Source organism: Rhodocista pekingensis, assembly GCF_042665545.1.
Taxonomy (GTDB): Bacteria; Pseudomonadota; Alphaproteobacteria; order Azospirillales; family Azospirillaceae; genus Rhodocista; species Rhodocista pekingensis.
This window is the reverse complement of record NZ_JBHTCM010000006.1, coordinates 1-225141: the sequence shown is the minus strand read 5'-3', so window position 1 is coordinate 225141 and position 225141 is coordinate 1. Positions and strand designations below refer to the sequence as shown.

Below are 225141 nucleotides of genomic sequence, written 5' to 3'. Positions count from 1 at the left end.
ACCAGCACGATCAGCACCGAGGTGGCGAGCGAGGAGGCCAGGATGTTGACCAGATTGTTGCCCAGCAGAATGGCGCCGATCAGCCGGTCCTTGTGCTCGCGCAGGTCCTGCACCATGCGGGCACGGCGGTCGCCCTCCTGCGCGAGCTGGTGGACCCGGGCGCGCGAGGCGGCGGTGAGCGCCGTCTCCGACCCGGAGAAGAAGGCGGAGAGCACCAGCAGCACGAAGATACCGGCGACGGTGAGCCAGAGCGTCAGGTCCATGGAGCCCCTTCACGGCGGTGGCGGCGGAATGGCGGCGGAATGGCGGCGCCACTATCGCGGAGACGCGCGGGAAAGGGAACGCCGGACGGACGGGCAGGGCCTACCCGGCCAGACTCTCCGCCAGCACGGCGACGACGTCGGCTTCCGCCACGTCGCGGCAGCGGAAGGCGCGGCCGATGCCGCGGGCCAGGATGAAGGTCAGGCGGCCGTCGCGGACCTTCTTGTCCTTCGCCATGTGGGCGAGCAGGCGAGCCGGGCTCCAGTCCCCGCCGGGCAGGGCCGCCCGGAGCGGTGCCGCGGTCACCGGCAGCCCGGCGGCGGCCAGATGGTCGCGCAGGCGCCGGGCATCCGCCGCCGGGCAGAGCCCCATCCGCACCGACAGGTCGAAGGCCATCACCATGCCGATGGCGACCGCCTCCCCGTGCAGCAGCGTGCTGCCGTAGCCGGCCTCCGCCTCCAGCGCATGGCCGAAGCTGTGGCCCAGATTCAGCAGTTCGCGCAGGCCGCTTTCCGTCTCGTCCGCCGCCACGATGGCGGCCTTGGCCTCGCAGCTCACGCGGATGGCGTGGGCGCGCGCCACCGCGTCGCCGGCGACGACGGCGGACCCGTGCGCCTCCAGCCAGTCGAAGAAGTCCGACCGGTCGATCATCCCGTACTTCACCACCTCGGCATAGCCGGCCAGCAGCTCCCGCCGCGGCAGGGTGTCGAGCGCGGCCGTGTCGGCCAGCACCAGCCGGGGCTGGTGGAAGGCGCCGATCAGGTTCTTGCCGTGGCGGGAGTTCACCCCCGTCTTGCCGCCGACCGAGCTGTCCACCTGCGCCAGCAGCGTGGTCGGCACCTGCACGAAGTCGATGCCGCGCAGCGCGATGGCGGCGGCGAAACCACCCAGGTCGCCGACGACGCCGCCGCCCAGCGCCACCAGGACGGAGCGGCGCTCCACGCCGCGGTCGAGCAGCCCGTCCATCACCTCGGCCAGCCGGCCCATCTCCTTGCTGGCCTCGCCCGCCGGCACGACCAGCGGTTCCGCCACCGCGGCCCCGGCAGCGGCGAGCCCGTCCAGCAGGGGGCGGAGATGGTGCCCGGCCACGGTCGCGTCGGTCAGCACCAGGAGCGGCCGGCCGGGCAGCCGGTCCGCGATGTGGCGCCCGGCGCGGGCGATCAGGCCGGGGCCGATCAGGATGTCGTAGCTGCGCGCCCCGAGATCCACCCGCACGGTGGTTTCCGCCGCCCCGTTGTCCGACATGGTCATGCGTCCCGTTCCAGACCGTCCGGCCCGGCCGCGCCGTCCGCCGGCACGGCCGCCGCCGCGAGATGGTGGCGCAGCGCCGTCAGCACCCGCTCGGCCGTTTCCTCCGGCGGGCGTTCGTCGCTGTCCACGGTGATGTCCGCCTCGGCATAGACGGGATAGCGCTGCGCCATCAGGGCGGCCAGGATGTCGCGCGGGTTGCCCTGCTTCAGCAGCGGCCGGTTGTCGCGCCGGCCGGTGCGCGCCACCAGCAGGTCCAGAGGTGCGCGCAGCCAGACCGAGAGGCCGCGCCCGCGGATCAGGGCGCGCGTCTCCGGATGCATGAAGGCGCCGCCGCCGGTGGACAACACCCGCACCGGCCCCTCCAGCAGGCGCGCGATCACGCGCCGTTCGCCGTCGCGGAACTGGGCTTCGCCGAAGCGGTCGAAGATCTCCTGGATGGTGCAACCGGCGGCCGATTCGATCTCGTGGTCGGCATCGACGAAGGGCAGGTGCAGCTTTGCTGCCAGCCGCTTGCCGATGCTGGTCTTGCCGGCCCCCATCAGGCCGACGAGCACGAGGGTCCGGGGCGGGACGAAGGGCGGATGCTGCGCCATGCCCTCAGCCCTCCCGCCGGGCGCCGCCGGAGGTGGCGTTGCCACGCCGGAAGGCGGACGGTAGAGTGGGCGCGGGGCGAGGCATGCGGCGTCTCTCCGGTCGGGCTGCCAGATCCGGGCTTCGGGCTCCGGTCGGGGCCGCCGCGGAACCGCCACGGTCCCGGTCCAGGATGGCACCCCGGCTGCGATCCTTAAGCACCCGGCCGCGTTCTGTCCATCCCCGTGGCCGGGGTCCCCCGCACCGGGAACGGTGTCCGCGACCAACGTACCGAGTCATGAGCAAGCTGATCCAGATCCTCCTGCTGCTGGTGCTGATCCTCGTCATCGGCGGCGTCGTCTTCCTTGCGACCTGGGACATGCCGCCGCCCGCGGCGCCGGTCGAGCGGGTGATCCCCAATGAACGCTTCGGCGGCTGAGCCCCCCGCCCCCCGCGCGCGCCGGCTGGCCGCCCTGCTGCTTGCCGGTGCCGTGGCGCTGCCCGCTACGGCCATGGCACAGGTGCCGGCGTCCCGGCCGGCAACCCCGCCGCCCGGCGGGCCGATGCGGCTGGGGCCGCCCCAGGGGGACGGCTTCTTCCGGCCCGATCTGCCGGAGCCGGGACCGGAGGTCTCCGTCGGCCGCGCCCCCGCGGGCATCGAGGTGGAGACGCTGGGCACCCTGTCGGCCGATGGCGGCGGGGCGCTGGACCCCGCCTCGGGCGGGCTGCCCGCCGATCTCTGGGCGGCGACGCCACGGGCCACGGTGGAGCGGCTGCTGGCCGGCCTGCCCGACCGCCTGGCCTCGGGCGCCGCGCGCGACCTGGCCCGCCGCCTGCTGCTGAGCCGTGCCGTGCCGCCCCGGGGCGAGGGCGGGCCGCGCGGCCTGACCGCGCTGCGGCTGGAGGCGCTGGCCCGCACGGGCGATGCGGCCGCCGCCGCCGCCCTGGCCGATGCCGCCCCCGCCGCCCTGGAGGACGAGGATGCCGCCCGCGCCTGGATGCTGACGCAGCTCCTGGCCGGCGATGCCGCGGCCGCTGACGCCGCCTGTGCCAAGGCGCCGGACCTGCTGGCCCGCTTCCGCCATCCGGAATGGCAGAAGGTGCAGATCGCCTGTCAGGTCCGCGCCGGACAGGCGGGCGGCGTGACCCTGGGGATCGACCTGCTGCGCGAGCAGGGGGAGAAGGACGACCTGTTCTTCCGCCTTGCCGAGGGCGCGGCGGCCGGAACCAAGGCGCCCGTGAAGGGCATCGCCCAGCCGACGCTGCCGCAGCTCGCCCTGATCCGCGCCGCGGGGCGCGGCTTCGCCGGCGAGGTGACGGTGGACAGCCCCGCCGCTCTGGCCGCCGTGGCCCAGGCGACGGACACGCCCGTGCCCGTGCGGCTGGCGGCGGCGGAGCGGGCGGCGGCGCTGGGCGCGCTGTCCGGCCGCGACCTCGCCCAGGTCTACCGGGCCGTGAAGGTGACGCCGGAGGAGCTGAAGGACCCGGTGTCCGCCGCCGGCAAGCGCAAGGGCGCGGAGGCGCGGGCGCTGCTGATCCGCGCCCTGGAAGGGGAACCGGCCCCCGCCGACCGGCCGGGCCTGCTGGCCCGGGCCGCCGCGGCCGGCGACGTGACCCTGCTGTCCGGCGGCTATGGCGAGCTGCTGATGCAGCAGGTCGCGCTGCTGCCGCCCACGGCCGCCGCCCAGGCCGCCGCCCCGGCGGCGGCACGGCTTGCGCTGGTGCAGGGCCGTCCCGATCTCGCCCGGCCCTGGGTCGATCTGGTGCGCGCCGACGCAGCCTCCGGCAGGCCGGCGGCCCGGGCCGCCTGGGCGCTGCTCTGGCCGCTGGCCGCCGTCAACGGCCTGTCCGCACCGGGGGAGATGGACCTTGCCGGCTGGCTGGACCTGTTCCGGGTGGAGGAGGATGCCACCGCCCGGCGGCAGGCCGGGGCCGTGCTGACCCTGCTGGTGGCATCGGGCGTGGCGGTCGATCCGGCCCAGCGGCTGCGCACCCTGACCGCCCCCGGCGACGCGGCGGAGCGCGGCGTGCTGCCCGACCCGACGCTGTGGTACCGGCTGGAGGCCGCAGCCGCGGAGCGCCGGCCGGGGGAAGCGGCGCTGCTGGCGCTGCACCTGCTGGGCACCGACGGGCCGGCGGGCGTGCCGCCCCTGGTCGCCACCCATGCCGCCCTGCACCTGTCCGGGGCGGGGCTGGGCGAGGCCGGGCGCCGCGTCGCCACCGAGGCCGCCGCGGCGCTGCTGGGGCCGTGACCGCCATGGCGGGCGCCCCCGGCTCCCGGCCCGGCCCCCGTCCCGGCCGGCCGAAGGCGCCGCCGCGGCCGCTGCCGCCCGGGGTGGATGCCTTCCTGGCCATGCTGGTGGCGGAGCGCGGCGCCGCCGCCAACACGCGCGACGCCTATGCCCGCGACCTGCGCGACGTGGCCGCCTTCCTGGCGGCGCAGCGCGGCGGCACGGCGCTGGACCGGGCCTCCACCGACGATCTGCGCGCCTATCTGGAGCATCTGCACCGGGACACGGGCAAGGCGCCCTCGGCCGGGCGGACGGTGGCGCGGCGGCTGTCGGCGCTGCGCCAGTACTACCGTTTCCTGGTGTCGGAGGGGCTGCGGGCGGAGGACCCGGCCGCCGTGCTGGACGGGCCGAAGCCGGGCCGGCCCCTGCCGAAGATCCTGACGGAGGCGGACGTCGCCCTGCTGCTGGAGGGGGCGGCCCGGCGCGGCGGGCCGGAGGGGCGGCGGCTGACGGCCCTGCTGGAGCTGCTCTACGCCACCGGCCTGCGCGTCTCCGAGCTGGTGGGCCTGCCGCTGGCGGCGCTGACCCGCGACGGCCGCGCGCTGGTGGTCCGCGGCAAGGGCGGCAAGGAACGGATGGTGCCGCTGTCGCAGCCGGCCAAGGAGGCGCTGGCCGCCTGCCTGCCCGACCGGCCCTACTTCATGGTGCCGGGGCGCGAGGCGCGGCAGCAGGGGCTGCTGTTCCCCTCGCGCAGCGCCGCCGGCGTGCTGACCCGGCAGAGATTCGGGCAGTTGATGAAGGAACTGGCGCTGGAGGTCGGGCTGGACCCGGCCAAGGTCAGCCCGCACGTCCTGCGCCACTGCTTCGCCACCCACCTGCTGGACCACGGCGCCGACCTGCGCAGCGTGCAGAAGATGCTGGGCCATGCCGACATCGGCACGACCCAGATCTACACCCATGTCGCCGGCGACCGCCTGCGCCGCACGGTGGAGACGCACCACCCGCTGGCGAAGCGGCGGGGCGGCTGACCGGCCGCTACGGCAGCAGGGCCGCGACGACCTCGGCGGCGAGGTCGGCGGGGGGGCGCAGGGTGCCGTCGCGGACGGGGTGCAGCACGATCCAGCGGCCGAGCACGCCGCGCGCGGCGAGGTCGTGGTAGGTGGCCAGCACCCGCGCCTGGAGCGCGCGGTTCGCCTCCAGCGCGTCGAACGCCTTGTCCGTGTAGTCGCGGCCGCCCTTGCGGCGGATCAGGTCGGCCGCCGCCGTCTCCGGCGTCGCCACCAGCACCGTGGCGTCCGGCACCGGCAGGCCGTAGAGCCCCGTCTCCAGCTCCAGGATCCAGGCCTCCAGCCCCGGCCCCTCCGCCACGGGGGCGCGGGCGCGCTGGTAGGCGATGTTGGAGGCGATCCAGCGGTCGATCAGCACGACGTCGTGGCCCGCGCGCAGCCCGGCCAGCAGGCCGCGGCTCTCGAACCGGTCCAGCGCGTACCAGGCGGCGGCCTCGCGCGGTTCGATCCGGGCCAGCTCCTCCGGCCCCAGGTTCAGCAGCTCCTGGACCCCGCGCGCCGCACGGGTGCGGCCGTACTGCGGGAAGGAGGTGGCGGCGCAGGTCAGGCCGCGCCCGGCCAGCAGGCCGGCGATGGCTTCGGTCAGCGTCCGCTTGCCGGCACCGTCGATGCCTTCAATGGCGATCAGCATGGGTCGGTCAGCATGGGGAAATCGGCATGGAAGGTCGTCCGCTGCGGCAGATCCCGGGAAGGGCACCCAGGAATGGCGGCTCCGGCGGAGGATGGCAAGCCGGAAGGCGGCGCGCCGTCAGTCCGCGTCGGCCCGATCGGCGGCCTCACCGGCGGCATCCCGTTCAAGGTCCGCTTCCAGGCCCAGCCCCTCGTAGAGGCGGGCGAGCGGCAGCTCCAGCCCCGCCGTCTCCAGCCGCAGCACCGCCTCCTCCCCCGCCAGCAGGGCGGGCGCGGGCGGCCAGCCGCCATCGGGGGCGCGGCGGTGCAGTTCCGCCCGCACGGCCCGGCTGTCCAGGAACAGGATCTCCCGCACGGTCGGCAGGGCGGCGAACAGGTGCAGCTTGGCCCGCTGCTCCCGCTCCTGGCCGGGGGAGAGGATCTCCACGATCAGCACCGGCGCCTCGACCCAGGGCGGATCGTCGGGGCCGAACGGCTCGCAGGTCACGGCGATGTCCGCGACCCGGTAATTGTGCTCCGGGTCCAGGCGCGTGCGGATGCCCGCCTCGGTCACCGGCCGGCAGGGACCGGCCCGGCCGTGCCGGCCCTCCAGGGCATTGCCCAGATGGCGGACCAGGGCCCCTTGCAGGGCACCATGGCGCTTGTGCGGCGAAGCCTGGGAGACCGGCGCGCCGTCGATCAGCTCCCAGCGCCGTCCGGGGGCGAGCGGCGCGGCCAGGAATTCCGCCACCGTCATGCGGGGCGGGTCGTGCCGGGGGCTGCGGGCGGGCGCGGCCATGGGCGTCTCCAGACAGGCGTCCTGGGGTGCAGGCATCTCCGCGGTCCGCGATCCTACCACGCCGCAGCCGGCGCGCCCAGGACCGTCAGACCTCGCCCACCGCCACGTAGCTGCTGAGGCCGCGGATGTTCTCGTCCACCTCCAGCCGGTGGTTCAGCGGCGGGAAGGCGCGCTGGGTACAGTCCAGCCGGGGGCAGAGGCGGCAGTTGACGCCGATCGGCGTCGCCGCCGCCTTGTTGTGCAGGTCCACCCCGTCGGCATAGACGAGCTGGCCGGCATGGGCGATGTCGGTGCCCAGCGCGATGGCGAACTGCCGGGCCGGGTTCTTCCAGCCACCGCCGGCCTTCACCACGCGGCGCGAGACGGAGAAGTAGACGGTTCCGTCGGCAAGCTGCGCGAGCTGGGTCTGGATCGCGCCGGGCATGCGGAAGGCGTCGTGCACGTTCCAGCGCGGGCAGGCGCTGCCGAAACGGGCGAAGTGGAAGGCGGGCAGGGCGCTGAACCGCTTGGAGATGTTGCCGGCATTGTCGATGCGCAGGAAGAAGAAGGGCACGCCCTTCGCCCCCGGCCGTTGCAGCGTCGTCAGCCGGTGCGCCACCTGCTCGAAGCTGGCGACGAAGCGGTGCATCAGGATTTCCAGGTCGTAGCGCAGCGCCTTCGCCGCCTCCAGGAAGCGGCCGTAGGGCATCATCACCGCCGCGGCGAAATAGCTGGCCAGCCCGATCAGGGCCAGCCGCTTCGCCTCGTCGCTGGCGAAGGCGCCCTGCTCCACGATGCCGTCCAGCACGTCGCGGTGGCGCAGCAGGGCGAGCTGGGCGGCAAGCTGGAAGGTGCGCCCGGTCGGCGGCAGCATCTCCGAGACCAGCACCCGCTTGGAGTGCCGGTCGTAGCGCCGGACCGTGCCGCCCATCACCTCCACCGGCATCAGCTTCACCCGCACGCCGTGCCGCTTCTGGAGATGCGTCGCCAGACTGCCGTAGAGGTCGCCCGCATCCAGGTCGCCGTCGATCCAGAGGCTTTCGGCCATGATCTCCAGATCGGGGAAATGGTTGGCGTTGGCCTGGAAGAACTCCCCCACCTCCTCCTGCGGGAAGGCCTGCACGCTCTGGGTCTGGAGCTTGTCGCCGTCGGCCATGCTCTCGGCCAGGACAGAGAGGTCCTGCCGCGCCTCGCGGTAGGCGCGGTAGAGCTGCACCACCGCCTGCCCCAGGGTGGGGGCGACGGCCGCAAGCTCCTTCATGTCCTGGTTCTTGATGTCGCTGGTTTCGAACAGCGGATCGGCGAACACCTCCTTCAGCCCGGCGACGAGGCGGGTCTCGTCCGTCTCGGCGAAGGTGGAGAGGTCCACGTCGTAGATCTGGCCGATCTTCAGCAGCAGCGGCACGGTCAGGGGCCGCTGGTTCGATTCGATCAGGTTCAGATAGCTGGGGCTGATTCCCAGCTCGTCCGCCATCTGGGCCTGGGTCAGCTTCAGGTCGCGGCGCAGCCGGCGGACCTTGTGGCCCAGCATCGCTTTCTTCTCGGTCATCGGGAGTGCCTGAAGTTCAATGCGAAAGGCTGCGTGTCCCCGCTGCCGGAGCGGAAGTCCGGATTGATGGCGCCCTGCCGGCGCGCTATCTTTACGTGTCCCGGAACGATGCAGGATGGGAGGGTCGGATGAGTTCCTCGGTGAGCGACCTCAGGGAAAGGCTTCCCAGCCCGAAGGTATGGCTGTCCGGCATTCCGATCGCCGTCGCATTCGCACTGATGCTTTTCGATGTACCCGCCATCGTCCCGTGCGCTGCGATACCCGTTCTGCTCGCGGCGCAGATCTACTTCGCGGAGTTCCAGCAACAGCGCACTGGCGACGCCGATCCGGTCGTTTCCCGCAAGCAGGCGGTGAAGAGCGCAGCAATCACGGCTGGCCTGTCCATCCCCCTGGCGGTCGGTATCTACCATATTTCCCATTGGATTGCCTGAGGTGCGTCGGTCGGCGCCGTTCCCATCCCTGTTCATCCGTGCATGCCATCCGTGTTGACGTCCGTCGGCCGGCGTTCAAGGCGGCCAACCGTCAGAACTTCCGCGTGATCTCCCTGATCTCGTCCCGGTAGCGCAGGCGCAGGCGGCCCAGGCGTCATCGACCGACATCTGCGCGCCGGCCAGCAGGTCGGCCGCCCTAAGCGGCGTCCAGCCCTTGTCGCGGCTGATGTCGGTGCGGATGGTGCCGGTCTTCTTCGGGTGGGCGAACCACGGCAGCCCGCCTCGCCGGCAGCCCGGCAGCACCGCGCCTCCAGTGCCAGGCCGACGTCCGCGATGGCGCGCACGAAGGCGATGGTCAGGTCGGCGGGGTCGGGTGACGACCCGCCCTGTCATGCCGAACCTGAAGCCCAGCTTCTCCAGCGCTGTCTTCGCCATCAGCCCCCCGATCCCAGGATGATCGCGTTTACAACATTTACAGCTTTACAGATTGGGCGTCCACAAAAATGACGGAAACACAATTTTACGCCCCGGCCGGGACCGGAAAGAATTGAACGCTTCCCCGCCGCCAGCCTTATTACCGGGTGTGCGCCGCACCAATGGACCGCCGCTTCCTTCCGGGCCTGGAGGGGAACCGGCGGAGCGGCCGCCGACGACAGACGTAGCGGACAAAGCCCCCGCGACGGCATGAACGCGACGACAGCAACCGGACGACGGACAAGGAGTGAGATGATGTCACCGCTCGACCACGGCGCCCCCGCCAAGGCCGACCTTGAGGCGATCCACGCGAAGCGCTGGGACGGCATCAAGCGCGACTACACGATGGAGGACGTCCGTCGCCTGTCGGGCTCCGTCAAGATCGAGTACACCCTGGCCGAGATGGGTGCGCGCCGCCTGTGGGAGCTGCTGCACACCCGCCCCTATGTCCACACGCTGGGCGCCTTCACCGGCAATCAGGCGGTGCAGCATGTGAAGGCCGGGCTGGAAGCCATCTACCTGTCCGGCTGGCAGGTCGCCGCCGACGCCAATCTGGCCGGCCAGATGTATCCCGACCAGAGCCTCTATCCGGCCAACTCGGTCCCGGCGGTGGTCAAGCGCATCAACAACGCGCTGCAACGCGCCGACCAGATCCAGACGGCCGAGGGCAAGGGCGACACCTACTGGTTCGCGCCCATCATCGCCGACGCCGAGGCCGGCTTCGGCGGCCCGCTGAACGCCTTCGAGCTGATGAAGGCGATGATCGAGGCGGGCGCCGCCGGCGTCCATTTCGAGGACCAGCTCGCGTCGGAGAAGAAGTGCGGCCATCTGGGCGGCAAGGTGCTGATCCCGATCCAGCAGTTCATCCGCACGCTGAACGCCGCCCGCCTGGGCGCCGACGTCTGCGGCACCAGCACGCTGGTGATCGCCCGCACCGACGCCGAGTCGGCGCAGCTCATCACCTCCGACGTGGATGAGCGCGACCATCCCTTCATCGACCGCAACGACCGCACGCCGGAAGGCTTCTTCCGGATCAAGAAGGGCGTCGGCGTCGATTACTGCATCGCCCGCGCGCTGGAGTACGCGCCCTATTCCGACCTGATGTGGTGGGAGACGTCCAAGCCGAACCTGGACGACGCCCGCCGCTTCGCGGAGGCCGTCCACAAGAAGTTCCCCGGCAAGATGCTGGCCTACAACTGCTCGCCCTCCTTCAACTGGAAGGCCAACCTGGACGAGGCGACCATCGCCAGGTACCAGGCCGAGCTGGGCGCCATGGGCTACAAGTACCAGTTCGTCACGCTGGCCGGCTTCCACTCGCTGAACCTCGCCACCTTCGAGCTGGCGAAGGGCTACAAGGAGCGCGGCATGGCCGCCTACTCCGAGATGCAGCAGCGCGAGTTCGCGGCCGTGGACAAGGGCTTCACCGCGGTGAAGCACCAGCGCGAGGTCGGCACCGGCTACTTCGACCAGGTCAGCCTGGCGATCTCCGGCGGCCTGTCCTCCACCACCGCCATGAAGGACTCGACCGAGACCGACCAGTTCCACTGATCGCTTCCCTCCGGGACCGCCGGCCGCGCTGAAGCGGGCGGCGGTTCCGGAGCCGGCGGGGGTGCGCTGGACCGCCCCCGCCCCGTACCAAGGACCCCGCCACGGGGATTGCACCGGGACCGCCCCGTTCTGCTGAAGGAACGCCGGCGGCGCCCGACCGGAAACCGGCGCACTGGATCGCCGTGGACCGGCAAGCCCCGTGCGGGTCACTTGTTCCCTCCGACCGGCCGGCGTCCGCAGCCGCGGGGGCCGGGAACCCAAGAAAGGTGGCGCGATGGATCGCTACGTTGACCATGGTTCCAATGGCAGGACTGAGACCACCCGCCCGACGGCCCCGATGGACGGGCACCGGGCACGACCCGAACCCACGCCGTGGATGGCATTCTGCTCCGTCGGGGGCTTCGCTGCGGTGCTGACGCACTGGAAGGAGCCGGACCCCGCCCCTGCCGGCGGTCTCTAGCCCCCGGCGCAGATCGCTCTCCCGGGGCCGCCCGTCCGGCGGCTGCCGGGAGTTCCATGCCCTCCGCCACCGGGCCGTCCGCCGGTTCCGGTCGGGCGGAGCGTTCGCCGTTCCCCGACCCGTCGCGCCTTCCATTACCCCCCGCAGGCCGTTTCCACCCGCAGCACGACCGTCCCCGTTCCCGCCTGCCGCCCCGGCGGCCGGCGCATCCCGATCCGGGCTCGACAGCCAGGGCCGCAGCCGCCATATCGGCGGCAGCGCCGGCCGTCACCCGGCCCGATCCAGACCAGCCGCGGCACCACCGGACCGCGGACCGAACCAACCGGACAGAGACCACCAGGAGGATGTGAGCGATGACCACCCTGCCCGCCGGCGTCACCTTGAAGGGCGCCGTGCAGCCCGGCTTCGAGCAGATCCTGACCCCCGAGGCGATCGCCTTCGTGGTCGAGCTTGAGCGCCGTTTCGGGGCCCGCCGGCTTGAGCTGCTGGCCGCCCGCGAGGCGCGGCAGGCGCGGCTGGACCGGGGCGAGAAGCCGGACTTCCTGGCGGAGACGGCCGCCGTGCGCGCCGGCGACTGGACCATCGCCCCGCTGCCGCAGGACCTCCAGGACCGCCGGGTGGAGATCACCGGCCCGGTCGACCGCAAGATGATCATCAACGCCCTGAACAGCGGCGCGCGCCTGTTCATGGCGGATTTCGAGGACAGCAACACCCCGACCTGGGCCAACCAGATCGAGGGCCAGATCAACCTGCGCGACGCCGTCCGCCGCACCATCGAGTTCACCGATCCGGCCAGCGGCAAGCACTACCGGCTGAACGAGAAGCCGGCCGTGCTGAAGGTCCGGCCGCGCGGCTGGCACCTGGAGGAGCGGCACCTGCTGGTGGACGGCAGGCCGATGTCCGGCGGCCTGTTCGACTTCGGCCTGTTCTTCTTCCACAACGCCAAGGAGCTGCTGGCCCGCGGCAGCGGCCCCTACTTCTACCTGCCGAAGATGGAGGGCCATCTGGAGGCGCGGCTCTGGAACGACGCCTTCACCTACGCCGAGCAGGCGCTGGGCGTGCCGCACGGCTCGATCAAGGCCACCGTGCTGATCGAGACGATCCTGGCCGCCTTCGAGATGGACGAGATCCTGTACGAGCTGCGCGACCACTCGGCCGGCCTGAACTGCGGGCGCTGGGACTACATCTTCAGCTTCATCAAGAAGTTCCGCACCGACCCCGGCGCCGTGCTGCCGGACCGGGCGGAGGTGACGATGGCCACCCACATGATGAACAGCTACAGCCTGCTGGCCATCAAGACCTGCCACCGCCGCAACGCCCCCGCCATCGGCGGCATGGCCGCCTTCATCCCGATCAAGGGCGACGAGGAGGCCAACAGGGCCGCCTTCGCCAAGGTGAAGGCGGACAAGGAGCGCGAGGCGTCCAACGGCCATGACGGCACCTGGGTCGCGCATCCGGGGCTGGTCCCGGTGGCGCTGGAGGTGTTCGACCGGCTGATGCCGGGGCCGAACCAGATCGCGCGCCAGCGCGACGACGTGACGGTCACCGCCGCCGACCTGCTGCGCGTGCCCGACGGGCACAAGACGGAGGCCGGGCTGCGCATGAACGTCTCCGTCTCCATCGGCTATCTGGAGGCGTGGCTGCGCGGGCTGGGCTGCGTGCCGCTGTTCAACCTGATGGAGGACGCGGCCACGGCGGAGATCAGCCGCACCCAGATCTGGCAGTGGCTGCACAACGGCTCCACCCTGGACGACGGCCGCACGGTGGACCGCGCCATGGTGGAGACGGTCATCGCCGAGGAGCTGGCCGCCTGGAAGGAGCGCGTCGGCGCCGACCGCTATGCCGCCGGCAAGTACGAGGACGCCGGGCGGATGCTGGCCGATCTGGTCTTCACCGACCGCTTCGTCGAGTTCCTGACCCTGCCGGCCTATGAGCGCATCGTCGCCGAAGGCGCGTGAGAAGACCGTCGCCGAAGGCGCGTGAGAAGATCGTCGCCGAAGGCGCGTGAGAAGACCGTCGCCGAAGGCGCGTGAGAAGACCGCCGAAGGCGCGTGAGAAGACCGCCGACGGCGGCTGACGCGAAAACCCGCCCGTCCCGGACCCTCCGGGGCGGGCGGTGCCGTATCCAGGGAAGGCCGCGGGCCGTCAGGTGCTGGCGGGCACCGGCTTCGCCGGGGTGCCGTGCAGGCGGGGATCGACCTGACCCAGCTCCGGCGCCTCCCCCATGGGCTTGGGATCGGCGACATATTCCAGATCGGCGCGCCCGTCCGGCGCGCGGCCCCGGGCCCAGCGCCCCTGGGCGCTTTCCGTCCCCTCCGAGAAGTTCATGAACTGGTAGGCGACCTGCCCCAGCTCCCGCTCCTGCGGGAAGCTGGAGGGGCAGGGCGTCGATTCCAGCCCGTCGGCCTCCAGCTCCTGGATGGCGGCCAGCCACTGGTTCTGGTGCATGGTGTCGCGGGCGATCAGGAAGGACAGCAGGTCCCGCACGCCGTGATCCTCCGTCAGGGCATAGAGGCGGGTCGCCTGGAGGCGGCCCTGGCTCTCGGCCGTGACGTTGAAGCGGAAGTCGGCCAGCAGGTTGCCGCTGGAGACGATGTAGCGCGACGACCAGGGATTGCCGTTGCTGTCCGACGGGGCCGCCCCGCCGCCGTTGACGATGGCGTGCTGCGGGTTCATGCCGGCCAGGATGACGTCCTCGACCCGGCTGCCGCCCAGCACGGCCCCGACGATGGAGTCCTTGGCGGCATCCTCCTGCGCCTCGACGGGCGAGCTTTCCAGCAGCCGCGCGACCATCGTCGCCAGCATCTCGACATGGCCGATCTCCTCGGTGCCGATGTCCAGGATCATGTCGCGGTACTTGGCGGGGCCGCGGCAGTTCCAGCCCTGGAACAGATAGCCGAGCATGACCGACATCTCGCCCCACTGGCCGCCGATCAGTTCCTGGAGCTTGCGGGCATAGAGCGGGTCGGGCTTCGACGGCCGGGCGTGGTACTGAAGCCGGTTCTGGTGGATGAACATCGGGGCGGGCCTCCGTGCAGGGCGGTCCGGCGGGATGCCGGGCCGGCGATGCCGCGCGCCCCCTATCGTCGGGCACCCGGCATCGGCGGAGGCAACAGCGCGCGGCCCGGCCGGTCACCCGGCAGGCCGTCGCTTTCCGGGGTTTCCCCCCTGCAAAGACGGGGCACCGCCTCCCCGAAGGCGGGTCCCGCCCGGGACCGTCCCCGGGACCCGTCCCCGCGGGCGCCTACGCCCCGTCATCCTCCTCCACCCGGCGGCAGGAGGGGCACCAGCGGTCGGGGTTCTTGAGAAAGCGGTCGATCTCGTCCAGCGCGTCCTGCGGCAGGTAGGCGCCCTCCCGCGCCACCTCCAGCAGGTCCCACCAGGTCGCCAGCGCGTGCAGCCGCACGCCCAGCGGCGACAGGTTCTCGTGGATGCGGTCGAAGACGCCGTACTGGAACAGCACGAACAGCTCCTGCACGTTCGCGCCGGCCTCCTGGAGCGGGGCGATCAGGCGCGCCTTGCGGTGGCCGTCGGTGGCGAGCTGCTCCACCAGCATCACCCGCCAGCCCGGCTCGACCCGGCTTTCCACCACAGACTTGTGCGGGTCGTCGCTGGGACCGCGGCGGACGAAGAGCAGCGGCAGGTCCAGCCGGTCCGCGATCAGGGTGGCGAAGGGCACCCCCTGCCCCTCCGTGCAGGCGGCGATGGCGTCCAGCCCGTCGCCGCCGACATCGCGCTCGATCGCCTCCACCGCCAGATCGATCAGCCGGTTGCGCGGCCCCGGCCAGGCCAGCACGCGGCGGGCGTCCACATGCAGGGGGCTTTCCACCCCGTCGCCGATCCTGAAGGTCGTGCCCGTGTCGAACCGCACGGCCCCGCAGTCCAGCAGCAGCCGGGCCGTGGCCATGGCCTCCTTGCGCAGTTCCATGTCGGCATAGTCGGGAACCATGGCGTGCCTCCCCCCTGATGGTGTCGGTTTCACGTCCAAACCCACCCCAACAGTAGCAGCACCCGCCCCATGCCGGGGTGAGACAGATCAATCCCCCGTTGAGCGTCCGCCGCCGCGCCACCCCCTACGATCGGACTAGGCCATAGGGTCGGCCCGGTCCCTGCCGGCGCCGTTCCCCCGTCAGCGGCCCTTGAAGGCGGGCCTGCGCTTCTCCAGGAAGGCGGTCATGCCCTCGCGGAAGTCGGCGGTGGCGAACAGCGTCAGCAGTTGCAGATAGACATGGTGGACATGGTCCGGAAAGGTCTGGTTCTGACCCATCCGCATCATGCGCTTGGCCGCCTGCACGGCGAGCGGCGCGTTGTCCGCGATCTCCCGCGCCAGCGCCGCGACGGCGGCGGGCAGCTCGGCATCCGGGACGACGCGGCCGACCAGCCCCAGCGCCTTCGCCTCCTCCGCCGGCAGGACGCGGCCGGTGAAGATCAGCTCGGCCGCCGTCTCCCAGCCGACCATGCGCGGCAGCAGCCAGGTCGAGCCGGACTCCGGCAGCACGCCGCGCCGGCAGAAGGCGGCCGAGAGCTTGGCCGAGGCCGCCATCACCCGCAGGTCGCAGCCCAGCGCCAGATCCATGCCGTAACCCGCCGCCGCCCCGTTCACGGCGCAGATCGTCGGCTTGTCCATGGCGTGCAGCACGGTCGGCGGGCTGCGCGACAGGTCGATGCTGGTGGGGGTGGCGGACGGGGCGACGGGGCCGTCGCCCGCCTCGAACTGGAGGCCGGTGCGCAGGTCGAGCCCGGCGCAGAAGGCCCGGCCGCTGCCGGTCAGCACCACCACCCGCACGGCCGGGTCGCGGTCGGCCCGCAGCAGCAGCTCGGCCAGCCGGTCCAGCATGGGGCCGGAGATGGTGTTCATCCGGTCCGGCCGGTTCAGGGTGATGGTGGCGATGCCGTCCGCCTGGGCGTACAGCACCTCCTCGTCCGCGCCGGCCTCCGCCCGCTCCGCCCCGGTCTGCATGGCCTTTTTCTCCCACCGCCTGTTGCCGCCACCTGTTGGCCGCCGCCTGTTGGCCGCCGCCTGTTGCGGCGGCAGTGTCGCCAGGGCCGGGGCCGCGGGCAAGGCACACCGGGGCCCTGCCCGCGGGCCGGTCAGCCGGCGCGGGCGCGGGCGTCGGCGCGGGCCCCGGTCCGGCCGCCGGCATCGGCCAGCAGACGGATGAGGGCCAGCGCCTCGGCCGGCGGCTGCCGCTCCACCCGCCGGTAGGCGCTGCAATCGACGGCGCGCACCATCATCCCGTGATCGACCAGTTCCCGCCGCAGCAGCGCGTGGTCGCCGAAATCGTGGTTCTCCGTCAGCAGGGCGTTGACCTCCCGCTCCGTGAAGGTGCGGCGGGCCGGGATGCGCGACCACAGCACCCAGAGGCAGGGCTCCTGGTGGCTGAACTTCGACGGCCAGCGGGCCAGCCGGGCCTGCGGCCCGAAACAGCGCAGGATCTGCGTCAGCCGGACATGATCCACCGCCGGCGCCGGCAGGGGCGGGCGGGCCAGCCGGTCGCGCGCCTCGATCTGGGCGCGGTAGTGCTGGAAGTTGCGGTAGCCGGCGGAGCGCGCCAGCATGTTCAGCATCTCGCAATGGCCGGGCGGCTGCCCGGCGGCGCCGAGCTGGACGCGCAGCGACTTCGCCACGGCGGAGATGTCATCGGCAAGGAAGGGTATGTCGAGCTTGGTCATGGCGTATCCCCGGACGTGCCTGTCCTGCGGCGGGTCTGCCCACCGATGGGACCTGTCGGGGTCGCCCTTGCGACGCGGCACGGGTCAAGGATGGCCGTGGAAGCGCGTGTCCGTCGAAGCGGATGATGGCAGGTTCAGCATTCCCTTTCGGGATGGCGACGCCTGGGTGAACTGCCGACCGGGGCGGAGCATAGCGCGGCGGGCGGCCGGATTCAACCGGCGGCGACGGCCGCGGCCGCCGCCCCCCTGTTCCCGCCCGCCTGATCCCGCCCGCCTCAACTGATGGCCGAGAGCGCCTCTTCCAGCTCGTTGAAGTCCGGCATGTAGTCGCTGGGCACCTTCTTGCGCGCCGCCTCGATCGAGACCTGCGGCGCGTAGCCGGCGAGGTGGGCGGTGATGGCCGCCTGGATGACCATGTAGAACTGCATCTCCTCCTCCGTGATGGCCTTCAGCCGCGAGGCGATGGGCGCCACGATGCAGTAGGAGAGGAAGATGCCCATGAAGGTGCCGACCAGGGCGCCGCCGATCAGCTTGCCCAGCACCTCCGGCGGCTCGTTGATCGATGCCATGGTCTTGATGACGCCCAGCACCGCCGCGACGATCCCGAGCGCCGGCATGGCGTCCGCCATGGTCTGGAGCGCGTGGGAGGAGTGCAGATCCTCGTGCTTCGCCTTCTCGATCTCCTGCTCCATCAGGGACTCCATCTCGTGCGGATTGTCCACACCGATGGAGAACATGCGCAGGTAATCGGCAATGAATTTGACCGTGAAGGGGTCCTTCATGATGCTGGGATAAGCATTGAAGATGTTGCTCTCCATCGGCTTTTCGATGTGCTGCTCGATGGCGAGAACACCCTTGGTCTTCATCGTCTTGAGAATCTGGTACAGGAGCGACAGAAGCTCCATGTATTCTTTCTTGTGAAAACGCGCGCCGCCGAAGATGCGCTTGATGTCCGCCATCGACTTCTTGATGACGTGCGAGCTGTTCGCGATCAGGAAGGACGACACGGCGGAGCCGCCGATGATCATCACCTCCTTCGGCAGGGCCTCCACGATGATGCCGATCTTGCCGCCGAAGATGATGTATCCGCCGAAGACGCAGAAGAAGACGCCGAACAGGCCGATGGCGGGAAACATGGACTACCCCGGGTGGCTGCATCACTCCCGGTCTAAAGGTCGATGGTAAAGGAAGGGTTTGTCAAATCCCATCTATCGGGGTGCGGCGGTGAGAATCCGGTTCCCGCTCCCCGTCCGCCTTCCCGGCCCCCCGCGGCCCGCCGGGCCGCACCCGTGCAGCGGACAGGCCGGTCCCGGTCCGGCGCCGCCCCTGGCCGCCGTGCGCTACACTGCCCCGACCGCCACCAGAGCGGGACAACGATAATCGGTCAGGGAGGAAACGGATGCAGGCCGGACTGGTCAGCGGCGACCGCGCGCTGTCGCTGCAAGAGCTTCGGCTGCGCGCCTTGCGCGCGGCCCGCGGGTTCGATGCGCTGGGGGTGGGACGCGGCGACGCGGTGGCACTGATGCTGCGCAACGACTTCCCGCTGCTGGAGGCGTCGCTGGCGGCGGGCGACCTGGGCGCCTATGCCACGCCCGTCAATTTCCACTACCGGGCCGACGAGGCGGCCCACATCCTGCAGGACTGCGGCGCCAAGGCGCTGGTGATCCATGCCGACCTGATCCCGCAGATCGGAACCGCCCTGCCGGCCGACATCCCCGTGCTGGTGGTGCCGACACCGCCGGAGATCCAGGCCGCGCACGGCGTGGCGCCGGTAGAGGCCGCCGTGCCGCCGGGCATGACGGGGTGGGAGGACTTCCTGGCCGCGCACGCCCCCTGGGACCGGCCGCCGCAACTGCCGCCGGCCAGCCTGATCTACACCAGCGGCACCACCGGCAGGCCCAAGGGCGTGCGCCGGCTGCCGCCGACGCCGGCGCAATACGAGCTGGTCAACCGCATGCGGGTGCTGGTGTTCGGCATCGACGGCCCGGTGCGCAGCGTGATGGCGGCCCCGCTCTACCACACGGCGCCGAACGCCTATGGCCTGTCGGTGCTGCGCGAGGGCGGGCTGCTGGTGTTGCAGCCCCGCTTCGACCCGGAGGATCTGCTGCGGCTGATCGAGCGGCACCGGATCACGCATCTCTATCTGGTGCCGACCATGTTCGTGCGGCTGCTGAAGCTGCCCGACGAGGTGCGGCGGCGCTACGATGTCAGCTCGCTGCGCTTCGTGCTGCACGCCGCCGCGCCCTGCCCGCCCGACGTGAAGCGGGCGATGATCGCGTGGTGGGGGCCGGTCATCAACGAGTTCTACGCCTCGACCGAGGCGGCGACGGTCACCTTCGTCACCGCGGAAGAATGGCTGCGCCACCCCGGCACCGTGGGCAAGCCGCCGCCCGACGTGGAGGTCCGCATCCTGGACGACCAGAGGCGGCCGGTGCCGCCCGGCACGCCGGGGGAGATCTACAGCCGGCACCGGCACATGCCCGACTTCACCTATCACGGGCTGGAGGAGCGCCGCCGCGAGGTGGAACATGACGGGCTGATCACCTCGGGCGATGTCGGGTACTTCGATGCCGAGGGCTATCTCTATCTCTGCGACCGCAAGCGCGACATGGTCATCTCCGGCGGGGTGAACCTCTATCCGGCGGAGATCGAGCATGCCCTGATCACCATGCCCGGCGTGCAGGACTGCGCCTGCTTCGGCATCCCCGACGACGATCTGGGAGAGGCGATGATGGCCGTGGTGCAGGCCGAGGACGGCGTGGACCTGACGGCGGAGGACATCCGCACCTGGCTGCGCGAGCGGCTGGCCGGAGTGAAGGTGCCGAAGCGGATCGAGCTACGCGACAGCCTGCCCCGGGAGGACAGCGGCAAGATCTTCAAGCGCAAGCTGCGCGAACCCTACTGGCGCGGGACCGGCCGGGCGATCTGACCCCGGATGCAGGGCGGCGTGCCGCCACCCGATCAGGCCGCGGCGCGCAGCCCGAGATAGGCTTTCCACTTCTCCGGCGTCATGGCGGCGGTGTAGGCGGCCTGCATCTCCGGTGTCAGCAGTTCGATCAGGAAGCGGTTGTCGATCCACAGCTCGATCACCTGGAAGACGCCGCCGCGGTCGCAGACCCGGCCGGACCAGCCTGCCCGCGTCAGCACGGCCTCCACCTCCGCCCGCGACAGCGGCACGCCCAGGGCGAGGTGGACCTCGTTCAGCTCGGCCGGTTCCACCGCCTCGGTCACGGCCCCGGTCCGGGTGGGCTTCAGTGCGGCCCCGGAGGGATAGACCTCCAGCAGGTGCCCGCCGCCTTCGCCGCAGAAGACGACGAAGCCCCCCGGCACCGACGGGAAGGGAAAGGAGCGGCCGCGGGTCAGACTGGCCAGCACGCCGGCGGCCAGGGCGGGATCGTCCGCGGGAATCGAGGCGTGGAACAGCATCGCGTGTCCTCTTCACTGATGGCGCCCTGTCTCCGGCGCAGCCCGGACCTTGCGGAAAGGCGGTTTCCCGCCGATGCCGCCGGGCTTCCGCGACGGAACATGCCTGGCGCGCAGGAGATGGGCGTGGTGCGTCGCCGCAGCCCAGACTGATCACTTGATGACGACCAAGGGGTTAATCCTTCATCAACCTATACTATCGAGAGTCGTGCGAAACGGCGGTCCGCTGCCGTGACGGGAAAGGAGCACAGCCATGGTTCGCACGCTCAACAATCTTCCCCTGCTCGGAAAACTGGCGATCCCCATGATCGTCCTGGTTGCCGTGCTGGTCGCCGTCGGCTGGCAGGGTCATGCCGGGGTGCGCCAGCTCAACACGGCCTCCAATGCCGCGATCGAGGGTGTGGCCAAACGGCAGGCCCTGGCCCTGATCGTGGTCGCCCGCCTGAACGAAGCGACCGTGGCCGAGAAGAACGTCATCATCGAGTCGGAGATCGCCGCCAAGCAGGCGGCGCGGCAGAGTTTCGAAACCGCCTCCAAGGCCGCCCTGGACGCCGCCGAGGAACTGGTGGCGATGAGCAGCACGCCGCAGCGCCGGGTCGGCAACGAGGCCCTGCGCGACGCGGTCGCCGCCTTCCGGGATGGCGCGGCGCGGACCGTGACCCTTGCCATGGAAAACCGTGATGCAGAGGCCGCGACCCAGTCCGCCACCGTCGTCCGGATGCTGCGGCTGAAGGCCGAGGAACTGGCCGACACGGTCGTGGGCCTGACCACCGCCGACATGGACCGCACGGTGGCCGAGACGAACGCCCTGGCGGACACCGTCGCGTCGCGTGTCATGCTGGTTTCCGGTTTCGGCCTCGTGATCGGGCTGGGCATGATGGCCTGGATCGTCCTGGTCTTCGTGGTCGGGCCGCTGGCGCGGATGGCCGCCGCCATGCAGACCATCGCCGGCGGCGTGCTGACGCTGGAGGTGGTGGGCACCGAACGCCGCGACGAGGTCGGCACGCTGGCCCGCGCGCTCCAGGTGTTCAAGGAGAACGGCCTTGCCATGCGCCGGATGGAGGCGGAAGCCGCGGAGCAGAAGGCGGCCGCCGAACGGCAGCGGCGCGAGGCCCTGCTGCGCATGGCCGGCGAGTTCGAGCGCAGCGTGAAGGGCGTGGTCGAGGCCGTCGCCGCCGCCGCCACGGAGATGGAGGCCGCCGCCCAGGCCATGGGCGCCACCGCCGAGGAGACGACGCGGCAGGCGACGGCCGTCGCCAGCGCCGCGGAACAGGCCAGCGTCAACGTCAACACGGTCGCCAGCGCGACGGAGGAACTGTCCACCTCCATCCACGAGATCGCCCGGCAGGTCGCCAGCTCCAGCCAGATCGCCGATCAGGCGGTGCGGGAAGCGAAGCTGACCGACGAAACGATGCACACCCTGGCCGACACGGCCCAGCGCATCGGCGCCGTGGTGGAGCTGATCAACACCATCGCGCAGCAGACCAACCTGCTGGCGCTGAACGCCACCATCGAGGCGGCGCGCGCCGGGGAGGCGGGCAAGGGCTTCGCCGTCGTGGCGAGCGAGGTCAAGGCGCTGGCCTTGCAGACCCAGAAGGCGACGGAGGAGATCGGATCGCAGGTCGACGGCATCCAGAGTTCGACCGATCAGGCGGTGAAGTCGATCCAGGCGATCTTCAGGACCATCGGCCGGATGAGCGAGATCTCCACCATCATCGCCAGCGCGGTGGAGCAGCAGCAGGCCGCGGCCCGCGACATCGCCAACAACGTGGCCCAGGCGGCGGCCGGCACCTCGGAAGTCTCCAGCAACATCTCCGGCGTCACCCACGCCGCCGAGGAGACCGGCTCCGCCGCCACCCAGGTGCAGGGCACGGCCGGCGGGCTGGCCCGCGAGTCGGAGATCCTGCGCCGACAGGTCGACGGCTTCCTCGGCACCGTGCGCGCGGCCTGACACCTCCGAGTCAGTCGCCCTCCGCGTCAGTCGTCCGACCCTTCCGCCGCGCCCGACCCCCAGGCGCGGCGGAAGGCGTTCGCGGCTTCGTGGGCGCGGCGGGTCGGTTCCGGCAGGCGGTAGCGCCCGCCCAGCCGCAGGGTCCAGTCCACCGCCGTCTCCCCGTCGATCCGATGCCCGGTGCTGACATAGAGCGGCGCCACCCTGTCCTTGCTGCGCAGCACGGTGGCGATCGTCCGCCCCTGCCAGACCAGCGGCACCCGGCTGCCCCGCCCCGGACCCGGCTCGCCCGCCGGGGCGCCGACCAGGATGCTCTTGGCGACGCCGATGGCGGGCAGGTCGAGCAGCACGCCGAGATGGGCGGCGATGCCCAGGCCCCGCGGGTGGCTGATGCCGTGCCCGTCCACCAGCACCAGATCGGGTGGGCGCGAAAGCGCCTGGAACGCCGCCAGCAGCGCCGGCACCTCGCGGAAGCCCAGGAAGCCGGGCACGTAGGGGATCGGCGCCACCCGCATCGCCGTGCCCACCTCCAGCGTCTCCCGCGTCGCGGCGTCCAGCAGGACGACGGCGGCGAAGACACGGCCCGAGGGGTCGCGGCCGAACTGGCTGACATCCACCCCGGCGACGGTGCGGACCGGCCCGTCCGGGCCGTGCGGCACCACCCGCCCGGCCAGCTCGCGCTGGACCCGGGCAGCGGTGGCGAGATCGGGCGGGGTGAGCCAGTCGGCAGGAATCTCGGGCAGGTCCATACGGGCTGAACGGGCGGCGGGCGGGGTCCGCCCAGTCTGGCCCGGAAACCGCCGGAGGGGGAAGGACGGAGAAGAAGGGGGAGAACCCCGGCGGGCGGTGACCTTCACCGGGCTTTCATGCCGGCGCCGTAGTCTCGCCGCTTTCGCCTGCCACCTCTGCCGGGCGGACGCTGCGGCAGCCGCGCCACAGTGTCGCCGGCATTTGCGGCCGAGGCTTCCGCCGGCACCGCCGCGACCCTATCGTTCAGCAGCGTTCAGCCCCGGCGCCCGCCTGCACGGAACCCGACCCGCCCGTGAGCACACCCGTCCCTCCCCTCCGCCCGCCGCCCCGCCCCGCCCCGCCGCCGCCGCAACGGCCGGTGCCGCGCCGGCCCGGACGGCGCTGGCCCGGCATCCTGCTGCGGACCGCCGTGGTGGCGTCGATCTGGGTCTTCATGGCCGGCCTGTTCACCGTGGCCTGGTTCGCGCACGACCTGCCGGACGTGAGCGGCGCCGTGCAGGTGGAGCGGCGGCCGGCCGTGACCCTGGTGGCGGCGGACGGCGCGCCCTTCGCCCGCTTCGGCGACCTGCGCGGCGCCACGGTGGACGTGACGCAGCTTCCGCCGCATCTGGTCAATGCCGTGATCGCCACGGAGGACCGGCGGTTCTGGAGCCATTTCGGGCTGGACCCGATCGGCATCGCCCGCGCCGCGGTGACCAACTACCGCGCCGGGCGGGTGGTGCAGGGCGGTTCGACGCTCACCCAGCAGCTTGCCAAGAACCTGTTCCTGACGCCGGACCAGACCCTGAAGCGCAAGGTGCAGGAGGCGCTGCTGGCCGTCTGGCTGGAGCGCCGCTACAGCAAGCAGGAAATCCTGACCGCCTATCTGAACCGGGTCTATCTGGGGGCCGGCACCTATGGCGTGGACGCCGCCGCCCGGACCTACTTCAACAAGCCGGCGACGGAACTGACGCTGCGCGAATCCGCCGTGATCGCCGGCCTTCTCAAGGCGCCGTCGCGCTATACGCCCGCCGCCAACCCCGACCGCGCCCTGGAGCGGGCGGAGGTGGTGCTGCGCGCCATGCTGGACCAGGGCTACATCAACGAGGCGGAGATGCGGGCGGCCCTGGACATCCCGCCGGTGCCGCGGCGCAAGCCGGGCAGCGAGGGCGAGGGCCGCTACTTCGCCGCCTGGGTCGCCGACCAGGTGGCCGCCTTCGTCGGCCCCGACCATGGCGATCTGGTCGTCTACACCTCGTTCGATCCGGCCATCCAGCGCGCCGCGGAAAGCCATGTGGCCGCCCTGCTGCGCGGTCCGGGGGCCGAGGCGCGGGTCGGGCAGGCGGCCGTGGTGGTGATGACGCCGGAGGGGGCCGTGAAGGCCCTGGTAGGCGGCCGCGACTACGGCGAGAGCCAGTTCAACCGCGCCACCCAGGCCCTGCGCCAGCCGGGATCGGCGTTCAAGCCGGTGGTCTTCCTCTCCGCCCTGGAGATGGGCTGGACAGAGACCTCGACGGTGATGGACGCGCCCTACCGCAAGGGCAAGTGGGCGCCGGAGAACTATGACGGCAAGTACCGCGGCGAGATCACCCTGCGCGACGCCCTGGCCCATTCGGTGAACACGGCGACCGTGCGCCTGCTGGAAGCGTCGGGCGTGGACAACGCCATCAGCGTGGCCCGCCGGCTGGGCCTGACCTCGACCATGCGGCGCGACCTGTCGCTGGCGCTGGGCACCAGCGAGGTGACGCTGCTGGAGCTGACCGGCGCCTATGCCACCTTCGCCAACCGCGGCCGGGCGGTGATGCCCTACGCCATCCTGGAGATCCGCGACGCCAACGGCCAGCTCTTGTACCAGCGCCGCGGCTCCGGCGCGGGCTATGCCGTCTCCGGGCCGGAAGTGGCGGCGATGACCCGGCTGCTGCTGGCGCCCATCGCCTACGGCACGGGCGGCGCCGCCCGGCTGGACCGCATGGCCGCCGGCAAGACCGGCACGACGCAGGACTACCGCGACGCCTGGTTCGTCGGCTTCACCGCCGATCTGGTGGCCGGGGTCTGGATGGGCAACGACGACGGCGCGCCGATGAAGCGGATCACCGGCGGCACCCTGCCGGCGCGGCTCTGGCACGACGTCATGATGGCCGCCCACACCGGGCTGCCGCCGCGCGATCTGCCGGGGCTGGACGGCGGCCCGGGCCGGGCCGTGCCGGAACCGATGGTGGCGGAGCGCACGCCGGAGGAAGCGGTTGCCCCCGCCCCGCCCGCCCGGTCCATCGGTGAGCTGCTGGAGCGCCTGACCGGCGGCCGCTGAGGGCCGCCGGACATTCCGCCACCGGCGGCCGCTGAGGGCCGCCGGTTGACGGTCGGGTCGGCGGGCCTCAGGCCGTCTGGAGCTGCGACAGGAACGGATAGTCCGTGTAGCCCTTCTCCCCGCCACCGTAGAAGGTCGCGGGATCGGCCTCGTTCAGCGGCGCGTCCAGGCGGTAGCGCTCGACCAGGTCCGGGTTGGCGATGAAGGGCACGCCGAAGGCGACCGCATCGGCCTGCCCGTCCGCCAGGGCGCGCGTGGCCGTCGCCTTGTCGTAGCCGCCATTGACGATGAACGGCCCGGTGAAGGCCTGCCGGAGCTGCCGGCAGACGCGGGCGGTGCCCTTCGGGCTCATCGGGTGGTCGTCGCGCAGCGGCTCGATGACATGCAGATAGGCCAGCCCGAAACGGTTCAGCGCCGCGGCGGCATGGCCGAAGGTGGCCGCCGGGTCGGCGTCCGACATGCCGTTGACGGTATTGGTGGGCGAGAGGCGCACGCCCACCCGGTCGCCGCCCAGCACGTCCGTCACCGCGGCCGTCACCTCCAGCAGGAGGCGGGCGCGGTTCTCGACACTGCCGCCATAGGCATCGGTGCGGGCGTTGGAGCCGCTGCGCAGGAACTGGTCGATCAGGTAGCCGTTGGCGGCGTGGATCTCCACCCCGTCGAAGCCGGCCTCGCGGGCGCGGGCGGCGGCGGCGGCGAACTTCCCGACGATGCCGGGGATCTCGTCGATCTCCAGGGCGCGCGGGGTGGGGGCCTCGACCAGCCCCTGGTGGGTGTAGAGCTTGATGCCGGGGCTGATGGCGCTGGGCGCCACCGGCAGGGCGCCGCCGGGCTGGTAGCTCTGGTGCGAGACGCGGCCGACATGCCAGAGCTGCACGACGATGCGGCCGCCGGCCTTGTGGACGGCGTCGGTCACGGCGCGCCAGCCGGCGACCTGCGCGTCAGTGTAGAGGCCGGGCGTGTCGGGATAGCCCTGGCCCTCGGGCGTGACCTGCGTCGCCTCCGCGATGATCAGGCCGGCCGTCGCGCGCTGGCGGTAGTAGGTCACCGCCAAGGGGTTCGGCACGTTGCCCGCGACGGCCCGGGAGCGGGTCAGCGGCGCCATCACGAAGCGGTTGGGCAGGTCCAGCGCGCCCAGGCGCACGGGCGTGAACAGGGTGGTGTCGCTCATGGTCGGTTCCGGTTCGGGGACGGGGGTCCGGTGGGGTCCGGCAGGGTAAGATCGCGGGTCCGCGTGCGGGACCGGGGACGGCACCCGCGCGCCAGGATTTAATGTACCGATCGGTAAAGTAAAGGGGGACGCCGACCCGCGTCCCCCGTCTTCCCCACAGGCGCGCCCCTCAGGCGGCGTCAGGCCGCCAGCAGGCCGCGGAGCTGGCGCACCGCCACCGCCAGCATGGCGAGGTCCACGCTGGCCGAGGTGTGCAGTTCCTGCAACAGCCCGTGCAGCCGTTCCATCGGGCCGGGGCAGGTGGCGGCGAAGGCGTCCATCAGGGCGTCGCGGCCGCCGCCGTCGCCGCCGCCGGCCAGCACGCGGGCCGCCAGCCGGGCCTGCAACGACCAGAGGTCGTCCACGATGGCGGCCACGGCCTGACGCTGCCAGTGGTTGGCGGCGACGATCCCGGCGGCGCGGTCGCGCAGCCAGTCGAAGCCCAGCCGTTCGCCCAGGGCGAAGTAGACGGCCGCCACCTCGCGCACCACCGGCCGGCCGCTCTCCGCCGCGATCTGCGCGATGTCCGGCGCGCTGGCCAGCACCGGCAGGGCCGCGATGCGCGCGGCCAGGGCGGCCGGCACGCCCTCGGCCGCCAGCGCCGCCTGCCGCTTCGCCAGATCGTCGCCCCCCAGCACCTCGGCCAGACACCCGGCCAGGTCCTCCACCACCGGGGCCAGCCGCTCCACCTCGGCGCGGATGTCCAGCGGATGGTGGCCGTTCAGCAGCAGCCAGGGCACGGCCCGGCGCATCAGCCGGTGCGTCTCCAGCACCATGGCCGTCTGCACCTGGGCCGGGACGCGGGTGTCCAGCGCCTCGATCCCCTCCCAGGCGGCGCGCAGGGCGAAGGCGTCGCGCACGGCGATGTAGGCCCGGGCCACGTCGCCCTCGCGCTGGCCGGTCTGCTCCGTCATCTCCCAGACGAAGGACGGGCCGACGCGGTTGACCATGGCGTTGGTCGCCACGGTGCAGATGATCTCCCGCCGCAGCCGGTGGCGCTCGATGGCGTCGGGGAAGCGGTCGCGCAGGGCGCTGGGGAAATAGCGCTCCAGGTCGCGGACCATGCGCGGATCGTCCGGCAGCTCGGACGCCAGCAGCTTGTCGTACAGGTCGATCTTGGCATAGGCCAGCAGCACGGCCAGTTCCGGCCGGGTCAGCCCCAGCCTGCGCTGGGCACGGGCCGCCACCTCGTCGTCGTCGGGCAGGAACTCGATGGCCCGGTGCAGCCGCCCGGCCTTCTCCAGATGGCGGGCGAAGCGGGCATGGTCCTCCAGCGTCTCCGCCGCCCGGGCCTGGGCCACGGTCAGCGCCTGGGTCTGCTTGTAGTTGTCGTCCAGCACCAGCCGCGCCACCTCGTCCGTCATGCCGGACAGCAGCGTGTCGCGCTCCGGGAGGTCCATGCCGGTGCGGTCGATCACGTCGCGCAGCAGGATCTTGATGTTCACCTCATGGTCGGAGGTGTCCACGCCGGCGGAATTGTCGATGGCGTCGGTGTTGATCCGCACGCCGGCCAGCGCCGCCTCGATGCGGCCGCGCTGGGTGACGCCCAGGTTCGCCCCCTCGCCCACCACCTTGGCGCGCAGCTCGCGGGCGCTGACGCGCAGGGCGTCGTTCGCCTTGTCGCCGACATCGGCGTTCGTCTCGTCGGCGGACTTCACATAGGTGCCGATGCCGCCGAACCAGAGCAGGTCCACCGGCGCGCGCAGCATCGCCTGCATCAGCTCCGCCGGGGTCAGCCGGTCCACGGTCAGGCCCAGCAGCGCCTTGATCTGCGGCGTCAGCCCGATGGACTTGGCGCTGCGCTCGAAGACGCCGCCGCCCTCGCTGATGAGGGAGCGGTCGTAGTCGGCCCAGCTCGACCGCGGCAGTTCGAACAGGCGCCGGCGCTCCTCCCAGCCCCGCGCCGCGTCGGGATCGGGGTCCAGGAAGATGTGCCGGTGGTCGAAGGCGCCGACCAGCCGGATGTGGCGCGACAGCAGCATGCCGTTGCCGAACACGTCGCCCGACATGTCGCCCACGCCCATGACGGTGAAGTCCTCCGCCTGGGTGTCCGTCCCCAGTTCGCGGAAGTGGCGCTTCACGCTTTCCCAGGCGCCGCGGGCGGTGATGCCCATCTTCTTGTGGTCGTAGCCGGCGGAGCCGCCGCTGGCGAAGGCATCGTCCAGCCAGAAGCCGTAGTCGCGGCTGACGGCGTTGGCGATGTCGGAGAAGGTGGCCGTGCCCTTGTCGGCGGCGACCACCAGATAGGGGTCGTCACCGTCCAGCCGGACCACGTCCACCGGCGGCACCACCTCCCCCGCCACCAGATTGTCGGTGAGGTCCAGCAGGCCGCGCATCATGGTCCGGTAGCACTCGACCACCTCGGCCATCAGGGCCTCGCGGCCGGCCGCGGCGGGCGGCGGATTCTTGACGACGAAGCCGCCCTTGGAGCCGACCGGCACGATCACCGCGTTCTTGACCATCTGGGCCTTCAGCAGGCCCAGGATCTCGGTGCGGAAATCCTCCTTGCGGTCGGACCAGCGGATGCCGCCGCGGGCGACCTTGCCGCCGCGCAGGTGGATCGCCTCCGTCCGCGGGCTGTAGACCCAGATCTCCACCCAGGGCCGCGGCAGCGGCAGGTCGTCGATCGACCGGCTGTCCAGCTTGAAGGAGATGTAGGATTTCGGCTGCCCGTCCGGCCCCTTCTGGAAGAAGTTGGTGCGCAGGGTGGCGCGGATCAGGTTCAGCAGCCGGCGCAGGATGCGGTCCTGGTCCAGGTTCGTCACCCGGTCCAGGGCATGGTCGATCTCCAGGATCAGGCCCATGCGCCGGCTGTCCACCTCGGCCACGCCGACCGTGGCGCGCAAGGCCGGATCGTGGGTGGTGCGGAACAGGTCGAACAGCCGGCGGGTGATGTCGGCGTGCGCCGCCAGCGTCTCTTCGATGTATTCCTGGGTGAAGTCGAAGCGGGCCTGCTTCAGGTACTTCACATAGCCGCGGAAGACCGCCACCTCGCGCCAGGTCAGCCCGGCGCCCAGCACCAGCCGGTTCAGCCCGTCGGACTGGGCCTCGCCGGTCCAGGCATGCAGGAAGGCATCCTCGAAGGCGGTCTTCGTCTTCTCCAGATCGACGGCGCGGCCGTCGGCCGTGCGCATCTGGAAGTCCTGGATCACCAGCGGGCGGGCAGGGGCGCCCTCCGGCCGGTCGGCGGGGGCCAGTTCGAACGGACCGCCCTCGGCCAGGATGCGCAGGCCCAGATCCTCCAGCACCGGCAGGATGCGCGACAGCTCCACCGGCGTGTCGCGCTGGTAGACCTTGAAGCACAGCTCGTCCGGCTCCGCCGCCACCGGACGGTAGAGGTTGAGGGCGACGGGATCGCCGGCCATCACCTGCTCGAACCGGTCGATGTCGGCCACCGCCTCGGCGGCGCTGTAGGTTTCGCGGTAGCTGGCGGGCAGGACCGGGGCGTAGCGGCGGCAGAGCTGGATGCCGACGGCCTCCCCCTTCGCCTCCACCAGGGCGTGCTGCAAGCGGTCCTGCCAGCCGCGCGCCGCCTCGATGAGCTGGCGCTCCAGCTCCGCCGGGTCCACCTCGGGCACCTGCCCGGGCGTGGTGCTGACGATGAAATGGACCCGCGCCAGCACGCTTTCCGCCAGGGTCACGTTGACCTTGGTCGCACTGCCGCCATAGGCGCGCTCGATCAGCGCCTGCATGCGCCGGCGCAGGTCGGTGTCGTAGCGGTCGCGCGGAACGTAGACGAGGCAGGAGACGAAGCGGCCGAACGGGTCCTTGCGCACGAACAGGGCGACGCGCTGGCGTTCCTGGAGATGCAGGACGCCCAGCGCGATCTCGTACAGCTCGTCCTCGCCGATCTGGAACAGCTCGTCGCGGGGGAAGGTCTCCAGGATGTGGACCAGCGCCTTGCCGTCATGGCCGCGCGGATCGAAGCCGGAGCGTTCGACCGTGCGGGCCACCTTCTGGCGCAGGAAGGGGATGTCGCGGGCGGAGCGGTTGTAGGCGGTGCTGGTCAGCAGACCGCAGAAGAGGCGCTCCCCCACCTCCTTCCCTTCGGCGTCGAACAGCTTGACCATCACGGCGTCGAGCGGGGTCGAGCGGTGGACCGTGGAGAGCCGGTTCGACTTGCTGACCATCAGCAGGCGCGGCTGCCGCACGAAGGCCCGGACCTCCGGCGGTAGATGGGAGAAGTTGCGCAGCCCGTCGAACACGGAGATGTCGTCGTCGCGCAGGATGCCGAGCCCGGCGCCGCGCTGCACGTCCAGCGTCTGCTCGCCGCCGTCCTCGCCGAAGCGGTATTCGCGCGCGCCCAGGAAGATGAAGTGGTCCTCCTCCATCCAGCGCAGGAAGGACAGGCCCTCGCGCACCTCGTCCGCCGGCAGGGGCGGCGGGTTCGCCTGCGCCTCGGCCAGGGTATCGCGCACCCGCGCGCGCATCGCCGCCCAGTCGGCCACGGCGGCGCGCACGTCGGCCAGCACGCGGGCGATGCCGTCGCGCAACGTCTCCAGAAGCTCGGGACCGGACTGCTGGTCCACCTCGATATGCATGTAGCTCTCGGCCACCGCGTCGGTCGGGGCGGCGTGCGGCTCGTACAGCTCCAGCAGGCGGCCGTCGGCATCGCGCCCGACCCGGACCACCGGATGGATGACCAGATGCACGGCAAGACCGTGCCGGTTCAGCTCGGCGGAGACACTGTCCACCAGGAACGGCATGTCGTCGTTGACGATCTCCACCACCGTATGGGCGGTGTGCCAGCCGTCGGCGTCCACCCGCGGGTTCAGCACCCGCACCAGGGCCTCGCCCGGGCGGCGGCGCGCGCCGAACTGCCAGATCGCCAGCGCGGCCCCGTACAGTTCGTCGGCGCTGCTGCGCAGGATGTCGTCCGGCGGCACGTTCGCATAGAACTGCCGGACGAAGCGCTCGGCGGTGGCGGCCTTCTCCCGCGCCAGCCGGTCGCGCACCCGCCCCACCACCTGTTCCGTCAGCTCCACCTTGCGCTGCTCCAGTCTGAGCGCCATGGCATCACTCCCTTGTCAGGCCCGCATTCTTGGCCGGCGGACCTTGATGTAAGCTGTGACCACCATTACAGGAATCGGCGCGGCCGCGTAGTATCCTGTGGGCGGGGTCGGTACGAACGCAACGGACATGCCGGCGGCGGCGGCCGGGGGTTGCGGCATTTCCGCCCGGTCCCGCCGGCGATAATTTTCCGTCCCTCCCGACGGCCGGTCCGGCTCCGCGGCGTCACCGCCGGCCGCGACGCGGGCGGAAGACGCGGACGGAAGCCCCGGACGGGGAGGCCCTCCTGGAGAGGGTTGGCCGCGGCGGGGGCGCGCTCCCATATGGCGCTCACCCCGTCCCCGTCCGGCCGAGGCCTGCCGCCCGTGACCAGCCTGTCCCTGAGCCCCGCCGCCGACCGCGGCCACCCCCCCGCGCCGCGCGCCGTCGCCGTCTGGCTGCTGGTCTGCGCCGGCATGGTCTTCGCCATGGCGATCATCGGCGCCATCACCCGGCTGACCGAGAGCGGGCTGTCCATCACCGAATGGAAGCCCGTGACCGGCGCCCTGCCGCCCCTGAGCGAGGCACAGTGGCTGGCCGAGTTCGAGAAGTACCGCCAGATCCCCGAATACCAGCTTCTGAAGCGCGGCATGTCGCTGGAGGAGTTCAAGGGCATCTATTTCTGGGAGTGGCTGCACCGCCTCTGGGGCCGGCTGATCGGGGTCGTCTTCCTGCTGCCGCTCGTCTGGTTCTGGGTCCGCGGACAGGTGTCGCGGGCGCTGGTGCCGACGCTGGTCGGCCTGTTCCTGCTGGGCGGGCTGCAAGGCTTCATCGGCTGGTTCATGGTGCAGTCCGGCCTGACGGAACGCACCGACGTGAGCCACTACCGGCTGGCGCTGCATCTGGGCATGGCCTTCCTGATCTATGCCGCGCTGCTGAAGGTGGCGCTGGGCCTGCTGGACCCGGCGCCGACGCCGCAGCCGGCCGCACGGCGGCTGCGGCCGCACGCCTGGGCGGCGCTGGCGCTGCTGGGCGTCACCGTCGTCTGGGGTGCCTTCGTCGCCGGCATCAATGCCGGCTTGGCCTACAACACCTGGCCGCTGATGGGCGGCACCCTGGCCCCGGCGGAGATGTGGACCCTGACGCCGGCCTGGCTGAACCTGCTGGAGAACACGGCCGCCGTGCAGTTCGTCCACCGCTGGGTGGCCGTGGTCACGGCGCTGGTCGTGCTGGCCCTGGCGTGGCGGGCATGGCGGACGGGAGGCGGAACGCGGCTGCGCGGCGTCGCCGCCGGGCTGGCCGCGGCCACCGTGGCGCAGGTCGGGCTGGGCATCGCCACGCTGCTGAGCGTCGTCTGGATTCCCCTGGCGACGGCGCACCAGGGGGGTGCCCTGGTGCTGACGGGGCTGCTGGTCTGGACCCTGCACCTGCTGCGGCCCCAACCAGAGATGCCCCGGCCGGACACGTCCCTGCCGGAGATGCCGGCGCCCCGCTGAGCGCCGGCCCCCTGCGGGTCCGCTACCACCACGCCTCGATCTGGGCGCCGAAGGTGATGTCGTGCGTGTCGCCGTCGCCGGCGCCGACCAGCCCCGCGTCCCGCGCCGCCCGGTTCCAGTCGGCGTAGGTGACGAACAGGCGGAGCTGCGGCCGGTCGAAGAACTCGCCCCCCGCCGTCAGCATGGGGGCGAGGGTGACCTTGGTCAGGGTCTGGGTGCTGCCGATCTCCGGCATCACCCGGTCGTGGCCGATCTCCAGCGCCACGGCCACGTTCTCGTTGTAGTGCCAGGTCGGGCGGCCGCCGATGCTGAACCAGTCGCGCCGGCTCTCCTCCGCGGCCCCGGCCTGATGCTCGTAGAGCACCACCGCCTGGGCCGAGAAGGCGCCCAGCCGGGACAGGTTGAACTGGTCGATCACCCGGTACGTCTTCACGCCGGCCCCCAGCGTGTCGTCGGGGATGTTGGAGAGCGTGGCGCCCGCCCCCTGGCCGTACTGCAAGGTCAGGGCGTTGCTGCCGCCCAGGACGCCCGTCTGGTTGTGCTGCACGTTGAGGAAGAAGCCGCCCTTGCCGTCGAAGCCGTCGCGGCTTTCCTCCGAGACGCGGACATCGCCGCCGACCATCAGCGTGCCGCCGGGATTGACCTTGATGTCGGTCAGCCGCAGGTCGTGGCGGCTGACGGCCCGGTCCACCACCTGGATGCGGGCGTCGGTGATGGTGCGGATGCTGCCCAGGCTGTCGCGGATGTCGAAGCTGTCGAAATCGTCCTCGGAATTGCGGAACCAGGCATAGGAGAGCTTGCCCCAGCCGAGGTCGATGTCCTCCACCCCCGCCCCCATGCCGGTGGCGTCCCAGTAGTAGAAGTCGATGATGTGGACATCGTTGCGCTTGTAGAAGCGCTTGCCGCCCCAGAAGATGGCGTTCTCCCAGGCGCCGCCGAAAAGGTTCTGCGCCCCCACCCAGGCCTGCCGGAAGGCCGGATCGGTCGTCTCGAAGTCGCCCTCGCCCTCGACTACATAGGCGAGCAGGGTGGTCAGGCTGAAGCGGGCGCCGCTCTTGCTCTCCTTCACCAGCGCATCGAACTGGAGTTCGCTGTAGACCTCGCACTCGTTGCCCAGGCGGTACTTCGAGCGCGCAGCAGGCAACTGGAAACAGACCTGGTCGCCGCCCTCGGCATTGCCGCCCAGGCCGGCGCGCAGATAGCCGGAGAAGTCCAGCGCGTAGTCGTCGAACAGGCCGGGCAGGCCCTTGTCCCGGCTCATGAACCCGGCGGCCGAGGGCTTCGAGGGCCGCTGCTGCACCATCGGGCCGTTGGCGCGGTCCGGCGGCACGGCGGGGCCGGCGACCGGCCCGGCGCGGCTGGACACCTCGTCCAGGATGCGCCGGCGATAGAGCGTGTAGTCCTCGGCCGTGATGAGGTTGCGTTCGCGCAGCCCCTGGAGATAGGCGAGGCGTTTCTGGAGATCGTCCTGGGCGGCGGCGTCCGTCGCGGCGCCGGCGGCCTGGGCCTGCGCTTCCCCGGGCCCGGCGACCTGGACACCGAGGCACAGCGCGAGCGTGAACGCCGCCGCCGGCAGGCCCCGGGGACGGCGCGCGGCCCTGGCGGTTTCGTCTGGCGTCATGGTTCCCCCCTGTCGTTCTTTGCACCCGTCGGGTCTGGCGCCCGTCGGTTCCCGTGCCGATGCAGGCGCAACGACGGACAGGTGGAAGTTGATCCCGGCGGCCAACCCCGGCGGCCAACCCCGGCGGCCAGCCCCGGCGGGACAGGCGGATGTCGCTCCCGGCGGCCGGGCCCGCCGGGAGCGGGACGACGCCGCTATTCGGCTGCGCGGGCGACCGGCTGCACCGCCGTCCGGTGCGCCGTCAGCACCAGCCGTTCCGCCCGCCGGCGGTCGGGCAGCGCCTCGAACCGGCCGCAGACATGGCCCAGCCGCTCCGCCGCCCGCTCCAGCACGTCGAGCGTGGCGATGCGGCCGGGACCGACCGCCGCGCGCACCGGCGCCCCGAAATCGACCGGCGTCCCCAGCACGATGTCGATCCGGTAGAAGGAGCCGTCGCAGCCGACGACGATGTGCACCGGACCCGTGCAGGTCGGGCCGGCCATGTGGATGAGCAGGTCCTGCACCACCTCGAACAGCAGGATGCGCCGCCCCTCCTCCGTCACCTCGTCCACGCCGTGGCTCTCCACCCTGGTGTCCATGCCGTAGACGAGGCGCATGTGCGTCGCCAAGAGGCGCAGGGATTCCATCAGCCCGCCCTCGGAGCGCAGCAGGGCGCGGTCGTCCACCTGCACGTCCTCCGGCGTGGCCGAGCGGTCGATCTCCGCATCCTCCCGCGCCACGTCGCGCCACCAGAGCGGCACCAGGGCCAGCCCGACGGCGACGAAGGCCCAGCTCCAGTACGGGTTGGCGTCGGGCGCCTGGACCAGCAGCCGGCCGGTGCCCAGCAGCAGGAAGAACAGCGACGCCGCCGTCACCAGCAGCGACTGGGCGCGCAGGCGCAGGGCCTGCAACGGCGCCCCCGGCCGGTCGCCGGCCAGGGCCGCCGTCCTGCCCCACCAGCCGTAGGGCTGCACCCGCTCATAGAAGGCCAGCAGGGTCTTGCGGTCGGTCGGCGGGGTGACGAAGGTGATGGCGACGGCGGCCCCGGTGGTCGCCACCGCCATGATCAGCAGCCGCACCCATTCGTCGGCCGGATCAGTGCCCATGCTGAAGAGCAGGATCGGCGCGACGATCAGCGATGCCGCCATGGCCGCCAGCTCCGACCACAGATTGATCCGCTCCCACAGCCAGCGCATCACCAGCACCGAGCCCATGCCGGCGCCGAACAGCAGGGAGATGAACCACGCCGTCTGGATCGAGCCCAGATTGGCCATGATGACCAGGGCGAAGGTCAGGATCAGCAGGTTGGACAGGCGCGCGACCACCACCAGCTCGCGCCCCGTCGGCTCGCGCCGCCGCCAGTGCCGGCAGATCAGCCGGTCGTAGATGTCGTTGCTCCAGTAGCCCGCCCCCCAGTTCAGATGCGTGTCCACGGTGGAGGCGAGCGCCGCCAGCAGGCCGGTCAGCATCAGCCCGCGCACGCCCGGCGGCAGCAGCTCGTTCACCCCGGTGACGAACAGGATTTCCCGCTGCGCGGTGAAGCCGTCGCCCGCCGCCTCCTGCGGGGTGAAGGGGTAGACGATCAGCAGCCCGACCGCGATCACCAGCCAGAACAGGCTGCGTGCGAAGATCTGGGTCCAGGTGAACAGCACGCCGGCGATACGCGCATCCTTGTCGGTGCGGCAGGCCATGGAGCGCTGGGCGAGATAGCCCGTGCCGTCCGAGTTCATCTGGAAGAACCATTGCAGGCTGATGATGACGAGGAAGGGCATGATGATGTCCGCCGCCCCGACCGGGCCGAAGGACAGCATCTCGTTCGCCTTCTCCTCGCCGTAGAGCTGCACCACGCGGTCGCTCAGCGCCCCGAAGCCGCCGACATGGTCCAGCACGATCCAGGCGTAGACGGCCGTCCCCACCAGCGCGAGGACAAGCTGCACCACGTCGGTGTTGATGACGCTGCGCAGGCCGCCGGTGGTGGAATAGGTCGCGGTGAAGGCCAGCGTCAGCAGGATGGAGATCAGGTTGTTGGTGGTGGCGACCTCCGGCGGCAGGCCGGTGACGCTCTCCCCCAGTTGCAGGCCGATGGCCTGGACGAAACCGACGATGGGGTCGTAGATCCCGCCGGGCAGCCAGTCGTGCCAGGGCAGGAACACCTCGGCGATGCGGATGGCCGCCACCAGCACCATGGCCAGCACGATGCAGTTGATGACCGTGCCGTAGTAGAAGGCCTTGAGCACGCGCAGCGGCAGCACGCCGCGGCCGCTGTAGCGCGTCTCCGTCAGCTCGGCGTCCGTCAGCACGCCGCCGCGCCGCCAGGCGCTGGAGAAGACGTAGGCCATCAGCAGGAAGGCCAGGGCGTAGACCCAGAGCCGCCAGAGCGCGAAGACGCCGGCGGTGGCGATCAGGCCCGTGACCAGCAGCGGCGTGTCGGCCGCGAACTGCGTCGCCGCCATGGACATGCCGGACTTCCAGCCCGGAATGGTCTTTCCGGCCAGGAAGTATTCCTGGAGGTTCTGTGAGGCGGCATGGCGTGCGCGCAGACCGGAACCGATCGCGTACACGACGAACGCCAGGACGATGAGCAGGTCGATCATGCTGGAATGGCCCTCCCAAGCCGTTCCGCCGGCCCGGTTCTTTCGTTCGGCCGGCCTTGTCGGACGGGGGCAACCGGCGCTGGCGGCTTCTATTCCGGCCGGCGCACCCGCCCTGCACCGATTGCGCCCCGGCTACCCCTTCCGGGCGGGACGGGCCGCAGCGGCGACCGGGAGGGGAGCGGCACGCTTGACGGGCCGTGTGCGGCGCGACGAAACTGCCCCCACAGAAGAAAGCCGGCAGGCCACACCGCCGGCGACGGGCCGCGGGGAGCGCGAAGCAGAATGACGTCTTGGTTTGTCCGGGGGCTGGCCGCGGCCTCCGTCCTGGTGCTTGCCGCCTGCGGCGAGCAGTCCGACGGGCAGGGCGCCGACCGGCCCGTGCCGGACCCCCTGCGGATCGCCACGGAAGGCGCCTATCCGCCCTACAACATGACGGACGCGGCCGGGAACCTGACCGGCTTCGACGTGGACGTGGCCCGCGAGGTCTGCGCCCGGATCAAGGTGGAGTGCCGCATCGTCGCCCAGAACTGGGACGGCATCATCCCCGGCCTCCAGACCGGCAAGTACGACGCCATCGCCGCCGGCATGTCGATCACCGAGGAACGCGAGCGGGTCGTTGCCTTCACCCAGGGCTACGCCACCACGCCCGCCTACTTCGTCGCCCTGAACGACAGCCCGTTGCAGGACACCGACACCGGGCTGGAGCGGGTCAACCTGACCGACCTGGACGAGGCCGAGAAGGCGGCGCTGGCGACGCTGCGGGAGCGGCTGAAGGGCCGGACGGTGGGCGTGCAGAGCGCCACCATCCACGCCAACTTCCTGGACCAGTACCTGGCCGACACGGTCAGCGTGCGCCGCTACGACACCCAGGAGAACCTGTCGATGGACCTTGCCGCCGGGCGCATCGACGCCGGGCTGGCCGACGCCTCGGCCTGGGAGGCGTTCCTGGACAGCCCGGAAGGGCGCAACGCCAGCTTCTTCGGCCCCGGCTTCGATGGCGGGCTGTTCGGCCGCGGCATGGGCATCGCCATCCGCCAGAACGAACCCGCCCTGCTGGACGCGCTGAACGGGGCGCTGGCTTCGATGCAGCAGGACGGCACGCTCAAGCGCCTGTCGGAGCAGTGGTTCGGCTTCGACGCCTCGATGCCGGCCGGGACGCGCTGAGGCTCCTGCCACGGCTTGACGGGGTGGGGGCGGACCCCGAAACTCCGCCCGCACGCACCCCCTCCGGTCGGAGGGGGAGTAATCGGAGGACATGGGGATGTTGGGTCGGCGGACGCTGGGGATGATGGCCGTGTTGCTGCTCGCGGCCTGCGGGGACGGCGGGCAGGACGGCGCCCAGGCGCCGCAGGCGGCCGGCACGCCCATCCGCGTCGCCACGGAGAGCGCCTATCCGCCCTTCGTCTCCGTCGATACGACCGGCACCCTGGTCGGCTTCGACATGGACGTGGTGCGGGAGATCTGCCGGCGGCTGGACCAGCGCTGCGACATCATCCCCCAGAGCTGGGACGGCATCATCCCGGGGCTGCTGGCCGACCGCTACGACGCCATCACCGGCGGCATGACGGTCACCGGCGAGCGCCGGCGCGTCGTCGCCTTCACCCGCCCCTATGTCAGCACGCCCCTGCGCTTCTTCGCCCCCGCCGGGCGCGTGCCCGAGGGGCTGGAGGGCGGCCCCGCCCTGATCACCCTGGACACGCTGGACGCGGAGGAGCAGGCGGCGCTGGACCGCATCGCCAAGGCCCTGGCCGGCCGTTCGGTCGGGGTGCAGAGCGGCACCACGGCGGCCGAGTTCGCCGACACGCGGCTTGCCCCCGGCGCCACCGTCCGGCGCTACGACACGCATGAGAACCTGGTGCTGGATCTGGCCACCGGGCGACTGGATGTCGGGCTGGCCGACTCCGTCGTGGTGGAGCCCTACCTCGCCAGCGAGGAGGGCAAGGACACCACCGTCGCCGGTCCTGCCATCGAGGGCGGCCCGGTGGGCGAGGGCATCGGCATCGCCGTGCGCCAGGGCGACGTGGAGCTGCGCCAGCAGCTTGACGGCGCGCTGGCCGCCATGCAGGCCGACGGCACGCTGCGCGCCCTGGCGGTGAAGTGGTTCGGGGCCGACGTCTCCGCCCCGCCGCCCGCCGCGGCCCCGCCCGACGCGCCCGACGCGCCCGCCAGCGCGGCGCACTGAGGCCGGCGATGCTCGAGCTTCTGAGGTTCGGCGCCGGAGGCTGGGGCGACGAGATCCTGGGCGGCGCCGGCGTCACCGTCGCGGTGGCGGTGCTGTCCTTCGCCGGCGGGCTGGTCCTGGGCTCGCTGGCCGCCGCCGCCCGGCTGGGTGGCAATGCCGTGCTGCGCGGGCTGGCGGAGGTCTATACCACCGTGATCCGCGGCGTCCCGGCGCTGCTGGTGATCTGGCTGCTGTTCTTCGGCGGCAGCGGTTTCGTGAGCTGGGTGGCCGGGGTGTTCGGTTATGGCGGGCGGATCGAGCTGTCGGCCTTCGCCGTCGGCGTGGCCGCCGTCGCCACCGTCTCCGGCGCCTATGCGGCGGAGGTGATCCGCGGCGCCGTGCAGGCGGTGCCGTCGGGCCAGATCGAGGCGGCCCGCGCCCTGGGCATGCACCGCCGCCTGATCCTGCGCCGGATCGTCGTGCCGCAGGCCCTGCGCTACGCCCTGCCGGGGTTGGGCAATGTCTGGCAGATGACCCTGAAGGACACCGCCCTGGTCTCCGTCACCGCGCTGGCGGAGCTGATGCGCGTGTCCTATGTCGCCAGCGGCGCCACGCGGCAGCCCTTCCTCTTCTATCTGACGGCGGCGGCCATCTACATGGTCCTGACCACCGCCTCCAACGCCGCCTTCCAGTGGGCCGAGCGGCGGGCCGAGCGCGGCGTCCGCCGCGCCGTGCGTTAGGAGGACCGGCATGGACCCGCGCCTGATCCTGGAAAGCCTGCCGTCGCTGCTGTCCGGTGCCGTCGTGACGGTGGAGCTGGTGGCCCTGTCGCTGGTCCTGGGGCTGGTGCTGGCCGTGGGCATCGCCGCGCTGCGCCTGTCCAGCATCCGGGCCGTATCGGTCCTGGCGGGCGGCTACACCTTCCTGTTCCGTTCGACCCCGCTGCTGGTGCAGATCTTCCTGATCTACTACGGGCTGGGGCAGTTCGAGACGGTGCGGGAGAGCATCCTCTGGCCGTTCCTGCGCGAACCCTACTGGTGCGCCATCCTGGCGCTGACGCTGAACACCGCCGCCTATACCGGGGAGATCATCCGCGGCGGCATCCGTGCCGTGCCCTTCGGCCAGATCGAGGCGGCGCGGGCGGTCGGTATGCCGGGGCCGCTGCTGTTCCGCCGCATCGTGCTGCCGCAGGCGTTCCGGCAGGCGCTGCCCGCCTATGGCAACGAGATGATCCAGATGGTGCAGGCCAGCAGCCTCGCCTCCACCATCACCTTGATGGAGCTGACGGGCGCCGCGCGCGCCATCGCCTCGCGCACCTTCCAGCCGGTGGAGGTGTTCGTCATCGCCGGTGCCCTCTATCTGGCGATGAACTACGCCCTCACGCGCGTTATCCGCGCCGCGGAAGCCCGGCTGGCGCACGAACGCCGCTGATCCCTCACCCTTCACCCCTCCCGGAATCGTGCCGCGCTGCGGAACGCCCCGGTCGCCGCGCCCGTTGTCCCGGAACGACGGACCGGCGCGGGGGAGGAAGGGATGACGGCGTATTCCGCCAGGGCGGGGGACCGGCTGCCACAGGCGAGCGTGGCGGACACGGCGGCGGCGCTGGCCGATCTGCTGGGGCCGCCGATCGCCAAGGGCGTGATCCTGCGCCGGCCCCGCATGGTGGCGCTGGCCGAGCGGCTGGACCTGGACCGCCGCATGGTGCGGCGGATGCAGGCGCTGCGCCGGCGCTATGGCGAGGGGCCGCTGATGCTGCGGCTGCCGGGCCGGTCGCAGGCCCTGGTCTTCGCGCCGGAGGATGTCCGCCGCGTGCTGGACTGGACGCCCGACCCGTTCTCTCCCGACAGTTCGGAGAAGCACGCCGCCCTGGCGCATCTGGAACCGCGGGGCTCGCTGATTTCCCGCGGGCCGGCGCGGGACGTGCGCCGCCGCTTCAGCGACGCCGCCCTGGCCAGCGACCGCCGGGTGCATCCGCTGGCCGACCGCTTCGCCACCGTCGTCCGGCAGGAGGTGGACTCCCTGCTGCGCTGGGCCGACCGCGCCGGCAGCATGATCGGCTGGAGCGACTTCGTCGTCGCCTGGTCCGCCATCGTCCGCCGGGTCGTGCTGGGCGACGCGGCGCGTGAGGATCATGAGCTGACGGACATGCTGGTCCGGCTGCGCGCCGCCGCCAACTGGGCCTTCCTGCACCCCGGCCACCCGGCGCTGCGGGCCCGCTTCCACCGCCGGCTGGCGCAGCATCTGGCGCGGGCGGAGCCGGGCTCCCTGGCCGCCGCCGCGGCCGACCTGCCGGCAGCGCCGGGAACGGCGCCGACGGACCAGGTGACGCAGTGGCTGTTCGCCGCCGGCCCGGCCGGCATCGCCGGGTTCCGCGCCCTGGCGCTGCTGGCGACGCAACCGGGCGCGGCCGACCGCGCGGCGGCCGAGGCGGCCGGCGGCGGGCCGGAACTGCCCTTCCTGCGCGCCGCCTTTCTGGAAGGGCTGCGGCTGTGGCCGACGACGCCGCTGATCCTGCGCCAGACGACGCAGGAGACGCTGTGGCACGACGGCGCCATGCCGGCGGGCACCGGCATCGCCATCGTCGCCCCCTTCTTCCACCGCGACGACGAGACCCTGCCCTTCGCCGACCGCTTCCACCCGGCGCTGTGGCTGGACGGCGGGCGGGAGTCGCGCCTTCCTGCCGGCTGGCCGCTGCTGCCCTTCAGCGGCGGCCCCGGCAAATGCCCGGCGCGCCATCTGGTGCCGCTGCTGGCCAGCCTGACCCTGGCGGCGCTGCTGGAGCGCCACCGCTTCCACATGGGCGATCCGGGACGGCTGGACCCGGCCCGGCCGCTGCCTTCGGCCCTGGACCCGTTCTCGCTGGCCTTCGCGGTGCGCCCGGCGGCGTGAGGGCCGGGGTCGGACTCCTGGGGATCAGTGCCCGGAGTTCAGCGCCCGGGCTCAGCGCTGCGGCCGGTCGTTGGCCGGGGTCCGGGTGACGACCAGGGTCAACTGTTCGTTCAGGAGCTGGATCTGCTTGGTCGCGCGCGTCGGCAGCGGAATCCGGTTGTGGATGCAGAAGAAGATCAGGGCCGCGGCCAGATGCGTCTGCTCGATCCGGAAGACCTGGCGCGAACCGTCGGCGTCCAGCGCCAGATGCAGGGCGCAGCAGAGGTCCGGCAGGGATTCGTAGTGGCAGCGGATCACGGTGCCGGGCGGCAGCGGGTTGCCGGACCGCTTGTGGTATTCCACCAGGGCGCGGATCACCTCGTCCCCGGTGAAGATGATGTGGCGGATCTCGGTCGGCATCGCGCGATGATAGGGAGAGGGCCTATGATTGCGCAAGCGACAGGGAACGCACCGTTCCGGAGGGCGGACGGCAGCCCGGACGAGCGCGATCCCGCGGCGGGAGCGCGCCCGACATTGCCGGCCGGGCCAGCCGGCGCCAGGGCCGGCCGGCGCCGGGATCAGTCGGCGCCAGGGTCAGTCGGCGTCGGTGTCGTTGAAGGTGGTGCTGGCCATGTTGGCGCCGATCATGCCGAAGAAGCCGGCGCCCAGCGCGGCCCCGACCACGCCGCCGATGGTGGCGCTGCCGCCGTCGCCCGAGGCGCCGAAGATGATCGCGCCGACCACGCCGCCGAAGCCCGCGCCCAAGAGGCCGATGACGAAGCCCATCTCCATGCGCTTGCCGGCGGTCGGTTCCTTCAGCATCCCTGACTCCCTGGTCCGGCCCGCGGACGGGCCCCGAAACACGTTCGCCGCGGCAGGAGCGCCGCGTCGGGTCCGCTGGCCTGCGGCCGCCGTCCGGTCCCGGCAGGGCAGGACGTCATGGGCACGCGCGGCCGCCGGCTGCCGGAACGGGGCGGCCGGCACCCCATGGACCGGGGCGCCGCCGATCATGCCGGCAGCGGGACGCGCGCTGGATACAGGGATTCCACCCGCCGCGCAAGACCCCGGCGCGCCGCGGCCGGCGCGGTCGCGGGAGCGGCGTCCGGTCCCGGACCGCACCCTTCGGATAGACACATAAAGATATCTTTATGCTTGCCCGTCCAGGCCCCCGCTGGTAAACCCGAGCCCGGCCCGGCGCCCCGGCGGCACGACCGTCCGCGCGCCGGCCCAGGCCAGACCCCGCATCCGGCCCGCCCAGGATCCCGGCCGGATCGCCCAACCTTCGAGGGACCGTCATGTCCGCCACCGCCTTCACCGACTACAAGGTCAAGGACATCTCCCTGGCCGAGTGGGGCCGCAAGGAGATCGCCATCGCCGAGACCGAGATGCCGGGCCTGATGGCCCTGCGCGCGGAATACGGCGCCACGAAGCCGCTGAAGGGCGCCCGCATCGTCGGCTGCCTGCACATGACGATCCAGACGGCCGTCCTGATCGAGACGCTGGTGGAACTGGGCGCCACGGTGCGCTGGTCGTCGTGCAACATCTTCTCCACCCAGGACCACGCCGCCGCCGCCATCGCCGCCGCCGGCATCCCCGTCTTCGCCTGGAAGGGCGAGACCGAGGAGGAGTTCTGGTGGTGCATCGAGCAGACCCTGCGCGGGCCGGCCGAGGGTCCGCATGCCGGCTGGACCCCGAACATGATCCTGGACGATGGCGGCGACGTCACCCAGATCATGCACGACAAGTATCCGGAGATGCTGAAGGACGTGCGCGGCCTGTCGGAGGAGACGACGACCGGCGTCCACCGCCTGTATGAGATGATGAAGAAGGGCACCCTCAAGGTCCCGGCCATCAACGTCAACGACAGCGTCACCAAGTCCAAGTTCGACAACCTGTACGGCTGCCGCGAGTCCCTGGTGGACGGCATCCGCCGCGCCACCGACGTGATGATGGCCGGCAAGGTCGCCGTCGTCGCCGGCTTCGGCGACGTGGGCAAGGGCTCGGCCGAATCCCTGCGCAGCCAGGGCGCCCGCGTGCTGGTCACCGAGATCGACCCGATCTGCGCGCTCCAGGCCGCCATGCAGGGCTATCAGGTGGTGACCATGGACGAGGCCGCCCCGCTGGGCGACATCTTCGTCACCGCCACCGGCAACGTGGACGTCATCACGCTCGACCACATGCGGGCGATGAAGGACCGCGCCATCGTCTGCAACATCGGCCACTTCGACAGCGAGATCCAGATCGCCGCCCTCCAGAACTACCGCTGGGAGGAGGTGAAGCCGCAGGTGGACGAGGTCGTGTTCCCCGACGGCAAGCGCCTGATCGTGCTGGCCAAGGGCCGTCTGGTGAACCTGGGCTGCGCCACCGGCCACCCCAGCTTCGTGATGTCGGCCAGCTTCACCAACCAGGTGCTGGCCCAGATCGAGCTGTGGAACAACCACCAGAACTACGAGCGCAAGGTCTATGTGCTGCCCAAGCACCTGGACGAGAAGGTCGCCCGCCTGCACCTGGACAAGATCGGCGCGAAGCTGACCCAGCTCTCCTCCAAGCAGGCCGAGTACATCGGCGTGTCCCAGGCCGGCCCGTTCAAGCCGGACCACTACCGCTACTGATCGCGGGCGGACATCGCTGGACGCAGACACCGGCCGGGGGGCGCCCCCCGGCCGGTTCCGTTTCCGGGTCCCGGCTCCCGGACCAGCGATTGTCACGCCCCTTTCGGGCGCTTGTGCCGTGCCGGAGGTGCTTTAGGAATGGACCCTGCGGTCCCGCCGGACGCCGGACCGCCCGCGGATGGCGGTATGGCCGCTTCCCCGCAGACGCGAGAAACCGTCTGTTCGATGGAGTCCATTACGGGTGACGTGGGAAAAACGGACTGCCGGCGCCCCCGACCGGGCGCGCCGCTTTGCTTTGCCGGCCGGGGGGCTTAGAATCGCCGGCGTGAGACCGCCTCTGGGGACATATCTGGCGGGCATCGGGGCGGGCATCCTGGGCCTGGCCGGCGTGGCGTTCCTTGCGCTCTCGGACAGCGGCCTGCCGCCGGCGTTGCTTGCCGCCGCGGTTCTGGCGCTGGGCCTGGGCCTGGGGGGCGCGCTGCTGCGTGTCCGGACCCTGACCGCGGCCGGCTGGGCGGAGGTGCAGCGGGCGGAGACGGAGGTGCGCAACCTGCGCGCGCTGGTCGCCGCCAGCCCCGATCCCTGGTGCGCCTGGAGCACCGGCGGCGCCCAGGCCGCCAGTCCCCGCTTCGCCGAAGCCCTGGCCATCCCCGAAGCCCGCCGGCTGGAGGATGTGGAGACGGCGCTCGACCCGTCCGACGCCGCCGCCCTGCACGGCTCCTTCCGCCATCTTCAGGAAACCGGCGAGCCCTTCCTGCTGACCGTGCGCCGGGCCGACGGCGGGCGCGTCTTCCAGCTTGCCGGCCGCCGTGCCGGAACGGGCGACGGCGAGCGCTTCGACCTGCTCTGGCTGCGCGACATGACGGCGACGGCGACCGATCTCGCCCGCGGCGTGGAGGCCCGGAACCGGGCCGAGGAGGAGTGCCGGCGCCTGTCGCTGGCCCTCGATACCGTGCCCGTGCCGGTCTGGCTGCGCGGGGCCGACCTGTCCATCGTCTGGTGCAACCGGGCCTTCGCCCGGCTGCTGGACGCCGACCCCCGCGCGGTGGTGGATCTGGGCCTGGAGCTGCCGGGCGGGGCGCTGGCCCTGCCCCCGCGCGATCTGGCCATGCGCGCCCGCAACGGCGCCCACGCCGAGACGGAGAGCCGCTATCTGGTGGTGGACGGCGACCGCCGGCTGTTCCGCCTGACCGAGATGCCGCTGGACCGCCCCGACCTGCAACTGGGGTTCGGGCTGGACATCACGGGCGAGCAGGAGATCGCCGACGAGCTGGAGCGCCATGTCTCCGCCCATGCCGAGGTGCTGGAGCAGCTCGGCTCGGCCATCGCCATCTTCGGCGCCGACACCCGGCTGCGCTTCTACAACCGCGCCTACGCCCAGCTCTGGGGCCTGGACGAGGTCTGGCTGGACAGCGAACCCGGCTACGGTGAGCTGCTGGAGGACATGCGCGCCCGGCGCAAGCTGACCGAACAGGTCGATTTCCCCCGCTGGAAGCGGCAGCGGCTGGCCCAGTTCACCTCGCTGCTGGAGCCGGAGGAGGAGATGGTCCACCTCCCCGACGGCCGCACCCTGCGCACGCTGACGGTGCCGCACCCGTTCGGCGGGCTGATGTTCGTGCAGGAGGACGTGACCCACACGCTGGCGCTGGAGTCCTCCTACAACACGCTGATGGCCGTGCAGCAGGAGACGCTGGACAATCTGGAGGAGGCGGTCGCCGTGTTCGGCGGCGACGGCCGGCTGAAGCTGCACAACCCGGCCTTCCTGCGGCTGTGGCGGCTGGGCGAGGCGGACCTCGCCGGCGAACCGCACATCGCCGCCCTGGTCGAGCGGGTGCGGCCGCTGATGGATGTGGGCGGCGACTGGGCCGCGCGCCGGGCCGAGCTGGTCGCGGGCCTGCTGGACCGGATGCCCCGCACCAGCCGGATGGAGCGGGTGGACGGCAGCGTGCTGACCTACAGCCAGGTCCCCCTGCCGGACGGGGCCGTGCTGTTCAGCGCCATGGACGTGACCGACAGCGCCCGGGTGGAACAGGCCCTGCGCGCCACCAACGAGGCGCTGGAGACGGCGGACCGGCTGAAGTCGGAATTCATCGCCAATGTCAGCTACCAGCTCCGCACCCCGCTGAACGCGATCATGGGGTTCGCGGAAATCCTGAACAACCAGTACTTCGGCCCGCTGAATCCCCGCCAGATCGAATACGCCCGCGGCGTGCTGGAGGCGAGCCGGCGCCTGCTGTCCCTGGTCAACGACATCCTGGACCTCGCCACCATCGAGGCGGGGTTCATGGTGCTGGAACGGGCGCCGGTGGAGATCGCCGGCCTGCTGAACGGGGTCGCCACGCTGACCCGCGACTGGGCGCGGCAGCAGGAGCTGGATCTGCGCACCGAGATCCCGGCCGGCATCGGCACCCTGGAGGCCGACGAGAAGCGGCTGAAGCAGGCGCTGTTCAACCTGGTCAGCAACGCCGTCCGCTTCACCCCCGCCGGCGGCCGCATCGTCCTGTCCGCCCGGCGCGAGGGGGATGCGGTCGTGCTGGGCGTGCGCGACACCGGCATCGGCATCCCGCAGGACGACCAGCAGCGCGTCTTCGGCCGTTTCGAACGCGCACACCACCAGTCGCGCAGCGGCGGCGCCGGGCTGGGCCTGTCCCTGGTCAAGAGCATCATCGAGCTGCATGGCGGCCGGGTGGAGATCGAGAGCGCGCCGGAACACGGCACCGAGGTGCGCTGCCGCCTGCCGACCGGCCCGGCCCTGGCCGAACCCGTCGCCGGGAAGGCCGCCGCCGGCTGACCCGGCCCGCCCCTTCCGCCGTGCGGACCTCTCCCTCCGGAGGGCTGGGCGAGCGGGGACCCCTCCCCTATCCTGGCGTCTCCCTGTCCGCCTGGGCCGCCGCCCACGGCGCCGGAACCGGCGGAGGGCTGCGCGGTTGTGCAGACGTGCCGGCAGAACAATGTTGGCAGACGGGCGTTGGCAGACCGGCGTTGGCAGGCGGAAGAGCGCAGCACGGGACCGGCGGTCCCGGGGAACGGGAGGCGGGGCGTGCGGACAATCTCGGATACCGGGGCGCCAGAACCCGGGGTGTCGAAGGCCGGCGCGGCAGGAGGCCGGGCGGCGCTGCTGGCGGCCCTGGCGGTCCTGCCGCTGCTGGCCGGCTGCACCTCCCGTCAGGCGGAGGAGGCGCAGGCGGCGCGGCAGATCCTGGTCGGCATGCCGGTGCAGACCCTGCTGTCCTGCGCCGGGGTGCCCGACCGCCGCGAGCAGGCGGGCGGGGCGGAGTATTTCACCTACGCCTCCGTCCAGCCCGGCCGTTCCTCCGGCAGCAGCCTGGGCGTCGGGGTCGGCGGGGGCGGCGGCAATGTCGGGCTGGGGCTCGGTCTTGGCATCCCGCTGGGCGGAGGCGGCGGTCCGTCGGGCTGCACGGCCACCTTCACGGTCGAGAATGACCGGGTCAGCCGGCTGATCTACCGCGAGGATTCGGGCGATGCCGGGGCCTGCTACGCCATCGTCGAGAACTGTCTGGCGGCGGCACCCGGCCGCTGACGGGCGGCGCTCCCGCGCGTGCCGCCGCTGACGCGGCGGCCCGGTGCGGCCCCTCTTCCCGGGGACGGTCACCGTCCATTAGCATTTCTGACAGGTAATCGTGGCAACCTTCGGATCGGCGCGACCGGGCGGAACCCGGAGGACGTCTGCTCCGTTGCGGTCGGGCAGTCCGACCCGAGAAAGCAGTCCGACCCGAGAAAGCAGTCCGACCCGAGGAAGCAGTCCGACCCGAGGAAAGGGACCGATCATGCCCGGCGGCGAAAAACCCGACACCCGGCGTTCCCCCGATCAGCACCCGGCCGGCCAGCAACCGGCCGACCCGCAACCGGCCGGGGAAACCGGCCAGGACAGGCAGCCCGACCGCATCCGGCGGCAGAATGACCGTATCCGCGAGATGGAGCGGCTGATGAAGGCCGCCGCCGCCTTCGCCCGTGGCCGGCCCCCGCGCTGAGCCGGGGAGCCGGGACCGAGGACCTGGAACCACGGGGCCGGCGCCGGGTTGCCTGGGACAGGGGAGATGCGGGGGGACGGCGGAATGGAACGCGACAGGATCGTCGATACGCTGAACGAGCTGATCCGGGCGGCCGAGGACAGCCATCTGGGCTTCCAGCGGGCGGCCGAGAACGCGCCGGACCCCGATCTGAAGTCCCTGTTGAACGATATCGGCGCCCGCCGTGGCGCCATCGTGCGCGAGCTGCAACGGCTGGTCGCCACCATCGGCGGCGCCCCCGAAGCCACCGGCACGCTGCTGGGCGGAGCCCAGCGGATGCTGGAGGACCTGCAATCCGTTTTCCGCGACCGCGACGGCGGGGCGATCCTGGACAGCCTTGTCCGCGGCGAGGACGGCACGCTGGAGCGGTTCCAGCAGGCGCTTGCCGCCGATCTGCCGCCGGAGGTGGCGGCCGGCGTGCTGGAACAGGCGGGCCGCATCCGCGAGGACCGCGACCGCCTGACGGTCCGGCGGGCCTCTCACGCCGCCTGAGGGCGGTTTCCCACCCCCACCCCGCAGGAGACAGAGCGATGAGCACCAACGCAGAGATCGCCGCCAAGCTGCTGCGCGACGCGGCCGAGTTCTTCCGCCATGTCGGCGACCAGAATGTGCCGATCAAGCCGCAGATGGACCACAACGCCCGCGCCTTCGAGGCCGTGGCCGATCTGGTCGAGACCGCCCCGACCGCCGAGTTCGAGACGGAGGGTCAGGACCGTTAGTCCTACAGCCGTTTTATCGGTTTGGGTCCAGGGTGCTGTGCGCTGCGCCCGCCTGCACGATCCGGCGGCACGCATCATGCCGTCTGCGCCCGCTGCGCGTTGACGCGCGGCGGGGCTCGATGAAAGCTGGGGCTTCCGAGATGTCCGGTTTGGAGTCCAGCCCTGCACATGCTCCCGACAACCGACCTGCCCCCGGCCTCCGCCCTGGTCGATGACCTGCGCGCCGCCCTCGCCTCGGTGCATGTCAAGGCACGGAGACTGGTCCTGGACACGCCGGGCGTGATGACCACGGTGCCGATGCTGCGCGGGGTCTGGGGGGCGGCTCTGCACGACCATGACCCGGGCTGCTATGCCGCCATTTTCGAGGGGCGTGCCGAATCGGGGGCAGAGGCGCATCCGCTGTATCTGCTGCGCCCCGCGCCCCCGGATGCGGTGGACTGGCCGGCGGTGGAATGGATCAGCATGGGAGAGGCCCTGCACCACGACGCCCCCCTTCTGGAGGGCTGGTTGCTGGCCTCGGCACGCGGGCTGGGGCCGGAGCGCCGACCGTTCTCCGTCCGGGCGATCCGGTCACTGGGGCCGGACGGGCAGGTGCGGGCGGGCACGGCCGGGCCGTTCGGCCTGGATCAGGTGGTCTGGCCCCTGGGCGCGGCGTCGGGTGGCCCGGCCGGGCTGCCCTGCCGTCTGGTCTTCGACGTGCCGGTGCGGATGCTGCGCCGGGGGCGGCTGATCGACCAGCCCACCCTGCCGGACCTTGTGGTGGTCGGCCTGCGGCGGCTGTGCCGGCTGGCCGGGAACGGGAACGGGAACGGGGCCGCGGCGCTGTCGGCCCTGAACGGGCCGGCGCTCGCCTGGGCGCGGGCGCTGCCGGCCGGCCGGTGGCGGGGCAGCCCGGCCCGCCTGCACCGGTATTCCGCCAATCAGGGGGAACTGGACCTGCATGGGGTGACAGGCTCGCTCGACCTGCCGGAGGGACCGGGACCGCTCTGGCCTCTGCTGGCCGCCCTCGGCTGGGTGCATCTGGGCAAGGCCACCGTGTTCGGGCTGGGGCAGGTGCTCATCCAGCCCCTGGAGTGACCCCCGCCCCCTCCATCCCCGGCAGGAACGAACCGCCCGCACCTCTCCCCCCTCGGTAGCGGGGAGAGGGCTGCGGGGGGAAGCGGTCTCCGAGATCATCAAGGGGATCAAGTCCGAGTTTCAGTCCCCTCGGTAGCGGGGAGAGGGCTGCGGGGGTACTGCGCGTCGCAGCTTTGTGTGCAGCGGGAAGAGCGGGTTTCAGTCCCCTCGGTAGCGGGGAGAGGGCTGCGGGCTCCGACCTGATCGGTCGGCTGGCCGAGGCGTCCTATGAAGTTTCAGTCCCCTCGGTAGCGGGGAGAGGGCTGCGGGCAAGGCAGGCGCTGGCCTACGCGCTTTGGCGCATGACGTTTCAGTCCCCTCGGTAGCGGGGAGAGGGCTGCGGGCGCTCGTACCTCGGCGGCGTTTGCGTCGAGGTGCGGCCCGTTTCAGTCCCCTCGGTAGCGGGGAGAGGGCTGCGGGTTGTGACGACTTCGAGCGGGATCATGGCGGCGCCGGCTGGTTTCAGTCCCCTCGGTAGCGGGGAGAGGGCTGCGGGCACCAGCTCTCCCTGCTGGTGCAGGCGGCCCTGCCGCTGTTTCAGTCCCCTCGGTAGCGGGGAGAGGGCTGCGGGGAGGCGTGGGGGCAGGGGATCGTCCGCGTCCAGCGCGTTTCAGTCCCCTCGGTAGCGGGGAGAGGGCTGCGGGGCGGCCGACAGTGGTGGGTCTACGCCCCGGACTGCCTCGTGTTTCAGTCCCCTCGGTAGCGGGGAGAGGGCTGCGGGCGAACACCGCCCCAGCGCACGGATCGACGGCGAGCCCGAGTTTCAGTCCCCTCGGTAGCGGGGAGAGGGCTGCGGGGATTGAGACCTTTACCATTCACGGCCGGACCTTCGGGATCGTTTCAGTCCCCTCGGTAGCGGGGAGAGGGCTGCGGGGTGGAGTTCGGGGCCCCGGTAAGGGTCCTGCCCCCTCAGCGTTTCAGTCCCCTCGGTAGCGGGGAGAGGGCTGCGGGTAGAGAAAGCCCCCATGAAACAGATGTCCCGAGCGGCCGGTTTCAGTCCCCTCGGTAGCGGGGAGAGGGCTGCGGGAGTAAGGATAAATCTATGGAACACCTCAGCTTTTTTGTTTCAGTCCCCTCGGTAGCGGGGAGAGGGCTGCGGGATCGCGTCCAGTTTAGCCCGGAGCTTGCGGCGGCGGCCGAGGTTTCAGTCCCCTCGGTAGCGGGGAGAGGGCTGCGGGTATCTGGGCCGGGAGATCGGCGAGGCCGATGAGGCCGATGGTTTCAGTCCCCTCGGTAGCGGGGAGAGGGCTGCGGGACCTTCGGCGGACAGTCGCCCGCCATCCGGGCGATGGCGCGTTTCAGTCCCCTCGGTAGCGGGGAGAGGGCTGCGGGGATTACCCGCTACGGCGGGACCGACACGGACGAAACCTGTTTCAGTCCCCTCGGTAGCGGGGAGAGGGCTGCGGGCCGAAACCCCCCGCCTGATCGAGCAGGCGTCCCGCGCGTTTCAGTCCCCTCGGTAGCGGGGAGAGGGCTGCGGGATGATGATCGTGATGGGGATGGCTATGGCCGCGGACAGCAGTTTCAGTCCCCTCGGTAGCGGGGAGAGGGCTGCGGGGACCGACACCGACGAAACCTTTGCAATAACACCCCGCGGTTTCAGTCCCCTCGGTAGCGGGGAGAGGGCTGCGGGAGGACGTGTCCATAGTCGAACGCGCCGACGGCACCAAGGAGTTTCAGTCCCCTCGGTAGCGGGGAGAGGGCTGCGGGAAGCCGTCTACGCATTCTACCGGTCGGTCCTCGAGCCAGAGTTTCAGTCCCCTCGGTAGCGGGGAGAGGGCTGCGGGCTCCAGCGGATGCTGGATGCTTACGCGGGGGCCGAGCCGGGGTTTCAGTCCCCTCGGTAGCGGGGAGAGGGCTGCGGGCTGGTGCGGCAGTCCACGTCCGCCTTGGTCCAGTCCAGGGTTTCAGTCCCCTCGGTAGCGGGGAGAGGGCTGCGGGCGGCTGGGACGGCGACGAAGGGGTGTCCGGCGGCCCAGCCGTCTGGTTTCAGTCCCCTCGGTAGCGGGGAGAGGGCTGCGGGGCGGCCGTCGAGTTCTGCGAGGCAATGAACACCTGCACCGTGTTTCAGTCCCCTCGGTAGCGGGGAGAGGGCTGCGGGATACCGACCTGTACGAGCCACACCACCTCGGAGGGGCGGTTTCAGTCCCCTCGGTAGCGGGGAGAGGGCTGCGGGTACCCAGCGTCCGTCCTTGGAGCCGCCCATGCTCTCGTTTCAGTCCCCTCGGTAGCGGGGAGAGGGCTGCGGGACGCAGTTCGCTTCCTTCACCGAGCGGGGGGAGAACATCGGGTTTCAGTCCCCTCGGTAGCGGGGAGAGGGCTGCGGGGATCGACTTCGAGGAATGCCTGCACGAAGAAATCGCCGCGTTTCAGTCCCCTCGGTAGCGGGGAGAGGGCTGCGGGTGCCGCGGCCGTTGCGGACACCAAAGCCGCGGAAGCCGCCGTTTCAGTCCCCTCGGTAGCGGGGAGAGGGCTGCGGGGCTGTCCCGCAGCATCGCCAAGCGCCTTGACGGGGCGTTGTTTCAGTCCCCTCGGTAGCGGGGAGAGGGCTGCGGGGATTTCTTGCAGGACCTCATGCGCGAGGTGGCGACAGGTTTCAGTCCCCTCGGTAGCGGGGAGAGGGCTGCGGGATGCTCACGACCATCACCATCCACGGCCAGAATTTCGGGGGTTTCAGTCCCCTCGGTAGCGGGGAGAGGGCTGCGGGGTCCGCGTGGACGTCACGTTTGGGCGGCGGTCCCTCCACGTTTCAGTCCCCTCGGTAGCGGGGAGAGGGCTGCGGGCCCCGGGATTGTCGCCCGGGTTATTCTGGGGCTTATTCTCGTTTCAGTCCCCTCGGTAGCGGGGAGAGGGCTGCGGGTGCAGCCCTGAAAAAGCAAAGCGGAGCAAGGACCTGGAGGGTGGTTTCGCGTAACCGGGCCGGCAAGGTGGCCCGCAGCCCCCTTTTCTGCCCGCCAGCCGCGCGGGAAGAAGGGCTTTTTCTTCACGATTCCAAGACCCTGGCCAGAATCGTCAGCGTCCCCGCGCCTGACATGCCCCGGAGGTTACGATTCCCCCCACCGCCGACCGTCCGTTTCCGTGACGTTCAGACGATGATCCAATTCTGGTGTACGGGCTTGTCCGGCGCAACCCCCAGATCGACACGGCGGGCATCACAACTGCCGCACTGGGGATAGATGCTGATCCGGTCCTGTCCAGGGTCGATCAGGGCGGTCAGTTCGCGGACCATGCGGGCATGGAGCTGTCTGGAGATCAGCACCTCGAACACGCTCTTCTGCACCCGCTGGCCATAGCTGTCCAGGCAGTTCGCCACCTTCACCCGGCGCCTGTTGTCGATGATGTCATAGGAAACGACGTAGCGGTTCATCGGCGGCTTCCCGGTCAGCAGGGTGGCAAGGGTGTCGGCATCGGCATCGAACGGGTCTTCGAAGAACTCGTCATCGTCGGGTTCGGTCCACAGCGCCATGATGGCCCCCCGCTCCGCGCCCGGGGCCGGTCAGCCGCCGAAGCGGAAGGGGCGGTACGGCTCGCCCCCGCGGAGATCCGCGACCAGACGGTCAACCTGGCGCTGGATCAGCCGGTGCACATCCAGGCGCTGACCGGACGGCGTTCCCTGTTCGCGCAGCGGCCGGGCGAGCTGGGCCTCCCATTCCTCCAGAAAGGTGCGGCGTCCCTCCACCGTCAGGCGCACGCCCCCGGGCCGTTCGGCATCGGGCTCGAACATGTCGGGCTTCAGCATGCGCAGATTGCACAGGCGCAGCACCAGACGGTCCACCACCGGGTGACGCAGCTCCTCCAGCAGGTCCAGGGCCAGCGACGGCCGGCCGGGACGCAACGCATGGAAGAAGCCCAGACAGGGATCGATGCCGCGCGCCTCCAGCAGCCCGGCGATGCGGTTGCCCAGCAGTACATAGCCGAAGGACAGCATGGAATTGGCGGGGTCGGGCGGGGGCCGCTGGGCCCGGCCGGTGAACCGGATGTCCCCCACGAAGGCGGCGCGCAGGCCGGCGAAGTACTGGCGCGCACCGTTGCCCTCGATGCCGAGAAGGGTTTCCGGCGTGAGGGCATCGGCGACCGTGCCGGCGGTCCGCTCCACCTCCGCGATGGCCCGCGCGATGTCCGGGTTGGACTGGTTGCTGCGGACGGCGCGCAGCACCTCGGCAGCGTTGTGCAGCTTGGCCGCCACCACGCCGCGCGCCCGGATCAGCCGCTCCTCCGGGGTATGGTGCAGCGTGTACTGGTGCAGGCGGAGATCGGCCGTGCGTGCCTCGGGCGGGACCACCCGGGCGGCCAGATTGCCGCCGCCATCCAGCAGGGCGACCGTGATGCGGTGGGCCATGCACAGCCGCATGGCATTCGGTGTCAGCGCCGTCTGGCCCAGCAGCACCAGCGTCTCCAGCCGGTGCGGCTCGATGCTGGTCAGGCGCTTGCGGCGGATCGGACCGTCATCCGGCCCGGCATCATCGGCCTGCACCTCGATCCAGACGGACAGGGAGCCGCTCTCGGTGCGCACGATGGCGCCGGGGACGGTGACATAGAGGGTGGTCACGGGCGGGGATTCAGACGGGGTGGGACCGCGTCCGCCGATCTCAGCCAGTTCTCCGCCGATACGGGAAAGGCCCGGAGCAGGATGTTCTGGAGGCTGTCCAGGGCAGCCTTGAGAGGGGGCGAATCCTTCGGACCAGTTGACCTGAAGCCGTGAATCAGAATGCTCTCATTGCGAGCCTTCACGTCCGTTCTCTCCCCGAGCTTTGTCAGTTCAGCACCGAGCGGTTCCTCCAGGCGTTTCAGAAAGCGGGCGACCTTATCCCGGGGAAAAGTGAGGGTCCCGTCTTTGTTGGCCTGCCCGATTCCGGCACTCTTTTTCTTATCCATCTCCTCTTTGAAGGCGGCGACGGCAGGATCGTCCGGCGGCATGTACTGACTATCAAATCCCCGGGCGAACAGAAGGGCCTGCCCGATCAGTTCCGTCGCTCTATAGACTCGCAGGCTGGCGTCCTCGAACTGCGACTCCGCAATGCGCCGGCGCGCGTTGGCGATCAGCTCAGCCGAAAGCCGGCCGGCATGTTCAGCCATCCCGGTCTTGTCGGAACGGCGCAGGCTTTCTTCGGCCTTCGTGCCCTCCGCCAGTTGGCGCACCCATCGTCCGGCGCCATCCGGAACCGCCAAGTGACTCCATCCCTGCGGCAGGCTTGCGCTGATCGCGGCCTTGCAAATGTCATCCGCCCTCGCAAAGTCCAGGCGGTCCCAGGCGGCGTAGAAGGCAGCGATGGCTCGTGCTGCGCTAATCCCGGCCCGAAGCTTGTCTGGAACCAGCGGCGCGAACGGTGAGTCCGGATCGGGCAACAGCATCAAGACAGCGGCAAAGTTCCCTGACTCGATCAGGGTCCGCGCCGCATCCAACTGCCGTTGTGCCGTGACATAAGTGGTGCTGCCGTCCTTGATGATCTCACTGCCCCCGACAACCATGTGCCGGGAGTCCCGCTGATCGCCGGTGATATAGCGCAGAGTCGGAACGCCATGGCGTGTGGCAGCGAGCACCAGGGCAGCACTCATCACCTTGGTCCCACGGGTGAAGTCTGCGGTGATGTTCTGGGGGCAGGTCCCTTCATGGATAAGGTCGGCCAGCACGGAATCAAAGTGGGCGAAGCAGGTATCGGGTTCGTATTCGTCCCCAGGACATGGCAAGGGACGGAGCACCATTGAGCCGCAGGACCCATCTTGAATCAGCCTTTCGGCGGTCTCGACGGTAATCTTCGACGGAAGGAGGACAATCTTTGCCCAGTCACCTGCCGCCATCGATTTCCGCAGCGGCGTTATCAAGGACGTCTCAAGCTCATCAACATTTCCAGTTCCAATTGTAATGACAAGCGTTTTTCCGGCATTCATTTCAGACCTCAATCAAGAACAACATCGGATTTAGGAACGAAATCGAAGTCGCCACGACCGAAATCAACGCGGTAATCTTCACCGGCCTCGTTCAAGACCGTCACCCGCTCGCCCTGATACCGGCCCGGGCAGGGGAAGCCGCGCACCGGTCGGGCGGTGCCGTGCCCAGGGAATCCCGGACGGGAACCACCCCCTCCAGCGGGCCTGTGGCTGAACTCCGCGTCCAGCAGACCGGCCAGTTCCTCCATCCGCCCGCGGCTCTCTGGGATGTTTCGCAACCGGTCGGACGGAAATGCCGTGAACCGCAGAACAGTCTTCCCGTCCGTAGTGCGGCCGACATGCAGGTGATAGGGTGCCGGGTGGCGCGCAGGCAAACCGGGTTCCGGGCGCACCGGTTTGCGTGGCATGCCAAGGGCAGCACGATGCTGTTTTGTGGGTAATGACTTGGCGAATGCCTGGATGACAGTGCCAGCCCGATCAATGATGGAATAGGGCGTGCCGCTGACGACCCATTCGCGGAAGATGACATCGCCAAGGGTCGGGCTGCTTGCCGGTTTCGGTGGGGTTGGCGGCTTCAGCAGGTTGCTGAGCAATGCGTCGAGAACCGGTTGCAGGCGACCAGCGACGGGGCCATCCGGCAGAACGAGATCGGCAAAACTTCCGAACCCCTTGCGCGACTTTGCGCCGACATTGCCGCAATAGGTAAGCAGCCAAAGCGCCGTAACGGCTTCGTCGAGCGCCTGTTGCACGGAGAGATCAGAATTAAGGTCAGTATCGCGGGCTGAGAGCATGACTTTCCACCGGCCGCCTGGCTCCAGAACATGGCGTGCCGGCTTGTCCGATTCGTCCATCCCGTAGCTGAGATAGAACAGACCCTGGGTGTGCCCCTTGTTCGGATTGTTCGGGGGTCCTTTCTGGACGAGACTCTTCTTGAAGGCACTGACTTTGCTCCGATTGCCATGCCCTTCCGACGCGACCGTCACCCGCACGGCACCGCTGCGCTTGGTATCGCCCCAGATCAGCGCCTCGCGTGCCTTCAGCGCCTCGACAGGCAGTCGGCCGGCGTGCAGCGTGCGCCACCACCAGCGCAGCAGGCCGCGCAGGGTGGCGGGGCGCAGATCGCAGTCGTCCGCGTCCTGCGTGGCACCGGCGAAGAAGGCGGGGCTGACGAGGTCCAGCGTGACGGTCAGCGACCGCTCCGCCGGTGGCGCCGGGCGCGGCCCCGCCTCCGGCACGAAGGTGCCATAGCCGGCGTTGGTCTTGGCCCCGGCTCCGTTGACGCTGAGAGCGGCGCGCAACCACCCCGCCGCCGTGGCGACCAGGGCCGAAGCCGGGGCCGGTTCGGCGCCGGGACGGGCGGACAGGGCGAAGCTGAACCGCGTGCCGTGCTTCACGGCCAGGAACTGGACCGGCACCGGCTCCATCCAGTCCCCGGGAGGATCGCTGTCCTCATCATACTTCTTATAGTACTTCTTATGGTGGTTGGTGAGGATATCGCGGACCAGCGTGGGCCAGGTCAGCGGCCAGGCGTCATGGAACACGACCGCGCCCGCAGTGCCCGCCACGTTCTTCTTCGGGTCAGGGGAACGACCGAAGATCGCCGTGAAGGTCGGATCATCCTCCGTGAGGCCGGCTTCGGTCAGCGCCCAGGCGCGCGCCATGCCCTTGAGACCACTGCCCGGCAGATAGCAGAAGCCGTGGAGCGGGTGCAGGCAGATGCCGGCATTCTCCAGCGCCGAGGCGCGCGACAGATGCAGGGTGAGCGGCCCCTCTGTCGTCGCCTCGAACCGGGTGGCGCCCAGCGCGTCGAGCATCGCGTTGCGGCGCTTCAGCGCCCAGTCCAGCGCCGCCTTGTCGCCCTTCGTCGCACAGACCTCTTTCAGAGCCTCGGCCTGTGGATCCTTCTGCGCTCCGCCGACGCTGAACTTGTCCAGTTGCAGGCCGGGGTGGCGCTCCGGTGGCTGTATGCGGTCGAGACGTGCCCGCGTTCGAGCCGGCACGAACGGCCCGGCATCACTCCCGTTCTGTGTCATCGCCATCGCCCAGCCCCTCCGCCTCGGCAAAACGGTTCAGCCATTCCAGATAGGCCAGCGTCTCCAGCGTGGCCCGGCGCAGAAAGATGCTGTCGCCGCCCAGGATGGCGTGGATCAGCGCGTCGTCGGATGCGAGGGCCGGAGTGCCGGTAATGTCCCCGTCAGGCTTGAGACGGGGCAGGACCCACCCGCCGACGGCTTGCAGCAGCAGGACAAGGCCCTCCTTTCGTTTTCCCTCCTTCGCCTTGGCCTTGGCCCGCACGAAGGCCAAGGCCTGGCCCAGCCCGGCGGCCCGGATGCGCATCGGCAGTTTCTTGGCGTGACCGCCGAAGTCTTTTTTCGCCTCCGCCGGGCATGTCTCGATCTTCTTGATGACAGCCCAGGCGTGGGCGGCACGCTGCTGGGCCACGTCCTGGGCCCGGGCGGTGACGGACTTCGGCGATGCGGGCGATGAGCCCGCCGCGGCCGATCCGCCTGTAAAACCCAGGGCCCCTGACGCTGTGGCCCCCGCAGGCGTCGACGCCTGCGCGGCCATCGTGGGGTGATGCGGGGCGGGACTCGTGGCGACTGCCGGGGGCGGTCCGGCCGGCACCGCCTGTCGGTAGTGATGATGGCCACCGCGCCCCTTCGATTTCCTGCTCATCGCGCACCTCCGTCCGCCCATGTCAGGCGGCAGATGCCACGGCCGATGGTCTCATCGGCGCCGATCTGAACCACGTCCAGCTCAGATTGGCGCACCCACGTCAGCACGTCTTCGGCCGGCATCGGAGTCCCTGTCCTGCGGCTGGGTTCCGCCATGACCAGGGCATGGAACAGGGTCTCGGCCGGAAGCACCTCCTCATAGAAAAGAGCGCCGTTCTTGACCGTCTTGGTCTTCGCGTCCAGTCCGATGCGGGCGACCACCTCGGTCGCATGCTGTACGAAATGACCGAAATCATCATCCGACAGGATCGCCAGATGGGTGCACATCCGATCCCCGGTCGCCGCATCGACCGCCCGGGCCAGCACCTCCGGCCATGGTCCGGGATCGCCCTCGTAGTCGAAGTCGAACTCCTCCAGGATCAGCGCGGTGTTTTCGATCAGCAGCGGGCTTCCCTTCGGACAGAGGACCTTGCCGGTCGGCACCGTTGGCACGGCCGGCAGCGGCTGCTCGCCCACAAGGCCCCGGTCGCGGCAGAACCGGGCCAACACCGCCGGGCAGGTGACCCAGGCGAACACGCCCTTCAGCGACCGCACCGGAAAGGCCAGGATCCGGGCATCGGTCAGCGCCAGCGCACCAGCATGCTCGGCCGCGTTGTCCGTATCGGGGCCGAACACGGCCCAGAGCTGCCCATCGTCATTGTACTTGCGCTTCATCGCGGCCCGCAGCACGCCCTTGATCGAAGAAGCGGGGATCAACGGCCATCCGGTGTGCCGCTCGCGCTGGACCGGCAGATCGACCACCCCCAGAGCGGTGCCCGAACCCGGGTGCAGGCCGGTCAAGGCATGAATGAACAGGCTTGCTCTCGCCCCATCAGGCATGACGCCACACTCCCTTCAGGACACATCCATAGCCAAGACGCCGGTCCTCCGCCGAGCCCAGCCCATGGGCCAGATCCCCCGGCGGATCACCCGCGAAGAAGAAGACACTTCCGGCCGGCACGGCGAAGCGGGTGGGCTTCGGCTGACGGCGCGCCAGATCCCAGCCGGAGACCGGGACCGGGTCGCGCACGGTGGCCGCCAGTGGTCGCCAGCCCGCGCCCCGCCAACCGCCGTCCAGGAAGGCGGGTGCGGTCAGCACCAGCACCGTTCCGCCCTGATCAGACGCCGGTGTGTCGGGCGGTTCGGGCCACGGCAGTGCGCCGTCCGTGATCCTGACCCTGACCCGCCGGCCCTCTCCCCCCCAGGCGATGACCTGCTGGGCGTCGAGGGCCTTCCTGAGGGGGGCTGTCAGCCCGTCGAGTTCGGCGACGAAGGACACACCATCTCGCAGGCGCAGAAAGCCCACCCCATAGAGCATCGCGTCCTCACCGGTCAGCGTGTCCCCCTTGATTGCCAGCCCGACGCGACGGTCGATGCCGTACAGGCAGGCCCCGGACAACAGGGCATCGGCGGCCGGTGGGCGCCCCTTCAGGACTTCGGCCATGCCCTTCAGGGTGATGAAGCCACCCGCCGGCTCGGTGACAGCCTCTGTCGGCACCCATAACGGCCGCTCCCACTCCGGCGCTGCGGTTTCGCGCCAGCCAGGCAGGTCATCGCGCAACGGGGTCAGGAGGTGCAGCGCCCGTCCATGCTTTTCCCGATGCAGTTGCAGCGGCGCGGGAAGCAGCGGGGCACCGTCCTTCGCCAACCAGGGCCCGCGGACGGACAGGCCGGCGATGGCGCCCAGATCGGCGCCCTGATCGGCCAGCGCGGCATCCAGCGGTTCACCGCGCTCCAGGTCTGAATTCAGCTTCCCGAAATCACAGCGCAGATTCTGCATCAGCGCAGTCCGCAGCGCGCCAGCCAGGGTCTGCGGCTGGGGCAGGCCGCTGGTGGCGCTGGTGCTGGCATCGAACGGCCTGCCGTCGCGGAAGAACAGGCCGTCCAGCGGCTCCAGGATCAGGGTGACAGTTTTTCCGGTCATCGCGTGAGCCCCTCTCAGCGGTCGCGGCCACGGGCGAGGAAACTGGCCTCCTGACAGACCAGGACGAAGTCAGCGATCCGTGGACCATCATGGTCATGGCGGAACCGCTCATAGGCAGCCTCCAGCGCCGCCAGGGCCATGGCCTTGGTGTCGTCATCGGCTGCCGGTGCGAGGTCCAGGATCGGCCCGAGCCGGGCCAGTTTCTCAAGCGTGTCCCCTTCCGACCGCCCGATCTGGCGCTTCAGTTCCGCCGCGGAAGCCCCTGTCGGAAGTCTGTCCAGCGTGTCGGCCAGGGAGCGCAGGCGGTAGGCCCAGCGGTCGGAGGCGCCGTCGCGGAACGCCTCCACCAGCGCGGTCACCCAGGGCACATCTTCCCAGCGCAGAACGCTGGTCGCATGTTCCCCCGACCGGCGGCGCACCGTCAGCGCCAGGCGGTCGCGGCCATCACTCTTTGCCTTCTTCTCCGCCGCGCGGGCGGCGTCCAGCGCCTCCCGGAGATCCTCCTTGTGATGAACCACGGCTACGCCGACGGACAGGCCGGCCTTGTCACCCAGTGCGAACCGCCCCTCATGCCACCCCCCGATGCCGCGGAACGCATTGCGCAAGGCGAGGGCGCAGGACAGGGCATGCGCGGCCGGCAGTACGGCCAACACGTCATCTCCCCCGGAATAGATCAGCCAGCCCTTATGATTGGTGACGATGGTCGGGGCTGCATGGATGGCAAAATTCGCCAAGGCTTCGGAAATCGCCATATGATGCAGAGGCGACATGCGCTGACCTTGGTCAAGCTTCTCTCCCCGCAACCACTGCCCCATATTGTCGCCATCGGCGACGAGAATCGCATAATAGGACGGAGGTTTGTTTTTGCTTTTTCTTTTAGTCTCCGATATCAGTCTCCAGACATCGTCCGAATCACAGGATTCGTCTTTATCCTGATCTTGCCGTGTCCAGTGCAGCCACTGCCCGGACCACTTGCCCTCTTCGGCAGGCCTCTGCCAGTCCAGTCCGGCCTCCCCCAACCATTCCACCGCCGCCACGGTGGCGGTATCAGGAAAGCGGGCATCCTCTCGCTCAAGCTCTAACGCCGTCCGCAGGAAAGCTGGAAAGGCGAACCGCTTGACCAGGGACTGGGCGCAGAACCGTTCCTTCGGGCGCATTCTTACGCCGCCCATTCTCAATTTATCGGGTGCGACCTTCCAGAAGCCCTCATCTCCCATCTGCTCCCAGCTGCCCAGAAGGGTGCATTTCGCTACAGTTCTCGCAGCCTGGGCCGCAGGGTTCACCGGCACCGGCAGGGCGGATCGTCGGGCTGCCAGCACCCGGCCGGCGAGGTCCACCAGCCCGATCCAGCCCACCCCGCCGCCTTCATCCGCATCCGTCGGAACCCCAAGGCGGGAAAGCGTCGATGCGTCGACATCCAACGGGACCGCCACGGCACGGACATGCAGCATGGCGTCGATCTGCGAATCCCAGAGCGCATCCCAGCCAGGGAAATCGTCCATCTGCTTGGCGATCCTTCCCCGCACCGCAGCAGCAATCTCAACCAGCGCGTCCTTCGCCGCTGCCTCGCAGGCACGCGCCAGGGCCGCAGCCTCAGCACCCTCCTCGCCCCAGGGGACGAGTGCCAGAAACCGATGTGGCAGGCCGGACGTGGGGATGGTCTCTTCTCCCTGTCCAGATCTCTGCCTCGGGTTTCCGTTCAGGCTGGGCGATATCAGGTTGTGCTTGCCCAGCCTGTCGATCACCGGCCGCATCGCGCAGGACGACAGGTAGGACAGAAGCGCGCTGCCGGTCCGTAGATCGCGGAGCGACCGGGCAGCGGCAATAAAAGGCTGAACAGGCCCCAAAGCGACGGTGAGCAGCCCAATCCTGTCACTACGCCGAAGTGCGGTTTCTACCGCCTCCTGGAAATGTCTTCGATGGTCGGGCCTGGACCGATCCCGTGCCTGTTCTGGGAGCGTGGCACCACCGAACGGGTGGCGCCATGAATCAGCGACATCACCACTCTTATGGCAGAACCGACCGACAACGTCCGATGCAGCAGAGGATATTCCAGTTTTATCGATTATGCCGGACCGGGATGGTCCAGATGGTCGAGCATCTATCTGCCGCTTGTCCATATGGGGACATCCTTTGGAGGGTTACCAACATCACAGGTAGGATCTTTCCGTTGAACTATCCCGTGCATGCGGCACTTATGATCAACGCACCCACCAGAAGGAGTAAGGTGCCTGTTCGTAAGTGGTATGTGAAGCGCAATGACCGTGGCGGGCTCCCGGCCTGCTGAAATCCATCGCCGGGGCATGCTCCTGGCTGCGCCATGTGTTCGCTGATGGCGGCTATGCCGGAGAGAAGTGGGGGGTGCGCTCAGGCAGGTCGGCACCTGGACCCTGGAGATCGTCCGCCGCTGCGACCAGGCCGGGGGCTTCGTCGTTCTGCCCTGGCGTTGGGTGGTCGAGAGGACCTTCGCGTGGCTCGGCCGCAACCGCCAGGGCGTGGCTCTAGGCCGCCAGCGTCAAGCTCCTCATCCGGCGTATCGCCAGTGCATAGGTCAACTCAAGCGATTCTGGCCCGGACTCTCCGTCTAGCAATGAAGCTCATGACGACAGCCGGATACGCTGATGAATCTCGATATGCTGCTTTTCCGGTGAGCGATGGTCCGGATCGATATCCAGCCCAAGCCGGCGCTCCGCATAATAGAGCAAAGCTTCTCTGACTGTAATGCGCAGGCATCCATCCACCATCCCATAGTCACGTTCAATTGCCGCTCTCTGAGGCAAGGACAAGCGGTGGTGCGGGACAATTTCCAGCAGGATCAACTGATGCCACTGCGCATCCTGGGCGGGATCGGATTCTGAGGGTCCATTCTCGATTACGGACAGGATGCGGCCCAGCACGAAATCCTTGAAGACCTTGTCGCGGCGGCACCAGGACCGGGCGTGCCAACGGAAACCGTCAAAGGCCAGGGCGTGCGGTTCAATCCAACGATCCGTCGGCGTCGCGGCGGTCATGGACTGGTAGCGGACCGCCAGTGCCTGCCGCTGCTGGATCGCCGTGACGATGGCGCGCAGGATGTCCGGAGGCACGGCGCGGCGCGGCGTGGGCACCGTTGAGAAGGGCGGCAGATCCGCGGGAGAGATGCCAGCATCCGCGACAATACCCTCGGCATCCAGCCGCAACCAGGCAAGATATCGATCACTGTCGGGCGTCAGCACCACCGGGTGGAAGCCCGGGGCGGCTCGATAGCATTTGGCGCTCTTGTCATAGCGAATGTTATCCGGCGCCATCGCCTGATATCGGGTCAGATCCCCCGACGCCTGATTGATGGAGATGTCGAACCTCTGCATCAGGTCGGAGCGGTTCACCGTCCCGCCCCAGTACAGGCGGAACTCGATGAATTCAAGACGATGCCGGACGCCCCAGCGCAACCCGGACGATTCCGCCTGTCCCATGATTGAATCTCCCTTGACTCCACACCCGGCTTTACCCACCATGGGATGCATCCAGAAACTGGATGGAATGCCTTAGAAGACCCGTCACCCTTTATTACCCGTCTTATTTCAGGGGGAAATCATGCTGCCGCAGGGACCGACGCCGATCAAGCGGCGGGGCCTTCTGGCTGGCCTGGCCGGTCTTGCTGGCGGACTGGTCGCCCCGCGCGCAACCCAAGCCGCTCCGGCCGCAGCCCCGATCCTGCTGCTGGAAAGCCATGTCGCGGGCACGGCCTATTACGATGCAGGCACGCTGTTGACGGGATTGTCGGCGGGGCAGCGGCTGACCCTGCGCCGGCAACCGGACAACAGGCATGACGATCTGGCCATCGAGGTCCTGGTGCCCGACACAGGCAAGCTGGGCTACGTGCCCCGCATCCACAACCAGCCGCTGGCGCGGCTGATGGATGCAGGGAAAATCCTGCGCGCCGAAGTATTGGATCTGACTCCGCAGGAATGGGAAAAGGTCTGGATCCAGGTCTGGATGGTGGGATGAAGGGAATGGACGGATTCGCAGGAATCTTCGAGGCATTGACCGGACGTTCCCCCTTGCGCTGGCAATGCCGGCTCCATGATCTGTTCCTGACGGGCAAGCTCCCGCCGGCCCTGGACCTGCCGACAGGGTTGGGCAAGACGTCGGTGATGGCCGTATGGCTGGCAGCGAAGATCGCCGGGGCGCCCCTGCCCAATCGACTGGTCTATGTGGTGGACCGGCGCGTGGTGGTGGATCAGGCGACGGAAGAGGCGGAAGCGCTGCGCAGGACTGCCATCGCACATGGCCTTCTCCCTGATCTGCCCATCTCCACCCTGCGCGGTCAACATCTGGACAACCGGCGCTGGATGGAAGACCCGACGGCCCCGGCGATCATCGTCGGCACGGTGGACATGATCGGGTCACGGCTGCTGTTCCGGGGCTATGGCGTGTCCGCCGGCATGCGCCCGTTCCAGGCCGGGCTGCTGGGGGTGGATACGCTGGTGGTGCTGGACGAGGCCCATCTCTGCCCGCCCTTCCAGGCGCTGCTGGTGCGGATCGCTGCCCGTGAGGGTCTGGGGCCGTCAGAAAGCCTTGGGCCGGATGCGGCGTTGCTGCCGCCCTTCATACTGCTGCCCCTGTCAGCCACGGGCAACGACACCGAGGGCGCCTTTGCCCTGAAGGAAGAAGACGAAAAGGACAGCTTCGTCCGCGACCGGCTGACCGCCGGCAAACGCCTGACCTTCACCCCCTCCGATGGCAAGGTGGAAGACGGGCTGGTGCGGGAAGCGCTGGCCCTGGCCGACAGTCCGGGTGGCCGCATCGCCGTCTTCTGCACCAGCCGCGAGGTGGCACAGAAGGTTGCCGACCGGCTGGTCGACAGGAAGGCAGGACGCCCGCCCGAAGCGGTCGTGCTGCTGGCCGGTGCCCGCCGGGTCCATGAGCGGGAACGGGCCAAGGAAGAGTTGCAGGCGACCGGCTTCCTTCCTACCAGGAAAGATCAGTCCGCCCTGTCCCCGCCTACGTTCCTGGTCGCCACGGCCGCAGGTGAGGTGGGGATCGATCTGGACGCCGACCACGCGGTCATGGATCTGGTGGCAGCGGAGCGGATGATCCAGCGCCTGGGCCGCGTCAACCGCGCGGGGGGCAAGGGCCGCTTGGCCCAGGTGCGGGTGATCGATGTCGCACCGGAGAAGGAGAGTGCCGAGGCCCAGGTCCGGCGGGAGGCTTGCCGGCGGTTGCTGGAAAGCCTGCCGATCCGCAGCGATGGCGGCTTCGACGCCAGCCCTGGCGCCCTGCTGACCCTGCGGAAGAACCGCGATCTGCTGGTTCGGGCCAGCACCCCGGCCCCGCTGTACCCGGCCCTGGACCGGCCGACGCTGGACGCCTGGGCCATGACCAGCCTGAAGACCCATCCGGGCCGGCCGGATGTGGCCCCCTGGCTGCGCGGCTGGGTGGAGGAGGACGATCCGGAGATCACCCTGATCTGGCGCCGCTGGCCCTGGGACGAGCACGGCCGGTTGCCTGACCCCAGGACACTGGCGGACTGTTTCGAGGCAGCCCCGCCCCGCCTGCTGGAACGGCTGGAGGCGCCCCGGTCGCTGGCCCTGAAGATTCTGGCCGAGCGGGCCAAGCGGGTGGACCTGGGCGACCACGTCCCGGCCGTGCTGGCCCTGGCCGACCGGGTCGAGGAACTGACCCTGGCGGAGCTGCGGGACAAGCGACGGCGCGACCCGTTCTTCGAACGGCGTTCCGCCGACATGGTCTTCGTCGTCCGCCACGATCTGGGCGGGCTGGACGGCCATGGGCTGTTGGCCGGCGATGCGGCAGGCCCGGTGCCCTGCCTGGATGATGGCTGGGACGATGAGATCCTGAAAAATGCCGGACTCCGCATCGTCTTCGACGAAGCGGGCGAAGCGTCCCGGAGTGAGGGAAAAGGCGGCTGGCGGCAGGTGGACCGGATCGGCCTGACCGATCCGCAACGGCCGGATGCCGAACGGTATCTGTCCATCCAGGTCTGGCGCGATGCGGACCGGGAGACGGGCGGTGATCCGGCCGTCCGGCGGCGGGTGCAGGGGCTGTACGACCATCTGGGCGAAGCGGAGGCGGAAGCGGCCGCGCTGGCCGAACGACTGCGTCTGCCAGCCCCCTGTCGGGCCATGCTGATGGCGGCAGCCAAGGCCCACGATCTGGGCAAGCGGCGCCTCCAGTGGCAGCGGGCCATGGGCGCGCCGCGGAGCGGGGAACCCTACGCCAAGACCAACGGCAAGGGAGCCAATCCCGCCCTGCTGCTGATCAATGGCGAGACCTACCGGCACGAGTTCGGCAGCCTGCTGGACCTGGAACGGGCGCCGGAGGTTCTGGCGGGGCTGGACGCGGACCTGAAAGATCTGGCCCTGCATCTGGTGGCCGCCCACCATGGGTATGCACGGCCCTGGATCGCCCCCGTCGATCCCGACTGGCAGACCTCCCTGGCCAGCCACCGGGAGCGGGCGGCCGCGGCCGCCCTGCGCTTCGCCCGGCTCCAGGCGACATGGGGCCCCTGGGGGCTGGCCTGGTGGGAAGCGCTGCTGCGGGCTGCCGACCAGCGGGTGTCGCGCCGGCTGGATGAGGGCGCGCAACCGGCAGAGGAGACGGCGTGATGGCCACCTCATCCATTCCCGTCGATCTGCGCAATCCAGGCCAGGTCTTTGCCTGCCTGGGTCTGATGGAAGCGGCGGAGATCCTCTGCGGCCCGACGGAAGGCGGCTTCATCTGGAAGGACCGGGAAACGCAGGTGCGCTTCACCCTGACCGCCCCCGGTGAGGACGATCCCGTCCTGACGGTGCTCCGGTTTCTGACACAGGCCGAGGCGCTGGCGCTGGCCCCCTCCGGATCGGCTCTGGCGGCAAAGGAAGCCGGTGTGCCGACGCAACCGTTCGATCCTGCCGGCACCTATCCATGCCCGGCACCGACGACACCCAGCGCCCTGCCAACCCAGCTGATCGGCCCGGGAGGGGATAAGATACTGCTCTCCTCCTGGGCGGACGGCAGCCATGTCGGTCGCGACACCATGAAGTTCTGGGGCGGGGCCAGCGGCTATTCCGGGGCGGCGTTGACCCGCGACGCGCTGAATCTGGTCCGACCCTTGGGCGGGAACAGTCTGGCGGTGACCGCCGCCGACCCCTTCGCCTTCGCCCGGCCGCAGACCAGCAGCTTCCGCTTCGACTGGCGGCGGGACTACATCCCGCTGGATGTGGGATTCTCGCCCAATGACCATGACAAGAAGGTGCGGATGGTGGGCTATCCGCTGGTGGAACTGCTGGCCGCCATCGGCTTGCAGCATGCGCGCCCACTCCGCCTGAAAAAGCTGACGTATCGCTACGGTGCCTGGGGCGCCAAGGTCCCGACCCTGTTTGCCCGTGCCCTGCTGGGGCTGGGCAATCCCGGCTTTCCCATCCGCAGTTTCACCATGCATCTCGGATGGCCCGGCCAGGAAGGCCAGGCCCGCTGCATCAAGGACGCCCTGGAGGACACCGCGCCATGACCGACATCCTGTCCCTGACCGACGACATCATCCATGGCTGGGCCGACGATCCGCGCGGGCCGGTGGCCCTGTCCCTGAAGCAGCGCCTGCTGCCGGTGGAGGGCGAGGGGGCGGTCTTCTTCCCCCCCACCTATGCCGACACCAGGGACGGCTACGCCATCGACGAACTGTCCGACGGCACCATAGTGGTGACGGTGGACAGTGTTGGGGCACAGGCCAACCGCATGGAGCCCCTGTTCAAGCGGGCCAAGGCCGACCAGCCGGAAAATCCCCTGGCCGCCCTGGTGCCCCAGATCGACGTCGCCTATGGCAACGAGAAGACGACCTCCCTCCTGGAGGCGGGCCATCGGCTGGGCGATGCGCTGATCCGATCCACCGACCTGCAGGAACAAGCCCAAGCCGCCTTCCGGCACTATCTGGACACCGGCGATGCGGACGCCATCGCCAAACTGGCCCCGACCTCTCTGGTGTTCGGCGCCTGGGACAGCCGCGACACCCAGGCCAAGCTGCCGCGCATCGTGCAGTCGGTGATCCGCGCTCATGATGTGGATGTGCTGCACCGTTCCGCCCAGTACAATCCGGCCCTGGACTATACGGCTCTTGGCGTCTTCGATGAGACCGACAAGGCCAAGGCGGAGCGCGATGCCAAGAGCCCGCTGGCCCAGCGCGGCTTCGTCCATGTGCCCTCCGTGAATGCGCCCGGCGGCGTCATCGCCCGTGGCGGAATCTGGCGTAGCGTGACCATCAATCTGGTGGCCCTGCGTCAGTTGGGGGGAACGAACGGCAAGGCTCTGCGCCGCTATGTCCTGGGGCTGTCGCTGGTGGCGGCGACGGAGCCGCAGGATGGCTTCCTGCGCCAGGGCTGCCTCTTGACCCCGGATGCCGAGGCGCCGGCCGACTGGCAGCTTGTCGCCCGCACCGGCAAGCGCCAAGCGCTGGCCCTGGACGCCGACCGCGCCCTGGCCTATGCGCGCGACGCAGCGGCGGCGTTCGGCGTCGGGCCGGATCGCCGCGCCACCTTCAGCCCTACCAAGGCCAAGGCCGACGTGAAGGCCAAGGGCTGAGACCGCGCCGGTCCGGTGGGGAAGGAGGGGGATTCATGGCCGACCGCGCCCTGTTGATTGAGGTGACACTGCTGGACGCGCGCTATCATGGCGTCGGCGACTGGCCGCCTGCTCCCTGGCGGCTGTTCCAGGCGCTGGTGGCCGGGGCCTATGGTGGGCGATGGGCGGCGGAGGGCGGCACGGACAAGGATCAGGCCCTCCAATGGCTGGAGACCCTGCATCCACCCCATATCGCCACTGCGCCCGCCTTTCGCGGTTCCGAAACGGTCCACTACGTCCCGAACAATAGCCTGGATGCGAAGGGCGGCGATCCCGACCGGGTCGCGGAGCTGCGCGTGCCCAAGCGGGTCCGCCCGACCCTGCTGGACGGTGAGCCGCGGCTGCTCTACGCCTGGGCCTATGACCGGGCGCATGAAGGGCTGGCGCGCACCGTGGCCGATCTGGCCGACCGGCTGCACACACTGGGCCGCGGTATCGATCCAGCCTTCGCCCGGGCGGAGCTGCTGGACTGGCACGAGGCGGAAGAGCGGCTGCGGGCCCATGGCGGGACCATCGCCCGGCCCAGCAATCGGCCCGGACATCCGGACCGGGACCCGGGCTGCCCCGAACCCGGATCGCTCATCAGCCTGAAGCAGCGCTTCACCGCCACCCGCCGGCAATATCAGCCGGGAAAGGAAGGGCGTACCCTGACGCTGAACTTCACCCGGCCGCCCAAGCCGGCCTTCCGCACCGTCGCCTATGACCGCCCTCCCGCCCACACCCTGTACGAGCTGCGACAGGAGGACGGGCGGTTCCATCCCTGGCCGCTCTGGCGGGCGGTGGAGCTGACCACCCGCCTCCGCGATCTGGCCGCGGCGGTGCTGACGCGGCGCCTGCCGGAACGGGCGGCGCAGATCGACCGCTTCCTGGTCGGGCGGGAGGCCGGGCCGGCGGACAAGGACCGCCGGGTGCGGCTGATCCCCCTGCCCTCCATCGGCACGCCGCACACCGACGCCTCGATCCGCCGTCTGCTGCTGGAGATCCCGCCCGACTGCCCCCTGCCACGGGAGGAGGTGGTCTCCGTCTTCTCCGGCCTGGACCTGCGGCTGGATCCCGGAACGGGGGAGATCGCCGACGGGCCGGAACCGACCCTGGTGGCCAGCAGCGATCTGGGCATGGCCGGGCAGTACGGGGTCGGATCGGCAGGTGAGCGCCACTGGCACAGCATCACGCCGCTGGCCCTGCCGGCCACCCGCCGCCGCCTGGACCCCGACCGCCTGCGCGATGCGGACGAGCGGGTGCGGGCGGTGGAGCTCAAGACCGGCCAGGAGCGTCAGGACGAGGAAGACCGCGCCCGCGCTGCCGTACTGGAGGCCTGCCGCCATGCCGGGCTGGCCCCCCGCACGGTCCTGTCCATCCGCCTGCAACGCGAGCCTTTCTTCGTCAAGGGAGAGGGGGCGGAGCGGTTTGCCGATGCGCGCTTTTCCAGGCACCGGCTCTGGCATGTGGCGATCAGCTTCGCCGAACCGGTGGCGGGGCCGCTGCTGCTGGGCGACGGGCGCTGGCTGGGCCTGGGCCTGATGGCTCCGGACACGGGGGCGGCGGTGCAGGCGGACGCCCTGTCCTACGGCCTGTCCCCGGATGCCCGCCCACCGCTGGCAGAGCGGGAGGCTGTGACGCGGGCCGTGCGCGCCGCCCTGATGAGTCTGGCCCGCACGCCGGACGGCGGTGTGCTGCCCCTGTTCTCCGGCCATCTGGACGGGCCGGGACCGGCGCGCCCGGGCGAACACCGGCATGTCTATGTCGCGGTGCTGGATACCGATGGCGACGGCCGGCTGGACCAGGTGCAGGTGATCGCCCCCTGGCGGGTCGATCGAACCTATCAGCCCGAAGGTCGGGACAGGGGGGACTTCGTCCGCATCACCAACCAGTTGCGGCAGGTGCGGGCCGATGCCGCCGGCCTGCTCTCCCTCTCCCCGCCACAGGCGCTGCCGGCCGAGCGGGGCCGCATCTGGACCAGCCTGACACGCTATCGCCCCACCCGGCATCCCGACACGGGAGCGGACAAAGCCGCCTTCATCGCGGATGATGTGCGCCGGGAGCTTCACCGCCGCGGCCTGCCGGCGCCGACGGCGATTGAGGTCAGCGACAGCCAGGTCGGACCGCGCAAGGGCCTGTGCGCCCGCGTCACCCTGCATTTCGCCCAGACGGTCACCGGCCCGGTCCTGCTGGGCCGGGATGCGCACCGGGGTGGGGGGCGGTTTCGGATTGATGACCGCGCCCATATTATAACTAAAGGCTGATTTTCACCAGGATTGCGCTATCCTTGGCTCTTCATGCCAGACGGAGCGACACGCGTTGGTGGATGATCTGCCCGAGGACGATCCCGCCGGAGGGGCGCCCCAGGGCCGCGCGCAATGAACGGCTTTACATCGTGACCTACGATGTCGCCGATCAGAAGCGATGGCGGCGCGTGTTCCGGGTCATGGAGGCCTATGACCACTGGTTGCAGCTGTCGGTCTTCCAGTGCCGGCTGACGGCGCGCCGCCCTGGCCATGCGCCTCGACCGCGAGATCAAACCGTCGGAGGACCAAGTCCGGATCCTTGACGTGGGGCCGGCGGATGAGGTGGATTTGCGTGTGGAAAGTCTGGGCAAGAGCTTCCAGGCCATCCTCCGCGAGGCGCGCGTCATCCAGGCCTGTCTGCCGACCCCGGCCGCGAGCGGCGCGATGCCCACAGAAAGGCGGACCCCGCTCGCCCCCAGGCAAGATCCTGTTTTATCTTGGGTTCTTGGACATTGTGAAGCACTATCCACCCTCTGGAGCGCCCCCTCACCTCCCCGAATCCGGACCCGCTCGATTCCCTCTGGAAAAACCAGGGAGTTACAGCAGGTTGGACAAGGGTAGCTTCCTCGGCCCATCAGGCCGAGGCCTCATTGAAGCTCCGGGATCGGGATCGTGAAGTTCGGCAGGTAGATGCTCCTTCCTCGGCCCATCAGGCCGAGGCCTCATTGAAGCGCGCAGGACTACGGCCTTGCGCTGGACGACGTGACGGCGGCCCTTCCTCGGCCCATCAGGCCGAGGCCTCATTGAAGCGAGGAGTGGCAGGATGAGCAGTGAACTGGACCCCGATTTCATCACCCTTCCTCGGCCCATCAGGCCGAGGCCTCATTGACGCTTGGTCTACCTAAGAGCGGGCCCCCGCGTCAGCGGCGGGGCACCGACCGGCCGGGCAGCATCGCCAGCACGGCCCGGCGTTGATCCGGGGTCATGCTGCCCCAGAGCGTGATCTCTTCCAGCGAGCGCCGGCACCCGATGCAGAGCCGGGTCGCCGGGTCCACCTTGCAGACACGGGTGCAGGGGCTGGCGACGTAGTCGTCCGGGTCCTGCATTCCCGCGGCAGCCCCCCGCCCCCCCGGGCCGCCCGTCATGCCGGCCTCCGGCAGGCGGGGCGGAACCGGGAAGAGGGCAGGCGCAGGGGGGACACGCCCGGGGATCGGACCGGCATGGGGCGGACGGACACGGGCTTCCCTTTTTTCTTCTGATCGCGGTGCAGCACGGAGATAGGTCCGACGGACCTGCCGTCCAGTGCCGGCGGATGCCCGGCATCCGTACCCTGACGGTCACAGATATCCGGTACTTAAGTGAAATTTAACGCGGGGGGACGACTCTGGCCGGGCAGAGCAGAGGCCCATGCCATGACCCGTCGGGACCGCACCGGCACGGTATCCCCCACCCCGGTGCCCACCCCAGGCCCCCGTCCTTCCGCCGCACCGTCCGTCCATCGTCCCCAGGACGGGATGGCCCCGGCGGCGGAGGACGAGGTCTGGCTCCGTCTTCCGTTGATGGTCGTCGCCGTGGGTGTCGCGGCCGCGATCCTGCTGACGGCGATCGTGCAGACGACGCTGGTGACCGAGGCCCGCGACCGCCACCACATCACGGTGCATGCCGCGGTGACGGATCTGCTCAACCGCATCGCCGCGGCGGACGCCGCCGCGGACGCCGCCGCCGCCCTGCTGGTCGGCGGGGCCGACGGCGGCACGCTGCCCCGCTTCGCCGGAACCCTGCTGGACCGCCACCCGCATCTGGGCGCCTTCGCCTGGCGGCTTGCGGACGGCAGCGCCGGCGTCCTGCCCGACGGGCCGCTGCCGGACCTGCGGGCCGGGGACGGGGTGCGGCTGGCCGGCGACACCCTGGTCTTCGAGCGCACCGTCCCGGCCGACGGCGGTCCCGCCAGCGTGGCCGCCCTGGTGCCGGCCCGCGAACTGTCGGACGATCCGCTGCCGGGCAGCGTGGCGTTCCGCGCCACGCTCCTGGCCCCGGGGTCCGTGGCGCCACCCGCCGGCCCCGGCGCCCTGATGCTGGAGCTGCCCGACCAGGGCTGGGTCCTGCGGCTGGAGCCGCCGCCCGCGCCACCGGTGTCGCCGGCGATTCCCCTGGCGACGCTCTGCTTCGTGCTGGCGGTGACGGTGGCCCTGGCGGCCTATGCCCAGGCCGTGCAGCGCCGCTCCCGCGACCATGCCCGGATGTCGGCGACGCTGCGGCGCGCGAACCTGGAGCTGGAGGCCCGCATCCAGGAGCGCGACCGGGTGTCCGCGATCCTGGCGGAGAGCGAACGCAAGTACCGCGATCTCTACCAGAACACGCTGGAGGGGATCTTCATCACCTCGCTGGAGGGCCGCTTCCTGTCCGCCAACCCGGCGATGGTCCGGATGCTGGGCTACGGCTCGGAAACCGACCTGCTGGTCGGCCTGCTGGACATCGGCAGCCAGCTCTACGTCGATCCCGGCCGGCGGGCCGAGATGCTCCGGCAGATGCGGGAGAAGGGAACGGTGCAGGACTTCGAGGCGGAGATGCGCCGCCGGGACGGCAGCACCGTCTGGCTCGCCCTGACCGCCCGCGCCCTGCGCAACGCGGCCGGCCAGATCACCAGCTTCCAGGGCTCCTGCGAGGACGTGACCGAGCGGCACCGGGCCGCCGAAGCCATGCGCGCCGCCATGCAGCAGTCGGAGATGGCGAACCGCGCCAAGGGCGAGTTCCTGGCCAACATGAGCCACGAACTGCGCACGCCGCTGAACGCCATCATCGGCTTCAGCGAGATCATCGCGGCCCAGTCCCTGGGGCCGATCGGCAATCCGGCCTATGCGGACTACGCCAACGACATCCACGCGAGCGGCCGCGTGCTGCTGGACGTGATCAACGAGATCCTGGACCTGTCCGCCATCGAGACGGGGCGGCGGGAGCTGAAGGAGCGCACGGTGGACATCGGCCGCGTCGTGCGCGGCAGCCTGCGCCTGATCCGCGAGCGTGCCTTGCAGGGCGGCGTGACTCTGGAAACGGCGCTGGAGGAGTCCCTGCCCCTGGTCCGGGCCGACGAGACCGCCTTGAAACAGATCCTGTCCAACCTGCTGAGCAATGCCGTGAAGTTCACCCCGCCCGGCGGCCGCATCACGGCCGGCGCGCGGGAGACGGAGGACGGCCGCATGCTGCTGACCGTGCGCGACACCGGCATCGGCATGAGGCCGGAGGATCTGGCCCATGCCATGGAACCGTTCCGCCAGATCGAGAAGCCGCTGACGCGCCATGCCGGCGGTGCCGGGCTTGGCCTGCCGCTGGTCAAGGCGCTGGTGGAGCTGCATGGCGGCAGCTTCACGCTGGAGAGCACGCCGGATGCCGGCACGCTGGCCAGCGTCTGGCTGCCGGCCGACCGGGTCCGGCGCGACTCCCCCCCGGAGGCGTCGTCCCTGACAAGTGGCGGCCTGAGCGGTGGCGGGAAGGCGGGAACCGCGACGGTCTGCGCCGCCCGGTTCCCCTTCTGACCCCTGCCGGGATCACAGATCGTCGAGCTGCTCCCGGGTCAGCCAGAACACCTCGCCGAAGCTCTCCGCCGTCTCCAGCCAGGTGAACTCGGTGTCGGGATACTCGGCTTCCAGGATGGCGCGGCCGGTGCCGATCTCGCAGAGCAGGCCGCCCTCCTCCGTCAGGTGCTTGTGCGCCTCGGCCAGGATGCGGCGGACGATGTCCAACCCGTCCTCGCCCGACCCCAGCGCCATCTGCGGCTCGTGCCGGTACTCCGGCGGCAGCTCCGCCATCGCCTCGGCCGAGACGTAGGGCGGGTTGGTCAGGATCACGTCGTAGCGCCGGCCCTTCAGCGGCTTGAACAGGTCGCCCTGGATCAGGCTGACCCGGTCCTCCAGCCCCGCCTCGGCGACGTTGATACGGGCCACCTCCAGCGCCTCGGGCGAGAGGTCCACGGCATCCACCATCGCATCGGGGAAGATGCCGGCGGCCAGGATGGCAAGGCAGCCGGACCCGGTGCAGAGATCCAGCACCCGCCCCACCTCGGTAGGGTCCTCCACCAGGGTGAAGCCGTCGCCGCCGAACAGGTCGGAGAACAGCAGCTCCCCGATGTAGGAGCGCGGCACGATCACCCGCTCGTCCACATGGAAGGGCACGCCCTGGATGTAGGCCCGGCCGGTCAGGTAGGGGGCCGGCTTGCGGGTGGTCACCCGCGCCTCCACGATCTCCGCCACCAGCCGACGCTCGGCCGGGGTCAGCTTCGCGTCGAGATAGGGGTCGAGCTGGTCGATGGGGAGCTGGAGCGTCTCCAGCACCAGGAAGGCCGCCTCGTCATAGGCGGTGGTGGTGCCGTGCCCGTAGACCAGCCCCGCCGAGCGGAAGCGGCTGACGGCATGGCGCAGGAAGTCGCGCACCGTGACCAGTTCCGCTGCGGCCGTGGCCGCATCCACTGCCGGCAGGGGGAAGCGCCGGGCGGGCGGCACGGGCGGCGGGGCGGCAGCCGGAGCGCCGGACGGGGCGCCTGACGAGGGGGCGGTCTTGGTGCTGGACCTGGGGGGCATGGGCGGGGACCTCTCCGGCTGGGGCGGGCCCCGGAGTCCTATCAGGTCCCATTCCGGAGTACCAGCACCGGGCCGGCGGGCGCGTCAGGAGATGGCGCGGACCTTGACGACGGACTTGCGGAGGTCCTGCACGGCAGCGGCCGGCCTTCCCCCGGGCGGCAGCACCAGCGAGGCCCCGGCATTGCTGATCCCGCCGCCGGCATCGGTTCCCGAGGCCGGCGTCACGTCCCAGCCGAACGGGGTCGTGATCGTGCCGCCGTACCCGCCGGCGCCGGGTTCCACCGCCCAGCCGGACGGGACATGGAAGGCAGGCGGCTCGATCCGCCAGCCGTCGGCGGTCCTGAAGACACGGTACCAGTCGGGCACCGTGATCGTGCCCTTCGACACGGTGGCGTCGTATGCCACCTTGAAGGGGACCGGAACGGTGAGCGTCGCCCCCGTCCCGGAGGGCAGCCTTCCGGGGAGGAAGGCGACGGCCGGGGCTTTCTTCGCGGCAAAGGTAGCGGCGGAGGTCGCTGCCGCGACGGTGGTCGGCATCGTGACCACGCTCTGCATGCCGGTGCTTGAGGACCTGATGATCTCGTTACTGCCGGTCACCTCGATCCCGTGCCAGCCCAGGGCGACGAAGGCGTCCACGGCGTCCGCCACGGCGGAGTTGGGGCCGGGGTTGACGACATCGAAGATCGGCTCCGTGAATGCCGGCCCCGAGGCCCCGCGCGCCGCCATGCAGAAGGCCATCGACAGGGTGATGAAGCCCTTGTCCGCCTTGTCGAACGGAAGCCCCGTTCCCCCGGTGAAGCGTGGCGCCGCCATCCCGTTGGCGTTCAGCCAGGTGACGAGCTTCCGCGCCGTGGTGCTGTCCACCGACTTGCGGTCCCGGCTCCCCATCAGAAGGTTGCCCTTACCGTCGCCATGGCAGTTGATGCGGATCTTGCCCACCTGGGCCAGATCCCCCGCCCACCTCATGTAGGTCCGGTAGGCGGGCGTCGTTGTCGCCCTGTCGATATCCGCGACGGGGACGGCAACGGTCATGTAGTTGTATCTGTCCACGTCCTTGGGCGGTGGCTTCGGCACCACGGACGTGACATCGCTGCCGAACAGGCTGGTCTTGATCGAAATGAGGCGCGCTGCCCTCAGCGCGTGCTTCGTGCTCTGGTACTGGAGCTGCGGCTTGATGTCGGCGTGGAAATCGGTCCAGCCGCCAGGGCCGGTCAGGAAGACCTCCAGGAATCGGGTGTAACCGGGCATGTGTCCTCCACGACGCCGCGGCCGGCCGGGGGGCGCCCGGGGACCGGATGCTGGGGAGATGCGGGGCGGTCAGGAGATCGCCCGCACCTTGACATCGGAATGGGTCAGCGGCTGCCATTCGCCTTCGTTGACGGCGGGGTTGAAGAGGATGCCGCCGCCCTGGGCGTTGGGGCTGGGCGTCACCTGCCAGCCGGCGGGCGTGGCGATGCTGCCGCCGAGGCCGGACGGGTCGCGCGTCAGCAGCCAGCCGGCCGGGATGGAATAGGTGGGGGCCTGGATGTCCCAGCCGCCGGACGGGTTGTTCGTCACGTTGGCCGGATCGGGGGTCACCGTATAGGTGGGCGGGATGTGGATCCTGCCGGTGCCCGACCAGTAGGAGTATTCGACCAGGAAGCCGTGCGGAACGGTGATCTGGGTGCCCGTTCCGTCCGGTCCCGCGTCCGTCTGGAAATCCATGCCCGCCGGGAAGCCGAGGGAGGTCATGGAGGGGGCCCGCACCGCCTGGTTCTGCCGGCCGTCGGTCGAAGCCGTGATCTCGTTGCTGCCGGTCACCTCCACCCCGCGCCAGCCCTGCGCCCTCAGGGCGGTGATGGCATCCGCCACCGCCGAGTTCGGGCCGGGGTTGAGGGCACCGGAGAGGAGGCTCTGCGAAGCCCCCTCGGTGGGACCGCGCGCCGCCATGCAGAAGGCGAAGGCCAGCGTGACCAGCCCGTTCGACGCCTTGTTGCCGAAGACCGTATCGACCATGCCGATCGTCGGCTGCGGCATGCCGTTCGCCGCCAGCCAGGCGACGAGCTGGGCCGCGTTCGCCGCGTCCGAGGCGGTATGGGGCTGGTCGTACATCAGGAAATGGCCCTGGCCGTCGCCATGGCTGTTGACCCGGATCTTGCCGATCTGGCCCGTGTCACCGACCCACTGCACATACTGCTGATAGGCCGGGTTCACGACGGCGCCGGCGATGTGCGCCACCGGGACCACGACGCCGACATAGCCCGAGGCGTTCAGCGGCGGCGTCGGGAGCTGCGGCGTCAGCACCGCCCCGCCGGGCGTTCCCGCCGGCGGCACGCCGGTGATCAGCACCTGCTGCGCCAGACCATGGGCGGCGGTCTGATGGTTGGCCTGCTCCGCCACCTCGCCGGCGAAATCGTACCAGCCGGACGAATGGGTGAGGAAGACGTCGAGGTAACGGGTGTAGTTGGGCATGGGTCCTCCACGGCAGGGGGCGACCGGATGCCCCCGCCGGAAGGACGTGCGGACCCGCGCCGCTGTGAACGCCCCCTCTCGCGCGCCGCGTCAGGCGTCGTTGGCGGCGCGCTGCCGGGCGGACCGCTCGGCATGGTCGGGGAACAGCCCGGCCAGCCCTTCATGGTTGGCGGTGCAGAGGCCGCGCTCGGTGATGAAGCCGCTCACCAGCCGGGCCGGGGTGACGTCGAAGCCGTAGTTGGCGACGGGCGAGCCGTCGGCGACGATGCGGACCCGTTCGATCCGGCCGTCGGCGGTGCGGCCGGTGATCTCCGTCACCTCCTCGTCGCCGCGGGTCTCGATCGGGATGCCGTGGACGCCGTCCTCCAGCAGCCAGTCGATGGTGCTGCTGGGCAGGGCGACCCAGAAGGGCACGCCGTTGTCGTGCGCCGCCAGTGCCTTCAGATAGGTGCCGATCTTGTTCGCCACGTCGCCGCGGGCGGTGACGCGGTCGGTGCCGACGACCGCCAGATCCACCATGCCGTGCTGCATCAGGTGGCCGCCGGTGTTGTCCGCCACCACCGTGTGCGGCACGCCGTGGTGGCCCAGCTCCCAGGCCGTGAGGAAGGCGCCCTGGCTGCGCGGCCGCGTCTCGTCCACCCAGACATGCACGGGGATGCCGGCATCGTGCGCCATGTAGATCGGCGCCGTGGCCGTGCCCCAGTCCACCGTGGCCAGCCAGCCGGCATTGCAGTGGGTCAGCAGGTTGACCGGGCGGTGCGGGTTGCGCTGGTGCAGGCCGCGGATCAGCGCCATGCCCTGGCGGCCGATGGCGCGGCAGACCTCCACATCCTCCTCGGCGATGGCGGCGGCCTCGGCATAGGCGCGGCGCACCCGGTCGGCGGGCGGGGTGACGGACAGCACCTCGCGCAGGCGGGCAAGGCCCCAGCGCAGGTTCACCGCCGTGGGCCGGGTCGCCAGCAGCCGGTCGTGCGCCGCGTCCACCGCCCGGTCGCCGGCGTCCTCGCGCATGGCCAGCGCCATGCCGTAGGCGGCGGTGACCCCGATCAGGGGGGCGCCGCGCACGGCCATGCTGGTGATCGCCTCGGCCGCCTCTTCCAGCGAGGTCAGGCGGCGGGTGCGGAAAGCGAAGGGGAGTGCCGTCTGGTCGATGATCCCGACGGACCAGCCGTCCGCGTCAACCCAGATGGTGCGGCGATGGATGCCATCGACCTTCATGCGCAGGCCCTTCCCGGCAACGGAGCAAGGGCCGCAGTTTCGGCAGGCCGGCCGCCGGGATCAAGCCCCCGCATCGACCGGCCGGCCTGCGCCGGCGCGCTGCGACGATCAGGCCCGGCGGCGGAACTGCACGTCCTGGAACCGCTGGCCGGCGCGCAGGAACAGCGCCTCGACCTGATCCTCCGGCATCAGCCAGCCGCGCGGGCGGCCGGGCGTGGCGCGCGGCTCGTCATCCTCGTCCTCGTCGTCCAGCGCGTCCAGGGCCGGCCGGCGCAGGGCGGCGGGCCGGGCCTTCTCCGCGGCATGCAGCACCGCCCCGGCCCGCAGCGGGGGGCGGCCGGCGGAAACCGGGGCCGGGCGGGCGGGCGGCAGGGAGCCGGCCGACGGGATCAGGACCGCGGGGGCCGCCACGCCGGACAGGGGGGCGGGGCCGGCGTCGCACAGCTCGGTGGCTCCCAGGACCACGCCGCTCCCGGGGAGGTCCGCTCCGGAAACGGCCAGTCCGGAAACGGCCGGTCCGGAAACGGTCGCGCTGCGGGCCTCGGGGCTGCGGCGCACGCCCATGGAGGGCGGACGCAGGTCGAGCGCCCGGATGCGCCCGATCACCTCGCTGATGCCGAGGCCGAGCTGGCGTGAGATCTCGATGGTGTTGGCGCCGCCCAGATAGAGGGTGCGGATCAGGGCGTCGTTCGCCGGGACCGGCGGGGGGGCGTCGAGCGTTTCCGTCATCATGGTCGGGCGCGCCTCTGGCTGTGACCGTGTCGCCCTTCTTTGTCACCCTTCCATGGTTAACGTCGGGTCAATGCAACGAAGAAAAATGCGGGTTGCGACGATCTTCCGTACAGGTCGGGGCTTCCGTACAGGCCCGATCTTCCGTACAGGCCGGAGAGTCCACACCGACCGGACCGTCGGTCAGGCGCACGTCATGGCGAGCGGCTCCACCGGCCTGTCGGCGGGCACGGCTTCCAGGATGCGACCATCCTGGAGCAGCAGCACCCGGTCGGCGGCGGCGATCGTCTCGGGCCGGTGGGCGATGACGATGCGGGTGATGCCGAGCTGAGCGATGTGAGCGTTCACCTCCCGCTCCTTCGCCAGGTCCAGGTGGCTGGTGCCTTCGTCCATGAACAGGATGCGGGGGCGGCGGTAGAGGGCGCGCGCCAGCAGCACCCGCTGGCGCTGCCCGCCGGACAGCGCCGCCCCCATGTCGCCCACCAGGGTGTTGTAGTTCATCGGCATTGCCATGATTTCCGCGTCGATGCCGGCGATGGCCGCGCACTGGCGCATCCAGGCGAGATCGGGGGCGGGATCGAAGAAGGTGATGGTCTCTGCCAGCGTGCCGGACAGCAGGCTGTCGTCCTGCATCACCACGCCGACCTGGGCGCGGAACGCGCCGGGGCCGATATGGTCCAGCGGCACCCCGTCCACCAGCACCTCCCCCGCCGTGGGCCGGAACAGGCCCAGCATCACCTTCAGCAGCGTCGTCTTGCCCCCGCCGGAAGGCCCCGTGATGGCGACGAACTCGCCCGGCGCCACCTCCAGGTCCAGGCCGGCGATCACGTCGGGTTCCGCCTCGGCATAGCGGTAGGCGACGCCCTTGCAGGCGATGCGACCCTGAAGCGGCCGGGTGATCAACGGTTCCGTGGCATCGCGCTCCAGCCCCTTCTCCCGCTCCGCCAGCGCGATGTCGCTGATGCGGTCCAGATGCAGGTCCAGCATGCGGTACTGGATCGCGGTCTCCAGCAGCTTGGTCGCCTTGTCCAGGAACTGCTGCTTGTAGGCCATGAAGGCGAACAGCATGCCGACCGTCAGGTCGCCGTCCATCGCCAGCCGCGCACCGGCATAGACGACCAGGATGTTCTCCACCCCGTAGATCAGGCCGTTCGCAAGGGTGAAGCCGATGTTCAGGCGGCCGAGCCGGACGCCGCGGGTGATCGTCTCGGCGAAGCGGTCATGCCAGACGCCTTCGCGCTCCGTCTCATGACCGAAGACCTTGATGGTCTGCATCGCCCGCGCGGTTTCGATGAAGCTGGTCTGCTCCTTGGCGCTTGCGGCGATCACCTCCTCCTCGCGCTGGCGCAGGAACCGGAACGAAGCGATGCGGACAGCGGCATAGAGCACCAGCGCCACCAGCACGATGCCGGCCAGCACGGGCGAATAGAGAAAGATCACGACCAGGGTCAGGACGGCCATCACCCCGTCCACCAGGGCCGCCACCAGCCCGTCGGTGATCAGGTCACGGATCGGCCGGGTCGAGCCGAAGCGGCTGACCAGATCGCCGATGTGGCGTTTCTCGAACCAGTCCAGCGGCAGCCGGAGCATATGGTGGAACAGATTGACCACCATCTGGTGGTTGACGACGGCTCCCAGGATCAGCAGCACCGTGGAGCGCAGCCACTGCGCCCCGAGATTGATCAGGGTGAAGAGACCGAAGCCGACGGCCAGGGCGACCATCAGGCCGCCGTCGCCCTTCATCACCGCTTCGTCCACGGCAAGCTGCATGTAGAAGGGGCTGGCCAGCACGAAAAGCTGTAGCACGACCGACAGGATCAGGGCCTGGGCCAGGGCACGCGTCATCCCGTCCACCCGGCCGAACAGGGAGAAGAGGCCCAGCGTCGAGCGCTCCTTCTTCTTCTCGAAGCCGGTCGTGGGCGTGAGTTCCAGGGCCACGCCGGTGAAGTGCTGCGACAGCTCCGCCAGGGTCAGGCGCAGCACGCCCTTGGCCGGGTCGTGGACCGTGGCCTTGCCCCCCGTCACCGCCGCCAGGACGACGAAATGGTTCATGTCCCAGTGCAGGATGGCCGGCAGCTTGAGGTCCTTGAGGTGGGCCGGCTCCAGCCGCAGTCCCCGCGGCGCCAGCCCCAGCCTCTGCCCCATCAGGGCGATGGTCTTCATCGTCGTGCCCTTGAGCGACACGGAGAAGCGCCGCCGCAGGGCGGACAGGTCGGTCGCGTGGCCATGATGGCCCAGCACCATGGCCAGGCAGGCCAGCCCGCATTCCATGGCTTCGGCCTGGAGAACCACCGGGGTGTTCTGTCGCTGCCCGAAAGCCATGCCCCCAAGACTCACGCCCGTTCTCCGTTCAGATGCCGTATCGGCCGACACTCAGGCAGACGCAGAACAGACGGCCGCCGGGGCGGCCGTCTGCCGAAGTGGATCGTCGATGTCCCTGTGGATGGACGAATGACGAAGTCCTGTCACATCAGGACATTCACTTCATGATCTTCAGGACCGCGAGCGCCGTGCCGGCGCCCGCGAAGAACCCCTTGACGAAATAGGCAGCGACAAGGGGAACCGCGCCACCGGAGACCTGATCCAGGTCGTCCAGTTCGACGATCTGCACAGAATTATTCTGCGGAACCATGACACATCTCCCGTTTCAGTTCATGATCAGAAGGGTCAGCAGCGCGACCAGAGCGCCGGAGACCACACCGTAGACGAAGAACTTCGCAGGAAGTTCTTCATCGTTCCGTTCCGTGATCATGGCTTCACTTGATGAGATAGTAGACGCCGACCACCAGAGCCGCCCCCAGGACGGCGCCGGACCCGAAGGCCGCGATCAGCACGAGGGGCTTGGGGCCGCCGCTCACATGATCGAGGTCGTCGAACGAGAGTTCGGTCATGACGGCCCCCTCACCGAAAGCGGCCGCATCAGAGCAGATCAACGCAGAAGACATGAAACCTCCAGGTTCTGGTTGCCGCATACCACGCCCCAGGCGCCCGACATCCCGGGTGTGCGTCCGGATCGTGAGCCCATCGTCGGCTTGTTAATGGGCAAATGAATATGATTCCGGACAAATCCTCCTGACCACCAGCGCAGACGAATGAATCACGTCCAGTTACAAGCGGATCGCCATTTCATGGGCACATGGAATTCACACAGCGCCACCAGCATGTCCAGCACGCGACTTCCCAGCGACAGGCGATCAGACTGACCCGAAATCCAAATCTGCATGCTCTGTGGCAGATATTCATTTTGGATGGCACTCTTTTATCCTGGATAGATCAGGCTCTGGCCGTTGCAGACCTTATCCCTCGTCGCACCACAAGCCGGTCGTCTTCAGAAAGCGCTCAATCGTCTTCAGGTAATATACCGGCAGCAGGCAGCTTGTCAGGATGACCGCCTGCGCTGTGTTTGTGTTCTCAAGTTTTCCGCTGAGCCAGAGCGCTATGAATATTCCCGACGCGGAGTGAATGACGATAAGCAGGGGCAGCAGGGTTCCCCCCAACAGATTCAGACCCGGAACACTCTCCCGTCCACGCCCGTCATAGACACAGCTCCCGCCGCCGAGAAGGGGAAAGACCATATGTGTCGGGGATTGCGCACGAGCGACAGAGAGCGAGTGCAGGTAGATCAATGGAGTAAAAACGCTCGAAAAAAAGCAGATGCCGATTACATATTCCTTCATAGGGTCGTAGAGTAAGCTCAACAGAAACAGGGCAATGCATGAAAAATGGAATATGTATGTAATTTTTAATTTGAAATTCCCCCCAAGGGCGTTCGCAAGCCATAAAAAAACAGCAAAAGCGTGGTTTTGACGCCCATATTTCCGATTAACTTCTGATATGTATTGTTTGAAGCTCAAGAATGGAACCAGACTTCCCCCGATCAGCATCCCTCCGATGATGGACGTCGATGGATTGGCCGAGTTCACTGTGGCAAGCAGAATAGCAATGCCGAGCAAGGCCGGTAAAAAGGCAATCAATACCGCAATTTCCTGCGAGATAAATACTCTACCCATATTTAGCTCACTATCTGAGAGTCACCGGAGGATCTGAACACGCCCTTCCGATAGGATTTAATGATTGTGGAATCGGAACCGGCCCCGACAAACACTCCTGCACACGATGACTCCTCCACCACGCAACCTATATTGCCCCCACAGATCCGGCGCCTTTCCCTGAGCGACATAAATCCTGAGGCTTTTATCGCAGGAAATATCGACCTTACGGAATTTCGGATCGATCGCAATACCCAATATGGGTGGCATCAACGCCGGTTCTGGACGATTTTAATTGCATGCAACCGCGGGGCGGAAAGGACCCGGTCAGTTCGTCGGGCCGCCGTAGAGCGCCTGGAGCACCAGGAGCTTGACCATCGTCACCGCGCCATCCGGCGTCCACCGCGCTTGGCCGGGTCGTGGATGGTAACCCGGTCGCCCGTCACCGCCGCCAGCACGACGAAATGGTTCATGTCCCAGTGCAGGATGGCCGGCAGCTTGAGATCCTTGAGGTGCGCCAGCCCCAGCCTCTGCCCCATCAGGGCGATGGTCTTCATCGTTGTGCCCTTGAGCGACACGGAGAAGCGCCGCCGCAGGGCGGATAGGTCGGTCACGTGGCCATGATGGCCCAGAACCATGGCCAGGCAGGCCAGCCCGCATTCTGAGAGTCTGTTTGAAAAGGCTTGAAGCTGGTTTGGCGGCGTGATTCAAGCTCGGGATGTGGACCCGAGCGAACCGTGGCCGGATGGCCGAGATCGAGAAGAAGACGAAACGCTACCCGACGGACCTGACCGATGAGGAATGGTCGCGGATCGCACCGCTTCTGCCGCCACCGGGCAAGACCGGTCGGAAGCGGGATGTGGACCTGCGCGAGATCCTGAACGCGATCCGCTACATGGCCCGCTCCGGCGGGGGTTGGCGGATGCTGCCGAAGGATTTCCCGCCCTGGCAGACGGTCTACTGGTGGTTCCGCGTGTTCGTGCGCCGCCTGCTGTTCCGCACCATCCACGATGTGGCCCTGATGATCGACCGGGAGCGCGCTGGTCGGGAGGCAACCCCCACCGCCGGGGTCATCGACAGCCAGTCGGTCAAGGCCCCTGCGGCGGCGGCGCGTGGCTTTGATGCGGGCAAGAAGGTGAACGGCCGCAAGCGTCACATCGCGGTAGATACGGACGGGCGGTTGCTCATGGTGAACCTGACCACCGCCGACATCTCCGACAGCGCGGGCGCGCAGCTCATCCTGGACGCCATCCGCAAGCGCTGGCCCTGGGTGAAGCACCTGTTCGCCGATGGCGCCTATGACCGGGGCAAGCTGATGGACAAGGCCCGCTTCCTCGACTTCGTCGTCGAGGTCGTCCGCCGAACCGATCACGAGCCCGGCTTCAAGGTCCTGCCCCGCCGCTGGGTCGTCGAACGCACCTTCGGCTGGATGCTCCGCTGGCGACGCCTGGTCCGCGACTGTGAAAAGCGGATCGACGTCTCCGAGGCCATGATCCACCTCGCCATGGGTTCGCTCCTCCTACGCCGCATCAGCCACAGGTAGGGTTTCCAAACGGACTCTGAATGCCTCAGATTAGCGTACTATATTCATCTTTCGCGATCAATATTCAATTAGGATTATTATTCATATCATTCGTAATTCCTAAACACGAAACGCCTTTGTAGATTTATGGCTTCAGAAAAGATGCCAGGGCCTGGTGGCCCTGGCATCTACCACCATAAAACTCATAAAATGACGCTATTCCAAAAACCATTTAGGAAAGCAATGCCGCGGCCCAGGAATATCGTCCTCGCTTGTTGTATTTGGCGTGCTTTCATTACTCGTTCCACCGAAAACCAAATCGAGATCTTCGAAATCAATATTTTTCACAGCACACCTCCTGGTTTGAAAAGCCAAAGCCCAAATGGGCAAAATAATGGATTTGATCTATATAAATTTATTTTGCGCAAACCACTCAAAATCTTAAGGAAAAATCATTTAAAATAATTGATTAATTCTGAAATTATTTTGCTCATATCATTTTCTCACCTAGTTCAGTAGATATTAGAGTCCGTTTGAAAACTGGAATATGGCCCAGCATATAGTGCGACGTTCAACGTACGATATGCTACTTATGGTGATCTAGGGACGTTCTCAAACAGGCTCTGAGGCCATCGACATCAAGGGCGATGCATTATGATGCGACAACCATGGCCTTAAAAATAAACGCGGTCAATCCAGACATTATAAAGATGCCGGCATCTTCAATCGTATATTCATCTCTTTCAAGTGCTTTGTCTTTGGGACCAATTATATTGATTGCCTCGCGCCACCTGTCAGGAAACACAATCAACGAAAATGGCAGGAGAGAAAAAATTATGATAAAGGCGGAAAAATAGACACCAGGACCCAGTGGCTCGGCAGCGAAAAATCTACCGCTGATGTATACTATGAAGCACACAGGAAACGAAACCATCAGTGCATGGATCGTTATCTTCCAAGCTTTCTCATAGAAATTTTCTTTAGTCATTTGCTTTCTCATTCAGAAAGCAGGTTCCATTGCACCATGAAGCGCAATGGCATCTCAGTTATCATGAATCCATCAAGAACATTGCGACCTCATAAAGACCCCACCCGACGCCGACGGCAGCACCGACAGCACCACCGAAGGCAGCGCCCACGACCGCGCGTCCGGCTGCACGGCCAGCAGCCTTGGCGAACTCTCGCTTGAACAGAGACCAGTTATCTGATCCACCATGGACAACGCACATGTCATCCAGTGTTAGTTCGACTATATCCATGTTCGGCATGACAGATGAACCATGGTAAGAAACCATTGTAGTCATGCTCGTTCTCCTCAGCTAAATAATACGATAAGCGGATTGGGTCCACACCCCGATCCACTATGTCCCTACCAGCCCTGCGCTGTTGGTGGTTCCTTCTCCAGAGGTGGAGTAAAAGGAACAAACGAATCCATCTGTCTTCAAATCCCCCTCGGCCCGATCCTCACATCCGCCCCCGTGCGCTCATCAGCGGCTCCAGCAGCCATTCCAGCAGGCTGCGTTCCTCCAGGATGATGTCCGCCGTCACGGTCATGTCCGCTTGCAGGGGGACCTGCCTGCCGAAGGCGTCCACCGTCGCCCGGTCCAGGGTCACGGCGATGCGGTAGACGGGTTCCTGGGCCCGCACCGGCCCGATGATCTCGTCCGGGGCCAGCACGGTTTCCGAGACGTCCGCCACCACCCCGCCATAGGCACCGAAGCGCTGGAACGGGAAGGCGTCGTACATCAGCCGCACCCGCTGGCCGGTATCCACGAAGCCGATGGCGCGGGAGGGAACGAACAGCTCCGCCTGCAACGCTGCCGCCTCGGGCACCAGGGTCAGCACGGGCTTCTGCGGGTCCACCCGCTGACCGGGTGCCGCCTGAAGTGCCGTCACCCGGCCCGCCGCCGGTGCGCGGATCACCTGGGCGCCCTGGGCCGCCACCTCCGCCTCGCGCTGGCGCAGATCGGCCAGCGAGGAGCGCAGCCGGGCCAGACGGTCGGCCGTTTCGGCGGGGAGCTGGTCGCGCTGGACCCGGGTCTGCGCGATCTCCGCCTTCGTGGCCGTGATCTGCTGGTCGAGGACGGCGAGGTTCTGGCGCTGGCTGAGCCACGCCTCCTCCCGCGCCCGGTACTCGGCCTCCGAGACGTAGCCCTTGGTCCTCAGGTCGGACAGCGCCTTCAGGCGCTCTCCCGTCACCGCCGCGCGCTCGACCTGCAACCGGCGCTGCTCGGCAAGCGCCACCAGTTCCGCCTCCAGACCGGTGATCCGCGCGGCGACACGCTCGGCCTCCGCGGCACTGCGCGCTTCCTCCGCGGCGATCTGCTCGGCGAGGAACTCGGCCTGCTGCGCCAGCGACCGGCGCAGCGCGGCGTCCAGCGTGCTCCCGTCCTCAAGGGCATGCCGCGTGTCCAGGACGAACAGGGCGTCACCGGCGGCGACCCGGTCGCCGTTGGCGACCATGACCGATGCGAGCGTCCCGGCGCGCACGGGCGCCACCCGCAGCGCCCCGGAGGCCGGAGCGAGAAAGCCCGTGACCGTCTCCTTCCGCGCATAACCGGCCGTCGCGGCGAAGGCGAGGGCAAGGCCGACCGATCCCGCCAGGAACGCCGTCAGAACCGGCCAGGCGACAGGCGTCAATCCCAGCGGCAGGCTGGTGCGCTGACCTGCGAGGGCGGGAATTCGACGGAATTCTATCGCCACGATGCCCTTCCCGACGCTGCCGATCCTCTGCTCGATGCCTGCCGCGCGACAGAACCCTTGAGGGTCATGCCGCCCGCAACATCAACCTTACGAAATTGCGGATCGATCGCAATACCTAATAAGGGTGGCATCGACACCGGCTTGGGGCGATTTTAATTGTATGCAGCCGTTGACGCGGACCGGGTATCCGCAGCAGCCTGGGGTGGAAACACGAGGGACCGGCAGCGGCGGGCGGGCAGCGGCAGGCGGCAGCGATGGAATGGCTGCGGACCAGCACCGGGGAGAGGCGTCTTCAGGGAGAGGGGGAACGGCGCAAGCGTCGTCAGGCGGCCGTATCGCAACCGCGGCAAGGGCGGCCGGGGAGCGCTGATCGGGAGGACTGTGCGGGCGGTGCGGCCCGGCGCAGGGGGAGGGTCTTGAGGAAGTGGCGCGAGTGACGGGACTTGAACCCGCGGCCTCCGGCGTGACAGGCCGGCGCTCTAACCAACTGAGCTACACCCGCGTACTTCACTTCATCCGACCGGAAAGACTGGCGCGCCCGGGAAGATTCGAACTCCCAACCCTCAGATCCGTAGTCTGATGCTCTATCCAGTTGAGCTACGGGCGCGCGGTCTTCGCAGTCTTTCGTCCCGGCCGCCGGAAGGTACCGGCCGCCGAGGCCGCTGCTTCTAGCGGATCGATCCGGACCCTGCAAGCGCTTTTTTTCACCCCCGTCATTTCCTGGCGCTGGCCCGCCCGTCGCGGCCCGCGTTGAACCGCACCGGCCGGTTGGGCTATCACTCCCCGCGTTTCCTCCATTCCGGTGCCCCGATGTCCGACCAGATCGCCGATCCCGCCAAGAACTTCCCCGTCACCTGGGAGGAGCTGCACCGCAACGCCAAGGCCCTGTCCTGGCGGCTGAGCGACCGCGGCCCCTGGAACGGCATCATCGCCATCACCCGCGGCGGGCTGGTCCCCGCGGCCATCGTGGCGCGGGAGCTGAACATCCGCATCGTCGAGACCGTCTCGGTGAAGTCCTACGAGCACCAGTCGCAGGGCGAGGTGCGGGTGCTGAAGTCGCCCGACGCCGTGCCGGACGAGGGGGCGGGCTGGCTGCTGATCGACGACCTGGTGGATACCGGCAAGACCGCCACCGTGGTGCGCAAGCTGCTGCCCAAGGCGCATTTCGCCACCATCTACGCCAAGCCCGCCGGCCGGCCGCTGGTGGACACCTTCATCACCGAGGTCAGCCAGGACACCTGGATCCACTTCCCCTGGGACCTGAACCCCGTCAGCTTCATGCAGATCCCGCGCTGAGGCCGCCCCGCAGCGCCGGCCAGGGCGCCAGCGGTTCCGCCGCCCAGACGCCGCGCAGCACCGCCCGCGCCATGGTGTCGGCGGCCAGCGCGCCCAGCGCGTAGAGCGCCGCCGCCCGCGGTTCCGGCAGCGGCCGGTCCCCGGCGGAGAGCGCGAACACCGTGTCGCCGTCGAACGGCGTGTGCGCCGGGCGGATGGCGCGGGCATAGCCGTCCTGCGCCATGATCGCCAGCCGCAGCGCCTCCCCCCGGGTCAGCGCGGCGTCGGTGGCGACCACGCCGATCACCGTATTGGCGCCGGCGGAGGCGGGCATTCCCGAGTGCGGCCAGAGGTCCGCCGCCAGCCCGGCGGCATCCGGCAGAACGACGGGCGGCGGCACGGCCACCCCGTCCTCGGGCAGCAGCAGCGGTCCGGCCCAGAGGCCCCCGCCGGGCATGGTGACCGAGCCCGCGGGATTGACCGCGACCAGCGCGCCGACGGTGATCCCCGTCTCCCCCAGCAGGGCCGAGGCGCTGCCCAGCCCGCCCTTCAGCCGCCCGGCCTTGGCGCCCAGCCCCGCCCCCGCATTGCCCAGGGAGAAGTCCGGCCCGGCGGCGGCACAGGCGGCCATGCCCAGATCGCGGTAGGGCGGCGGCACGGACCCCTCCAGCCAGGGCCTGTCCCCCTCCGTCGCCAGATCGAACAGGATGGCGGCCGGCACGATCGGCACCCGCGCCGGCCCGGCGGGATAGCCGCGGCCCTGCCGCAGCAGCGCCTGCATGACGCCGGAGGCCGCGTCCAGCCCGAAGGCCGAGCCGCCGGACAGCACCAGCGCGTCCACCCGCTCCACCAGGTTGGCGGGGTGCATCAGGTCCGTCTCGCGCGTGCCGGGGGCGCCGCCGCGCACATCCACCGCGGCCAGGGCGGGGCGGTCGCAGAGCAGCACCGTGGTGCCGCTGCGCCCCGCCCGGTCCTCGGCATTGCCGACGGCAAGGCCCGCCACGTCGGTGATCAGGTTGCGCGGGCCGGGACGCAGGCGCCCGGTCCCCGCGTCGGCGCGCGCCCCCGTCATTGCCCCGGCTTGCGGCGGAGGGTGTCGCGCAGCCGCGGCGCCTGCCGCAGGCTCTCGCGGAAGACGGAGCGGTCGCTCGGGTCCTGCGCCGCCGGGCTGTCGAAGGATTCCTCCGCCCGCGGCGGCGGCGGGGGCGGCGCCTCGAACTCGGCGCGCAGGCGCTCGTATTCCTGCCGGTGGTATTCGTCCACCATCATCATGTCCGGCGTGGTCCGCCGCGGCGCGATGATGATGATCTCCTCCTCCGGGTTCACCTCGGGGGGTTTCGGCGGCTCCGGTTCGGGCGCCAGGGTGGGGCGCGGCCCCTCCTCCGGCGGCAGCAGGGGATTGCGCGGCCGGGGCTGGGCCTGGGCCGCGGCGGCGGCCGGGTCCGCCTGCGCCAGCGCCGCTTCCCCCGGCCACAGGGCGACGAGGCCGAGCGCCAGGGCCGCCATCAGGAGGGGGGCGGCAAGCGGCGCGGCGGGGGCCGGAACGACGGCCGGGGCGGGCTGCCGCGTCGGGACGGGGAACGCTCCCGGCCGGGATGCTGTCATTCGCCTGCCCCCCTCAGTCCCTGCCGCCCAGCAGCGGGCGCATGCGCTTGCTGGCGGGATTGCGGATCTTCTGCGCCCCGTGGACATGCACGGGCGGCCCGTCCGTCGGCCCGCCGGCGCGCACGGGGCGCTCGGCGAAACGGCCCAGGCTGATCATACGGTCATACATCACGACGGCGGCCGCGACGGAGACGTTGACGCAGAACTTTGTCGGAATCCGGACGATGTGGTCGCAGCGCGCGACCATGGCGGGCGACAGGCTGCCGCGCTCGGGCCCCAGCACATAGGCGGCACGCAGCGGGTGGCGGAAGCTGGGCAGCACGACGGCATCGTCCGTCAGCTCCACACCGACGAGCTGGCAGCCCTCCGGCAGGGCCATGTCCGCGACCTTGTCCCAGACGTAGAGGGGGACATGCTCGTCGCCGCCGGAGGTGTCGGTGCGGCGCACCTCCGCCATGTCCAGGGCGGCGTTCACCGTGAAGACGAAGCTGGCCCCGAAGGCATGGCCCGTCCGCAGGATGGTGCCGACATTGCCCGACTTGCTGATCCCCTCGGCGCCGAGGGCGAAGTACCCACGCATGATGTCCTTTCCCAGTCCCGGGCAGCTTGCACGAGCCCGGCCGGCGCGGCAAGGTGTGCGCCCCGGGCCTGCCTACCGGAAAGGCACCCGACGACGCAACGAGACCGGGCCGCGACCGGCCCGCCGGTGACCCCATGTCCCACGACCGAAACGACGTTCCCCCGGGCGGCTCCTGCCGGGGCCACGGCCATCACCATCACCACTCGCACGGCGACGACCACTCGCACGGCGACGACCACTCGCACGGCCACGACCACCCGCACGGCCAGGGCGGCTGCGGCGCCGGGGGTGGCTGCGGCTGCGCCGCGACCCCGGAGGCGGGCGCCGCCGATGCGCGCGTGACCCTGCCCGACGCCGCCGCCAACCCGATCCTGATCGAGGTGACGCGCGGACCGCTGGCGGAGTCCGTCCACCGCGGCCGCGCCGTGGCCGTGGGAGCCGACGGTCATGTGGTGGCGTCCTGGGGCGACCACCGGTCGGTGGTCTATCCGCGCAGTTCCAACAAGGCATTGCAGGCGCTGCCGCTGATCGAGACGGGCGCCGCCGACGCCTTCGGGCTGGGCGACGCGGAACTGGCGCTGGCCTGCGCCTCCCACCGGGGCGAGCCGGTCCACACGGAGGCGGTGGCCGCCTGGCTGGCCCGCATCGGCCTGTCCGTGGACGATCTGGAATGCGGCGCGCACGCCCCCTACGACAGCCCCACCTGGGAGGCGATGCTGCGCCGGGGCGAGGGCTTCAGCGCCCTGCACAACAACTGCTCGGGCAAGCACACCGGCATGCTGACGACGGCGCTGCACCGGGGCGAGCCGACGCGTGGCTATGTCGGCTACCAGCATCCGGTGCAGCAGCGCATCCTGGGCGTGCTGGAGCAGATGACGGGTCTGGACCTCAGCCGCGCCCCCTGGGGCATCGACGGCTGCTCCATCCCCACCATCGGCGTGCCGCTCGACTCTCTGGCCTTCGCCATGGCGCGGCTGGCCGACCCGGTGGACCTGCCGGCCCGCCGGGCCGAGGCCGCCGCCCGACTGCTGCGCGCCTGGGGCGCGCGGCCGGACCTGGTGGGCGGCAGCGGCACCTTCGACACCGGCTTCATGCAGGCGACGGGCTCCCGCATCCTGGTCAAGTCGGGGGCGGAGGGCGTCTGCTGCGCCGTCGTGCCGGAGGCCGGCATCGGCATCGCCGTGAAGATCGACGACGGCACCGGCCGCGCCGCCGGCCCGGCCATGGCCGCGGTGCTGCGCCGGCTGGACCTGATCGACGAGGCGGACTGGGAGCGGGTGCAGGCCCTGGTCCGGCCGCCGGTCCTGAACCGCCGCGAGCTGGCGGTGGGGGAAGTGCGGGCGGCACCGGGCTTCTGAGCCCGGACCGCCGTTCCGGTCAGACAAACCCAGACAAACAAAGAAACAACGGGAGGAGACGGACGAGATGAAGGCAGTGGTGTGCAGGGCGTTCGGGCCGCCGGAGAGCCTGAGCCTGGAGGAGATGCCGGCGCCGGCGCTGGGCGCCGGGCAGGTGCGGATCGCCATCAAGGCGGCGGCGATCAACTTCGCCGACACCCTGATGATCCAGGGCAAGTACCAGGAGAAGCCGCCCTTCCCCTTCGTCGCCGGCTTCGAGTGCGCCGGGCTGGTGACGGAGGTGGGCGAGGGGGTCCGGCATCTGCGCCCCGGCATGCGGGTGATCGCCCTGTCGCAGCAGGGCGCCTTCTGCACCGAGACGGTGGCGGACGCCGCCGGCGTCATCCCCCTGCCGGAGGAGATGAGCTTCGCCGAGGGCGCCGCCTTCCCGGTGGCCTACGGCACCTCCCACATCGGGCTGGTGGACCGCGGCCAGCTCAAGGCCGGGGAGACCCTGCTGGTGCTGGGCGCGGCCGGCGGCGTCGGGCTGACGGCGGTGGAGATCGGCAAGGCCCTGGGCGCGCGTGTCATCGCCGCCGCCTCCAGCCCGGAGAAGCTGGCCATCGCCCGCGCCCACGGCGCCGACGAGACGATCGACTATGCCGCCGAGGACCTGCGCACGCGGGTCAAGGAACTGGCGCCCAAGGGCGTGGACGTGGTCTACGACCCGGTCGGCGGCGACGCCTTCGACGCCGCCCTGCGCTGCATGGCCTGGGACGGCCGGATCGTCGTCGTCGGCTTCGCCTCGGGCCGCATCCCCACGGTGCCGGCCAACCTGCTGCTGGTGAAGCAGATCGCCGTCACCGGGCTGTACTGGGGGGCGCACATGCGCAACAACCCGCAGCGTCTGGCGTCCAGCCTGATGGAACTGCTGGGCCTCTACCGGGAGGGGAAGCTGAAGCCCCACGTCTCCCACGCGCTGCCGCTGGAGGACCACGCCCGCGCCTTCCGCCTGCTGATGGAGCGGCAGGCGACCGGCAAGGTGGTGCTGACGAACGACTGATGGCGAACGACCGGGGCCGGCCCGCAAGCGCGGCCAGGAAGACCGGCACGGAAAGAGCCGGCACGGAAAGAGAAGGCCGGCCGGAAAAGAAGACCGCCGCCGGGGAGACCCCGGCGGCGGCGGTGGGGGAGGTCACGGAGGCCTGGAGGACCGTCCCCCGAGGAAGTGCGGAACCGGTCCCGCGGACGGTCGGCAGGACCGCCCTTGCGGACAGCGTGCTCCGGAAAACCGCGTGTCACCGGACCGGGTCCCCGTCCCCCCCTCGGGCCGGGGACCCTGCCGGGATCAGTGGACCGCCTCGCCGTGCAGGGCGATGTCGAGACCGTCGCGCTCGGCCTCCTCGTCGACGCGCAGGCCGACGATCAGGCGGGTGATCAGCAGGATCACGGCGGTGCCGACGGCCGACCACAGGATGGTGGCGCCGATGCCCCAGATCTGCGTCCAGACCTGACCGAGATTGCCGTCGATGAGGCCGACCGCCGCGTCGCCGCCGATGGCCTGCCGGGCGAAGACACCGGTCAGGACGGCGCCGATGATGCCGCCCACACCATGCACGCCGAACACGTCCAGGCTGTCGTCATAGCCCAGCAGCTTCTTCAGGCCGGTGGAGGCGACGTAGCAGATCACGCCGGCGACAAGGCCGATGACCAGCGCACCGACCGGATCGACGAAGCCCGACGCCGGGGTGATGGCGACCAGACCGGCCACCGCGCCGGAGATGATGCCCAGAACGGAGGGCTTGCGCTTCACCGCCCATTCGGTGAGCAGCCAGGACAGCGCCGCCGCGGCCGCCGCCACCATGGTGACCGCCATGGCCATGCCCGCACGGCCGCCGGCGGCACCCGCGGACCCCGCGTTGAAGCCGAACCAGCCCACCCACAGCAGCGAGGCGCCGATCAGGGACAGCACCAGATTGTGCGGCTTCATGTCGACGGTGCCGTAGCCGCTGCGCTTGCCCAGGATGATGCAGGCGACCAGACCCGCGATGCCCGCATTGATGTGGACGACGGTGCCGCCGGCGAAGTCCAGCACGCCGTCACCGAACAGGAAGCCGTTCGGATGCCAGACCCAGTGCGCGATCGGCGCATAGACGATCAGCAGCCAGAGGGTCGAGAAGACCAGCAGGGCGGAGAACTTCATGCGATCGGCGAAGGCGCCGGTGATCAGCGCCGGGGTGATGATCGCAAAGGTCATCTGGAACATCATGAACACGGATTCGGGGATCGTGAAGGCCACCGGAGCCTCCGTCCCGTCGCCCAGCGTGAAGGGCGTGTTCATGACATCGACCAGATCCAGCAGGAACGCCTTGGACAGGTCACCGATGAAGGCGCTGCCGTTACCGAAGGCGAGGCTGTAGCCGATGATCATCCACAGCACCGCGGCCAGACAGCAGATGGCGAAGCTCTGCATGACCATGGCCAGCACGTTCGCCTTGCGGACCATGCCGCCGTAGAAGAGGGCGAGACCCGGAATCGTCATCAGCAGCACGAGCGCCGTGGAGGTCAGCATCCAGGCCGTGTCGCCGGTGTCGATGGTGGGCGTATCCTGGGCGAAGGCCGCGCCCGGAAGCAGGGCCACGCAGGCCGCTAGCAGGAATGAAGTCAGACGGTTCATGTGGCTCCCCATTCTAGTGGGCGCGGGACCCGATCGGCCGCCGCACGCGCCGGGGTTCCCTAATTCAAGGATCGTGCCGACACGGGAATCCGCGGATTCCCTGGACCCGCTCCCGGGCGATGCGTCATCGGGAAGCAGAAAGGGGGGTGTCCGGGCGGGGGGGAGTGCACAAGGATTAGGCAGGTCCCGAGGGCGGCGGAACCGCGGGATTCCTTCGGACCGGGCGTCGGATCGGCCCGGTCACCGCACCGCGATCCGCCTGGACGGGGTCACTGCACAAGGATTGGGCAGCGTTGCGCCCCCCGGTGCCGACCGCGGTGCGACGACACCCCCGCGCGGGCATGGCCGCGCCGGCCCGGATATGGCACCTTCGCGCCTGCAACGGCCGGCCGGTGCCGGACGCCATGAAACGGCAAAGGGGATACGATTGATGTTGCCCCAGGGGATCACCGACCCGCGGCTGGACCAGGAGCTGCGCCAGGCGCCGCGTCATGCGATCGCGCTGGTGCTGGCCGGCGGCCGCGGCAGCCGGCTGCGCCAGTTGACCGACCGGCGGGCCAAGCCGGCCGTCCATTTCGGCGGCAAGTTCCGCATCATCGACTTCGCCCTGTCCAACTGCATCAATTCGGGCTTCCGCCGGGTCTCGGTCCTGACCCAGTACAAGTCGCACAGCCTGCTGCGCCACCTGCAACGCGGCTGGAACTTCCTGCGCGGCGAGATCGGGGAGTTCATCGACCTGCTGCCGGCGCAGCAGCGCATCGACGACACGAGCTGGTACCAGGGCACGGCGGACGCCGTGTACCAGAACCTGGACATCCTGCGCGGCCACCGGGCCGAATGGGTGCTGATCCTGGCCGGCGACCATATCTACAAGATGGACTACGCGGCGATGCTGTCGTGGCACATCCTGAACGGCGCCGACTGCACGGTCGGCTGCATCGAGGTGCCGCGGGCCCAGGCGACCGGCTTCGGCGTCATGCATGTGGACGACCAGAACCGCGTCGTCGGCTTCCTGGAGAAGCCGGCCGATCCGCCGGGCATGCCGGGCCGCCCGGACATGGCCCTGTGCAGCATGGGCATCTACATCTTCAACGCCCAGTTCCTGTACGACCAGCTCGACCGCGACGCGCGCGACCCCGCCTCCTCCCGCGATTTCGGCAAGGACCTGATCCCCTGGCTGGTGCCGCGGGCCAAGGTGCTGGCGCACCATTTCTCGGACAGTTGCGTCTACAACCGCGCCCCCGGCTCGGAGCCCTACTGGCGCGATGTCGGCACGGTGGACGCCTACTGGGAGGCCAACCTGGACCTCTGCCACGTCTCCCCGTCGCTGGACCTCTACGACCGCAACTGGCCGATCTTCACCTATCAGGAGCAGTTGCCCCCGGCGAAGTTCGTCTTCGACGACGATGACCGGCGCGGCCATGCCGTGGACAGCATGGTGTCGGCCGGCTGCATCATCTCGGGCTCGACGGTGCGGCGGTCGATGCTGTTCAACAATGTGCGCGTCCATTCCTATGCGTCGCTGACGGACGCCGTTGTCCTGCCCGAGGTGGAGGTCGGCCGCAACGCCCGCCTGAACCGGGTGGTGGTGGACCGCGGCTGCCACATCCCCGAGGGGCTGGTGGTGGGCGAGGACCCGGAGGAGGATGCCCGCCGCTTCCACCGCACCGAGGGCGGTGTCGTGCTGATCACGCGCGACATGCTGGCGCGGCTCGCGGGGTAAGTGGGCGGCACCATGCGGGTTCTGTTCGTTGCGTCCGAGTGCTTCCCGTATGTGAAGACGGGCGGCCTTGCCGATGTCGTGGCCGCCCTGCCGGCGGCGTTGCGGGAACTGGGGATCGATGCGCGCCTGCTGCTGCCCGGCTATCCGCCGGTGCTGAAGGCGCTGGGGGAGGCACGGCCGTTGCGCGACCTGCCGCCCCTGCCGGGGGCCGGCGGCCAGGGCGGCCGCCTGCTGGCCGGCACGGCCCCGGCCGGCGGGACGGGATCGGCGGACGGGTCCCGCGCGCCAGGGGCGCTGGACCCGGCGGTGCCGCTCTATGCCCTGGACCTGCCCGTCTTCTTCGACCGCGCGGGCAATCCCTACAGCGGCCCGGACGGCCAGGACTGGCCCGACAACGCCCTGCGCTTCGCCAGCCTGTCCGCCGCCGCCGCCCGCATCGGGCTGGAGGGCGACGGCGAGGGCTGGCGGCCGGAGATCATCCATGCCCACGACTGGCAGACGGGGCTGGTTCCCGCCTATCTGCGCTTCGCCGCGGAACGGGCGGGGGCGGACCGGATGGTGGCGAAGCGGCCGGTCAGCGTCTTCACCATTCACAATCTGGCCTTCCAGGGTCTTGTCCCGCCCGCGCGGCTGGGCGACCTGGACCTGCCGCCGCACAGCTTCTCCATCCACGGGCTGGAGTTCCACGGGAAGATCGGCCTGCTGAAGGCCGGTCTCTACTATGCCGACAAGCTGACCACCGTCAGCCCGACCTACGCGCAGGAGATCCAGGGAACGGCCATGGGGTTCGGGCTGGACGGGCTGCTGCGGGCCCGCGCCCGCGACCTGTCCGGCATCCTGAACGGGGTCGATCTGCGGCTGTGGGACCCGGCGTCCGACCCGCTGATCCCGGCGCGCTACGACGCCACCCTGCTGGAGGCGCGGCAGGCGGCGAAGGCGGAGCTGCGGCATGCCTTCGGGCTGGGCACCCTGCCCGACGGCCCGCTGTTCGCCGTCGTCAGCCGGCTGACCCACCAGAAGGGCATCGACCTGGTGCTGGAGGCGCTGCCGCGCCTGCTGGCCCTGGGCGGCCAGCTCGCCATCCTGGGCACCGGCGACAAGGCGCTGGAGCAGGCGGCGGCGGCGGCCATGCACGACCATCCCGGCCGGGTCGGGCTGGTGCGCGCCTATGACGAGGCCCTGGCGCACCGGATCCAGGCCGGCGCCGACGTGCTGCTGGTGCCGTCGCGCTTCGAGCCCTGCGGCCTGACCCAGATGTACGCCCTGCGCTACGGGGCGCTGCCGCTGGTGTCGCGCGTCGGCGGGCTAGCGGACACGGTGACGGACGTGACGGAGGGCAGTCTGGCCGACGGCAGCGCCACCGGTTTCGTCTTCGAGCCCGTGGCCCTGACGCCCCTGATCCACGCGATGGAACGGGCGGTGGCCCTGTGGCGGCGGCCGGACCTGTGGCGGACGGTGCAGCACAACGCCATGGGGCGCGATGTCGGCTGGGCCGCATCGGCCCGGCACTATGCCGACCTGTACCGGCAGGCGGTCATGGACACGGCCCTGTCTCTCAAGTAATCTCCACCGCAAGCCGAAGAGAAACCAACTGAATTCTTCTGCTTCATCGGAATTTACACCGTTCGGGCTACCCCATAAGAATAGTTTCCCTTATTTTCCGGTGGGATCAGACCGACAAAGGGGCCGATGAACTCCGCAATTCTGCGGGAAGGTCCATGAAATATTTCCGATGGCTGGTCCCGGCAACGATCGTCGTTCCGCTGCTGATGCTGGCGGCGATCGTCGCCCTGAACCGTGTGGAGGTGCGCCGCGAGGCGGAGGCCGGCCTGCTGCGCGACGTGGACGTGCTCTACGAGCACGCGCTCAAGGTGTTCGAGACGCAGGAACTGCTGCTGTCGGAGATGGTCCGCCGGGCCGAGACCCGCCGCAACCGTCAGGACATGAGCTGGGACCGGATCGCGCAGGAACAGAGCCTGCACGACTGGATGGCGGGGATGGTCGCCCGCTACGCCCAGCTCGATTCCCTGGCCCTGTTCGACGCCGACGGCCGGGCGCGGCTGTCCAGCCGCATGTTCCCGGTGACCGGCGTGGCCATCGCGGACCGCGGCTATTTCCAGCAGCTCCGGCAGGGCGGCGCGCTGGCGGTCAGCGAGACCATGCCCAGCCGCATGACGGGCCGGCCCCACTTCAACCTCGCCCACCGCCTGGAGCGGCCGGACGGCGGCTTCGACGGGCTGGCCCTGGCCTCGATCCGGCCGGACTATTTCCTGGAGTTCTGGCACTCGGCCGTGAGCCTTCCCGGCACCACGGTCGCGCTGGTCCGGCTGGACGGGGCGGTGCTGGCGCGCTGGCCCGACGCGGCGGGGAGCACCGACCGCTTCGCCGCGGACGATCCCCTGCTGAAGCAGATCGATGGCGCCTCCCGCGGGCTGATCCCGCAGGCCACCATGGAAGACGGGGTCGAGCGGCTGATCGCCTTCCGCCGGCTGGGGCGCTATCCGCTGGTCGTGCTGGCCGGGCGGACACCGTGGGATATCTACGCCCCCTGGCGGCGCAGCGCGGCGGTGGAAGCCTCGGTCGGGCTGATGGCGATGCTGCTGCTGCTGCCGCTCGCCCTGCTGGCCCGGCGCTCGACCCGGCGGGAGCGGGGCGCGATGGCCTCGCTGCGCCACGAGGCGGCACGGCGGGCCTCGACCGAGGAGGCGCTGCGCCAGAGCGAAGCGCGCTACCGCGGCTATTTCACCAACACCGGCGATCTCCAGGTCGTGCTGGCCGTGCGCCCGGACGGCCGGTTCGAGGTCGAGGACGTGAACCCCGCCTTCGAAACCGCCGTCGGGCTGGAGCTGGCGGATCTGCGCGGACGCGGTCTGGACGCGCTGGAACAGTCCGGACACGGCCCGCTCCGGCGCGACTGGTGTCGGCGCTGCATCGAGACCGGCGAGCGGCAGGTCTATCAGGAGAGCAGCGCGGCGGCGGAGGGGGAGCGCGACTACGAGGTCCTGCTGGTGCCCCTGCGCGACGATGCGGGCGCCATCACCCGCATCCTGGGCTCCGCCCGCGACGTGACCGAGCGGCGGCAGGCGCAGGAGCGCCTGTTCCAGGCCCAGAAGCTGGAGACGGTGGGGCAGCTCACCGGCGGGGTGGCGCACGACTTCAACAATCTGCTGACGGCCATCGTCAACAACCTGGAACTGGCCCGGCGCGACCCGGCCGGCGGCGCGGGACGGCTGGAAGGGGCGCTGAAGGCGGCGCGGGCCGGGGCCGAGCTGGTCCGCCGGCTGCTGGCCTTCGCCCGCATGCAGCCGCTGGAGCCGCAGCCGACCGACCCCGGCCGGCTGCTGCACGACATCCTGCCGCTGCTGCGGCGCGCCGTGGGCGAGCGGGTGGAGGTCTGCGTCGAGGCGGGCGGGCGGCTGCCCCCCATCCTGGTGGACCCGGTGCAGTTGGAGAACGCGCTGCTGAATCTGGCCGTGAACGCCCGCGACGCGATGCCGGAGGGCGGCCGGCTGGCCATCCGCGCGGCGCCGGGGGCGGCCGAGGACGGCACGCCGCAGGTGGTGCTGACGGTGGCCGACACCGGCACCGGCATGACGCCGGAGGTGGCCCGGCGGATGTTCGAACCCTTCTTCACCACCAAGCCGCCGGGCAAGGGCACGGGGCTGGGGCTGGCCAGCCTCTACGGCTTCGTGCGCCAGTCGGGCGGACAGGTCCGGGTGGAAACGGCGCCGGGTCGCGGAACCGTGTTCCATCTGTCGTTCCCGGCCCGACCCGGCCTGTCCGTGGCGGCGCAGCCGGCCGAGCCGCCGGCCCCCGCCACCGGGGGAGCGTGGGGCGCGCGCGTGCTGCTGGTGGAGGACGAGGCGCTGGTGCGGCTCTCCACCGTCGCGCTGCTGCGCGACCTGGGCTACCGGGTGGTGGACTGCGCCTCGGCCGAGGCGGCGCTGGAGCGGCTGGCCGGCGGCGCGGACGGACGCGAGGCCGGGATGGCCGGCGCAGGAGAGGACGGGGAGTTCGACCTGCTGCTCACGGACATCGGACTGCCCGGCATGGACGGTCGGGCGCTGGCGGCACGGGCGGCGGAGCTGCGGCCCGGCATGGCCGTGGTGCTGATGACCGGTTACGACCGGACGGGTGGTGAAACCGGCGGGCGCTGGACTCACCTGGACAAACCCTTCGCGCCGCAGCACCTGGCGGAAACCCTGGCCCGGGTGCTGGCGGGGCGCCGTCCGCTGGCGCAGGCAGGCTGATGCCGGCGCTGGCCGATCCGGCGGGACGGGACGCGGGGACGCGGACGCCCGGCGGACACGGAACGGGGCCGGTCGGCCCCGTTCCGCCGACGGGTCCGGGAAACCCTATTCCTCGTCGTCCTCGGCGTCCTGCTCGATCTGGTTGGCGAGATCGCGCAGCATGTCGACGACATCCTCGTGGCTGGTCTCGTCGACCGCCTGATTGACGGCCACCTCGATCATGGCCACCGCGACGTAGGCCGAGAGGGAGCCCCCCTCCTTCATGGCCGCTTCCAGGTGCCTTTCGGCGATGTCCAGCGCCTTGTCGAACAGCTGTTCGGCGGCGGAGTTGTTGGTGTCACTCATGGGAAGGACCCTTTCCCGTCTTGGGGGTGGCTCGACGCGCCCCTCATATCACCGATTTCCGTGCGCCGCTTGCCAAATCGACGGGCAGCACCTATGCCGTTCCCGTCAACCCGATGCCTGTCCGGAGGTTCCTTGGAGTCCCGTTCCACCGGCGATGCCCCCGCCGTTCCGGCCCCCGATCTGGCCGAGTCCGGCGCCTACCGGATCTGGGTGCGGGAGCATGTCCGCTTCGCCGACCTGGACCCGCTGGGCCATGCCAACAACAACTCGATCGGCGTCTATTTCGAGAGCGGCCGGCTGGGTCTGCACGATGCCGTCGGTCTGCCGGTGCTGATGCGCGGCACCGCCGTCGTCCTGGCCCGGCTGGCGATCGACTACCGCGCGGAGATCCATTTCCCCAACGAGCTGCGCATCGGCGTCGGCGTGCTGCGGGTCGGCCGCACGAGCTGGACCACGGGGGCCGGCCTGTTCGTGGGCGGGCGCTGCTGCGCCACCAGCGAGGCCGTGACCGTGCTGATCGACCGCGACACGCGGCGCCCGACCCCGCTGCCGGCGGACATGCGCGACGCGCTGTCCGGGTTCCTGCTGTGAGCCCGCGCCGCCCCTCCGGCCGCGGCCGGCCCGAGCGCCGCTCGCCCGAGCGGAAACAGGCCGAGCGGAAACAGGCCGAGCGCCGGCCGGAGCCGCCCGTCCGCGGCCCGGTGGAGATCGTGGTCGAGCGCGTCGGCGCCCGCGGCGACGGGCTGGCCGTCTGGCAGGGCCACCGGCTCTATGTGCCGCAGGCGCTGGCCGGCGACCGCATGATGGTGACTTTCGGGGAGCCGCGGGCCGACGGCTGGGAGGGCGTGCCGGTGACCCTGCTGGCGGAGGCGCCCGGCCGGGCCGAGCCGCCCTGCCCGCATGCCGGCCTGTGCGGCGGCTGCGCGCTCCAGCACATGGACGACGCGATCTACGCCGCCTGGAAGACGGAGCTGCTGACCGCGACCCTGGAGCGGGCCGGGCTAGCGGGGCCGGAGGTCCGGCTGAACCCCTTGGTCCGCACGCCCCCCGGCGGGCGGCGCCGCGCCGTGCTGACGGCCGTGCGGCGGGGCCGCCGGCTCTGGCTGGGCTTCAACGAGCGTGCCTCCCACCGGCTGGTGGACGTGGAGACCTGCCCCGTGCTGGCGCCGGCCCTGGTGGCCCTGCTGGCACCGCTGCGCGCGGTGCTGGCGGAGATCCTGGCCGACGGGCAGCAGATCGACGTCGCCCTGACCCTGCTGGACGACGGTCCCGACCTGGTGCTGGAGGGGCTGCCGGCCCCCGACCTGCCGCGGCTGGAGGTCCTGGCCGCCTTCGCGGAAGCCCAGGATCTGGCGCGGCTGTCCTACCGGACGAAGCCGGGCGGCGACGCCCTGCCGATCGCGCGCCGCCGCACCGGGCTGGTCGGCTTCGGCGGCGTCACGGTCAGCCCCGCCCCCGGCGCCTTCCTCCAGGCCAGCCGGGAGGGGGAGGCCGCGCTGGTCGCCGCAGCCCTTGCGGGCTGCGCTGGCGCGGAGAGCGTGGCCGACCTGTTCGCCGGCAGTGGCACCATCGGCTTCCCGCTGGCGGCCCGGACCCGCGTCCACGCGGTGGAGGGCGACGCCCAGGCCCTGGCCGCGCTGGACCAGGGCGCGCGCCAGCTCCCCGGCCGCCTGACGGTGGAGCGGCGCGACCTGTTCCGCGACCCGGTGACGGCCGCCGAACTGGCCCGCTTCCAGGCCGTGGTGATCGACCCGCCCCGCGCCGGCGCCCAGGCGCAGGCGGCGGAGCTGGCCCGGTCCGCCGTGCCGGTCGTGGTGGCGCTGTCCTGCAACCCGGCCACCTTCGTGCGCGACGCCCGCACGCTGGTGGAGGGCGGCTACCGCCTGCTGGAGGTCACGCCCATCGACCAGTTCCTCTGGTCGCCGCACCTGGAACTGGCGGCCCTGTTCCGGCGCTGACGGGGGCCGGCGCTGACGGGGGTCCGGTGCCGCAAGGCGGACCGCCCCGCCGGTCAGCCGCCGGCCGCGGGGCCCGCGGCCCGATGACCCCCGGCCCGATGATCCCCGGCGCGGTGATCCTCGGCCCGCAGCCGGTACAGCACATGCCGCCGCATCGGGTGGTCGGGACCCAGCCGGGGGTGGTCGAAATCGTCCGCCGGGTCGCGCCCCATGCCCAGCCGCTCCATCACCGCGCGGGAGGCAAGGTTGTCGGGCCGGGTCAGGGCGACGATCTCCGCCAGCCCCAGGGTGCCGAAGCCGAACGACAGGCAGGCGCGGGCCGCCTCCGTGGCGTAGCCGCGGCCCCACCAGGGCCGGGCGAGGCGCCAGCCGACCTCCACGCAGGGCGTGAAATGCGCCTCGAACGCCGTCACCAGCAGGCCCACCATGCCGACGAAGGGGGCCGTGCCCGGCGCCTCCACCGCCCAGAAAGTGAAACCGTGCCGGTCGTAATGCGCCATGATGCGATCGACCAGGGCATCGCTCGCCGCCCGGCTGAGCGTCTCGGGGAAGTGGCGCATCACCTCGGGGTCGGCGTTCAGCGCCGCGAACGGCGCCAGGTCATCCGCCCGGAACGGCCGCAGCACCAGCCGCTGCGTGCGCAGCGAGGCCGGCGGCACGGAGAGGGTCCGCGGGTCCGGGCGGATGTCCATGGCCGGCCTCAGCCCGCCGGCTTGACGAACTTCAGCGTCATCCGGTCGCTCTCGCCGATGGCGAGGTACTTCTCGCGGTCCTGGTCCTTCAGCGTCAGCGTCGGCGGCAGGGTCCAGACCCCCTTGGGATGGTCCTTGCTGTCCTTGGGGTTGGCGTTCACCTCGCTGGAGCCGGCGAAGGTGAAGCCCGCCTTCTCCGCCAGGGCGATCACCGTATCCTGGCGGACATAGCCGCTGGCGGCCTTGGGGTCCTGCGGCTTGTCGTCAGCGGCGCGGTGCTCGACCACGCCCAGCACACCGCCCGGCTTCAGCGCCGCATACATGGCGGCGAAGGCCTGCTCGGCCCAGCCGGCCGCCATCCAGTTGTGGACATTGCGGAAGGTCAGCACCAGATCGGCCGTGCCCGGCGGCACCGGGGCCAGATCGTCCGGGCCGAACTCCGCCACCTCCACCTTGCCGTAGACCTCCGGAGCGGCCTTCAGCTTCTCGTCGAAGCGAGCCAGGGTGCGCTGCATGTACTCGCTCTTGCTCTGCCGGTCCGGGCCGGCGGCGACATAGCGGCCCGTGTCCTTGAGGACGGGAGCCAGCACCTCGGTGTACCAGCCGCCGCCGGGCGAGATCTCGACCACCGTCTGGTCGCCCGAGAGGCCGAAGAAGGCCAGCGTCTCCTTCGGGTGGCGGTACATGTCGCGCGCCTTGTTGGCGTCCGAGCGATGCGCGCCGGCCAGCGCCGCGTCCAGCGCGGCAGCCGTGGCGGAGTCCAGCGCCGCCGGCGCCATGTCCGCGCTGGGCCTGTCCGCGGACGCCGCGTCCGCGCGGGCCGGCCCCGCCAGCGCCAGACCCGCCAGCACTGCCGTGGCGAGCATCTTCGTTGCCGTCCTCATGGGTTCTCCCTTGGTTCTGCCCTTGGTTCTGCGCATCGGTTGCGCGCCCCGGAGGTAATGTCGCTCCCCCGGTTCCGCCAGTCCCGGCCGGACTACCGGGCCGCGTCCGCTCCGGTGCGCTCCAGCCAGCCCTCGGGGATCTCGTCGCCCTCCCGCACGGATGCGCCGCCCGCCTTGGCGAGCAGCCGCTCGAAGTCGCCCGGGACGGCACGGGCCTGCCGCAGGGCGAAGTATTCCCGCGTGCGCAGAGCGGCGAGCTTCTCGGCGATCGCCATGACGATGAGCTGGTTGACCGAGGTCTCGTCCTTCTCGGCCCGCTCTTTCAGTTCCTGCATCATCGACGGCGGAACGCGGAGAGCGAAGTTGCTGACGGTCGCCATTCAAGCCTCCCCAGTACGTCGCCCGGCCGGCCGACCGTGATTCCCAGGCCGGGATTCCGGTCATCGGCGGGGCGGAAATCCCTCAGGTTGAACGTTCGGCCGCCCCTACTCCGTGATGCGGATGGCCGGCAGGCCGACGCCGGCGGCGGCGCGTTCGCGCAGCACGTCGCGGCGGAAGCGGTGCAGCTCCGCCGGGCGGCCGCCCGTGTTCGCCTCCAGCGCGCCCGTCGGCTCCACCAGCCCGCCGGCCAGGACCAGGCGGCGGAAGTTCTGCTTGTGCAGCCGCACGCCCGACAGCGCCTCCACCACCACCTGCAACCGGCCCAGGGTGAACTGCGCCGGCAGCAGGTCGAAGACCACCGGGCGGTACTTCAGCTTGCCGCGCAGCCGGCCCAGCGTCACGGCCAGGATGCGGCGGTTGTCGTGCGCCATCGGCGTGCCCAGGCTGACCGCCGCCTCCGGTCCGTCGCTCCAGTCGGGATCGGCAAGGCCGTGGGGCGCGCGGAGGGCGCGGTCGCGCCGTGCCTCCTCCACGAGACCCGCACTGTAGAGCAGCTCGTAGCGTTCCAGCACCCGTTCAGGGTCCCAGAGATCGTCGTCGGCCGGAAAGGTGGTGGAGACGCGCTCCGCCCGCTTGCGCCCGGCGGCCTCGTCCGGGGCCGCGGCGGCCCAGCGGTGCAGCGCCGGGACGATGGTGCGGGTCAGCAGGTCGGGCTTGCCGTCGCGCCAGTCCTCCCAGGGGAAGTAGTCGTACCAGTCGTGCCATTCCGCCCCGCCGGAGCCGGAGAGCGGGGCCTCCTGCACCAGGGCCATGTAGCCGACCGAGACGACGCGCGGCCCGCCGTCCAGTTCGCGCGGGTCGCGGTAGCGGTCGCCGAAGGTGTAGAGCTGTTCGACATAGCGCAGCGGCAGGCCGGTCTGTTCCGACACCCAGCGGCGCAGGCCCAGTTCCAGCGTGCGGTCGCGCTCGGGGGCGAAGGGACCGAAGGGCAGGCTGTCGGCGGGGGCGGCGTCCGGCCCCTCCTCCCGCGCGCTGCGCTGTTCGGGCGTGGCGAGATCATGGGTCAGGCGGCGCACGGCCAGCACGCGCGGCACCTCTTCCGTCACCGCGACGATCACGGCGGTCAGCCCCAGCACGGTCGGCTGCGGTCCTCCCGACTGCGCGGCGCCTGTCACTTCACCCTCGGTCACCCGTCTCCCCCCGACCCGACGTTCCGGGCGGTCGGACTATCGTCCAGGGGCGGGGTCCAGGGCAACGCCCATCGGCCCCGAAGGGGTTCCGGTGGAAAGCGGGGAGAGCGGGCGGCCCGCATGCCGGGGCCGCCCGCCGCACCCGTCACTGCACCCCGTGGGCCCGCAGCAGGAAGGCGGTGGAGAGCGCCACCTCCTTCAGCTTGTCGAACCGGCCCGAGGCGCCGCCATGGCCGGCACCCAGGTTGGTGTAGGAGAGCAGCACGTTGTCGTCCGTCTTCCTGGCCCGCAGCAGCGCCGCCCACTTCGCCGGCTCCCAGTAGGTCACCTGGCTGTCGGCGATGCCCGCCGTGATCAGCGTGTGCGGATAGGCGCGGGCCGTGACGTTGTCGTAGGGGCTGTACGCCTTCATGCGGAAATAGGCGTCCTTCTCGTTGGGATTGCCCCACTCGTCATACTCGCCCGCGGTCAGCGGCAGGGTGTCGTCCAGCATGGTGGTGACCACGTCCACGAAGGGCACATGGGCGACCGCGGCCCCGTACAGCCCCTCCGGCGCCATGTTCATCACCGCCCCGACCAGCAGGCCGCCGGCCGAGCCGCCGGACATGCTGACATTGCCCGCCCGGGCATAGCCCTTCTTCACCAGGAACTGCGTGGCGTCGATGAAGTCGGTGAAGGTGTTGACCTTGTGCTCCAGCTTGCCGTCCTCGTACCAGCCGCGGCCGAGGTCGTCGCCGCCGCGCACATGCAGGATGGCGAAGGCGAAGCCGCGGTCCAGCAGCGACAGCCGGCTGGGGGAGAAGGTCGGGTCGGTGCCGTAGCCGTAGGAGCCATAGCCGTAGACATGCAGCGGCGCCGAACCGTCGGTCGGCCGGTCCTTGCGGTAGACGATGCTGACCGGGATCATGGTCCGGCCGTCGCGCGCCGGGGCCAGCAGCCGCTCGCTGGTGTAGAGGCTGGCGTCGTAGCCGCTGGGGATCTCCTGCACCTTACGCACGGTCAGGGTGCGGGCCTTCATGTCGTAGTCGTAGGTGGTGGGCGGCGTCACCAGCGACTGGTAGGACAGGCGCAGCGTGCCGGTCTCGTAATGCTCGTTGGCGCCCGCGCCCACGGTGAAGGCGGCGTCGGGGAAGGCGACCGTGTGCTCGTTGCCCTGGGCGTCGCGCACCCGCACCCGGTCCTGGCCGTCCAGCTTGTCGAAGATGACCAGCCAGTCCTTGAAGGCGATGACGTCGGTCAGATAGACGTGGTCGTCGCCGGGGATGACCTCGACCCAGTTCTCCTTGCGCGGGTCGGCGACGGGCGCCTTGACCAGCCGGAAGTTCCGGTGCGTGTCGTTGGTGCGGATCCAGAGCGTGTCGCCCTGGTTGGTGACATAGGTCTCGACGAAGGGCTTGCGCTCGACGAACAGGGAAGGCTTCGCCTCCGGCTTGTCGGCCGGCAGCAGACGCACCTCGTTGGTGGCGTTGTTGTCGGAATAGATGACCAGGAGTTCGCCCGACAGAGTGCGGCCGATGCCCACGGTCCAGGGCCCGTCCGGCTCCTCATGCACCACCACGTCGTTGCCGGGCGCCGCGCCCATGGTGTGGCGGAGAATCTTCTTCGGCCGGATGTTGTCGTCCTGGAGGTTGTAGAACAGGGACTTGCCGTCGGCCGACCAGGCCAGGGAGGCGCTGCTCGTCTCCGTCAGGTCGGGCAGGTACTTGCCCGTCTCCAGGTCCTTGATGCGGACGGTGAAGCGGATCGAGCCGTCATCGTCCTCGGCGAAGGCGAGATAGCGGCCGTCCGGGCTGGGGGCGAAGGCGCCGATCCGGGTGTAGCCGGTGCGCCCGGCCAGCTCGTTCACGTCCAGGATGGTGGTGAAGGGGGCGTCGGTCTTCCCCCAGGGGCGGCGGACGAAGATCGGGTACTGCTTGCCCGTCTCGAAGCGGGACTGGTACTCCCAGTCTCCCTCGCGGTAGGGGACGCCGGTATCGTCCTGCTTGATGCGGGCCAGCATCTCGTCGAACAGCGACTTGCGCAGGCCCGTCTCCTCGCCGCCCAGCACCTGGTCGATGTAGGCGTTCTCGGCCTTCAACTGGGCCAGGATCGCCTCGTCGTCCACGGTCGGATAGTCGGGATCGCGCATCCAGAAATAGTTGTCCACCCGCACGTCGCCATGCTTCTCCAGCGTGGTCGGGGCGACCTTCGCCACCGGCGGCGGGCCGAAACTGCTCTGCGTGAAGGCCACGGTCTTGGCATCCTTGGTTGTCGCGGCGGAAGCGGCGGAGGCGGCCGTCGCCGGCAAGGCCAGCAGGGCCAGCCCGAGGGCGGCCCCGATCAGGGCCCGGGACGAGGTTCCCGGAGCCGGAAAGCCGCCGGCCCGGCGGTTGCCGGCCGGTCGGCCGGATCTGGAACGTGCCGTCATCAACGCACCACTCCCTGTCTGAGGTCCTGAGCGAGAATAGGATCGCCCCCGCCGCCCGGCCATATCCATTTGCAGGCGGACCGATGGGACCGCAGCCCGGCCGGTCCGCCGGTTGGACGGTGGCGCTCAGCGGGGGGTGGGCTTCGGGGCGGGGCGCAGGCCGCGCACCGCAGCCTTGACCTGCTCGAACAGCCGGGCCGGGATTTCCCCGTAGTCGAAACGCCCCGGCGCATCGGGTCGGGGCCGGAGGTCGAAACCCGGCCACCGGGTCACGTTGATGTCGTCAACGATGATCCAGGAGGGGGCGGCGTCCAGCCCGAGATGCTCCTTGACCGTCGCGGGGATCGGGATGCCCCGTCCCGCCGCCGGCTCCGCGTGCGTGATGGGAAGCAGATAGGCACGGGGAACGCCGTCCTTGACGCCCGCGGCGAGGATCAGCGCGGGCCGGTCCTTCCGGCCCGTCTCCTCCCCCTGGTCGCGTTCGTGCCGCCAGAGATAGGAGAAGTGGACCACGAGGCCGGGCCGCGGCGGCGGCACGACCATCCTCAGTCATCCATCAGACGGTCGAGGGCGCGCGCCTGGTCGGAGGGGGCCGCGGCGTCGATGTCGGCCCACATGTCTTCCGCCAGCTCCGCCGGGTGATAGGCCTGCCGCGCCGCCTTGACCTGCCGCAGCAGCTCGCCGTCCTCCGCCGAGACATAGAACCCGACGACCTTGCCGTAGCTGGTGACCGCGATCTCCTCGCGCTGCACCTGACGCTGGTACGTGCCGAACTGTCGGACGAATTCCGCGGAAGCCACGGTCTTCATGGCGCTTTTCCTCCGCTCCGGATCTTACGCATCTTACAGAACTTCCAGGTCCGCGGCAACGGGCCGGGGCCGGTCCGGGTTCGCCGGGCAGCCGCAACGTCCACACGTAAAGACCGGCCGGTCCGCCGGTTGGACGGTGGCGTCATCGGCGTGCTACAGTCCTCCCATGCCTCCGATCCCGCGCCCCCATCCCGCCTCGACGGACGCTGCCGGCAGCCGGACCGGCGACGCGGATCTGCGCCGCGCCGTGGAGACCGGCGTCGCGCAGCTCGACCGCGGCGAACGGATCGCGCTGGAGGATGTCGAAGCCTGGGTCGCCTCCTGGGACGGCGCCGGGGAACGCCCGATGCCCACGGCCGGGGCCGGGCGGGACGACCGCCGCTGACGCATGGGCCGGAGGGTCTTCCTCTCCCCCGCGGCAGTCCGCGATCTTCAACACATCAGGGACTGGTATACCCAGGAGGGCGCCGGACCGCGCGCGAAGGCGACGGTCACCCGTGTCCTGCGAGGTATCCGCGATCTTGCCCACACCCCGTTTCTCTGGCCGCTGCGCGGCGGGAGCGACGGCACACGCCAAGCCGTGGTCGCCGGGCATGTCATCCTCTATCGCGTCAGCGGCGATCAGGCCGCCCCTGCCGGCGACGTGGAGGTGGTCCGCATCCGCGGGCCGGGCCAGGACCATCCGGAGGTCCCGCGACCGGAGCGTGGGCATGAGTGACGGCAGTCATTGCGTCACATCAACGAGGGGCTGCGATGGCCGCGCTATGCAGGCATAGTCTCCGTCCCTTGCAACGAGCGCCCGTCCTGTCATGAGCGACCTGCGACTTTCCTTCGGCCTCGGCTTCGGCGACCTCTACGACCGCGCCGGTCTGGTGCGCATCGACAAGGCGTTCCTGGCCCATCTGGGCGAGGCGGATGCCGCCCTGCGCGACCGCCTGCTGGCCGGCCGGGCCGATCCCGCCAGCCTGGATGCCAAGGCCGAGAGCGAACTGCTGATCGCGCTCGGCCCGCACCTGGAGGACTTCCTCGCCCGCCTGTTCGGCATCGAGGGCGCCGTGCGGGAGCTTCAGGCCCGGCACCACGATCTGGCCCCGCTCTACACCGCCAAGCGCCTGTTCGTGCAGCGCCGCGCCGCCAAGGCCGCCCGCCCGGAGGAGGCGGCCTCCCTGGACGGTGACGCCCTGCGCGCCGCCCTGGGGCTGGCGGAGGAGCCCGGCACGCCGGCCTTCGAGCTGGCCTTCGCCACCGCCGTGCAGGCGTGGGAGGCGGACGAGGCGGCCAACGCCGACCGGCTGGACGCCGCGCTGAAGTACGGCGCCTGGGCGCTGTACGCCCCGGCCGGCCGGGCGCTCCACGGGTCCGGCGTGCTGTTCCAGGTTCCGGCCAGAACCGACCCGATGCATCTGGTCCATCCCGAGACGGTCGAGGTGGACGGCGTCACCATGCTGCACCTGCCCTGGACGCAGCGGCGGCACCGCGAGGGCTTCGCCCTGACCGACCAGGGCACCGACCTGCTGGGGGCGCTGGACGAGGCCAACTACTGCATCTGGTGCCACAACCAGGGCAAGGACAGCTGCTCCAAGGGCCTGCGCGACCGCAAGTCGGGCGAGTTCCAGAAGTCCGCCTTCGGCGTGCCGCTGGCCGGCTGCCCGCTGGAGGAGCGGATCAGCGAGTTCCACACGCTGAAGGCCGGCGGGGCGCCGCTGGGCGCCCTGGCGATGATCGCGGTGGACAACCCGCTGTGCGCCGCCACCGGCCACCGCATCTGCAACGACTGCATGAAGTCGTGCATCTACCAGCGGCAGGAGCCGGTGGACATCCCGCAGGCCGAGACGCGCACCCTGAAGGACGTGCTGTCGCTGCCCTGGGGCTTCGAGATCTACGGGCTGCTGACCCGCTGGAACCCGCTGAACCTGCGCCGGCCGCTGCCGCGGCCGGAGAGCGGTTACAAGGTGCTGGTGGTGGGGCTGGGCCCGGCCGGCTTCAACCTGTCGCACCACCTGCTGAACGACGGCCACACCGTCGTCGCCGTGGACGGGCTGAAGATCGAGCCGCTGCGGCCGGAGGTGTCCGGCGTGGACGCGCTGGGCCGCCGCGTGCCGTTCCAGCCGATCCGCGACATCGCCGACCTGCGCGAGCCGCTGGGCGGGCGCGTCATGGCCGGCTTCGGCGGCGTGGCCGAGTACGGCATCACCGTCCGCTGGGACAAGAACTTCCTGAAGGTCGTGCGCCTGCTGCTGGAGCGGCGGGCCGCCTTCGCCATGATCGGCGGCGTCCGCTTCGGCGGCACGCTGACCATCGACGACGCCTTCGAGGCCGGCTTCGACCACATCGCGCTGTGCATGGGGGCCGGCCGGCCGACCGTGATCCCGATGAAGAACGGGCTGGCCCGCGGCGTGCGGCAGGCCAGCGACTTCCTGATGGCCTTGCAGCTCACCGGCGCCGCGCGGCCCGACAGCCTGGCGAACCTGGAGGTGCGGCTGCCCATCGTGGTGATCGGCGGCGGCCTGACCGCCATCGACACCGCGACGGAGAGCCTGGCCTACTATCCGGTGCAGGTGGAGAAGTTCCTCTCCCGCTACGAGCTGCTGGCGCGCGAGCTGGGCGAGGAGCGCCTGCGCGCGGGCTGGAGCGAGGAGGAGCGGCTGACGGCGGACGAGTTCATCGCCCATGCCCGCGCGCTTCGCGCGGAGCGGGAGGCGGCGGCGCGCGAGGGCCGCACCCCCGCCGTGCAGCGCCTGCTGACGGACTGGGGCGGCGCCACCCTGGCCTACCGCCGCCGCATGGTGGACGCGCCGAGCTACACCCTGAACCATGAGGAGATCGAGAAGGGTTTCGAGGAGGGCATCCGCTTCGTCGAGAACGCCACGCCCAAGGCCGTGGAGACCGACCGGTTCGGCCATGCGGTGGGGCTGACCGTGGCGCTGGCCGACGGCACGGAGAAGACCCTGCCCGCCCGCACCGTGCTGGTCGCCGCCGGCACCCAGCCGAACACCGTGCTGGCCCGCGAGGACGGGCGCATCCTGCTGGACGGCAAGTACTTCCGCGCCCTGGACGAGGACGGCAACCCGGCCACGCCGGAGCGGCTGTCGAAGCCGGGGGCGGTGCATGTGCTGATGCACCGGCACGGGGACGGCCGCGGCGTCAGCTTCTTCGGCGACCTGCATCCGAGCTTCGCCGGCAACGTGGTGAAGGCCATGGGCGGGGCCAAGCAGGGCTATCCCGTGGTCAGCCGCATCCTCTCCCGGCGCCCGCCGGCCCCGGTCGACGGGGCCGCGGCCGGGGCAGCCGCCGGCACCATCATCGAGCGCATGAACGCCGACCTGCGCGCCGTGGTCGAGCGGGTGGAGCGGTTGACGCCCACCATCATCGAGGTCGTGGTGCGCGCACCCCGCGCCGCGCGCCGCTTCCAGCCCGGCCAGTTCTACCGCTTGCAGAACTTCGAGATGCTGGCCGACCGGGCCAAGGGCACGACCCTGGCGATGGAGGGGCTGGCTCTGACCGGCGCCTGGGTGGACAAGGAGAAGGGCCTGCTCGCCACCATCGTGCTGGAGATGGGCGGGTCCTCCGACCTCTGCTGCCTGCTGAAGCCGGGCACCCCGGTGATCCTGATGGGGCCGACGGGCGAGCCGACGGAGATCCCGGAGGGCGAGACGCTCTGCCTCGTGGGCGGCGGCCTGGGCAATGCCGTGCTGTTCTCCATCGGGCAGGCGGCGCGGGCCAAGGGCAACAAGGTCGTCTACTTCGCCGGCTACAAGAAGCTGATCGACCGCTACAAGGTGGAGCAGATCGAGGCGGCCGCCGACGAGGTGATCTGGTGCAGCGACGAGGCGCCGGGCTTCGCCCCGGCCCGGCCACAGGACCGCAGCTTCGTCGGCAACATCGTGCAGGCCATGGTGTCCTATGCCAGCGGCGCCCTGGGCGCGCCGGGCGTGCCGCTGGACCGGGTGGACCGCATCGTCGCCATCGGCTCCGACCGCATGATGGCAGCCGTCGCCATGGCCCGGCACGGGGCGCTGGCGCCCTACCTGAAGCCGGTCCACGCCGCCATCGGCTCCATCAACTCCCCCATGCAGTGCATGATGAAGGAGATCTGCGCCCAGTGCCTGCAACTCCACAAGGACCCGGAGACGGGGGAGGAGACGGTGGTCTTCTCCTGCTTCAACCAGGACCAGAGCCTGGACCGGGTGGACTGGGGCGTGCTGCGCGAGCGGCTGGGCCAGAACGCCGTGCAGGAGAAGCTGACCGTGGCCTGGATCGACTGGTGCCTGGAGACGGGCCCCTGGGCGCGGGCGGCGGCGGAGTAGGCCCGCGCTTGCCCGGCCCCGGGGGTGTGGACTACGCTTCCGCCACAGCGTGGAGGCCGCCTTTGTCGGATCAGCCGGACAACCTCGTCCTGCTCTACCTCCGCCGCCTGGACGAACGGACCGGGCGGATGGAGGAGGACATGCGCGACCTCAAGGGCCGGGTGACCCTGCTGGAACAGCGGGTGGCCGCCGGCTTCACCCATCTGGAAGGCACCATCGCGCACCAGACGGCCCGTCTGGACCGGCTGGAGAACCGCCTGGAACGGGTGGAGCGCCGACTCGACCTGCTGCCCCCCGCGGCGGAGTAGGCAACCCGATGCACCGGACGGCGGGAGCGCGGGCACCGCGGGCGGCGGCGCTTTGAGCCGCACGCCCGGCGGCGCTATACTCCGGCCATGTCCGTCACGCCCGCGCCCGCCACGGGGAAGACCCTGTCCGACGTGCTGCCGCCCGAGCGGGTGGCGGACCTGATGGCGTTCAGGCGTGCGGCGGAAGCGGCCCTGCCCGGCCGCGTGGCGGGGGTCGTGCTGTTCGGCAGCCGGGCCCGCGGCGATGCGGACGCGGACAGCGATTACGATGTGGCGGTGTTCATCCGCGGCCTGGACAGGCCCTGGGACGTGATCGACGTCCTGTCCGACCTGACCTACGACAAGATGCTGGAGGGCATCGACATCCGGCCCGTTCCGTTGCGCGACCCGCCCGATCCCGGCGGGCGGCGCGAACTGCTGGCGAACATCGCCCGCGACGGGGTTCCCGTCCCGTGAGCCCCATCGACATCGCCGCGGACGCCTGGGCGAAGGCGGTCGGCAAGCTGCGTCAGGCGGCCCCCATCCGGCACGACAAGGTGATCCAGGCATTCGGCCGGCTTGCCACCGATCGAGGGGACGAGGCGCTGATCCACTGCGCCCGCAGCCTCCGGCTGGTCCTGAGACGGCGGGAGGTCGCCGACTACGAGGGCTCGACGCCCGGCGCCGACGAGGCCAGGGACACCCTTGAAACCGCCCGCCGCTTCCTGTCCGTCTGCGCCGGACGTTACGGCTTCCCCCCGCCCTGATCCCATGGCCCTGATCCCGTGACCCGCCCGACGCCCCTGCCCCGCCATACCGGTACGGCCGGTGAAGGCCGCGGTCATGCGGGCTGGGGTGCGACGGCTGCCGGCACTTTGAGCCGCACGCCCGGCGGCGCTATACTCCGACCATGTCCGCAACGCCCGCGCCCGCCACGGGGAAGACCCTGTCCGACGTGCTGCCGCCCGAGCGGGGGGTGGACCTGATGGCGTTCAGGCGTGCGGCGGAAGCCGCCCTGCCCGGCCGCGTGACGGGGGTCGTGCTGTTCGGCAGCGGGGCCCGCGGCGATGCAGATCCATCGAAAGCCCAGGACCCATTCGTGCTGGCCTCCAGACCCAGCCAGCAGCATGAATCACAAAATCAGCCCCGCGGGAATCTATACACGCCCCCCGCCACGCGGCCGGTGCCGTTGGAGGCGCAGCGAGTCGTTGGCTCAGCATTAAGAAATGGTGACCTCTTGCCGCGCCGGTATTCCCGGCGCGGCAAAATAAGCCTGAATCAAAGAGGACATTATGATTTGGCTTGTGGTTCTTGCTGTTTTGCTTTTACTTGATCACATTACTACAGAATACGCCATAAAAAAATATGGGATTGATATTGGATCAAATCCCCTTTCAAGGTGGATGCAAATCCGATTCGGTGGAAATTTAACCTTCTTGGCGCAGTCCACATTAATGATGTCTCTTATGTTTTTAATGTATTATAATTTGCCTGAAATTATGTTCGTGCTGCCTTTAGCGTTTTCTATAACAATTTTGAATAACTTGAGAGTAATTTTCTGTCTTTTAAGGTCGAAGGGCAAAGCCAATATTCTCTGACACGAGACACGGCATGGGAAAATACCGTCACGGCAAGTTGAGACTAAAATAGTTTTATTTCTGACAATGCAGCAAGCGGCCACATGATGATTGCGCAGCAAAAAGTGATACGCCAATCAGAAGCCACCGAGTGCGGCCTCGCCTGCCTGGCCATGGTGATGGGCCGCCATGGCCACCAGATGGACCTGTCCGCCGTGCGGCAGCGCTTCTCGGTGTCATTGAAGGGCACCACGCTGAAGTCGGTAGCTTTGAATGCGGCCATGCCCGCCACCGGGAAGACCCTGTCCGACGTGCTGCCGCCCGAGCGGGGGGTGGACCTGATGGCGTTCAGGCGTGCGGCGGAAGCGGCCCTGCGCCGTCTTGCGGAGGGTCGGGGGGACGATGCCTTGAAACTGGCAGGCCGGACCATCAACGAAGGGGAAGAGATGCGCCTGGATTCCAACTACAGCGGGCGACGCCCCGATCCCGACGAGGCCGCGCGTGCCGCCGACCTCTCCCGCCGCTTCCTCGCGCTCTGCGCCGACCGGTTCGGGGTCGACCTGCCGTGACCGTGCCGGTTCTTCCCCGCCCCGTCCGCGCCGTCGTGTTCGACATGGACGGGCTGCTGCTGGATACCGAGCGGCCGGTGAAGGCCGCGGCCATGCGGGCGGCGGAGCGGCTGGGCCGGCCGATGGACGACGCCTTCTATGCCGGCCTGATCGGCCAGCCCTTCGCCACGACGAAGCTGCGGCTGGCGGAGCATTTCCGCACGCCGGCTCTGATGGAGGCCTTCACCGCCGAGTTCCGCACGGCCCTGGCCACGGTCGGCGGCGGGCTGGTGGAGGGCGGCGGTATCCGGCTGATGCCGGGGGCGGCGGAACTGGTCGGGCGGTTGCAGGCGGCCGGGCTGCCGCTGGCCGTCTGCACCTCCACGGCGCGGGAGCGGGCGCTGAAGCATCTGGCCCTGGCCGGTCTCGCGGACCGCTTCCAGGCCGTGGTCGGCGGCGACTGCGTGGCCCGCGGCAAGCCCTTCCCCGATCCGTACCTGAAGGCGGCCGGACTGCTGGATGTCGCGCCCGCCGACTGTCTGGCCCTGGAGGACAGCCATAACGGCATCCGCGCGGCGCACGCCGCTGGCATGATGGCGGTGATGGTGCCGGACCTGCTGCCCTGCACCGAGGAGATCCGGCCGCTCTGCACCCATGTGGCGGCCGACCTGCACGCCGTCGGGGCGCTGCTCCCCTGACGCCGGCTCAGCCCGGCGGGACCGGCGCCGGAGCCAGGGCCTGCCGCGCCTCCAGCCAGTCCGCGGCCTCGGCCCAGAGGGTGGGGGCGAAGGTGTCGCGGAAGAAGCCGAAATGGCCGATGGCCCCCGCCCCCGCCTCTGCCGGGGTGACGAAGCGGTGCTCCCTGTGCGTGCCGCCGTACCAGGAGAGCAGCTCCGCCGCCGCCGCCCGCGGGGCGTAGAAATCGTCGGGGAAGCTGTAGAGCCGCAGCGGCATGGCGAGGTCGCGGAAGCGCTGCCGCAGCTCCGGATGGTAGCCCAGGATGTAGTCCGGATGCCGGCCCCAGCGTGCCCATTCGCGCGCGATGCCGGCCGGCAGGGGCGCGCTGCCCATGGCATAGCCGGGCAGGTAGCCGTGCAGCCGTGTCAGCAGCGGCACCGCCGCGTACCAGAAGGCGGCCAGCCGCAGCCGGTCCAGCCCCCGCCAGTGCCGCGCCGCGCCGGACTGGGAGGCGACCAGCAGCACCGCGGCGAGACGGTCGGCCGAGGGCGCCAGCGGCAGGATCTGGCCGCCGACGCTGTGCCCGACCAGCAGCGGCGGCGTGTCCGGATGCTCCGCCGCCACCCGCGCCAGCACGGCCTCCAGGTCCAGCCGCCCCCATTCCTGCATGCGGGCGTCGAAACCGCGCAGGGAGCGGGGCCGGGAGCCGCCGACGCCGCGGTAGTCGAAGGTGGTGACGGGGTGGCCGCGCCCGGCCAGGAAGCGGGCGAAGCGGCCGTAATAGCCGCGCGGCACCGCCGTGGCCCCGGCGACGATCACCGGGGCCAGCGGCGGCACGCGCGCCGGAGGCTCGAACCGGGTGACCGCGAGGACCATCCCGTCGGCGGCGCGCAGCGTTTCTTCCCTGGACGGAACCTGTACCGTGGACATCGCCGTCTCCGGTCGGGTTACCTTTACGTAAAGGTAAATCCGACGGATCGCGCCGACACCAGCCCGGATTTTCCGGCGCCCACTCTGCGGACGCGCCGCGCGGACAGGCGGTCGGCAGCCCCCTGCCCGTCCTGCCGGCGCCCGGCCGGCCGCGCGCACCCGCCGGCGGTCACTCGCCGGCAGGCTTCGGGACGCGGTAGCTGACCTCCATGACGCCCGGATCGTCCGGGTTGTCGTGCTGGGTGAAGCCCAGCTCCCGGCACATGGCCAGCATGGTGGTGTTCTCGCGCAGCACCTCGCCGAACACCTCCTTGATGCCGCGCATCCGGGCATAGTCCAGGATGCGGGTCATCATCACGTAGCCCAGGCCCTTGCCCTTCATGTCGGAGCGGACCAGCACGGCGTATTCGGCCCGTTCGTTGTCCGGGTCGGCGGTGATGCGGACGGTGCCGTGGATGGCGGGCTCGCCCGTCTCGTCGTCCGGCCGCTCGGCCACCAGCGCCATCTCGCGCCCGTAGTCGATCTGGGTCAGGCGGGCGGCGAGCTGGTGCGACAGCCGCTTCATCGGGGCGAAGAAGCGCAGCCGCAGATCTTCCAGGCTGGTGTGGGCCACCATGTCATGGATCAGCGGCTCGTCCTCCGGCCGGATCGGCCGGATCAGGAACTCCCGCCCGTCGCGCAGCCGGACCGTCTGCTCCAGCTTCTTCGGATAGGGCCGGATGGAGAGGCGGCGGCTGCCCTCCATCTTCGGCGGCGCCACCTTGATGCGGGCGTCCAGCGCCAGCACGCCCTTGTCGTCGGCGAACAGGGGATTGATGTCCAGCTCGACGATCTCCGGGAAGTCGGTGACGAGCTGACTGACCTTGATGAGGGACAGCGCGATGGCGTCCAGGTCCGCCTTCGGGCGCGAGCGGTAGCCCAGCAGCAGGCGGTGGATGCGGGTGCGGGACATCATCTCCCGCGCGAGGTTCATGTTCAGCGGCGGCAGCCCCAGCTCCTTGTCCGCCACCACCTCGACCCCGGTGCCGCCGGCCCCGAACAGGATCACCGGGCCGAACAGCACGTCGTCGATCATGCCCACGATCAGCTCGTGCGCGTCGGGCCGGTGGGCCATCTCCTGCACGGTGAAGCCCTCGATCCGGGCCGTCGGCATGAACGAGCGGACGCGCTCCAGCATCGCCTCCGCCTCGGCCCAGACCTGGTTGGGCGCGAGGTTCAGGGCGACGCCGCCCAGGTCCGACTTGTGCGTGATGTCGGGGGAGAGGATCTTCAACGCGATGCGGCCGCCCAGCCGGCGCGCGGCGCGCTCGGCTTCGGCCGGGGTGGCGGCGGTGACCGTCTGCACGCAGGGGATGCCGTAGGCGCGCAGCACCTCCTTGGCCTGGTACTCCGACAGCCAGTCGCAGCCGGTGGTCAGGGCCTCGTCGATCTGGCGGCGCGCGACGGCCATGTCCACGTCGAACTGCTCGGGCACGCTGGGCGGCGTCTCCATCAGCAGTTCCTGGTTCTTGCGGTAGCGGACCAGGTGCATGAAGGCGCGCACCGCCTGATTGGGCGTGTGGTAGTCGGGGATGCGCTGCTTGGCGAACTGTCGCCGCGCCTCCGCCGCCGCCGTCTCGCCCAGCCAGCTCGTCAGCACGGGGGTCCGCTTGTTGCCCTTGGCCTTCAGCACGCTGACGACGGCGTCCGCCGCGTCCACGCTGTCCGCCACGGCGGTGGGGCAGTTCATCACCAGCACGGCGTCGCAGCCCGGGTCCTCCAGCAGGATGCCCAGCGCGTCGGCATAGCGCTTGCCCGAGGCGTCGCCGATGATGTCCACGGGGTTGCCGTGGCTCCAGGTCGGCGGCAGCACCCGGCCCAGCTTCTCGATCGTCTCCGGCGCCAGCGCCGCCAGCCGGCCGCCCTGGCCGACCAGCGCGTCCGTCGCCAGCACGCCGATGCCGCCGCCGTTGGTCAGGATGGCCAGCCGGTCGCCCTTGATCTGCACGCCGGTCGCCAGCGTCTCCACCGCGTCGAACAGCTCGTCCAGCTCGGAGACGCGCAGCATGCCGGCGCGGCGGAAGGCGGCGTCATAGACCGCGTCGGCGCCGGCCAGCGCACCGGTGTGCGAGCTGGCGGCCTTCGCCGCCTCGTCGCTGCGGCCGGCCTTGATGACGATGACGGGCTTGGCGCGGGCGGCGGCACGGGCGGCGGACATGAATTTCCGCGCATGCGTGATCGCCTCGACATACAGCAGGATGGCGCGGACATTGGGGTCCTGCGCCAGATAGTCCAGCATGTCGCCGAAATCGACGTCGGCCATGCCGCCCAGGCTGACCAGATGGCTGAAGCCGATGCCGCGGGCGTTGGCCCAGTCCAGGATGGAGGTGACGACGGCGCCCGACTGCGCCACCAGGGCGATGTCGCCCTTCAGCGGCGGCAGATGGGCGAAGCCGGCATTGACGCCGCGCGCCGGCACCATGACGCCCAGGCAGTTCGGCCCGACGACGCGCAGCAGGTGCGGCCGGGCGGCGTCCAGCACCTGCTGCTGTAATTTCCGACCGTCCTCGCCCATCTCGGCGAAGCCGGCGGTGATGACGACGGCGGCCTTGGTGCCGCGCTCGCCCAGCTCCGCGATCAGGCCGGGGATCGTCTGCGGCGGCGTGGCGATCACGGCCAGATCCGGCGTCAGCGGCAGGGCCGCGACGGAATTGTAGGCCAGCACGCCTTCGATCGAGCGCTCATGCGGGTTGACCGGCATGATCGGCCCGTCGAAGCCGGCGTTGAAGAGGTTGCGGGCGACCACCTGGCCGATGGACTGGGGCTGCCGGCTGGCCCCGATCAGGGCGATGGAGGACGGCTTGAACAGGCGGTCCAGGTTGCGGATCGTCATGATGGTCGTCCTGCTCCGTCAGAGGGCCCGGGTCGGCATGCGCGCGGAAACGGGAGCCGCCCCGGAGGGCGGCCCTGATGCTGAACGCGTCATGCTGCACTGCAATGACATGGGTCAAAGGGACACGGGTGAAAGGTGTCGCCGGGGGAGCATCGGCATCCCCCGTTCCACCCAGAGGTGGGGCGTCCCGCAGCCCCGGCCAGGAGGGACGGCGAAGTGCCGCGGCCTCAGACCACCCAGGCGTCCGGATCGACGATCGGCTTGCGTTCCAGCGCGCGCTGGAGCGCGCCGACGCAGCGCATCAGCCACCACAGCGGCAGCAGCGCCAGCCCGATCAGCCCGACGAAGGCCGACAGCAGCAGCAGGCTGATCGACAGCACGATCAGCCAGGCCCAGAAGCCCCGGATGGCGAAGGCGAAGTGGTTTTCCCAGAGGGTGCCGCGGGCGGCGCCCCGCCCGAAGTAGGCCAGGACCACGGCCAGGATCGGTGTGACAACCGCGGGCGGGATGATGAAGGCCAGCAGCGCCAGCAGATTGAGGCTGTAGATGACGATCAGGATGGTGCGCAGTTCGTTGCGCTCCCGCCCGGCCTCCTGCGGCGCGGAATCATCCTGGGGCAGGGCGTCCCCCTGGCATTCCGCCCCCTGGCGTTCCGTGTCGTCCTGCTGCTGAACGCTGTCGTCGACCTGGACCATCGCCGCTAGCCCCTGCCCTGAGCCCGTGACCGTTGCCGTAGGAAGGCGGCATTTACGGCAGCGGGGCCGGCGTTCCGTCAAGCGGGGTCGGGGCGGCGCGCGGCTTGGCCGCACCCGCCCCGACCCTGGCCCGGAACCGCCCAGGCCCCGTGCCCAGCCCCGTGCGGGGGGATCAGCCCTCGCCCTTCTCCTGGTAGCGGGCGATGCTCTCCTGGATGATGCGCGCGGCCTCGTCCGGCTCGCCCCAGCGGACGACGCGGACCCACTTGCCCTTCTCCAGGTCCTTGTAGTGCTCGAAGAAGTGGGAGATCTGCTCGACCAGGATCTGCGGTAGCTGCCGAAAGCTGGCGACGTTGGAATAGAAGGGGTGCAGCTTGTCCACCGGCACCGCCAGGATCTTCTCGTCCACGCCGGCGTCGTCTTCCATGATCAGCACGCCGATGGGACGGGAGCGCAGCACCACGCCCGGCACGACGGGCGTCGAGGCCACGACCATCACGTCCGCCGGATCGCCGTCCAGCGCCAGCGTGTGCGGCAGGAAGCCGTAATTGGCCGGGTAGAACATCGCCGTGTGCAGGAAACGGTCGACGATCAGCGCGCCCGAATCCTTGTCCATCTCGTACTTCACCGGCTGCCCGCCCTGCGGGATCTCGATGATGACGTTGACGTCCCAGGGCGGGTTCTTGCCGACCGGGATCTTGGTGATGTCCATGCTGCTGTCCTCGATGACTGGCGGATGCGCCGGGCGACGGCCCGCGTGCGGCCGACGGCCGCACACTACGCCATCGCATCCGCTAATTGAAGCCGGCCCGGCGGAAGGGGCCGGCGGGAACGGGCCGCGGACGGGTGCGGGCGCCCTCAGGCGCCCATCTTCCCCGCGACCAGGGCCTTCAGGTCCACCTGCGGCCGGGCGCCGACATGGCTGATGATCTCCGCCGCGCAGATCGCCCCCATGCGGGCGCAGTCGCCCAGCGCCATCCCCTGGGTGAAGCCGCGCAGGAAGCCGGCGGCGAACAGGTCGCCCGCCCCGGTCGTGTCCACCACGGTGGTCGGCTCCGCCGCCACGCTGACGGTCTGCCCGCCGGCCAGGACGATGGCGCCCTTCTCGCTGCGGGTCAGCACCGCCACGTCGCAGTGCTGCTTGACGGCCTCGGCGGCCGTGTCGAAGTCCGTCTGGTAGAGCGCGGTGATCTCGCTCTCGTTGGCGAACAGGATGTCGATGTGCCCGGCCACGAGGTCGAGGAAGCTGTCGCGGTGACGGTTGACGCAGAAGGCATCGGAGAGCGACAGCGCCACCTTGCGCCCGCCGGCGTGCGCCACCTGCGCCGCCTTCAGGAACGCCTCCTTGGCCGGCGGCGGATCCCAGAGATAGCCCTCCAGGTAGGTGACCTGGGAGCCCTGGATCACGGCCGGGTCGATGTCGGCCGGGGTCAGCACGACGGCGGCCCCCAGGAAGGTGTTCATGGTGCGCTGGCCGTCCGGCGTCACCAGGATCAGGCAGCGGCCGGTCGGGGTCCCGTCGGACAGCGGCGGCGTATCGAAGGAAACGCCGGCGGCGCGGATGTCGTGGCGGTAGACGGTGCCGAGCTGGTCGTCCGCGACCTTGCCGACATAGGCGCCGCGGCCGCCCAGGGTGGCGATGCCGGCCATGGTGTTGCCGGCGGAGCCACCGGACATTTCGATGCCCGGCCCCATCTTCGCGTACAGGTCCTCGGCCTCGGCCGTGTCGATCAGGCGCATGCCGCCCTTGGCGAGCCCGTGCGTCTCCAGGAACGCGTCGTCGGTCTTGGACAGCACGTCCACGATCGCGTTGCCGATGCCCACCACGTCGAATGCAGCGTTGCGCTCCACCGTCACGACCCCTCTTGCCTTCATGGAATTCGGGGCCTTGTAAGGCTGCGGTGGCCTTGCGGCAAGCCTGCGCTTGGTCCTACAAGGACCGGCGGCGGTTCTGTGGGCGGAATGCCACAGACCGGGGGTCCCGCCCCGGTTGACGCCCCCCCGCCATCCTGTCTCCGCCGTTTCCGAGGCGCGCATGATCCGTGCATTCGCCCGTGCCCTGTCCCAGCTTTCCGATCCGGCCTTCGGGCGGGTGATCCTGCTGTCGATCCTGGCGACGCTGGGGCTGTTCGCGCTCCTGCTGACGGCGGTCTCCTGGACGCTCTACGAGACCGACCTGTTCACCATCCCCTGGCTGGACACCACGGTGGACGTGCTGGGCAGCCTTGCGGTGCTGGGCATCGCGTGGCTGCTGTTCCCGGCCGTGGTCATCACCGTATCGTCGCTGATGCTGGAAAGCGTCGTGCAGGCGGTGGAGCGGCGGCACTATCCGGGCCTGGGTCCGGCCCGGCCGCAACCGGTGCTGGAGGGGATCGCCAACTCCGCCAAGTTCCTCGGCGTGGTGATAATCCTCAACCTGCTGGTCCTGCCGCTCTACCTGATCCCGGTTCTGAACTTGGTGATCTACTACTGTCTTAATGGCTACCTTCTTGGTCGGGAGTACTACGAACTTGTATCCCTCCGAAGGCTTGATCCGGAAAGGATGCGGTATCTACGGTCGGAGGAGTCGATGGGACTTTTTTTGGTCGGCATCATTATTGCCTTCCTATCCGTGGTCCCGATCGTGAATCTTCTTGTGCCCGTCATCGCCACCGCGTTCATGGTGCATGTCTTCGAGGACATGCGGAGACGCTTGCCGCACCCGGGAGCCGCATGATACCTCCAACGGGGCCGGCTGGGCGATGACACGCCGCTTATTCGAGTGATTCTGGGGGCTGATCGTCATGTCTTGGTTCAAGCGCCAAAATCCCTCCGGGGATGCCAGCAGCACCGATACCGCGGCGTCCGGCACGCCGTATTCCGCGTACAACTCCCCCGGGTCGCCTGCCGACAAGGGAAACGACATGCTCACGAGGTCGTCCGCCATGAATACTACGCCCTCCGGTGCATCGGGCGCCGGCCAGAACAGCCTGACCGGCGGCTTCAAGCCGGACATCCCGCGCCGCGTCGTGGACATCCCCGCCACGCCTGCGAAGCGGGTCACCCCGACCGGCACCGAAGGAAATGCCATGGGCTCCGCAGAGATGCGCAAGCTGATCGTCGGCCGCGACATCAGCCTGTCCGGTGAGATCGCCGCCTGCGACGTGCTGGTGGTGGAGGGCACCGTCGAGGCGAAGCTGCGCGACGGCCGCACCATCGAGATCGCCGACACCGGCCTGTTCAAGGGCTCGGTCGAGATCGACGAGGCCGACATCGGCGGCCGCTTCGAGGGCGACATCACCGTGCGCGGCACCCTGCGCATCCGCGCCTCGGGCAAGATCCAGGGCAACATCCGCTACGGCGTGCTGGAGGTGGAGCAGGGCGGCCAGATGTCCGGCTCCATCGAGGTGCTGACGGCGAAGCCCGTGGCCGCCCCGACGCCCGCGCCGGCCGCCGCCCCGGCCCCGGTCACCCCGATCGCGCGCATGGCCGAGCCGATGACCCCGCGGATGAGCAGCGAGCCGACCTCCGGCGCCGCCGAGTAAGCCGGGCAGGGGCCAGCCTCCGCAGGCGGCCCCCGTCCCACGGCATCCGACCAGAACCCCGCCCCCGGCCCCGCCGGGCGGCGGGGTTCGTCGTTTCTGGGGGCCGGGCCGGGACCCGTCAGGCCGGATCGGGCGCCGCCAGGGGACCACGGCGCGGCCCCGCCATCGCCTCCGCCGTCGTCTTGTCGGGAAAGGCGCAGAGATCGCGCACCGGGCAGAGCGGACAGTCCGGCCGCCGTGCCTTGCAGACGTAGCGCCCGTGCAGGATCAGCCAGTGGTGCGCGTGCAGGCGGTACGTCTTCGGCACCACCTTCAGCAGCCCCTGCTCCACCGCCTCGGGCGTCCTGCCCGGCGCCAGCCCGGTGCGGTTGGCGACGCGGAAGATGTGGGTGTCCACGGCGATGGTGGGCTCCCCGAAGGCGACGTTCAGCACCACGTTGGCGGTCTTGCGGCCGACGCCGGGCAGCGCCTCCAGCGCCTCCCGCCGTCGGGGGACCTCGCCGCCATGCGTCTCCAGCAGGATCTGCGACAGGCGGAAGACGTTGGCCGCCTTGGTCCGATAGAGCCCGATGGTGCGGATATGCTCCCGGATGCCGTCCTCGCCCAGCGCCACCATGGCGGCCGGCGTGTCCGCCACGGCGAACAGGGTGCGCGTCGCCCGGTTCACCCCGGCGTCGGTGGCCTGGGCCGACAGCACCACGGCCACCAGCAGGGTGAAGGGGTTGGTGTAGTCCAGCTCGGTCCTGGGCTCCGGGTCGCGCTCGGACAGGCGGCGGAACAGTTCCTCGACCAGGGCCTTCTTCATGGCGGACGGCATCCCCGTGACGGCCGCCGGCCCGGCGGCGGGCGGGACTCTACCCAGCCGCCCCGCCCCCGGCAACGGCGTCCGTCAGGACGGGCCGGCGCTCCCGCGCCTCAGGAAGCCCCCGGCTCCAGCCGCAGGGTCCAGCGCGCCGGGCCGGGCAGGAAGGGCACCGGCCGGCCCGCCACCCAGTCGGCATGGCCGGCCAGATAATAGGGCGCCAGCGGGTGCCCGGACTGGCCGCCCGGCATCTGGAACAGGCCCTCCGCCTCCCGGCCGGGGGAGACGGCGAAGCGTTCGCTGGCCCCGAAGGAGGGGCTCTGCGCCCGCGGCTGGTAGACATCGCCGGGCAGCCTGTCCGCCGGCGCGTCGGCCAGCCAGGAGAGCCCCGGCACGAAGCGGCTGAGCGGGTGGCGGATGGCGGCGCGGTTGCGCTCGCCCCAGCGGTAGCGGGAGAGGTCGCCCCCGGCCTCCTTCGCCACGTCCTCGCGCACCTTGTCCAGCGCCGCGGCCAACACCGCGTCCCAGCCGGCGAAGCCCGGCGGCACCAGATGCGCCGGCCGCTCCGTCAGCAGCCGCCAGGCCGGTTCGTCCGCCTGCCGCGAGGCCAGCCGGAAAGCGGCCGGCCCGGTCGTGTCGGGCGGCGCCACGAAGGCACCGTAGACGGAGGACAGCAGCTCCGCCCGGAAGGTGCGGACCAGCCGGTAGCCGACCGCCTCGGGCACGGCGCGGTTGTCCCAGTCGCTGAGCCAGGGCAGCAGGGCGGCGACGGCCGGATCGTCGGCGCGGGTCCGCACCGTCTCCAGCATCAGCCCGTGCCAGCGGTCCAGCACCGTGCCGCGGTCGTCGAGCTGGATCGCCAGCAGGGCCTTCTCGTCGAACCGCTCCTGCGCCAGCAGCGCGTCGCGGATCTGCCGCGCGCGGGAACCGTGAGCATAGCCGCCGTCGCCCAGCAGGGCGAAGGCCTCGCCCCCGACGACGCGGGAATTGGCCGACCACAGCCGGCCGGCCGGGGGATCGATCACCGCCGGCACCCGGTCGGGCGGCAGGAAGCCGTCCCAGCGCCGGCTGCCGTCGGCGAAGGAGACGGGGGTCCGTCCGTCGAAGCCGATGCGGGCCGGAACCCGGCCGATGATGGTCCAGGCGATGCGGCCGTCGCGGTCGGCCAGCATCAGGTTCTGGTTCGGGATGGCGGAGCGGTGGGCGATCCGCACCGCCTCCTCCACGTCGCCCGCCTGCTCCAGCTCCAGGGCGGCGCCCAGGGCCCGGGCGCCGGTGTCGTGCGCCACCCAGCGGTAGGCGAGGCGCACCCCGCCCTCCGTCGCGATGACCGGCCCCCAGACCGTCTCCCGCACGGTGAGCGTCTCGCAGGTGCCGGAGGCGGAGCAGATGAGTTCCGCCACCTCCTCCGGGGTGCGGTCGCCCTCGGGCGTGCGGTAGCTGTCGCCGCCGGCGGCCCCGGGCTCCAGCACCACCACGTCGCCGGTGTCGATCTGGCTGTTGGTGTAGCCCCAGGCGACGCGGCCGTTGCTGCCGGCCACGATGTTGGGGGCACCGGGCAGGGTGACGCCGGTGGCGTCCAGCACGGGCGCCTCCCCTGCCCCCGCCACCACCAGCCGGGCGCGGTACCAGAGGTTCGGCACGCCATGGCCGAGATGCATGTCGTTGGCGACGATGGCGCCGCCATGGGCGCTGTGGCTGCCGGCCACGGCCCAGTTGTTGCTGCCGGGAACGGTGGCGTCCTCCGCCAGCGGCGCGGGCGCCCCCTCAAGGGCGTCATCCAGGGAGGCGGCGCGGCGGGGGAAGCCGGGGGGCAGCGCCTCCGGCCCCGGCAGCGGCGGGGTGTCGAGCCGGGTCCCGTCGATCGGCGCGTCCCAGGAAGTGCCGACCGGGTAGAGGAAGTCCGCCAGCGCCGGCCCCAGGGCCGCGCGCGCCTGGGCCAGCCGGCGGTCCAGACCGCCTTCCTCGTCCTGGAGGTCGAAATACATGGCGACGACGGCCAGCAGGCTGTCCTCTGGCGCCCAGGGCTGCGGCTCGCCGCCCAGCAGCGCGTATTCGAACGGGGTCGCGCCCAGCGCCGCCAGCCCCTGGTTCACCCCGGCGGCATAGGCGTCCAGCACCTGCCGGTCGGCCGCCGGCAGGGCCGCCAGTTCGGCCTGCATGCGGGCGCGGAAACGGTGGACGCGGCGCTTGCGGTCCAGCGGCAGGGCGGCGTCGCCCACCAGCGCGGCCAGTTCGCCGGCGGCGGAGCGGCGGATCGTGTCCATCTGGAAAAAGCGTTCCTGCCCGTGCAGGAAGCCCAGCGCATGGGCCACGTCGGCGCGGCTGGCGCCGGTCACGGTGGGCACGCCGGCCGCGTCGCGCACGACGGTGACGGGGGCGGAGAGGCCGGGCAGTGCCACCTCCCCCTCCAGCAGCGGCCGGCTGGCCCCGAGATAGATCCAGGCGGCGCCGGCGGCGGCCACCCCCAGCCCGAGCAGCCCCAGGACGGCGATGCCGGCCCCCCGTGCCACGCGCCTACCCGGCGACCGCCTCGCCCTGCGACTGGACCCGACCGGCATGCTCCATCCCCGTCCCATGATCATGGTGGCGGCACTGTAGCCGTCCACCCGTCCGGATGGCAAAGCGCCAACCGCCGGGCCGCCGCCCTGCGGCGGTACGGCCGCGCGTTTCCCCTGCGGCGCTTGAGGCCCCGGCGGGTGCCGCCTATGCTGCCGGCCCCGCCCGCAGGACCCCCGGAGCCGCCATGACCCTCGGCCGTGCCGACCTGGAAGCCCTCGACGCCACCGATCCGCTCGCCTCGTTCCGGGACGAGTTCGCCCTGCCCGAAGGGGTGCTCTATCTGGACGGCAATTCCCTGGGCGCCCTGCCCCGGGCGACGCCGGCGCGGCTGGCGCGGCTGGTGGAGGAGGAATGGGGCCGCGACCTGATCCGGTCCTGGAACACGGCCGGCTGGATCGACCTGCCCCGCCGGGTGGGGGAGGCCATCGCCCCCGTCGTCGGTGCCGCGCCGGGACAGGTGATCGCGGCGGACTCCACCTCCGTCAACCTCTTCAAGCTGGCCGCGGCAGCCGTGGGGATGCGCCCCGGCCGGCGGGTGATCCTGTCGGAACCGGGCAACTTCCCGACCGACCTCTACGTGCTCCAGGGGCTGGCGGAGCTGCTGGGCGACCGGGTGGAGCTGGTGCTGGCGGAACGGCACGAGCTGGCCGATGCGCTGGACGGCGACGTGGCCCTGCTGCTGCTGACCCATGTGCATTACAAGACCGGCCGGGTCCACGACCTGCCCGGCCTGACGGCGGCGGCGCACGCCGCGGGGGCGCTGACGCTGTGGGACCTGTCGCACAGCGCCGGCGCGCTGGAGGTGGAGCTGGACGCGGCCGGCGCCGACTTCGCCGTCGGCTGCGGCTACAAGTACCTGAACGGCGGGCCGGGGGCGCCGGCCTGGCTCTATGTCGCGCAGCGCCACCAGGGGCAGGTGCGCCAGCCGCTGGCCGGCTGGATGGGCCATGCCGCCCCCTTCGCCTTCGAGGACCGTTTCCGCCCGGCCGACGGGATGGCGCGGCAGCTCTGCGGCACGCCGGGCATCCTGGGCATGGCGGCGCTGGAGGAAGGGGTGCGGATCGTCGCCCGCGCCGACCGCGCCCGCCTGCGGGAGAAGTCCCGCCGGCTGGGCGACCTGTTCCTGACCCTGGTGGCGGAGCAGTGCGGGCCGGACAGCTTCGCCCTTGCCTGCCCGGCGGACGGGGCGGAGCGGGGCAGCCAGGTCAGCCTCTCCCATCCGGAGGGCTACGCCATCGTCCAGGCCCTGATCGCGCGCGGCGTGATCGGCGACTTCCGGGCGCCGGACATCCTGCGCTTCGGCTTCGCCCCCCTCTATCTGCGCTACACGGACATCTGGGACGCGGTCGCGCATCTGGCCGCGGTGATGCGCGACGGCGACTGGCAGGCGGACCGCTTCCGCCAGCGCGCCGCCGTGACGTGAAGTCGCGACGAGAAGGCGTGACGGTCAGCGGCCGCCGGGCGCCCAGGACAGCCAGCGCACCAGATGCGTGTCCACCGGGTTGTCCACCCAGCCGCGCAGGGCGGGACTGACCAGCCGACCGCTGGCGCCGCCGGTCAGCGGGATCACCGGATCGTCGGCCAGTGCGATGGTCTCGGCCGCGCGCAGCCGGTCGAGGAAGTCCTGCGGGTCCACGGCGGCATCCGCCGCCTCCATCGCCCGGTCGAAGGCGGGGTTGGCGTAGCCGTTGCCGTTGCGCGTCTCGCGTGAGCGCAGCAGTTCCAGGTAGCGCTCCGGGAAGGCCCACTGCCAGGTGCGCAGGACGAGACCGGGATAATCCATGGCCCGCTGCCGGGTCAGCACCACCCGCTGTTCCTGGTTCACCAGACTGGTCCGCACCCCCAGCACCTGGTCCCACATGGCGGCGACGGCGACGGCGATCTGCCGGTTGCGGTCGCTGGAGGGGAAGAGAAGCTCCACCGTCAGCGGCCGGCTCGGGCCGTAGCCGGCGGCGGCATAGAGGCGGCGGGCCTCCCGCTCGCGCTGCTCCCGGCTCCAGCCGGCCCAGTCGGGAACGACGGCGCGGTAGCCGCCGACCCCGCCGGGCACGAAGCCGTAGGAAGGCCGCACCGTCTTCACCACCCGCTCGGCCAGCACCTCCCGGTCGATCGCCAGCGACAGGGCGCGGCGCAGGCCGGGGTGGGACTTCCAGGGCTCCACCGTCAGGTTGGGGGCCAGGAACAGGATCGCCCCCAGCGGCGCGATGCGCAGGTCGTCCGGCAGGGTGGCGCGCAGCCAGTCGGTCTGCGCCCCCGGGAAGGTGTAGGTGACGTCCAGTTCGCCCGCGCGGTAGCGCAGCAGCTCCGCCTGCTGGTCCTCGGTGACGTGGAAGGTGACGCTGCCGATGGCGACGTTGGCGGCGTCATGGAAGAAGGGATTGCGCTCCAGCCGGATCAGGCTCTGCGGCACCGCCTCGGCCAGCCGGTAGGGGCCGTTGCCGACCAGCGCCCCCGGCCGCACGAAGCCCTCGCCATGGCGCTCCAGGCTGGCCCGGTGCAGCGGGTAGGTGGTGCGGTGGTAGAGATAGTCCGCGAAGTTGGGCTTCGGCCGCTCCAGCCGTACCTCCAGCCGCAGCGGGTCCAGTGCGCGCACCCCGGCTGCCTCCGGCGGCAGCTCGCCCTTCGCCACGGCCTCGGCGTTGCGGACGGGATAGAGCAGGTCGGCGAACAGGGCGCGGCTGCCGGGCGACAGCGCGCGGCGCCAGGCGAAGACGAAATCGTCCGCCGTCACCGGGCTGCCGTCCGACCAGCGCCCGTCGGGGCGCAGATGGAAGACCCAGGTCAGACCGTCGGGCGACACCTCCCAGCGCGCCGCGGCGCCGGGAACGGTGTTGCCGGCCGCGTCGCGGGTGGTCAGGCCCAGGAACAGTTCCTGGAGCACGCGCGCATCGGTAACGGTGGTGGAGCGGTGCGGGTCCAGGCTTTCCGACTGCGGCCCGGCGCCGATGTTCAGGCTGCGGGGCTGGCCGCGGCCAGCGTCCTTCTGAGGCGCCGCCGCCGAAGGGGCCGCAACCGCCGCCACGGCCAGCAGCAGGCCGGCGGCGAGCACCCGCCGGAGCATCCGTGCCATCCCGCCTCTCCCGGGTCCGTTTCGCCGGCGCGGATGGTGCCTCCCCCCGCCGCCCCCGGCAAGAGCGCCCATTGCCGCCCGTGCGTCAGGCGGACGGGCGGGGGTGGAGGGCGGGGGTGGAACGGGCTCACCCCTGCCGCGGCAGGTCGCGCAGGATGGCGCGGACGGGGGCGGCGTCGGCGGTGGCGAGCTTCAGCGGCAGGGCGATCAGCTCGTAGGCGCCCTCCGGCACCCCGTCCAGCACCAGCCCCTCCAGGATCGACAGGCCGTGGCGGCGGACGGCGTGGTGGGCGTCCAGGGTCTTGCTGTCCTCCGGGTCGAGGGAGGGGGAGTCCACCCCGATCAGCCGCACCCCCAGCCCGGCCAGCAGATCCACCGTCTCCGCCGCCAGCGCCGTGAAACGGCTGTCCCAGGCCGCATGGGGGAAGCTGCCCATGGTGCGCAGCAGCAGCCGGCGGGTGCCGGGGGGCACGCGGCCGTCCAGGTGGGCGGGCTCCACCCGCGGCAGGCCGGGGCGGACATGCAGCAGCAGCGCCGGGCCGAGATAGCGGGTCAGGTCCAGCGCCCCGGCCGGTTCGCCGTCGGCCGCATAGTGCAGCGGCGCGTCGGCATGGGTGCCGGTGTGGCTGGACAGGGTCAGGCGGCTGACGGTCACGGGACAGCCCGGCCCGATGCTCCAAGTCCGTTCCTCGGCATAGGCGGTGTCGCCCGGCCAGACCGGAATGCCGGCCCGGACCGGCTGGCTGATGTCCCAGATGCGGCGTTCGCCCATGCCCCGTCTCCCTGTTGTCCTCCGGTGGCAACAGGAAGTAGGGCCTGACGGCGCCCGCGTCACCCCCGGTCCGCGCTGCCCGGTTCCACGCTGGCGGCCCGGTCCGCGCCGCCGGCGCTCGGGGCGCCTACCCGCGGTGGCGTTCGGAGGTCAGCACCTGCCGCACCAGCGGCACGGCGCGCAGGCTGCGGGCGATGTAGTCGGACTCGTCGCGGGTCAGGGTGCGGACCTGGAGATCGATGCTCAGCTCCTCCTCCAGCTCCAACAGGCGGACCTGCACGGAGCTGGGGACGAGGCCGCGCTTGGCGAAGGGCTCCAGCAGGCGCGGCAGGGTGCCGGGATCGGGGTCCGCCAGGACATGGAAGCAGGCGGTGCGGGTCAGGTCCACCGGCCGCGCCTCGGGCGGCGGCGGTTGCAGGGCGGGGAGCGCCATGGCGGTCAGGCCGCGACGGCGCCGGCCGCCTCGGCCGGCAGTTCCAGCCCGACGCGCAGGCCGTCCAGCTCCACCCGTTCCAGGCAGCGGGCGAGCGCGCCGCGGGGGTCGGCCTCGGCCGCGCGGCCGGGCAGCACCACGGCGAAGGCCGGGCAGCGGCCGGCCCCGCGCAGGGCCCCCTCCACCGCCTCATCCAGCCCGCCCAGCATCCGGCGCCACGCCACGGCGGCGCCCGACCGGCCGGGACGGCCGACGGCCAGCGCGATGCGCATGCCGGTGGACGGATCGGTGTAGACGGTCAGGCTGGCCTGGGGCGGCAGGGCGGACGGGGCAGACATGACGGAAGGGGCGGACATGACGGCTTCTCCGGAAACGGGCCGCGGGGCAAGCGGCGGCGACCCCGGAAAGCTAGCGCCGGTGCCGGGAAAAATGTTTGCGTAGTTGAAGCCGGATGCCGATTTCCTGCATGATCCATGCGGAAATATCGGCTTCAGAGGAAAAATCATGTCCAAGGAGACGCCGAAGGATCTGGACCGCACCGACTGGCGCATCCTGGACCACCTCCAGAAGGACGGGGCCGCCACGGCGGCGGAGGTGGCGGAGCGCGTGGGCCTGTCGCAGTCGCCCTGCTGGCGCCGCATCCAGCGGCTGGAGGGGATGGGGGTGATCCGCCGCCGGGTGGCGCTGCTGGACCGCAAGCGGCTGGGGCTGAACGTGCTGATCTTCAGCCACGTCAAGCTGGAGGCGCACAGCGGCGACCGGCTGGAGGAGTTCCGCGACGCCATCCGCCGCATCCCCGAGGTGCAGGAGTGCTTCGTGCTGATGGGACAGGTGGATTTCCTGCTCCGCATCGTCGCGGCCGACATCGAGGCCTATGAGAAGCTGTTCTTCGAGAAGCTGTCGAAGCTGCCCGGCGTGCGGGAGATCAACTCCATGATCGCCGTCTCCGCCATGAAGGAGACGACGGAGCTGCCGCTGCCGATGCCGTGAGGGGCGGGCTCAGAGCGCCGTGCGGACGCTGCGCAGTTCGGGGAAGAAGCTCTGGTCCAGCGCCCGCACCAGATAGCTGGCGCCGGCGGTGCCGCCGGTGCCGGACTTGAAGCCGATGATGCGCTCCACCGTCTTCATGTGGCTGAAGCGCCACTGCTGGAAGCGCCAGTCCAGATCCACCAGCTTCTCCGCCAGTTCGTAAAGGTCCCAGTGCCGCTCCGTGTCGCGGTAGACGGCAAGCCAGGCCGCCTCCACCGCCGCGTCGGGCCGGTAGGGAAGGCGCCAGTCCCGCTCCAGCCGGTCGTCGGGAAGGGCGAAGCCCCGCCGGTCCAGCAGGCGCAGGCAGTCATCGTAGAGCGACGGCGCCGCCAGTGCCGCCTGGAGGTCGGCATACACCTTCGGCTCGCCGCGATGGACCTCCGCCAGCCGGGCGTTGCGGTTGCCCAGCAGGAATTCCAGCAGCCGGTACTGCCAGGACTGGAAGCCGCTGGACTGGCCCAGATAGGGCCGGAACCGCCCGTAGTCCGCCGGGGTCAGGGTGGACAGCACCTCCCAGCCCTGGATCATCTGGCGCTGCACCTGCGCCACCCGCGCCAGCATCTTGAAGGCGGGGCCCAGCCGGTCGGCCCGGATGGCGGCCTGGGCGCCGCGCAACTCGTGCAGGCTCAGCGTCAGCCACAGTTCGGTCACCTGATGGATGAGGATGAACAGCAGCTCGTCATGGGCGTCGGAGCGGGGATGCTGGGCGGTCAGCAGCCTGTCGAGCCCGAGATAGGCGCCGTAGCTGAGGTCGGGCCGCAGATGCGCGCCGCCGTCGGACGGGTCGGCGGCGGAGGGGCCGGCGGCGGAGGGGCCGGCAGGCGACGGGCCGGCAGGCGACGGGGGCTCGGGCTCGGCGGTCATGGGTCGTTCCATCCGAAACGGGATGGGCGAGTATCGGTGCTTCCGCCGGCCGGGCAAAGGAAAAGGCGCACCGGCCGCCGCCGATGCGCCTTTTCCGGTGAGAACGGAGAACCCCTACCGGCCGGCGGACTCCAGGATGAAGCGGCGGTTCAGCGGCTGGAGCGGCCGGGCATTGTCGCTGTACAGCGCGGCGAACCGCTCGATCTGCGCGTCCGAGGCGGTGACCGGCTGCTTGTAGGTGATCCAGTGGACCACCTCGGAGCAGGGCGGCGTGGTCAGCGAGCCTTCGTAGCGGAAATAGGCGGGGTCCGCCGGCAGCAGCCCGGCCGGATCGACCGCGACCGGGTCGGGGGCCGTGCCCTCCTGCGCCGGCATCGCCGCCCAGACGGCGTCCAGCACGGGGCTGGCGGCGCCGGGGACGATCATCACGCCCAGCACGGCCAGTTCGCCCGTCGCGGCGTTGCGGTGGACCAGATGCAGCTCCATCGGCGCGCGCTTGCCGTCCACGGCGTGCTCGCTGGGATGATGGAAGTGGAACTGGGCCAGATCGTAGCGGCCGCCCTCCAGCTCGATGAAGGAGCCGGGCGCGGCATTGGCCTGGATGGTGTGGCCGTTGTTCAGCACCTGCATCGGCCCGGCCTGGTAGTGGACGGCGATGGGGCCCAGCGTCGCCGGGACGGCATGCACGATGTCCACCGGCGACTGCGCCCGGCCCGTCTCGCAGGCCGCGAAGTCGGGGGAGAGCCGGCCCCACTCGGCGGGAGCGCCGGCGCCGGCATAGCCCCAGTGGGCATGCTCGTGCTCGGACGCGCCGGCGGCGGCGAGGGAGAGGGCGCCGGAAAGCGCAAGGGCGGAGGTCGCCAGCGCAAGGCGCCGGGCAAGGGGCGGGGCAAGGGGCGGGAAGGTCATGGGCATCACCCGTGAAGTTGACCGTCGGAACCCGGCGCCGACGGCGCGGGTCCCTAACGATCTACCCCCAACGGGTAAAGAATACCCTCTCCAAACGGGCGGACGCGGCCCGCATCGCGGGCATGACCGGCAGGCCGGGAGGGGCTACAGCGCCTCTCCCTTCATCAGCCGCGGCAGCTCGCCCACCACGCCCATGGCGTGGCGCATGAACAGGCGCTTCAGCGGCTTCAGCGGCGGCAGGTCGTTGACGGCCTTCAGCCCCAGCCGGCGGGCCAGCGCCAGGGGGGCGATGTCGTTGCTGAACAGCCGCGTCAGCAGGTCGGTGGTTGCCAGCAGGGAGACCGTGTCCACCCGGCGCCAGCGCTGGTAGCGGTCCAGCGCGTCGGCGGCGCCGGGGTCCAGGCCCAGGCGGTGGGCGTCCACGATCACCTCGGCCAGGGCGGCGGCGTCGCGCATCCCGACATTCAGGCCCTGCCCGGCGATCGGGTGCATGGCGTGGCAGGCTTCGGAGATCAGGGCCAGCCGGCGGTCCACATAGCGTTCCGCATGCATCAGCCCCAGCGGGTAGGAGGCGCGCGGCCCGATCGGGCGGATGCGGCCCAGCCAGTCGCCCACGCGGGATTGCAGCTCCGCCGTGAAGGCGGCCTCGCCCAGCTTCAGATACCAGGGCGCCAGCTCCGCCCGCTCCGACCAGACGATGGAGGTGCGGTTGCCCGTCAGCGGCAGCATGGCGAACGGCCCGGCCGGCAGGAACAGCTCCACCGCCGTGCCGCCGTGCGGCAGCTCGTGCTCGATGTTGGTGATGATGGCGTGCTGGCCGTAGCTCCAGCTCAGCGTGTCGATGCCGGCATCCTCGCGGCACAGGCTCTTCTTGCCGTCGGCCCCGACGATCAGGCGGGCCCGCACGGTGCGGCCGTCGGCCAGCCGCACCGTGGCGCGCGGACCCGAACGGTCCAGGCCGGAGACGGCGACCGGCGCCAGATGCGTGACCGAGGGCAGCTCCGCCAGCCGGCGCATCAGGGCACGGCGGATCGCCCGGTTCTCCACGATCCAGCCGAACGGCCGCGCCCCCACCTCGCGGTGGTCGTAGTGCAGGAACAGCGGCGCGTTCTGGTCGGTGACGCGGATGTCCAGGATCGGCCCGGCCTCGTCCGCCAGATAGGGCCACACCCCGGCCCCGTCCAGCACCTTGCCCGAGCCGTAGGCGATGGCGGTGGTGCGGCCGTCGAAGTGCGGCGCCATCTGTGCCGACGGCGGGTCGCGGTCGATCACGACGACCGGCACGCCGGCGCTGCCCAGGGCGCAGGCCAGGGTGAGACCGGAAAGGCCACCGCCGACGATGGCGACTTCGGTCGTGACCGCGTCGGACGCGTCCGACGCGACGGAGGAGGGGGAGGCGACGGTATCCATGCCCAGGAAAGTCGGTCACCCGGAGCCGATTGTCCAGTAGGCCGACGGTGCCGACCCCCGCACCGTCCCGCGGCGGCCCCGCCCGCCCGCCTGCCGGCCGGGAAACCGATCATCTGCACAGTTTTTGTGCAGGACCTGCCCATCGCTAAGCCGACGAGTAGGGAAGGCCCGGAACGGATGCGCTGGAAGGTTGGACCTTCAGGCGCGGCACGCTTCTTGTATCATGGTTTCCGAGCGGCCGGACCCTCATGCGGAGACCGGCCCGGCGGAACAAGGCCCGAGGAACGAAAGGGGAGCCCGATGAAACTCGTGATGGCAGTGATCAAGCCGTTCAAGCTCGACGAGGTCCGCGAGGCGCTGACCGGGTTGGGCATCCAGGGCCTGACCGTGTCCGAGGTGAAGGGCTTCGGGCGCCAGAAGGGCCAGACCGAGATCTACCGCGGCGCGGAATACTCGGTCAGCTTCCTGCCCAAGGTGAAGATCGAGGTCGCCGTGACCGACGACCTGACCGACGCCGTGGTGGAGGCCATCCAGAAGGCGGCCAACACCGGCCGCATCGGCGACGGCAAGATCTTCGTGCTGGAGCTGGCCCAGGCCATTCGCATCCGCACCGGGGAGTCCAACGCGGACGCGCTCTGATCCGGCTGCCGCAGGCAGCCCGACGGGCAGAACCAGGGGCAGGGTCCCCGGGCCGGCCGCAGACGCGGCCGCCGCCCGGCGGCGCTGCCCTTTTTTCTTTGTCGCCGCAGGCGGCAGGCCCAGGCCACCGCCACCGCCACCGGCCCGATCCTTAAGCGGGGGTTACAGGGAATCCAAGCCGCTGCGGCCGTTTTCCCGTCACTTATCCACAGGAAATACCCCGGTCCGGGCACGATTTCGTGAATCGGATCAATGGGTTAGTGCAGTTTTCAACGCTTTTCTCAGCAACTGTCCACAAGCGACGGATTCGGCAGGGCTTTTCCGGGCGCCCCGGTCTTGTGCCCCGGCGCCCGCGCGGGTAAACTCGTTTTCGTTTCGTACCCGCTGCTCCCCGCATCGCCCGTGGATGACCGCAGATGACCGGCGCGTCGCCGTCGCAGGCCCCGATGCCGACGGGGAACCCCCGGCTTGAGGGACTGACCGACTATCCCTTCACCCGGCTGGCCGCGCTTCTGGCCGGCGTGCCGCCGCGCGCCAACCTGGAGCCGCTGAGCCTGGCCGTGGGAGAACCGCAGCACACCCCGCCGGCCCTGCTGACGGCGGCGTTGCAGGCGAACGCCCATCTCTGGGGCCGCTATCCGCCCGTGGCCGGCACGCCGGAGTTCCGCGCCGCCGTCGCCGACTGGCTAGAGCGGCGCTATGCCCTGCCGGCGGGCTTCGTGGACCGGGAGACGGGCATCCTGCCCGTGGCCGGCACGCGCGAGGCACTGTTCCAGTTGCCGCTGCTGACCGTGCCCGAGCACCGCGCCGGCCGCCGGCCGGCGGTGCTGATCCCCAACCCGTTCTATGCGGTGTACGAGGGGGCCGCGGCCATGGCCGGGGCGGAGCCGGTGTTCCTGCCGGCCTTCGCCGATACCGGGTTCCTGCCGGACCTGGACGCGCTGCCGCCCGACCTGCTGGAGCGGACCGCGCTGTTCTATCTCTGCACGCCCGCGAACCCGCAGGGCGCCGTGGCGGATCTGGACTATCTGCGCAAGGCCCTGGCGCTGGCCCGCGCCTACGACTTCGTCCTGGCAGTGGACGAATGCTATGCCGAGATCTGGGACAGGGCGGCCCCCCCCGGTGCGCTGGAGGCGGCGCGGGAGACGGGGAGCACGGCCGGCCTCGTCGTGCTGCATTCGCTGTCCAAGCGGTCCAGCGCCGCCGGCCTGCGCTCCGGCTTCATCGCCGGCGACCCCCAATTGTTGCAGCGTTTCGCCCGGCTGCGCAGCTATTCCTGCGCCGGCACGCCGCTGCCGGCCCTGGCCGCGGCCACGGCGCTGTGGCGCGACGAGACGCATGTGGAGGAGAACCGCCGCCTTTACCGCGCCAAGGTCGATGCGGCAGACTCCGTCCTGGCCGGACGGTTCGGGTTCTACCGGCCGCCGGGCGGCTTCTTCCTGTGGCTGGACGTGGGCGACGGGGAGGCGGCGGCCCGGACCCTGTGGCAGGAGGCGGCGATCCGGGTCGTGCCCGGCGCCTACCTGTCGCGGCCCGATGCCGATGGCCGCAACCGCGGCCGGCCCTATGTCCGTGTCGCCCTGGTGCATGACGCGGAGACCGTGGCCCGCGCCTGCGAGCGGATCGTCCGCCTGCTGGGCTGAGGCCCGCCGCGACGCGGACCAGAGGGCGGGGTGCCGGCACGGCGCCGCGCCCGGAAGCGGAACGCCGCACCCCGGAAGCGGCCCGGACCCGCGTACTGCCTGGACCGCCTGACGACTGGACTGCCTGACGACTGGATTGCCTGACGACTGGACCCGTAGCCCGACAGCCCGCGTTCCGATGCCCTGCACCCCGACCCCACCGGCCCGACCCCACCGGCGACGACCTTTCCCTGGATGACAGCATGAACCCGAGACTGGCCGCGACCCGCCCCGCCCCCCGCGGCAGCAATCCCCGCGGCGTCCCGCCCGGCCGCCCCGGCCCCTCCGTGCCCGGACGGAACCGGAACGCCCTGCTGCCCGACGGCGCCGCCCGCTTCCTGCGCGCGCGGCTGGTGGAGCTGGGCGGTCTGCTGACGGTGGGCGTGGGCGCGGCCCTGGCCGGCGCCATCGCCAGCTACACCCCGGCGGACCCGTCCTGGAACACCGCCGTGCCCGCGGGCACAACGATCGTGCGCAACTGGCTGGGCCTGCCGGGCGCCTATGCGGCCGACATCCTGGTGCAGACGCTGGGCCTGTCCGCCTATCTGATCGCCACCCTGATCGCCGGCTGGGGCCTGTCGGTGGCGCGCCACCGGCCGCCCGACCGCTGGGCGCTGCGGGTGCCGCTGGGCCTGGGCGCGGTCCTGCTGACGGCCGTCGCCCTGGCCGGGCTGTCGTTCGCCGCCGGCGGGGCCATGGGCGGCAGCGTCGGGCTGATCCTGCTGAACCAGGTGCGGCTGCCGCTGCTGTCGGCGGGGATCGCGCTGCCGCCCGGTCTGCTGGGACTGACGGCCGCCGTGCCGGCGCTGTGGATGCTGCTGACCGCGCTGGGCGTGCAGACGGGGGCGGCCCTGGCCGGGCTGCGCCGGCTGGGCGACCGCCGGACGGAAACGCCCCGCCCTGCGCCGCGCCGGCCGGCCGCCGCACCGGCGGCACAGCAGGCCGCACCGGAACGGCCGGAGACCGCACGGACGGGGCTGACCGGGCTGGCGGCGACCGGCCTGGGCAGCCTGGGCGGGCTCGCGTCCCGCGCCGCGGCGGCCGCGGGCGGGCTGCGGGAGGATCTGGGTGGCCGGCTGCGCGGCCTGTTCGCCCGCACGGCGGCGGAACCGGCCCGGCCCGTGCGGCGGATGCCGCCGGCCCTGACCCCGGTGCCGCCGCCACGGCCCGAGCGGGCGGGTGAGCGTATCGAGCCCGCCCTCACCATCCCGCGCGTCGAGCGGCCCGCGCCGCCCGTGACGGCGGAGACGGGCGAGCCGGACGTGGAGGCGGAGGAGCCGCGCCGGCCCCGGCTGGCGCCCGTGGTGACGCCGCGGCCGGCCCCGGTCATCTCGCTCCGCCGGCCGGAGAAGCCGCGCCACCCCTCGCTGCCGCTGGAGGAGCCCGACGCCGGGGAGTACGAGCTGCCGCCGGTGGAGATCCTGCAACTGCCCCCGGCCGGCCAGTCCGCCGCCCTGGACGAGGAGGGCTTGCAACGCAACGCCACCCTGCTGGAAGGCGTGCTGGAGGATTTCGGCGTCCGTGGCGAGATCGTGAAGGTCAGCCCCGGCCCGGTGGTGACGCTCTACGAGCTGGAGCCGGCCCCCGGCACCAAGTCCAGCCGCGTCATCGGGCTGGCGGACGACATCGCCCGCTCCATGAGCGCCGTCAGCGTGCGCGTGGCCGTGGTGCCGGGGCGCAACGTCATCGGCATCGAGCTGCCGAACCAGCGGCGCGAGACGGTCTATCTGCGCGAGCTGCTGACCGCCGACGCCTACCAGAAAAGCCAGCAGAAGCTGGCCCTGGTGCTGGGCAAGGACATCGGCGGCGGCCCCGTGGTGGCCGATCTCGCCCGCATGCCGCACCTGCTGGTCGCCGGCACCACCGGCTCGGGCAAGTCGGTGGCGATCAACACCATGATCCTGTCGCTGCTGTACCGGCTGCCGCCGGACCGCTGCCGCTTCATCATGGTCGATCCGAAGATGCTGGAGCTGTCCATCTACGAGGGCATCCCGCACCTGCTGGCCCCCGTCGTCACCGACCCGAAGAAGGCGGTGGTGGCGCTGAAATGGGCGGTGCGGGAGATGGAGGACCGTTACCGCGCCATGTCCAAGCTGGGCGTGCGCAACATCGACGGCTACAACGCCCGCCTGAAGGAGGCGCGGGAGGCCGGCGAGGTGCTGACCCGCCGGGTGCAGACCGGCTTCGACCCCGACACCGGCAAGCCGATCTTCGAGGAGCAGCCCATCGACCTGACGGAGCTGCCCTACATCGTCGTCATCGTGGACGAGATGGCGGACCTGATGCTGGTCGCCGGCAAGGACATCGAGGCCGCGATCCAGCGTCTGGCCCAGATGGCCCGCGCCGCCGGCATCCACCTGATCATGGCGACGCAGCGCCCCTCGGTGGACGTCATCACCGGCACCATCAAGGCGAACTTCCCGACCCGCATCAGCTTCCAGGTCACCAGCAAGATCGACAGCCGCACCATCCTGGGCGAGCAGGGGGCCGAACAGCTCCTGGGCCAGGGTGACATGCTCTACATGGCCGGCGGCGGTCGCATCACCCGCGTCCACGGCCCCTTCGTCCGCGACGAGGAGGTGGAGCAGGTGGTGAAGTTCCTGAAGGCCCAGGGCGAGCCCAACTATGTCGAGGCCGTGACCGAGGACGAGGACGAGGCGGGCCCGGCCGGCGACGAGGGCGCGGGCGGTTCCGGCGGGGCCGGCGGCGACGACCTGTACGACCAGGCCGTCGCCATCGTGACGCGCGAACGCAAGGCCAGCACCAGCTTCATCCAGCGCCACCTGCGCATCGGCTACAACAGCGCCGCCCGCCTGATCGAGCGGATGGAGAAGGAAGGCGTCGTCGGCAAGGCCAACCATGTCGGCAAGCGCGAGGTGCTGGCCCGCGACATCGACGACACCGAACGGGTGAACTGACCGGCACGGGACAGGGCCGGCGGGTGGCCGGCGGGTGGTGGCCGGCGGGTGGTGGTCGGTCGGGGGAGCCGGTCGCGGGTGGTTGACCCGCCGCGGCGGGACCCCCATCCTGCCGCGCGCCGCCGGCCGTGCCAGGGCCCGCGTCCGCAATCCCGCCACGATGCCCGGTCACGATGCCCGCATGAAGACGATCCTCTCCCCGACCGGACCTGTCCCGACTTCCCGATCCAGAATGGCCCGATCCGGAACGGCCCGCTCCCTGCTGGCCGCGACGGTCGCCCCTGTTGCGCTTGTCCTGGCCACGTTTGCCCTGGCCGCACTCGTGTTGGGCGTGCCGGCGACCCCGGCCCGGGCCGCCCCGGCGGTATCCGAAGCCGCCCGGACGCCGGAGGTCGCGGCCGATCTGGCGCGGGTGGAAGCCTATCTGAACGGCATCGGCACCCTGCGCTCCCGCTTCCTCCAGGTGGCGGACGACGGCAGCGCGCTCAAGGGCACCTTCTCCCTGGCGCGGCCCGGTCGGATGCGGATCGACTACGACCCGCCGGTCGGCAACTTCATCGTCGCCGATGGCCGCTTCGTCTATTTCTGGGACGCCGAACTGAAACAGCAGTCGAACGCCCCGATCGGCAGCACGCTGGCCGACTTCCTGCTGCGCCCGCAGATCAGCCTGTCCGGCGACGTCACCGTCACCGATGTCATGCATGACGGCGGCGTGCTGGAGGTGACCCTGGCCCAGACGAAGGACCCCGCTCTGGGCCGGCTGACCCTGGTGTTCGAGGAACGGCCCTTCGCCCTGCGCAAGTGGCGGGTGCTGGACGCCCAGGGGCTGACCACCGAAATCTCCCTGCTGTCCCCGGAGACCGGGGTGGAGCTGAAGGACGATCTGTTCTTCTTCCGCGACCCGACCCGCCGGCGCGAGCGGGACTGACCGTCCGTCCTTTCCGGGCCGTTGCGGCCCGGGCGGGGCTTGGCGCACACTCGGGATGCGCGCGTATTCCGCTTTGCGAGACGGTCCCCATGAGCCTGCCGATCCCCCCGAGCCCATCCCGACTGGCCACCATCCGGCCCCCGGTCGGCATCCCCGCCTGCGCCCGCACCCTGGGGCAGCATCCGTTCCATGTCGTCGGGGACAAGTATGTCCGCGCCGTCAGTGAGGGGGCGGGGGCGCTGCCGCTGGTGCTGCCGGCGCTGGGGGACTGGTACGATGTGGATGCCCTGCTGGACCGGCTGGACGGCCTGTTCCTCACCGGCAGCCCGTCGAACGTGCATCCCGCCGCCTATGGCCGCGCGCCAGGCACGGAGGCGCCCCCGCACGACGAGGCGCGCGACGCCACCACCCTGCCGCTGATCCGCCGCGCCCTGGAGCGGGGCGTGCCCCTGCTGGCCGTCTGCCGCGGCTTCCAGGAGCTGAACGTGGCCCTGGGCGGCACCCTGCACGCACGGGTGCAGGAGGTGCCGGGCATGATGGACCACCGCGAGGACAAGGACGCGCCGGTGGAGGTGCAGTACGGCCCCGCCCATCCCGTGGCGCTGGCGCCGGAGGGGCGGCTCGCCGCCATCACCGGCCGGCGGGAGCTGCGGGTGAACTCCGTGCATTCCCAGGGCATCGACCGGCTGGCGCCGGGCCTGGTGGTGGAGGCGACGGCCCCGGACGGCCTGATCGAGGCGGTGCGGGTGGAGGGGGTACCCTTCGCGCTGGCGGTGCAGTGGCACCCGGAATGGCGCTTCCGCGACGACCCGGCCTCCACTGCCCTGCTGGCCGCCTTCGGCACCGCCGTCCGCGACCACGCCGCCGCACGGGGGCGGTGAGCCGGAGGGTGTAAAGCACGACTTGACATCGGTGCGTTTGTAAAGGGATGCTTTACGCCGGTTGAGTTGATGACTCCGAAACAGGCGCTGGAGCGTTCCGTGGAGACCACCGCCCTTCCGCCGCTGCATCCGGGTGAACTGCTCCGGGAGGATATCCTGCCGGCCCTGGGTATCACCGTGTCGGAGATGGCGGAGCATCTGGGCGTGTCGCGGCAGACCCTGCACGCGATCCTGTCCGAGCGCGCCGCTGTGACCCCGGCCATGGCCCTGCGCCTGGGCAAGCTGTGCGGCAACGGGCCCGAGATCTGGCTGAACCTCCAGGCGAAGTGGGACATCGCCACCCTGACGACCGCCTTGAGCGACGAGCTGGACCGTATCCCCACGCTGACCGCCGCCTGAGAGGCGGGCCACATCCCCCGGCCTTGATCCCGCCGCCGGTCCCGCCATATCGCAGGAATGGGAACGGAGCGGAGAACCATGGGCGGGACGATGGTGGCGGCCGGCGGGAACAGCCCGGCAGCGGTGCCGGCGGGGGAGAGGGCCTTCACGGTCAGCGAGCTGATCCAGGCCACGCCCGACGTGCGGATCGTCCGGCTGGTGCCGGCGGACGGACGGCCCTTCGACTTCCAGGCGGGGCAGTATGCCCGGGTCGGCTTCGCCGGACTGCCGGCGCGGGACTTCTCCATCGCCAGCCGGCCCGGCGAGCCGCATCTGGAGTTCCACATCCGCGATGCCGGGCAGGGCGCGGGCGCCGCCCACTATGCCGTGCGCCATCTGCGCCCGGGCGAGCGGGTCCTGCTGCACGGCCCCCTGGGCGACGCCACCCTGAAGCCGGAGCATCGCGGCCCGATCCTGGCCATCGCCGGCGGCTCCGGTCTGGCGCCGGTGAAGTCCATCGTGGAGACGGCGCTGGAGCGCGGCCATGCCGGGCCGCTGCACCTCTATTTCGGGGTACGGACGGCGCGCGACCTGTATCTGGACGGGCATTTCGCCGCCCTGGGGCGGCGTCACCCGAACCTGAGCTTCGTCCCCGTCCTGTCCGAGCCGGAGGTGCCCGGTCCCTGGCGCACGGGTCCTGTCGGGCCGGCGGCGGTGGCGGATTTCGCCGACCTGTCCGGCTTCAAGGCCTATCTGGCCGGCCCGCCGGCCATGGTGGAGGGGACGGTGCCGCTGCTGCTGGAGAAGGGCATCGCCGCGGTGGACATCCACGCCGACGCCTTCTACACCGGAAACCGGACGCCGCAGCGGACCGGCCGCTGAGGCCGCCCGCCGTCCTTCCGGGGTCCCGCCCGTGCGCCTCTGCACCTGGAACATCAATTCCGTCCGCCTGCGCCTGCCGCTGCTGCTGAAGCTGCTGGACGAGCACGCCCCGGACGTCGTCTGCCTGCAGGAGACGAAGACCGTGGACGATACGTTCCCCCTGCGGGAACTGGCGGAACGCGGCTACCGCTTCGCCCATATCCACGGCATGAAGAGCTACAACGGGGTGGCGATCCTGTCCCGGCTGGAGCTGGGCGCGCGGGAGGTGCGGCACTGGTGCGGGCGGGAGGACTGCCGCCACATCGCCACGACGCTGCCGGTCGGGCCGGGGATCGAGCTGCACAACCTCTACATTCCCGCTGGCGGCGACGTGCCGGACCCGGCGGTGAACGAGAAGTTCGCGCACAAGCTCCAGTTCCTGGACGAGATGATCCGCTGGTGGCCGGAACAGCGCAGCCCCGACCGGCCCATGATCCTGGTCGGCGACCTGAACATCGCGCCGCTGGAGACGGACGTCTGGTCCCACCGCCAGCTCCTGGACGTGGTCTCCCACACCCCGGTGGAGGTCGAGAAGCTGACCCAGGTGCAGCGCACCCTGGGCTGGGTGGACGCCGTGCGCCGCTTCGTGCCGGAGACGGAGAAGCTCTACACCTGGTGGTCCTACCGCTCCGCCGACTGGGCGGCCAGCGACCGCGGCCGCCGGCTGGACCATGTCTGGGTCACCCCGCCGCTGGCCCCGGCGCTCGCCGGCACGACGGTGCTGCGCGAGGCCCGCGGCTGGGAGCCGAAGCCCAGCGACCATGTCCCGGTGCTGGTGGACTTCCGCTTCTGATCCCCGTCAGGCCCGCCGGTCCCCCCGCGGCATCATCAGGGCCAGCACCCAGAAGGGCGGTGCCCAGAGTACGGGGCTGACCGCAACCAGGGGGGCTGCCGTCAGCGCCAGCAGGGCCGGGGAGAGGAACCCGTCCAGCACCGCCGGATGCGCCGGCGCGGGCGGCCGGGCCGGAGTCACGGCCTGCGCCGCCGGGGAAGCGACCGCCGGGCGAGGCACCGCAGGCTGGGAGACCGCGGGCGGGGCGGGGCGGGGGACGACACCATGGTCGTGCAGGAGATCGTGCAGCGCGTGGTCCAGCATCCGTTCCTGCCTTGGCCGTTCCCGGCCCCCGCCGTGGGGCCGGGGCGGATGATCCCCCCGGCCGGTGCCGGGCGTCCAGCGCGTCCCCCGCATGGCCGGGACCGCCCGGAGACGGCCCTCCCGAAAGCGACGGAGCCGACCACCCAGGGGGCGGCCGGCTCCGGATCGGACGTGTCCAGGACCCGTGGACGGGCCGACAGACCGCGCTACTGGTTCATGCTGTCGAAGAAGTCGTTGTTCGTCTTCGCCTGCTTCAGCTTGTCGGTGAGGAATTCGACCGCGTCCTGGGTGCCCATGGGGTTCAGGATGCGGCGCAGGATCCACATCTTCGCCATGGCGCCCTTGTCCACCAGCAGCTCCTCCTTGCGGGTGCCGGACTTCTGGATGTCGATGGCCGGGAAGACGCGCTTGTCGGAGAGCTTGCGGTCCAGGATGATTTCGGAGTTACCGGTGCCCTTGAACTCCTCGAAGATCACCTCGTCCATGCGCGAGCCCGTGTCGATCAGGGCCGTGGCGATGATGGTCAGCGAGCCGCCCTCTTCGATATTGCGGGCGGCGCCGAAGAAGCGCTTCGGGCGTTGCAGGGCGTTGGCGTCCACGCCGCCGGTCAGCACCTTGCCGGAGGAGGGCACGACCGTGTTGTAGGCGCGGCCCAGGCGGGTGATCGAGTCGAGCAGGATGACCACGTCGCGCTTGTGTTCGACCAGGCGCTTGGCCTTTTCCAGCACCATCTCCGTCACCTGGACGTGGCGGGTGGCGGGTTCGTCGAAGGTGCTGCTGATGACCTCGCCGCGGACGCTGCGGGCCATGTCGGTCACTTCCTCCGGCCGCTCGTCGATGAGCAGCACGATCAGGTAGACCTCGGGATGGTTGGTGGCGATGGAATGGGCGATGTTCTGCAACATCACCGTCTTGCCGGTCCGCGGCGGCGCCACGATCAGGGCGCGCTGGCCCTTGCCCAGGGGAGCGACCAGGTCGATGACCCGGGTCGTCATGTCTTTCTTCGTCTTGCCGGAGCTGTCGACCTCGATCTCCAGCCGCAGCCGCTCGTCGGGGTAGAGGGGGGTCAGGTTGTCGAAGTTGATCCGGTGCCGGACCTTGTCCGGATGGTCGAAGTTGATCGAGTTGACCTTCAGCAGGGCGAAGTAGCGTTCACCCTCCTTCGGGGCCCGGATCTGGCCTTCCACCGTGTCGCCCGTGCGCAGGCCGAAGCGGCGCACCTGGGAGGGGGAGACGTAGATATCGTCCGGGCCGGGGAGGTAGTTCGCCTCCGGCGAGCGGAGGAAGCCGAAGCCGTCGGAGAGGACCTCCAGGACGCCCTCCCCGTAGATCGGGACGTCGTTCTCGGCGAGCTGCTTGAGAATGGCGAACATCATGTCCTGCTTACGCAGGGTGCCCGCATTCTCGATCTGGAGCTCTTCCGCGAATGCGAGGAGTTCGGCGGGCGTCTTGGCCTTCAGGTCCTGAAGATTCATGGTGTATCGATTGTGGGGATCGGTTGGCGGTGACCGGGAAGGGCGGTAGGCAGGCGCGACATGTCCGGTAGAGGTATCCGGCAGGGTGCCAGTGAAGCCGGGACCATCGATGCCGGGTGGAGCCGAACCGGCTGTCGGGAGTTCGGCCTGATGCGGTGGCCAGTCTCTTCTAGACCACTCTGACGCCGGCCCGGGGAGGGACGACGGAGAACGCGTTGAGTTCTCAGGGGAGTGGACTCGCAGGCAAGAATGATGGTTAGCCGATGCCCGGGATCAAGTCAAAGCAAAACAACCGCCACGCGGCCACTCTTCCGGGTAACGGTGTTACTCCCCGCCCTGGTCGTCGTCGTCGGTCTCCTGCCCGACCTTGAGCAGGCAGCCCGCGGGATCGAGGTAATAGACCTCGCGCATGCCCCAGGAGCGGTCGGCCGGCGGACCGCGGAAGGGTTCGACCCCCGCGGCCAGCGCCTCGGCGTGGAAGCCGTCCACATCGTCCACCTGGAGATAGATCGACGATGCCCGGCAGAGGGCCGGATCGTCGGTGCGCCAGAGATGCAGGAGCCAGCCCTCCCGGACCAGCAGCGCGAACCCGTCGCCGTAGCGCCCGTCCAGCTGGAAGCCCAGCCGTTCGTAGAAGGGCAGGGACAGGTCCAGGTCGGGACTCGGCAACTCGGCTCGCAGGGAGAGAATGCGGGCCATGCCGGCGGCCTCAGAACGGCTTCACGATCACGAGGATGACGATGACGATCAGCAGGATCGTCGGCACCTCGTTGAAGACGCGGAAGAACTTCTCCGACCGGGCGGAGCGGTTCTCCTCGAATTCGCGCCGGTACTTGCCCAGCATCATGTGCGCCGCCGTCATGCCCAGCACCAGCAGGATCTTGGTGTGCATCCAGCCCTGTCCCGACAGCAGGGACGGGTTCAGCGCAAGCATCGCCAGACCGAACGTCCAGGTCGCGATCAGGGCCGGATTCATTATGTATTTCAGGAGCTTGCGCTCCATCACCACGAACCGCTGATAGTCCGCGTCACCGGGCTTTGTCTGGGTGTGATAGACGAACAGCCGGGGCAGATAGAACATGCCCGCCATCCAGGCGACCATGGAAATCACATGGAAGGACTTGATCCAGAGATACAGCATGGATGGCAACTCCACGGGAACGCGGGCGCCTTTGTAACCGCTTCGGCGGGTGAGGGAAAGACGGCCCTTGGGCCGCGGCTCCCGCGGCTCAGCCTGCCGGGGCGCCTTGCGGGCAGCCGCGCGTCGTGCCTGGGCAGAAGCGGCCGCCGTTCTGCGAGCACATGGCGCAGCCGGCCCCCAGGGACTGGCGCACCAGCTCCGCCAGACCGCGGATGAAGTCGGGCTCCACCCCCACTGTCGGCACGGCGACGAAGTGGGGAACGCCGTGCTCCTCGGCCAGCTCGCGGTACTCGTGGCCGATCTCCACGATCGTCTCGGAATGCTCCGAGACGAAGGAGATCGGGACGACGACCAGCGGCACCCGGTCGCGCCCGGCGCGGAGGACCTCATCCTCGGTGGAAGGGCCGAGCCATTCCAGCGGGCCGACCCGGCTCTGGTAGCAGGTGACCCAGTCCAGACCCGGAATGTCCAGTGCCGCGATGACCGCCTCGGCCGTGCGGTCGCACTGCCAGGGGTAGGGGTCGCCGGCCTCCACGATCTTCATCGGCAGGCCGTGGGCGGAGAACAGGACCCGTGGCGTGCCGTGCGCCGCGGCCTCCGCCACCGCCCAGCGGATCAGCCGGGCGTTGGCCTGGATGAAGCCGGGCTCGGTCGGATAGCAGCAGATCGTCCGCGTCGGCTTGTCCAGCCCGGCGGCCTTGGCCGCCAGGTCCCAGACGCGCAGACTGGACGCCGTCGTGGTCGTTGACCACTGCGGATAGAGCGGCAGCAGCACCACCTCGTCCGGGTCCCAGTCCCGCACATCGCACGCCGTCTCGTCGCTCATCGGATGCCAGTAGCGCATGGCGATGAAGGCGCGCACCTCGCCCGCGTCCCAGAGCGCTTCTTCAAGCGCCCGGGCCTGGGCCTGGGTGTTCTCCAGAATGGGCGATTTTCCGCCCATCTTCTCGTAGATGCCCCGGGCGATCCGCGCCCGGCGCCCGGCGATGAAGTGCGCCAGCAGCATCCGGAACGGATTGGGCAGGCGCAGGATCGCCGGGTCCGAGAACAGGTTGAACAGGAACGGGTGGACCGAATCCAGCCGGTCCGGGCCGCCCAGATTGAACAGCACGATGGCGATCTTCCGGCGGGGTGCCGGGAAGGCAGCGGACTCTGTCACGCGGCTGATGTCCGGGAGGCTACGGGAAGGCTGGGCCGTGGCGATCAGCCGCGCAGAAGGCGCGTCAGCTCGGCCACATGCTCGGGCGGCGTCTCCTTCAGGATGCCGTGACCGAGGTTGAAGATGAAGGGCCTTCCGCTCATCGCCTCAAGCAGTTCAGTCACGCCGCGGCGCATTGCCGCACCGCCGGCCAGCAACAGCACCGGGTCCAGGTTGCCCTGGAGGGTGACGCCCTTGAGCGTCTGCGAGGCCCAGGCCGCCGGCACGCCCGGATCGAGCGAGACACCGTCCACCCCGGTCTCCCGCACATAGGCTTCCAGGTTCAGGCCGGCCTGACGCGGGAAACCGATGATCGGCACGCCCGGATGCCGCGCCCGCAGCGCGTCCACGATGGCGCGGGTCGGCTTGATCACCCACTGGTGGAAGCCGTCCACCGGCAGCGCCCCGGCCCAGCTGTCGAAGAGCTGCACCGCCTCCGCGCCCGCCTTGATCTGGGCGGAGATGTACTCGACCGTCGACCGCACCAGCAGGTCGATGAGCTGACCGAAGCCCTCGGGATCGCGGAACGCCCACTGCTTGACGTGCATGTACTCCTTCGAGCCCTGGCCTTCGACCATGTAGCAGGCGACCGTCCAGGGCGACCCCGCAAAGCCGATCAGCGCGGTCGAAGGGAAATCCTTGTCCAGGTTCTCCCGGATGCGCCGCACCGTCTCGTAGACCGGCTCGGCCCGGCGGTGCAGGCCGTCGAAGTCCAGCGCGCGCAGACCGTCCAGATCCCGGATCGCCGCCAGCCGGGGGCCTTCACCTTCCGCAAAGCCCACGGACTGCCCCAGCGCGTGCGGCACCAGGAGAATGTCCGAGAACAGGATCGCCGCGTCCATGCCGTAGCGGCGCAGCGGCTGCAACGTCACCTCGCAGCCCAGGGCCGGCTTCAGGCAGAGGTCGAGGAAGCCGCCGGCCTGCGCACGCACCTCACGGTATTCCGGCAGATAGCGGCCGGCCTGGCGCATCAGCCAGAAGGGCGGGCGGGGCTGGGTTTCACCGGCCAGGGCGCGGAGGAAGGGCTTCGTCGGGGCTGCGGTCATCGTCGCTGATCCAGGTTGTTCCAGGTCCCCCCTATACCTTGAATCCGGTATCAGAAGGAATGGGGGTGACAGTTGTGACTGTGGATAACGGGAATTCATGTTTCCCGCAAATCCATCCACAGGCTGCGGCAATCGTCATCCACGCCGAAAATGTCTGTGGACAGTTCGTCGGGTATCGCGCGGCAGGCCGCATCTGCGCTAGGTTCCGACCGCCTTGAGTCCTGGGGATAATGTCGCGGCGGGCGACCGGTCTTCCCGGTGTTGCGGAGAGGTGCGACGGTTTTCTCCCCCGGGGCGCATCCCTGCTGCCAAGTCGTAGCGGCCGCGTGGAGCGATTTCGGGCATGCTGTCGCAGGCCCCGGGTTATCCCCGCACCCGACGGGTTGTTCACCCTTTGATTCCGGTTTCCGTAACGGGAGCGGCGCTGCGCCAGATGAACACGGACACGACGACGAAGACCTTCCACCTGCACCTCGTCTCCGACGCCACGGGAGAGACGATCAATTCCGTGGCGCGGGCCTGCGTCAGCCAGTTCGACCGGGTGCAGCCGATCGAGCATTTCTGGAACCTGGTGCGGACGGAGCGGCAGCTCGACATGGCCATCGAGGGCATCCGGGATACGCCGGGCCTGGTCATGTTCACCCTGGTGAACGACCAGTTGCGCCGGCGCCTCCAGGACACCTGCCGCGACCTCCAGGTTCCCTGCATCCCCGTGCTGGACCCGCTGATCGCCGCGCTGGGCGCCTATCTGGGGCTGGAGAGCCAGAGCCAGCCCGGCCGCCAGCACGCGCTGGACGCGGAATATTTCGGCCGCATCGACGCCATGGACTTCGCCCTGGGCCATGACGACGGGCAGAGCGCCTGGGACCTGCACGAGGCCGACGTGATCCTGGTCGGGGTCAGCCGCACTTCGAAGACGCCGACCTGCATCTATCTGGCCAACCGCGGCATCAAGGCCGCCAACGTGCCCTTCGTTCCCGGCTGTCCGCTGCCGCCGGAACTGGACCAGCTCCGCCGGCCGCTGGTCGTCGGGCTGACCAAGGACGCCGAGCGGCTGGTGCAGATCCGGCGCAACCGGCTGCGCCTGTTGAACCAGGGCGAGGACACCAGCTACACCGATCCGGAGAAGGTCCGGGCGGAGCTGTCGGAGGCGCGGCGCCTCTACAGCCGCAAGGGCTGGCCGGTGATCGACGTGACCCGGCGGTCGATCGAGGAGACCGCGGCCGAGGTGATGATGATCCTGGCCCGCCGGCGCGCCGTCCCGGGCGAGACGGGTCCCGCCGGCGCGCCGGCCTGAGCGGGTCGGCAGGGGTGGAGACGGGAAGAACGATGGCCATGGTCGCTCTCTCGAACGGACCGGTCGTGCTGGCGTCCGGCAGCGCCACGCGGCGGCGCCTGCTGGAGTCGGCGGGGTTGGCGGTGATCGTCGATCCGCCGTCGGTGGACGAGGACGAGGTGAAACGGTCCTGCCGGGCCGGCGGCCTGCCGCCGCAGGCGGTGGCCGAGGCCCTGGCCGAGCTGAAGGCCGCCCGCGTGGCGGCCCGCCATCCGGACCGCCCCGTCATCGGCGCCGACCAGATGCTGGAATGCGACGGCGTCTGGTTCGACAAGCCGGCGGATGCTGCGGCGGCGCGGGCGCAGCTTCTGGCCCTGGCCGGGCGGCGCCACCGGCTGATCTCCTGTGCCGTGGTCTTCCAGGGCGGGCAGCGGGTCTGGCACACGGTGGACGAGGCGGTGCTGACCATGCGCCCGCTGGAGCCGGACTTTCTGGACCGCTACCTCGCGGTGGCCGGGCCGGCGGTGCTCTCCTCCGTCGGCGGCTACCAGCTCGAAGGACCGGGCGCGCAGCTCTTCACCGCCGTGACCGGCGACTTCTTCACTGTGCTGGGACTGCCGCTGCTGCCGCTGCTGGGCTTCCTGCGCACCCGCGGAGTGCTGCCGTCGTGATCCTGTCCGGCAAATCCAGGGTCGCGGGCGTCATGGGCTGGCCGGTCGGGCACAGCCGCAGCCCGCGCCTGCACGGTTTCTGGCTGCAACAGTACGGCATCGACGGCGCCTATGTGCCGCTGCCGGTGCCGCCCGACCGGATCGAGCCGGCCATCCGCGCCCTGCCGGCGCTGGGGCTGGCCGGCTGCAACGTCACCGTCCCGCACAAGGAGGCGGCGTTCCGGCTGGTGGACCTGCTGGACCCGGCGGCGAAGCGGATCGGCGCGGTCAACACCATCGTCGTCCGCCCCGACGGCAGCCTGGAGGGGCGCAACACCGACGCCTTCGGCTTCCGGGAGAATCTGCGCGACGGCGCCCCCGGCTGGGACCCGGCGGCCGGGCCGGCCGTGGTGGTCGGCGCCGGCGGCGCGGCCCGCGCCGTGGCGGTGGCGCTGCTGGACAGCGGCGTGCCGGAGCTGCGTCTGGTCAACCGCACCCGCGCCCGGGCGGAGGAGCTCGCGGCCGACCTCGGCCCCGGCGTGCCGGTCCGGGTGATCCCGTGGGAATGGCGCGCCTCGGCCCTGGCCGACGCCGGGCTGCTGGTGAACACGACGACCCAGGGCATGGCCGGGCAGCCCGCGCTGGACCTGCCGCTGGCGGGCCTGCCGCCGGCCGCCGTGGTGACGGACATCGTCTATACCCCGCTGCTGACGCCGCTGCTGAAGCAGGCGAAGGAGCGCGGCAACCCGGTGGTGGACGGGCTGGGCATGCTGCTGCACCAGGCGCGGCCGGGCTTCCAGGCCTGGTTCGGGCTGGCGCCGAAGGTGACGCCGGAGCTGCGCCGCTTCGTGCTGGAGGGGCTGTGAGCCGCTCTCCCGCCGGCTGGCCGGCGCTGCTGCGCTCCCGGGCCGGGGGGCGGCGATGATCGTGCTGGGGCTGACCGGCTCCATCGGCATGGGCAAGTCCACCGCGGCGGCGATGCTGCGCCGGCTGGGCTGCCCGGTGCATGACAGCGACGCCGCGGTCCACCGGCTCTATGCCCGCGGCGGGGCCGCGGTGCCGGTGGTGGCGGCCCTGTTTCCCGACGCGGTGCGGAACGGCGCCGTGGACCGCGCCGCCCTGTCGGCCCAGGTCGTCGGCCGGCCCGAGGCGCTGCGCCGGCTGGAGGCGGCGGTGCATCCGCTGGTGCGGGCCGATGCCGACCGCTTCCTGCGCCGCGCCGCCCGCCGGCGGGTGAAGGTGGCGGTGCTGGACATCCCGCTGCTGTTCGAGAGCCGCGGCGAGGACCGGGTGGACCGGATTGCCGTCGTCTCCGCCCCGCCATCCGTGCAGCGCGCCCGCGTGCTGGCCCGGCCGGGCATGGGTCCGGCGAAGCTGGCCGCCATCCTGGCGCTTCAGATGCCCGACCGGGAGAAGCGCCGCCGGGCCGATTTCGTGGTGCCCACCGGCCTGGGAAGACGCCATACCTTGATCGCGCTGACCCGGATCGTCAAAATGTTGGGGATGGAGCGGGGCCGGATCTGGCCGCCGCGGGGCTACCGGCCGCTGTTCCCGCCCAGGGGGACGCGGCCGCCCAGGACACCGGGACGGACCTGATGCGCGAGATCGTGCTGGATACGGAAACCACCGGCATCGACGCCCTGAACGGCGACCGGGTGGTGGAGATCGGCTGCGTCGAGCTGATGAACCACGTCGCCACCGGCCGCACCTATCACCAGTACATCAACCCCGAACGCGACATGCCGATCGAGGCGTTCAACGTCCACGGCCTGTCCACCGAGTTCCTGTCCGGCCAGCCGATCTTTTCGGAGATCGTCGGACCGTTCCTGGACTTCATCCAGGACAGCCCGCTGGTCATCCACAACGCCACGTTCGACGTGGGCTTCCTGAACGCGGAGCTGACCCGGCTGGGCATGCGGACCCTGCCCGCGGCCCGTGCCATCGACACCGTGGTGCTGGCCCGGCGCCGCTTCCCCGGCGCGCCCGCCAGCCTGGACGCGCTCTGCCGCCGGTTCGAGATCGACAATTCCGCCCGCAGCTACCATGGCGCGCTGCTGGACGCCCAGCTTCTGGCGGAGGTCTATCTGGAGCTGCTGGGCGGCCGCCAGCCCGACCTGGTGCTGGCGCCCACCGGCGCCCAGGCCGCGGCCTCCTTCCGCACCGAGCGCCCCCGCCGCGAGCCGCGGCCGCACGCCCCCCTGCCGGAGGAGCTGGAGGCGCACGAGGCCTTCCTGAAGGGCTTCAAGACCCCGCCCCTGTGGCAGACACGGTCGTCGTAGCGGCATGTCGGCTCTCGCCCGTCGGGCTCGCGGCGACCTACGGGATACGTAGGCTGCCCGCGGAGCGACGGCACCGTCAGGGCAGCAGGACGGTGGAACCGGTGGTGCGGCGGGCCTCCAGGGCGCGATGGGCTTCCGCCGCGTCGCGCAGGGGGAAGGTCTGGCGCACCTCCACCTTCACCGTGCCGTCCTTGACCACGGCGAACAGGTCGGCGGCCGTCTCCTCCAGTTCCGCGCGGGTGGCGATGTACTGGAACAGCGTCGGCCGGGTCAGGAACAGGCCGCCCTTGGCCGCCAGCAGGCCGGTGTCGAGCGGCGCCAGCTTGCCCGAAGACTGGCCGAAGCTGACCAGCATGCCCAGCCGGCGCAGGCAGTCCATGCTCTTGAGGAAGGTGTCGGCGCCGACGCTGTCATAGACCACGTCCACTCCCCGGCCGCCGGTGATCTCCTTCACCCGGGCGACGAAATCCTCCCGCGTGTAGTTGATCGCGTGGTGGCAGCCGTGCGCCCGCGCGAGCGCCGCCTTCTCCTCCGATCCGACCGTGCCGATCACGGTGGCGCCGAGCGCGCTGGCCCACTGGCAGACGATCAGCCCGACCCCGCCGGCGGCGGCATGGATCAGGATGCTGTCGCCCGGCTTCACCCGGTAGGTCCGGCGCAGCAGGTACTGCGCCGTCATGCCCTGGAGCAGCATGGCGGCGGCGGTGCGGTCGTCCAGCCAGTCCGGCAGGGCGACCAGCCCCTGGGCCGGGATCAGCCGCGCCTCGGCATAGGCGCCGATCGGGCCGGAGCAGTAGCCGACGCGGTCGCCGGGCGCGAAGCCGGTCACCCCCTCGCCCACCGCCTCGACCACGCCGGCGGCTTCCATCCCCGGCACGAAGGGCAGCGGCTGCGGGTAGAGGCCGCTGCGGTGATAGATGTCGATGAAGTTCAGCCCCACGGCCGTGTGGCGCAGGCGCACCTCGCCGGGACCGGGGTCGCCCACGGCGACCTTTTCCCAGCGCAGCACGTCGGGACCGCCCGTCTCGTGGATGCGGATCGCGTGAACCATGGTCCGCCGTCCTTCGGCTATGGCTGCGGCGCCCCGATGGCGCCGCCCGCCATCAGAACAGATGTTCCCTGAAGAAGGCCAGCGTCCGTTCCTCCGCCGCCTGCGCGGCGTCGGGGTCCCAGTGCTGGCCCTCGGTCCGGGCGAAGGCGTGCTGCTGGTCGGGATAGTCGTAGATGGCGACCAGACTGTTGCCGCCCAGGGTGTCCTTGATCTGGGCCTGCGCCTCGGGCGGGACGAAGCTGTCCTTGCCGGCGATGTGCATCAGCAGCGGCCGGGTGATGGCGGCGCATTCGTCCAGATGGCGGTCGATGCCCACACCGTAATAGGCGACCGTGGCGTCGCTGTCCGACCGCGTCGCCATCAGATAGGCCAGCTTGCCGCCCAGGCAGAAGCCGACCGCGCCGACCTTGCCGGTCACGCCCGGATGGTCGCGCAGAAGCTCCATCGCGGCGATCAGATCGTCCACCCCCTTCACCTCGTTGAAGCCCTGATAGAGCTTGAACGCCTTCTGCCATTCCGCCTCGGTCCGGTCGGTGAGCTGGACGCCCGGCTCCTGCCGCCAGAACAGGTCGGGACAGAGGGCGAAATAGCCCTGCCCGGCCAGGAAGTCGCAGTAGTCCCGGATCTGTTCGTTCACACCGAAGATCTCCTGGATCACCACGATGCCCGGGCCCTGGCCCGACGGCGGTTCGGCCAGATAGCCGGTGAAGCTGCCCCCGTCGGTCGCCTGGATCGTGACGTCGCTCATGCGTGCCCCCCTTGCTCGGTTCGGTCTGGGATCGGTTCGGTCCGGGATCGGGTCCGGCCGTGCGGGCCGGGACGAAAAGCCGCGGGAATGCTATATGCGGGTCCCCGCCTTGTCACGGTGCGGGCGGCGGGGTAACCCGATCTTCACGCAGAAGTGCTGCCAGGGCCGCCGGGTCCGTCACCGGCAGCGAACAGGCCATGGCGCGGCAGACATAGGCGGCCGCCCTGCCCCCGACCATGCCCTTGCCCGCCGCCGGATGGCCGTCCGGCAGGTCCGCCCCCGGCGCGACCGGGGTCAGCACCAGGGTCGGCAGGCCCGCGTCGTGGACCGCCCGCAGCAGCGCGCTCGTGTCCGCCGCCGCCGGATCGCCGGCCACCACCACCTGCACCGCCCGGTGCAGCAGCTCGACATTGTTGAGGAAGGTCGCCAGCGGGAAGAAGTTGCGCCCCGGCTCGCCGCCGAAGGCGGTGACCAGGGCGTCGGCGCGGCGGCGCCAGCCCGCCTCCCCCGTGATCAGCCAGAGCCGCGCCAGCACCCCCAGCATGGTGCCGTTGCCCGAGGGCACGGCGTTGTCCTGAGCGTTGCGCGGCCGCACGATCAGGTCCGTGGCGTCGGCCGCGGTCAGGAAGTAGCCGCCGGACTCCGTGTCCCAGAACTGCGCGTCCGCCACGGCGGCCCAGCGCCGGGCCTGCTCCACGCAGGTGCTGTCGCCGGTCGCCTCGAACAGGGCCAAAGCGGCGCGCGCCATGGCGGCCTGATCGTCCAGCGTGCCGCGGTGGCGCAGCCGCCCCGCCCGCCAGGAGTGCCAGAGGCGGCCGTCCGCGTCCTGCATGGACCCGCACACGAAGTCGTAGGCGCGGCGGGCGGCGGCGATCCAGGCCGGTTCGTCGAACACGGCCCCGGCGCGCGCCAGCGCCGCGATCATCAGCCCGTTCCAGTCGGCCAGCACCTTGTCGTCCCAGCCGGGGCGGATGCGGGCTTCGCGCGCCTGGAACAGCACGGCCCGCATCGCCGCCAGCGCCGCTTCCTCCTCCGGGGTGCCGGGTTCCGGATGGTGCAGGCGGTTCAGGATGCAGGTGCCTTCCCAGTTGCCCCGCTCGGTCACGTCGTAGATGCGGGCGAAGGCCGCGGCGCGGTCGCCCAGCCGCCGCTCCACCTCCGCCCGGGTCCAGACGTAGAAGCGGCCCTCCTCCCCCTCGCTGTCGGCGTCCAGGGTGGCGGCGAAGCCGCCGCCGGCGGGATCGTCCGGGCCGGAGACCATCTCCCGCAGCACCCAGCCGACCGTCTCCCGCACCCGCGCCTCGAACAGCGGGTCGCGCGTCTCCTGCCAGACGGTGGTCAGCAGGTCGATGAGCTGGGCGTTGTCGTAGAGCATCTTCTCGAAGTGCGGCACCAGCCATTCCTGGTCGGTGGAATAGCGGGCATAGCCGCCGCCGAGATGGTCGTAGATGCCGCCCTGGCTCATCCGCGTCAGGGTGGTGACGACGGCCGCGCGGCAATCCTCCCGGCCGGTGCGCTTCCAGGCCCGCCAGAGCAGCTCGAAGATGCCGGTCTGCGGGAACTTCGGGGCAGAGCCGATGCCGCCATGGACGGGATCGACCTCCTGCACCAGCCGCGCCGCCACCTCGTCCAGCAGGTCGATGTCCACCCCGGCCCCCGGCCGGTTCTGCGCCAGCCGGTGCAGCGCGTCCTTCAGCGCGGCGGTGTTGCGCCCCACCTTGTCCGGCTCCTGCCGGTAGGTGGTGCTGACGCCCAGCAGCACGTCGGCGAAGCCGGGGCGGCCCCAGCGGCGTTCCGGCGGGAAATAGGTGCCGCCCCAGAAGGGCTCCCCCTCGGGCGTCAGGAACATGGTCAGCGGCCAGCCGCCCTGCTGGCCCAGCAGCGCCAGGGCCGACTGGTAGATCTGGTCCACGTCCGGCCGCTCCTCCCGGTCCACCTTCACGTTGACGAACAGGTCGTTCATCATCATGGCGATGGTCGGGTCCTCGAAGCTCTCATGGGCCATGACATGGCACCAGTGGCAGGCGGCATAGCCCACCGACAGCAGCACGGGCTTGCCCTCCGCCCAGGCGCGGGCGAAGGCCTCCGGCCCCCAGGGCATCCAGTGGACCGGGTTGTCCTTGTGCTGCAACAGATAGGGGCTCGTCTCCTGCCCCAGCAGGTTCGCGGGGTCCGCCATGTCTCTTGTCCCTCTGTTCGGCATCCGTCTTGCCGGACCGGTCGCCGTTTCCCGGCGCTGCCTTTGCCTCCAGGATAGCGTCGTGTAGACTGGCGTGCGCCGGAAAAATGGCCCTGATTCAATTGCGGTTTTCGCCCCCGCCCGATCCCCGGCCGGCCCGCCGCGGACGCCGGATGGACAGCGGGACAAGAGACGGAAGACCGGGGGCGGTCCGCCGGAACGGAGGGGAACAGCGCATGAAGATTTCCGTCGACATCGACTGCACCCCCGAGGAGGCCCGCGCCTTCCTGGGTCTGCCGGACGTGAAGCCCATGCAGGACGCCCTGATGCAACAGCTTCAGGAGCGGATCAGCGCCAACATCGCGGCCATGGACCCGGAGGTCATGCTGAAGACCTGGCTTCCGGTCGGGCTCCAGAACCTGGAGCAGATGCAGAAATTCATGTGGAACCAGATGGCCTCCGCCATGGGCGGAAGCGGCAAGGATCAGAAGAAGTGAACGACCAGGATACCCAGGACCCGGCCCCCTACTACCGGGCCCATGTCTTCTGCTGCACCAACGAGAGGCCGGAGGGCCACCCGCGCGGGAGCTGCAAGCGCCGCGGGGCCGAACCGCTGCGCGACTACATGAAGAAGCGGGCGACCGCGCTGGGCCTGCGCGGCATCCGGGTCAACGCCGCAGGCTGCCTGGACCGCTGCGAGCTGGGGCCGGTCATGGTGATCTATCCGGAGGGGGTCTGGTACGGCTTCTCTTCGGAAGCCGACATCGACGAGATCCTGGAGACGCATCTGGTCCGCGGCGGCCGGGTCGAGCGGCTGATGCTGCGTCCGGAGGACCGGAAGCCGGAGGATGTGGCCGCCCGGCTGGCGGCGGCGGAATAGGACGGGCGGGACCGCAACGGCTGTGGGTGTCCGTGCCACCAGGGCGGACCCCGTGTTTCACGTGAAACATCGACGATGACGACGGATACCATCTTCGCCCCCGCCACGGCCCCCGGTCGCGGCGGGGTACAGGTCGTGCGCCTGTCCGGGCCGCTGGCCGGTCCGGCCCTGGTCCGGCTGTCGGACCGGCTGCCGCCGCCGCGGCAGGCGACGCTCGCCGCCTTGCGCGATCCCGCTGGCGGGGAGGTCTTCGACCGCGCCCTGCTGCTCTGGTTCCCCGCCCCCGCCAGCTTCACCGGGGAGGATGTGGCGGAGCTGCACCTGCATGGCGGCCGCGCGGTGCTGGCCGCCGCCACGGAGGCGCTGACGGCGCTCGGCCTGCGGGTGGCGGAGCCGGGCGAGTTCAGCCGCCGCGCCTTCGAGCACGGCAAGCTGGACCTGACGGAGGCGGAAGCCATCGCCGATCTGGTGGCGGCGGAGACGGCGGCCCAGCGCCGCCAGGCCCTGCGCCAGATGGACGGCGCCCTGGGCCGGCTCTACGAGGACTGGCGGCACCGGCTGCTGCGGGCGCTGGCGCACCTGGAGGCGGAGATCGACTTCCCCGAGGAGGACCTGCCCGGCGGGCTGACGGACTCCGTGCGGCCGGTGGTGCGGGACCTGCTGGCGGAGATCGCGGCGCATCTGGCCGACGGGCACCGCGGCGAGCGGCTGCGCGACGGCATCGCCATCGCCATCCTGGGCGCGCCCAACGCCGGCAAGTCCAGCCTGCTGAACGCCATCGCCCGGCGCGACGTCGCCATCGTCAGCGCCCAGGCCGGCACCACCCGCGATGTGATCGAGGTGGCGCTCGATCTCGGCGGCTATCCCGTCACCCTGGCGGACACCGCCGGCCTGCGCGAAACCCTGGACGCGGTGGAGAGCGAGGGCATCCGCCGCGCCCTGGACCGGGCGGCGCGGGCCGACCTGACGCTCCTGGTGTTCGACGCCACCCTGCCCCCCGATCCGGCGACGCTGGCCCTGGCCGGGGAGGATGCGCTGGTCGTGCTGAACAAGGCCGATCTGGCCGGGGCGCTTCCGGCGGAGCTGGCGGGCCGGCCGGCGCTGGGCGTTTCCGCCGCCACGGGCCAGGGGCTGGCCGCGCTGCTGGCGACCCTGACCGCGGCGGTGGAGGCGCGCTACGCCCCCGCCGCCGCCCCCTCCCTCACCCGCGCCCGGCACCGGGCGGCGCTGGAGGCGTGCGGCGCCTCCCTCGCCCGCGCGCTGGAGGCGCCGCTGCCCGAGCTGGCGGCGGAGGATGTCCGCCTTGCTGCCCGCGCGCTGGGCCGCATCACCGGCCGGGTGGATGTGGAGGACCTGCTGGACGTGATCTTCCGCGACTTCTGCATCGGCAAGTGAGCCCCGCCGCGGGAGCGGCTGGACTCCGCCCCGCCCCGCCCATACATTCCGCGCCATGCGAAGCTTCGACGTGATCGTGGTGGGCGGCGGCCATGCGGGCTGCGAGGCCGCGGCGGCGGCCGCGCGGATGGGCGCGCGCACGGCGCTGCTGACCCACCGCATCGAAACCATCGGCGAGATGTCCTGCAACCCGGCCATCGGCGGTCTGGGCAAGGGCCATCTCGTGCGCGAGATCGACGCCCTGGACGGGCTGATGGCCCGCGTCATCGACCAGGGCGGCATCCAGTTCCGCGTGCTGAACCGCTCCAAGGGCCCGGCCGTCCGCGGCCCGCGGGCGCAGGCCGACCGCCGGCTCTACCGCGAGGCGATGCAGGCGGCCCTGCGTGCCCAGCCGGGCCTGGAGCTGGTCGCTGCGGCGGTGGAGGACCTGCTGCTGGACGCCGCGGGCACCTGTTGCGGCGTGCGGACGGCGGACGGTGAGGAGATCCGCGCCGGGGCCGTGGTGCTGACCACCGGCACCTTCCTGCGCGGCCTGATCCATATCGGGGAGCGCCGGATTCCCGCCGGCCGTGTCGGTGAGGCGCCGGCGCTCGGCCTGTCCGCCACGCTGGCGCGGCTGGGCTTCCCGCTCGGCCGGCTGAAGACCGGCACCCCGGCACGGCTGGACGGCCGCAGCATCGACTGGGCCGGGCTGGAGAGCCAGCCGGGCGACGACCCGCCCCCGCCCTTCTCCACGCTGACGGAGCGGATCACGACGCCGCAGGTCGCCTGCGCCATCACCTGGACGACGCCGGCGGTGCATGCGCTGATCCGGACCAATCTGCACCGGGCGCCGATCTATTCCGGCCAGATCGAATCCACCGGCCCGCGCTACTGCCCCAGCATCGAGGACAAGGTCGTCCGCTTCGCCGACAAGGAGCGGCACCAGATCTTCCTGGAGCCGGAGGGGCTGGACGACGACACGGTCTATCCCAACGGCATCTCCACCAGCCTGCCCGAGGAGGTGCAGCGCGAGATGCTGGCCGCCATCCCGGGGCTGGAGCGGGCCGTGATGCTGCGTCCCGGCTATGCCATCGAATACGACTTCGTGGACCCGCGGGAGCTTGCCGCCACGCTGGAGACGAAGCGGCTGCCGCGCCTCTTCCTGGCCGGCCAGATCAACGGCACCACCGGCTATGAGGAGGCGGCGGCCCAGGGCCTGATGGCCGGGGTCAACGCCGCCCTCGCCGTGGCGGGCGGGGACCCCTTCGTGCTGGACCGGGCCGAGGGCTATATCGGCGTGCTGATCGACGATCTGATCACCCGCGGCACGACCGAGCCCTACCGCATGTTCACCAGCCGCGCCGAATACCGGCTGCTGCTGCGCGCCGACAATGCCGACCAGCGGCTGACCCCGCGCGGCCTGTCGGTCGGCGTCGTCGGCAGCCGGCGGGCGGAGGCGTTCCAGCGGAAGGCGGACGCGCTGGCCGCGGCGCGGGCGCTGGCGACATCGCTGGCCGCCACGCCGAACGAGCTGGCCCGCCACGGCATCCCTGTGAACCGCGACGGCGTGCGCCGCACGGTGCTGGACCTCCTGCGCTATCCGGAGGTGGACATCGCCCGCCTTGCCGCCGTCTGGCCGGAGCTGGCGGCCCTGCCGGCGGAGATCGCCGAGCAGGTGGAGATCGACGGCAAGTATGCGGGCTATCTGGAGCGGCAGGAGGCCGACATCCGCGCCTTCCGCAAGGATGAGGCGCTGGGGCTGCCCGCCGATCTGGACCCGGACGCCATCGCCTCCCTGTCCGCCGAGATCCGGCAGAAGCTGCGGCAGGTACGTCCCGCCACCCTGGGGGCCGCCGCCCGCATCCCCGGCATGACCCCCGCCGCCCTGACCGCCCTCCTGCGCCACGTCAAGCGCCGCCCCGCGGCAGCCTGATCGCGGGCGCCCCACCGACCGACGGACCCGATGAGCAATACCCGTTTCAAGGCCACCGATTTCCAGGCCGCCTTCGGTGTTTCACGTGAAACACTGGACCGCCTCGCCGCCTATGAGGCGCTGCTGCGCAAGTGGAACCCGGCCATCAATCTGGTCGCCCGCTCGACCCTGGACGATGTCTGGGAGCGGCATTTCGCGGATTCCGCCCAGCTCTTCGCGCTGCTGCCGGAGGGTACGCGGGTGCTGGTCGATCTCGGCTCCGGGGCGGGCTTCCCAGGCCTTGTCCTGGCGATCCTGGGCGTGCCGGAGGTGCATCTGATCGAGTCCGACGGGCGCAAGGCCGCCTTCCTGCGGGAGGTGGCGCGGGTCACCGGGGCGCCCGCCACGGTCCATGCGCAGCGGGCGGAACAGGCCGACGCCCCGCCGGCTGATGCGGTGTCCGCCCGCGCGCTGGCCGATCTCTCCGCCCTGCTGCCGCTGGCGGTCCGATTCTTAAGGCCGGGCGGCGTCTGCCTGTTTCCCAAGGGCCGCACCGCCGCCGACGAATTGACCCGCGCCCGGGATTCCTGGACAATGCGGGTCGAGGAATTCCCGAGCCGGACCGACCCGTCCGGCGCCCTGCTCCGCTTGAGCGAGATCGCCCCCCGGGGCATGCAGATAGGCTGATCCCCGTGCCAGACGGAACCACTTCCGCAGCCCAGGCCAGGCCGACCCCGCGGGTCATCGCGTTGGCCAACCAGAAGGGCGGCGTGGGCAAGACCACGACCACCATCAATCTCGGCACCGCGCTGGCCGCCATCGGCAAGCGCGTGCTGATCATCGACAACGACCCCCAGGGCAACGCCTCCACCGGGCTGGGCATCAGCCAGAGCGACCGGGGCATCGGCATCTACGACCTGCTGTTCGGCGACAGCCGGCTGGAGGAGGTGACGGTGCCCACGGACGTGCCGAACCTCTCCCTCGTCACCGCCTCGGTCGAACTGTCCGGGGCGGAGGTCGAGCTGGTGAACGTGGAGCGGCGCGAGTACCGGCTGAAGGATGCGCTGGCCCGCTCCCAGGGTGGCTACGACTATGTCCTGATCGACTGCCCCCCTGCCCTGGGCCTGCTGACGCTGAACGCGCTGGCCGCGGCGGATGCCGTGCTGGTGCCCTTGCAGTGCGAGTTCTACGCGCTGGAGGGGCTGTCGCATCTGGTCCGCACCATCGAACGGGTGAAGCGCGCCTTCAACCCGGCGCTGGACATCCAGGGCGTGGTGCTGACCATGTTCGACCGCCGCAACAACCTGTCCGACATGGTCGCTGCGGATGTGCGCGGCTTCTTCGGGGACAAGGTGTTCGAGACGGTGATCCCCCGCAACGTGCGGGTCTCCGAAGCCCCCAGCCATGGCAAGCCGGTGCTGCTCTACGATTACCGTTCGGCGGGCGCGCAGGCCTACATCCATCTGGCCGGGGAAGTTCTGAAGCGTGAGCGGAAGCGGCAGTTGGCCTATGGATGACGTGCGCAAGGAAGAACCCCGCAAGCGGCCCGGCGGCCTTGGTCGCGGCCTGTCCGCCCTGTTCGGGGATGCCGCCCCGGCGGAAGGCGAGCCGGCCGACCGCGTCCGCCTGACCCGGCTGGTGCCGATCGACCAGCTCCATCCCGGCCGCTACCAGCCCCGCCGCCGCTTCGACGACGAGGAGATGCGCGCGCTGGTGGACAGCGTGCGCGAGCGCGGCGTGTTGCAGCCCCTGCTCGTCCGCAAGGACGAGGATTCGCCGCCCGGCGCGCCCAGCTTCGAGATCATCGCCGGCGAGCGGCGCTGGCGGGCCGCCCAGCTTGCCGGGCTGCATGAGGTGCCGGTGCTGGTCCGGACCCTGTCGGACCGCGAGGCGCTGGAAATCGCGCTGATCGAGAACATCCAGCGCCAGGACCTGACCCCGCTGGAGGAGGCCGAGGGCTTCCGCCGGCTGATGGACGAGTTCTCCCACACGCAGGAGGACCTTGCCCGCGCCGTCGGCAAGAGCCGCAGCCATGTCGCCAACATGCTGCGCCTGCTGGCCCTGCCGGACGAGGTGAAGCAGCTCGTGCAGGAGGGGCAGCTCAGCATGGGCCATGCCCGCGCCCTGCTGACGGCGCACGACCCCGCCGCCCTGGCGCAGGAGGTGGTGAAGCGCGGCCTCAACGTGCGCCAGACCGAACAGCTCGTGAAGGACGCCGCGGCCGGGCGGCAGGCGAAGCTGCCGGCCGTGAAGCCGCCCGACACCGTGGCGCTGGAGCGCGAGGTTTCGACCGCGCTGGGGCTCAAGGTCGTCGTCGCCGGGCGCGGGCCCAAGGGCGTGTTGCAGATCCACTACAAGACGCTCGACCAGTTGGACGGGGTGCTGACCCGTATCCTGGGACGGCGCTGAACCGACGACACCAGGGAGGGACCCCATGGCCGACGAGATGACGGCGGAGAAGGCCGGCGCTTTCTTCCACACCTATTCGGAGGCCTTCGCCGCCTACGACCTGGACCGGGTGATGGACCACCACGACCATCCCCTGACGGTGGTCACGGCGGCCGGCCCGCGGGTCTTCCCCGAGCGGGAGCAGGCGCGCGCCTTCCTGGGCGCCCAGATGGAGGCGTACCGGCACCTGGGCATGGCCTGGCCGGTGCCGGCCGCGGCCATTACCGTGGCCTACAACCACGATCTGGTGCGGGCGGAGGTGCGCTGGATCCTGCGCTCGCGCGACGGCGAGGGCATCTCCGGCTGGACGACGATCTATCTGCTGCGCCGGTCGGAGACGGGCTGGAAGCTCGCCATCGTCGTTAGCCCGGAGGAGCCGCAGGCCCTCGCCGCCCTCGGCACGCCCGGCCCCACCTCCCCCGCCACATGAGGCAGCCGGCCCGGCTGCGGGGTCACCCGGCCCGGCGGCGGGCCCGCATGCGGTGGCCGGGCTTCAGGTTGAAGCCGAAGCCCACGTCGAAGCCGTGCCGGTCGAACAGCCGGCGCAGGGCCTCGCGGGTGAACCAGCGCAGATGCTCCGGCGGCTTCACCTCCGGCCAGCGGGTGAAGTCGCGCGGCACCCGCCAGTGGCCGCCGTCCGGCGTGGTCAGGAACAGCACCGCCCCCGGGGCCGCCAGCCGCGCCAGCGCCGCGGCGAAGGCGTCGGGATCGCGCACATGCTCGATCACCTCGGTGCAGTAGAGGATGTCGAACGGCCCCTTCCCCGCCGCGGCGAAGGCCTCCGCCTCGGCGATGTGGAAGGTTGCGTTCTCCACCCGCACGCGGGCGCGGGCCACGGCGTCGGGGTCGATCTCGATGCCGGTCGCCTGCAATTCCAGGTCGCGTGCGGCCTCCACGGCAAATCCCAGGTTGCAGCCGATGTCCAGGAAGCGATTGCCCGGCGCCGCCGCCTTCAGCCCGGCGATGCGGCGCCGCGCGCGGCGCAGCTTGCTGGCCGCCTTCGTGGAATAGGACCGGCTGGCATAGTAGGCCGTGTAGAAGCCGGCCAGCGCGTCCGCCGACGGGATGCGCTCGACGCTCACCAGACCACAGCGCCCGCAGCGGCAGAGGCCGCCGAAGTCCAGCGCCGGGTCGGCGGCGACCAGGGCCGCCATGTCGCGGCGCTGGTCCGGGGCGGTGCGGGCCGTGGCGGCCCAGTCCTCGTGGCTGGCCACCGGGGTCCAGGTCTCGGCCCCGCAGGCCGGGCAGGCAGGCATGCTCACATCCCCTCCGCAATGTTCCCCGGCCGTTCCCGGGCGGCCGTCAGTTCCCCCACCGTGCGGCACAGCAGGTCGATGTCCTGCGGCCGCGACAGCCGGTGGTCCCCGTCCTTCACCAGCACGACGCGCACGTCGTCGCTTTCCAGGTCGCCGGCCAGATCCAGGCTGAAGCGCCAGGGCACGTCGGCGTCCCGTTGGCCGTGCAGCAGCCGCACCGGGCAGCGGACCGGGATCGGCCGGCCCAGTAGCAGATGCCGCCGCCCCTCGTCCAGCAGCGCCCGCGTGATGCGGTAGCCGGCCGGGTCGTAGGCGCTGGGCTGCACGAAGAAGCCGTCCCGCTCCAGCGCCGCCGTCTGCTCCGGCGACAGGCGCTGGCGGATCAGCCGCTCGGTGAAGTCCGCCGCCGGGGCGACGCAGACCAGCCCCGCGACCCGGTCCGGCCGGGCGAGGGCGACAAGATGCGCGATCCAGCCGCCCATGCTGGAGCCGACCAGCACCTGCGGCCCCTCCGTCGCCCGGTCCAGCACGGCCAGCGCGTCCTCCAGCCAGGTGCCGACGGTGCCGTCCTCCCAGCGGCCGGAGGACCGGCCGTGGCCCTGGTAGTCGAAGCAGACGCAGCCGAGCCCTTGCCGTTCCGCCCAGGCCTCCAGCGCCACCGCCTTGGTCCCGGTCATGTCCGAACGGAAGCCGCCCAGGAAGATCACGCCCGGCCCGCCCGGGCGCCGGGGCAGGGTCCGTCGATAAGCTATGGTGGCGGTGCCCCGGGTCAGGCTATGTATCGGCGCACCCATGCCGTCCCCTGTCGATGCTACGCCCATGACCGTCCCGGCCGAGCTGCCCGGCACCCTAGCGGCCACCGATCCCGACGACAACCCGGCCCCGTCGGCCGCCCCCGCGGGGGACGATCCCGACCTGCCGGGTCCTGACGCATCCGACGGAGAGGACGATGCCGGCTTCCCCGGCGCCGCCCAGGCCGGTCCGGAGGCGGCGGAGGCCGTGGCCTCCTGGTTCGGCGGCGGGCGGCCGGTGGTGCTCCAGGTCATCCCCACCCTGGTCACGGGCGGGGCGGAGCGCGGCTGCATCGACATGGCCGCCGCGATCCAGCGGGCCGGCGGCCGTGCCCTGGTCGTCTCCGCCGGCGGGCCGATGGCGCGCGAGCTGGAACGCTACGGCGCCCGCCACATCACCCTGCCGGTGGACAGCAAGAACCCCGTCACCATCTACCGCAACGCGGCGCGGCTGGCGGCGCTGATCCGGGCGGAAGGGGTGGACATCGTGCATGCCCGCTCGCGCGCCCCGGCCTGGAGCGCGCTCTGGGCGGCGCGGCGCTGCGGCGTGCCCTTCGTCACCACCTTCCATGCCCCCTACAATTTCAAGGGCCGCCTGAAGCAGCGCTACAATTCGGTGATGGCTCGGGGCGACCGGGTGATCGCCGTCAGCGGCTTCGTCGCCGGGCATGTCGCCGACTGCTACGGCGTCGGGCCGGACCGGCTGCGGCTGATCCATCGCGGCGTGGATGTCGCCACCCTCGTCCCGGCCAAGGTGACCCAGGCGCGCATGGCCGTGCTGGCGCGCGACTGGCGCCTGCCCGACGACCACCGCGTCGTGCTGCTGCCGGGCCGGCTGACCCGCTGGAAGGGCCAGCTCGTGCTGATCGAGGCGATGGCGAAGCTGGGGCGCAGCGACGTGCGCGCCGTGCTGGTGGGCGGCGACCAGGGCCGCACCGACTACCGCCAGGAGCTGGAGGCCCGCATCCGCGCCCTGGGTCTGGACAGCCAGGTCACCATCGCCGGCCACTGCGCCGACATGGCGGCCGCCTACATGCTGTCCGACGTGGTGGTCAGCGCCTCGGTCGAGCCGGAGGCGTTCGGCCGGGTCATCGTGGAGGCGCAGGCCATGGGCCGGCCGGTGATCGTCTCCGACCTCGGCGCGGTGAAGGAGACGCTGGTGAACGGGCAGACCGGCCTTGTCGTGCCGCCCGGCGATGCCGAGGCGCTGGCCGGCGCCATCGCGTCGGTGCTGGACCTGACCCCGCTGGAGCGCCGGGCCGTGGGGCTGGAGGCGATGCGCTACGTGCGCGAACGCTTCACCCGCGACGGCATGTGCCTCGCCACGCTCGCCGTCTATGCCGAACTGCTGGCGGAGCGGGCGGCCGGGGGCCGGCCCGCCGCGCTGCCGTGAGCCCGCCGGCCGCGGCGGCGACGGAGACCGCGGCCGGGGCCGCGGCTGGGGCCGGGGACACGGCCCGGCGCGTGCTGGTCATCCGGCTGGGCGCGCTGGGTGACCTGATCCAGTGCTTCGATGCCTTCCATGCCGTGCGCGCCCGCCATCCGGGGGCGGAGGTCGCGCTGCTGACCAAGCCCGCCTTCGCCGGCTTCGGCCGGACCATGCCCTGGTTCGACCGGGTCTGGGAGGACGGGCGCAGCCGCAGCCCGGCGCATTACTGGCACATCCGCGCGCTGCTGCGCGGGGCGCGGCTGGACGTCGTCTACGACCTCCAGGCCAAGCCGCGCACCCGGCTCTACCGCCGGCTGCTCTGGCCCGGTCCGGCGCCGCGCTGGCCGGTGGCCGATCCCGCGGCGCTTGCGGGCCGGCACAACCGCGACCGCTATCTGGCCGTGCTTGCCGCGGGCGGGGTGGCGGATGCGGGGGCGGCCGATCTGTCCTGGCTGGCGGCCCCCGTGGACGGGGTGGCGCCGGCCGGCCCCTTCGTGCTGCTGGTGCCCGGCTGCTCCCCCCATCTGCCGCACAAGCGCTGGCCGCCGGCGCACTATGCGGCGCTGGGCCGGTCGCTGCTGGAGGCCGGCACCGTGCCGGTGCTGGTCGGCACCGCCGCCGACCGCGATGCCGCCGACCGCATCCTGGCCGACTGTCCGGGGGCGCTGGATCTTGTCGGCCGCACCAGCCTCGCCCAGCTCGGCAGCCTCGCCCGGCGGGCGGCGGCCACGGTCGGCAACGACACCGGGCCGGTGTTCCTGACGGCGGCGGCGGGCTGCCCCACCCTGATGCTCATGTCCCACCACACCGATCCCGTCCGCTCCGCCCCCTGGGGGCCGCGCACGGCCTGGCTGAAGCGCGACGACCTGTCGGCGCTGCCGGTGGCGGAGGTGGCGGCGGCGCTGGCCGGCCTCGCCGGGGTCTGAACCGGCCGGCGTCCGGGGATGTGTCGCACGCAACCCTTCCCCGCGTCACGGGAATCGCCCATCTCCCGGTCTTGACATCGGGCGGAACGGCTCACCAAAGTCCCACCTCCCGAAAAGGGTTCCTTCAACTACCAAGGTCCGGTGAGTGCCATGACGATGGCGGAAGCCTCTGCGCAGGATATGGTCTCCATCACGCTGCCCGACGGCGGCGTGCGAACCTTTCCGCGCGGCACTACCGGGGGCCAGATCGCCAGCGCCATCGCCAAGAGCCTGGGCAAGGCGGCGCTGGCGGTGAAGATCGACGGCAAGGAGCGCGACCTCGCGCTCCCCGTCGAGCAGGACTGCCGGCTGGAGATCCTGACGCGCGAGAGCCCGGAGGCGCTGGAGCTGATCCGGCACGACGCTGCCCACATCATGGCGGAGGCGGTGCAGGCCCTCTATCCCGGCACCCAGGTGACGATCGGCCCGGCCATCGCCACCGGCTTCTACTACGATTTCGCCCGGTCCGAGCCCTTCACGCCCGACGATCTGGTGAAGATCGAGGCGAAGATGCACGAGATCGTCAACGCCGACGCCCCCTTCACGCGGGAGGTCTGGAAGCGCGACGAGGCGATCGAGCACTTCACGTCGATCGGCGAGAAGTACAAGGCCCAGATCATCGAGGACCTGCCCGCGACGGAGACGATCACGATCTACCGCCAGGGCCAGTGGTACGACCTCTGCCGCGGCCCGCACCTGCCCAGCACCGGCAAGGTGGGTCACGCCTTCAAGCTGATGAAGGTGGCCGGCGCCTACTGGCGCGGCGACTCCCGCAACGAGATGCTCCAGCGCATCTACGGCACGGCGTGGCGCACCGAGAAGGAGCTGGCCGACCACCTGCACCAGATCGAGGAAGCGGAGAAGCGCGACCACCGCAAGCTGGGCCGCGAGATGGACCTGTTCCATGTGCAGGAGGAGGCCGTCGGCTCCGTCTTCTGGCATCCCAAGGGCTGGGCGCTCTACCGGACGCTGGAGAACTACATCCGCACCAAGCTGGACGCCGCCGGCTATGTGGAGGTGCGCACGCCCCAGCTCTATGACAGCAGCCTGTTCAAGGCGTCCGGCCACTGGGACATGTATGGCGACAACATGTTCAAGATCCGGGAATCCGTGGCCGAGGACGGCACCGAGAAGTTCCTCGGCGTGAAGCCGATGAACTGCCCGGCCCATGTGCAGATTTTCCGTCAGGGGCTGAAGAGCTACCGCGACCTGCCGCTGCGCATGGCCGAGTTCGGCAACTGCCACCGCAATGAACCGTCGGGCGCCCTGCACGGCATCCTGCGGGTGCGCAACTTCACCCAGGACGACGCCCATATCTTCTGCACCGAGGATCAGGTGGGGCAGGAGGCGAAGGAATATTTCGCGCTCCAGCTCGGCGTCTACAAGGATCTGGGCTTCGACAGGATCGCGGTGAAGCTGGCGCTGCGCCCCGATGTGCGTCTGGGCACGGACGAGACCTGGGACAAGGCGGAAGAAAGCCTGCGCGTGGCCCTGCGTGCCAATGATCTGGAATTCGAGGAACTGCCGGGCGAGGGCGCCTTCTACGGGCCGAAGGTGGAATTCCACCTGACCGACGCCATCGGCCGGTCCTGGCAGTGCGGCACCCTGCAACTGGATTTCCAGCTTCCCGAACGGCTGGACGCCAGCTACATCGGGCAGGACGGCGCCCGGCACCGTCCGGTCATGCTGCACCGGGCCATCCTGGGCAGCCTGGAACGGTTTATCGGCATGATGATCGAGCACTATGCCGGCAAGTTCCCGCTCTGGCTGGCCCCGGTGCAGGTGGTGGTCGCCACCATCGTGTCGGAGGCCGACGCCTATGCGCAGACCGTGGCCGAGACGCTTCGCCGCGCCGGGCTGCGGGTCGAGGCCGACGTGCGCAACGAGAAGATCAACCTGAAGGTCCGGGAACACAGCCTGGCCAAGGTTCCGGTCATGCTCGTGGTCGGCGCGCGCGAGGCCGAACAGGGCACCGTGGCGGTGCGACGCCTTGGCGGCAAGGATCAGGAAGTCCTTGCCCTGGGCGATGCCGTTGCTAGACTCAAGGATGAGGCCCGCAGTCCCGCGGGTGCCGAAGCCGTTTCGCCCGCGTTCTGACCTTGCGGTCCGGCCGCGGGGCCCGGCGGAACCCCTTCGGGAGTTCCGTCGGAGCGACGACACAGGTAGAGTGACAACCAGTCAGAGTACCAACCAGGGCGTTCCGCTGAACCGGCCGGGTCCTTCCGGACCCCGCGGCGGGCACCCTCAGACGAAGGAGAAGGTTCCATAGCACGGCCTACCCCCCAAGACCGGGAACCCCAGCGCGACGGACCCCGGATCAACCGCGAGATCAATGTCCGCTCCGTCCGCCTGATCGATCAGAACGGCGACATGGTCGGCGTGGTCAGCCTGCGTGATGCGCTGATCTCCGCCGAGGAGGCTGGACTCGACCTCGTGGAGGTGAGCCCGAATGCCGATCCGCCGGTCTGCAAGATCCTCGACTATGGCAAGTTCAAGTACGAGGCGCAGAAGAAGGCGAACGAGGCCCGCAAGAAGCAGAAGATCATCGAGGTCAAGGAGGTCAAGCTCCGGCCGAACATCGATGATCACGACTACGACATCAAGATGCGCAACATGCGCCGCTTCCTTGAGGAAGGCGACAAGGTCAAGGTGACCATGCGCTTCCGCGGCCGTGAGATGGCGCACCAGGACCTCGGCATGAACATCCTCGTGAAGGTGCGCGACACCCTGGATGATCTGGCCAAGGTCGAGCAGATGCCGAAGCTCGAAGGCAAGCAGATGATCATGGTGCTGGCTCCCCGCTGACCGCGGTGAGCCCGGCCGGCGCCCCTGCCCCGGCCGACCGTCCTTGCGAAACCCCCGCCCGCGGCCCCGCGGCGGGGGTTTTCCGTTTCCAGGTCCGCCCCGCCGGCATCCAGGAAGTCCAGCAGGGCAGCGCGGCGCCTGCGGACCCGCTCGGCCGACGATGCGGTATCTCTCCCTCCCGTTGCAGCCCGGTACAGAAGGGATGCGCCGCGGGCCGGACCCGGCCAATCCCCTCACCGATTCCGCGTCCGGACCCCGCAAAAGCGAAGGGCCGGGGGATCGCTCCCCCGGCCCTTGCCGATCCGTTGCGCGGGTGCGCTGCCGGTCAGGCGGCGACCTTCACGCCGGCGCCGCGCACCTTCTCGTCCACATGCTCGGCGAACTGGGTGAAGTTCGCCTCGAAGCGGCGGGCCACCTCGCGCGCCGTGTCGTCGTAGGCGCGCTTGTCGGTCCAGGTGTTCTTCGGCTGGAGCACCTCGGCCGGCACGCCGTCGCAGCCCTCCGGCACCATGAGGCCGAAGCTCGCCTCCGCGACATGCGGGACGGTGGCCAGACGGCCGTCCAGCACCGCGCGCACCAGGGCGCGGGTGTGGGCGATGGACATCCGCTTGCCGGTGCCGTAGGCGCCGCCGGTCCAGCCGGTGTTGACCAGCCAGCAGTTGGCGCCGCCGCGGGAGATGCGCTCGCCCAGCAGCTTGGCGTAGACGCTGGGATGGCGCGGCATGAAGGGCGCGCCGAAGCAGGTGCTGAAGGTCGCCTGCGGCTCCGTCACCCCCTTCTCCGTGCCGGCCACGCGCGAGGTGTAGCCGGACAGGAAGTGGTACATCGCCTGCTCGGGCGTCAGCTTGGAGATCGGCGGCAGCACGCCGAAGGCGTCCGCCGTCAGCATGATGATGTTCTGCGGCTGCCCGCCCATGCCGCTGTCGCTGGCATTGGGGATGAAGTCGATCGGGTAGCAGGCGCGGGTGTTCTCGGTGTGGCGCGCGTCGTCCAGGTCAAGCTCCCGGGTGCCCGGGTCCATGACGACGTTCTCCAGCACCGTGCCGAAGCGGCGGGTGGTGGCATAGATCTCCGGCTCGGCCTCGGGCGACAGGCGGATCACCTTGGCGTAGCAGCCGCCCTCGAAGTTGAAGACCGAGGTGTCGGACCAGCCGTGCTCGTCGTCGCCGATCAGGGTACGGCTGCCGTCGGCCGACAGCGTGGTCTTGCCGGTGCCCGACAGGCCGAAGAAGATCGCCGTGTCGCCGGCCGGGCCGATGTTGGCCGAGCAGTGCATCGGCAGGATGCCGCGCGCCGGCAGCAGGAAGTTCAGGATCGTGAAGACCGACTTCTTGATCTCGCCGGCATAGCTGGTGCCGCCGATCAGGACCAGGCGCTGCTTGAAGTTGACCAGGATGAAGGTCTCGGTCCGGGTGCCGTCACGCTCCGGCACGGCGCGGAAGTCGGGCACCTGCAGGACGGTGAAGCCCGGCTCGAATTCCCGGCGGTCGCACAGCTTCGGCCGGATGAACATGTTCTGGGCGAACAGGTTGTGCCAGGCGTGCTGGGTCACGATGCGGACCGGCAGGCGGTGGTCCGGGTCGGCGCCGGCATAGAGGTCCTGGACGAAGACCTCGCGGCCCTGGAGATAGGCCTGCATGCGGGCGAACAGACGGTCGAACGCGTCTTCGGAGATCGCCTTGTTGTTGCCCCACCAGATCTGGTCGGCGGTGGTCTCTTCCTGGACGATGTACTTGTCGTTCGGGGAGCGGCCGGTGTGCTGGCCGGTCAGGGCCACCAGGGGTCCGTCCTTCGCCATCTGCGCTTCGCCGCGGCGGATCGCCAGCTCATAGAGCGCGGCGGCGGAAAGGTTCCAATGCGCGGCCTTCAGGTGGCTCAGGCCCAGGTAATCCAGGCCGAAGCTGCTGATGACGGGACCGGTCATGTGCACTTTGGCGTTCTCCTCTGGTGCGATCGCACGGGGGCGACGGGCCCGGTTCCCTGCATGCCCGGCACACTGCACGCAAGCAAGGGGGCGGCGCGCGGACCGGCGCCTGCCCCTGTAACGGTGCCCTGATGTAACGGCCGTGTAGACTTACCGTTCTGCCCAACGGCCCGCAACCCTCCGCCAAGGGGGGAGCTACGCGAGCTTTGCCATACGACATTTCGGATTACGCAGGGCAGACGGCTCCGGAGCGGTGCGGGTCGCTTCTCACGCAGGTTGCGCGGACCGCGCCCGTCGGACCAGCCGGACCAGTTCCGCCCGCGCCTCTTCCGCCGTCGTGACGGTCCGCTCGAAGGGCAGCCGTGCCGTGGCACCGCCGGCGCGCAGGTCGCAGCCCTCCGGGTCCAGCCCGGTCAGGCGCCAGTCGCCGGCCGGCCGGCCGGCCAGGACGGTGGCGTAGAGCGCCACCGCGTCGGCATGGTCCGCGTTCATGTGGCCGACGATGTCCCCTTCCCGCTCCGCCAGTTCGCTCCAGGCCGTGGCCGGCAGCAGCAGGTCGTCGCCCGCGATCCAGCGGATGCGGCCGAAGCCGGCCACCAGATGCGCCCGCTCCGGCCGCAGCCGCCACAGGGCGAAGTCGGAGAAGCCGGCATACTGCGCCGCTTCCGGGTGGCGCGCCACGAAACGGTCGCGCAGCCGCGGGTCCGCCGTGCGCTCCATCCGCCCCAGCACGGACAGGCGCGGGCCGGTCAGCGGTTCGTCCAGCCCGGCGGTGCCGTCGAACAGCAGCCCGGCCCGCGGGTCCCGCTCCAGGTTGCGGGTGTGCTCCGCCAGCCCGGAGAGCAGCAGCAGCGGCGTGGCGTCCAGGTCCAGCGCCACCAGCACCAGCGACGGCAGCGGCCAGCCGCCGCTGTCGCGCTGCGCCGTCGCCAGCGCCGCCCGGCCGCTGCCGCGCATCACCGCCCGGCCGGTCGCCGGCCCCTCCCCCATCCAGGCCGTCCCCGGCGGGGGCATGCTCATCCCGGTCATCGTCGCCTCCCGTGCTGGCACTCCCATGCGGCCCCGTCCGCGCGGCTTCCACCGTCCGCTGCGCCAGGACCCCGTGTCCCGCGATCCAAATGATGCCATATTGCAGGCGATCCTAGACCCGATGGATCGGGAGGGGGCGCCGCCGGGCGGCGGCTCCCCGCCCCCGGGGAAACGCCCACGCTGCGCAGGAAGGCAGGAGAAGAAGACGGTGGCCCACACGATCGCCCTGGTCGATGACGACCGCAACATCCTCACCTCGGTCTCGATCGCGCTGGAGGCGGAAGGGTTCGAGGTGCGGACCTACGGGGACGGCGACGAGGCGCTGCGCGGCCTGACCTCGCGGCCGGTGGACCTGGCCGTGCTGGACATCAAGATGCCCCGCATGGATGGCATGGAGCTGTTGCAGCGCCTGCGCCAGACCACGGCCGTGCCGGTGATCTTCCTGACCAGCAAGGATGACGAGATCGACGAGCTTCAGGGTCTCCGCATGGGGGCGGACGACTACATCAAGAAGCCGTTCAGCCAGCGCCTGCTGATCGAGCGCATCCGCGCCCTGCTGCGCCGGCAGGAGCTGACGCACGGCCGCGGCGAGCCCGATCCCGGCCAGACGCTGGTGCGCGGCGAGCTGGTGCTGGACGGCGCCCGCCATCTCTGCACCTGGAAGGGGCAGGAGATCGACCTGACCGTCACGGAATTCCTGCTGGTCAAGGCGCTGGCGCAGCGTCCGGGCCACGTCAAGAGCCGCGACCAGCTCATGGACGCCGCCTATGGCGAGCACATCTACGTGGACGACCGCACCATCGACAGCCACATCAAGCGGCTGCGCAAGAAGTTCAAGGCGGTGGACGACAGCTTCGCCCAGATCGAGACGCTGTACGGCGTCGGCTACAAGTACCGCGACAACTGATCCCGCGACGATCGACGCGGCAACCACGGACCGGGGCCGGGCATGACCTTCGACCTGCGCGCCGAGCGGCGGGAGGCTCCGGCCGGTGACGCCACCGCGCGGCGGCGCAGGCCCCGTGGCCCGCTCCCGGACGCGGACGGACCCGGTTCTCCGGACGGGGGCCGCGGCAAGGCTCCGCTCTGGCCGCCGCCGGCCGACACGGCTGCGGCGCGACCCCGGCGCCGGATGCGGCTGCGCCGGCCCGTCTCCCCCATCACGCTGCGCATCCTGGCGGTCAACGTGCTGGCGCTGGCGATCCTCGTCGGCGGCCTGCTCTATCTCGGGCGCTATCAGGACCGGCTGATCCAGGCCGAGCTGGAGGCGCTGGCGACGGAGGCGCGGATCTTCGCCGGCGCCCTGGGCGAAGGCGCGGTCCGGCCCAGTTACGACGAGTTCAACGAGCCCTCCGCCGAGCTGTCCTGGGAACTGGCGCGGCAGATGGTGCGCCGGCTGGTGGAGACGACCGACACCCGCACCCGGCTCTACGCCCCCAAGGGCGAACTGGTGGCTGACAGCCGCATCCTGGGCGGGCCGAAATCCATGGTCCAGATCGAGGAGCTGCCGCCGCTGCGCGACGGCAACAGCCTGAGCGAGCTGGGCATCGCCCTCTACGACCGCATCGTCAACAGCCTGCCGGGGCGCGAGCATCTGCCGGTCTACCCCGAGGACCGGGCCCAGGACGCGGCCCGGTTCCCCGACATGCAGCGCGCCCTGGCCGGCGACATCGCCACCGGCGTCTGGCGCGTGGCGCGGGAAAGCGACCGCACCGACATGCTGCTGACCGTGGCCGTGCCGGTGCAGCGCTACAAGCAGGTGCTGGGGGTGGTCTACCTGTCCCGCGCCGGCACCGACATCGACCGCGAGGTGCGGCAGCAGCGGGTGGACATCCTGAAGCTGTTCGGGGTGGCGCTGGGCGTCACGGTGCTGCTGTCCTTCTATCTGGCCCGCACCATCGCCGGCCCCATCCGCAAGCTCGCCCGCGCGGCGGACGAGGTGCGCCACGGCCATGGCCGGCAGGCCGTCATCCCCGATTTCGGCCGCCGCCATGACGAGATCGGCGAGCTGTCCGTCAGCCTGCGCGAGATGACGGCGGCGCTGTGGAACCGGATGGACGCCATCGAGCGCTTCGCTGCCGACGTGGCGCACGAGATCAAGAACCCGCTGACCTCCATGCGCTCGGCCGTGGAGACGGTGCAGCGGGTGAAGGACGAGACGCAGCTCCGCCGGCTGCTGGCCATCATCCATCACGACGTGCAGCGGCTGGACCGGCTGATCTCCGACATCTCCAACGCCTCCCGCCTGGATGCGGAGCTGTCGCGCGCCCAGGCCTCCCCGGTCGATGTCGGCACCGTGCTGACCATGCTGCGCGACGTCACCATGGCGACCTGGGAAGAACCGGACCCGGGCGAGCCGGTGCCGCCGCGCCTCGTGGTGGAACTGCCGGCCGGCGCCGATCTGGTGGTGCCGGGCATCGAGGGGCGGCTGACGCAGGTGTTCCAGAACCTCGTCTCCAACGCGCTCTCCTTCTCCCCGCCCGGCGGCGTGGTGACGCTGCGCGCCCGCGCCCTGCCCGACCGGGTGGAGGTCACCTGCGATGACCAGGGGCCGGGCATCCCCGACGGCAAGCTGGACGCGATCTTCGACCGCTTCTACAGCGAACGCCCGAAGTCGGAGGATTTCGGCCGGCATTCCGGCCTCGGCCTCTCCATCTCCAAACAGATCGTCGAGGCGCATGGCGGCACCATCACGGCCACGAACCTGCGCCGGCCGGGCGGCGAGGTGGCCGGCGCGCTCTTCACCGTCCGCCTGCCGCGGCGGTGACGCCCCCTTCGGGTTGCGCCGACCCGGGCCCCGTTAACCATGTTGCGAACGAGGGGAGTGCCCGTTCAAGAGTTGCCGGAACTGTTCCTTCTGTGAACAGAATATTCGTTCATTTCAGTTAAATCTCAATCTTCCCGACCACACCCGCGTAGCAACCTTATCTGGAAGTGAAATCATCTTCTGTGCGATAATGAACGGATGAACCTGTCGCCGTTCTTTGCACTGTCGCAGGACCTGCTGTCCGTCGTCCGCACCGACGGCGGCTTCGTTGCGCTGTCCCCGGCCTGGGAAAGGACGCTGGGCTGGTCGCAGGCGGAGCTGATGGCGGCGAACAGCCTGGACCTTCTGCATCCCGACGACCGCGAGGTCGCCGTCGAACGGCTGCAGACCCTGCTGGCGGGACGGTCGCCGCAGCAGTTGGAGGCGCGCTGCCGGCGCAAGGACGGACGCTATGTCTGGCTGAGCGGTCAGTGCGCCCTGTCGGCCGAGGACGGACGCATCTACAGCGTCTGGCGCGACGTGACCGAGTCGAAACGGGCAGCCCTGCATCTTCTGGCGGTGGAAAGCCATTCCCGTGTCGGCACCTGGGATCTGGACCTGGAGACGGGGCTCCTGACCTGGTCGCCGATGACGCACCGCATCCACGCCACCGACCCGGCGGTCCACCGGCCGCTGCTGGAGGAGGCGGGGCGCTTCTTCCCGGGGGAGGCCCTGCCGGCCCTGCTGGGCGCCGTCGCCGACCTGCGCGAGGGCGGCCCCCCGGTGCGCCTGGAACTCCCCTTCCTGACGGCGGACGGTCGGGCGCGCTGGGTCCTGTTCTCCGCCGCGCCGGAAGCCCATGCCGACCGTCCCCGGCACATCTACGGCACGCTGGAGGACGTCACCGAGAAGCGCCAGGAGCGGCTGCACCTGCTGGCCTTCAAGGACATCGTCGAACGCTCCACCGACGGCATCTGGGTCGTCGGTCCCGACGGGCGGACGCAGTACGCCAACGGCCGCATGGCCACGATCATGGGCTGCGCCGAGGGGGAACTGCTGTCGGTCCGCTTCCTCGACCATGTGCTGGCGGAGCCGCGGCCCCGGGTCGCCGACCTGATGGCCGGGATCGTGCGGGTCGAGCGCGACTGGTCGGATTTCCAGATGTGGCGGATGGACGGGACCGCCTTCTGGGCCTCCGCCTCCATCCATCCCCGGCGGGCTCCGGACGGCACGCTCCATTCCACGGTCGTGCTGGTGCGCGACATCTCCGCCTGGCGGCGGGTGGAACTGGAGCGGGAGGTCAACCGCGCCCGGCTGGAACTGTCGCAGAACATCGCCCGCCTGGGCCACTGGGAACTGGACCTGCGCTCCGGCGCCGTCTTCTGGTCCGATGTGGTGTACGACATCTTCGGCGTGCCGAAGGACCGCGAAGCCCATTCGCAGCCGGCCTTCCTGGCCGCCGTGCATCCCGATGACCGGGACCGTGTCCTGGAGACGCAGCAGCGCATCGAGACGATCGGTTTCGCCGATGTGGAGCACCGCGTCGTCCGCCCTGACGGGGAGATCCGCTGGGTACACGAGGTGGCGCGGTTGGAGCGCGACGATACGGGGCGCCCGGCCCGCATCGTCGGCACGGTGCAGGACATCACGCCGCAGAAGGAGGTGCAGGCGCGCCTCGATCAGGCCCTCGCCCAGGCGGAGGCGGCCAATCGCGCCAAGACGCAGTTTCTGGCCACCATGAGCCACGAGCTGCGGACGCCGCTGAACGCCATCCTCGGCTTCTCGGAGATCATCCGCGACGGGACCTTCGGACAGGTGGTGCCCGCCGTCTACCAGGAATATGCCGGGCATGTGCATGACAGCGCCAGCCACCTGCTGGACATCATCAACGACGTGCTGGATCTGGCGAAGGTGGAGTCGGCCACCGTCACCCTGACGCCGGAGCCGGTCCCCCTGGACGAGACGGTGCGGCGCGCCGTGCAGACGGTGCGCCCGATCGCGCGCGACCGCCGCGTCAACTTCGCCGTCGATGGCGCCCAGGCCGTCACCGTGCTGGCGGACCGCCGGGCGCTGTTGCAGTCCCTCTACAACATCCTGTCCAACGCCCTGCGCCACAGCCCGGAGAACGGCACCGTGGAGGTCCGGCTGGAGCTGACCGACGGGTTCGGCGCCCTGACGATCCGCGACTACGGCCCGGGCTTTCCGCCCGACGTGCTGGCCGAACTGGGCCAGCCCTATCCCGGCCGGCGCAACGTCTATGTCAGCGCGGCGCGCTCCACCGGCCTCGGCTACGCCATCACCGCCGCCCTGCTGGGCGCCATGGGCGGGGTCATCGACGCCTGCAACGCCGCGGACGGCGGGGCCTGCGTCACGATGCGCCTGCCGCTGGCGCCGGCGCCCGGCGCCCCTGCGCCAGCGTCGGCCCCGGTCACCGCCCCTGTCACCGCCCCGGCACCCACGGCCTGACGCCGCGGGCCCGGCGGCCTGGTACTCAGCGGTCTGGCACTCTCAGCGGCCCGGTACTCAGCGGTTCGACACCGGCTGGTCGGGGAAGGCCAGCTCGTGCCGGGACTGCCACTCGGCCACCACGTAGTTCACCATCAGGGTGCGGCGGACCCCCTGGACCGGCCGCGGCTCGAAGCCGTGCCAGGTGTTGCTGCCCGGCACGAAGATCAGCGCCCGGTTGAACGAGGCGTCGGTGCGCGCGACCGGGGCCGCGGTGGGATCGGCATAGATGTCCGTGCCCCAGTCCTGGGCGTCCTCCGGCGGGTTCAGGTAGATCAGCAGGGTCAGCAGCTTGGCGCCGATGTCGGTGTGCGGCCGCAGCCAGAAGCCGGCCGTGTCCAGGCAGTATTCGATGCGCAGGAACGACCCGGCCAGCGGCGCACGGCAGCGCGAGGACAGCAGCGCCACCGTCTCCGGATGCTGGAAGGCATGGGCGATGTCCGCCACCACCGGATGCCGCTGCTGCTGGTCGGGGTTGAAGAAGATGCGGCTGGCGTTGTGGGTGTCGCGCCGGCCCAGCGTGTCGCCGACGGCGGCCGGCGCGTGCGGCAGCCGGGTCACCCCCGTCGCCACCGGCTCGGGCAGCGTGTCGGTCAGCAGCCAGTGGCGGAACGGCCATTCCTGCTGCCGGCTGGCTTCCAGCGCGTGGTGCAGATGAAGCGCGGTGGCCGACGGGCGATGGCTGGTGCTGACAGGCATCGTCAGGGCATGGGGCATCGGGACCCTCTCTCCTCACATACGCGGTCCGGTCGGCCGCACGGGGCGGCGGACGAACGGGGACGGGCGGTTTCCCGCCGGACGGTGACGCCGAAGGACGCTGCCGGCGGCCTTCGGGGGGCGGCGAACGATCCGCTGTCCGGCAGCTTTCTGCCGGGGCGCCGCGGGCACGGCCTGGGACCGGGCATGGCGACCGACCCCGCCCCGGCCATCCCCGTTCATGCCGGGACGCTGCCGCCAGGACCAGGGCGCCGTTCCGCCGGAGTCTTGCTGCGTTGCACACTAATCCGGTCGGGGCTCCCCGGCCTTGACCGAGATCAATTCGCGACCCGCTGCGGCGCGACCGATCCCCGTGTGCGGACCCCGTGTCGCCCTTGGCATCCGCCGGCCGACCGGCTAGGGTCCTCACCCTTGCGGACGAGCGGAAAACGGGACGGCCAGCAGCCATGACCCAGCCCTTGAACACCTACCGGACCGGACCGGACGAGCGCGGGCATTTCGGCCAGTTCGGCGGCCGTTATGTGGCCGAAACGCTGATGCCCCTGATCCTGGACGTCGAGCGCGCCTATGCCGAGGCCCGGCAGGACCCCTCCTTCAAGGCGGAACTCTCCTACTACCTGACCCATTATGTCGGCCGGCCCAGCCCGCTCTACTACGCCGAGCGGCTGACGGCGGAACTGGGCGGCGCCAAGATCTACCTGAAGCGCGAGGAGCTGAACCACACCGGCGCGCACAAGATCAACAACTGCATGGGCCAGATCCTGCTGGCCAAGCGCATGGGCAAGCGCCGCATCATCGCCGAGACCGGCGCCGGCCAGCACGGCGTGGCGACGGCCACGGTGTGTGCCCTGTTCGGGCTGCCCTGCGTCATCTACATGGGCGAGACCGACATCGCGCGGCAGCAGCCCAACGTCTTCCGCATGAAGCTGCTGGGCGCCGAGGTGCGGCCCGCGAAGTCCGGCGCGCGCACGCTCAAGGACGCCATGAACGACGCCATGCGCGACTGGGTGACGAACGTCGAGGATACCTTCTACATCATCGGCACGGTCGCCGGTCCGCACCCCTATCCCGCCATGGTGCGCGACTTCCAGTCCATCATCGGCGAGGAGGTGCGCGAGCAGATGCAGCAGGCCGAGGGCCGGCTGCCGGACAGTCTGGTCGCCTGCGTCGGCGGCGGCTCCAACGCCATCGGCATCTTCCATCCCTTCCTGGACGAACCCAGCGTCCGCATGGTGGCGGTGGAGGCGGCGGGCTACGGCATCGAGACCGGCCAGCACGCCGCCAGCCTGACTGGCGGCCGGCCGGGCGTGCTGCACGGCAACCGCACCTACCTGTTGCAGGACGAGGACGGCCAGATCGTCGAGGGCCACAGCATCTCCGCCGGGCTGGACTATCCCGGCATCGGGCCGGAGCACGCCTGGCTGCATGACGTGAAGCGCGTGGAGTACGTCTCCGCCACCGACCAGGAGGCGCTGGACGCCTTCAAGCTGCTGGCCCGGACCGAAGGCATCCTGCCCGCGCTGGAGCCGGCGCACGCGCTGGCCCACGTCAGCCGCCTCGCGCCCACGCTGCCCAGGGACCACCTGATGGTGATGAATCTGTCGGGCCGGGGCGACAAGGACATCTTCACCGTCGCCCGTCACATGGGGGTATCGCTGTGAGCCTCGCCACCGAGATCGACGCGGGCACGGAGACCTTCCGCATCGCCCGCCGCTTCGCCCGGCTGCGGGCGGAAGGCCGGGCCGGCCTCGTCACCTTCCTCACGGCCGGCGACCCCGACCACGCGACCAGCCTCGCCCTGCTGAAGGGGCTGCCGGCGGCCGGGGCCGACCTGATCGAACTGGGCATGCCCTTCACCGACCCGATGGCGGACGGTCCCGCCATCCAGGCCAGCTCGCTGCGGGCGCTGACGGCCGGGGCGCGGATGACCCGCACGCTGGACCTGGTGCGCGACTTCCGCCGCGACGACCCGGACACGCCGGTGATCCTGATGGGCTACTACAACCCCATCTTCAGCTACGGCGTGGACCGCTTCCTGGCCGATGCCCGGGAGGCCGGGGTGGACGGGCTGATCGTCGTGGACCTGCCGCCGGAGGAGGATGACGAGCTGTGCCTGCCGGCGCTGAAGGCCGGCATCAGCTTCGTGCGCCTGTCCACGCCGACGACGGACGAGCGTCGCCTGCCGGCCGTGCTCGCCCACACCTCGGGCTTCGTCTACCACGTCTCCATCACCGGCATCACCGGTGCCGGTTCGGCCAGCGAGGAGTCGGTCAGCGCCGCCGTGGCCCGGCTGAAGCGCCACACCGAGCTGCCGGTCGCCGTCGGTTTCGGCATCACCACGCCGGACCAGGCCGCCGCCATCGCCCGGGTGGCGGACGCCGCCGTCGTCGGCAGCGCCATCGTCCGCCGGGTGGAACAGACGCTGGACGCCGACGGCCGCGCCACTGCCGCGACCGTGCCGGCCGTGCTAGACTTCGTCCGCACCCTGGCCGAGGGGGTGCGCACCGCCCGGGGGTGAGGCCATGGCCTATGTCTATGACGACAGCGGCGAGCATGACGAGCTTCCCTCCCGGGACATGGTCCTGGCCCGGCTGGAGCGTTGGCGGCAGCGGCTGAGCGACCTGTATGCGCGGATCGAGGGCTGGCTTCCGGAGACGGCCGCGGCGGTCCGTGGGCAGTCTTTGCCCTATCAGAGTCCGCTGATGAAGGCAGTCGGCATTGCCCCGGTCCGTCTGCCGACGCTGACGGTGCGATGGAACGGTGGGGCGGAACTCCGGGTCAAGCCGGAGGCTCTCTGGATGATCGGGGGCAACGGGCAGGTCCGCCTCTCGATCATAGGGGGCGACGGCGTCACCCTGGTCGATGCCGGCACAGACGACGCACCCGACTGGATGGTCTATCCGAGGCGCGATCCGACGCGCCGGCACCGGTTCGGCCCGGAGGAGCTGCGTCATATCCTGGCGGAGGCGCGTTGACGGTCCTCCACACGGTACTTTCGACCTACGCGGAGACGCACCGCGTGCTCGCGCGGCGGCGGGACGAGCTTGAGACCGACCTGATCCGCGCCCTTGATGACGGGGATTCCGCTCTGACGGACTCTCTGCACGAGGCCCTGGGCACAGCCAGCGCGATGGTCTGGATCAACACGGAAGCCCACTTCCTGCTGGTCTTCGCCCAGTTCGAGAGTCTGGTGACGGAGCTGGCCGCAACGGCCATCGAGACCGGCCGACGGCATCCGGATGCGGCTGCACGCCGCGCCTGGCAGGTGCTGTACGACAGGGCGCGGCAATCGGTCCAGGCGCTGCCCTTCCTGGACAGGATGGCCCTGTTGTTGGATAAGGGCGACTCAGCTTACCAAGCCATCCGGGACATCTATCAGAAGCGGAACCATGTCGCCCATGGCAGCCCGCTGTCAGAGATGATCGACGTGATGGAACTCGCGGAACAACTGCAGGCAATCGCCGCCCGTCTCCAGGAACCCCGATGAACTGGCTCACCAATTTCGTCCGGCCCAAGATCCGGGCGCTCGTCTCCTCCAAGAAGGAGGTGCCGGACAATCTCTGGCTCAAGTGCCCCTCCTGCGAGGCGATGATCTTCCATCGCGAGCTTGAGGAGAACCTGCACGTCTGCCAGCACTGCGGGTTCCACATGCGCCTGTCGCCCGACCGGCGGCTGGAGATGCTGCTGGACGAGGGCTTCCAGACGATCGAGCTGCCGAAGGCGATCCAGGACCCGCTGAAGTTCCGGGACCTGAAGCGCTACACGGACCGGATGAAGGACGCCCAGACCAAGACGGGCCGCAACGACGCGATCATCGTCGCGCACGGCCGGATGGACGGGCATCCGGCCGTCGTCGCCGCGTTCGACTTCTCCTTCATGGGCGGGTCCATGGGCATCGCCGTGGGCGAGGGGCTGCTGGCCGCCGCCAAGCTGGCGGTGCTGCAACAGGCGCCGCTGATCGTCGTGCCGGCGTCGGGCGGCGCGCGCATGCAGGAGGGCATCCTGTCCCTCATGCAGATGCCGCGCAGCGTCATCGCCGTGGAGATGGTGAAGGAGGCGGGCCTGCCCTATCTGGTGGTGCTGACCGATCCCACCACGGGCGGCGTCACCGCCAGCTTCGCCATGCTGGGCGACGTGCATCTGGCCGAGCCGGGGGCGCAGATCGGCTTCGCCGGCGCCCGCGTCATCGAGAACACGATCCGCGAGACCCTGCCGGAAGGCTTCCAGCGCTCCGAATACCTGCTGGAGCACGGCATGGTGGACATGGTCGTGCCGCGCAAGGAGCTGAAGCAGACCCTGGTCCGCCTGATCGACCTGCTGCGCCGTCCCGGCCCGGAGCCCCTGTCCCTGCCGGAGCCGGAAAAGGTTCCCGAGGCGCCGGCCGCCACCTTGCCGCCCCCGCCGCCGCCCCCTCCCCCGCCGCCGCCAGCGGCGCCCGCCGCGGTCGTCGTGGCCACCGCCGCAGCGGCCACGGCCGCGGTGGTCGGGGCCGCCGGTGTCGCCACCGCCGCCCCGGCGGGATCGGCCACCCCGCCCGCATCCAGCACGGCTGCCGCCGCGGTGGTGGGCGCCGCCGGCGTGGCGACGGCCGCGCCCGCCAGCACCCCGGCCCCCAGCGAGGACTGATCCCGGCATGATCAAGGCCACGGTCGTGCCGGCGGCGCCGCGGCTGGAGGCCGCCCTCGACCGGCTGCGTCTGCTCCACCCCAAGGTCATCGACCTGTCCCTGGGGCGGGTGGAGCGACTGCTGGCGCGGCTCGGCAATCCCGAGCGGCGCCTGCCGCCGCTCGTGCATGTCGCCGGGACCAACGGCAAGGGCAGCACCGTCGCCTTCCTGCGCGCCATGCTGGAGGCGGCGGGCGCGCGGGTGCATGTCTACACCTCGCCGCATCTCGTGCAGTTCAACGAGCGCATCCGGCTGGCCGGACGGCTGATCGACGACGAGACCCTGGCCGGGCTGCTGGAGGAGTGCGAGCGGGTCAACGGCGACGACCCGGTCACCTTCTTCGAGATCACGACGGCCGCCGCCTTCCGCGCCTTCGCCGAAGTGCCGGCGGATATCTGCCTGCTGGAGGTGGGGCTGGGCGGCCGGCTGGACGCGACGAACGTGATCGAGCGCCCCGCCGTCAGCCTGCTGACCCGCATCAGCATGGACCACATGCAGTTCCTGGGCGGCACCCTGGCGGAGATCGCCTGGGAGAAGGCCGGCATCCTGAAGCCCGGCGCCCCCGCCGTGGCCGGGCCGCAGGCCGACCCGGTGGTGCTGCGCGTCTTCCGCGAGCGCGCGGCGGACCTGGGCGTGCCCCTGCGCAGCTACGGCGAGGGCTGGACGGCCCGGCCGCACGACGGCGGCTTCCGCTTCGACAGCCCGGCCCGCAGCCTGGAGCTGCCGCTGCCGGGGCTGCCCGGCGCGCACCAGATCCTCAATGCCGGGCTGGCGCTGGCGGCGCTGGAGCACCTGCCCGTCGCCGTGGACGACGAGGCCGCGCGGGAGGGCATGCGCCGGGTGGAGTGGCCGGCCCGGCTGCAACGGCTCCGCCGCGGCCCTCTGACCGACGCGCTGCCGCCCGGCTGGGAGCTGTGGCTGGACGGCGGCCACAACGACAGCGCCGGCGAGGTGCTGGCGGTGCAGGCCGCCGCCTGGGCGGACCGGCCCCTGGATCTGGTCTTCGGCATGCTGGGCAGCAAGCAGCCGCTGGATTTCCTGCGGCCCCTGGCGCCCCGCGTCCGGCGCCTGCGCACGGTCGCCATTCCCGGCGAGGCCGCCGCCCTGCCGGCGGCCGAGGCCGCGGCGCTGGCGCGCGAGGCCGGCATCGCCGACGCCGCCCCGGCCGACAGCACGGCCGCGGCCGTGGGTGCGCTGGCCGCAGCGCCCGGCCCTGGCCGCATCCTGATCTGCGGCTCGCTCTATCTCGCGGGCACGGTGCTCAAGGACAACGGCTGAACCCCGCCGGGAAGCGCGGGGCCGCCTGACGGGAGGAGGAGAGGATGGAGATCGCCTACTGGTGCGTCGTCGCGGCGGCGCTGCTGCCCTATCTCACCGTGCTGCCGGCCAAGGCCACCGGCCGCTATGACAATGCCGCCCCGCGCGACTGGGCGGAGAAGCAGACGGGATTCAGGCGCCGCGCGGTGGCGGCGCACCTGAACGGGTTCGAGGCCTTCCCCCTGTTCGCCGCGGCGGTCATCGCCGCCGACGTGCAGGGCATGCCGCAGGACGCCATCGACACGCTGGCCGTGGCCTGGGTCGTGCTGCGGATCGGCTATGTCGGCTGTTACTTCGCCGGTCTGGCGACGCTGCGCTCCATCGTCTGGATCGCGGCGCTGGCGATGGCGCTGGCCATCCTGACCATGCCGGCCTGGCTGATGTAGGGCCGGCTTCGCTGATGCAGCGTCGCGGGGGCGGTCCGCCGCCCCCGCTGCCCGGCGGGTGGCCCGTCGGCCGGATCAGAGGTTCTCTTCGATCCAGTTCCGGAGCTGCTGCTTCGGCAGGGCCCCGATCTTGGTGGCGGCGACCTTGCCGTCCTTGAAGATCATCAGGGTCGGGATACCGCGCACGCCATAACGGGTCGGCGTGTCCGGGTTCTCGTCGATGTTCAGCTTGGCGATGGTCAGCTTGCCCTGCAATTCCCCCGCGATCTCGTCCAGCGCGGGCGCGATCATCCGGCAGGGACCGCACCATTCGGCCCAGAAGTCCACCAGCACGGGACCGGAGGCCCCAAGCACGTCGGTGGCGAAGCTGGTGTCGGAAACCGCAGTCGCGTTGCTCATGGGTGCGTCCCCAAGGATTGTGTCGGGTACGGCCGGGTGACCACGGCCGCTTGTCGGTCAGGAATGTATGGGGGCCCGCCCGCGCCGGTCAAGCCGGCGGCCGGCGCGCGGCTGGCGTGCGCCAGCCCCCCTTGCCGACCCTCCTGACGACCGTCACCCCCGCCGCCGGTGGGGCCGGCGTCGGGGCTCCACCATTCCTTAAAATGCTGTCCATAGTATAAGCTGCGGTAGGGTATCCCTGGCGTACCCTGGAAGGACGCTGATCTTGACGCTGTTGACCGCAGAGGAGTTCCTGCCCTCCACCTTCGCCGAGCGCGGGGTGGCGGTGCCCTTCACCACGCCGCTGCTGAACCAGGCCCGCCTGCGCCAGGACCGCAACGAACGCTTCGAGTTCCTGCTGCCCAGCTTCACCGGCGGCAAGGGCATCTATGTCATGCCCTGGAAGAGCCTGCCCTCCGTCATGACGGTCACCCTGCACGACCGCCTGCTGTTCGAGGAGATCGAGGGGCTGGAGACCCATTCGCCGGAGACGATCCGCGGCGCCGCCCTGCGCGTTCAGGCCACCGGCGTGGCCGGACCGGATGCCGCCGCTGCGGCCCGGCGATCGCTGACCGAGGCCGGGCAGCAGCTCATCCTGACCCAGTTCATCCTGGTCACCGAGCTGCTGAAGCTGGTCGGCATCGGGGCAAGGGACCTGCTGCGCCCCGGCATGACGGCGCAGGAGTCCCAGCGGCTGGCCCGGCAGGCGCTGGCCAAGGTCGCCGCCCTGGTGAAGATCCCGCCCGATGACATGGCCCAGCGGGTGGAGACGCTGGGCACCGCCATCGCCCCCGTGGGCATGCCGCAGAGCCCGCAGCCGGGCCGCCTGCGCGCCCTCTTGAAGCAGCTCGACGCCATGCGCGACGGCCTGATGACCTGGGCGCAGAAGGATGCCTCCGACGTGTCGGGTCTGGGCGACTACGTGGCCGACATCGCCGGCCACACCATCGCGCTGGGGACGGAGCGGCTGAAGCAGCTTGATCTGGTCTGCGGAGATCCGAAGCAGATCATCCACGACGAACCGCGCTTCCGCGCCGCCATCACCCAGCATGTCTCCCGCCTGTCCTGGCTGCTGGACGGCTGGGACTTCCTGATCGCGCTGTGGAACGCCGCCCAGGACAGGCCGGAGGAGGCGCAGCGCGCCGCCGTGGTGGAACTGTCGCGGCTGGTGCCGGTGATCCCGCGCGAGGAGCTGGGGGTGAGCTTCACGGAAGCCGACCTGGAGGCGGTGGCGAAAGTGCAGCGCCGCTGGGTCCGTATGAACGAGGACTGGCGCACGGGAGCGCTGGACATGGATGCGGTGATGCGCCTGGAATCCCTGAAGACGGCCGCGGCGTGACGGGATGGCCGGCATGAAAGACCGCTCTCCCTCCGACAGCCTGGCGCGGGAATGGACCGCGCTGGCCGCCGACGCCGCGCGGCTGGACGACAGCCGCTTCCTGAAGATCTATCACCTGCTGGAACAGGTGGGCGACAAGGCCCCGGTGCAGGGGGCGCTGGATACGCTGCGCCCGCGTCTGGCGGCCCTGCGCCCGCCGCGGCGGCCCAGCCTGTCGCGCCTGTTCTTCCGCCCGGTCGAGGACCTGCTGGACGATCCCCAGACCTATGCGCGGCGGCTGAACCGGATCGCCCGGTCCACCCTGGCACCCTGCTGGCGCACGGCGCGCGAGCGGATGGACCCGGCCCTGCTGGCCGAGATCCAGCGCGAGCTGGGCCGGACGGACCCGCGCGATCTCCGCGCCTTCGTGGCACTGGGCGAGCCGCTCTGGATGTCGGGTGCCCTGGCCGTGCGCGAGGTGGTGCGGGCCTGCCATGAGGGCCTGAAGTTCAAGGTGGACAATTTCGGCCGCGACGACGACGTGCTGCGCCAGCTCGACGCCATCGCCGGGTTCCTGGATGTCGGCCGGGAGATCGAGACGCTGAAGCTGACCCTGCCGGAGAAGCCGATCGGCGAGCTGGCGGAAAGCCATGTGGAGGCGATCAAGGAGGCGCTGGCCGACCTGGGGGCGGTCGATCCGGGTCGCACCACGCCTCTGCTGCTGGTGCTGACCTCGCGCATGAAGCGGCCGGGCGACCTGCTGAAGATGCTGGGCGACGTGAAGCTGGGCGGCACCGCGGCGGAGAAGGAGGGGCTGGCCCGCGATCTCTCCGGTTATGTCGTCGGCAACCTGCTGCGCCAGACCTCCGACATCGAGCGGGCGAAGCCCGGCGTGGAGCAGGCGGCCGATCTGGCGAAGGCGGCGGAGCGGCTGACCGAAGGGCTGAACTCCGTCAACGACACCCTGGCCGGCCTGCGCGACAAGGAGCTGAACGGCCGCGTCGCTGCGGCCCGGACGGAGATCGCCAACCTTGTCGTGCGCAACGTGGTGGCGGAGATCGACCAGACGCTGGTCGATACCCTGTTCGCCGGCGCCACGGACGGCGGCCCGCCCGATGTGCAGGTGCGGCAGGCGGAGGAACTGGCGATGGCCCTGCGCCGCTCGGCCAGACTGGCGCCGCACCTGGGCATCCAGCGCGAGGTGAACGCCAAGATCGGCGACGTGCGGCGCCGGCTGGAGACGGAGACGGAGGGGCTGCTGCGCGGCGGTCGCAGCGCCGCAGACGATCCCGAGGTGCAGCGGCAGGTCTTCAGCAGCCTGCGCATGATCGAAATCCTGGCCGGCTCCGACGAGGCGGAGCGGCTCTACCGGGAGTGGAAGCGGCGGCTGGGCTGAGCCGCCGCCCCGGCCCCGCGGATCTCAGTCCCGCCGCTCCAGAACCTCCTTCAGTCCGGCGATCTCCGCCCGCAGGGCGCGCAGTTCGTCCGCCATGGCGGTGCGTTCCCCGTGCGCCTTCAGCTCCCGCTCCTCGGCCTCGGCCTTGGTGTCGGCGTCGTGCAGCGACTGCATGCTGTTCACGATGATGGCGATGAACAGGTTCAGCACCGCGAACGTCACCAGCACGATGAAGGGCACGAAGAAGACCCAGGCGTAGGGATAGACCTCCATCACCGGGCGGACGATCCCCATGGACCAGCTTTCCAGCGTCATGATCTGGAACAGGCTGTACATGGACCGGCCGATGCTGCCGAACCAGTCGGGGAAGCTGGCGCCGAACAGCTTCGTCGCCAGCACGGCCGAGACATAGTAGATCAGCGCCAGCACGGCGATGATGGCGCCCATGCCCGGCAGCGCCCCGAACAGCGCCTGCACCACCGCCCGCATCTGCGGCACCACGGACAGCAGCCGCAGCACCCGCAGGATGCGCAGCGCCCGCAGCACCGACAGGTTGCCCGCGCCGGCCACCCCGATCAGGGGGGCGAGGCTGAGCGCCACGATGGTGAAGTCGAAATTGTTCCAGCCCTGGCGGAAGAAGGACAGGCGGTAGACCGCCAGCTTCAGCCCCAGCTCGACGACGAAGACGGCCAGCGCCAGCCGGTCCAGGACCGTCAGCAGCGGCCCCGCCGCCGCCATCGCCGTGGCCGAGGTCTCCAGACCCAGCGTCACGGCGTTGACCAGGATGACGGCGACGATGAAGCGCTGGAACCCGGCCGACTCCACCAGCCGGCGGAGCGCGGAAGGGGCGGGGGCCGGTGCGGCGGGCGCAGCGGCGGCGGCGGGCAGGGCGGAGTCCGTCATGTCCTTCGTCGCAGGCGATGGTGGCAAGCCCCTTAGAAGGTGTCGCCCCCGCCCGCCGTCAAGCCCCGCCGCCCCGCTGTTCCACCGGGTTCACAGCGCCGGTCCCGGGGGCAGGCGAAGGGCTGTGTTCCGCTTTCCGGAACATTCTCTTGTTCCGGTTTCTGGAACATGATACCTGGTCGCCCATGAAGATCGTCGGTCTTGAAATCCTGACCACGCTGATCGCCCGCGAACGGCGTGAACGGCCCCAGCAGGCCCGCGCCCTGGATCGTCGGATCGCCGCATGGATACAGGAAGTCCAGCAGGCACGGTGGATGAAGCCGACCGAGATCAAGGCCGTCTATGGGACGGCCGATGTGGTGGGCAACAACAGGATCGTCTTCGACCTCTGCGGCAATCGCTACCGGCTGATCGTGCAGTTCAACTACGTCGCCCAGGTTGCCCGCATCCGGTTCGCCGGAACACATGCCGAATACGATGCCGTCGACGCAACAACGGTGTGACCATGGATATCCGACCGATCAAGACCCCCGAGGACCACAAGGCCGCGCTGGCGCGTATCGACGACCTCATGGACGCCGAGGAAGGCACGCCCGAGGTGGCCGAGCTGGAGGTGCTGTCCATCCTGGTGGAACAGTACGAGCGCGAAGCCTTCCCCATCGATCCGCCGTCGGCCCTGGACGCCATCCGGTTCCGTATGGAGCAGGCGGGCTATGAGCAGCGTGACCTTGCCAAGGTACTGGGCAGCCGCTCCCGTGCATCGGAGATCGTGCATGGTTCGATCCAGCGGCTGTCGCTGACCCAGATCCGCCGGCTGCATCAGGCGTGGAAGATCCCTGCCGACGCCCTGATCCGCGACGTGGTGTGACGGTCCGGTCCCCCGCCCGTCACACCCACTCGACCATGCCGTTGGTCAGCACCACCAGATCGCGCTCCACGACCCGGGCGCGCAGGGCGGCGCGGCCGGGGCCTTCGTGCCAGATCTCCGTGCGGATCGTCTCCCCGGGGAAGACGGGGGCGGAGAAGCGGCCGTCCAGCCGGCGCAGCCGGGCGGGATCGTTGCCGCAGAGAAGCCGCAGCACCGCCCGGCCCGCGACGCCGTAGGTGCAGAGCCCGTGCAGGATCGGCTGGCTGAAGCGGGCGGCGGCGGCCATGCCGGGGTCCACATGCAGCGGGTTCCAATCGCCCGACAGGCGGTAGATCAGGGCCTGCTCCGGCCGGGTCGGCAGGTCCAGCGTCAGGTCGGGCGGCCGGTCATCGGGCACCGGATGCGGCTTCGGCGCCCCGTCCGCCTTGCCGCCGAAGCCGCCGTCGCCGCGCAGGAAGGCGCTCTGCCCCACGGTGGCCAGCAGCTCGCCCGTGGCGGCGTCGCGGATGTCCCGCCGGGTGTAGAGCACGGCCCCCTTGTCCGCTCCCTTGTCGTAGATCCCGTCGATCACCGTCGCGGCCACCACGGTCCCCTCCACCGGCAGCGGCCGGTGCAGGCGCAGGGTCTGCTCCCCGTGCAGGACCTTGTGCCAGGTGATGCCGAAGCGCGGCTCCATCAGCCAGACACCGGGATAGGCCAGCACCACGGCCATGGTCGGCAGGGCGTGCAGGTCGGCCTCGTAGGTGTATTTCAGGTCGTCGGGGTCCAGCGGGTCGGGCACCCCGGCCGCCACGCCCAGGGCGTAGAGGATGGTGTCGCGCGTCGTATAGCTCTGCCGCACCTCCTGCGGGGGCAGCGACATCAGCAGGTCGTGGTTCAGCGGCATCGGGGGCCTTCCGGCGGCGGGCGGGCGCGGACCCGCGCGTCGGCGCGGGCGGAAGCGGGAGGATACCGGCGGCGCGGAAAGCCTGTCCACGCGCCGGGGCCGGCCGGCAGCACCCGTGCCGTGCCGCCACCGCAGGGCGGACGCCGGGCGGAATCGCCGGCCCGTCCGCCCTTGCGTTCTGGCCCTCCGGCCGCGACCGGCTGCTATGGTTCGATAACGAAAGCCGGTTCGGCCGGCAGAAAAGACAGAGAAGACGAACCAGGGAGGATACCCCGTGACCGCCGAGACCGCCGCCGACGGGCGCGGGCAGGCCGCTGCCCCCGTGCCGGAGCCCGCGACCGTTTCCCCGGGGGGGACCGCCGTCCCGGCCCCGGGCGCCGCCCAGCCGCCCTATCCCCGGCCGCTCTACGCCTGGTACGTGGTGGGCGTGCTGATGCTGCTCTATGTCGTCTCCTTCGTGGACCGGCTGGTGATCAACCTGCTGGTGGAGCCGATCAAGCGCGACCTCCAGGTCAGCGACTTCGAGATCGGGCTCCTGTCCGGCCTGTCCTTCGCGCTGCTCTACACGGTCCTGGGCCTGCCGGCCGGGCGGCTGTCCGACCGCTACAGCCGGCGCTGGATCATCGCCGGGGGCGTCCTCGTCTGGTCCTGCTTCGCCGCGGCCTGCGGTCTGGCCAAGACCTACTGGCACCTGATGATCGCCCGCATGGGGGTGGGGGTGGGCGAGGCGGCGCTGTCGCCGGCCGCCTACAGCCTGCTGCCCGACTATTTCCCGCCCGACCGGCTGGGCCGGGCCTATTCCGTCTACGGCACCGGCATCACCGTGGGGTCGGGCGTGGCCTTCATCGTCGGCGGGCTGGTGGTCGGTTTCGCCAGCGCGGAGAACGCGATGATCGCGGTGCCGCTGCTGGGCGAGGTGCGGCCCTGGCAGTTCGTCTTCCTGGTCACCGGCCTGCCGGGCATTCCGCTCGCCCTGCTGATGCTGACGGTGAAGGAGCCGGTGCGCCGCGGCCGGGTGCAGGGGCAGGCGCAGGTACCGTTCGGTGCCGTGCTGGCGCATGTGCGTGCCCGCGCCGGGGTGATGGTGCCGCACTTCCTGGCCTGCGGGCTGATGTCGCTGGTCGGCTACGGCACCGCGGCCTGGATGCCGGCGCTGGCGGTGCGGACCTTCGGCACGCCGCCGGGGCAGGTCGGGCTCTATCTCGGCAGCATCACCATCCTGTTCGCCACAGCGGGGATGTTCACGGCCGGCTTCCTGGCCGACCGGCTGACCCGGGCGGGTGTGGCGGACGCGCCGGTGCGGGTCTGCCTCTGGGTGGCGCTGGCCGCGTCGGTCTTCAGCACGGCGGTGCCGCTGATGCCGTCGGAGACGCTGCTCTGGAGCGTCGCCTGCCTGTCCGGCTTCGTCGGCACGGCCTGGGCCGGGGTGGGGGCGGCGGCGGCCAACCTGATGACGCCGGGGACCATGCGCGGGCTGGTCTCCGCCCTCTACCTCTTCGTCGTCAACATCGTCGGGCTGGGGCTGGGGCCGGCGGTGGTGGGCGGCGTCACCGACTGGGTGTTCGGCGACCCCGCCCTGGTGCGCTATTCGCTGGCGCTGGTCAGCGCCGTCTGCCTGCCGCTGGCGGCCCTGCTCTACGCCGTGGCGCTGCCGGGCTTCCGGCGGGCGGTCGGCGGCGCGGCCTGACCGGCGCGGTCGCCGATCCAGTTCAGGATGCGCGGCCACAGTCCGGCATGCAGCGCCGGCCCGACCAGGGCGGCGACATGCCGGAGGGCGACGCCGCGGTCGCCGCTGTGCTCCAGCACCAGGCTCTCCGGCCGGGCGAAGGCGGGGACCGGCGGCACGGCCGAGCCACGGGGCACCACCCGGCTGTCGGGATCGACGACGGCCAGCACCGGGCAGTCGATGGCCGACGCGGCGGCCGGCACCCCGTCCAGCGTCAGGGTGCCGCGGGCGAAGCGGTCCTCGCGGTAGAGATGTTCCACCACCTCCTCGAACAGACGGGCGGGCATGGGGAACTCGTCCAGGGTCCAGCGCCGCACCCGGCCGTGGCGACGCCGCGCCTCCGGATCGCCCCAGCTCTGGAGCCGGTCCGCCAGCACGGACCAGAGAAAGCTGTCCGGCGCCGCCGCCAGCGACCCGTAGGTCAGCAGCGATCCCGGCGCGTCGCCATAGGTAGCGGTGATGCCGGCGGCACCGGGCTGGCGGCGACCAGCGGGGCCAGCGCGCCCGCTTCCGGCCCGAAGCGCAGGGGGGCTTCCAGCAGCACCAGCCCGCGCACCCGGCCGGGGCGCGAGGCGGTGAAGATGGCGGCGAGCGTGCCGCCCAGGGAGTGGCCGGCCAGCACCGGCCGCGGCCGGCCGCTGTCCGCCTCCACCGCCGCCACGGCGCGGTCCAGCAGGTGGCCGGCCTGCTCCGCCAGCCCGCCGGACGGGGTTCCCGCCGGCTGTTCCAGCCATTCCACCAGATAGGTGGGGAAGCCCGCCCCGGCCAGCCGGCGCACGACGCTGACGCCGGGCTCCAGGTCCCAGATGTAATGGCGCTTGATCGGCGCCGGCACGACCAGCACGGCCGGCGCGCCCTCGCCGCCATAGGCACGCAGGCGGAAGCCCGGTTCTGCCAGGACGATCCGGCTGGGGGTCGTCTCCGGCCCCAGCCCCAGGCTGTCCAGCAGGTGCCCCTGGCGGCGGCGCATCTGGTCGAGAAGGTGGAACAAGGCTGGCTCTCCTCCCGCAACTCCCGCGGGCATGGCGCCAGTCCCGGACCGGGCCTGTCAAGCGGAACGGGGCCGGGAAAACGGGGCAGCCCGGCGGGCCGGACGGGGGACGACGGCGGCGCGCTTCCCGCCGCGGTGCCGGCGGACTACCCTGCGCCGCCGCTCCGGCCCGTTTCCCGTGCTTCCGCCGTCCGCCCGCCCATGACCCTGCCCCCCGTTCCTCCCCCCATTGTTCCCGACGCCGGACACCGGGCCGGGGCCGTCACCGCGATCGGCTACACCGCCAGTTGCCACCGCGAGATGACGCCCGCCCTGCTGTCGCTCTCGCTGTTGCTGCGCGGCATTGCGCCGCCCGATTTCGGCCGGGCGTTCACCTGGTGCGAGCTGGGCTTCGGCCAGGGGGTGAATCTGGCGGTCGCGGCGGCGACGCACCCGCAGGGCCGCTTCTTCGGCACCGACGTGAACCCGGAGCATGCGGCCCATGCCGCGGACCTCGGCCGCGCCGCGGGGCTGGGCAATCTGGCGGTGGAGGCGCTGGACTTCGACGCCTATGACCGGCTGGACCTGCCGCCCTTCGACGTGGTGGCGCTGCACGGTGTCTGGTCCTGGGTGGGGGAGGGGCCGCGCCGGCGCATCGTCGAGTTCCTGCGCCGGCGCCTGAAGCCGGGCGGCATCGCCTATGTCAGCTACAACGCCCTGCCCGGCTGGGCCCCCTACATGCCGCTGCGCCGGCTGCTGACGGCGCATGCGGCGCAGGGGGCGCAGGGCAGGCCGCTGCCGGAACGGATCGCGGCGGCGCTCGCCTTCGTCCGCCGGCTGGCGGACGAAGGCGGCTACTTCGCCGTCAACCCGGCCGTCCGGCCGCGGCTGGAGGAACTGGCGGAGCGATCCGCCGCCTATCTGGCGCACGAGTTCTTCAACGAGGCCTGGACGCCCGACTATTCCGCCGACGTCTTCGCCGCCCTGGCCGGGGCGGACCTGACCTTCGCCGCGCCGGCGCTGGCGTCCGACCATGCCGACGCGCTGCCGGAAGGCGCGCGCGCCCTGCTGGCGGAGGTAACGGACCCGGCCCTGCGGGAGACGGTGCGCGACACCCTGACGAACCAGCCGTTCCGGCGCGACATCTTCGTGCGCGGGCCGGTGCCGCTGGACCCGGCGGCGCGGGACCGGCGGCTGGACGCGCTGCCCTTCGCGGCCCTGGCCCCGGCGCGGACCCTGCCGGGCATCGCCCGGCTGCCGCAGGGGGAACTGCCGCTGGACCGCGACGCCGGCATGGCCCTGCTGGAGGCGCTGGCGGACGGGCCTGCCAGCCTGGAAGCCCTGGCCGCGCGGTCGCCGGAACTGGCCGCGCTGGGACAGGAGCGGCTGCGCGCGGCGCTGGTCCAGCTCCATGCCCTGTCCCGGATCGCCCCGGCGCCGGGTGGCGGAGCCGCCGCTGGGGCCGACTCCTGGAACCGGCTGGTGCTGGCGCGCAGCCTGGATGGCGACACCCTGTCGGCCCTGGCCTCCCCCATGCTGGCCGGCGGGGTGGAGACGGACCGGCTGGAGCGGCTGTTCCTGCTGGCCTCGGTCCGTGGCGAGGACCCGGCGGCCTTCGCCTGGGACACCCTGGCCGCGCGCGGCGAAGCGGTGCTGCGCGACGGCCGCCTGCTGGAGGGGGAGGCGGCGAACCGGGCGGAGCTGGCCGAGCGCGCCGCTGCCTTCCGCCGCGGGCGCCTGCCGCTGCTGGCGCGGCTGGGCTGCGTCCCCTCCCGCACATGAGGGGGCCGCCCGTCCGTCGGTCATAATTCCCGGCATTTGAAAAACGGGTATTTCCTGTTATTCTGCGCAACCCATGGGGCGCCAAGGCTGCGGACCCCGCCCGCGCCGTCAGCCAAGGCGCGGCGCGCAGAACGGCACGCGGAACGGCACGCGCCCCAGGGCAAGCGGAAGAGGGGACGAGGATGAGGGGGCCGTTCCAGTTGCTCGCCACGGTCGCACTGATCGCCGGGGTGAACATCGCGTTCCTGCGCTTCGATACCGTGTCCTGGCGCACGGTCGCCTTCCTGGTGACGGCGGCGCTGCTGATCCTGCTGCTGCGTCAGGTCGGTCTGGCGCTGACCGGACACGCGGCGGGCGTGCTGATCGACGGGCGCAACCGCATCAGCCTGGACCGCTTGCAGGTGATGGCCTGGACCGTGCTGACCACGGCGGTGCTGGTGGTGGCCGCCGCCTCCAACCTCGCCGGTGTCGGCGGTCCGCTGCCGCCGGGGACCAGCCCCCTGGACATCACCATCCCGCAGTTCCTGCTGGCGGCCCTGGGCATCAGCGGGGCCACGCTGGCGGCCTCGCCCCTGATCCTCAGCACCCGGCCGGTGGCCGATCCGGCGCCCAGCGCCGCGCTCGCCGCGGCCGGCCCGGCCGACAGCGCCGCCGTCTTCACCCGTGAGACCTCGCAGCAGGCGGACTGGACCGACATCGTGCAGGGGGAGGAGGTGGGCAACGCCGCCACCGTGGATCTGGGCAAGGTGCAGCAGATCTTCTTCACGCTGCTGGTGCTGGGCGCCTACACGGCGGAGGTGTTCGCCGCCTTCCGGGTCGATGCCCCGGTCACCGCCCTGCCGGAGCCGAGCGAGACCTTCCTCTACCTCATGGGCATCAGCCACGCCTCCTACCTCGCCTACAAGGGCGTGCCGAAGACATCGGCCCGCGGCGGAACCCGCGCCGCCGCAACTCCGTCGGCCCCGGCGCCGGATGCGGTGGCCGGACCCGGCTGACCGGGCCGTCAGGTCCGGGCGGTGGCCTTGACCAGGGCGCGCAGCTCGTCGGGCCGCACCGGCTTGCGCACGAACTGCACCCCGGCGGCGCGGGCGCGCGGTTCCACGTCGGCGGTGACGTCGCCGGTCAGCAGGATCGCCGGCACGCTCTGGCCCAGCTCGGTGCGGATGCGGCGCACCGTCTCCAGCCCGTCCAGGGCGCCCGGCAGGCGGTAATCGGCCAGCACCAGCCGCGGCCGCGCGCCGCCGGCGATGATGCGCAGCGCCTCGTCGCCGTTGCGCGCCTCCACCACCGGGCAGTCCAGATCCTCCAGCAGCATGCGGGTGGCGGTCAGGACCAGCGGGTCGTCCTCCAGCAGCAGGATGGGGAAGCCGGTGGCGCAGGGTTCCGCCGGGCCGTCCGCGGCCGGGGCGTCCGGCTCCGCCGCCACGACGTCCGCCTGCGGCAGCACGACGGAGAAGCGCGAGCCCCGGCCCGGCCGGGAGCGCACGTCCAGCGGGTGCTGCAACAGGTCGGCGGCCCGGCGCACGATGGCAAGGCCCAGCCCGTGGCCGCTGCCCCGCTCCCGCGCTTCGTTGCCGAGCTGCTGGAACTCCTCGAAGATGTCGTCCAGGCAGCCGGTCGGGATGCCGGGGCCGGTGTCCACCACGTCGATGCGCAGATGGCTGCCGTAGCGGCGGACGCCGACCAGCACCCCGCCCCGGTCGGTGTAGCGCACCGCGTTGGCGACCAGATTGCGCAGGATGCGCTCCAGCAGGGTGGGGTCGCTCAGCCCGTGCAGGGTCGTGGGCACCACGCCCAGCCGCAGCCCCTTGGCCCGCGCCGCGGGGGTGAAGTCGCGTTGCAGCCGGTTCAGCAGGGGTTGCAGCGGCATCGGCCGCACGTCCAGTTCGACACCGCCGCTCTCCAGCTTGGAGATGTCCATCAGCGACTCGAACAGGTCGATCATCGCGTCCAGCGAGCCTTCGATCTGGTCCAGCAGCTCCCGCGCGCCGGGATCGCCCACCCGGGTGCGCAGGTTGCAGGTCAGCAGGCTGATGGCGTTCAACGGCTGCCGCAGGTCGTGGCTGGCCGCGGCCAGGAAGCGCGACTTGGCGCGGTTGGCGCGTTCCGCCGTGTCGCGGGCCGCGGCCAGGGCCTGCTGTGCCTGCCGCTCGCCATCGATGTCGGTGGCGGTGCCGAACCAGCGGACCACGTTGCCGGCATCGTCGAACAGCGGCCAGGCGCGCGACAGCATCCAACGCCAGCCGCCCCCGGCCCGGCGGATGCGGTGCTCGATCTCGTAGGGGGTGCGGGTGGCGACGGCGGTGGTCCAGGCGTGCATGGTGCGCGAGGCGTCGTCGGGATGGAGCGCGCTGTCCCACTCGCCGGCGGTGCCCTTCTGCACGCTCAGGCCGGTATAGTCGGACCAGCGCCGGTTGTAATAGTCCACCTCCCCGTCGGGGCTGGCGGTCCAGACGATCTGCGGGATGGACTCGGCCATGAAACGGTAGCGCCGCTCGCCCTCGCGCAGGGCAGCCAGCAGCCGGTCGCGCTCGGCCTCCACCTCCATGCGGCGCAGCCCGGCGCCCAGCATGTTGGTCAGCCCCTCCAGCAGATAGAGGTCGGCCATGTCGTAGCCCCGCGGCTCCGGGCTGCCCAGGGCGACGATCCCCACCACGGTCAGGCCGGCGCGCAGCGGCGTCAGGGCGATGCCGCGCAGGCCCAGGGTGGCGAAGGGGTCCGGCATGTCGGGTTCGGTTTCGGCGTCGGCGTCGGGGATGACGACGGCGCGGCCAGCGGTGCAGGTGCGGCCGACGGGGGTGCCGGCGCGGTCGGGCAGCACCAGACTGCCCACCGTTCCGGGCGGCAGCCCCTCCCCGGCGACGACCAGGAAGCCGCCCGCCCCCTGCCGTACCTCCGCCACCAGGGCCGCCGGCACGCCGGTGGCCTGCACGGCGCTGCGCGCGACCCGCGCGACCAGGGCCGTGCGGTCGCCGCAGGTCAGCGCGAAGGCCCCGAAATCCGCCAGGATGGCCTGACGGGTCAGCTCCGGCGTGGCGGTGGTCTCGGATCGGCGCTGCGGCAAAGGCTCGGCTCGCTGGAACGGACGGCCGCAGTCTAGTCCAGGCGGCCGACCGGGGGACATAACGCCGATGGATGATACCGGTCCCCGCCGTTGGATGTAACAACGCTCGGGTCCTATGACCCATGGGGTGGGGCAGGCTGTGCCGTCAGGACGGGTCGGTCAGGGTGTCGGGGTCGTCGCTGTCCACCACCCGGCGGGCGGTGTCCAGGTCGAAGCCGGCCCGCGCCAGGGCGGCCAGGTCCTTGTCGCGCCGCTCCGCCCGCGCCGCGGGGTCGCGGTAGGGACCCAACCGGCGGCGGCGGGCATAGGCCAGCGCGGCCGCAAGGTCGGCGTTCCCGCTCTCCGCCCCGTCCAGCCCGTCCAGCGCGCGCACGATCAGGCCGTCCTCCAGCCCCTTCGCGGCCAGCTTCTGGCGGATCATGCGGGTGGAGCCGCCGCGGCGGTGCAGGCTGGCGGCCCGCGCCTCGGCATAGGCGGCATCGTCCAGCAGCCCGCTGCGCCGGTAGCGGGCGATCAGGTCCTCCACCCAGCGGCGGCCTTCCTCCGGGTCGGTGCCGTGGGCGCGGGCGGACATGTCCACCTTGCGCAGCAGCACCCGGCGCAGGTTCGCGGCGGAACTGGCGAAGCGCTCCAGGTAGTGCAGCGCCGCCCGCTCCAGATAGTCCGGGCTGACCCGGCGCGGCCCGCGGCGGGCCGGACGGGCGGGGGAGGCGGGGCGGGCAGCGTGGTCGCGGTCGTCCGTCATGCAGCCCCCGGGGTGGCGGTGGTAGCCGTTCGCGCAATGGGCCTTCGCGCGATGGCCGCGGTTGCCCGCGACGGGGCCGGGGCGCTACTGTGCCGCAGCCTCAAGCGGAACCCTGTGCAATGCCGGATCATAGCTTTCCCATGCCGCGGAGCGTGGGCGCCGTCAACTGGATCGGCCTCTGGACCCTGACGCGCCGGGAGATCCGGCGCTTCCTGAAGGTCTGGGTGCAGACCGTCGCCGCCCCCGTGGTGACCACGCTGCTGTTCTATTCCGTCTTCGCCCTGGCCCTGGGCGGGGTGGTGCGGATGGTGGGCGACGTGCCCTTCCTGGTCTTCCTGGGGCCGGGGCTGGTGATGATGTCCATCGCCCAGAACGCCTTCGCCAACACCTCCTCCTCGGTGCTCGTCTCGAAGGTCCAGGGCAACATCGTGGACGTGCTGATGCCGCCGCTCTCCGCCGGGGAGCTGACGGCCGCCTATGTCATGGGCGGGGTGGCGCGCGGCCTGCTGGTCGGGCTGGCGACGACCGTCGCCATCTGGATCTTCGTCCCGCTGGGGCTGCACGCCCCCCTGTTCATCCTGTTCCATGCCGTGGCGGCGGCCATGCTGCTGTCGCTGCTGGGTCTGATCGGCGGCATCTGGGCGGAGAAGTTCGACCACATGGCGGCGGTGACCAACTTCATCGTCACCCCGCTCGCCTTCCTGTCGGGCACCTTCTACACCATCGACAGCGTGCCCCCGACCTTCCGCTTCATCGCGCACCTGAACCCGTTCTTCTATTTCATCGACGGCTTCCGCTACGGTTTCATCGGCCAGACGGACGGCACGCTGACCACGGGCATCCTGGTGCTGACGGGGGCCAATCTGGCGCTCCTGGCCGTGGCCCTGCGGATGCTGTCCACCGGCTACAAGCTGAAGGCCTGATCCGCCCATGTCCCCGCGCGACGTTCCCCCGCCGCCCGCCGGCGCCTTCGACCCGGCGTTCGACCGCCGCATCGGTGCCTTCCACTGGCGGGGCTTCGTCACGCTGACGCGGCGCGAGCTGCTGCGGGTGCGCAAGATGGCGGGGATGACGGTGATCGCGCCCGCCATCATGGCGGTGATCTACTTCACCTGCTTCGCCTTCGGGCTGGGGCCGAACCGCGGCACCCCGGCCGGGGATGCGGTGCTGGATTTCCTGGTGCCGGGGCTGATCATGATGTCGCTGCTGCTCCAGGCGGCGCAGAACCCGGCCTTCTCCCTCGTCTACAGCAAGATCGAGGGGATGGTGATCGACCAGTTGATGGCCCCCGTCGGGGCGCGGGAGACGGTGCTGGCCTACGTCATCGCCGGGGTCGCGGCGGGGCTGCTGGCCGGGGCGGGCATCTGGGCCGCCATGCTGCTGCTGCGGGCGCCGGCGGTGGCGCATCCGCTGGCGGTCCTGGGCTTCGGCGTGCTGGGGGCGGCGATGATGGCCGCGGCGGGGTTCCTGTCGGGCATCGTCAGCCAGAAGTGGGACCACATGGCGGCCTTCCTGACCTTCATCTTCCTGCCGCTGGTCTTCCTCTCCGGCCTGTTCGCCCCGGTGGAGGGCATGCCGGAGCCGTTCCGCACGATCGTCCAGGCCAACCCCGTCTTCTATGCCATCGACGGTTTCCGCTACGGCTTCATCGGGGAAAGCCACCAGCCGCCGGCGCTGTCGCTGCTGGTGCTGCTGGTCGTCACGGTGCTGCTCTACGGGGCGGCGTCGCTGCTCTATGCCCGCGGCTGGCGGCTGAAGAGCTGAGCCCGGCGCTGGTGGCGGAAGGGCCGGGTCCGGTCCGGTTCATCCAGCCCGCCAGCAGCCACAGCCCCGCTCCCATGCCCGGGGCTGGTGGCGGAAGGGCCGGGTCCGGTCCGGTTCATCCAGCCCGCCAGCAGCCAGAGCCCCGCTCCCATGCCCGGGGCTGGTGGCGGAAGGGCCGGGTCCGGTCCGGTTCATCCAGCCCGCCAGCAGCCACAGCCCCGCTCCCATGTAGGCGAAGCCGGCCGGCACCCACATGACAAGACCCGCAAGCTGCTGGTCCTCCAGCGGGGTCAGGCCCCAGGCGGCGGTGCGCGGGCCGTACCAGGCGTAGAGCGGCACCGGCGCGAAGGCGATCAGCATGCCCAGCAGGCCGCTGTGCATCAGCGTCAGCAGCAGCGCCCCGGCGGCGGCCACGGGCGCCATGCCGCCCAGCCGCGGGGCGCGCAGCACCATGGCCCAGAACAGCAGGGCGGTGGCGAAGAAGGACAGGTGCTCGGCCCGGTGCAGCCAGTCGTCCGCCAGCGCCGCGTCGAACGCCACGGGCGCGTGCCAGAGCCAGAGCGCCAGCCCGTGGACCAGGGCGGCCGGCCCCGGTCGCAGCAGCGGCTCCAGCCCGCGCCGGACCGCCCGCAGCCCCCGCGCCCCCCGCCGCCGCAGGGTCGCCGTCGGCAGCCCGGCCAGCACCGGCCCGGCCGGGCGTGCCAGCAACAGCAGTGGCGGCGCCACCACCGTCAGCACCAGATGCTGCGCCATGTGCGCGCTGAACAGGGTCTCGCCCCAGGCGTCCAGGGGCCAGACCAGGGCCAGCAGCAGCCAGGCCGTGCCGGCGGCATAGGCGGCGGCACGGCTGCGGCCGACGGAGGGGCGCCGGGCCAGGCCGCGGCCGAACAGCCACCAGGCCAGGGCCAGCGGCAGCAGCGACACCGGGTCCAGGGTCCAGGCATAGGGCAGTTCGTTCGGCCCGATCCAGGGCGTGCCGGGATGCGCCGCGGCGTCTGTGGGGAACAGCACCGCGGGCACCAGGGCGGGCCACGCCCACCGTCTCACAGGCACGCCGGCACCCAGTAGGCCGGGAGCGCCACCATCAGCGTGGCGACGGCCGACAGCAGGCCCAGCAGCAGCGTCGTCAGCGCCAGGAAGCGGTGCCGGGCCGGGGCCGAGCGGGCGATGTCCCGCTCCTGCACCAGATGGCCGGCGTCGCGCACCGGGCGGAAGCGGCGCCAGGACAGCAGGATCAGCCCGGCGATCCCGGCCAGCGCCGCCACGGTGACCAGCGTCACCGCCGCCGGCAGCAGCGGCACGCCCAGCGGTGCCGCGTCATGCACCCGCTTCTCGCAGGCGATGGCGGTGATCACGTAGACGATCAGGAAATGGCCGGCCCAGATCGTCGGCGGCAGCGCCAGCCCGACCGGGTTCTCCGGGTGCAGCGGGTTGAAGCGGATGGGCGCGATCCGTCCGGGGTCGGCGGGCCGGGTCATGGCATGCCTCCGTCAGAGCCAGGCCGGGGCGGCCAGCACGACCCCCAGGCTGAACAGGGTCTGCGCCGCCGACCAGACGGACCAGACCATCGTCGCCTCCGCCGTCAGCGACCAGCCCAGGCCGCGCGGCCGCACCGCCGCCTTGACCGCCGTCAGCCCCTGCATCACCGCCGCCACCAGCAGGTGGAAGACCGGGAACAGCAGCATCATCCAGACGACCGCGCCATAGGCGCTGGCCGCCGGGTCCAGTCCGCTGGCGCGTAGCGCGCCCACCAGCGTCGCCGCAGCCCCCAGTCCCGCCAGGGCCGCCGCCGCCTTCAGCCCGACGAGCCCGCGGCGCAGTCCCAGGCGGTCCGCCCGCACCCCCAGCCAGGACAGCGCGCCCATGGCCGCCGCCGCCAGCGCTGCCGCCAGGGCCCACTCCCAGGCCGCCGCGGCCAGGGGCACGGTCTGCGTCCCCCCCTCCGGCGGCCAGGCCGGGCTGACGGTCCACAGGTAGAAATAGCCGAACACCAGCGCCGCATAGGCCGACCCGTCCACCAGCACCATCGTCACCGCGGCCCACCAGGCATGGCTGGCCGGTCCCAGGATGCGGTAGGGCAGCACCAGCCCGCCGCCGACATCGCGCCCGTCCTCCCCCTCCGGCAGGGCTTCGTTGTCCCAGGCCCAGACCAGCAGCAGCGCCAGCATCGCCACGGCGGACAGCGCCACCAGGACGTAGAGCTTGAAGATCAGCAGGATGAAGACGGCGGCCGTCGCCACCGCCGCCAGCAGCGGCCGGAAGTCGGGGCCCGGCAGCCGCAGCACCTGTTCGGGATGGGCGTCCACGCTGCTGGTGCGCAGCGTCTCGCGCCGGCGGTCGGGCGCGGTCGCCAGCAGCCCCTCCCGCGCCGCGATGCGCCGCGGCAGGTCCGGGTCGTTCCACAGCGGGTAGCGGCCGGCGACATGGGGCAGCGACGGGAAGGCCGATTTCAGCGCCGGGGTGCCGGTGGCCCATTCCAGCGTGCCCGCCTGCCAGGGGTCCCGCCCGGCCTTCCGCCCCGTGAAGAAATGGCTGGCCAGATCGTACAGCAGCACGCCGATGCCCGCCGTCAGCACCACCGTCCCCAGGCTGGAGATCAGGTTCAGGAGGTCCCAGCCGAACCCCGCCGGGTAGGTGTAGACCCGCCGCGGCATGCCCAGCAGGCCGGTGATGTGCATGGTGAAGAAGGTGACGTTGAAGCCGATGAAGATCAGCCAGAAGGCGACCGTGCCCAGCCGCTCCGACATCATCCGGCCGGAGGCCAGCGGCATGAAGTAGTAGAGCGCCCCGAACAGCGGGAACACCATGCCGCCGAACAGGACATAGTGCAGATGCGCCACGACGAAGTAGGTGTCGTGGACCTGCCAGTCGAAGGGCACCACCGCCACCATCACCCCGGTCAGCCCGCCCAGCACGAAGATGAACAGGAAGCCCAGAATGTAAAGCATCGGCACCCGCAGCACCGGCCGGCCCGACCAGATCGTGGCGATCCAGGCGAAGACCTGGATGCCGCTGGGGATCGCCACGGCCAGGCTGGCGGCGGAGAAGAAGCTCAGCGACAGGTGCGGGATGCCGGTCGCGTACATGTGGTGGACCCAGAGCCCGAAGCTCAGAAAGCCCGTGGCGATGGCGGCCAGCACGATCCAGGAATAGCCGGCCAGCGGCACCCGCGCGAAGGTCGGCAGCATGGTCGAGACCAGCCCCGCCGCCGGCAGGAAGATGATGTAGACCTCCGGATGGCCGAACAGCCAGAACAGGTGCTGCCACAGCACCGGGTCGCCGCCGCGGGTGGCGTCGAAGAAGGGCCAGCCGGCCAGCCGCTCCATCTCCAGCAGCACGTCGCCCAGGATCAGCGGCGGGAAGCCGAAGCCGATCATCAGCGCCGTCACCAGCATGTACCAGGCGTAGACCGGCATGCGGTCCAGCGACATGCCCGGTGCCCGGGTCTTCATCACCCCGACCGTCACCTCCACCGTGAAGGCGATGGCCGAAATCTCGATGAAGCCGATCCCCAGCAGCCAGAAATCGTTGTTGATGCCTTCGGAGAACTGCGCCGACAGCGGCGGGTAGAGGAACCAGCCGCTGTTCGGCGCGACCCAGAAGAAGATGCTGCCGAAGGAGATCAGCCCGCCGATGGCGTAGCACCAGAATCCGTAGGCGGACAGGCGCGGGAAGGGCAGGTCGCGGGCACCGAGCTGCTGCGGCAGGATGAAGGTCGCCACCGCCTCCATCACCGGCACGGCGAACAGGAACATCATCGTCGTGCCGTGCATGGTGAAGACCTGGTTGTACTTCTCCCCGGTCAGGAAATCGTTCCCCGGCACCGCGAGCTGGACGCGGATCAGCACCGCCAGCAGGCCGCCCAGCACCAGGAAGACCAGCCCCATGGCGACGTAGCCCTGGCCGATGAAGGTGTTGTTCACCTCCGACAGGGCACGCCAGCCGCGCGGGGCGGCCCAGGCCGCCTCCATCGCCGCCGCCGGTTGCGGGGCGGTCGCCGGCGGGTCGGGCAGGTCCCGGCGGGCGGGGTCGGCGGGCGGGGGCGGGCTCATTCCAGGCTTTCCAGATAGCGGACGATGGCGGTCAGCCGCTCGCCGTCCAGGCGGTCGAAGCTGGGCATGCGGTTGCCCGGCTTGATGTGCTGGCTGCCGGCGATCCAGGCCGCCAGCGGCCCCGTCCCGGCCGGCAGCGTCGCCGCCGCCAGCGTCCGGCGGCCGGCGAAATGGGTCAGGTCCGGCCCCAGCGTGCCGACGGCGGCATAGGGCCCCCGGTGCAGCCCGCGCACGGCATGGCAGGCACCGCAGCCGACCTCCAGGAAGGCGGCGGCGCCCGCGGCCAGGGCCGGGTCGGCGGGTGCCCGGGCGGGCCGCGCCTCGTTCTCCAGCCAGGCAGCGAAGGCCTCGGGCTCCATCGCCTCGACCTCGAACGCCATCAGCGTGTGCTGCTCGCCGCAGAACTCGGCGCACTGGCCCCGCAGGATGCCCGTCTCCGTCGCGGTCAGGCGGATGCGGTTGATCCGGCCGGGGATCATGTCCCGCTTGCCGTACAGGCCGGGCACCCAGAAGCTGTGGATCACGTCGCCGGCCTCAAGCTCGAACTGCACCGGCCGGCCCGCGGGAATGCGGATCTCGTTGGCGCTCACCACCTCGCCCCAGGGCGTGTCGGGGTAGCGGACCTCCCACCACCACATCCAGCCCACGACCTTGATGCGCAGCGGTTCCTCGCCCGGGCCGGTGCCGACCCGGGTGACGCTCGCCCCCACCAGGGTGGCGGCGACGGTCAGGACCAGCAGCACCGCCACCGTGAACGCCGTCCCGCCCCCCACCAGCCGGCCCGCACCGACGGCGCGGAACCGGCCGGGGAACAGCATCCCGGCCAGCACCATCGCCATCACCGCCAGGAAGATCAGCGCGGCCCCGCCGAACAGCACCCAGGACAGCACGGCCACCGCCTCGGCCTGCGGCCCGTGCGGGTTCAGCACGGACTGGCTGCCGTCGCAGCCGCCCAGCAGGCCGCCGCCCAGCAGAAGGCGCAGCACCGGCCCCGGCGGCCCCGGCGGCAGAAGGCCCGGCCTCATCGCGGCAGCTCCCGCAGCGTGTAGAGATAGGCCGCCACATGCGCGGCCTCCTGCGGCGAGATGCCGGTATCCGGCATGGCCGACCGGGGGTCGATGCTCTGCGGGGCGTGGATCCAGTGGACCAGGGTATCGGGCCGGTTCGGCAGCCGGCCGGCGACGACGCTGCGCACCGCCATGCCGTGCAGCGGCGGCCCGACCGCGCCGCGGGCGCCGGGAATGCCGGGAATGGCGTGGCAGGCGCCGCAGCCGTAGGTCCCGGCCGTCAGGATGGCGCGGCCCTCGCCCGGGTCGCCGCCCGGCACGGTCCGCCCGGCCAGCGACGGGTTGACCGGCATCGGATCGCCGCAGCCGGCCAGCAGCAGGAGCCCGGCGACGAGCGCCGCGGCGCCGCCCCGGTCCCGACGCCGCCGGCCGCCGGTCCGGCGCGGCCCTGTCCGGTGTCCGTTCCGCATCGCCGCCCCCTACGGTCCGGGGGCCGCGGCGGCGCGGGCCGGCGGCAGGCTGGCATAGTAGCGGGACACCGCCCGCAGGTCCTCCGGCGGCAGGTGCCGGGCGATATGGGCCATGACGCCCACGGGGCCGTTGCGCCGGATGCCGGCCCGCCAACGCAGCAACTGCTCCTCCAGATAGCCGGCCGGCTGTCCGGCCAGGGCCGGCAGCCCCGGCGGCACGCCCTCGCCCGCCGCCCCGTGGCAGGCGGCGCAGGCCTGCACCCCGGCGCGGGGCTCGCCCTGCCGGGCCAGCGTTTCGCCCCGCGCCAGCGTTTCGCCCCGCGCCGGCCCCGCCGTCGTGGCGCCGCCCGCCGTGGGCAGCGGCAGCCCGCCACCGGCGCCCGGCGGGGGGGCCTGGATGGCGTAGTAGAGGGCGACATCCGCCCGCTCCTGGGCCGTCAGCGCCCGGGCGATCGGTCCCATCACCGGGTCGGGCCGGGTGCCGCGGGCATAGTCGTCCAGTTGCTTGTGCAGATACCAGTCGAGCTGGCCGGCCAGCCGCGGCACCCCGGCGGCGGCATCGCCGGCCCCGTCGGTCCCGTGGCAGACGAGGCAGGCTCCCCGAAGACCGGCGCCGGCGCCCGACACCACGACATACTGGCCGCGCATCACCGGGCCGGACCCCCGGCTCCCGTCGTGCCCAATCCCGTCGCGCCCAATCCCATCGTGCAGAACCCTGTCGGGCAGGGCCTCCGCGGCAGGCGGGATCGGCGCCTCCTGCGCGAGGGCGGGGGAGCAGACGGCGGGGCAGAGGGCGGCGCAGACTGCCGCGAGGGCGGGCAGGGCGGCGCGCCGCATGGCTCCTCCGGACGGTTCGGGTACGGGGGGACAACGCGGCGGAGACGGTTCGGTTCGCCCGCGCCCGCAGGATCGGACGGAGGGGCCGGGGCGGGCGGGCTACCCCGGCCCGCCGTTCAGCCATCCCGTTCAGTCCTCGCTGGCCAGTCCTCGCTGGCCAGTCCTCCCGGCCAGTCCTCACCGGCCCGCCGTTGCCGGTCAGTCGCCGGGGGTGACCCGGCGCAGGGTCAGGTTCAGCCTTCCGCCCTCCGGCAGCAGGGTGCTGCTGCCCGGCAGGATGCGGTCCACCCCGTGGAAGGCGGCGCGGGCCTCGCCGGCGAAGACCATGACCGTGCCGCTGGGCACCATGAAGCTGCGGGTCGGGTCGCTCCGCTGCCGCCCGCCCAGCCGGAACACGGCCGTGTCTCCCAGGGAGACGTTCAGAATGGGGGCGTCGGCCGCCTCCTCGTCCTCGTCGCGGTGCAGCCCCAGCCGGGCGCCGCCGCCGCGGTAGAGGTTGACGAGGCAGCATTGCGGCGGCTGCGGCCAGCCCGCCAGCTCGGCCCAGAGGTCCAGCAGCGTCGCCGGGATCGGCGGCCAGGGCCGGCCGGTGGCCGGATGCACGGGGCTGTAGCGGTAGCCGCGCCGGTCCGATACCCAGCCCAGCGGGCCGGCATTGGTCATGTCGATGCTGAAGGGGCGGCCCCGCCCGGGCGTCACGTAGCGCTGGAAGGGGGCGGCCGCCGCGACCTGCTGCACGGCCTCCAGCAGCGCCTGCTGGGCGGCGGCGTCCAGCCGGTCGGGCAGGTAGCGGAAACCGTCGGGGCTCGGGGGACTGGGCATGGCGGACCGGGTCCTTCCACGGGGCCGGGAGACGGGGGGCAAGAGACGGGGCCGACGATAGCGCGCCGCGGCCGCGGGCGCACCCCGCCCTGCACGCAAACGGGACCGGCGCCCCATGGTCATGGACTCGCCCCGGTCTCCTGCCTAGATTCCAGGGCATGTGGGAAGATTCCTTGGACAGCGAGATGGCGGCCGACTGGAACCCTGTGGCGTTGCGCGACGGGGTGGTGCGGCTGCGCGTGCCCGCCGACTGGCGCCGCGTGTCGCGGGACGATGGCGGGCTGGCCTACCAGTCGCCGGGGGCGCATCCCGTCGATCTGCTGATCTCGCTCACCACCTACCGCAACCCCTACGGCGTCCGCGCCGAGGAGGCGATCCAGTATCTGGACCGGGAGAACGTGCTGCCGCACGGCATCGCGCCGTCGGAGGACGAGGACGACGACCGGCGCTGGATCGCCTATGCCGTGGCGCAGCCGCCCGACCGTCAGGTCTTCGTCTGGAAGGTGGCCGATTTCCGCCCGCCCGACCATGTGCGGGTGGTGACGGTACAGCTCCTGGTGCCCGACAGCAGCACGGAGATGGACGGGCTGGCCGAGCTGATCGACCGGCTGGGCGAGGAGGCCGCCCGCATCGAGTTCACCGAGCTGCCGGTCAGCGAGCCGGTGGAGCGGGTGACCATGCGCAATGTCGGCCATGGCGATCTGGTCCGCTTCCGCGTGCCCTGGGACTGGAGCGCGGAGAAGGACGGCGAACTGGCCGTCTTCTCCGGCGACGAGGAGGGCTCCGGCACCCTGCGGGTGGCGGTCCACGCCTTCAGCTATGCCGACGGCGGGGCCGAGGATGACGGCGACGCCCGCCGCGTGCTGCGCCAGACGGCCGAACAGTTCGCCGACGGCCCCGACGGCCGCGTCGGCGAGGGCAGCGTGGAATGGCTGGACGAGGGCGAGGTGCTGGCCCGCTTCGCCACCGCCGGGGAGGAGGACGGGGAGCCCCTGCGCTTCCATCTCTGGCTGCGCGGGTCCGCCTGCGACGGACAGACGACGCTGGCCCTGTTCTCCTTCGCCGTGACCGAAGCGGCCCATGGCGGGGAGACGGCGCAGGCCACGCTCGCCATGCTGGAGCGGGAGATCCGCACCGCCATCGTCGGCAGCGGCGCCGCCGAGGAGTGAAGGGCGCCCCCCGCACCGGACCCCAGGGCAGAATGTTCCCCGATCGGAATGTTCCCGTACTGGAATGAACCGCAGACCGGAAGGTCCCGGCAGAACCGCCGCCGTGGACAGACATAACGACATAAAGAACTCTTTATGTGTCGTTGACCGTGGCCGGGGGAGCCTTTAGGCTCGGTCCGCCATGGTCTCCAGGCGGCTCTGTGGCTGCCCTGGGGCTAAGAGGGAAGCCGGTGCAAGTCCGGCGCTGCCCCCGCAACTATCAGCGGCGAGCCGACCGCCCCCATGTGTCACTGGGACCAACCGGTCCTGGGAAGACCGGCGGAAGGCGATGACCCGCGAGCCAGGAGACCTGCCATGGCAGATAACGTCCACGGGCGGGGTGTCCCGGTGTGTCGCCTTGGCAGGCCGCGCCGGACCGTCCTCTGGTGCTGCGGGCCTGTCCTTCGCGTCCGCTATGGCCTTTGCCCCCATCCACCATGGGGTCCATGCCAATGTCGCAACCAATCCTTCCCGGCGCAGCCGTGCCCATCGCCACGATGGGTGTGCCGCGCATCGGGCCGCGCCGCGAACTGAAGTCGGCGCTGGAATCCTACTGGGCCGGCCGGACCGGTGCCGCCGACCTGCTCGCCACGGCTCGGCTCCTTCGGGCCGAGAACTGGCGCCGGCAGCAGGCGCTGGGGATCACGCACATCCCCAGCAACGACTTCTCCCTCTACGATCAGGTCCTCGACACCTCCGTCATGGTCGGTGCGGTTCCCGCCCTCTATGGCTGGACCGGCGGACCGGTGCCTCTGGAGACCTATTTCGCCATGGCGCGCGGGTCGCAGGGGCGCAGCGGCGGCGGTTGCGCCCCTGCCGCCGGGGAGGGCCTGCCGGCGCAGGAGATGACGAAGTGGTTCGACACCAATTACCACTTCATGGTGCCCGAGTTCGAACCGGGTCAGCGCTTCCAGCTCGCCTCCACCAAACCGGTGGATGAGTTCCTGGAGGCGAAGGAGCTGGGCATCCAGACCCGTCCTGTCCTGATCGGTCCGGTGACCTACCTGCTGCTGGGCAAGTCCAAGGATGCGGACCTGAAGCCGCTGTCGCTGCTGGACGGTCTGCTGCCGGTCTATGCCGAGGTGCTGCGCCGTCTGGAGGCGGCGGGGGCCGGGTGGGTGCAGATCGACGAACCCTGCCTCGCGCTCGACCTCGACGACGGCGCGCGCCACGCCCTGCACCGCGCCTATGCCGCGCTGTCGGCGGCGGCGCCCGGCCTGGAGCTGCTGGTCGCCAGCTATTTCGGGCCGCTGGGCGACAATCTGGAGACCGCCCTGGCGCTGCCCGTCGCCGGCCTGCACCTCGACCTCGTGCGCGGCGCGGCCGATCTGGAGCGTGCGCTGGAACGGCTGCCGGACCGACTGGCCCTGTCGCTGGGCGTCATCGACGGCCGCAATGTCTGGCGGGCCGACCTGCCGGCCATTCTGGACCGGATCGGGCCGGTGGCGGAACGGCTGAGGCCGGAGCGCCTGCTGCTGGCACCGAGTTGCTCGCTCCTGCATGTCCCGGTGGACAGCGAGGGGGAGACGGGCCTCGACGACGAACTGCGCGGATGGCTGGCCTTCGCCGTGCAGAAGATGGCGGAGCTGGCCACGCTCGGCCGGGCCCTGACGGAGGGACGGGAGGCCGTGGCCGACGCGCTGGACGCGGCGGCACGGACCGTCGCTTCGCGCCGCACCTCGCCGCGCATCCACGACGCGGCCGTGGCCGCCCGGCTGGCGGCGGTGACGCCGGAGATGGCCCGGCGGCTGCCCTATGCCGAGCGCCGGCCGCTCCAGGCCGCCCGGCTGGGGCTGCCGCTTTTCCCCACTACCACCATCGGGTCCTTCCCGCAGACCGATGCCGTGCGCAAGGCCCGCGCCGCCCATATCAAGGGCACCCTGTCCGATCAGGACTACCTGGCCTTCCTGCGGCGTGAGACGGAGGCCGCGATCCGCTGGCAGGAGGCGGTGGACATCGACGTGCTGGTCCATGGCGAGTTCGAACGCAACGACATGGTCCAGTATTTCGGCGAACAGCTCGCCGGCTACGCCTTCACCCGCAATGGCTGGGTTCAGTCCTACGGCTCGCGTTGCGTGCGGCCGCCGGTCATCTTCGGCGACGTGTCGCGCCCGGCGCCGATGACGGTGGACTGGGCCGGCTATGCCCAGTCGCTGACGGACCGGCCGGTGAAGGGGATGCTGACGGGGCCGGTGACCATGCTGCAATGGTCCTTCGTGCGCGACGACCTGCCCCGTGCCACCGTCTGCCGCCAGATCGCCCTGGCCCTGCGCGACGAGGTGGTGGATCTGGAACGGGCCGGCATCCGGGCCGTGCAGATCGACGAGCCGGCCATCCGCGAGGGCCTGCCCCTACGCCGCGCCGACTGGGCCGCCTATCTCGCCTGGGCGGTGGAGTGCTTCCGGCTGTCGGCCTCGGGCGTGCGGCCGGAGACACAGATCCACACCCACATGTGCTATTCGGAGTTCAACGATATCATTGAGGCCATCGGCGCGATGGATGCCGACGTGATCTCCATCGAGACCTCGCGCTCGAAGATGGAGCTGCTCGACGCCTTCACCGGCTACCGCTATCCGAACGAGATCGGACCCGGCGTCTATGACATCCACTCCCCGCGCGTGCCGTGCGTGGAGGAGATGGTCGCGCTGCTCGTCAAGGCGCGGGAACGGCTGAAGCCGGACCAGATCTGGGTCAATCCGGACTGCGGGCTGAAGACCCGCCGCTGGGAGGAGGTGAAGCCGGCCCTGGCGGCCATGGTGGCTGCGGCGAAGGCCCTGCGCGCCATACCTTGACGGCGGACTGCCGTCGCATCGTGACGGCCGGTCCGGGGCTTCTCCCCGGACCGGTGCGTCCCGCCCCCGGCTTGGCCCGCCCCCGACTTGGCCCGCCCCGGGAGCCCTAACAGTGTCCCATCGGGCTCTTGTGCAGCAGGTCGTCCGGCAGCTCCGCGGGCTCGGCGGCGCGGGCGGCATCTTCCGCGGCCAGCGCGGCGATGCCGATCAGATAGGCCACCTCGTGCAGTTTCCCGCTCTGTGCATCGGCGGCCAGACTTTCCAGGCAGCGTTTGATGGCCAGGGCCATGTCGCGTCGCGACTCCGTCATCGTTGCTCCACCCCGAAGCTTTTGCTTCCCCCTGAAGCGTACCGGCCGGACGCGCGGCCTGACCCGATGACGATATTCGAAACCGGATCGATTTGGGAGATATAATGTATCCGGTTTACTTCCAAAGTGCATGGCCCTGAAGAAATTGGGGTTGCCCGATCCCAGTCAGGGCGGGACCGGAAACGATACATTTCTTACATGGCCATGGATGGCATTCGGTCATTAATATACCATTAACACGAGTATTCTGGCGGGTCTGTGACGGTCCGGGATCGGCTGCTTGTCCCGGGGCGGCGCCACCGGCGGCCGGAGCGCGGCCGGAGCGCGGTCCGGGGGGCAGGCTGCGCCGCCGCCGCCGGGGGCGGCCCCCGCGGCTCTTTCTTGCCCCCCATGGCGGCGGTTGCAGCCTTTGCCGCACCTGCCTATATCTGCTGCGTCCGCGGGGGCATTCCCTTCTCCCGCCCGAAGACCAATGTCAGTGAGAAGCTGCATGGGGGATCGGTGTGGTGCCGGACAGGCACGGGCCGCAGCCGATCTGCCGGAAACGAGAGGTCGCACATCATGAGCAAAGTCATCGGCATCGATCTTGGCACCACGAATTCCTGCGTGGCCATCATGGAAGGCGCGCAGGCCAAGGTGATCGAGAACGCCGAAGGGGCGCGCACCACCCCGTCGATGGTCGCCTTCACCCAGGGCGGCGAGCGGCTGGTCGGCCAGCCGGCCAAGCGCCAGGCGGTGACCAACCCGGAGAACACGTTCTTCGCCATCAAGCGCCTGATCGGACGGCGCTACGACGATCCCCTGACCCAGAAGGACAAGGGTCTGGTCCCCTACAGGATCGTCGGCGGCAAGAACGGCGACGCCTGGGTCGAAAGCCACGGCAAGCAGTACAGCCCCAGCGAGATCAGCGCCTTCATCCTCCAGAAGATGAAGGAGACGGCGGAGAACTACCTCGGTGAGAAGGTCACCCAGGCGGTCATCACCGTCCCGGCCTACTTCAACGACAGCCAGCGGCAGGCCACCAAGGACGCCGGCAAGATCGCCGGCCTGGAAGTGCTCCGCATCATCAACGAGCCGACGGCCGCGGCCCTTGCCTATGGCATGGAGAAGAAGGGCACCGGCACCATCGCGGTCTACGATCTGGGCGGCGGCACCTTCGACATCTCCGTGCTGGAGATCGGCGACGGCGTGTTCGAGGTGAAGTCCACCAACGGCGACACCTTCCTGGGCGGCGAGGACTTCGACGCCAAGATCATCGACTACCTCGCCGAGGAGTTCCAGAAGGAGCAGGGCATCGACCTGCGCAAGGACCGGCTCGCGCTCCAGCGCCTCAAGGAGGCCGCGGAGAAGGCGAAGATCGAGCTGTCCGCGTCCATGCAGACCGAGGTCAACCTGCCCTTCATCACGGCCGACGCCTCCGGGCCGAAGCACCTGAACATCAAGCTGACCCGGGCCAAGCTGGAGGCCCTGGTGGACGATCTGGTCCGCCGCACGATCGAGCCCTGCAAGGCGGCACTGAAGGATGCCGGCCTGAAGGCCAGCGAGATCGACGAGGTGATCCTGGTCGGCGGCATGACCCGCATGCCGAAGATCATCGAGACGGTGAAGCAGTTCTTCGGGCGCGAGCCGCACCGCGGCGTGAACCCGGACGAGGTGGTCGCCGTCGGCGCCGCCATCCAGGGCGGCGTGCTGAAGGGCGAGGTGAAGGACGTCCTGCTGCTGGACGTCACCCCGCTGTCGCTGGGCATCGAGACGCTGGGCGGCGTCTTCACCCGCCTGATCGACCGCAACACCACGATCCCGACCAAGAAGTCGCAGGTCTTCTCCACCGCCGAGGACAACCAGACGGCGGTGACCATCCGCGTCTTCCAGGGCGAGCGCGAGATGGCGGCCGACAACAAGATGCTCGGCCAGTTCGACCTGATGGGCATTCCGTCCGCCCCGCGCGGCGTGCCGCAGATCGAGGTCACCTTCGACATCGACGCCAACGGCATCGTCAACGTCTCGGCCAAGGACAAGGCCACCGGCAAGGAGCAGACGATCCGCATCCAGGCCTCGGGCGGCCTGTCGGACGCCGACATCGACCGCATGGTCAAGGATGCCGAGGCGCATGCCGCCGACGACAAGAAGCGGCGTGAGCTGGTCGAGGCGCGGAACCAGGCCGACGGCCTGATCCACACCACCGAGCGCACCCTGTCCGAGAACGGCGACAAGCTGCCGGGGGCGGAGAAGTCCGCCGCCGAGGCCGCCATCGCCGAGCTGCGCACGGCCATGGCCGCCGATGACGTCGCCGACATCAAGGCGAAGACCGACGCCCTGGCCCAGGCGTCCATGAAGCTGGGCGAGGCCCTCTACAAGGCCGGCCAGGAGACGGGCGGTCCGGGCGCCCCCGGCGGCGATGCCGGCACGTCGGAGTCCGGCGGCGAGAAGGTGGTCGATGCCGACTTCGAGGAGGTCGACGACGACCGCAAGAAGTCCGCGTGATCCGGCCACGGCATCCGATCGCCATGGCGATCGCCCCGCCCGTCCACGGACGGCGGGGCGGTCTGCCATGCGGTGGCATGAGGACGGGATAGGGCGACGGTAAGGGCCACCATGTCGAAGCGGGACTATTACGAGGTGCTGGGCGTCCAGAAGGGCGCCGGCGCCGACGACCTGAAGAAGGCCTATCGCAAGCTGGCCATGCAGTACCACCCTGACCGCAATCAGGGTGACAAGGCCGCCGAGCAGAAGTTCAAGGAGATCAGCGAGGCCTACGACGTCCTCAAGGACGACCAGAAGCGGGCCGCCTACGACCGCTTCGGGCACGCCGCCTTCGAGAACGGCCGTGGCGGTCCCGGCGCCGGGGCCGCGGGCTTCGACTTCAACTTCGGCAGCGGCTTCGCCGACATCTTCGACGAGATGTTCGGGGAGTTCATGGGCCGCGGCCGCGCCGGTCAGACCAGCAACCGCGGCGCCGACCTGCGCTACAACCTGGAAATCACCCTGGAGGACGCCTTCAAGGGCGCCACCACCACGGTGCGCGTGCCGACCTCCGTCGCCTGCGAGAGCTGCAACGGCACCGGGGCCGAGGGCGGCAGCACCCCGATCGCCTGCCCGACCTGCAACGGTCACGGCAAGGTGCGGGCGCAGCAGGGCTTCTTCACCATCGAGCGGACCTGCCCGGCCTGCCACGGCGTCGGCCGGGTGATCAAGGACCCCTGCCGCACCTGCGGCGGCCAGGGCCGCGTGCGCAAGGAGAAGACCCTCTCCGTCAACATCCCGGCGGGGGTGGAGGACGGCACCCGCATCCGCCTGGCCGGCGAGGGCGAGGCCGGCCTGCGCGGCGGGCCGCCGGGCGATCTCTACATCTTCCTGGCGATCGCGCCGCACCGCTTCTTCCAGCGCGACGGCGCCAACCTGCAATGCCGGGTGCCGATCCCGATGACGACCGCCGCACTCGGCGGCAGCGTCGAGGTGCCGACCATCGACGGCAGCCGGGCCAAGATCGCCATTCCGGCCGGCACCCAGACCGGGCACCAGTTCCGGCTGAAGGGCAAGGGCATGAGCGTGCTGCGCAGCCCGGCCCGTGGCGACCTCTACATCCAGGTGGTGGTGGAGACGCCGGTCAACCTGACGAAGAAGCAGCAGGAACTGCTGCGGGAATTCGAGAAGGCGGGCCAGGACGGCCTGCATCCGGAATCCGAAGGCTTCTTCGCCAAGGTCAAGGAACTCTGGGCCGACCTGAAGGACTGATCCTCAGGACGGCGCGTCCGGTGGTGAAGCGGCGCCCGGCGGGAGCCTCAGTGCTCTCCGGCGGGCGTCGTTCTGTCGCCGTCGGGGCCGTCGCCGTCCGGGCCATGCAGTTCCGCCAGCAGTTCCTGATGCGTGGCGGCGGTCGCCAGCTCGAACCAGGCCAGCCGGGCGACCCGGCGGCCGGGGCAGGTATTGGCGGCGCGCCGCTCCTCCTGGAGCTGCGGGCTGCCGGCCGGCATGTCGCGGCCGGTCGGATCTGTCTGATAGGTCGGGGCCGGTGTCGGCGGCGACCGGTGCGTCGGGGATGTCTGCTGCATGGTCAGGCTCCCACCCTTGTCCGTCCCGGGGAGCTGCCGTTCCGCACGGGACGGCAGGCTGGACGGTGTTCCCGCGTCTGGCTTCGTTTGTGCGTGTTCCCTGGCCGCGTGACACTGGACTGCATGGCACCGGGTTCTGTCGCGCCGTCCGTCCGGGGTCCGGGGCTCTGCCCGCCCGGACCCGCGCGGGACCCGATGCATAAAACTTTATCCGTTTCCGCCCGTGAAGGGGAAGCCCCTCGAAGGATAGGGCGATGTCCGGTGACCATGGCGGCCGGTCAGTCCGCGGCCTTCAGCATCGCCTGATAGACGGCCCAGGCCGTCTCGACCCCGATCCCGCCCGCCCGCGCGCCGGCCAGCAGCATCTCCGCCGTCGGCTTCACGGGAACGGCGGTCAGGCCGTACATGCCCATCTGCTCCACCGTGTCCAGGGCGTTGCGCAGGGTCTCGCTCATCTCGGGGCGGATGTTCTCCAGGGTGGTGGAATTACCCATGATCTGATCCTTCTAGGGGCTGGTCCTTGTGGTCCGGAGCGGACCGCACTGCTTTGCCGCAGGGGAAAGCAAGCCGGATGCCAGCGGGATCGTGCGGGCAACTTCTTGATTTTCGGTGCATCTGCCTGTCCTGACCGGCAATCTGGAACCGTTCAAAATCGGAATGCCGGGGTCCGGTCGCAATTTGCGAGCGGCCCCGCTGGTCAGCCCCGGGGCGTTCCGCTAGAACAGCGCCATGACCGAACCGATCTTCCACATGTGCCGGGCCGGGGAATGGACCGACGCCCTGGCGCGCGGCGCCTATGCCGGGTCCTCGCAGGACGTGGCGGACGGCTTCATCCATTTCTCCACCGCCGCCCAGCTTCCGGAAAGCGCCGCGCGGCACCGCCGCGGCCAGCCGGGGCTGGTGCTGCTGACGGTCGATCCGGTTCCGCTGGGGGACGCCCTGAAGTGGGAGCCCTCACGCGGGGGGCAGCTCTTCCCGCATCTCTATGGCGCCCTGCCGGTGTCGGCCGTGCTGCGGGCCGATCCGATGCCGCTGGGACCCGACGGGGTTCCCCGGGTGCCGCCGCATGCCGCCCCGGAGACCGCGCCGTGAGCCTGTCCGACCTCTATCCGCTGGCCCGTCCCGTCCTTCAGGCGATGGACCCGGAACGGGCCCAGTCGCTGGTGCTGTCGGCGCTGCGCTCGGGGCTGGCCGGCGGCGATCCCGGACCCGACGATCCGGTGCTGCGCACCCGGCTGTGCGGGCTGGACCTGCCGAACCCCGTCGGCCTCGCCGCCGGTTTCGACAAGGATGCCGAGGTGCCGGACGCCATGCTGCGGCTGGGCTTCGGCTTCGTCGAATGCGGCACGGTCACGCCGCTGCCGCAGCCCGGCAATCCGCGGCCGCGGCTGTTCCGGGTGCCCGCGGCGGAGGCGGTGATCAACCGCTTCGGCTTCAACAGCCTGGGCCTGGACGCCTTCGCCGCCCGGATGCAGGCGCGGCGGGACCGGCCGGGCATCGTCGGGGCCAATGTCGGCAAGAACAAGCAGCAGCAGGACGCGGCGGCGGACTATGCCGCCGGTATCCGCCGGCTGGCGCCGCTGGCCGCCTATCTGGTGGTGAACGTCTCCTCGCCCAACACGCCGGGCCTGCGCGCCTTGCAGGGGCGGGAGCCGCTGGCCGCCCTGCTCGGCCGCTGTCTGGAGGCGCGCCGTGCCGCCGGCGCCGAACCGCCCCTGTTCCTCAAGGTCGCCCCCGACCTGACGGAGGAGGACAAGGCCGACATCGCCGCCGTGGCGCTGGAGAGCGGGATCGACGGGCTGGTCGTCTCCAACACCACCGTGTCGCGCCCGCCGGAGATCCCGGCGGCCCTGGCGCAGGAGGCGGGCGGCCTGTCCGGCCGGCCGCTGTTCGCGCCGTCCACCCGCGTGCTGGCGGAGTTCCGCAGCCTGACCGGGGGACGGCTGCCGCTGATCGGCGTCGGCGGCATCGCCTCGGGGGCCGACGCCTACGCCAAGATCCGCGCCGGCGCCTCGGCCGTGCAGCTCTACACGGCCCTGTCCTATCAGGGACCGGCCCTGGTCCGCCGGATCAAGACCGACCTCGCCGCGCTGCTGAAGCGCGACGGCTTCGCCAGCGTGGCCGAGGCGGTGGGCCGCTAACCTTCAGAAGCGGACGGTCATCCCGGCGCGCAGGCTGTGCCCGTCGGGGCCACGGCCGCCGCGATTGCCGTGACGCGCCGTTTCCGTCCCCGGCCCGTCCTTCTGCCCGCCCCGGGCGTGGCGCCGGTCGGCCCGGAAAAAGGATTACAAGGATGTCACGCGGACTACCCCTTGTGCGCGGCGGGGGCGGGAAATACATGCCGTTGGCGGGTCCCGTCACGTTCAGATGCCAGCCCTGTCCGAAATGAGGATTGACCTCAGGCCGTAGACACTCCAATTACCGCACCATGCTCGACAAGCTTTGACAGGCGCCTCGCCGCGCCCTTCCCGTGGCCGACCGGAGAGGGCGGCCGCCCGCCACACGCCGTTCTGCCGGCATTGCGGGCTTTGCGATCCATCAGCCCGGTGGGCTGCCCGCCGCCTGTCCGACGGGCGGCGCCGCACCGGGCCCGGTCGGGGGAGACCCCGGGGCCAGGGCCGGACTTCGCCGGACCGACCAAGGCCGGACCAACCAAGAAGGAGACGAAAATTGACCGATCAGCCGCTCGCCGGAAAGACCGTCGCCATCCTCGTTGCCAACGGCTTCGAGGAGCTGGAAATGACCGAGCCGCAGCGCGCCCTCCTGAAGCTGGGTGCCGCCCCGAAGATCATCTCTCCCGAACAGGGCCTCGTGAACGGCTGGCACGGCGCCGCCTGGGGTCACTACTTCCCCACCGACAAGCATGTCGGCGACGTGCTGGCGGCCGATTTCGACCTGCTGCTGCTGCCGGGCGGTGAGCGCAGCGTCGCCAAGCTGTCGAACAACCCGCACACCCGCCGCATCATCGGCAGCTTCATGGACGCCGGCAAGGGCGTCGCCGCCATCGCCCAGGGCGTGCAGCTCCTGGCCGTGGCCGAGCGCGCCAAGGGCCGCACCGTCGCGGCGCCGGAAACCGCGGCCGAGACGTTGACCACGGCCGGCGCCAAGCTGGCCGAGGAGCCGGTGGCGGTGGACCGCTTCCTGGTCACCGCGGTCGGTCAGGACCAGCTCGCCGAGTTCATCGAGACCCTGTCGCGGGTGTTCGTGCAGGCGATCGAGCAGCGCCGTCAGGCGGCCTAGTCGGTCAGGCTTCCGGGTCCCCCGGGGACCCGGTCACTACTTCCGGGGCGCGTCCTTCACGGGGCGCGCCCATTTTCGTTGTGCGCGCCCCTTCCGGCGCGCCGTCCGTGGCGTCCCCTCCCGTGAATTTAAGGTGTCGCTCCCGCAGGGGGATTCCGTCCCGCGGTCGAACGGTCTAGAGCATTTCCGTTTTATACGGAAGCATATCCTGAGTTGCTGAGATAGTTGGCG

General features: G+C 70.9%; 200 protein-coding genes, 2 tRNA genes, 1 pseudogene, 1 CRISPR repeat array and 1 riboswitch (1 of these 205 only partly in view). Of the genes and pseudogenes, 102 read left to right on the top strand and 101 right to left on the bottom strand.

Annotated features, from left to right (window positions below; translation table 11 throughout):
• The 3 genes from ACFQPS_RS05910 to ACFQPS_RS05900 form a co-directional block, all read right to left on the bottom strand.
• A protein-coding gene (locus ACFQPS_RS05910; RefSeq protein WP_377357259.1) for an HlyC/CorC family transporter crosses the window boundary here: on the bottom strand, positions 1-263 show its 5' end (the start). It extends 1102 nt beyond the left edge of the window; the window shows 263 of its 1365 coding nt (coding positions 1-263); the start codon lies at positions 261-263; its stop codon lies beyond the left edge, outside the window.
• Between the two features lie 100 nt (positions 264-363).
• The gene (gene aroB, locus ACFQPS_RS05905; protein WP_377357258.1) at positions 364-1512 is read right to left on the bottom strand and encodes a 3-dehydroquinate synthase; all 1149 of its coding nucleotides are present in this window, start codon (positions 1510-1512) and stop codon (positions 364-366) included.
• Entirely contained in the window at positions 1509-2105 is a 597-nt protein-coding gene (locus tag ACFQPS_RS05900) for a shikimate kinase (RefSeq protein WP_377357257.1), read from the bottom strand. The genes aroB and ACFQPS_RS05900 overlap by 4 nt, the downstream gene beginning before the upstream one ends.
• A gap of 275 nt (positions 2106-2380) precedes the next feature.
• On the opposite strand from ACFQPS_RS05900, the gene ACFQPS_RS05895 reads away from it, so the two are divergent.
• The 3 genes from ACFQPS_RS05895 to ACFQPS_RS05885 are packed head-to-tail and all read left to right on the top strand — an operon-like array spanning position 2381 to position 5341.
• The gene (locus tag ACFQPS_RS05895; protein ID WP_377357255.1) at positions 2381-2521 is read left to right on the top strand and encodes a hypothetical protein; all 141 of its coding nucleotides are present in this window, start codon (positions 2381-2383) and stop codon (positions 2519-2521) included.
• Complete coding sequence (locus ACFQPS_RS05890; RefSeq protein WP_377357253.1) at positions 2502-4334, top strand: hypothetical protein; 1833 nt, start codon at positions 2502-2504, stop codon at positions 4332-4334. The genes ACFQPS_RS05895 and ACFQPS_RS05890 overlap by 20 nt, the downstream gene beginning before the upstream one ends.
• Before the next feature lie 5 nt (positions 4335-4339).
• Positions 4340-5341, top strand: coding sequence for a site-specific tyrosine recombinase XerD (locus tag ACFQPS_RS05885; RefSeq protein ID WP_377357251.1), 1002 nt, complete (start codon positions 4340-4342; stop codon positions 5339-5341).
• A gap of 7 nt (positions 5342-5348) precedes the next feature.
• Here ACFQPS_RS05885 and ACFQPS_RS05880 read toward each other — a convergent pair whose 3' ends face one another.
• The 3 genes from ACFQPS_RS05880 to ACFQPS_RS05870 form a co-directional block, all read right to left on the bottom strand.
• Positions 5349-6011, bottom strand: coding sequence for a dTMP kinase (locus ACFQPS_RS05880; protein WP_377357249.1), 663 nt, complete (start codon positions 6009-6011; stop codon positions 5349-5351).
• A 117-nt stretch (positions 6012-6128) separates the two neighbouring features.
• Entirely contained in the window at positions 6129-6824 is a 696-nt protein-coding gene (locus tag ACFQPS_RS05875; protein WP_377357247.1) for a Uma2 family endonuclease, read from the bottom strand.
• A gap of 49 nt (positions 6825-6873) precedes the next feature.
• On the bottom strand, positions 6874-8316 hold the full coding sequence (locus tag ACFQPS_RS05870) for a helix-turn-helix domain-containing protein (RefSeq protein ID WP_377357245.1): 1443 nt from the start codon (positions 8314-8316) through the stop codon (positions 6874-6876).
• Positions 8317-8444: 128 nt separating this feature from the next.
• Here ACFQPS_RS05870 and ACFQPS_RS05865 point away from each other — a divergent pair, with 128 nt between their 5' ends.
• The 3 genes from ACFQPS_RS05865 to aceB all read left to right on the top strand — a co-directional run bounded on the left by ACFQPS_RS05865 (position 8445) and on the right by aceB (position 13187).
• The gene (locus ACFQPS_RS05865; protein WP_377357243.1) at positions 8445-8747 is read left to right on the top strand and encodes a hypothetical protein; all 303 of its coding nucleotides are present in this window, start codon (positions 8445-8447) and stop codon (positions 8745-8747) included.
• A gap of 729 nt (positions 8748-9476) precedes the next feature.
• Positions 9477-10769, top strand: coding sequence for an isocitrate lyase (aceA, locus tag ACFQPS_RS05860; protein WP_377357241.1), 1293 nt, complete (start codon positions 9477-9479; stop codon positions 10767-10769).
• Positions 10770-11582: 813 nt separating this feature from the next.
• Positions 11583-13187, top strand: a complete 1605-nt coding sequence (gene aceB, locus ACFQPS_RS05855; protein WP_377357239.1) for a malate synthase A — start codon at positions 11583-11585, stop codon at positions 13185-13187.
• Between the two features lie 187 nt (positions 13188-13374).
• Here the strand turns inward: aceB and ACFQPS_RS05850 are convergent, their stop codons facing one another.
• The 5 genes from ACFQPS_RS05850 to motA all read right to left on the bottom strand — a co-directional run bounded on the left by ACFQPS_RS05850 (position 13375) and on the right by motA (position 18038).
• Positions 13375-14247 (bottom strand): manganese catalase, encoded by an 873-nt coding sequence (locus tag ACFQPS_RS05850; protein WP_377357237.1) that lies wholly within the window; start codon positions 14245-14247, stop codon positions 13375-13377.
• Between the two features lie 226 nt (positions 14248-14473).
• The gene (locus ACFQPS_RS05845; protein ID WP_377357235.1) at positions 14474-15178 is read right to left on the bottom strand and encodes an orotate phosphoribosyltransferase; all 705 of its coding nucleotides are present in this window, start codon (positions 15176-15178) and stop codon (positions 14474-14476) included.
• Between the two features lie 180 nt (positions 15179-15358).
• Positions 15359-16189 carry an enoyl-CoA hydratase/isomerase family protein gene (locus ACFQPS_RS05840; RefSeq protein WP_377357233.1) on the bottom strand — a complete coding sequence of 277 codons (831 nt, stop codon included), beginning with the start codon at positions 16187-16189 and terminating at the stop codon, positions 15359-15361.
• 131 nt (positions 16190-16320) lie between these two features.
• Positions 16321-16902, bottom strand: a complete 582-nt coding sequence (locus tag ACFQPS_RS05835) for a DUF2087 domain-containing protein (protein WP_377357232.1) — start codon at positions 16900-16902, stop codon at positions 16321-16323.
• Between the two features lie 275 nt (positions 16903-17177).
• A complete protein-coding gene (gene motA, locus ACFQPS_RS05830) occupies positions 17178-18038 on the bottom strand; it encodes a flagellar motor stator protein MotA (protein ID WP_377357230.1) in 861 nt (286 codons plus the stop codon).
• Positions 18039-18301: 263 nt separating this feature from the next.
• Between motA and ACFQPS_RS05825 the strand changes: the two genes are divergently transcribed.
• Positions 18302-19831, top strand: coding sequence for an acyl-CoA synthetase (locus ACFQPS_RS05825; RefSeq protein WP_377357229.1), 1530 nt, complete (start codon positions 18302-18304; stop codon positions 19829-19831).
• A 32-nt stretch (positions 19832-19863) separates the two neighbouring features.
• Here ACFQPS_RS05825 and ACFQPS_RS05820 read toward each other — a convergent pair whose 3' ends face one another.
• Entirely contained in the window at positions 19864-20328 is a 465-nt protein-coding gene (locus tag ACFQPS_RS05820; RefSeq protein ID WP_377357228.1) for a hypothetical protein, read from the bottom strand.
• A 250-nt stretch (positions 20329-20578) separates the two neighbouring features.
• Here ACFQPS_RS05820 and ACFQPS_RS05815 point away from each other — a divergent pair, with 250 nt between their 5' ends.
• Entirely contained in the window at positions 20579-22276 is a 1698-nt protein-coding gene (locus ACFQPS_RS05815; RefSeq protein WP_377357227.1) for a methyl-accepting chemotaxis protein, read from the top strand.
• A gap of 26 nt (positions 22277-22302) precedes the next feature.
• Here ACFQPS_RS05815 and ACFQPS_RS05810 read toward each other — a convergent pair whose 3' ends face one another.
• Positions 22303-23025 carry an endonuclease V gene (locus tag ACFQPS_RS05810; protein ID WP_377357226.1) on the bottom strand — a complete coding sequence of 241 codons (723 nt, stop codon included), beginning with the start codon at positions 23023-23025 and terminating at the stop codon, positions 22303-22305.
• Between the two features lie 293 nt (positions 23026-23318).
• Between ACFQPS_RS05810 and ACFQPS_RS05805 the strand changes: the two genes are divergently transcribed.
• Positions 23319-25313: a transglycosylase domain-containing protein gene (locus ACFQPS_RS05805; RefSeq protein WP_377357224.1), complete on the top strand. Its 1995-nt coding sequence runs from the start codon at positions 23319-23321 to the stop codon at positions 25311-25313.
• A 67-nt stretch (positions 25314-25380) separates the two neighbouring features.
• On the opposite strand, the gene ACFQPS_RS05800 is transcribed toward ACFQPS_RS05805, so the two are convergent.
• Together ACFQPS_RS05800 and ACFQPS_RS05795 are read right to left on the bottom strand one after the other, a co-directional pair.
• Positions 25381-26484: an alkene reductase gene (locus tag ACFQPS_RS05800; RefSeq protein WP_377357222.1), complete on the bottom strand. Its 1104-nt coding sequence runs from the start codon at positions 26482-26484 to the stop codon at positions 25381-25383.
• Positions 26485-26663: 179 nt separating this feature from the next.
• Positions 26664-31535: an NAD-glutamate dehydrogenase gene (locus ACFQPS_RS05795; protein ID WP_377357220.1), complete on the bottom strand. Its 4872-nt coding sequence runs from the start codon at positions 31533-31535 to the stop codon at positions 26664-26666.
• Between the two features lie 363 nt (positions 31536-31898).
• On the opposite strand from ACFQPS_RS05795, the gene ACFQPS_RS05790 reads away from it, so the two are divergent.
• Entirely contained in the window at positions 31899-33008 is a 1110-nt protein-coding gene (locus tag ACFQPS_RS05790; RefSeq protein WP_377357219.1) for a COX15/CtaA family protein, read from the top strand.
• A 22-nt stretch (positions 33009-33030) separates the two neighbouring features.
• Here ACFQPS_RS05790 and ACFQPS_RS05785 read toward each other — a convergent pair whose 3' ends face one another.
• Positions 33031-34629: a maltoporin gene (locus tag ACFQPS_RS05785; protein ID WP_377357218.1), complete on the bottom strand. Its 1599-nt coding sequence runs from the start codon at positions 34627-34629 to the stop codon at positions 33031-33033.
• A gap of 194 nt (positions 34630-34823) precedes the next feature.
• Positions 34824-37202 (bottom strand): sodium:solute symporter family protein, encoded by a 2379-nt coding sequence (locus ACFQPS_RS05780; RefSeq protein WP_377357216.1) that lies wholly within the window; start codon positions 37200-37202, stop codon positions 34824-34826.
• Positions 37203-37484: 282 nt separating this feature from the next.
• Here ACFQPS_RS05780 and ACFQPS_RS05775 point away from each other — a divergent pair, with 282 nt between their 5' ends.
• The 5 genes from ACFQPS_RS05775 to ACFQPS_RS05755 all read left to right on the top strand — a co-directional run bounded on the left by ACFQPS_RS05775 (position 37485) and on the right by ACFQPS_RS05755 (position 42252).
• A complete protein-coding gene (locus tag ACFQPS_RS05775) occupies positions 37485-38366 on the top strand; it encodes a transporter substrate-binding domain-containing protein (protein ID WP_377357214.1) in 882 nt (293 codons plus the stop codon).
• A 121-nt stretch (positions 38367-38487) separates the two neighbouring features.
• Positions 38488-39384 (top strand): transporter substrate-binding domain-containing protein, encoded by an 897-nt coding sequence (locus ACFQPS_RS05770; protein WP_377357213.1) that lies wholly within the window; start codon positions 38488-38490, stop codon positions 39382-39384.
• An 8-nt stretch (positions 39385-39392) separates the two neighbouring features.
• A complete protein-coding gene (locus tag ACFQPS_RS05765) occupies positions 39393-40103 on the top strand; it encodes an ABC transporter permease (protein ID WP_377357211.1) in 711 nt (236 codons plus the stop codon).
• 10 nt (positions 40104-40113) lie between these two features.
• On the top strand, positions 40114-40794 hold the full coding sequence (locus ACFQPS_RS05760; RefSeq protein WP_377357210.1) for an ABC transporter permease: 681 nt from the start codon (positions 40114-40116) through the stop codon (positions 40792-40794).
• Positions 40795-40896: 102 nt separating this feature from the next.
• Positions 40897-42252, top strand: coding sequence for a cytochrome P450 (locus ACFQPS_RS05755; RefSeq protein WP_377357209.1), 1356 nt, complete (start codon positions 40897-40899; stop codon positions 42250-42252).
• A 51-nt stretch (positions 42253-42303) separates the two neighbouring features.
• Here ACFQPS_RS05755 and ACFQPS_RS05750 read toward each other — a convergent pair whose 3' ends face one another.
• Together ACFQPS_RS05750 and ACFQPS_RS05745 are read right to left on the bottom strand one after the other, a co-directional pair.
• Entirely contained in the window at positions 42304-42651 is a 348-nt protein-coding gene (locus tag ACFQPS_RS05750) for a hypothetical protein (RefSeq protein WP_377357207.1), read from the bottom strand.
• A 174-nt stretch (positions 42652-42825) separates the two neighbouring features.
• Positions 42826-43053, bottom strand: coding sequence for a hypothetical protein (locus ACFQPS_RS05745; protein ID WP_377357205.1), 228 nt, complete (start codon positions 43051-43053; stop codon positions 42826-42828).
• A 473-nt stretch (positions 43054-43526) separates the two neighbouring features.
• Between ACFQPS_RS05745 and ahcY the strand changes: the two genes are divergently transcribed.
• From ahcY to cas6, 7 genes are all read left to right on the top strand, one after another.
• Entirely contained in the window at positions 43527-44843 is a 1317-nt protein-coding gene (gene ahcY / locus ACFQPS_RS05740) for an adenosylhomocysteinase (RefSeq protein ID WP_377357203.1), read from the top strand.
• Between the two features lie 325 nt (positions 44844-45168).
• A complete protein-coding gene (locus ACFQPS_RS05735; protein ID WP_377357202.1) occupies positions 45169-47634 on the top strand; it encodes a PAS domain-containing sensor histidine kinase in 2466 nt (821 codons plus the stop codon).
• Between the two features lie 249 nt (positions 47635-47883).
• Entirely contained in the window at positions 47884-48384 is a 501-nt protein-coding gene (locus tag ACFQPS_RS05730; RefSeq protein ID WP_377357200.1) for a hypothetical protein, read from the top strand.
• Between the two features lie 247 nt (positions 48385-48631).
• A complete protein-coding gene (locus ACFQPS_RS05725; protein ID WP_377357198.1) occupies positions 48632-48835 on the top strand; it encodes a hypothetical protein in 204 nt (67 codons plus the stop codon).
• Positions 48836-48919: 84 nt separating this feature from the next.
• Positions 48920-49366, top strand: a complete 447-nt coding sequence (locus ACFQPS_RS05720; RefSeq protein WP_377357196.1) for a PA2169 family four-helix-bundle protein — start codon at positions 48920-48922, stop codon at positions 49364-49366.
• 38 nt (positions 49367-49404) lie between these two features.
• Positions 49405-49593: a hypothetical protein gene (locus tag ACFQPS_RS05715; protein WP_377357194.1), complete on the top strand. Its 189-nt coding sequence runs from the start codon at positions 49405-49407 to the stop codon at positions 49591-49593.
• Between the two features lie 168 nt (positions 49594-49761).
• Positions 49762-50670: a CRISPR system precrRNA processing endoribonuclease RAMP protein Cas6 gene (gene cas6 / locus ACFQPS_RS05710; RefSeq protein ID WP_377357192.1), complete on the top strand. Its 909-nt coding sequence runs from the start codon at positions 49762-49764 to the stop codon at positions 50668-50670.
• Positions 50671-50710: 40 nt separating this feature from the next.
• A CRISPR array of direct repeats spans positions 50711-53569; the repeat unit is 37 nt; unit sequence GTTTCAGTCCCCTCGGTAGCGGGGAGAGGGCTGCGGG.
• Positions 53570-53794: 225 nt separating this feature from the next.
• Here the strand turns inward: cas6 and cas2 are convergent.
• The 8 genes from cas2 to cas10 are packed head-to-tail and all read right to left on the bottom strand — an operon-like array spanning position 53795 to position 63356.
• Entirely contained in the window at positions 53795-54175 is a 381-nt protein-coding gene (gene cas2, locus ACFQPS_RS05705; RefSeq protein ID WP_377357190.1) for a CRISPR-associated endonuclease Cas2, read from the bottom strand.
• A 30-nt stretch (positions 54176-54205) separates the two neighbouring features.
• Positions 54206-55258 carry a CRISPR-associated endonuclease Cas1 gene (gene cas1 / locus ACFQPS_RS05700; RefSeq protein WP_377357188.1) on the bottom strand — a complete coding sequence of 351 codons (1053 nt, stop codon included), beginning with the start codon at positions 55256-55258 and terminating at the stop codon, positions 54206-54208.
• Positions 55255-56598, bottom strand: a complete 1344-nt coding sequence (locus ACFQPS_RS05695) for a TIGR02710 family CRISPR-associated CARF protein (RefSeq protein WP_377357187.1) — start codon at positions 56596-56598, stop codon at positions 55255-55257. The genes cas1 and ACFQPS_RS05695 overlap by 4 nt, the downstream gene beginning before the upstream one ends.
• 8 nt (positions 56599-56606) lie before the next feature.
• Positions 56607-58637, bottom strand: a complete 2031-nt coding sequence (cmr6, locus tag ACFQPS_RS05690; protein WP_377357185.1) for a type III-B CRISPR module RAMP protein Cmr6 — start codon at positions 58635-58637, stop codon at positions 56607-56609.
• Positions 58612-59274 (bottom strand): type III-B CRISPR module-associated protein Cmr5, encoded by a 663-nt coding sequence (gene cmr5 / locus ACFQPS_RS05685; protein WP_377357183.1) that lies wholly within the window; start codon positions 59272-59274, stop codon positions 58612-58614. Before cmr5 ends, cmr6 begins: the two co-directional genes overlap by 26 nt.
• On the bottom strand, positions 59271-60152 hold the full coding sequence (gene cmr4, locus ACFQPS_RS05680; RefSeq protein WP_377357181.1) for a type III-B CRISPR module RAMP protein Cmr4: 882 nt from the start codon (positions 60150-60152) through the stop codon (positions 59271-59273). Before cmr4 ends, cmr5 begins: the two co-directional genes overlap by 4 nt.
• The gene (gene cmr3, locus ACFQPS_RS05675; protein ID WP_377357179.1) at positions 60145-61236 is read right to left on the bottom strand and encodes a type III-B CRISPR module-associated protein Cmr3; all 1092 of its coding nucleotides are present in this window, start codon (positions 61234-61236) and stop codon (positions 60145-60147) included. The genes cmr4 and cmr3 overlap by 8 nt, the downstream gene beginning before the upstream one ends.
• A gap of 14 nt (positions 61237-61250) precedes the next feature.
• On the bottom strand, positions 61251-63356 hold the full coding sequence (gene cas10, locus ACFQPS_RS05670) for a type III-B CRISPR-associated protein Cas10/Cmr2 (RefSeq protein ID WP_377357177.1): 2106 nt from the start codon (positions 63354-63356) through the stop codon (positions 61251-61253).
• A gap of 151 nt (positions 63357-63507) precedes the next feature.
• Between cas10 and ACFQPS_RS05665 the strand changes: the two are divergent.
• A pseudogene (locus ACFQPS_RS05665) lies at positions 63508-63728 on the top strand (transposase); the annotation flags it as partial.
• A gap of 105 nt (positions 63729-63833) precedes the next feature.
• Here the strand turns inward: ACFQPS_RS05665 and ACFQPS_RS05660 are convergent.
• Complete coding sequence (locus ACFQPS_RS05660; RefSeq protein ID WP_377357176.1) at positions 63834-64688, bottom strand: BrxR family helix-turn-helix transcriptional regulator; 855 nt, start codon at positions 64686-64688, stop codon at positions 63834-63836.
• Positions 64689-64809: 121 nt separating this feature from the next.
• On the opposite strand from ACFQPS_RS05660, the gene ACFQPS_RS05655 reads away from it, so the two are divergent.
• From ACFQPS_RS05655 to ACFQPS_RS05630, 6 genes are all read left to right on the top strand, one after another.
• Positions 64810-65223 (top strand): HIRAN domain-containing protein, encoded by a 414-nt coding sequence (locus ACFQPS_RS05655; RefSeq protein WP_377357174.1) that lies wholly within the window; start codon positions 64810-64812, stop codon positions 65221-65223.
• A gap of 5 nt (positions 65224-65228) precedes the next feature.
• Positions 65229-67841: a type I-G CRISPR-associated helicase/endonuclease Cas3g gene (gene cas3g / locus ACFQPS_RS05650; protein WP_377357173.1), complete on the top strand. Its 2613-nt coding sequence runs from the start codon at positions 65229-65231 to the stop codon at positions 67839-67841.
• Entirely contained in the window at positions 67841-68725 is an 885-nt protein-coding gene (gene cas8g2, locus ACFQPS_RS05645) for a type I-G CRISPR-associated protein Cas8g2 (RefSeq protein WP_377357171.1), read from the top strand. The genes cas3g and cas8g2 overlap by 1 nt, the downstream gene beginning before the upstream one ends.
• A complete protein-coding gene (gene cas7g, locus ACFQPS_RS05640; RefSeq protein WP_377357168.1) occupies positions 68722-69789 on the top strand; it encodes a type I-G CRISPR-associated RAMP protein Csb1/Cas7g in 1068 nt (355 codons plus the stop codon). The genes cas8g2 and cas7g overlap by 4 nt, the downstream gene beginning before the upstream one ends.
• 35 nt (positions 69790-69824) lie before the next feature.
• Positions 69825-72071, top strand: a complete 2247-nt coding sequence (gene csb2, locus ACFQPS_RS05635) for a type I-G CRISPR-associated protein Csb2 (protein ID WP_377357166.1) — start codon at positions 69825-69827, stop codon at positions 72069-72071.
• Positions 72072-72133: 62 nt separating this feature from the next.
• The gene (locus ACFQPS_RS05630) at positions 72134-72376 is read left to right on the top strand and encodes a CRISPR-associated endonuclease Cas2 (protein WP_377357347.1); all 243 of its coding nucleotides are present in this window, start codon (positions 72134-72136) and stop codon (positions 72374-72376) included.
• A 597-nt stretch (positions 72377-72973) separates the two neighbouring features.
• On the opposite strand, the gene ACFQPS_RS05625 is transcribed toward ACFQPS_RS05630, so the two are convergent.
• A complete protein-coding gene (locus ACFQPS_RS05625) occupies positions 72974-73198 on the bottom strand; it encodes a DUF1289 domain-containing protein (protein ID WP_377357165.1) in 225 nt (74 codons plus the stop codon).
• 369 nt (positions 73199-73567) lie between these two features.
• On the opposite strand from ACFQPS_RS05625, the gene ACFQPS_RS05620 reads away from it, so the two are divergent.
• Positions 73568-75586: a sensor histidine kinase gene (locus ACFQPS_RS05620; protein WP_377357162.1), complete on the top strand. Its 2019-nt coding sequence runs from the start codon at positions 73568-73570 to the stop codon at positions 75584-75586.
• Positions 75587-75598: 12 nt separating this feature from the next.
• On the opposite strand, the gene prmB is transcribed toward ACFQPS_RS05620, so the two are convergent.
• The 10 genes from prmB to ACFQPS_RS05570 all read right to left on the bottom strand — a co-directional run bounded on the left by prmB (position 75599) and on the right by ACFQPS_RS05570 (position 85721).
• Positions 75599-76627 carry a 50S ribosomal protein L3 N(5)-glutamine methyltransferase gene (prmB, locus tag ACFQPS_RS05615; RefSeq protein ID WP_377357159.1) on the bottom strand — a complete coding sequence of 343 codons (1029 nt, stop codon included), beginning with the start codon at positions 76625-76627 and terminating at the stop codon, positions 75599-75601.
• Positions 76628-76711: 84 nt separating this feature from the next.
• Positions 76712-77875 carry a hypothetical protein gene (locus ACFQPS_RS05610; protein WP_377357156.1) on the bottom strand — a complete coding sequence of 388 codons (1164 nt, stop codon included), beginning with the start codon at positions 77873-77875 and terminating at the stop codon, positions 76712-76714.
• Positions 77876-77944: 69 nt separating this feature from the next.
• A complete protein-coding gene (locus tag ACFQPS_RS05605; RefSeq protein WP_377357154.1) occupies positions 77945-79078 on the bottom strand; it encodes a hypothetical protein in 1134 nt (377 codons plus the stop codon).
• Between the two features lie 90 nt (positions 79079-79168).
• Positions 79169-80296: an S-methyl-5-thioribose-1-phosphate isomerase gene (gene mtnA / locus ACFQPS_RS05600; RefSeq protein ID WP_377357153.1), complete on the bottom strand. Its 1128-nt coding sequence runs from the start codon at positions 80294-80296 to the stop codon at positions 79169-79171.
• A 108-nt stretch (positions 80297-80404) separates the two neighbouring features.
• Positions 80405-81028, bottom strand: coding sequence for a hypothetical protein (locus ACFQPS_RS05595; protein ID WP_377357151.1), 624 nt, complete (start codon positions 81026-81028; stop codon positions 80405-80407).
• Positions 81029-81208: 180 nt separating this feature from the next.
• On the bottom strand, positions 81209-83362 hold the full coding sequence (locus ACFQPS_RS05590) for a peptidase domain-containing ABC transporter (protein ID WP_377357149.1): 2154 nt from the start codon (positions 83360-83362) through the stop codon (positions 81209-81211).
• Between the two features lie 142 nt (positions 83363-83504).
• The gene (locus tag ACFQPS_RS05585; RefSeq protein WP_377357147.1) at positions 83505-83657 is read right to left on the bottom strand and encodes a hypothetical protein; all 153 of its coding nucleotides are present in this window, start codon (positions 83655-83657) and stop codon (positions 83505-83507) included.
• A 124-nt stretch (positions 83658-83781) separates the two neighbouring features.
• A complete protein-coding gene (locus ACFQPS_RS05580; RefSeq protein WP_148213450.1) occupies positions 83782-83916 on the bottom strand; it encodes a class IIb bacteriocin, lactobin A/cerein 7B family in 135 nt (44 codons plus the stop codon).
• Between the two features lie 405 nt (positions 83917-84321).
• The gene (locus ACFQPS_RS05575; protein ID WP_377357144.1) at positions 84322-85035 is read right to left on the bottom strand and encodes a hypothetical protein; all 714 of its coding nucleotides are present in this window, start codon (positions 85033-85035) and stop codon (positions 84322-84324) included.
• A 359-nt stretch (positions 85036-85394) separates the two neighbouring features.
• Complete coding sequence (locus tag ACFQPS_RS05570; RefSeq protein WP_377357345.1) at positions 85395-85721, bottom strand: cysteine peptidase family C39 domain-containing protein; 327 nt, start codon at positions 85719-85721, stop codon at positions 85395-85397.
• A gap of 11 nt (positions 85722-85732) precedes the next feature.
• On the opposite strand from ACFQPS_RS05570, the gene ACFQPS_RS05565 reads away from it, so the two are divergent.
• The gene (locus tag ACFQPS_RS05565) at positions 85733-86557 is read left to right on the top strand and encodes an IS5 family transposase (RefSeq protein ID WP_377357143.1); all 825 of its coding nucleotides are present in this window, start codon (positions 85733-85735) and stop codon (positions 86555-86557) included.
• Between the two features lie 631 nt (positions 86558-87188).
• On the opposite strand, the gene ACFQPS_RS05560 is transcribed toward ACFQPS_RS05565, so the two are convergent.
• The 5 genes from ACFQPS_RS05560 to ACFQPS_RS05540 form a co-directional block, all read right to left on the bottom strand.
• Positions 87189-87524 carry a hypothetical protein gene (locus ACFQPS_RS05560; protein WP_377357140.1) on the bottom strand — a complete coding sequence of 112 codons (336 nt, stop codon included), beginning with the start codon at positions 87522-87524 and terminating at the stop codon, positions 87189-87191.
• A 61-nt stretch (positions 87525-87585) separates the two neighbouring features.
• On the bottom strand, positions 87586-87840 hold the full coding sequence (locus ACFQPS_RS05555; RefSeq protein ID WP_377357138.1) for a hypothetical protein: 255 nt from the start codon (positions 87838-87840) through the stop codon (positions 87586-87588).
• A 160-nt stretch (positions 87841-88000) separates the two neighbouring features.
• On the bottom strand, positions 88001-89239 hold the full coding sequence (locus tag ACFQPS_RS05550; RefSeq protein ID WP_377357136.1) for a beta-barrel domain-containing protein: 1239 nt from the start codon (positions 89237-89239) through the stop codon (positions 88001-88003).
• 425 nt (positions 89240-89664) lie between these two features.
• A tRNA-Asp gene (locus tag ACFQPS_RS05545) sits at positions 89665-89741 on the bottom strand.
• A gap of 28 nt (positions 89742-89769) precedes the next feature.
• Positions 89770-89846, bottom strand: a tRNA-Arg gene (locus ACFQPS_RS05540).
• A 203-nt stretch (positions 89847-90049) separates the two neighbouring features.
• Here ACFQPS_RS05540 and gpt point away from each other — a divergent pair.
• The gene (gene gpt, locus ACFQPS_RS05535; protein ID WP_377357134.1) at positions 90050-90535 is read left to right on the top strand and encodes a xanthine phosphoribosyltransferase; all 486 of its coding nucleotides are present in this window, start codon (positions 90050-90052) and stop codon (positions 90533-90535) included.
• Here gpt and ACFQPS_RS05530 read toward each other — a convergent pair.
• Genes ACFQPS_RS05530 through ACFQPS_RS05520 form a run of 3 tightly spaced genes read right to left on the bottom strand, consistent with a single transcriptional unit; the run spans position 90516 to position 92699 of the window.
• Positions 90516-91586, bottom strand: coding sequence for a P1 family peptidase (locus ACFQPS_RS05530; protein ID WP_377357132.1), 1071 nt, complete (start codon positions 91584-91586; stop codon positions 90516-90518). The genes gpt and ACFQPS_RS05530 overlap by 20 nt on opposite strands.
• Complete coding sequence (locus tag ACFQPS_RS05525; RefSeq protein WP_377357130.1) at positions 91583-92119, bottom strand: hypothetical protein; 537 nt, start codon at positions 92117-92119, stop codon at positions 91583-91585. The genes ACFQPS_RS05530 and ACFQPS_RS05525 overlap by 4 nt, the downstream gene beginning before the upstream one ends.
• 13 nt (positions 92120-92132) lie before the next feature.
• Positions 92133-92699 carry a TrmH family RNA methyltransferase gene (locus ACFQPS_RS05520; RefSeq protein WP_377357128.1) on the bottom strand — a complete coding sequence of 189 codons (567 nt, stop codon included), beginning with the start codon at positions 92697-92699 and terminating at the stop codon, positions 92133-92135.
• Positions 92700-92833: 134 nt separating this feature from the next.
• Between ACFQPS_RS05520 and ACFQPS_RS05515 the strand changes: the two genes are divergently transcribed.
• Both ACFQPS_RS05515 and ACFQPS_RS05510 read left to right on the top strand, forming a co-directional pair.
• Complete coding sequence (locus tag ACFQPS_RS05515; protein ID WP_377357127.1) at positions 92834-94057, top strand: asparaginase; 1224 nt, start codon at positions 92834-92836, stop codon at positions 94055-94057.
• Positions 94058-94124: 67 nt separating this feature from the next.
• On the top strand, positions 94125-95099 hold the full coding sequence (locus tag ACFQPS_RS05510) for an NADPH:quinone oxidoreductase family protein (RefSeq protein WP_377357125.1): 975 nt from the start codon (positions 94125-94127) through the stop codon (positions 95097-95099).
• 285 nt (positions 95100-95384) lie between these two features.
• On the opposite strand, the gene ACFQPS_RS05505 is transcribed toward ACFQPS_RS05510, so the two are convergent.
• Positions 95385-96713, bottom strand: a complete 1329-nt coding sequence (locus ACFQPS_RS05505) for an ammonium transporter (protein WP_377357123.1) — start codon at positions 96711-96713, stop codon at positions 95385-95387.
• 430 nt (positions 96714-97143) lie between these two features.
• On the opposite strand from ACFQPS_RS05505, the gene glgC reads away from it, so the two are divergent.
• The 3 genes from glgC (at position 97144) to ACFQPS_RS05490 (ending at position 102686) form a co-directional block, all read left to right on the top strand.
• A complete protein-coding gene (gene glgC, locus ACFQPS_RS05500; protein WP_377357122.1) occupies positions 97144-98436 on the top strand; it encodes a glucose-1-phosphate adenylyltransferase in 1293 nt (430 codons plus the stop codon).
• A gap of 12 nt (positions 98437-98448) precedes the next feature.
• Positions 98449-99999: a glycogen synthase GlgA gene (gene glgA / locus ACFQPS_RS05495; RefSeq protein ID WP_377357120.1), complete on the top strand. Its 1551-nt coding sequence runs from the start codon at positions 98449-98451 to the stop codon at positions 99997-99999.
• 155 nt (positions 100000-100154) lie between these two features.
• The gene (locus ACFQPS_RS05490) at positions 100155-102686 is read left to right on the top strand and encodes an ATP-binding protein (protein WP_377357118.1); all 2532 of its coding nucleotides are present in this window, start codon (positions 100155-100157) and stop codon (positions 102684-102686) included.
• A gap of 105 nt (positions 102687-102791) precedes the next feature.
• On the opposite strand, the gene ACFQPS_RS05485 is transcribed toward ACFQPS_RS05490, so the two are convergent.
• Positions 102792-103031 (bottom strand): hypothetical protein, encoded by a 240-nt coding sequence (locus ACFQPS_RS05485; protein ID WP_377357117.1) that lies wholly within the window; start codon positions 103029-103031, stop codon positions 102792-102794.
• A gap of 132 nt (positions 103032-103163) precedes the next feature.
• Between ACFQPS_RS05485 and ACFQPS_RS05480 the strand changes: the two genes are divergently transcribed.
• Both ACFQPS_RS05480 and ACFQPS_RS05475 read left to right on the top strand, forming a co-directional pair.
• Complete coding sequence (locus ACFQPS_RS05480; RefSeq protein ID WP_377357115.1) at positions 103164-103622, top strand: acyl-CoA thioesterase; 459 nt, start codon at positions 103164-103166, stop codon at positions 103620-103622.
• Complete coding sequence (locus ACFQPS_RS05475; RefSeq protein ID WP_377357114.1) at positions 103619-104989, top strand: class I SAM-dependent RNA methyltransferase; 1371 nt, start codon at positions 103619-103621, stop codon at positions 104987-104989. The genes ACFQPS_RS05480 and ACFQPS_RS05475 overlap by 4 nt, the downstream gene beginning before the upstream one ends.
• 53 nt (positions 104990-105042) lie before the next feature.
• On the opposite strand, the gene ACFQPS_RS05470 is transcribed toward ACFQPS_RS05475, so the two are convergent.
• The 7 genes from ACFQPS_RS05470 to ACFQPS_RS05440 all read right to left on the bottom strand — a co-directional run bounded on the left by ACFQPS_RS05470 (position 105043) and on the right by ACFQPS_RS05440 (position 111352).
• Complete coding sequence (locus ACFQPS_RS05470; RefSeq protein ID WP_377357112.1) at positions 105043-105681, bottom strand: GNAT family N-acetyltransferase; 639 nt, start codon at positions 105679-105681, stop codon at positions 105043-105045.
• Between the two features lie 8 nt (positions 105682-105689).
• Positions 105690-106565, bottom strand: a complete 876-nt coding sequence (locus tag ACFQPS_RS05465; protein WP_377357111.1) for a class I SAM-dependent methyltransferase — start codon at positions 106563-106565, stop codon at positions 105690-105692.
• A 92-nt stretch (positions 106566-106657) separates the two neighbouring features.
• The gene (locus ACFQPS_RS05460) at positions 106658-106945 is read right to left on the bottom strand and encodes a toxin-antitoxin system HicB family antitoxin (RefSeq protein WP_377357109.1); all 288 of its coding nucleotides are present in this window, start codon (positions 106943-106945) and stop codon (positions 106658-106660) included.
• Positions 106946-107050: 105 nt separating this feature from the next.
• Positions 107051-108136: an NUDIX hydrolase gene (locus ACFQPS_RS05455; RefSeq protein WP_377357107.1), complete on the bottom strand. Its 1086-nt coding sequence runs from the start codon at positions 108134-108136 to the stop codon at positions 107051-107053.
• A gap of 145 nt (positions 108137-108281) precedes the next feature.
• Positions 108282-110543: a S9 family peptidase gene (locus ACFQPS_RS05450; RefSeq protein WP_377357106.1), complete on the bottom strand. Its 2262-nt coding sequence runs from the start codon at positions 110541-110543 to the stop codon at positions 108282-108284.
• A 126-nt stretch (positions 110544-110669) separates the two neighbouring features.
• Positions 110670-111086, bottom strand: coding sequence for a growth inhibitor PemK (locus ACFQPS_RS05445; RefSeq protein ID WP_377357105.1), 417 nt, complete (start codon positions 111084-111086; stop codon positions 110670-110672).
• A gap of 2 nt (positions 111087-111088) precedes the next feature.
• Complete coding sequence (locus ACFQPS_RS05440; protein ID WP_377357104.1) at positions 111089-111352, bottom strand: hypothetical protein; 264 nt, start codon at positions 111350-111352, stop codon at positions 111089-111091.
• Between the two features lie 166 nt (positions 111353-111518).
• Between ACFQPS_RS05440 and ACFQPS_RS05435 the strand changes: the two genes are divergently transcribed.
• From ACFQPS_RS05435 to ACFQPS_RS05400, 8 genes are all read left to right on the top strand, one after another.
• Entirely contained in the window at positions 111519-111737 is a 219-nt protein-coding gene (locus ACFQPS_RS05435) for a hypothetical protein (RefSeq protein WP_041785357.1), read from the top strand.
• 3 nt (positions 111738-111740) lie between these two features.
• Entirely contained in the window at positions 111741-112070 is a 330-nt protein-coding gene (locus ACFQPS_RS05430; protein ID WP_377357102.1) for a type II toxin-antitoxin system RelE/ParE family toxin, read from the top strand.
• Between the two features lie 91 nt (positions 112071-112161).
• Entirely contained in the window at positions 112162-115659 is a 3498-nt protein-coding gene (locus ACFQPS_RS05425; protein WP_377357101.1) for an FAD-dependent oxidoreductase, read from the top strand.
• 62 nt (positions 115660-115721) lie between these two features.
• Positions 115722-115967, top strand: a complete 246-nt coding sequence (locus ACFQPS_RS05420) for a hypothetical protein (protein WP_377357099.1) — start codon at positions 115722-115724, stop codon at positions 115965-115967.
• 87 nt (positions 115968-116054) lie between these two features.
• A complete protein-coding gene (locus ACFQPS_RS05415; RefSeq protein WP_377357097.1) occupies positions 116055-116423 on the top strand; it encodes a nucleotidyltransferase domain-containing protein in 369 nt (122 codons plus the stop codon).
• Positions 116420-116713, top strand: a complete 294-nt coding sequence (locus tag ACFQPS_RS05410; RefSeq protein WP_377357096.1) for a hypothetical protein — start codon at positions 116420-116422, stop codon at positions 116711-116713. Before ACFQPS_RS05415 ends, ACFQPS_RS05410 begins: the two co-directional genes overlap by 4 nt.
• A 914-nt stretch (positions 116714-117627) precedes the next feature.
• Entirely contained in the window at positions 117628-118092 is a 465-nt protein-coding gene (locus tag ACFQPS_RS05405) for a cysteine peptidase family C39 domain-containing protein (RefSeq protein WP_377357094.1), read from the top strand.
• Positions 118089-118769, top strand: coding sequence for an HAD family hydrolase (locus ACFQPS_RS05400; protein WP_377357092.1), 681 nt, complete (start codon positions 118089-118091; stop codon positions 118767-118769). Before ACFQPS_RS05405 ends, ACFQPS_RS05400 begins: the two co-directional genes overlap by 4 nt.
• A 7-nt stretch (positions 118770-118776) precedes the next feature.
• On the opposite strand, the gene ACFQPS_RS05395 is transcribed toward ACFQPS_RS05400, so the two are convergent.
• The 5 genes from ACFQPS_RS05395 to ACFQPS_RS05375 all read right to left on the bottom strand — a co-directional run bounded on the left by ACFQPS_RS05395 (position 118777) and on the right by ACFQPS_RS05375 (position 125121).
• Entirely contained in the window at positions 118777-119679 is a 903-nt protein-coding gene (locus ACFQPS_RS05395) for an alpha/beta hydrolase family protein (protein ID WP_377357090.1), read from the bottom strand.
• 169 nt (positions 119680-119848) lie between these two features.
• Positions 119849-122551 (bottom strand): bifunctional acetate--CoA ligase family protein/GNAT family N-acetyltransferase, encoded by a 2703-nt coding sequence (locus ACFQPS_RS05390; RefSeq protein ID WP_377357088.1) that lies wholly within the window; start codon positions 122549-122551, stop codon positions 119849-119851.
• A 227-nt stretch (positions 122552-122778) separates the two neighbouring features.
• Positions 122779-123246 carry a DUF4870 family protein gene (locus ACFQPS_RS05385; RefSeq protein ID WP_377357087.1) on the bottom strand — a complete coding sequence of 156 codons (468 nt, stop codon included), beginning with the start codon at positions 123244-123246 and terminating at the stop codon, positions 122779-122781.
• Positions 123247-123418: 172 nt separating this feature from the next.
• Positions 123419-123958 (bottom strand): inorganic diphosphatase, encoded by a 540-nt coding sequence (gene ppa, locus ACFQPS_RS05380; RefSeq protein WP_012567919.1) that lies wholly within the window; start codon positions 123956-123958, stop codon positions 123419-123421.
• 146 nt (positions 123959-124104) lie between these two features.
• Entirely contained in the window at positions 124105-125121 is a 1017-nt protein-coding gene (locus ACFQPS_RS05375; RefSeq protein ID WP_377357085.1) for an adenosine kinase, read from the bottom strand.
• 160 nt (positions 125122-125281) lie between these two features.
• Between ACFQPS_RS05375 and ACFQPS_RS05370 the strand changes: the two genes are divergently transcribed.
• Together ACFQPS_RS05370 and ACFQPS_RS05365 are read left to right on the top strand one after the other, a co-directional pair.
• Positions 125282-125962: an EI24 domain-containing protein gene (locus tag ACFQPS_RS05370; protein WP_377357084.1), complete on the top strand. Its 681-nt coding sequence runs from the start codon at positions 125282-125284 to the stop codon at positions 125960-125962.
• A gap of 208 nt (positions 125963-126170) precedes the next feature.
• Positions 126171-126770: a bactofilin family protein gene (locus tag ACFQPS_RS05365; RefSeq protein WP_377357083.1), complete on the top strand. Its 600-nt coding sequence runs from the start codon at positions 126171-126173 to the stop codon at positions 126768-126770.
• A gap of 118 nt (positions 126771-126888) precedes the next feature.
• On the opposite strand, the gene nth is transcribed toward ACFQPS_RS05365, so the two are convergent.
• Positions 126889-127575, bottom strand: a complete 687-nt coding sequence (nth, locus tag ACFQPS_RS05360; RefSeq protein ID WP_377357081.1) for an endonuclease III — start codon at positions 127573-127575, stop codon at positions 126889-126891.
• A gap of 110 nt (positions 127576-127685) precedes the next feature.
• Entirely contained in the window at positions 127686-130085 is a 2400-nt protein-coding gene (locus ACFQPS_RS05355; RefSeq protein ID WP_377357080.1) for a penicillin acylase family protein, read from the bottom strand.
• A gap of 233 nt (positions 130086-130318) precedes the next feature.
• Between ACFQPS_RS05355 and kynU the strand changes: the two genes are divergently transcribed.
• Positions 130319-131557 (top strand): kynureninase, encoded by a 1239-nt coding sequence (kynU, locus tag ACFQPS_RS05350; RefSeq protein WP_377357079.1) that lies wholly within the window; start codon positions 130319-130321, stop codon positions 131555-131557.
• Positions 131558-131581: 24 nt separating this feature from the next.
• Here kynU and ACFQPS_RS05345 read toward each other — a convergent pair whose 3' ends face one another.
• The 4 genes from ACFQPS_RS05345 to ACFQPS_RS05330 form a co-directional block, all read right to left on the bottom strand.
• The gene (locus ACFQPS_RS05345) at positions 131582-133204 is read right to left on the bottom strand and encodes a peptide ABC transporter substrate-binding protein (protein ID WP_377357078.1); all 1623 of its coding nucleotides are present in this window, start codon (positions 133202-133204) and stop codon (positions 131582-131584) included.
• A 127-nt stretch (positions 133205-133331) separates the two neighbouring features.
• Positions 133332-133976 carry an arylformamidase gene (gene kynB, locus ACFQPS_RS05340; RefSeq protein ID WP_377357076.1) on the bottom strand — a complete coding sequence of 215 codons (645 nt, stop codon included), beginning with the start codon at positions 133974-133976 and terminating at the stop codon, positions 133332-133334.
• A 127-nt stretch (positions 133977-134103) separates the two neighbouring features.
• The gene (locus ACFQPS_RS05335) at positions 134104-134409 is read right to left on the bottom strand and encodes a hypothetical protein (protein ID WP_377357074.1); all 306 of its coding nucleotides are present in this window, start codon (positions 134407-134409) and stop codon (positions 134104-134106) included.
• 5 nt (positions 134410-134414) lie between these two features.
• Positions 134415-134765 (bottom strand): hypothetical protein, encoded by a 351-nt coding sequence (locus tag ACFQPS_RS05330; RefSeq protein ID WP_377357072.1) that lies wholly within the window; start codon positions 134763-134765, stop codon positions 134415-134417.
• A gap of 148 nt (positions 134766-134913) precedes the next feature.
• On the opposite strand from ACFQPS_RS05330, the gene ACFQPS_RS05325 reads away from it, so the two are divergent.
• The gene (locus tag ACFQPS_RS05325) at positions 134914-135399 is read left to right on the top strand and encodes an Lrp/AsnC family transcriptional regulator (RefSeq protein WP_377357071.1); all 486 of its coding nucleotides are present in this window, start codon (positions 134914-134916) and stop codon (positions 135397-135399) included.
• 9 nt (positions 135400-135408) lie between these two features.
• On the opposite strand, the gene ACFQPS_RS05320 is transcribed toward ACFQPS_RS05325, so the two are convergent.
• The 3 genes from ACFQPS_RS05320 to ACFQPS_RS05310 all read right to left on the bottom strand — a co-directional run bounded on the left by ACFQPS_RS05320 (position 135409) and on the right by ACFQPS_RS05310 (position 138621).
• The gene (locus ACFQPS_RS05320) at positions 135409-136302 is read right to left on the bottom strand and encodes a tryptophan 2,3-dioxygenase (protein ID WP_377357069.1); all 894 of its coding nucleotides are present in this window, start codon (positions 136300-136302) and stop codon (positions 135409-135411) included.
• Positions 136303-136416: 114 nt separating this feature from the next.
• Positions 136417-137211, bottom strand: a complete 795-nt coding sequence (locus ACFQPS_RS05315; protein ID WP_377357067.1) for a carbonic anhydrase — start codon at positions 137209-137211, stop codon at positions 136417-136419.
• A gap of 144 nt (positions 137212-137355) precedes the next feature.
• A complete protein-coding gene (locus ACFQPS_RS05310; RefSeq protein WP_377357065.1) occupies positions 137356-138621 on the bottom strand; it encodes a UbiH/UbiF/VisC/COQ6 family ubiquinone biosynthesis hydroxylase in 1266 nt (421 codons plus the stop codon).
• Between the two features lie 300 nt (positions 138622-138921).
• Here ACFQPS_RS05310 and ACFQPS_RS05305 point away from each other — a divergent pair, with 300 nt between their 5' ends.
• The 8 genes from ACFQPS_RS05305 (at position 138922) to xth (ending at position 147761) form a co-directional block, all read left to right on the top strand.
• Positions 138922-139260, top strand: a complete 339-nt coding sequence (locus tag ACFQPS_RS05305) for a P-II family nitrogen regulator (RefSeq protein WP_012567936.1) — start codon at positions 138922-138924, stop codon at positions 139258-139260.
• A gap of 416 nt (positions 139261-139676) precedes the next feature.
• Positions 139677-140903 (top strand): aminotransferase class I/II-fold pyridoxal phosphate-dependent enzyme, encoded by a 1227-nt coding sequence (locus tag ACFQPS_RS05300; RefSeq protein WP_377357063.1) that lies wholly within the window; start codon positions 139677-139679, stop codon positions 140901-140903.
• Positions 140904-141145: 242 nt separating this feature from the next.
• Entirely contained in the window at positions 141146-143860 is a 2715-nt protein-coding gene (locus tag ACFQPS_RS05295; protein WP_377357061.1) for a DNA translocase FtsK, read from the top strand.
• A 232-nt stretch (positions 143861-144092) separates the two neighbouring features.
• Positions 144093-144788 carry a LolA family protein gene (locus ACFQPS_RS05290; RefSeq protein ID WP_377357059.1) on the top strand — a complete coding sequence of 232 codons (696 nt, stop codon included), beginning with the start codon at positions 144093-144095 and terminating at the stop codon, positions 144786-144788.
• An 89-nt stretch (positions 144789-144877) separates the two neighbouring features.
• On the top strand, positions 144878-145669 hold the full coding sequence (locus ACFQPS_RS05285) for a gamma-glutamyl-gamma-aminobutyrate hydrolase family protein (protein WP_377357058.1): 792 nt from the start codon (positions 144878-144880) through the stop codon (positions 145667-145669).
• 69 nt (positions 145670-145738) lie between these two features.
• Entirely contained in the window at positions 145739-146068 is a 330-nt protein-coding gene (locus ACFQPS_RS05280) for a HigA family addiction module antitoxin (RefSeq protein ID WP_377357056.1), read from the top strand.
• A 78-nt stretch (positions 146069-146146) separates the two neighbouring features.
• Positions 146147-146929 carry a ferredoxin reductase domain-containing protein gene (locus ACFQPS_RS05275; RefSeq protein ID WP_377357054.1) on the top strand — a complete coding sequence of 261 codons (783 nt, stop codon included), beginning with the start codon at positions 146147-146149 and terminating at the stop codon, positions 146927-146929.
• 31 nt (positions 146930-146960) lie between these two features.
• Entirely contained in the window at positions 146961-147761 is an 801-nt protein-coding gene (xth, locus tag ACFQPS_RS05270) for an exodeoxyribonuclease III (protein WP_377357052.1), read from the top strand.
• Between the two features lie 6 nt (positions 147762-147767).
• On the opposite strand, the gene ACFQPS_RS05265 is transcribed toward xth, so the two are convergent.
• The 6 genes from ACFQPS_RS05265 to hemE form a co-directional block, all read right to left on the bottom strand.
• A complete protein-coding gene (locus ACFQPS_RS05265) occupies positions 147768-148064 on the bottom strand; it encodes a hypothetical protein (RefSeq protein WP_377357051.1) in 297 nt (98 codons plus the stop codon).
• Positions 148065-148270: 206 nt separating this feature from the next.
• Complete coding sequence (gene rho / locus ACFQPS_RS05260; protein ID WP_377357049.1) at positions 148271-149539, bottom strand: transcription termination factor Rho; 1269 nt, start codon at positions 149537-149539, stop codon at positions 148271-148273.
• 324 nt (positions 149540-149863) lie between these two features.
• Positions 149864-150238, bottom strand: a complete 375-nt coding sequence (locus ACFQPS_RS05255; protein WP_377357047.1) for a bleomycin resistance protein — start codon at positions 150236-150238, stop codon at positions 149864-149866.
• 10 nt (positions 150239-150248) lie between these two features.
• On the bottom strand, positions 150249-150680 hold the full coding sequence (gene hemJ / locus ACFQPS_RS05250; RefSeq protein WP_377357045.1) for a protoporphyrinogen oxidase HemJ: 432 nt from the start codon (positions 150678-150680) through the stop codon (positions 150249-150251).
• A gap of 88 nt (positions 150681-150768) precedes the next feature.
• A complete protein-coding gene (gene hemH / locus ACFQPS_RS05245) occupies positions 150769-151839 on the bottom strand; it encodes a ferrochelatase (RefSeq protein WP_377357044.1) in 1071 nt (356 codons plus the stop codon).
• A gap of 44 nt (positions 151840-151883) precedes the next feature.
• Positions 151884-152924: a uroporphyrinogen decarboxylase gene (gene hemE, locus ACFQPS_RS05240; protein ID WP_377357042.1), complete on the bottom strand. Its 1041-nt coding sequence runs from the start codon at positions 152922-152924 to the stop codon at positions 151884-151886.
• Positions 152925-153357: 433 nt separating this feature from the next.
• On the opposite strand from hemE, the gene ACFQPS_RS05235 reads away from it, so the two are divergent.
• From ACFQPS_RS05235 to dnaQ, 5 genes are read left to right on the top strand one after another with little or no spacing between them, the layout of a single operon-like run.
• Complete coding sequence (locus tag ACFQPS_RS05235) at positions 153358-154221, top strand: pyruvate, water dikinase regulatory protein (RefSeq protein WP_377357040.1); 864 nt, start codon at positions 153358-153360, stop codon at positions 154219-154221.
• A gap of 32 nt (positions 154222-154253) precedes the next feature.
• Positions 154254-154871 carry a Maf family protein gene (locus tag ACFQPS_RS05230; protein WP_377357038.1) on the top strand — a complete coding sequence of 206 codons (618 nt, stop codon included), beginning with the start codon at positions 154254-154256 and terminating at the stop codon, positions 154869-154871.
• Positions 154868-155716 (top strand): shikimate dehydrogenase, encoded by an 849-nt coding sequence (locus ACFQPS_RS05225; protein WP_377357036.1) that lies wholly within the window; start codon positions 154868-154870, stop codon positions 155714-155716. The genes ACFQPS_RS05230 and ACFQPS_RS05225 overlap by 4 nt, the downstream gene beginning before the upstream one ends.
• 55 nt (positions 155717-155771) lie before the next feature.
• Positions 155772-156446, top strand: a complete 675-nt coding sequence (gene coaE / locus ACFQPS_RS05220) for a dephospho-CoA kinase (protein WP_377357034.1) — start codon at positions 155772-155774, stop codon at positions 156444-156446.
• Entirely contained in the window at positions 156446-157129 is a 684-nt protein-coding gene (dnaQ, locus tag ACFQPS_RS05215) for a DNA polymerase III subunit epsilon (RefSeq protein WP_377357032.1), read from the top strand. Before coaE ends, dnaQ begins: the two co-directional genes overlap by 1 nt.
• Positions 157130-157205: 76 nt before the next feature.
• Here dnaQ and ACFQPS_RS05210 read toward each other — a convergent pair whose 3' ends face one another.
• From ACFQPS_RS05210 to ACFQPS_RS05200, 3 genes are all read right to left on the bottom strand, one after another.
• Complete coding sequence (locus tag ACFQPS_RS05210) at positions 157206-158180, bottom strand: quinone oxidoreductase family protein (protein ID WP_377357030.1); 975 nt, start codon at positions 158178-158180, stop codon at positions 157206-157208.
• A 52-nt stretch (positions 158181-158232) separates the two neighbouring features.
• Positions 158233-158928, bottom strand: coding sequence for a dienelactone hydrolase family protein (locus ACFQPS_RS05205; protein WP_377357028.1), 696 nt, complete (start codon positions 158926-158928; stop codon positions 158233-158235).
• A gap of 112 nt (positions 158929-159040) precedes the next feature.
• On the bottom strand, positions 159041-161107 hold the full coding sequence (locus ACFQPS_RS05200; RefSeq protein ID WP_377357026.1) for a thioredoxin domain-containing protein: 2067 nt from the start codon (positions 161105-161107) through the stop codon (positions 159041-159043).
• Between the two features lie 236 nt (positions 161108-161343).
• On the opposite strand from ACFQPS_RS05200, the gene ACFQPS_RS05195 reads away from it, so the two are divergent.
• From ACFQPS_RS05195 to ACFQPS_RS05160, 8 genes are all read left to right on the top strand, one after another.
• The gene (locus tag ACFQPS_RS05195) at positions 161344-161604 is read left to right on the top strand and encodes a DUF6489 family protein (protein ID WP_377357025.1); all 261 of its coding nucleotides are present in this window, start codon (positions 161344-161346) and stop codon (positions 161602-161604) included.
• On the top strand, positions 161601-161987 hold the full coding sequence (locus ACFQPS_RS05190) for a (2Fe-2S) ferredoxin domain-containing protein (RefSeq protein WP_377357023.1): 387 nt from the start codon (positions 161601-161603) through the stop codon (positions 161985-161987). Before ACFQPS_RS05195 ends, ACFQPS_RS05190 begins: the two co-directional genes overlap by 4 nt.
• Positions 161988-162062: 75 nt before the next feature.
• Complete coding sequence (gene mnmE / locus ACFQPS_RS05185) at positions 162063-163382, top strand: tRNA uridine-5-carboxymethylaminomethyl(34) synthesis GTPase MnmE (protein WP_377357021.1); 1320 nt, start codon at positions 162063-162065, stop codon at positions 163380-163382.
• A gap of 55 nt (positions 163383-163437) precedes the next feature.
• A complete protein-coding gene (gene mnmG / locus ACFQPS_RS05180; protein ID WP_377357019.1) occupies positions 163438-165297 on the top strand; it encodes a tRNA uridine-5-carboxymethylaminomethyl(34) synthesis enzyme MnmG in 1860 nt (619 codons plus the stop codon).
• 30 nt (positions 165298-165327) lie between these two features.
• The gene (gene rsmG / locus ACFQPS_RS05175; protein WP_377357018.1) at positions 165328-165963 is read left to right on the top strand and encodes a 16S rRNA (guanine(527)-N(7))-methyltransferase RsmG; all 636 of its coding nucleotides are present in this window, start codon (positions 165328-165330) and stop codon (positions 165961-165963) included.
• 5 nt (positions 165964-165968) lie between these two features.
• Positions 165969-166793 (top strand): ParA family protein, encoded by an 825-nt coding sequence (locus ACFQPS_RS05170; RefSeq protein ID WP_377357016.1) that lies wholly within the window; start codon positions 165969-165971, stop codon positions 166791-166793.
• Positions 166786-167685 (top strand): ParB/RepB/Spo0J family partition protein, encoded by a 900-nt coding sequence (locus tag ACFQPS_RS05165; protein ID WP_377357015.1) that lies wholly within the window; start codon positions 166786-166788, stop codon positions 167683-167685. The genes ACFQPS_RS05170 and ACFQPS_RS05165 overlap by 8 nt, the downstream gene beginning before the upstream one ends.
• A 25-nt stretch (positions 167686-167710) precedes the next feature.
• Positions 167711-168154, top strand: coding sequence for a DUF6841 family protein (locus ACFQPS_RS05160; RefSeq protein ID WP_377357013.1), 444 nt, complete (start codon positions 167711-167713; stop codon positions 168152-168154).
• Between the two features lie 22 nt (positions 168155-168176).
• Here ACFQPS_RS05160 and ACFQPS_RS05155 read toward each other — a convergent pair whose 3' ends face one another.
• Complete coding sequence (locus ACFQPS_RS05155; protein ID WP_377357011.1) at positions 168177-168980, bottom strand: class I SAM-dependent methyltransferase; 804 nt, start codon at positions 168978-168980, stop codon at positions 168177-168179.
• Between the two features lie 2 nt (positions 168981-168982).
• A complete protein-coding gene (locus ACFQPS_RS05150; protein WP_417715170.1) occupies positions 168983-169687 on the bottom strand; it encodes an alpha/beta hydrolase in 705 nt (234 codons plus the stop codon).
• Positions 169688-169799: 112 nt separating this feature from the next.
• Between ACFQPS_RS05150 and ACFQPS_RS05145 the strand changes: the two genes are divergently transcribed.
• The 4 genes from ACFQPS_RS05145 to infC all read left to right on the top strand — a co-directional run bounded on the left by ACFQPS_RS05145 (position 169800) and on the right by infC (position 174970).
• Positions 169800-171164: a glycosyltransferase family 4 protein gene (locus ACFQPS_RS05145; protein ID WP_417715169.1), complete on the top strand. Its 1365-nt coding sequence runs from the start codon at positions 169800-169802 to the stop codon at positions 171162-171164.
• Complete coding sequence (locus tag ACFQPS_RS05140; RefSeq protein WP_377357008.1) at positions 171161-172126, top strand: glycosyltransferase family 9 protein; 966 nt, start codon at positions 171161-171163, stop codon at positions 172124-172126. The genes ACFQPS_RS05145 and ACFQPS_RS05140 overlap by 4 nt, the downstream gene beginning before the upstream one ends.
• A 180-nt stretch (positions 172127-172306) precedes the next feature.
• Entirely contained in the window at positions 172307-174262 is a 1956-nt protein-coding gene (gene thrS, locus ACFQPS_RS05135) for a threonine--tRNA ligase (RefSeq protein WP_377357341.1), read from the top strand.
• Between the two features lie 168 nt (positions 174263-174430).
• Complete coding sequence (gene infC / locus ACFQPS_RS05130) at positions 174431-174970, top strand: translation initiation factor IF-3 (protein ID WP_377357339.1); 540 nt, start codon at positions 174431-174433, stop codon at positions 174968-174970.
• Between the two features lie 325 nt (positions 174971-175295).
• On the opposite strand, the gene ACFQPS_RS05125 is transcribed toward infC, so the two are convergent.
• Together ACFQPS_RS05125 and ACFQPS_RS05120 are read right to left on the bottom strand one after the other, a co-directional pair.
• Positions 175296-176894 carry a phosphoenolpyruvate carboxykinase gene (locus ACFQPS_RS05125; RefSeq protein ID WP_377357006.1) on the bottom strand — a complete coding sequence of 533 codons (1599 nt, stop codon included), beginning with the start codon at positions 176892-176894 and terminating at the stop codon, positions 175296-175298.
• A gap of 267 nt (positions 176895-177161) precedes the next feature.
• On the bottom strand, positions 177162-177923 hold the full coding sequence (locus ACFQPS_RS05120; protein ID WP_377357005.1) for a HugZ family pyridoxamine 5'-phosphate oxidase: 762 nt from the start codon (positions 177921-177923) through the stop codon (positions 177162-177164).
• A gap of 208 nt (positions 177924-178131) precedes the next feature.
• Between ACFQPS_RS05120 and ACFQPS_RS05115 the strand changes: the two genes are divergently transcribed.
• From ACFQPS_RS05115 to ACFQPS_RS05105, 3 genes are all read left to right on the top strand, one after another.
• Entirely contained in the window at positions 178132-178830 is a 699-nt protein-coding gene (locus tag ACFQPS_RS05115) for a response regulator transcription factor (RefSeq protein ID WP_377357004.1), read from the top strand.
• Between the two features lie 42 nt (positions 178831-178872).
• Entirely contained in the window at positions 178873-180690 is a 1818-nt protein-coding gene (locus ACFQPS_RS05110) for a stimulus-sensing domain-containing protein (protein WP_377357003.1), read from the top strand.
• Positions 180691-180888: 198 nt separating this feature from the next.
• Entirely contained in the window at positions 180889-183135 is a 2247-nt protein-coding gene (locus ACFQPS_RS05105; RefSeq protein ID WP_377357001.1) for a PAS domain-containing sensor histidine kinase, read from the top strand.
• A gap of 57 nt (positions 183136-183192) precedes the next feature.
• On the opposite strand, the gene ACFQPS_RS05100 is transcribed toward ACFQPS_RS05105, so the two are convergent.
• A complete protein-coding gene (locus tag ACFQPS_RS05100) occupies positions 183193-183891 on the bottom strand; it encodes a 2OG-Fe(II) oxygenase (RefSeq protein ID WP_377356999.1) in 699 nt (232 codons plus the stop codon).
• Positions 183892-184337: 446 nt separating this feature from the next.
• Here ACFQPS_RS05100 and trpB point away from each other — a divergent pair, with 446 nt between their 5' ends.
• Genes trpB through ACFQPS_RS05065 form a run of 7 tightly spaced genes read left to right on the top strand, consistent with a single transcriptional unit; the run spans position 184338 to position 190260 of the window.
• Positions 184338-185552, top strand: a complete 1215-nt coding sequence (gene trpB / locus ACFQPS_RS05095) for a tryptophan synthase subunit beta (RefSeq protein WP_377356997.1) — start codon at positions 184338-184340, stop codon at positions 185550-185552.
• On the top strand, positions 185549-186409 hold the full coding sequence (gene trpA, locus ACFQPS_RS05090; RefSeq protein WP_377356996.1) for a tryptophan synthase subunit alpha: 861 nt from the start codon (positions 185549-185551) through the stop codon (positions 186407-186409). The genes trpB and trpA overlap by 4 nt, the downstream gene beginning before the upstream one ends.
• Positions 186410-186413: 4 nt before the next feature.
• Positions 186414-186866 carry a hypothetical protein gene (locus tag ACFQPS_RS05085; RefSeq protein WP_377356995.1) on the top strand — a complete coding sequence of 151 codons (453 nt, stop codon included), beginning with the start codon at positions 186414-186416 and terminating at the stop codon, positions 186864-186866.
• The gene (locus tag ACFQPS_RS05080) at positions 186863-187378 is read left to right on the top strand and encodes a hypothetical protein (RefSeq protein ID WP_377356993.1); all 516 of its coding nucleotides are present in this window, start codon (positions 186863-186865) and stop codon (positions 187376-187378) included. Before ACFQPS_RS05085 ends, ACFQPS_RS05080 begins: the two co-directional genes overlap by 4 nt.
• On the top strand, positions 187375-188517 hold the full coding sequence (gene accD / locus ACFQPS_RS05075; RefSeq protein WP_377356991.1) for an acetyl-CoA carboxylase, carboxyltransferase subunit beta: 1143 nt from the start codon (positions 187375-187377) through the stop codon (positions 188515-188517). Before ACFQPS_RS05080 ends, accD begins: the two co-directional genes overlap by 4 nt.
• A 7-nt stretch (positions 188518-188524) precedes the next feature.
• Positions 188525-189835: a bifunctional folylpolyglutamate synthase/dihydrofolate synthase gene (locus tag ACFQPS_RS05070; protein ID WP_377356989.1), complete on the top strand. Its 1311-nt coding sequence runs from the start codon at positions 188525-188527 to the stop codon at positions 189833-189835.
• A 44-nt stretch (positions 189836-189879) separates the two neighbouring features.
• Positions 189880-190260, top strand: a complete 381-nt coding sequence (locus ACFQPS_RS05065) for an MAPEG family protein (RefSeq protein WP_377356987.1) — start codon at positions 189880-189882, stop codon at positions 190258-190260.
• 75 nt (positions 190261-190335) lie between these two features.
• Here ACFQPS_RS05065 and trxA read toward each other — a convergent pair whose 3' ends face one another.
• Positions 190336-190659 (bottom strand): thioredoxin TrxA, encoded by a 324-nt coding sequence (trxA, locus tag ACFQPS_RS05060; protein ID WP_377356985.1) that lies wholly within the window; start codon positions 190657-190659, stop codon positions 190336-190338.
• Between the two features lie 265 nt (positions 190660-190924).
• On the opposite strand from trxA, the gene ACFQPS_RS05055 reads away from it, so the two are divergent.
• Positions 190925-192037 (top strand): hypothetical protein, encoded by a 1113-nt coding sequence (locus tag ACFQPS_RS05055; RefSeq protein ID WP_377356983.1) that lies wholly within the window; start codon positions 190925-190927, stop codon positions 192035-192037.
• Between the two features lie 13 nt (positions 192038-192050).
• On the top strand, positions 192051-193412 hold the full coding sequence (locus ACFQPS_RS05050; protein WP_377356981.1) for a hypothetical protein: 1362 nt from the start codon (positions 192051-192053) through the stop codon (positions 193410-193412).
• 24 nt (positions 193413-193436) lie between these two features.
• On the opposite strand, the gene ACFQPS_RS05045 is transcribed toward ACFQPS_RS05050, so the two are convergent.
• The gene (locus ACFQPS_RS05045) at positions 193437-194315 is read right to left on the bottom strand and encodes an ion transporter (RefSeq protein ID WP_377356979.1); all 879 of its coding nucleotides are present in this window, start codon (positions 194313-194315) and stop codon (positions 193437-193439) included.
• Positions 194316-194500: 185 nt separating this feature from the next.
• Here ACFQPS_RS05045 and ACFQPS_RS05040 point away from each other — a divergent pair, with 185 nt between their 5' ends.
• Entirely contained in the window at positions 194501-194818 is a 318-nt protein-coding gene (locus tag ACFQPS_RS05040; protein ID WP_377356977.1) for a type II toxin-antitoxin system HigB family toxin, read from the top strand.
• A gap of 2 nt (positions 194819-194820) precedes the next feature.
• Positions 194821-195183 (top strand): helix-turn-helix domain-containing protein, encoded by a 363-nt coding sequence (locus tag ACFQPS_RS05035; protein WP_377356976.1) that lies wholly within the window; start codon positions 194821-194823, stop codon positions 195181-195183.
• 19 nt (positions 195184-195202) lie between these two features.
• Here ACFQPS_RS05035 and ACFQPS_RS05030 read toward each other — a convergent pair whose 3' ends face one another.
• Positions 195203-196069 (bottom strand): MaoC/PaaZ C-terminal domain-containing protein, encoded by an 867-nt coding sequence (locus ACFQPS_RS05030; protein ID WP_377356974.1) that lies wholly within the window; start codon positions 196067-196069, stop codon positions 195203-195205.
• Between the two features lie 274 nt (positions 196070-196343).
• Here ACFQPS_RS05030 and ACFQPS_RS05025 point away from each other — a divergent pair, with 274 nt between their 5' ends.
• Positions 196344-197756, top strand: coding sequence for a spinster family MFS transporter (locus ACFQPS_RS05025; RefSeq protein ID WP_377356973.1), 1413 nt, complete (start codon positions 196344-196346; stop codon positions 197754-197756).
• Here the strand turns inward: ACFQPS_RS05025 and ACFQPS_RS05020 are convergent.
• Complete coding sequence (locus tag ACFQPS_RS05020) at positions 197705-198172, bottom strand: hypothetical protein (protein WP_377356971.1); 468 nt, start codon at positions 198170-198172, stop codon at positions 197705-197707. The genes ACFQPS_RS05025 and ACFQPS_RS05020 overlap by 52 nt on opposite strands.
• 44 nt (positions 198173-198216) lie before the next feature.
• On the bottom strand, positions 198217-198786 hold the full coding sequence (locus ACFQPS_RS05015; RefSeq protein WP_377356969.1) for an alpha/beta fold hydrolase: 570 nt from the start codon (positions 198784-198786) through the stop codon (positions 198217-198219).
• A gap of 201 nt (positions 198787-198987) precedes the next feature.
• Between ACFQPS_RS05015 and ACFQPS_RS05010 the strand changes: the two genes are divergently transcribed.
• A complete protein-coding gene (locus tag ACFQPS_RS05010; protein ID WP_377356967.1) occupies positions 198988-200547 on the top strand; it encodes a class I SAM-dependent methyltransferase in 1560 nt (519 codons plus the stop codon).
• Between the two features lie 182 nt (positions 200548-200729).
• The gene (locus ACFQPS_RS05005) at positions 200730-201542 is read left to right on the top strand and encodes a hypothetical protein (RefSeq protein WP_377356966.1); all 813 of its coding nucleotides are present in this window, start codon (positions 200730-200732) and stop codon (positions 201540-201542) included.
• 8 nt (positions 201543-201550) lie between these two features.
• Here ACFQPS_RS05005 and ACFQPS_RS05000 read toward each other — a convergent pair whose 3' ends face one another.
• Both ACFQPS_RS05000 and ACFQPS_RS04995 read right to left on the bottom strand, forming a co-directional pair.
• The gene (locus ACFQPS_RS05000) at positions 201551-203611 is read right to left on the bottom strand and encodes an ATP-binding protein (RefSeq protein ID WP_377356965.1); all 2061 of its coding nucleotides are present in this window, start codon (positions 203609-203611) and stop codon (positions 201551-201553) included.
• Between the two features lie 145 nt (positions 203612-203756).
• Positions 203757-204356, bottom strand: a complete 600-nt coding sequence (locus ACFQPS_RS04995; RefSeq protein WP_377356963.1) for a regulatory protein RecX — start codon at positions 204354-204356, stop codon at positions 203757-203759.
• 140 nt (positions 204357-204496) lie between these two features.
• On the opposite strand from ACFQPS_RS04995, the gene ACFQPS_RS04990 reads away from it, so the two are divergent.
• Together ACFQPS_RS04990 and ACFQPS_RS04985 are read left to right on the top strand one after the other, a co-directional pair.
• Complete coding sequence (locus ACFQPS_RS04990; protein WP_377356961.1) at positions 204497-205279, top strand: ABC transporter permease; 783 nt, start codon at positions 204497-204499, stop codon at positions 205277-205279.
• 7 nt (positions 205280-205286) lie between these two features.
• A complete protein-coding gene (locus tag ACFQPS_RS04985) occupies positions 205287-206120 on the top strand; it encodes an ABC transporter permease (RefSeq protein WP_377356959.1) in 834 nt (277 codons plus the stop codon).
• 39 nt (positions 206121-206159) lie between these two features.
• Here the strand turns inward: ACFQPS_RS04985 and ACFQPS_RS04980 are convergent, their stop codons facing one another.
• From ACFQPS_RS04980 to ACFQPS_RS04950, 7 genes are all read right to left on the bottom strand, one after another.
• Positions 206160-207173, bottom strand: coding sequence for a cytochrome c oxidase assembly protein (locus ACFQPS_RS04980; RefSeq protein WP_377356957.1), 1014 nt, complete (start codon positions 207171-207173; stop codon positions 206160-206162).
• Complete coding sequence (locus ACFQPS_RS04975) at positions 207164-207598, bottom strand: hypothetical protein (protein ID WP_377356955.1); 435 nt, start codon at positions 207596-207598, stop codon at positions 207164-207166. The genes ACFQPS_RS04980 and ACFQPS_RS04975 overlap by 10 nt, the downstream gene beginning before the upstream one ends.
• 12 nt (positions 207599-207610) lie before the next feature.
• Positions 207611-210172, bottom strand: coding sequence for a cytochrome c oxidase subunit I (gene ctaD, locus ACFQPS_RS04970; protein WP_377356953.1), 2562 nt, complete (start codon positions 210170-210172; stop codon positions 207611-207613).
• Positions 210169-211197, bottom strand: a complete 1029-nt coding sequence (locus ACFQPS_RS04965; RefSeq protein ID WP_377356951.1) for a cytochrome c oxidase subunit II — start codon at positions 211195-211197, stop codon at positions 210169-210171. Before ACFQPS_RS04965 ends, ctaD begins: the two co-directional genes overlap by 4 nt.
• Positions 211194-211649 carry a c-type cytochrome gene (locus ACFQPS_RS04960; RefSeq protein WP_377356949.1) on the bottom strand — a complete coding sequence of 152 codons (456 nt, stop codon included), beginning with the start codon at positions 211647-211649 and terminating at the stop codon, positions 211194-211196. Before ACFQPS_RS04960 ends, ACFQPS_RS04965 begins: the two co-directional genes overlap by 4 nt.
• 9 nt (positions 211650-211658) lie before the next feature.
• The gene (locus ACFQPS_RS04955) at positions 211659-212486 is read right to left on the bottom strand and encodes a c-type cytochrome (RefSeq protein WP_377356947.1); all 828 of its coding nucleotides are present in this window, start codon (positions 212484-212486) and stop codon (positions 211659-211661) included.
• 198 nt (positions 212487-212684) lie between these two features.
• Positions 212685-213308, bottom strand: a complete 624-nt coding sequence (locus tag ACFQPS_RS04950) for an alpha-ketoglutarate-dependent dioxygenase AlkB family protein (RefSeq protein ID WP_377356946.1) — start codon at positions 213306-213308, stop codon at positions 212685-212687.
• 173 nt (positions 213309-213481) lie between these two features.
• Here ACFQPS_RS04950 and ACFQPS_RS04945 point away from each other — a divergent pair, with 173 nt between their 5' ends.
• Positions 213482-214477 (top strand): hypothetical protein, encoded by a 996-nt coding sequence (locus ACFQPS_RS04945; protein WP_377356945.1) that lies wholly within the window; start codon positions 213482-213484, stop codon positions 214475-214477.
• A gap of 165 nt (positions 214478-214642) precedes the next feature.
• A riboswitch (cobalamin riboswitch) is annotated at positions 214643-214848 on the top strand.
• Positions 214849-214998: 150 nt separating this feature from the next.
• Positions 214999-217308, top strand: a complete 2310-nt coding sequence (gene metE / locus ACFQPS_RS04940; RefSeq protein ID WP_377356944.1) for a 5-methyltetrahydropteroyltriglutamate--homocysteine S-methyltransferase — start codon at positions 214999-215001, stop codon at positions 217306-217308.
• A gap of 106 nt (positions 217309-217414) precedes the next feature.
• On the opposite strand, the gene ACFQPS_RS04935 is transcribed toward metE, so the two are convergent.
• Positions 217415-217618, bottom strand: a complete 204-nt coding sequence (locus ACFQPS_RS04935) for a hypothetical protein (RefSeq protein WP_377356943.1) — start codon at positions 217616-217618, stop codon at positions 217415-217417.
• Positions 217619-218179: 561 nt separating this feature from the next.
• On the opposite strand from ACFQPS_RS04935, the gene dnaK reads away from it, so the two are divergent.
• Entirely contained in the window at positions 218180-220102 is a 1923-nt protein-coding gene (gene dnaK / locus ACFQPS_RS04930; protein ID WP_377356942.1) for a molecular chaperone DnaK, read from the top strand.
• 111 nt (positions 220103-220213) lie between these two features.
• Positions 220214-221353, top strand: a complete 1140-nt coding sequence (gene dnaJ / locus ACFQPS_RS04925; RefSeq protein WP_377356940.1) for a molecular chaperone DnaJ — start codon at positions 220214-220216, stop codon at positions 221351-221353.
• Between the two features lie 47 nt (positions 221354-221400).
• Here dnaJ and ACFQPS_RS04920 read toward each other — a convergent pair whose 3' ends face one another.
• The gene (locus ACFQPS_RS04920; protein WP_377356939.1) at positions 221401-221670 is read right to left on the bottom strand and encodes a hypothetical protein; all 270 of its coding nucleotides are present in this window, start codon (positions 221668-221670) and stop codon (positions 221401-221403) included.
• 278 nt (positions 221671-221948) lie between these two features.
• Positions 221949-222164 carry a hypothetical protein gene (locus ACFQPS_RS04915; protein ID WP_377356937.1) on the bottom strand — a complete coding sequence of 72 codons (216 nt, stop codon included), beginning with the start codon at positions 222162-222164 and terminating at the stop codon, positions 221949-221951.
• A gap of 235 nt (positions 222165-222399) precedes the next feature.
• Here ACFQPS_RS04915 and ACFQPS_RS04910 point away from each other — a divergent pair, with 235 nt between their 5' ends.
• The 3 genes from ACFQPS_RS04910 to ACFQPS_RS04900 all read left to right on the top strand — a co-directional run bounded on the left by ACFQPS_RS04910 (position 222400) and on the right by ACFQPS_RS04900 (position 224910).
• Positions 222400-222762 carry a DUF952 domain-containing protein gene (locus tag ACFQPS_RS04910; RefSeq protein ID WP_377356935.1) on the top strand — a complete coding sequence of 121 codons (363 nt, stop codon included), beginning with the start codon at positions 222400-222402 and terminating at the stop codon, positions 222760-222762.
• 2 nt (positions 222763-222764) lie between these two features.
• Positions 222765-223811: a quinone-dependent dihydroorotate dehydrogenase gene (locus ACFQPS_RS04905; protein ID WP_377357337.1), complete on the top strand. Its 1047-nt coding sequence runs from the start codon at positions 222765-222767 to the stop codon at positions 223809-223811.
• 529 nt (positions 223812-224340) lie between these two features.
• Complete coding sequence (locus ACFQPS_RS04900; RefSeq protein ID WP_377356933.1) at positions 224341-224910, top strand: DJ-1/PfpI family protein; 570 nt, start codon at positions 224341-224343, stop codon at positions 224908-224910.
• Positions 224911-225141 lie beyond the last annotated feature (231 nt).

What these genes read in the sequence shown, in the direction of transcription:
- gpt (WP_377357134.1), top strand. Translation starts at nt 90,050, where the DNA reads ATGTCCGACCAGATCGCCGATCCCGCCAAGAACTTCCCCGTCACCTGG.
- ACFQPS_RS05815 (WP_377357227.1), top strand. Translation starts at nt 20,579, where the DNA reads ATGGTTCGCACGCTCAACAATCTTCCCCTGCTCGGAAAACTGGCGATC.
- ACFQPS_RS05580 (WP_148213450.1), bottom strand. Translation starts at nt 83,916, where the DNA reads ATGACCGAACTCTCGTTCGACGACCTCGATCATGTGAGCGGCGGCCCC.
- cas8g2 (WP_377357171.1), top strand. Translation starts at nt 67,841, where the DNA reads ATGGCCACCTCATCCATTCCCGTCGATCTGCGCAATCCAGGCCAGGTC.
- ACFQPS_RS04915 (WP_377356937.1), bottom strand. Translation starts at nt 222,164, where the DNA reads ATGGGTAATTCCACCACCCTGGAGAACATCCGCCCCGAGATGAGCGAG.
- ACFQPS_RS05325 (WP_377357071.1), top strand. Translation starts at nt 134,914, where the DNA reads ATGTCCAAGGAGACGCCGAAGGATCTGGACCGCACCGACTGGCGCATC.
- cmr6 (WP_377357185.1), bottom strand. Translation starts at nt 58,637, where the DNA reads ATGGCGATGACACAGAACGGGAGTGATGCCGGGCCGTTCGTGCCGGCT.
- ACFQPS_RS05515 (WP_377357127.1), top strand. Translation starts at nt 92,834, where the DNA reads ATGTCCCACGACCGAAACGACGTTCCCCCGGGCGGCTCCTGCCGGGGC.
- ACFQPS_RS05785 (WP_377357218.1), bottom strand. Translation starts at nt 34,629, where the DNA reads ATGACGCCAGACGAAACCGCCAGGGCCGCGCGCCGTCCCCGGGGCCTG.
- ACFQPS_RS05900 (WP_377357257.1), bottom strand. Translation starts at nt 2,105, where the DNA reads ATGGCGCAGCATCCGCCCTTCGTCCCGCCCCGGACCCTCGTGCTCGTC.
- ACFQPS_RS05745 (WP_377357205.1), bottom strand. Translation starts at nt 43,053, where the DNA reads ATGCTGAAGGAACCGACCGCCGGCAAGCGCATGGAGATGGGCTTCGTC.
- ACFQPS_RS05305 (WP_012567936.1), top strand. Translation starts at nt 138,922, where the DNA reads ATGAAACTCGTGATGGCAGTGATCAAGCCGTTCAAGCTCGACGAGGTC.
- ACFQPS_RS05620 (WP_377357162.1), top strand. Translation starts at nt 73,568, where the DNA reads ATGGCCCCGGCGGCGGAGGACGAGGTCTGGCTCCGTCTTCCGTTGATG.
- aroB (WP_377357258.1), bottom strand. Translation starts at nt 1,512, where the DNA reads ATGACCATGTCGGACAACGGGGCGGCGGAAACCACCGTGCGGGTGGAT.
- ACFQPS_RS05295 (WP_377357061.1), top strand. Translation starts at nt 141,146, where the DNA reads ATGAACCCGAGACTGGCCGCGACCCGCCCCGCCCCCCGCGGCAGCAAT.
- ACFQPS_RS04960 (WP_377356949.1), bottom strand. Translation starts at nt 211,649, where the DNA reads ATGCGGAACGGACACCGGACAGGGCCGCGCCGGACCGGCGGCCGGCGG.
- ACFQPS_RS05050 (WP_377356981.1), top strand. Translation starts at nt 192,051, where the DNA reads ATGAAAGACCGCTCTCCCTCCGACAGCCTGGCGCGGGAATGGACCGCG.
- ACFQPS_RS05850 (WP_377357237.1), bottom strand. Translation starts at nt 14,247, where the DNA reads ATGTTCATCCACCAGAACCGGCTTCAGTACCACGCCCGGCCGTCGAAG.
- ACFQPS_RS05605 (WP_377357154.1), bottom strand. Translation starts at nt 79,078, where the DNA reads ATGCCCAACTACACCCGTTACCTCGACGTCTTCCTCACCCATTCGTCC.
- ACFQPS_RS04955 (WP_377356947.1), bottom strand. Translation starts at nt 212,486, where the DNA reads ATGCGGCGCGCCGCCCTGCCCGCCCTCGCGGCAGTCTGCGCCGCCCTC.
- ACFQPS_RS05820 (WP_377357228.1), bottom strand. Translation starts at nt 20,328, where the DNA reads ATGCTGTTCCACGCCTCGATTCCCGCGGACGATCCCGCCCTGGCCGCC.
- ACFQPS_RS05165 (WP_377357015.1), top strand. Translation starts at nt 166,786, where the DNA reads ATGGATGACGTGCGCAAGGAAGAACCCCGCAAGCGGCCCGGCGGCCTT.
- ACFQPS_RS05395 (WP_377357090.1), bottom strand. Translation starts at nt 119,679, where the DNA reads ATGTCCACGGTACAGGTTCCGTCCAGGGAAGAAACGCTGCGCGCCGCC.
- motA (WP_377357230.1), bottom strand. Translation starts at nt 18,038, where the DNA reads ATGTTTCCCGCCATCGGCCTGTTCGGCGTCTTCTTCTGCGTCTTCGGC.
- cas6 (WP_377357192.1), top strand. Translation starts at nt 49,762, where the DNA reads ATGCTCCCGACAACCGACCTGCCCCCGGCCTCCGCCCTGGTCGATGAC.
- ACFQPS_RS05875 (WP_377357247.1), bottom strand. Translation starts at nt 6,824, where the DNA reads ATGCCTGCACCCCAGGACGCCTGTCTGGAGACGCCCATGGCCGCGCCC.
- ACFQPS_RS05840 (WP_377357233.1), bottom strand. Translation starts at nt 16,189, where the DNA reads ATGCAGACCGGGGCGGAGCGGGCGGAGGCCGGCGCGGACGAGGAGGTG.
- ACFQPS_RS05330 (WP_377357072.1), bottom strand. Translation starts at nt 134,765, where the DNA reads ATGTCCGCCCCTTCCGTCATGTCTGCCCCGTCCGCCCTGCCGCCCCAG.
- mtnA (WP_377357153.1), bottom strand. Translation starts at nt 80,296, where the DNA reads ATGAAGGTCGATGGCATCCATCGCCGCACCATCTGGGTTGACGCGGAC.
- ACFQPS_RS05895 (WP_377357255.1), top strand. Translation starts at nt 2,381, where the DNA reads ATGAGCAAGCTGATCCAGATCCTCCTGCTGCTGGTGCTGATCCTCGTC.
- ACFQPS_RS04990 (WP_377356961.1), top strand. Translation starts at nt 204,497, where the DNA reads ATGCCGCGGAGCGTGGGCGCCGTCAACTGGATCGGCCTCTGGACCCTG.
- ACFQPS_RS05145 (WP_417715169.1), top strand. Translation starts at nt 169,800, where the DNA reads ATGACCGTCCCGGCCGAGCTGCCCGGCACCCTAGCGGCCACCGATCCC.
- ACFQPS_RS05430 (WP_377357102.1), top strand. Translation starts at nt 111,741, where the DNA reads ATGGGCCGGAGGGTCTTCCTCTCCCCCGCGGCAGTCCGCGATCTTCAA.
- ACFQPS_RS05625 (WP_377357165.1), bottom strand. Translation starts at nt 73,198, where the DNA reads ATGACGGGCGGCCCGGGGGGGCGGGGGGCTGCCGCGGGAATGCAGGAC.
- ACFQPS_RS05070 (WP_377356989.1), top strand. Translation starts at nt 188,525, where the DNA reads ATGATCAAGGCCACGGTCGTGCCGGCGGCGCCGCGGCTGGAGGCCGCC.
- ACFQPS_RS05520 (WP_377357128.1), bottom strand. Translation starts at nt 92,699, where the DNA reads ATGCGTGGGTACTTCGCCCTCGGCGCCGAGGGGATCAGCAAGTCGGGC.
- ACFQPS_RS05100 (WP_377356999.1), bottom strand. Translation starts at nt 183,891, where the DNA reads ATGCCCCATGCCCTGACGATGCCTGTCAGCACCAGCCATCGCCCGTCG.
- ACFQPS_RS05465 (WP_377357111.1), bottom strand. Translation starts at nt 106,565, where the DNA reads ATGAGGACGGCAACGAAGATGCTCGCCACGGCAGTGCTGGCGGGTCTG.
- ACFQPS_RS05725 (WP_377357198.1), top strand. Translation starts at nt 48,632, where the DNA reads ATGCCCGGCGGCGAAAAACCCGACACCCGGCGTTCCCCCGATCAGCAC.
- ACFQPS_RS05610 (WP_377357156.1), bottom strand. Translation starts at nt 77,875, where the DNA reads ATGCCCGGTTACACCCGATTCCTGGAGGTCTTCCTGACCGGCCCTGGC.
- ACFQPS_RS05490 (WP_377357118.1), top strand. Translation starts at nt 100,155, where the DNA reads ATGAAATATTTCCGATGGCTGGTCCCGGCAACGATCGTCGTTCCGCTG.
- ACFQPS_RS04985 (WP_377356959.1), top strand. Translation starts at nt 205,287, where the DNA reads ATGTCCCCGCGCGACGTTCCCCCGCCGCCCGCCGGCGCCTTCGACCCG.
- ACFQPS_RS05530 (WP_377357132.1), bottom strand. Translation starts at nt 91,586, where the DNA reads ATGACGGGGGCGCGCGCCGACGCGGGGACCGGGCGCCTGCGTCCCGGC.
- ctaD (WP_377356953.1), bottom strand. Translation starts at nt 210,172, where the DNA reads ATGAGCCCGCCCCCGCCCGCCGACCCCGCCCGCCGGGACCTGCCCGAC.
- ACFQPS_RS05375 (WP_377357085.1), bottom strand. Translation starts at nt 125,121, where the DNA reads ATGAAGGCAAGAGGGGTCGTGACGGTGGAGCGCAACGCTGCATTCGAC.
- ACFQPS_RS05880 (WP_377357249.1), bottom strand. Translation starts at nt 6,011, where the DNA reads ATGCTGATCGCCATTGAAGGCATCGACGGTGCCGGCAAGCGGACGCTG.
- ACFQPS_RS05750 (WP_377357207.1), bottom strand. Translation starts at nt 42,651, where the DNA reads ATGCCGACCGAGATCCGCCACATCATCTTCACCGGGGACGAGGTGATC.
- ACFQPS_RS05885 (WP_377357251.1), top strand. Translation starts at nt 4,340, where the DNA reads ATGGCGGGCGCCCCCGGCTCCCGGCCCGGCCCCCGTCCCGGCCGGCCG.
- ACFQPS_RS05335 (WP_377357074.1), bottom strand. Translation starts at nt 134,409, where the DNA reads ATGGCGCTCCCCGCCCTGCAACCGCCGCCGCCCGAGGCGCGGCCGGTG.
- ACFQPS_RS05470 (WP_377357112.1), bottom strand. Translation starts at nt 105,681, where the DNA reads ATGGACATCCGCCCGGACCCGCGGACCCTCTCCGTGCCGCCGGCCTCG.
- ACFQPS_RS05390 (WP_377357088.1), bottom strand. Translation starts at nt 122,551, where the DNA reads ATGACGATCCGCAACCTGGACCGCCTGTTCAAGCCGTCCTCCATCGCC.
- ACFQPS_RS05630 (WP_377357347.1), top strand. Translation starts at nt 72,134, where the DNA reads ATGATCTGCCCGAGGACGATCCCGCCGGAGGGGCGCCCCAGGGCCGCG.
- cmr4 (WP_377357181.1), bottom strand. Translation starts at nt 60,152, where the DNA reads ATGCCTGATGGGGCGAGAGCAAGCCTGTTCATTCATGCCTTGACCGGC.
- ACFQPS_RS05765 (WP_377357211.1), top strand. Translation starts at nt 39,393, where the DNA reads ATGCTCGAGCTTCTGAGGTTCGGCGCCGGAGGCTGGGGCGACGAGATC.
- ACFQPS_RS05210 (WP_377357030.1), bottom strand. Translation starts at nt 158,180, where the DNA reads ATGGTTCACGCGATCCGCATCCACGAGACGGGCGGTCCCGACGTGCTG.
- ACFQPS_RS04995 (WP_377356963.1), bottom strand. Translation starts at nt 204,356, where the DNA reads ATGACGGACGACCGCGACCACGCTGCCCGCCCCGCCTCCCCCGCCCGT.
- ACFQPS_RS05415 (WP_377357097.1), top strand. Translation starts at nt 116,055, where the DNA reads ATGTCCGTCACGCCCGCGCCCGCCACGGGGAAGACCCTGTCCGACGTG.
- ACFQPS_RS05595 (WP_377357151.1), bottom strand. Translation starts at nt 81,028, where the DNA reads ATGATGACGGAAACGCTCGACGCCCCCCCGCCGGTCCCGGCGAACGAC.
- ACFQPS_RS05315 (WP_377357067.1), bottom strand. Translation starts at nt 137,211, where the DNA reads ATGACCTTCCCGCCCCTTGCCCCGCCCCTTGCCCGGCGCCTTGCGCTG.
- ACFQPS_RS05005 (WP_377356966.1), top strand. Translation starts at nt 200,730, where the DNA reads ATGAGGGGGCCGTTCCAGTTGCTCGCCACGGTCGCACTGATCGCCGGG.
- ACFQPS_RS05890 (WP_377357253.1), top strand. Translation starts at nt 2,502, where the DNA reads ATGAACGCTTCGGCGGCTGAGCCCCCCGCCCCCCGCGCGCGCCGGCTG.
- ACFQPS_RS05365 (WP_377357083.1), top strand. Translation starts at nt 126,171, where the DNA reads ATGAATACTACGCCCTCCGGTGCATCGGGCGCCGGCCAGAACAGCCTG.
- ACFQPS_RS05290 (WP_377357059.1), top strand. Translation starts at nt 144,093, where the DNA reads ATGGCCCGATCCGGAACGGCCCGCTCCCTGCTGGCCGCGACGGTCGCC.
- ACFQPS_RS04975 (WP_377356955.1), bottom strand. Translation starts at nt 207,598, where the DNA reads ATGACCCGGCCCGCCGACCCCGGACGGATCGCGCCCATCCGCTTCAAC.
- ACFQPS_RS04950 (WP_377356946.1), bottom strand. Translation starts at nt 213,308, where the DNA reads ATGCCCAGTCCCCCGAGCCCCGACGGTTTCCGCTACCTGCCCGACCGG.
- ACFQPS_RS05320 (WP_377357069.1), bottom strand. Translation starts at nt 136,302, where the DNA reads ATGACCGCCGAGCCCGAGCCCCCGTCGCCTGCCGGCCCGTCGCCTGCC.
- ACFQPS_RS05575 (WP_377357144.1), bottom strand. Translation starts at nt 85,035, where the DNA reads ATGGGTAGAGTATTTATCTCGCAGGAAATTGCGGTATTGATTGCCTTT.
- ACFQPS_RS05155 (WP_377357011.1), bottom strand. Translation starts at nt 168,980, where the DNA reads ATGCCTGCCTGCCCGGCCTGCGGGGCCGAGACCTGGACCCCGGTGGCC.
- ACFQPS_RS05565 (WP_377357143.1), top strand. Translation starts at nt 85,733, where the DNA reads ATGTGGACCCGAGCGAACCGTGGCCGGATGGCCGAGATCGAGAAGAAG.
- cas7g (WP_377357168.1), top strand. Translation starts at nt 68,722, where the DNA reads ATGACCGACATCCTGTCCCTGACCGACGACATCATCCATGGCTGGGCC.
- ACFQPS_RS05695 (WP_377357187.1), bottom strand. Translation starts at nt 56,598, where the DNA reads ATGAATGCCGGAAAAACGCTTGTCATTACAATTGGAACTGGAAATGTT.
- rho (WP_377357049.1), bottom strand. Translation starts at nt 149,539, where the DNA reads ATGAATCTTCAGGACCTGAAGGCCAAGACGCCCGCCGAACTCCTCGCA.
- trxA (WP_377356985.1), bottom strand. Translation starts at nt 190,659, where the DNA reads ATGAGCAACGCGACTGCGGTTTCCGACACCAGCTTCGCCACCGACGTG.
- ACFQPS_RS05425 (WP_377357101.1), top strand. Translation starts at nt 112,162, where the DNA reads ATGAGCGACCTGCGACTTTCCTTCGGCCTCGGCTTCGGCGACCTCTAC.
- ACFQPS_RS05120 (WP_377357005.1), bottom strand. Translation starts at nt 177,923, where the DNA reads ATGACCGGGATGAGCATGCCCCCGCCGGGGACGGCCTGGATGGGGGAG.
- ACFQPS_RS05105 (WP_377357001.1), top strand. Translation starts at nt 180,889, where the DNA reads ATGAACCTGTCGCCGTTCTTTGCACTGTCGCAGGACCTGCTGTCCGTC.
- ACFQPS_RS05780 (WP_377357216.1), bottom strand. Translation starts at nt 37,202, where the DNA reads ATGATCGACCTGCTCATCGTCCTGGCGTTCGTCGTGTACGCGATCGGT.
- coaE (WP_377357034.1), top strand. Translation starts at nt 155,772, where the DNA reads ATGATCGTGCTGGGGCTGACCGGCTCCATCGGCATGGGCAAGTCCACC.
- ACFQPS_RS05435 (WP_041785357.1), top strand. Translation starts at nt 111,519, where the DNA reads ATGCCTCCGATCCCGCGCCCCCATCCCGCCTCGACGGACGCTGCCGGC.
- ACFQPS_RS05200 (WP_377357026.1), bottom strand. Translation starts at nt 161,107, where the DNA reads ATGGCGGACCCCGCGAACCTGCTGGGGCAGGAGACGAGCCCCTATCTG.
- ACFQPS_RS05010 (WP_377356967.1), top strand. Translation starts at nt 198,988, where the DNA reads ATGACCCTGCCCCCCGTTCCTCCCCCCATTGTTCCCGACGCCGGACAC.
- accD (WP_377356991.1), top strand. Translation starts at nt 187,375, where the DNA reads ATGAACTGGCTCACCAATTTCGTCCGGCCCAAGATCCGGGCGCTCGTC.
- ppa (WP_012567919.1), bottom strand. Translation starts at nt 123,958, where the DNA reads ATGGACATCACCAAGATCCCGGTCGGCAAGAACCCGCCCTGGGACGTC.
- ACFQPS_RS05525 (WP_377357130.1), bottom strand. Translation starts at nt 92,119, where the DNA reads ATGACAGCATCCCGGCCGGGAGCGTTCCCCGTCCCGACGCGGCAGCCC.
- dnaJ (WP_377356940.1), top strand. Translation starts at nt 220,214, where the DNA reads ATGTCGAAGCGGGACTATTACGAGGTGCTGGGCGTCCAGAAGGGCGCC.
- ACFQPS_RS05560 (WP_377357140.1), bottom strand. Translation starts at nt 87,524, where the DNA reads ATGACTAAAGAAAATTTCTATGAGAAAGCTTGGAAGATAACGATCCAT.
- ACFQPS_RS04910 (WP_377356935.1), top strand. Translation starts at nt 222,400, where the DNA reads ATGACCGAACCGATCTTCCACATGTGCCGGGCCGGGGAATGGACCGAC.
- ACFQPS_RS05160 (WP_377357013.1), top strand. Translation starts at nt 167,711, where the DNA reads ATGGCCGACGAGATGACGGCGGAGAAGGCCGGCGCTTTCTTCCACACC.
- cmr5 (WP_377357183.1), bottom strand. Translation starts at nt 59,274, where the DNA reads ATGAGCAGGAAATCGAAGGGGCGCGGTGGCCATCATCACTACCGACAG.
- ACFQPS_RS05445 (WP_377357105.1), bottom strand. Translation starts at nt 111,086, where the DNA reads ATGGTCGTGCCGCCGCCGCGGCCCGGCCTCGTGGTCCACTTCTCCTAT.
- dnaK (WP_377356942.1), top strand. Translation starts at nt 218,180, where the DNA reads ATGAGCAAAGTCATCGGCATCGATCTTGGCACCACGAATTCCTGCGTG.
- ACFQPS_RS05795 (WP_377357220.1), bottom strand. Translation starts at nt 31,535, where the DNA reads ATGGCGCTCAGACTGGAGCAGCGCAAGGTGGAGCTGACGGAACAGGTG.
- ACFQPS_RS04935 (WP_377356943.1), bottom strand. Translation starts at nt 217,618, where the DNA reads ATGACGGAGTCGCGACGCGACATGGCCCTGGCCATCAAACGCTGCCTG.
- ACFQPS_RS05440 (WP_377357104.1), bottom strand. Translation starts at nt 111,352, where the DNA reads ATGAAGACCGTGGCTTCCGCGGAATTCGTCCGACAGTTCGGCACGTAC.
- ACFQPS_RS05660 (WP_377357176.1), bottom strand. Translation starts at nt 64,688, where the DNA reads ATGGGACAGGCGGAATCGTCCGGGTTGCGCTGGGGCGTCCGGCATCGT.
- ACFQPS_RS05755 (WP_377357209.1), top strand. Translation starts at nt 40,897, where the DNA reads ATGACGGCGTATTCCGCCAGGGCGGGGGACCGGCTGCCACAGGCGAGC.
- ACFQPS_RS05345 (WP_377357078.1), bottom strand. Translation starts at nt 133,204, where the DNA reads ATGGCACGGATGCTCCGGCGGGTGCTCGCCGCCGGCCTGCTGCTGGCC.
- aceB (WP_377357239.1), top strand. Translation starts at nt 11,583, where the DNA reads ATGACCACCCTGCCCGCCGGCGTCACCTTGAAGGGCGCCGTGCAGCCC.
- thrS (WP_377357341.1), top strand. Translation starts at nt 172,307, where the DNA reads ATGGTCTCCATCACGCTGCCCGACGGCGGCGTGCGAACCTTTCCGCGC.
- ACFQPS_RS05265 (WP_377357051.1), bottom strand. Translation starts at nt 148,064, where the DNA reads ATGCTGGACCACGCGCTGCACGATCTCCTGCACGACCATGGTGTCGTC.
- csb2 (WP_377357166.1), top strand. Translation starts at nt 69,825, where the DNA reads ATGGCCGACCGCGCCCTGTTGATTGAGGTGACACTGCTGGACGCGCGC.
- kynU (WP_377357079.1), top strand. Translation starts at nt 130,319, where the DNA reads ATGACCCTCGGCCGTGCCGACCTGGAAGCCCTCGACGCCACCGATCCG.
- ACFQPS_RS05085 (WP_377356995.1), top strand. Translation starts at nt 186,414, where the DNA reads ATGGCCTATGTCTATGACGACAGCGGCGAGCATGACGAGCTTCCCTCC.
- ACFQPS_RS05450 (WP_377357106.1), bottom strand. Translation starts at nt 110,543, where the DNA reads ATGACGGCACGTTCCAGATCCGGCCGACCGGCCGGCAACCGCCGGGCC.
- ACFQPS_RS05865 (WP_377357243.1), top strand. Translation starts at nt 8,445, where the DNA reads ATGAGTTCCTCGGTGAGCGACCTCAGGGAAAGGCTTCCCAGCCCGAAG.
- ACFQPS_RS05870 (WP_377357245.1), bottom strand. Translation starts at nt 8,316, where the DNA reads ATGACCGAGAAGAAAGCGATGCTGGGCCACAAGGTCCGCCGGCTGCGC.
- ACFQPS_RS04920 (WP_377356939.1), bottom strand. Translation starts at nt 221,670, where the DNA reads ATGCAGCAGACATCCCCGACGCACCGGTCGCCGCCGACACCGGCCCCG.
- cmr3 (WP_377357179.1), bottom strand. Translation starts at nt 61,236, where the DNA reads ATGACCGGAAAAACTGTCACCCTGATCCTGGAGCCGCTGGACGGCCTG.
- ACFQPS_RS05035 (WP_377356976.1), top strand. Translation starts at nt 194,821, where the DNA reads ATGGATATCCGACCGATCAAGACCCCCGAGGACCACAAGGCCGCGCTG.
- dnaQ (WP_377357032.1), top strand. Translation starts at nt 156,446, where the DNA reads ATGCGCGAGATCGTGCTGGATACGGAAACCACCGGCATCGACGCCCTG.
- ACFQPS_RS05285 (WP_377357058.1), top strand. Translation starts at nt 144,878, where the DNA reads ATGAGCCTGCCGATCCCCCCGAGCCCATCCCGACTGGCCACCATCCGG.
- ACFQPS_RS05275 (WP_377357054.1), top strand. Translation starts at nt 146,147, where the DNA reads ATGGGCGGGACGATGGTGGCGGCCGGCGGGAACAGCCCGGCAGCGGTG.
- mnmG (WP_377357019.1), top strand. Translation starts at nt 163,438, where the DNA reads ATGCGAAGCTTCGACGTGATCGTGGTGGGCGGCGGCCATGCGGGCTGC.
- ACFQPS_RS05065 (WP_377356987.1), top strand. Translation starts at nt 189,880, where the DNA reads ATGGAGATCGCCTACTGGTGCGTCGTCGCGGCGGCGCTGCTGCCCTAT.
- ACFQPS_RS05555 (WP_377357138.1), bottom strand. Translation starts at nt 87,840, where the DNA reads ATGACTACAATGGTTTCTTACCATGGTTCATCTGTCATGCCGAACATG.
- ACFQPS_RS05230 (WP_377357038.1), top strand. Translation starts at nt 154,254, where the DNA reads ATGGCCATGGTCGCTCTCTCGAACGGACCGGTCGTGCTGGCGTCCGGC.
- ACFQPS_RS05370 (WP_377357084.1), top strand. Translation starts at nt 125,282, where the DNA reads ATGATCCGTGCATTCGCCCGTGCCCTGTCCCAGCTTTCCGATCCGGCC.
- trpB (WP_377356997.1), top strand. Translation starts at nt 184,338, where the DNA reads ATGACCCAGCCCTTGAACACCTACCGGACCGGACCGGACGAGCGCGGG.
- rsmG (WP_377357018.1), top strand. Translation starts at nt 165,328, where the DNA reads ATGAGCAATACCCGTTTCAAGGCCACCGATTTCCAGGCCGCCTTCGGT.
- ACFQPS_RS05720 (WP_377357196.1), top strand. Translation starts at nt 48,920, where the DNA reads ATGGAACGCGACAGGATCGTCGATACGCTGAACGAGCTGATCCGGGCG.
- hemE (WP_377357042.1), bottom strand. Translation starts at nt 152,924, where the DNA reads ATGACCGCAGCCCCGACGAAGCCCTTCCTCCGCGCCCTGGCCGGTGAA.
- cas10 (WP_377357177.1), bottom strand. Translation starts at nt 63,356, where the DNA reads ATGGACAAGCGGCAGATAGATGCTCGACCATCTGGACCATCCCGGTCC.
- ACFQPS_RS05385 (WP_377357087.1), bottom strand. Translation starts at nt 123,246, where the DNA reads ATGGTCCAGGTCGACGACAGCGTTCAGCAGCAGGACGACACGGAACGC.
- aceA (WP_377357241.1), top strand. Translation starts at nt 9,477, where the DNA reads ATGTCACCGCTCGACCACGGCGCCCCCGCCAAGGCCGACCTTGAGGCG.
- ACFQPS_RS05585 (WP_377357147.1), bottom strand. Translation starts at nt 83,657, where the DNA reads ATGGTTCCGCAGAATAATTCTGTGCAGATCGTCGAACTGGACGACCTG.
- ACFQPS_RS05255 (WP_377357047.1), bottom strand. Translation starts at nt 150,238, where the DNA reads ATGGCCCGCATTCTCTCCCTGCGAGCCGAGTTGCCGAGTCCCGACCTG.
- ACFQPS_RS05235 (WP_377357040.1), top strand. Translation starts at nt 153,358, where the DNA reads ATGAACACGGACACGACGACGAAGACCTTCCACCTGCACCTCGTCTCC.
- ACFQPS_RS05030 (WP_377356974.1), bottom strand. Translation starts at nt 196,069, where the DNA reads ATGCCGCTGAACCACGACCTGCTGATGTCGCTGCCCCCGCAGGAGGTG.
- ACFQPS_RS05715 (WP_377357194.1), top strand. Translation starts at nt 49,405, where the DNA reads ATGAGCACCAACGCAGAGATCGCCGCCAAGCTGCTGCGCGACGCGGCC.
- ACFQPS_RS05485 (WP_377357117.1), bottom strand. Translation starts at nt 103,031, where the DNA reads ATGAGTGACACCAACAACTCCGCCGCCGAACAGCTGTTCGACAAGGCG.
- ahcY (WP_377357203.1), top strand. Translation starts at nt 43,527, where the DNA reads ATGTCCGCCACCGCCTTCACCGACTACAAGGTCAAGGACATCTCCCTG.
- ACFQPS_RS05040 (WP_377356977.1), top strand. Translation starts at nt 194,501, where the DNA reads ATGAAGATCGTCGGTCTTGAAATCCTGACCACGCTGATCGCCCGCGAA.
- ACFQPS_RS05125 (WP_377357006.1), bottom strand. Translation starts at nt 176,894, where the DNA reads ATGACCGGTCCCGTCATCAGCAGCTTCGGCCTGGATTACCTGGGCCTG.
- ACFQPS_RS05825 (WP_377357229.1), top strand. Translation starts at nt 18,302, where the DNA reads ATGCAGGCCGGACTGGTCAGCGGCGACCGCGCGCTGTCGCTGCAAGAG.
- ACFQPS_RS05835 (WP_377357232.1), bottom strand. Translation starts at nt 16,902, where the DNA reads ATGACCAAGCTCGACATACCCTTCCTTGCCGATGACATCTCCGCCGTG.
- cas3g (WP_377357173.1), top strand. Translation starts at nt 65,229, where the DNA reads ATGGACGGATTCGCAGGAATCTTCGAGGCATTGACCGGACGTTCCCCC.
- kynB (WP_377357076.1), bottom strand. Translation starts at nt 133,976, where the DNA reads ATGGGCGAACGCCGCATCTGGGACATCAGCCAGCCGGTCCGGGCCGGC.
- glgA (WP_377357120.1), top strand. Translation starts at nt 98,449, where the DNA reads ATGCGGGTTCTGTTCGTTGCGTCCGAGTGCTTCCCGTATGTGAAGACG.
- prmB (WP_377357159.1), bottom strand. Translation starts at nt 76,627, where the DNA reads ATGCCCCCCAGGTCCAGCACCAAGACCGCCCCCTCGTCAGGCGCCCCG.
- ACFQPS_RS05845 (WP_377357235.1), bottom strand. Translation starts at nt 15,178, where the DNA reads ATGGTTCCCGACTATGCCGACATGGAACTGCGCAAGGAGGCCATGGCC.
- ACFQPS_RS05505 (WP_377357123.1), bottom strand. Translation starts at nt 96,713, where the DNA reads ATGAACCGTCTGACTTCATTCCTGCTAGCGGCCTGCGTGGCCCTGCTT.
- ACFQPS_RS05110 (WP_377357003.1), top strand. Translation starts at nt 178,873, where the DNA reads ATGACCTTCGACCTGCGCGCCGAGCGGCGGGAGGCTCCGGCCGGTGAC.
- ACFQPS_RS05460 (WP_377357109.1), bottom strand. Translation starts at nt 106,945, where the DNA reads ATGGCGACCGTCAGCAACTTCGCTCTCCGCGTTCCGCCGTCGATGATG.
- ACFQPS_RS05195 (WP_377357025.1), top strand. Translation starts at nt 161,344, where the DNA reads ATGAAGATTTCCGTCGACATCGACTGCACCCCCGAGGAGGCCCGCGCC.
- ACFQPS_RS05810 (WP_377357226.1), bottom strand. Translation starts at nt 23,025, where the DNA reads ATGGACCTGCCCGAGATTCCTGCCGACTGGCTCACCCCGCCCGATCTC.
- ACFQPS_RS05655 (WP_377357174.1), top strand. Translation starts at nt 64,810, where the DNA reads ATGCTGCCGCAGGGACCGACGCCGATCAAGCGGCGGGGCCTTCTGGCT.
- ACFQPS_RS05510 (WP_377357125.1), top strand. Translation starts at nt 94,125, where the DNA reads ATGAAGGCAGTGGTGTGCAGGGCGTTCGGGCCGCCGGAGAGCCTGAGC.
- ACFQPS_RS05405 (WP_377357094.1), top strand. Translation starts at nt 117,628, where the DNA reads ATGATGATTGCGCAGCAAAAAGTGATACGCCAATCAGAAGCCACCGAG.
- ACFQPS_RS05205 (WP_377357028.1), bottom strand. Translation starts at nt 158,928, where the DNA reads ATGAGCGACGTCACGATCCAGGCGACCGACGGGGGCAGCTTCACCGGC.
- ACFQPS_RS05280 (WP_377357056.1), top strand. Translation starts at nt 145,739, where the DNA reads ATGACTCCGAAACAGGCGCTGGAGCGTTCCGTGGAGACCACCGCCCTT.
- ACFQPS_RS05760 (WP_377357210.1), top strand. Translation starts at nt 40,114, where the DNA reads ATGGACCCGCGCCTGATCCTGGAAAGCCTGCCGTCGCTGCTGTCCGGT.
- ACFQPS_RS05300 (WP_377357063.1), top strand. Translation starts at nt 139,677, where the DNA reads ATGACCGGCGCGTCGCCGTCGCAGGCCCCGATGCCGACGGGGAACCCC.
- mnmE (WP_377357021.1), top strand. Translation starts at nt 162,063, where the DNA reads ATGACGACGGATACCATCTTCGCCCCCGCCACGGCCCCCGGTCGCGGC.
- nth (WP_377357081.1), bottom strand. Translation starts at nt 127,575, where the DNA reads ATGAAGAAGGCCCTGGTCGAGGAACTGTTCCGCCGCCTGTCCGAGCGC.
- ACFQPS_RS05045 (WP_377356979.1), bottom strand. Translation starts at nt 194,315, where the DNA reads ATGACGGACTCCGCCCTGCCCGCCGCCGCCGCTGCGCCCGCCGCACCG.
- ACFQPS_RS05310 (WP_377357065.1), bottom strand. Translation starts at nt 138,621, where the DNA reads ATGGATACCGTCGCCTCCCCCTCCTCCGTCGCGTCGGACGCGTCCGAC.
- ACFQPS_RS05770 (WP_377357213.1), top strand. Translation starts at nt 38,488, where the DNA reads ATGATGGCCGTGTTGCTGCTCGCGGCCTGCGGGGACGGCGGGCAGGAC.
- cas2 (WP_377357190.1), bottom strand. Translation starts at nt 54,175, where the DNA reads ATGGCGCTGTGGACCGAACCCGACGATGACGAGTTCTTCGAAGACCCG.
- hemJ (WP_377357045.1), bottom strand. Translation starts at nt 150,680, where the DNA reads ATGCTGTATCTCTGGATCAAGTCCTTCCATGTGATTTCCATGGTCGCC.
- glgC (WP_377357122.1), top strand. Translation starts at nt 97,144, where the DNA reads ATGTTGCCCCAGGGGATCACCGACCCGCGGCTGGACCAGGAGCTGCGC.
- ACFQPS_RS05800 (WP_377357222.1), bottom strand. Translation starts at nt 26,484, where the DNA reads ATGAGCGACACCACCCTGTTCACGCCCGTGCGCCTGGGCGCGCTGGAC.
- ACFQPS_RS05775 (WP_377357214.1), top strand. Translation starts at nt 37,485, where the DNA reads ATGACGTCTTGGTTTGTCCGGGGGCTGGCCGCGGCCTCCGTCCTGGTG.
- ACFQPS_RS04965 (WP_377356951.1), bottom strand. Translation starts at nt 211,197, where the DNA reads ATGAGGCCGGGCCTTCTGCCGCCGGGGCCGCCGGGGCCGGTGCTGCGC.